191 protein-coding genes, 11 tRNA genes, 1 rRNA gene, 2 other RNA genes and 3 pseudogenes (1 of these 208 cut by a window edge) are annotated in these 230,686 nt (G+C 22.6%); 122 read left to right on the forward strand and 86 right to left on the reverse strand.

What is annotated here, in order from left to right; genetic code table 11:
• The 9 genes from mnmG to atpC all read left to right on the forward strand — a co-directional run bounded on the left by mnmG (position 1) and on the right by atpC (position 8,401).
• Positions 1–1,878: a tRNA uridine-5-carboxymethylaminomethyl(34) synthesis enzyme MnmG gene (gene mnmG, locus RJI84_RS00005; protein WP_343189089.1), complete on the forward strand. Its 1,878-nt coding sequence runs from the start codon at positions 1–3 to the stop codon at positions 1,876–1,878.
• A 112-nt stretch (positions 1,879–1,990) separates the two neighbouring features.
• Positions 1,991–2,806 (forward strand): F0F1 ATP synthase subunit A, encoded by an 816-nt coding sequence (gene atpB / locus RJI84_RS00010; RefSeq protein WP_343189090.1) that lies wholly within the window; start codon positions 1,991–1,993, stop codon positions 2,804–2,806.
• Between the two features lie 51 nt (positions 2,807–2,857).
• Positions 2,858–3,097 (forward strand): F0F1 ATP synthase subunit C, encoded by a 240-nt coding sequence (atpE, locus tag RJI84_RS00015; RefSeq protein ID WP_343189091.1) that lies wholly within the window; start codon positions 2,858–2,860, stop codon positions 3,095–3,097.
• Positions 3,098–3,166: 69 nt separating this feature from the next.
• Positions 3,167–3,637 (forward strand): F0F1 ATP synthase subunit B, encoded by a 471-nt coding sequence (atpF, locus tag RJI84_RS00020; protein WP_343189092.1) that lies wholly within the window; start codon positions 3,167–3,169, stop codon positions 3,635–3,637.
• Positions 3,638–3,664: 27 nt separating this feature from the next.
• A complete protein-coding gene (atpH, locus tag RJI84_RS00025) occupies positions 3,665–4,201 on the forward strand; it encodes an ATP synthase F1 subunit delta (protein ID WP_343189093.1) in 537 nt (178 codons plus the stop codon).
• A 13-nt stretch (positions 4,202–4,214) separates the two neighbouring features.
• Entirely contained in the window at positions 4,215–5,756 is a 1,542-nt protein-coding gene (gene atpA / locus RJI84_RS00030) for a F0F1 ATP synthase subunit alpha (protein ID WP_343189094.1), read from the forward strand.
• Between the two features lie 20 nt (positions 5,757–5,776).
• The gene (gene atpG / locus RJI84_RS00035; RefSeq protein ID WP_343189095.1) at positions 5,777–6,646 is read left to right on the forward strand and encodes an ATP synthase F1 subunit gamma; all 870 of its coding nucleotides are present in this window, start codon (positions 5,777–5,779) and stop codon (positions 6,644–6,646) included.
• A gap of 37 nt (positions 6,647–6,683) precedes the next feature.
• Complete coding sequence (gene atpD, locus RJI84_RS00040; protein WP_343189273.1) at positions 6,684–8,090, forward strand: F0F1 ATP synthase subunit beta; 1,407 nt, start codon at positions 6,684–6,686, stop codon at positions 8,088–8,090.
• A gap of 29 nt (positions 8,091–8,119) precedes the next feature.
• Entirely contained in the window at positions 8,120–8,401 is a 282-nt protein-coding gene (gene atpC, locus RJI84_RS00045; RefSeq protein WP_343189096.1) for an ATP synthase F1 subunit epsilon, read from the forward strand.
• A gap of 214 nt (positions 8,402–8,615) precedes the next feature.
• Here atpC and gyrB read toward each other — a convergent pair whose 3' ends face one another.
• The gene (gene gyrB, locus RJI84_RS00050; RefSeq protein WP_343189097.1) at positions 8,616–11,027 is read right to left on the reverse strand and encodes a DNA topoisomerase (ATP-hydrolyzing) subunit B; all 2,412 of its coding nucleotides are present in this window, start codon (positions 11,025–11,027) and stop codon (positions 8,616–8,618) included.
• An 81-nt stretch (positions 11,028–11,108) separates the two neighbouring features.
• Positions 11,109–12,215 (reverse strand): DNA polymerase III subunit beta, encoded by a 1,107-nt coding sequence (dnaN, locus tag RJI84_RS00055; protein ID WP_343189098.1) that lies wholly within the window; start codon positions 12,213–12,215, stop codon positions 11,109–11,111.
• A gap of 248 nt (positions 12,216–12,463) precedes the next feature.
• Here dnaN and rpmH point away from each other — a divergent pair, with 248 nt between their 5' ends.
• The 4 genes from rpmH to mnmE all read left to right on the forward strand — a co-directional run bounded on the left by rpmH (position 12,464) and on the right by mnmE (position 16,103).
• Positions 12,464–12,604 carry a 50S ribosomal protein L34 gene (gene rpmH / locus RJI84_RS00060; RefSeq protein WP_343189099.1) on the forward strand — a complete coding sequence of 47 codons (141 nt, stop codon included), beginning with the start codon at positions 12,464–12,466 and terminating at the stop codon, positions 12,602–12,604.
• Positions 12,604–12,969, forward strand: coding sequence for a ribonuclease P protein component (rnpA, locus tag RJI84_RS00065; protein WP_343189100.1), 366 nt, complete (start codon positions 12,604–12,606; stop codon positions 12,967–12,969). The genes rpmH and rnpA overlap by 1 nt, the downstream gene beginning before the upstream one ends.
• A gap of 144 nt (positions 12,970–13,113) precedes the next feature.
• Positions 13,114–14,697 (forward strand): membrane protein insertase YidC, encoded by a 1,584-nt coding sequence (yidC, locus tag RJI84_RS00070; RefSeq protein ID WP_343189101.1) that lies wholly within the window; start codon positions 13,114–13,116, stop codon positions 14,695–14,697.
• A 41-nt stretch (positions 14,698–14,738) separates the two neighbouring features.
• On the forward strand, positions 14,739–16,103 hold the full coding sequence (gene mnmE / locus RJI84_RS00075) for a tRNA uridine-5-carboxymethylaminomethyl(34) synthesis GTPase MnmE (protein ID WP_343189102.1): 1,365 nt from the start codon (positions 14,739–14,741) through the stop codon (positions 16,101–16,103).
• Positions 16,104–16,114: 11 nt separating this feature from the next.
• Here mnmE and RJI84_RS00080 read toward each other — a convergent pair.
• Positions 16,115–16,187, reverse strand: a tRNA-Phe gene (locus RJI84_RS00080).
• A 221-nt stretch (positions 16,188–16,408) separates the two neighbouring features.
• Here RJI84_RS00080 and RJI84_RS00085 point away from each other — a divergent pair.
• The 3 genes from RJI84_RS00085 (at position 16,409) to RJI84_RS00095 (ending at position 19,096) form a co-directional block, all read left to right on the forward strand.
• Positions 16,409–16,699 (forward strand): co-chaperone GroES, encoded by a 291-nt coding sequence (locus tag RJI84_RS00085; protein WP_343189103.1) that lies wholly within the window; start codon positions 16,409–16,411, stop codon positions 16,697–16,699.
• Positions 16,700–16,759: 60 nt separating this feature from the next.
• A complete protein-coding gene (gene groL, locus RJI84_RS00090; protein WP_343189104.1) occupies positions 16,760–18,406 on the forward strand; it encodes a chaperonin GroEL in 1,647 nt (548 codons plus the stop codon).
• A 129-nt stretch (positions 18,407–18,535) separates the two neighbouring features.
• Positions 18,536–19,096: an elongation factor P gene (locus RJI84_RS00095; protein WP_343189105.1), complete on the forward strand. Its 561-nt coding sequence runs from the start codon at positions 18,536–18,538 to the stop codon at positions 19,094–19,096.
• Positions 19,097–19,134: 38 nt separating this feature from the next.
• Here the strand turns inward: RJI84_RS00095 and dnaC are convergent, their stop codons facing one another.
• The 3 genes from dnaC to rsmD form a co-directional block, all read right to left on the reverse strand.
• Entirely contained in the window at positions 19,135–19,863 is a 729-nt protein-coding gene (gene dnaC / locus RJI84_RS00100) for a DNA replication protein DnaC (RefSeq protein ID WP_343189106.1), read from the reverse strand.
• Positions 19,863–20,402 (reverse strand): DnaT-like ssDNA-binding domain-containing protein, encoded by a 540-nt coding sequence (locus tag RJI84_RS00105; protein ID WP_343189107.1) that lies wholly within the window; start codon positions 20,400–20,402, stop codon positions 19,863–19,865. Before RJI84_RS00105 ends, dnaC begins: the two co-directional genes overlap by 1 nt.
• 65 nt (positions 20,403–20,467) lie before the next feature.
• Entirely contained in the window at positions 20,468–21,010 is a 543-nt protein-coding gene (gene rsmD / locus RJI84_RS00110; RefSeq protein WP_343189108.1) for a 16S rRNA (guanine(966)-N(2))-methyltransferase RsmD, read from the reverse strand.
• Between the two features lie 343 nt (positions 21,011–21,353).
• On the opposite strand from rsmD, the gene ftsY reads away from it, so the two are divergent.
• The 3 genes from ftsY to metE all read left to right on the forward strand — a co-directional run bounded on the left by ftsY (position 21,354) and on the right by metE (position 25,725).
• A complete protein-coding gene (ftsY, locus tag RJI84_RS00115) occupies positions 21,354–22,232 on the forward strand; it encodes a signal recognition particle-docking protein FtsY (RefSeq protein ID WP_343189109.1) in 879 nt (292 codons plus the stop codon).
• A gap of 151 nt (positions 22,233–22,383) precedes the next feature.
• The gene (gene rpoH / locus RJI84_RS00120; RefSeq protein WP_343189110.1) at positions 22,384–23,241 is read left to right on the forward strand and encodes an RNA polymerase sigma factor RpoH; all 858 of its coding nucleotides are present in this window, start codon (positions 22,384–22,386) and stop codon (positions 23,239–23,241) included.
• A gap of 225 nt (positions 23,242–23,466) precedes the next feature.
• The gene (metE, locus tag RJI84_RS00125; protein WP_343189111.1) at positions 23,467–25,725 is read left to right on the forward strand and encodes a 5-methyltetrahydropteroyltriglutamate--homocysteine S-methyltransferase; all 2,259 of its coding nucleotides are present in this window, start codon (positions 23,467–23,469) and stop codon (positions 25,723–25,725) included.
• A gap of 311 nt (positions 25,726–26,036) precedes the next feature.
• Here the strand turns inward: metE and RJI84_RS00130 are convergent, their stop codons facing one another.
• The 13 genes and pseudogenes from RJI84_RS00130 to RJI84_RS00190 form a co-directional block, all read right to left on the reverse strand.
• The gene (locus RJI84_RS00130; RefSeq protein ID WP_343189112.1) at positions 26,037–26,309 is read right to left on the reverse strand and encodes an HU family DNA-binding protein; all 273 of its coding nucleotides are present in this window, start codon (positions 26,307–26,309) and stop codon (positions 26,037–26,039) included.
• 294 nt (positions 26,310–26,603) lie between these two features.
• Positions 26,604–30,821: a DNA-directed RNA polymerase subunit beta' gene (rpoC, locus tag RJI84_RS00135; protein ID WP_343189113.1), complete on the reverse strand. Its 4,218-nt coding sequence runs from the start codon at positions 30,819–30,821 to the stop codon at positions 26,604–26,606.
• A gap of 62 nt (positions 30,822–30,883) precedes the next feature.
• Positions 30,884–34,921 carry a DNA-directed RNA polymerase subunit beta gene (gene rpoB / locus RJI84_RS00140; RefSeq protein WP_343189114.1) on the reverse strand — a complete coding sequence of 1,346 codons (4,038 nt, stop codon included), beginning with the start codon at positions 34,919–34,921 and terminating at the stop codon, positions 30,884–30,886.
• 94 nt (positions 34,922–35,015) lie between these two features.
• On the reverse strand, positions 35,016–35,384 hold the full coding sequence (rplL, locus tag RJI84_RS00145) for a 50S ribosomal protein L7/L12 (protein WP_343189115.1): 369 nt from the start codon (positions 35,382–35,384) through the stop codon (positions 35,016–35,018).
• Positions 35,385–35,400: 16 nt separating this feature from the next.
• The gene (gene rplJ, locus RJI84_RS00150) at positions 35,401–35,892 is read right to left on the reverse strand and encodes a 50S ribosomal protein L10 (RefSeq protein WP_343189116.1); all 492 of its coding nucleotides are present in this window, start codon (positions 35,890–35,892) and stop codon (positions 35,401–35,403) included.
• Positions 35,893–36,123: 231 nt separating this feature from the next.
• Complete coding sequence (rplA, locus tag RJI84_RS00155) at positions 36,124–36,816, reverse strand: 50S ribosomal protein L1 (RefSeq protein ID WP_343189117.1); 693 nt, start codon at positions 36,814–36,816, stop codon at positions 36,124–36,126.
• Between the two features lie 7 nt (positions 36,817–36,823).
• Positions 36,824–37,252 carry a 50S ribosomal protein L11 gene (gene rplK, locus RJI84_RS00160; RefSeq protein ID WP_343189118.1) on the reverse strand — a complete coding sequence of 143 codons (429 nt, stop codon included), beginning with the start codon at positions 37,250–37,252 and terminating at the stop codon, positions 36,824–36,826.
• A 22-nt stretch (positions 37,253–37,274) separates the two neighbouring features.
• A pseudogene (nusG, locus tag RJI84_RS00165) lies at positions 37,275–37,813 on the reverse strand (transcription termination/antitermination protein NusG).
• A 1-nt stretch (position 37,814) separates the two neighbouring features.
• Positions 37,815–38,177: a preprotein translocase subunit SecE gene (gene secE / locus RJI84_RS00170; protein WP_343189119.1), complete on the reverse strand. Its 363-nt coding sequence runs from the start codon at positions 38,175–38,177 to the stop codon at positions 37,815–37,817.
• A 132-nt stretch (positions 38,178–38,309) separates the two neighbouring features.
• Positions 38,310–38,381, reverse strand: a tRNA-Thr gene (locus RJI84_RS00175).
• A gap of 4 nt (positions 38,382–38,385) precedes the next feature.
• Positions 38,386–38,457, reverse strand: a tRNA-Gly gene (locus RJI84_RS00180).
• 29 nt (positions 38,458–38,486) lie between these two features.
• Positions 38,487–38,568 (reverse strand) — tRNA-Tyr (locus RJI84_RS00185).
• A gap of 38 nt (positions 38,569–38,606) precedes the next feature.
• A tRNA-Thr gene (locus tag RJI84_RS00190) sits at positions 38,607–38,679 on the reverse strand.
• A 258-nt stretch (positions 38,680–38,937) separates the two neighbouring features.
• On the opposite strand from RJI84_RS00190, the gene RJI84_RS00195 reads away from it, so the two are divergent.
• The 3 genes from RJI84_RS00195 to argH all read left to right on the forward strand — a co-directional run bounded on the left by RJI84_RS00195 (position 38,938) and on the right by argH (position 42,718).
• Entirely contained in the window at positions 38,938–39,843 is a 906-nt protein-coding gene (locus RJI84_RS00195; RefSeq protein ID WP_343189120.1) for a methylenetetrahydrofolate reductase, read from the forward strand.
• A 224-nt stretch (positions 39,844–40,067) separates the two neighbouring features.
• A complete protein-coding gene (locus RJI84_RS00200) occupies positions 40,068–41,285 on the forward strand; it encodes an argininosuccinate synthase (RefSeq protein WP_343189121.1) in 1,218 nt (405 codons plus the stop codon).
• Between the two features lie 62 nt (positions 41,286–41,347).
• On the forward strand, positions 41,348–42,718 hold the full coding sequence (gene argH, locus RJI84_RS00205; RefSeq protein WP_343189122.1) for an argininosuccinate lyase: 1,371 nt from the start codon (positions 41,348–41,350) through the stop codon (positions 42,716–42,718).
• 106 nt (positions 42,719–42,824) lie between these two features.
• On the opposite strand, the gene rpoD is transcribed toward argH, so the two are convergent.
• The 4 genes from rpoD to rpsU all read right to left on the reverse strand — a co-directional run bounded on the left by rpoD (position 42,825) and on the right by rpsU (position 46,755).
• The gene (gene rpoD / locus RJI84_RS00210; protein WP_343189123.1) at positions 42,825–44,627 is read right to left on the reverse strand and encodes an RNA polymerase sigma factor RpoD; all 1,803 of its coding nucleotides are present in this window, start codon (positions 44,625–44,627) and stop codon (positions 42,825–42,827) included.
• An 86-nt stretch (positions 44,628–44,713) separates the two neighbouring features.
• On the reverse strand, positions 44,714–45,118 hold the full coding sequence (locus RJI84_RS00215; RefSeq protein WP_343189124.1) for a hypothetical protein: 405 nt from the start codon (positions 45,116–45,118) through the stop codon (positions 44,714–44,716).
• Positions 45,119–45,135: 17 nt separating this feature from the next.
• Positions 45,136–46,470, reverse strand: a complete 1,335-nt coding sequence (gene dnaG, locus RJI84_RS00220) for a DNA primase (RefSeq protein WP_343189125.1) — start codon at positions 46,468–46,470, stop codon at positions 45,136–45,138.
• 69 nt (positions 46,471–46,539) lie between these two features.
• The gene (gene rpsU, locus RJI84_RS00225; protein WP_343189126.1) at positions 46,540–46,755 is read right to left on the reverse strand and encodes a 30S ribosomal protein S21; all 216 of its coding nucleotides are present in this window, start codon (positions 46,753–46,755) and stop codon (positions 46,540–46,542) included.
• A 171-nt stretch (positions 46,756–46,926) separates the two neighbouring features.
• On the opposite strand from rpsU, the gene tsaD reads away from it, so the two are divergent.
• Positions 46,927–47,964, forward strand: coding sequence for a tRNA (adenosine(37)-N6)-threonylcarbamoyltransferase complex transferase subunit TsaD (gene tsaD, locus RJI84_RS00230; protein WP_343189127.1), 1,038 nt, complete (start codon positions 46,927–46,929; stop codon positions 47,962–47,964).
• 254 nt (positions 47,965–48,218) lie between these two features.
• Entirely contained in the window at positions 48,219–49,481 is a 1,263-nt protein-coding gene (locus RJI84_RS00235) for a tRNA CCA-pyrophosphorylase (protein WP_343189128.1), read from the forward strand.
• A 143-nt stretch (positions 49,482–49,624) separates the two neighbouring features.
• Here the strand turns inward: RJI84_RS00235 and crr are convergent, their stop codons facing one another.
• From crr to RJI84_RS00250, 3 genes are all read right to left on the reverse strand, one after another.
• Positions 49,625–50,128, reverse strand: a complete 504-nt coding sequence (gene crr, locus RJI84_RS00240) for a PTS glucose transporter subunit IIA (protein WP_343189129.1) — start codon at positions 50,126–50,128, stop codon at positions 49,625–49,627.
• A gap of 77 nt (positions 50,129–50,205) precedes the next feature.
• Positions 50,206–51,843 carry a phosphoenolpyruvate--protein phosphotransferase gene (gene ptsP, locus RJI84_RS00245; RefSeq protein WP_343189130.1) on the reverse strand — a complete coding sequence of 546 codons (1,638 nt, stop codon included), beginning with the start codon at positions 51,841–51,843 and terminating at the stop codon, positions 50,206–50,208.
• Between the two features lie 70 nt (positions 51,844–51,913).
• Positions 51,914–52,171, reverse strand: a complete 258-nt coding sequence (locus RJI84_RS00250) for an HPr family phosphocarrier protein (RefSeq protein ID WP_343189131.1) — start codon at positions 52,169–52,171, stop codon at positions 51,914–51,916.
• 236 nt (positions 52,172–52,407) lie between these two features.
• On the opposite strand from RJI84_RS00250, the gene ligA reads away from it, so the two are divergent.
• Entirely contained in the window at positions 52,408–54,165 is a 1,758-nt protein-coding gene (gene ligA / locus RJI84_RS00255; protein WP_343189132.1) for an NAD-dependent DNA ligase LigA, read from the forward strand.
• A 10-nt stretch (positions 54,166–54,175) separates the two neighbouring features.
• Here ligA and RJI84_RS00260 read toward each other — a convergent pair.
• Positions 54,176–54,248, reverse strand: a tRNA-Lys gene (locus tag RJI84_RS00260).
• A 24-nt stretch (positions 54,249–54,272) separates the two neighbouring features.
• Positions 54,273–54,345 (reverse strand) — tRNA-Val (locus tag RJI84_RS00265).
• Between the two features lie 124 nt (positions 54,346–54,469).
• On the opposite strand from RJI84_RS00265, the gene gltX reads away from it, so the two are divergent.
• A complete protein-coding gene (gene gltX, locus RJI84_RS00270) occupies positions 54,470–55,882 on the forward strand; it encodes a glutamate--tRNA ligase (protein ID WP_343189133.1) in 1,413 nt (470 codons plus the stop codon).
• 82 nt (positions 55,883–55,964) lie between these two features.
• Here the strand turns inward: gltX and RJI84_RS00275 are convergent, their stop codons facing one another.
• Complete coding sequence (locus RJI84_RS00275; RefSeq protein ID WP_343189134.1) at positions 55,965–56,273, reverse strand: flagellar hook-basal body complex protein FliE; 309 nt, start codon at positions 56,271–56,273, stop codon at positions 55,965–55,967.
• A gap of 110 nt (positions 56,274–56,383) precedes the next feature.
• Between RJI84_RS00275 and fliF the strand changes: the two genes are divergently transcribed.
• The 9 genes from fliF (at position 56,384) to fliR (ending at position 64,959) form a co-directional block, all read left to right on the forward strand.
• Entirely contained in the window at positions 56,384–58,099 is a 1,716-nt protein-coding gene (gene fliF / locus RJI84_RS00280; protein ID WP_343189135.1) for a flagellar basal-body MS-ring/collar protein FliF, read from the forward strand.
• On the forward strand, positions 58,096–59,094 hold the full coding sequence (locus RJI84_RS00285; protein ID WP_343189136.1) for a FliG C-terminal domain-containing protein: 999 nt from the start codon (positions 58,096–58,098) through the stop codon (positions 59,092–59,094). Before fliF ends, RJI84_RS00285 begins: the two co-directional genes overlap by 4 nt.
• Entirely contained in the window at positions 59,087–59,737 is a 651-nt protein-coding gene (locus RJI84_RS00290) for a FliH/SctL family protein (RefSeq protein WP_343189137.1), read from the forward strand. Before RJI84_RS00285 ends, RJI84_RS00290 begins: the two co-directional genes overlap by 8 nt.
• Positions 59,734–61,095 carry a FliI/YscN family ATPase gene (locus RJI84_RS00295; RefSeq protein WP_343189138.1) on the forward strand — a complete coding sequence of 454 codons (1,362 nt, stop codon included), beginning with the start codon at positions 59,734–59,736 and terminating at the stop codon, positions 61,093–61,095. Before RJI84_RS00290 ends, RJI84_RS00295 begins: the two co-directional genes overlap by 4 nt.
• A 17-nt stretch (positions 61,096–61,112) precedes the next feature.
• On the forward strand, positions 61,113–61,577 hold the full coding sequence (locus RJI84_RS00300) for a hypothetical protein (protein ID WP_343189139.1): 465 nt from the start codon (positions 61,113–61,115) through the stop codon (positions 61,575–61,577).
• 46 nt (positions 61,578–61,623) lie between these two features.
• Entirely contained in the window at positions 61,624–62,994 is a 1,371-nt protein-coding gene (locus RJI84_RS00305; protein WP_343189140.1) for a FliM/FliN family flagellar motor switch protein, read from the forward strand.
• A gap of 131 nt (positions 62,995–63,125) precedes the next feature.
• Positions 63,126–63,866 carry a flagellar type III secretion system pore protein FliP gene (gene fliP / locus RJI84_RS00310; RefSeq protein ID WP_343189141.1) on the forward strand — a complete coding sequence of 247 codons (741 nt, stop codon included), beginning with the start codon at positions 63,126–63,128 and terminating at the stop codon, positions 63,864–63,866.
• 35 nt (positions 63,867–63,901) lie between these two features.
• Positions 63,902–64,174, forward strand: a complete 273-nt coding sequence (gene fliQ / locus RJI84_RS00315) for a flagellar biosynthesis protein FliQ (protein ID WP_343189142.1) — start codon at positions 63,902–63,904, stop codon at positions 64,172–64,174.
• On the forward strand, positions 64,171–64,959 hold the full coding sequence (gene fliR / locus RJI84_RS00320; RefSeq protein ID WP_343189143.1) for a flagellar biosynthetic protein FliR: 789 nt from the start codon (positions 64,171–64,173) through the stop codon (positions 64,957–64,959). Before fliQ ends, fliR begins: the two co-directional genes overlap by 4 nt.
• A 100-nt stretch (positions 64,960–65,059) precedes the next feature.
• On the opposite strand, the gene rpmG is transcribed toward fliR, so the two are convergent.
• From rpmG to ppa, 3 genes are read right to left on the reverse strand one after another with little or no spacing between them, the layout of a single operon-like run.
• Complete coding sequence (rpmG, locus tag RJI84_RS00325; protein ID WP_343189144.1) at positions 65,060–65,227, reverse strand: 50S ribosomal protein L33; 168 nt, start codon at positions 65,225–65,227, stop codon at positions 65,060–65,062.
• Positions 65,228–65,248: 21 nt separating this feature from the next.
• The gene (gene rpmB, locus RJI84_RS00330) at positions 65,249–65,467 is read right to left on the reverse strand and encodes a 50S ribosomal protein L28 (RefSeq protein WP_343189145.1); all 219 of its coding nucleotides are present in this window, start codon (positions 65,465–65,467) and stop codon (positions 65,249–65,251) included.
• Between the two features lie 42 nt (positions 65,468–65,509).
• Positions 65,510–66,040 (reverse strand): inorganic diphosphatase, encoded by a 531-nt coding sequence (gene ppa, locus RJI84_RS00335; RefSeq protein ID WP_343189146.1) that lies wholly within the window; start codon positions 66,038–66,040, stop codon positions 65,510–65,512.
• Between the two features lie 120 nt (positions 66,041–66,160).
• On the opposite strand from ppa, the gene RJI84_RS00340 reads away from it, so the two are divergent.
• Positions 66,161–67,501, forward strand: coding sequence for a metallopeptidase TldD-related protein (locus RJI84_RS00340; RefSeq protein ID WP_343189147.1), 1,341 nt, complete (start codon positions 66,161–66,163; stop codon positions 67,499–67,501).
• Positions 67,502–67,541: 40 nt separating this feature from the next.
• Here RJI84_RS00340 and rnpB read toward each other — a convergent pair.
• Positions 67,542–67,935: RNase P RNA component class A (gene rnpB / locus RJI84_RS00345), an RNA gene on the reverse strand.
• A 29-nt stretch (positions 67,936–67,964) separates the two neighbouring features.
• Positions 67,965–68,822, reverse strand: a complete 858-nt coding sequence (rsmI, locus tag RJI84_RS00350) for a 16S rRNA (cytidine(1402)-2'-O)-methyltransferase (RefSeq protein WP_343189148.1) — start codon at positions 68,820–68,822, stop codon at positions 67,965–67,967.
• Positions 68,823–68,972: 150 nt separating this feature from the next.
• On the opposite strand from rsmI, the gene RJI84_RS00355 reads away from it, so the two are divergent.
• From RJI84_RS00355 to dapE, 4 genes are all read left to right on the forward strand, one after another.
• Positions 68,973–70,178 carry a beta-ketoacyl synthase N-terminal-like domain-containing protein gene (locus RJI84_RS00355; protein ID WP_343189149.1) on the forward strand — a complete coding sequence of 402 codons (1,206 nt, stop codon included), beginning with the start codon at positions 68,973–68,975 and terminating at the stop codon, positions 70,176–70,178.
• A gap of 117 nt (positions 70,179–70,295) precedes the next feature.
• A complete protein-coding gene (gene tal / locus RJI84_RS00360) occupies positions 70,296–71,246 on the forward strand; it encodes a transaldolase (protein WP_343189150.1) in 951 nt (316 codons plus the stop codon).
• 36 nt (positions 71,247–71,282) lie between these two features.
• The gene (tkt, locus tag RJI84_RS00365) at positions 71,283–73,307 is read left to right on the forward strand and encodes a transketolase (RefSeq protein ID WP_428994303.1); all 2,025 of its coding nucleotides are present in this window, start codon (positions 71,283–71,285) and stop codon (positions 73,305–73,307) included.
• Between the two features lie 65 nt (positions 73,308–73,372).
• Positions 73,373–74,512 carry a succinyl-diaminopimelate desuccinylase gene (dapE, locus tag RJI84_RS00370; RefSeq protein ID WP_343189152.1) on the forward strand — a complete coding sequence of 380 codons (1,140 nt, stop codon included), beginning with the start codon at positions 73,373–73,375 and terminating at the stop codon, positions 74,510–74,512.
• A 167-nt stretch (positions 74,513–74,679) separates the two neighbouring features.
• Here the strand turns inward: dapE and dapA are convergent, their stop codons facing one another.
• Both dapA and aroC read right to left on the reverse strand, forming a co-directional pair.
• The gene (dapA, locus tag RJI84_RS00375; protein ID WP_343189153.1) at positions 74,680–75,579 is read right to left on the reverse strand and encodes a 4-hydroxy-tetrahydrodipicolinate synthase; all 900 of its coding nucleotides are present in this window, start codon (positions 75,577–75,579) and stop codon (positions 74,680–74,682) included.
• A 174-nt stretch (positions 75,580–75,753) separates the two neighbouring features.
• Complete coding sequence (gene aroC, locus RJI84_RS00380; RefSeq protein ID WP_343189154.1) at positions 75,754–76,815, reverse strand: chorismate synthase; 1,062 nt, start codon at positions 76,813–76,815, stop codon at positions 75,754–75,756.
• A 176-nt stretch (positions 76,816–76,991) separates the two neighbouring features.
• On the opposite strand from aroC, the gene smrB reads away from it, so the two are divergent.
• From smrB to metG, 11 genes are all read left to right on the forward strand, one after another.
• Entirely contained in the window at positions 76,992–77,516 is a 525-nt protein-coding gene (gene smrB, locus RJI84_RS00385; RefSeq protein WP_343189155.1) for an endonuclease SmrB, read from the forward strand.
• 218 nt (positions 77,517–77,734) lie between these two features.
• A complete protein-coding gene (hisG, locus tag RJI84_RS00390; RefSeq protein ID WP_343189156.1) occupies positions 77,735–78,631 on the forward strand; it encodes an ATP phosphoribosyltransferase in 897 nt (298 codons plus the stop codon).
• Positions 78,632–78,638: 7 nt separating this feature from the next.
• Positions 78,639–79,982 (forward strand): histidinol dehydrogenase, encoded by a 1,344-nt coding sequence (hisD, locus tag RJI84_RS00395; protein WP_343189157.1) that lies wholly within the window; start codon positions 78,639–78,641, stop codon positions 79,980–79,982.
• Positions 79,954–81,033: a histidinol-phosphate transaminase gene (gene hisC, locus RJI84_RS00400; protein ID WP_343189158.1), complete on the forward strand. Its 1,080-nt coding sequence runs from the start codon at positions 79,954–79,956 to the stop codon at positions 81,031–81,033. Before hisD ends, hisC begins: the two co-directional genes overlap by 29 nt.
• Positions 81,034–81,051: 18 nt before the next feature.
• A complete protein-coding gene (gene hisB, locus RJI84_RS00405) occupies positions 81,052–82,125 on the forward strand; it encodes a bifunctional histidinol-phosphatase/imidazoleglycerol-phosphate dehydratase HisB (RefSeq protein ID WP_343189159.1) in 1,074 nt (357 codons plus the stop codon).
• On the forward strand, positions 82,125–82,724 hold the full coding sequence (hisH, locus tag RJI84_RS00410; RefSeq protein ID WP_428994304.1) for an imidazole glycerol phosphate synthase subunit HisH: 600 nt from the start codon (positions 82,125–82,127) through the stop codon (positions 82,722–82,724). Before hisB ends, hisH begins: the two co-directional genes overlap by 1 nt.
• Before the next feature lie 5 nt (positions 82,725–82,729).
• Positions 82,730–83,464, forward strand: a complete 735-nt coding sequence (hisA, locus tag RJI84_RS00415) for a 1-(5-phosphoribosyl)-5-[(5-phosphoribosylamino)methylideneamino]imidazole-4-carboxamide isomerase (protein ID WP_343189161.1) — start codon at positions 82,730–82,732, stop codon at positions 83,462–83,464.
• Positions 83,446–84,222, forward strand: a complete 777-nt coding sequence (gene hisF / locus RJI84_RS00420; RefSeq protein WP_343189162.1) for an imidazole glycerol phosphate synthase subunit HisF — start codon at positions 83,446–83,448, stop codon at positions 84,220–84,222. The genes hisA and hisF overlap by 19 nt, the downstream gene beginning before the upstream one ends.
• Positions 84,219–84,833 (forward strand): bifunctional phosphoribosyl-AMP cyclohydrolase/phosphoribosyl-ATP diphosphatase HisIE, encoded by a 615-nt coding sequence (hisIE, locus tag RJI84_RS00425; RefSeq protein ID WP_343189163.1) that lies wholly within the window; start codon positions 84,219–84,221, stop codon positions 84,831–84,833. Before hisF ends, hisIE begins: the two co-directional genes overlap by 4 nt.
• A gap of 61 nt (positions 84,834–84,894) precedes the next feature.
• Positions 84,895–86,298, forward strand: a complete 1,404-nt coding sequence (gene gndA, locus RJI84_RS00430; RefSeq protein ID WP_343189164.1) for an NADP-dependent phosphogluconate dehydrogenase — start codon at positions 84,895–84,897, stop codon at positions 86,296–86,298.
• A gap of 137 nt (positions 86,299–86,435) precedes the next feature.
• Positions 86,436–88,052, forward strand: a complete 1,617-nt coding sequence (metG, locus tag RJI84_RS00435) for a methionine--tRNA ligase (RefSeq protein WP_343189165.1) — start codon at positions 86,436–86,438, stop codon at positions 88,050–88,052.
• 14 nt (positions 88,053–88,066) lie between these two features.
• Here the strand turns inward: metG and tilS are convergent, their stop codons facing one another.
• Both tilS and RJI84_RS00445 read right to left on the reverse strand, forming a co-directional pair.
• Positions 88,067–89,383 carry a tRNA lysidine(34) synthetase TilS gene (gene tilS / locus RJI84_RS00440; RefSeq protein ID WP_343189166.1) on the reverse strand — a complete coding sequence of 439 codons (1,317 nt, stop codon included), beginning with the start codon at positions 89,381–89,383 and terminating at the stop codon, positions 88,067–88,069.
• A 25-nt stretch (positions 89,384–89,408) separates the two neighbouring features.
• A tRNA-Ser gene (locus RJI84_RS00445) sits at positions 89,409–89,482 on the reverse strand.
• 153 nt (positions 89,483–89,635) lie between these two features.
• Between RJI84_RS00445 and RJI84_RS00450 the strand changes: the two genes are divergently transcribed.
• Both RJI84_RS00450 and tyrS read left to right on the forward strand, forming a co-directional pair.
• Positions 89,636–91,831: a hypothetical protein gene (locus RJI84_RS00450; protein WP_343189167.1), complete on the forward strand. Its 2,196-nt coding sequence runs from the start codon at positions 89,636–89,638 to the stop codon at positions 91,829–91,831.
• Between the two features lie 75 nt (positions 91,832–91,906).
• Positions 91,907–93,184, forward strand: coding sequence for a tyrosine--tRNA ligase (gene tyrS / locus RJI84_RS00455; RefSeq protein ID WP_343189168.1), 1,278 nt, complete (start codon positions 91,907–91,909; stop codon positions 93,182–93,184).
• A gap of 5 nt (positions 93,185–93,189) precedes the next feature.
• Here the strand turns inward: tyrS and RJI84_RS00460 are convergent, their stop codons facing one another.
• Positions 93,190–93,534: a HesB/IscA family protein gene (locus RJI84_RS00460; RefSeq protein ID WP_343189169.1), complete on the reverse strand. Its 345-nt coding sequence runs from the start codon at positions 93,532–93,534 to the stop codon at positions 93,190–93,192.
• Between the two features lie 282 nt (positions 93,535–93,816).
• Here RJI84_RS00460 and ydiK point away from each other — a divergent pair, with 282 nt between their 5' ends.
• The 8 genes from ydiK (at position 93,817) to pheT (ending at position 102,898) form a co-directional block, all read left to right on the forward strand.
• On the forward strand, positions 93,817–94,842 hold the full coding sequence (gene ydiK, locus RJI84_RS00465) for an AI-2E family transporter YdiK (RefSeq protein WP_343189259.1): 1,026 nt from the start codon (positions 93,817–93,819) through the stop codon (positions 94,840–94,842).
• A 269-nt stretch (positions 94,843–95,111) separates the two neighbouring features.
• Entirely contained in the window at positions 95,112–96,158 is a 1,047-nt protein-coding gene (locus tag RJI84_RS00470; protein WP_343189260.1) for a 3-deoxy-7-phosphoheptulonate synthase, read from the forward strand.
• A gap of 127 nt (positions 96,159–96,285) precedes the next feature.
• Positions 96,286–98,208 (forward strand): threonine--tRNA ligase, encoded by a 1,923-nt coding sequence (gene thrS / locus RJI84_RS00475; RefSeq protein WP_343189170.1) that lies wholly within the window; start codon positions 96,286–96,288, stop codon positions 98,206–98,208.
• Positions 98,209–98,224: 16 nt separating this feature from the next.
• Complete coding sequence (gene infC, locus RJI84_RS00480) at positions 98,225–98,764, forward strand: translation initiation factor IF-3 (protein WP_343189261.1); 540 nt, start codon at positions 98,225–98,227, stop codon at positions 98,762–98,764.
• A 42-nt stretch (positions 98,765–98,806) separates the two neighbouring features.
• The gene (gene rpmI / locus RJI84_RS00485) at positions 98,807–99,004 is read left to right on the forward strand and encodes a 50S ribosomal protein L35 (RefSeq protein WP_343189171.1); all 198 of its coding nucleotides are present in this window, start codon (positions 98,807–98,809) and stop codon (positions 99,002–99,004) included.
• Between the two features lie 36 nt (positions 99,005–99,040).
• Positions 99,041–99,394: a 50S ribosomal protein L20 gene (gene rplT, locus RJI84_RS00490; protein ID WP_343189172.1), complete on the forward strand. Its 354-nt coding sequence runs from the start codon at positions 99,041–99,043 to the stop codon at positions 99,392–99,394.
• A gap of 111 nt (positions 99,395–99,505) precedes the next feature.
• Complete coding sequence (gene pheS / locus RJI84_RS00495; RefSeq protein WP_343189173.1) at positions 99,506–100,495, forward strand: phenylalanine--tRNA ligase subunit alpha; 990 nt, start codon at positions 99,506–99,508, stop codon at positions 100,493–100,495.
• Positions 100,496–100,507: 12 nt separating this feature from the next.
• Positions 100,508–102,898 (forward strand): phenylalanine--tRNA ligase subunit beta, encoded by a 2,391-nt coding sequence (gene pheT, locus RJI84_RS00500; protein ID WP_343189174.1) that lies wholly within the window; start codon positions 100,508–100,510, stop codon positions 102,896–102,898.
• Between the two features lie 80 nt (positions 102,899–102,978).
• Here the strand turns inward: pheT and glyS are convergent, their stop codons facing one another.
• Together glyS and RJI84_RS00510 are read right to left on the reverse strand one after the other, a co-directional pair.
• Entirely contained in the window at positions 102,979–104,925 is a 1,947-nt protein-coding gene (gene glyS / locus RJI84_RS00505; RefSeq protein WP_343189175.1) for a glycine--tRNA ligase subunit beta, read from the reverse strand.
• Between the two features lie 14 nt (positions 104,926–104,939).
• A complete protein-coding gene (locus tag RJI84_RS00510; protein WP_343189176.1) occupies positions 104,940–105,827 on the reverse strand; it encodes a glycine--tRNA ligase subunit alpha in 888 nt (295 codons plus the stop codon).
• Between the two features lie 93 nt (positions 105,828–105,920).
• On the opposite strand from RJI84_RS00510, the gene nfo reads away from it, so the two are divergent.
• The 4 genes from nfo (at position 105,921) to RJI84_RS00530 (ending at position 109,260) form a co-directional block, all read left to right on the forward strand.
• Positions 105,921–106,763: a deoxyribonuclease IV gene (gene nfo, locus RJI84_RS00515; protein ID WP_343189177.1), complete on the forward strand. Its 843-nt coding sequence runs from the start codon at positions 105,921–105,923 to the stop codon at positions 106,761–106,763.
• 46 nt (positions 106,764–106,809) lie between these two features.
• Positions 106,810–107,106 carry a 50S ribosomal protein L25 gene (rplY, locus tag RJI84_RS00520; protein ID WP_343189178.1) on the forward strand — a complete coding sequence of 99 codons (297 nt, stop codon included), beginning with the start codon at positions 106,810–106,812 and terminating at the stop codon, positions 107,104–107,106.
• A 451-nt stretch (positions 107,107–107,557) separates the two neighbouring features.
• The gene (gene rsmA, locus RJI84_RS00525) at positions 107,558–108,382 is read left to right on the forward strand and encodes a 16S rRNA (adenine(1518)-N(6)/adenine(1519)-N(6))-dimethyltransferase RsmA (RefSeq protein ID WP_343189179.1); all 825 of its coding nucleotides are present in this window, start codon (positions 107,558–107,560) and stop codon (positions 108,380–108,382) included.
• A 50-nt stretch (positions 108,383–108,432) separates the two neighbouring features.
• Positions 108,433–109,260: a symmetrical bis(5'-nucleosyl)-tetraphosphatase gene (locus RJI84_RS00530; protein ID WP_343189180.1), complete on the forward strand. Its 828-nt coding sequence runs from the start codon at positions 108,433–108,435 to the stop codon at positions 109,258–109,260.
• A gap of 89 nt (positions 109,261–109,349) precedes the next feature.
• On the opposite strand, the gene carB is transcribed toward RJI84_RS00530, so the two are convergent.
• From carB to ileS, 4 genes are all read right to left on the reverse strand, one after another.
• Positions 109,350–112,574: a carbamoyl-phosphate synthase large subunit gene (carB, locus tag RJI84_RS00535; RefSeq protein WP_343189181.1), complete on the reverse strand. Its 3,225-nt coding sequence runs from the start codon at positions 112,572–112,574 to the stop codon at positions 109,350–109,352.
• The gene (gene carA, locus RJI84_RS00540) at positions 112,565–113,722 is read right to left on the reverse strand and encodes a glutamine-hydrolyzing carbamoyl-phosphate synthase small subunit (RefSeq protein ID WP_343189182.1); all 1,158 of its coding nucleotides are present in this window, start codon (positions 113,720–113,722) and stop codon (positions 112,565–112,567) included. Before carA ends, carB begins: the two co-directional genes overlap by 10 nt.
• Positions 113,716–114,510 (reverse strand): 4-hydroxy-tetrahydrodipicolinate reductase, encoded by a 795-nt coding sequence (dapB, locus tag RJI84_RS00545; RefSeq protein ID WP_343189183.1) that lies wholly within the window; start codon positions 114,508–114,510, stop codon positions 113,716–113,718. The genes carA and dapB overlap by 7 nt, the downstream gene beginning before the upstream one ends.
• A gap of 178 nt (positions 114,511–114,688) precedes the next feature.
• The gene (ileS, locus tag RJI84_RS00550) at positions 114,689–117,487 is read right to left on the reverse strand and encodes an isoleucine--tRNA ligase (protein ID WP_343189184.1); all 2,799 of its coding nucleotides are present in this window, start codon (positions 117,485–117,487) and stop codon (positions 114,689–114,691) included.
• A gap of 297 nt (positions 117,488–117,784) precedes the next feature.
• Here ileS and rpsT point away from each other — a divergent pair, with 297 nt between their 5' ends.
• Complete coding sequence (rpsT, locus tag RJI84_RS00555; RefSeq protein WP_343189185.1) at positions 117,785–118,057, forward strand: 30S ribosomal protein S20; 273 nt, start codon at positions 117,785–117,787, stop codon at positions 118,055–118,057.
• A 90-nt stretch (positions 118,058–118,147) separates the two neighbouring features.
• Here the strand turns inward: rpsT and dnaJ are convergent, their stop codons facing one another.
• The gene (dnaJ, locus tag RJI84_RS00560; RefSeq protein ID WP_343189186.1) at positions 118,148–119,293 is read right to left on the reverse strand and encodes a molecular chaperone DnaJ; all 1,146 of its coding nucleotides are present in this window, start codon (positions 119,291–119,293) and stop codon (positions 118,148–118,150) included.
• A gap of 105 nt (positions 119,294–119,398) precedes the next feature.
• A complete protein-coding gene (gene dnaK, locus RJI84_RS00565) occupies positions 119,399–121,306 on the reverse strand; it encodes a molecular chaperone DnaK (RefSeq protein ID WP_343189187.1) in 1,908 nt (635 codons plus the stop codon).
• A gap of 221 nt (positions 121,307–121,527) precedes the next feature.
• Between dnaK and ndhC the strand changes: the two genes are divergently transcribed.
• The 13 genes and pseudogenes from ndhC to RJI84_RS00630 all read left to right on the forward strand — a co-directional run bounded on the left by ndhC (position 121,528) and on the right by RJI84_RS00630 (position 136,294).
• Positions 121,528–121,887, forward strand: a complete 360-nt coding sequence (ndhC, locus tag RJI84_RS00570) for an NADH-quinone oxidoreductase subunit A (protein WP_343189188.1) — start codon at positions 121,528–121,530, stop codon at positions 121,885–121,887.
• Between the two features lie 21 nt (positions 121,888–121,908).
• A complete protein-coding gene (locus RJI84_RS00575; RefSeq protein WP_343189189.1) occupies positions 121,909–122,559 on the forward strand; it encodes an NADH-quinone oxidoreductase subunit B in 651 nt (216 codons plus the stop codon).
• A gap of 11 nt (positions 122,560–122,570) precedes the next feature.
• Positions 122,571–124,364, forward strand: a complete 1,794-nt coding sequence (nuoC, locus tag RJI84_RS00580; RefSeq protein ID WP_343189190.1) for an NADH-quinone oxidoreductase subunit C/D — start codon at positions 122,571–122,573, stop codon at positions 124,362–124,364.
• A 34-nt stretch (positions 124,365–124,398) separates the two neighbouring features.
• Positions 124,399–124,878, forward strand: coding sequence for an NADH-quinone oxidoreductase subunit NuoE (gene nuoE, locus RJI84_RS00585; protein WP_343189191.1), 480 nt, complete (start codon positions 124,399–124,401; stop codon positions 124,876–124,878).
• Positions 124,875–126,146: pseudogene (nuoF, locus tag RJI84_RS00590) on the forward strand (NADH-quinone oxidoreductase subunit NuoF); the annotation flags it as partial. The gene nuoE and the pseudogene nuoF, both read left to right, overlap by 4 nt.
• Positions 126,147–126,257: 111 nt before the next feature.
• Positions 126,258–128,972 (forward strand): NADH-quinone oxidoreductase subunit NuoG, encoded by a 2,715-nt coding sequence (gene nuoG / locus RJI84_RS00595; RefSeq protein WP_343189192.1) that lies wholly within the window; start codon positions 126,258–126,260, stop codon positions 128,970–128,972.
• Positions 128,973–128,999: 27 nt separating this feature from the next.
• Positions 129,000–129,950: an NADH-quinone oxidoreductase subunit NuoH gene (gene nuoH / locus RJI84_RS00600; RefSeq protein WP_343189193.1), complete on the forward strand. Its 951-nt coding sequence runs from the start codon at positions 129,000–129,002 to the stop codon at positions 129,948–129,950.
• Between the two features lie 18 nt (positions 129,951–129,968).
• A complete protein-coding gene (gene nuoI / locus RJI84_RS00605) occupies positions 129,969–130,511 on the forward strand; it encodes an NADH-quinone oxidoreductase subunit NuoI (protein WP_428994305.1) in 543 nt (180 codons plus the stop codon).
• 20 nt (positions 130,512–130,531) lie between these two features.
• A complete protein-coding gene (locus tag RJI84_RS00610) occupies positions 130,532–131,026 on the forward strand; it encodes an NADH-quinone oxidoreductase subunit J (protein WP_343189195.1) in 495 nt (164 codons plus the stop codon).
• A 27-nt stretch (positions 131,027–131,053) separates the two neighbouring features.
• Positions 131,054–131,356 carry an NADH-quinone oxidoreductase subunit NuoK gene (gene nuoK, locus RJI84_RS00615; RefSeq protein ID WP_343189196.1) on the forward strand — a complete coding sequence of 101 codons (303 nt, stop codon included), beginning with the start codon at positions 131,054–131,056 and terminating at the stop codon, positions 131,354–131,356.
• The gene (locus tag RJI84_RS00620) at positions 131,353–133,191 is read left to right on the forward strand and encodes an NADH-quinone oxidoreductase subunit L (RefSeq protein WP_343189197.1); all 1,839 of its coding nucleotides are present in this window, start codon (positions 131,353–131,355) and stop codon (positions 133,189–133,191) included. Before nuoK ends, RJI84_RS00620 begins: the two co-directional genes overlap by 4 nt.
• Positions 133,192–133,321: 130 nt before the next feature.
• Complete coding sequence (locus RJI84_RS00625) at positions 133,322–134,809, forward strand: complex I subunit 4 family protein (RefSeq protein ID WP_343189198.1); 1,488 nt, start codon at positions 133,322–133,324, stop codon at positions 134,807–134,809.
• Between the two features lie 39 nt (positions 134,810–134,848).
• Positions 134,849–136,294: an NADH-quinone oxidoreductase subunit N gene (locus tag RJI84_RS00630; RefSeq protein WP_343189199.1), complete on the forward strand. Its 1,446-nt coding sequence runs from the start codon at positions 134,849–134,851 to the stop codon at positions 136,292–136,294.
• A 215-nt stretch (positions 136,295–136,509) separates the two neighbouring features.
• Here the strand turns inward: RJI84_RS00630 and RJI84_RS00635 are convergent, their stop codons facing one another.
• Positions 136,510–137,448, reverse strand: coding sequence for a ribose-phosphate pyrophosphokinase (locus tag RJI84_RS00635; RefSeq protein ID WP_343189200.1), 939 nt, complete (start codon positions 137,446–137,448; stop codon positions 136,510–136,512).
• Between the two features lie 311 nt (positions 137,449–137,759).
• Here RJI84_RS00635 and prfA point away from each other — a divergent pair, with 311 nt between their 5' ends.
• From prfA to pta, 3 genes are all read left to right on the forward strand, one after another.
• On the forward strand, positions 137,760–138,845 hold the full coding sequence (prfA, locus tag RJI84_RS00640) for a peptide chain release factor 1 (RefSeq protein WP_343189201.1): 1,086 nt from the start codon (positions 137,760–137,762) through the stop codon (positions 138,843–138,845).
• A 134-nt stretch (positions 138,846–138,979) separates the two neighbouring features.
• Complete coding sequence (locus RJI84_RS00645; protein WP_343189202.1) at positions 138,980–140,179, forward strand: acetate/propionate family kinase; 1,200 nt, start codon at positions 138,980–138,982, stop codon at positions 140,177–140,179.
• Positions 140,180–140,237: 58 nt separating this feature from the next.
• A complete protein-coding gene (pta, locus tag RJI84_RS00650; RefSeq protein ID WP_343189203.1) occupies positions 140,238–142,358 on the forward strand; it encodes a phosphate acetyltransferase in 2,121 nt (706 codons plus the stop codon).
• 311 nt (positions 142,359–142,669) lie between these two features.
• Here pta and gyrA read toward each other — a convergent pair whose 3' ends face one another.
• A complete protein-coding gene (gene gyrA, locus RJI84_RS00655) occupies positions 142,670–145,216 on the reverse strand; it encodes a DNA topoisomerase (ATP-hydrolyzing) subunit A (RefSeq protein WP_343189204.1) in 2,547 nt (848 codons plus the stop codon).
• Positions 145,217–145,468: 252 nt separating this feature from the next.
• Between gyrA and RJI84_RS00660 the strand changes: the two genes are divergently transcribed.
• Complete coding sequence (locus tag RJI84_RS00660; RefSeq protein ID WP_343189205.1) at positions 145,469–146,191, forward strand: DUF2076 domain-containing protein; 723 nt, start codon at positions 145,469–145,471, stop codon at positions 146,189–146,191.
• A 72-nt stretch (positions 146,192–146,263) separates the two neighbouring features.
• Here the strand turns inward: RJI84_RS00660 and RJI84_RS00665 are convergent, their stop codons facing one another.
• Entirely contained in the window at positions 146,264–146,854 is a 591-nt protein-coding gene (locus RJI84_RS00665) for a peroxiredoxin (protein ID WP_343189206.1), read from the reverse strand.
• A gap of 94 nt (positions 146,855–146,948) precedes the next feature.
• Here RJI84_RS00665 and ung point away from each other — a divergent pair, with 94 nt between their 5' ends.
• Positions 146,949–147,611 carry a uracil-DNA glycosylase gene (ung, locus tag RJI84_RS00670; protein WP_343189207.1) on the forward strand — a complete coding sequence of 221 codons (663 nt, stop codon included), beginning with the start codon at positions 146,949–146,951 and terminating at the stop codon, positions 147,609–147,611.
• A gap of 16 nt (positions 147,612–147,627) precedes the next feature.
• Here the strand turns inward: ung and RJI84_RS00675 are convergent, their stop codons facing one another.
• Both RJI84_RS00675 and ssrA read right to left on the reverse strand, forming a co-directional pair.
• Complete coding sequence (locus tag RJI84_RS00675) at positions 147,628–148,023, reverse strand: nucleotide exchange factor GrpE (RefSeq protein WP_343189208.1); 396 nt, start codon at positions 148,021–148,023, stop codon at positions 147,628–147,630.
• 60 nt (positions 148,024–148,083) lie between these two features.
• Positions 148,084–148,450, reverse strand: a transfer-messenger RNA (tmRNA) gene (gene ssrA / locus RJI84_RS00680).
• Between the two features lie 144 nt (positions 148,451–148,594).
• On the opposite strand from ssrA, the gene grxD reads away from it, so the two are divergent.
• Positions 148,595–148,903 (forward strand): Grx4 family monothiol glutaredoxin, encoded by a 309-nt coding sequence (gene grxD, locus RJI84_RS00685; RefSeq protein WP_343189209.1) that lies wholly within the window; start codon positions 148,595–148,597, stop codon positions 148,901–148,903.
• An 80-nt stretch (positions 148,904–148,983) separates the two neighbouring features.
• On the opposite strand, the gene rnt is transcribed toward grxD, so the two are convergent.
• Positions 148,984–149,628 carry a ribonuclease T gene (rnt, locus tag RJI84_RS00690; protein ID WP_343189210.1) on the reverse strand — a complete coding sequence of 215 codons (645 nt, stop codon included), beginning with the start codon at positions 149,626–149,628 and terminating at the stop codon, positions 148,984–148,986.
• A 143-nt stretch (positions 149,629–149,771) separates the two neighbouring features.
• On the opposite strand from rnt, the gene RJI84_RS00695 reads away from it, so the two are divergent.
• The 3 genes from RJI84_RS00695 to ychF all read left to right on the forward strand — a co-directional run bounded on the left by RJI84_RS00695 (position 149,772) and on the right by ychF (position 152,203).
• Positions 149,772–150,404: a superoxide dismutase gene (locus RJI84_RS00695; RefSeq protein ID WP_343189211.1), complete on the forward strand. Its 633-nt coding sequence runs from the start codon at positions 149,772–149,774 to the stop codon at positions 150,402–150,404.
• A gap of 85 nt (positions 150,405–150,489) precedes the next feature.
• Entirely contained in the window at positions 150,490–151,026 is a 537-nt protein-coding gene (gene pth / locus RJI84_RS00700) for an aminoacyl-tRNA hydrolase (protein WP_343189212.1), read from the forward strand.
• A gap of 82 nt (positions 151,027–151,108) precedes the next feature.
• On the forward strand, positions 151,109–152,203 hold the full coding sequence (ychF, locus tag RJI84_RS00705; protein WP_343189213.1) for a redox-regulated ATPase YchF: 1,095 nt from the start codon (positions 151,109–151,111) through the stop codon (positions 152,201–152,203).
• Between the two features lie 80 nt (positions 152,204–152,283).
• Here ychF and thrC read toward each other — a convergent pair whose 3' ends face one another.
• From thrC to dksA, 4 genes are all read right to left on the reverse strand, one after another.
• Positions 152,284–153,579 carry a threonine synthase gene (gene thrC / locus RJI84_RS00710; RefSeq protein WP_343189214.1) on the reverse strand — a complete coding sequence of 432 codons (1,296 nt, stop codon included), beginning with the start codon at positions 153,577–153,579 and terminating at the stop codon, positions 152,284–152,286.
• A gap of 3 nt (positions 153,580–153,582) precedes the next feature.
• On the reverse strand, positions 153,583–154,512 hold the full coding sequence (gene thrB, locus RJI84_RS00715; RefSeq protein WP_343189215.1) for a homoserine kinase: 930 nt from the start codon (positions 154,510–154,512) through the stop codon (positions 153,583–153,585).
• A 17-nt stretch (positions 154,513–154,529) separates the two neighbouring features.
• Positions 154,530–156,983, reverse strand: coding sequence for a bifunctional aspartate kinase/homoserine dehydrogenase I (gene thrA / locus RJI84_RS00720; protein WP_343189216.1), 2,454 nt, complete (start codon positions 156,981–156,983; stop codon positions 154,530–154,532).
• A gap of 227 nt (positions 156,984–157,210) precedes the next feature.
• Positions 157,211–157,666, reverse strand: a complete 456-nt coding sequence (gene dksA, locus RJI84_RS00725) for an RNA polymerase-binding protein DksA (protein ID WP_343189217.1) — start codon at positions 157,664–157,666, stop codon at positions 157,211–157,213.
• A 182-nt stretch (positions 157,667–157,848) separates the two neighbouring features.
• Between dksA and truA the strand changes: the two genes are divergently transcribed.
• From truA to lpdA, 5 genes are all read left to right on the forward strand, one after another.
• Positions 157,849–158,646, forward strand: a complete 798-nt coding sequence (gene truA / locus RJI84_RS00730; RefSeq protein ID WP_343189218.1) for a tRNA pseudouridine(38-40) synthase TruA — start codon at positions 157,849–157,851, stop codon at positions 158,644–158,646.
• Between the two features lie 200 nt (positions 158,647–158,846).
• Positions 158,847–161,459 (forward strand): preprotein translocase subunit SecA, encoded by a 2,613-nt coding sequence (secA, locus tag RJI84_RS00735; RefSeq protein WP_343189219.1) that lies wholly within the window; start codon positions 158,847–158,849, stop codon positions 161,457–161,459.
• A gap of 434 nt (positions 161,460–161,893) precedes the next feature.
• Positions 161,894–164,557: a pyruvate dehydrogenase (acetyl-transferring), homodimeric type gene (gene aceE, locus RJI84_RS00740; protein ID WP_343189220.1), complete on the forward strand. Its 2,664-nt coding sequence runs from the start codon at positions 161,894–161,896 to the stop codon at positions 164,555–164,557.
• Between the two features lie 15 nt (positions 164,558–164,572).
• On the forward strand, positions 164,573–165,799 hold the full coding sequence (locus RJI84_RS00745) for a 2-oxo acid dehydrogenase subunit E2 (protein ID WP_343189221.1): 1,227 nt from the start codon (positions 164,573–164,575) through the stop codon (positions 165,797–165,799).
• A gap of 76 nt (positions 165,800–165,875) precedes the next feature.
• A complete protein-coding gene (lpdA, locus tag RJI84_RS00750) occupies positions 165,876–167,288 on the forward strand; it encodes a dihydrolipoyl dehydrogenase (RefSeq protein ID WP_343189262.1) in 1,413 nt (470 codons plus the stop codon).
• Positions 167,289–167,637: 349 nt separating this feature from the next.
• Here the strand turns inward: lpdA and erpA are convergent, their stop codons facing one another.
• From erpA to ilvB, 6 genes are all read right to left on the reverse strand, one after another.
• Positions 167,638–167,955, reverse strand: a complete 318-nt coding sequence (gene erpA, locus RJI84_RS00755; RefSeq protein ID WP_343189222.1) for an iron-sulfur cluster insertion protein ErpA — start codon at positions 167,953–167,955, stop codon at positions 167,638–167,640.
• Between the two features lie 166 nt (positions 167,956–168,121).
• Entirely contained in the window at positions 168,122–169,285 is a 1,164-nt protein-coding gene (ftsZ, locus tag RJI84_RS00760) for a cell division protein FtsZ (RefSeq protein ID WP_343189223.1), read from the reverse strand.
• Between the two features lie 18 nt (positions 169,286–169,303).
• A complete protein-coding gene (gene ftsA, locus RJI84_RS00765) occupies positions 169,304–170,539 on the reverse strand; it encodes a cell division protein FtsA (RefSeq protein ID WP_343189224.1) in 1,236 nt (411 codons plus the stop codon).
• Positions 170,540–170,800: 261 nt separating this feature from the next.
• Complete coding sequence (gene rsmH, locus RJI84_RS00770; protein WP_343189225.1) at positions 170,801–171,754, reverse strand: 16S rRNA (cytosine(1402)-N(4))-methyltransferase RsmH; 954 nt, start codon at positions 171,752–171,754, stop codon at positions 170,801–170,803.
• An 80-nt stretch (positions 171,755–171,834) separates the two neighbouring features.
• A complete protein-coding gene (gene ilvN, locus RJI84_RS00775; RefSeq protein WP_343189226.1) occupies positions 171,835–172,074 on the reverse strand; it encodes an acetolactate synthase small subunit in 240 nt (79 codons plus the stop codon).
• Positions 172,071–173,780, reverse strand: coding sequence for a biosynthetic-type acetolactate synthase large subunit (gene ilvB, locus RJI84_RS00780; RefSeq protein WP_343189227.1), 1,710 nt, complete (start codon positions 173,778–173,780; stop codon positions 172,071–172,073). The genes ilvN and ilvB overlap by 4 nt, the downstream gene beginning before the upstream one ends.
• A gap of 287 nt (positions 173,781–174,067) precedes the next feature.
• Between ilvB and RJI84_RS00785 the strand changes: the two genes are divergently transcribed.
• Positions 174,068–175,462, forward strand: coding sequence for a trypsin-like peptidase domain-containing protein (locus tag RJI84_RS00785; protein ID WP_343189228.1), 1,395 nt, complete (start codon positions 174,068–174,070; stop codon positions 175,460–175,462).
• Between the two features lie 74 nt (positions 175,463–175,536).
• On the opposite strand, the gene dapD is transcribed toward RJI84_RS00785, so the two are convergent.
• Both dapD and map read right to left on the reverse strand, forming a co-directional pair.
• Positions 175,537–176,358 carry a 2,3,4,5-tetrahydropyridine-2,6-dicarboxylate N-succinyltransferase gene (gene dapD, locus RJI84_RS00790; protein WP_343189229.1) on the reverse strand — a complete coding sequence of 274 codons (822 nt, stop codon included), beginning with the start codon at positions 176,356–176,358 and terminating at the stop codon, positions 175,537–175,539.
• A gap of 65 nt (positions 176,359–176,423) precedes the next feature.
• Positions 176,424–177,218, reverse strand: coding sequence for a type I methionyl aminopeptidase (gene map / locus RJI84_RS00795; RefSeq protein WP_343189230.1), 795 nt, complete (start codon positions 177,216–177,218; stop codon positions 176,424–176,426).
• A gap of 140 nt (positions 177,219–177,358) precedes the next feature.
• Here map and rpsB point away from each other — a divergent pair, with 140 nt between their 5' ends.
• The 5 genes from rpsB (at position 177,359) to dnaE (ending at position 183,680) form a co-directional block, all read left to right on the forward strand.
• Positions 177,359–178,057 (forward strand): 30S ribosomal protein S2, encoded by a 699-nt coding sequence (rpsB, locus tag RJI84_RS00800; protein WP_343189231.1) that lies wholly within the window; start codon positions 177,359–177,361, stop codon positions 178,055–178,057.
• A 64-nt stretch (positions 178,058–178,121) separates the two neighbouring features.
• Positions 178,122–178,940, forward strand: a complete 819-nt coding sequence (gene tsf, locus RJI84_RS00805; RefSeq protein ID WP_343189232.1) for a translation elongation factor Ts — start codon at positions 178,122–178,124, stop codon at positions 178,938–178,940.
• 172 nt (positions 178,941–179,112) lie between these two features.
• On the forward strand, positions 179,113–179,670 hold the full coding sequence (locus RJI84_RS00810) for a ribosome-recycling factor (RefSeq protein ID WP_343189233.1): 558 nt from the start codon (positions 179,113–179,115) through the stop codon (positions 179,668–179,670).
• 40 nt (positions 179,671–179,710) lie between these two features.
• A complete protein-coding gene (locus RJI84_RS00815) occupies positions 179,711–180,154 on the forward strand; it encodes a hypothetical protein (RefSeq protein WP_343189234.1) in 444 nt (147 codons plus the stop codon).
• A 43-nt stretch (positions 180,155–180,197) separates the two neighbouring features.
• Positions 180,198–183,680, forward strand: coding sequence for a DNA polymerase III subunit alpha (gene dnaE, locus RJI84_RS00820; protein WP_343189235.1), 3,483 nt, complete (start codon positions 180,198–180,200; stop codon positions 183,678–183,680).
• Positions 183,681–183,687: 7 nt separating this feature from the next.
• Here the strand turns inward: dnaE and proS are convergent, their stop codons facing one another.
• Positions 183,688–185,262 (reverse strand): proline--tRNA ligase, encoded by a 1,575-nt coding sequence (gene proS, locus RJI84_RS00825; protein WP_343189236.1) that lies wholly within the window; start codon positions 185,260–185,262, stop codon positions 183,688–183,690.
• A gap of 151 nt (positions 185,263–185,413) precedes the next feature.
• Between proS and RJI84_RS00830 the strand changes: the two genes are divergently transcribed.
• Positions 185,414–186,523, forward strand: coding sequence for an EscU/YscU/HrcU family type III secretion system export apparatus switch protein (locus RJI84_RS00830; RefSeq protein WP_343189237.1), 1,110 nt, complete (start codon positions 185,414–185,416; stop codon positions 186,521–186,523).
• 29 nt (positions 186,524–186,552) lie between these two features.
• Positions 186,553–188,640: a flagellar biosynthesis protein FlhA gene (locus RJI84_RS00835; RefSeq protein ID WP_343189263.1), complete on the forward strand. Its 2,088-nt coding sequence runs from the start codon at positions 186,553–186,555 to the stop codon at positions 188,638–188,640.
• Positions 188,641–188,679: 39 nt separating this feature from the next.
• Here RJI84_RS00835 and argS read toward each other — a convergent pair whose 3' ends face one another.
• Positions 188,680–190,410 carry an arginine--tRNA ligase gene (argS, locus tag RJI84_RS00840; protein WP_343189238.1) on the reverse strand — a complete coding sequence of 577 codons (1,731 nt, stop codon included), beginning with the start codon at positions 190,408–190,410 and terminating at the stop codon, positions 188,680–188,682.
• A 269-nt stretch (positions 190,411–190,679) separates the two neighbouring features.
• Here argS and RJI84_RS00845 point away from each other — a divergent pair.
• The 3 genes from RJI84_RS00845 to RJI84_RS00855 all read left to right on the forward strand — a co-directional run bounded on the left by RJI84_RS00845 (position 190,680) and on the right by RJI84_RS00855 (position 192,489).
• Positions 190,680–192,245, forward strand: a 16S ribosomal RNA gene (locus RJI84_RS00845).
• A gap of 77 nt (positions 192,246–192,322) precedes the next feature.
• Positions 192,323–192,400 (forward strand) — tRNA-Ile (locus RJI84_RS00850).
• Positions 192,401–192,416: 16 nt separating this feature from the next.
• A tRNA-Ala gene (locus tag RJI84_RS00855) sits at positions 192,417–192,489 on the forward strand.
• An 8-nt stretch (positions 192,490–192,497) separates the two neighbouring features.
• On the opposite strand, the gene rnhA is transcribed toward RJI84_RS00855, so the two are convergent.
• Complete coding sequence (gene rnhA, locus RJI84_RS00860; protein WP_343189239.1) at positions 192,498–192,962, reverse strand: ribonuclease HI; 465 nt, start codon at positions 192,960–192,962, stop codon at positions 192,498–192,500.
• Positions 192,963–193,002: 40 nt separating this feature from the next.
• On the opposite strand from rnhA, the gene dnaQ reads away from it, so the two are divergent.
• The 5 genes from dnaQ to tadA all read left to right on the forward strand — a co-directional run bounded on the left by dnaQ (position 193,003) and on the right by tadA (position 195,569).
• Positions 193,003–193,695 carry a DNA polymerase III subunit epsilon gene (dnaQ, locus tag RJI84_RS00865; protein WP_343189240.1) on the forward strand — a complete coding sequence of 231 codons (693 nt, stop codon included), beginning with the start codon at positions 193,003–193,005 and terminating at the stop codon, positions 193,693–193,695.
• Positions 193,696–193,762: 67 nt separating this feature from the next.
• Positions 193,763–193,836: transfer RNA gene (locus RJI84_RS00870), tRNA-Asp, on the forward strand.
• A gap of 201 nt (positions 193,837–194,037) precedes the next feature.
• Positions 194,038–194,583 carry a nucleotide exchange factor GrpE gene (locus RJI84_RS00875; RefSeq protein WP_343189241.1) on the forward strand — a complete coding sequence of 182 codons (546 nt, stop codon included), beginning with the start codon at positions 194,038–194,040 and terminating at the stop codon, positions 194,581–194,583.
• 125 nt (positions 194,584–194,708) lie between these two features.
• Complete coding sequence (gene smpB / locus RJI84_RS00880) at positions 194,709–195,179, forward strand: SsrA-binding protein SmpB (protein WP_343189242.1); 471 nt, start codon at positions 194,709–194,711, stop codon at positions 195,177–195,179.
• 60 nt (positions 195,180–195,239) lie between these two features.
• Positions 195,240–195,569, forward strand: coding sequence for a tRNA adenosine(34) deaminase TadA (tadA, locus tag RJI84_RS00885; RefSeq protein ID WP_343189243.1), 330 nt, complete (start codon positions 195,240–195,242; stop codon positions 195,567–195,569).
• A 131-nt stretch (positions 195,570–195,700) separates the two neighbouring features.
• Here tadA and acpS read toward each other — a convergent pair whose 3' ends face one another.
• From acpS to lepA, 5 genes are all read right to left on the reverse strand, one after another.
• Positions 195,701–196,075: a holo-ACP synthase gene (gene acpS, locus RJI84_RS00890; protein ID WP_343189244.1), complete on the reverse strand. Its 375-nt coding sequence runs from the start codon at positions 196,073–196,075 to the stop codon at positions 195,701–195,703.
• A 16-nt stretch (positions 196,076–196,091) separates the two neighbouring features.
• Positions 196,092–196,919 (reverse strand): GTPase Era, encoded by an 828-nt coding sequence (era, locus tag RJI84_RS00895; RefSeq protein ID WP_343189245.1) that lies wholly within the window; start codon positions 196,917–196,919, stop codon positions 196,092–196,094.
• Between the two features lie 15 nt (positions 196,920–196,934).
• The gene (gene rnc, locus RJI84_RS00900) at positions 196,935–197,615 is read right to left on the reverse strand and encodes a ribonuclease III (protein ID WP_343189246.1); all 681 of its coding nucleotides are present in this window, start codon (positions 197,613–197,615) and stop codon (positions 196,935–196,937) included.
• 84 nt (positions 197,616–197,699) lie between these two features.
• On the reverse strand, positions 197,700–198,503 hold the full coding sequence (lepB, locus tag RJI84_RS00905; RefSeq protein WP_343189247.1) for a signal peptidase I: 804 nt from the start codon (positions 198,501–198,503) through the stop codon (positions 197,700–197,702).
• 26 nt (positions 198,504–198,529) lie between these two features.
• Positions 198,530–200,317, reverse strand: coding sequence for a translation elongation factor 4 (gene lepA / locus RJI84_RS00910; protein WP_343189248.1), 1,788 nt, complete (start codon positions 200,315–200,317; stop codon positions 198,530–198,532).
• Positions 200,318–200,527: 210 nt separating this feature from the next.
• On the opposite strand from lepA, the gene mnmA reads away from it, so the two are divergent.
• The 5 genes from mnmA to lipA all read left to right on the forward strand — a co-directional run bounded on the left by mnmA (position 200,528) and on the right by lipA (position 205,321).
• The gene (mnmA, locus tag RJI84_RS00915; protein WP_343189249.1) at positions 200,528–201,673 is read left to right on the forward strand and encodes a tRNA 2-thiouridine(34) synthase MnmA; all 1,146 of its coding nucleotides are present in this window, start codon (positions 200,528–200,530) and stop codon (positions 201,671–201,673) included.
• 323 nt (positions 201,674–201,996) lie between these two features.
• A complete protein-coding gene (locus RJI84_RS00920; protein WP_343189250.1) occupies positions 201,997–202,773 on the forward strand; it encodes an enoyl-ACP reductase FabI in 777 nt (258 codons plus the stop codon).
• A 248-nt stretch (positions 202,774–203,021) separates the two neighbouring features.
• Positions 203,022–203,663 carry a YchE family NAAT transporter gene (locus RJI84_RS00925; RefSeq protein ID WP_343189251.1) on the forward strand — a complete coding sequence of 214 codons (642 nt, stop codon included), beginning with the start codon at positions 203,022–203,024 and terminating at the stop codon, positions 203,661–203,663.
• A gap of 53 nt (positions 203,664–203,716) precedes the next feature.
• A complete protein-coding gene (lipB, locus tag RJI84_RS00930; RefSeq protein WP_343189252.1) occupies positions 203,717–204,331 on the forward strand; it encodes a lipoyl(octanoyl) transferase LipB in 615 nt (204 codons plus the stop codon).
• A 60-nt stretch (positions 204,332–204,391) separates the two neighbouring features.
• Positions 204,392–205,321 (forward strand): lipoyl synthase, encoded by a 930-nt coding sequence (gene lipA / locus RJI84_RS00935; RefSeq protein ID WP_343189253.1) that lies wholly within the window; start codon positions 204,392–204,394, stop codon positions 205,319–205,321.
• A 188-nt stretch (positions 205,322–205,509) separates the two neighbouring features.
• Here the strand turns inward: lipA and yciA are convergent, their stop codons facing one another.
• The 7 genes from yciA to RJI84_RS00970 all read right to left on the reverse strand — a co-directional run bounded on the left by yciA (position 205,510) and on the right by RJI84_RS00970 (position 212,735).
• Positions 205,510–205,926, reverse strand: a complete 417-nt coding sequence (gene yciA, locus RJI84_RS00940; RefSeq protein ID WP_343189254.1) for an acyl-CoA thioester hydrolase YciA — start codon at positions 205,924–205,926, stop codon at positions 205,510–205,512.
• 353 nt (positions 205,927–206,279) lie between these two features.
• Entirely contained in the window at positions 206,280–207,032 is a 753-nt protein-coding gene (locus RJI84_RS00945) for a YciC family protein (RefSeq protein ID WP_343189255.1), read from the reverse strand.
• A 95-nt stretch (positions 207,033–207,127) separates the two neighbouring features.
• Positions 207,128–207,952: a tryptophan synthase subunit alpha gene (gene trpA, locus RJI84_RS00950; RefSeq protein WP_343189256.1), complete on the reverse strand. Its 825-nt coding sequence runs from the start codon at positions 207,950–207,952 to the stop codon at positions 207,128–207,130.
• A gap of 11 nt (positions 207,953–207,963) precedes the next feature.
• Positions 207,964–209,142, reverse strand: a complete 1,179-nt coding sequence (gene trpB, locus RJI84_RS00955; protein WP_343189257.1) for a tryptophan synthase subunit beta — start codon at positions 209,140–209,142, stop codon at positions 207,964–207,966.
• A 5-nt stretch (positions 209,143–209,147) separates the two neighbouring features.
• The gene (gene trpCF, locus RJI84_RS00960) at positions 209,148–210,527 is read right to left on the reverse strand and encodes a bifunctional indole-3-glycerol-phosphate synthase TrpC/phosphoribosylanthranilate isomerase TrpF (RefSeq protein WP_343189258.1); all 1,380 of its coding nucleotides are present in this window, start codon (positions 210,525–210,527) and stop codon (positions 209,148–209,150) included.
• Positions 210,527–211,513 carry an anthranilate phosphoribosyltransferase gene (gene trpD / locus RJI84_RS00965; RefSeq protein ID WP_343188902.1) on the reverse strand — a complete coding sequence of 329 codons (987 nt, stop codon included), beginning with the start codon at positions 211,511–211,513 and terminating at the stop codon, positions 210,527–210,529. The genes trpCF and trpD overlap by 1 nt, the downstream gene beginning before the upstream one ends.
• A gap of 442 nt (positions 211,514–211,955) precedes the next feature.
• Positions 211,956–212,735, reverse strand: coding sequence for an inositol monophosphatase family protein (locus tag RJI84_RS00970; RefSeq protein ID WP_343188903.1), 780 nt, complete (start codon positions 212,733–212,735; stop codon positions 211,956–211,958).
• Between the two features lie 323 nt (positions 212,736–213,058).
• On the opposite strand from RJI84_RS00970, the gene hisS reads away from it, so the two are divergent.
• Together hisS and glyA are read left to right on the forward strand one after the other, a co-directional pair.
• Positions 213,059–214,336: a histidine--tRNA ligase gene (gene hisS, locus RJI84_RS00975; protein ID WP_343188904.1), complete on the forward strand. Its 1,278-nt coding sequence runs from the start codon at positions 213,059–213,061 to the stop codon at positions 214,334–214,336.
• A gap of 66 nt (positions 214,337–214,402) precedes the next feature.
• On the forward strand, positions 214,403–215,656 hold the full coding sequence (gene glyA, locus RJI84_RS00980; RefSeq protein WP_343188905.1) for a serine hydroxymethyltransferase: 1,254 nt from the start codon (positions 214,403–214,405) through the stop codon (positions 215,654–215,656).
• Positions 215,657–215,776: 120 nt separating this feature from the next.
• Here glyA and RJI84_RS00985 read toward each other — a convergent pair whose 3' ends face one another.
• Positions 215,777–216,763, reverse strand: a complete 987-nt coding sequence (locus RJI84_RS00985) for a beta-propeller fold lactonase family protein (protein WP_343188906.1) — start codon at positions 216,761–216,763, stop codon at positions 215,777–215,779.
• Between the two features lie 521 nt (positions 216,764–217,284).
• Between RJI84_RS00985 and gap the strand changes: the two genes are divergently transcribed.
• On the forward strand, positions 217,285–218,289 hold the full coding sequence (gene gap, locus RJI84_RS00990) for a type I glyceraldehyde-3-phosphate dehydrogenase (RefSeq protein WP_343188907.1): 1,005 nt from the start codon (positions 217,285–217,287) through the stop codon (positions 218,287–218,289).
• Positions 218,290–218,409: 120 nt separating this feature from the next.
• Here the strand turns inward: gap and fldA are convergent, their stop codons facing one another.
• Positions 218,410–218,934 (reverse strand): flavodoxin FldA, encoded by a 525-nt coding sequence (gene fldA / locus RJI84_RS00995; protein ID WP_343188908.1) that lies wholly within the window; start codon positions 218,932–218,934, stop codon positions 218,410–218,412.
• A gap of 308 nt (positions 218,935–219,242) precedes the next feature.
• On the opposite strand from fldA, the gene RJI84_RS01000 reads away from it, so the two are divergent.
• The 5 genes from RJI84_RS01000 to pfkA all read left to right on the forward strand — a co-directional run bounded on the left by RJI84_RS01000 (position 219,243) and on the right by pfkA (position 225,790).
• The gene (locus tag RJI84_RS01000) at positions 219,243–219,986 is read left to right on the forward strand and encodes a Nif3-like dinuclear metal center hexameric protein (RefSeq protein ID WP_343189264.1); all 744 of its coding nucleotides are present in this window, start codon (positions 219,243–219,245) and stop codon (positions 219,984–219,986) included.
• A 33-nt stretch (positions 219,987–220,019) separates the two neighbouring features.
• The gene (locus RJI84_RS01005) at positions 220,020–222,713 is read left to right on the forward strand and encodes a 2-oxoglutarate dehydrogenase E1 component (protein ID WP_343188909.1); all 2,694 of its coding nucleotides are present in this window, start codon (positions 220,020–220,022) and stop codon (positions 222,711–222,713) included.
• A gap of 19 nt (positions 222,714–222,732) precedes the next feature.
• A complete protein-coding gene (locus RJI84_RS01010) occupies positions 222,733–223,899 on the forward strand; it encodes a 2-oxo acid dehydrogenase subunit E2 (RefSeq protein ID WP_343188910.1) in 1,167 nt (388 codons plus the stop codon).
• A gap of 190 nt (positions 223,900–224,089) precedes the next feature.
• Complete coding sequence (gene gpmA / locus RJI84_RS01015) at positions 224,090–224,782, forward strand: 2,3-diphosphoglycerate-dependent phosphoglycerate mutase (RefSeq protein WP_343188911.1); 693 nt, start codon at positions 224,090–224,092, stop codon at positions 224,780–224,782.
• Between the two features lie 45 nt (positions 224,783–224,827).
• Positions 224,828–225,790 (forward strand): 6-phosphofructokinase, encoded by a 963-nt coding sequence (gene pfkA / locus RJI84_RS01020; protein WP_343188912.1) that lies wholly within the window; start codon positions 224,828–224,830, stop codon positions 225,788–225,790.
• On the opposite strand, the gene tpiA is transcribed toward pfkA, so the two are convergent.
• From tpiA to serC, 4 genes and pseudogenes are all read right to left on the reverse strand, one after another.
• Positions 225,787–226,545 (reverse strand): triose-phosphate isomerase, encoded by a 759-nt coding sequence (tpiA, locus tag RJI84_RS01025; protein ID WP_343188913.1) that lies wholly within the window; start codon positions 226,543–226,545, stop codon positions 225,787–225,789. The two genes, pfkA and tpiA, sit on opposite strands and share 4 nt — an antisense overlap.
• A 222-nt stretch (positions 226,546–226,767) precedes the next feature.
• A pseudogene (gene rpsA, locus RJI84_RS01030) lies at positions 226,768–228,327 on the reverse strand (30S ribosomal protein S1); the annotation flags it as partial.
• A 386-nt stretch (positions 228,328–228,713) separates the two neighbouring features.
• The gene (gene aroA / locus RJI84_RS01035) at positions 228,714–230,000 is read right to left on the reverse strand and encodes a 3-phosphoshikimate 1-carboxyvinyltransferase (RefSeq protein WP_343188915.1); all 1,287 of its coding nucleotides are present in this window, start codon (positions 229,998–230,000) and stop codon (positions 228,714–228,716) included.
• A gap of 57 nt (positions 230,001–230,057) precedes the next feature.
• A protein-coding gene (serC, locus tag RJI84_RS01040) for a 3-phosphoserine/phosphohydroxythreonine transaminase (RefSeq protein WP_343188916.1) crosses the window boundary here: on the reverse strand, positions 230,058–230,686 show its 3' portion. The gene runs 460 nt beyond the window's last position; the window shows 629 of its 1,089 coding nt (coding positions 461–1,089); its start codon lies beyond the right edge, outside the window; its stop codon occupies positions 230,058–230,060.

Below are 230,686 nucleotides of genomic sequence, written 5' to 3' on the forward strand. Positions count from 1 at the left end.
ATGAAAAATTTTATTAATTTTGATGTCATAATAGTAGGAGGTGGTCATGCAGGTTCAGAAGCTGCTATGGTTTCTTCTAGAAAAAATAAAAAAACTTTATTACTAACTCAAAATATTAACACAATAGGAGAATTATCTTGTAATCCTTCTATAGGAGGGATTGGAAAAAGCCATTTAGTAAAAGAAATAGATGCATTGGGAGGTATTATGGCTAGAGCAGCAGACAGGTCATGTATTCAATTTAGATATCTAAATACTAATAAAGGTTTTGCTGTTAGATCTACTAGAATGCAAGTAGATAGAAATTTTTATAAAAAGAGTATTTATTATTTTTTATCTAGTGAAAAAAACTTATCTATAATCGAGTGTGAAGTAGAGGATTTAATATTAGAAAATAACCAAGTTATAGGAGTATGCACTAATTTATCAAGAAATTTTTATTCTAAATCTGTCGTTTTAACAACAGGTACTTTTCTAAATGGAAAAATGTATTTAGGGAAAAAGAGGTTTTCTGGAGGGAGAATAAATGATTTTTCTTCTAAAAAATTTTCTTCAAATTTAAAAAAGTTTCCTTTCAAATTTGGTAGGTTAAAAACGGGAACTCCTCCTAGAATTGATTCAAGGACTATAGACTTTAGTAAATTAGAATGTCAGAACAGTCATAAAATGCAATTTAGTTTTTCTTTTATTAAAGAGAAATATAAAATATTACCTAAAATACCATGTTATATTACACACACTAATGAAAAAACTTTTGATATAATTAAAAAAAATATAAATAAGAGTCCTATGTATTCTGGTATTATAAAAAGTATTGGTCCGAGATATTGTCCTTCGATTGAAGATAAAATTATTAGATTTCCAAATAGAAAAAGTCATCAGATATTTTTAGAGCCTGAAGGAATAGATAATTTTTCTATTTATCCTAATGGGATTTCTACAAGTTTTTCAGAAGATATTCAATTAAAAATTTTAACTTCTATTGTAGGGTTAGAGAATGTTAAAGTTTTAAATTTTGGTTATGCTGTAGAATATGATTTTTTTGATCCCAGAGATTTAAAAAAGACATTAGAAAGTGTACATATAAATGGTTTATTTTTTGCTGGCCAGATAAATGGCACTACCGGATATGAGGAAGCCGCTTCTCAGGGTTTATTAGCTGGTTTGAATGCTGCTTTACATAGTTCTCAAGAATCTATGTGGTATCCAGAAAGGAGTTTTTCTTATTTAGGTGTCTTAGTAGATGATTTGTGCATTAAAGGAACTAAGGAGCCATATAGAATGTTTACTTCAAGATCTGAAAATCGTCTTTTTTTGAGAGAAGACAATGCTGATATTAGATTAACTGAAGTGGGCAAAAAATTAGGAATTGTAGATTCTGTAAGATGGAAAAGATATTGTATAAAGAAACGAAATATTGAAAAAGAAATAATAAATTTAAAAAAATATAAATTATTAGTAAACTCTTTAGATAACGTTATTCTAAGAAAAAAATTTGGTGTTGTTTTTAAAAAAAATACTTCTTGCTATAAAATTTTAAAAAGACCTAATTTTGATATTATGAATTTAAATTTTTTAAAAAATTTTCATTTTAAATCCGATGATTTTGAAGCTATTAAACAAGTGGAAATAATTTCTAAGTATGAAGGATATATAAAGCGACAAAATGAAGATACTAAAAAGTTTATTTCTTATGAAAATGTTGCACTTCCTATTAAATTTGATTATTCTAAAATAAAAAGTTTGTCTACAGAGGTTAAAAGCATTTTAAATAAATTTCAACCTAGTTCAATAGGGCAAGCATCTAGAATACAAGGTATTACTCCTGTAGCCATTTCTATTTTATTAATTAATATCAAAAAAAAGTTTATTAAATAATAATTTTTATGATAGATTTTATAATATTTTAGTTTTATAAATATTAAAATTTTATACATAAATTTAATTATATAATTTAAAAACAGTTTTTTTAATAAAAGGTTTTTATTTAATGAATTTTACTTATATTTATAATATAAAAGATTATATTAATCATCATTTAATGCATCTTCAATTGGATTTAAAAGATTTTTCTATTATTAATCATGAAGATATAAAAAATGGTTTTTGGGTATTAAATATAGATTCAATTTTTTTTTCACATTTTTTATGTTTTATTTTTTTGGTAACATTTTTTATAGTTTCTAGAAAATTTAGATATAGAAAACCAGGTAAGTTTCAGTCTATGGTTGAGCTTGTAGTAATTTTTGTAAATGATAATGTAAAAAAAATATTTTGTAGAGATAGTATTTTTATTTCTTCTTTAGCATTGACAATATTTGTTTGGGTTTTTTTAATGAACTTTATGGGAATAATTCCAATAGATTTTGTTCCATATATTGCAAAAAAAATTTTTAATTTAGATGATGTAAAATGTGTTCCATCTTCAGATATTAATATTACTTTATCAATGGCTATAGATATATTTTTATTAATTATATTTTATAGTATAAAGTATAAAGGATTAAAAAAATTTTTTTCAGAATTTTTTTTGCATCCTTTTTCTAATCCAATTTTTTTTATTTTTAACTTTATTTTAGAAATTGTAGGTTTAATATCTAAAATAGTTTCTTTAGGGTTAAGATTATTTGGTAACATTTATTCAGGAGAAATTATATTTATATTAATATCATGTATTGTTCCTTGGTGGATACAATGGTGCTTTTATGTTCCATGGGCTATATTTCATATTTTAATAATGTTTTTACAATCTTTTCTTTTCATGACATTATCAATAGTATATTTATCTATGGCTTCTAAAAAATAAAATTGTTTTTAAATTAAAATTTGTTAAAAAAAAGAGAGGTAATAAAATTATATGTCTCATATTAATATAGAAATGCTTTATATAGCTTCTGCAATTATGTTGGGATTATCTGCCATAGGTGCAGCTATTGGAATAGGAATACTAGGAAGTAAGTTTTTAGAAGGAGCATTTAGACAACCAGACTTAATTCCTACTTTAAGAACTCAATTTTTTGTTATCATGGGGTTAGTAGATGCGATTCCAATGATAGTTGTAGGTATTAGTTTATATATTTTATTTGCTGTTATATAAAATTATATTTTTTATGGTTATAAAAGTTTCAATTATTGTTTAGTATAAAAATTTCTATGGAAAAAATAAATGAATATTAATGCAACTATTTTAGGGCAAACTATATCTTTTTTTTTATTTGTTTTTTTTTGTGCAAGATATATCTGGCCTAATATAATTAATTCTATAATAAAAAGACAGAAAGAAATATCTTCATCTTTTGAGTTGGCTGAAAACAGAAAAATTAAGTGTATAAATATGGAGAATAAAGCAAAAAAATATATATCTTTAGCTAAATTAGAAGCTAAAAATATTATACATAGAGCAAAATCTGATAGAAACTTAATATTAGAAGCAGCTATTCTTAATGCAGAACAAAAAAGAAAAGTAATAATATCAGATGGAACTAAAAAGTTAAATTTAAAAAAAAATTTAATATTGCAAGATATTAACAAAGAGGTTACTAATTTGTCTATTTTAATCTCAAAAAAAATTTTAGAAAAGTATATTAAAAAAAAAGATATAGACAAAATTTTTAATAAAATAAATTTTGATATTTAACTATATTGTATAGAGTACTGTAAATTTATGATTAATAAAACTTTATCTAGACCGTATGCATTAGCAGCATTTAATTTTTCTAAGAAAAATTTTGTAACTTTTAAATGGTATAATATGCTGAGATTTACTAGTAAACTATCTGTAGATAGTAGAATTAAAAACATTGTTAATTGTATTTTTGGTAGTAAATTTTCTTCAAATATTTTTATAAAAATATGTGCAAATAACATAGATTTAAATTTTTGTAATTTTATAAGGTTATTGTCTGAAGATAATAAATTGTTTTTATTGAAAGATATAAAATATATGTTTTATGAATATTGGAAGTCAGATAAAGATGTTGTTTCTGCTATAGTATATTCTTCAAAAATTTTGTCTATGAAATTTATGAAAAGTATACATAATTTTGTTAAAAACAATTTTTCTAAAAAGGTTTTTTTAAAGAATATACTTGATAAGTCTATAATTTATGGATTTGTAATAAAAGTTAATGATTTTATATTTAATAACAGTTTTAATTCTGATTTGAAAAAAATAAAAAAATATATGTTAGATGTATTATAGAGGTTTAATTAAGATGTATTTAAATTCTAAAGCTATTAGTAGTATTATAGAAGAAAGAATTTCTAAATTTAAAATTTCTAATAAAAGTTATAGTGAAGGAACAATTATTTCTGTAATAGACGGAATTATTAGAGTTACTGGTTTGTATAATGCTATGATAGGAGAAATGTTGTTAGTAGATAATAGAAAATATGCTATTGCATTAAATTTGGAAAGAGACTGTATTAGTGCTATTGTATTAGGTTCATTTTTGAGTTTGTGTGAAGGCATGACGGTAAAATGTACTAGAAAAGTTTTAGAAGTTCCTGTAGGAAATGGATTGCTAGGAAGAGTATTAAATAGTTTAGGGGAGCCTATAGACGGAAAAGGAAAATTAGATTTCATAAAATGTTCTGCAGTAGAAGAAGATGCTCCAGATGTAATGTCTAGACAGACAGTAAATGAACCTATACATACAGGTTGTAAAGCTATAGATGCTATGATACCAATTGGTAAAGGTCAAAGAGAACTCATTATAGGAGATAGACAAACTGGAAAGACTACAATTGCTATAGATATAATAATTAATCAAAAAAAAGCTGGTGTAAAATGTATATATGTTTCAATTGGTCAAAAAATTTCTTCTGTATTAAATATAGTAAAGATTTTGGAAGAAAAAGATGTATTAGATAATACAATAATAGTAGTTGCTTCTTCTTCTGACCCGGCTTCTCTTCAATATTTATCGCCATATTCTAGTTGTACTATGGGCGAATTTTTTAGAGATAATGGAGAAGATGCCGTAATAATATATGATGACTTAACTAAACATGCTATGGCGTATAGACAAATATCACTTTTATTGCGAAGACCTCCTGGTAGAGAAGCATTTCCTGGTGATATTTTTTATTTGCATTCTAGGCTTTTAGAAAGATCGTCTAGGGTTAACAGAGAATATATATTTAATAAAACTAAGGGGCTTATAAAAAATAAAACAGGATCTTTAACTGCTTTTCCTATTGTAGAGACGCAAGAAGGAGATATATCTGCTTTTATACCTACGAATATAATTTCTATTACTGATGGACAAATTTTTTTAGAATCTGATTTATTTAACTCTGGTATTATACCAGCTATTAATCCAGGTATTTCTGTTTCTAGAGTTGGAGGATCTGCTCAGACAAATATAATAAAAAAATTTGCTTTAAAAATTCGAGCTTCTCTTGCTCAATATAGAGAATTGTCTTCTTTTTCTCAATTTTCTTCAGATTTAGACAATGTTACTAAAAACAATTTGTTATATGGTCAGAAGTTAACTGAACTGTTTAAACAATCTAAAAATAGACCTATTAGCATTGCTGAGCAATCTTTGTTATTATTTATTGCAGAAAATGAATTTTTGAGAAAGGTTCCTGTAGAAAAGATTCATGTATATGAAAAGATGTTATTAACATATTTTAATAAAAATTTTTTTAGTTTAATAAAAGAAATTAATACATGTGGTTTATACAATAATGTTATAGAAAAACAATTTTTTAAAATCGCAGAAAAGTTTAATTCGAAAATTTTTTTTTAATATTGCCAGGGAAAATTGTTATGTTGTCCTCGAAAGAAATTAGAAATAATATTGAGAGTATAAAAAATACTAATAAAATAACTAAAACTATGGAAATGATATCTATATCTAAGATGCAAAAGATGAAACTTTTAATAAATTCTAGATCTGCATACTATTGCGCAATTAACAAGATTGTAACAAATATTATACAAGCAAAATTAGAATATTTTCATAGTTATATAAAAAATGAGTATAAAATAGATGCTGTATGTATAATAATTGTGTCTACTGAAAAAGGATTATGTGGAAGTTTAAACAATAACTTATTTAAAGAAGTACTAAAAATAATAAGACAATATTCTGAAGAAAATGTAAAACTAATAGTTTTAGGCAAAAAATCAAAATTTTTTTTTAAATTTTTTTCTAAAAACATAATTTTGTTTAAATCAAATTTTGGATATAGCTCTTTATATAAAAATGCAATAAAAATTTTAAATATTATAAAAAATTTATATAATGAAAAAAAAGTTAAAAAAATTTTTTTAGCAAGTAATAGATTTAAAAATTCTATGACATTTATTCCAAGAATGTTTCAATTGCTTCCAATATATAATGTTAATGTACATAAAAATATTTATAGAAAACATTCATGGGATTATATTTATGAGCCTGAAATTAAATGGTTGCTTGATATGTTATTTGATAGATATTTGGAATCTAAAATATATTACAGTATTTTAGAAAATCTATATTGTGAGCAATCTGCTAGAATCGTTTCTATGAAACAAGCTACTGATAATGGTAATAATATATTAAAAAAATTACAATTAACATATAACAAACATCGTCAATATAATGTTACAAAAGAACTTATAGAAATTGTATCTGGGTATTCTGCAATTTTATAAGTATTATATAAAAATGCTGAAAGGGTTTGAACAAAATATGAATGTTGGAAAGATTGTACAAATTATTGGAGATATAATAGATGTAGAGTTTTCTCAAAAAGAAGTTCCAAAAATTTTTAATCAGTTAAGAATAAAAAATGGTATTAAAATATTATTTTTAGAAGTTCAGCAACATATTGGGGGTGGTATAGTTCGTACTATTTCTATGGGGTGTTCTAGCGGATTAAAAAGAGGACTTAAAGTAGAAGATTTAGGTCATTGTATAAAAATACCTGTTGGAAAATCTATGTTAGGTAGGATAGTAAATGTTCTAGGAAATCCTATTGATAATAAAGGAAAAATAAAAAATATAGATAAAAAGAAAAAAATAGAATATAGGCAAATACATAGAGAACCTCCCAATTATTTGTCTAGAGTTATTGATAGTAAAGTTTTAGAAACAGGTATAAAAGTAATAGATTTAATATGTCCTTTTTTAAAAGGAGGTAAAGTAGGATTATTTGGTGGGGCTGGAGTAGGTAAAACAGTAAATATGATGGAACTAATTAGAAATATTTCTATAGAACATTTAGGATATTCTGTTTTTACAGGAGTAGGAGAAAGAGTAAGGGAAGGTAATGATTTTTATCATGAAATGAAAACTTCAAAAGTATTAGATAATGTAGTGTTAGTATATGGTCAAATGAATGAACCTCCAGGAAATAGATTAAGAGTGGCTTTTACTGGTCTTACTTTAGCAGAGAAGTTTAGAGATGATGGTAAAGATGTTTTGTTATTTATAGATAATATATATAGATATACGTTAGCTGGCACAGAAGTATCCTCTTTACTAGGCAGAATTCCATCTGCTGTAGGATATCAACCAACTTTATCAGAAGAAATGGGTAGATTACAAGAAAGAATTACTTCTACTGAAGATGGTTCTATAACTTCTATACAAGCTGTGTATGTTCCTGCAGATGATTTAACTGATCCTTCCCCATCTACCACTTTTTCTCATTTAGATTCTACAATAACATTAAGTAGAAATATAGCATCTTTAGGTATTTATCCAGCAGTTGATCCATTGATGTCCACTAGCCGTCAGTTAGATCCTGAAATTGTTGGAGAGGATCATTATAATACAGCTAGAGAAATACAAAAAGTGTTACAAAAATATAAAGAACTAAAGGATATAATTTCAATTTTAGGTATGGATGAATTATCTGAAGAGGATAAATTATTAGTTTTTAGAGCAAGAAAAATACAAAGATTTTTATCACAACCATTTTTTGTTGCTGAAACTTTTACTGGATTTCCTGGCAAATATGTTAATTTAAAAGATACAATAAATGGTTTTAAAAAAATTCTTTCTGGAGAATTGGACGAGTTTTCAGAGCAGTCTTTTTATATGATTGGTAAAATTGAAGAAGTTTTTGAAAAAAATAAAAATTTGAAATATTAATTTCAGAAAGTTATATATAAGGAATTTATATGAGTTTTTTTTTAGAAGCAGTTAGTAAAAAAAAACATATGTTTTCTGGAAATGTTATTAAAATTTACATTGAAGGTGTAGAAGGACAACTATGCATATATTCTAATCACATGCCATTATTTACTTGTATAAAACCTGGATTATTATATATATTAGATAATAAAAATAAAGAACATTCTTTTTATGTTTCTCACGGCATCTTAGAAATTCAACCAAGTTATGTAATAGTATTATCTGATACAATAACATCATATTTAAATCTTGATAAAAAATTTGTTTGAATTGATAAAAAATAGTTAGAAAGAATTATAAATTCTAATATCATATATAAAAATAAAAAAATGTTTAAATATTTTTTATGAAGAGATTGTGAAACTGAAAGTTGTAAAAAGTGAACAAAAAAAATTAAATTATAATTTTTTTGTTATATTTAGCGGCGGGATTATTCGTTTTCCTGCCGCAAAGTTTTTAGATTTTTATTATGTTAATTTTTTTTTAAAAGTCTATATTTTCTGCTTTTAAAGAATTTTTTTCTATGAATTTTTTCCTTGGTTTTACTGAATCACCCATTAAAGTTTTAAAAAGTTTATTAGCTTTTTTACTATCTTTTATAGAAACTTTTAACATTCTTCTAGTTTTTGGATTCATAGTAGTATTCCATAATTGATTGGGATTCATTTCTCCTAAACCTTTGTATCTTTGTATAAATATTTTTTTTTGTGAATCCTTTAGTAAACTATTTAACATATTTTTAAAGTTAGACATCTTATATGAAATATTATTTTTTGTTACAAAAGGTTTTCTTTTTATTATTTTATTAACTTTTTTGCTAAATTTTTTAATTATGTTATACTCTGTTGTTTTAAAAATTTTTTTTTCTATTTTTATAACATTTTCTCTTCCATATGTAGATTTTTTTATATTTATTACAAAATCATTATCTCTTTTATTTTTTATTAACTTATATGTATATTTTATATTATTATTTGATTTTTTTATTAAATTTTTTATTATTTTTTTAATCCATGTTATTGTTTTTTCTGTTTTTTTTAAAGAAAATAATACTGGATTTTTTATTAATTCATCTAATAGCCACATAAATATTTTATTTTGTTTTTTTGCTATTTGTTTTTTTAAATCCATATAATTAAAAATCAATTTATGTAATTTTTCTGTTTTAACTTTTTTTCTAGATGGATAAGTGTAATACATTTTACAATTTTCTAGAGAGTGTTTTATTTGAAATATGTTTAATGTTTTTTCATCTTTTATGAATATCTCTTTTTTCCGAGATTTTATTTTGTATAGAGGCGGTTGGGCTATAAAAACATGACCATTTTTTATTATTTCTGGCATTTGTCTATAAAAAAATGTTAACAACAAAGTTCTTATGTGTGATCCGTCTACATCAGCATCTGTCATTATTATTATGTTGTGATATCTTAATTTTTCTATTGAAAAAGAATTATCTACTATTCCGCATCCTAGAGCTGTGATTAAATTTGTTACTTCTTCTGAAGATAACATTTTTTCAAATTTAGATTTTTCTACATTTAATATTTTTCCTTTTAAAGGTAGTATTGCTTGATTTTTTCTGTTTCTACCTTGTTTTGCTGACCCCCCTGCTGAATCTCCTTCTACTAAATAAATTTCAGACAATTCTGGATTTTTTTCTTGACAGTCAGACAACTTCCCAGGTATAGAACATGCATCTAACGTATTTTTTTTTCTAGTTATTTCTCTAGCTTTTTTTGCTGCTTCTCTAGTTTTTATTGCATGTATAATTTTATTTATTATAATTTTAGCATCATTAGGATTTTCTAATAAATATTCACTAAAATATTCACTCACAGAAGATTCTACAAAAGATTTAACTTCCGATGACACCAGTTTGTCTTTTGTTTGTGAAGAAAATTTTGGATTTTGCATATATACTAAAACTATAGATGTTAATCCTTCTCTTGTATCGTTTCCTATAGCTGCTATTTTATTTTTTTTTATAATATATGATTTTTCTATATAGTTATTTATTGTTCTTGTTATAGAAGATTTAAGTCCTGCTAAATGTGTCCCTCCATCTTTTTGTTTTATGTTGTTTGTAAAACATAAAATTTTTTCTGAAAATTTGCAATTCCATTGCATGGATACTTCTACTTTTATGTTTTTTTTTCTTTTAGAAAAATAAAATATTTTATTATGTATTGGTTTTTTTTTTTTATTTAAAAATTTTATAAAATTTTTTATATTTCCATTATTATAAAACTTTTTTAAGATGTGCTTTTTTTTATATTCTAAAAATATTGATATACCTGGATTTAGAAAAGATAGTTCTTTAAACCTTTGTGACAATATGTCATAATTAAATTTTTTTATATTAGTAAATATTTTATTACTTGGTAAAAATTTTATTTTTGTTCCAGTTTTCTGGCTTTTTTTTACTGACTTTAATTTAGTAATTGGATTTCCGTTTTCATATTTTTGTATAAATTTTTTTCCATCTCTATATATTGTTAGATATAGCTTTTCTGATAATGCATTTACTACTGATACTCCAACACCGTGTAGTCCTCCAGAAATTTTATAGGAGTCAGAATCAAATTTACCACCAGCATGTAATATAGTCATTATTACTTCTGCTGCAGATTTTCCTTCTTCTTTATGTATATCTATCGGCATGCCTCTTCCATTATCTTCTACAGAAATAGAATTGTCTAAGTGCATTTTTATAAATATTTTGTTACAATATCCAGATATAGCTTCATCTATAGAATTGTCTACTACTTCAAATACCATATGATGTAACCCGCTTCCATCATCTGTATTTCCTATATACATGTTTGGTCTTTTTTGTACAGCTTCTAGACCTTTTAATATCTTTATATTTGATGAGTTATAAGAATTAGACATTACTTTTCTCTTTTAAATTTAAAATAGTGTTATAAAATTTGTTTTTTATTATTTTTTTAATTAATTTATATTTTCAATGTTTTAAAAAATCAATGGCATGATCATGTAAATGTTTTTAGAATTTGGTTTTTTTTGTATTTGTATTATTGACGCGTTTTTTTTTAATGATAAAAATATAGTTTTATTTTCAATGTTTTGTAATATGTTAAGAAAATATTTTATATTTAAATTAAATTCAATCGCATCACTGTAATTATTTACAATTGATATTTTTTCTTTAGCTGATTCATATTCTTCGTTTTCAGAAGTTATTTTCATAATATTATTTTTTATGTAAAATTTAGCACCATAAAAAGATGAATCCGATAGAATAGAAATTCTATTAAGAGTTTTTTTTAGTTTTTCTAATTTAATTATGATAGTTATATCTGGTTTTTTTATTACTAAATTTTTGTAGTTTGGAAAGTCTCCATCTATAAGTTTAGTAGTAATCATAATTTTTTTTGTAAGTATTCTTAAATTACAGTTGTTAGTTAATATGCTAATATTTTCATCGTCATATTTTAAAAGCTTTAATATTTCTAGTACTCCTGTTTTTGTTATAATTATTGAATTTTTTATATATTTTTTGTTTTTTATAAAAATAGTAGATATTGCCATTTTATATCCATCTGTTGATACCATTTGGATTGAATTTTCTTTTAATATAACAAATAAACCATTTAAATAATATCTAGCATCATTTTTAGCCATACAAAAATATGAATTTTTTATTATTTTTTTAAATTTTTTTTGAGCGATAATAAACTTACTATATTTTGTAAATGAATCAAATTTTGGATAGTCTGATGCTGGTAAAGTAGATAGTTTAAATACAATTTTTTTTATGTTTATAATCATAAAATTGTTTTTTATTGAAATTAATATATTAGTATTTTGTGAAAAACTTTTACATATATTTAATAATTTTTTCCCAGCAACTGTGATGTTACCTTTTGAAAATTCATGATCTACATATGTTGCTGTTACTAGTTCTGTTTCTGAATTGCTTGATGTCAGTGTTAACCTTTTTTTATCAAGAACCATTAAAACATTTTCTAAAATTGGATTAATAGTATTTTTAAATATTATTAAAGTTGTTTTTTTTAATATTTTTAATAGTTTTTTTTGTTTGATTATAAATTTCATAATAATTTTTATAGAGGTAAATTTAAAAATAGTTTAAATATAGTATTTAATTTATACGTTTTTTCAGTATATTATTATATTTATTTTGTATTAAAATTATTTTTTTATTTAAATTGTATAAAAGTATTAAATTTCGTTTTGATTAATTATGAATATTTTTAATTATATTTTTTTAATGAATTTTTTTTATATATAAAAATTAGGTTATAATATATTAAAAAATTTTAATTTATGGGTAATTTTATTTTATGAAAAGAACGTATCAACCTTCAATTTTAAAAAGAAACAGATCACATGGGTTTAGATGTAGAATGTCTACAAAAAATGGAAGACATGTTTTACGTAGAAGAAGATTTAAACATAGGTCTAGACTTACAGTATCTTCATAATGAATTTTATAATAATGTATAACAAATTTTTTTTTAAAAAAAAACATAGATTGTTTGAAGATAATCAATTTAGATTTGTTTTTAAAAAATCATATAAAGTTTTTAATAAACAATTTTTGATATTAAGCAGAGAAAATAATGTTACATATCCTAGACTAGGTATAAGAATATCTTCTAAGTTTATAAAACTATCTTATAAAAGAAATGTTATAAAAAGGTTAATAAGAGAAAGTTTCAGAATAAATATTAAAAAATTTTTTTGTATGGATTTTATAGTAATAGTTAAAAATAATATTTCTGAATTTAAAAATGTATTTTTACTAGAATCTTTAAAAAGTTTGTGGATTAGATACTTTTCAAATTGATGTTTTATTTTTGTCTATTGTAGACAGTGTATTATAAATTTATGTAATAAATATATTAAACTAATAAATATAAACTAAATATTTTATTTTATTAAAAAGATAATTTATATGTATATAAAAAAAAATTAAAAAAGAGAGAGAAAAATGTATTGGATCAAAAATACGTTTATATTAATTCTTTTATTCATTTTAGCATTTTTTGTCTATAAATTTAATAATAAAAATTTTTTTCATAGTTCTGTACATAGAAATCAAGTACATAATACAGTATATAAATATGAAAATGATATTGTACATACAAAAAATTTTATTTTTGTAAAAACTGATAATTTTAAAATTTTAATAGATAAATTAAATGGAAACATAATTTCTACACATTTATTAAAATATAAAGAAACTATAGGATCAAGTAATACATTACATTTATTAAAATCTAAAAAAGATTTTATATATGTAGCTAATAGTGGATTATTGGGGTTGGAAAAAAACAAATTTTATTATGATAATGAGTACAATAAAAAAAATTTTTTTAAATTACTTGATAATGAAGATAAATTATGTGTACCCATGAAATGGACTTCTAAAAATGGATTATCATATATAAAGACTTTTATTTTCCAAAGAGGAAAATATTTTTTTAAAGTTAAATACGATATATTTAATAATACTGGAAAAAAGATTAATGTTTCTATGTTTGGTAATTTAAAACAAAGCATCAAGAAAGAGAAAGATGTTAATTACAGTAATTTGGGAATGAGAACTTTTAGAGGTGTTGCGTATTCTAATGCTGAACATAAATATAAAAAAGTTAACTTTGATTCTATAGATCAAAAAAGATATATTTCTAATTTATCTGATAACAAATGGATTGCAATGGTTCAACCATATTTTGTTTCAGCCTGGATTCCAGATAGATCTATAAAAAGTAAACTTTTTTCGGATAAAGTCAGTTCTAGAGATATTTCTGTTGGATATGTTACTGAAAATTTGTCAATTAACAAAAATGAAAATAAAACTTTATGTTCAACATTATGGATAGGACCAAAAATAAAAAAGAAGATGTTAGAAATTTCAGACAGTTTATATTTTACAATAGATTATGGTTTTTTATGGTTTCTTTCTCAGCCACTGTTTGAGTTATTGAATTATTTAAACAAATTTTTTCAAAATTGGGGTATATCTATAATAGCTATAACTTGTATAATAAAATTAATAATGTATCCTATTTCTAAAATTCAATATGTTCAAATGGCTAAAGTTAAGAGTATTCAAAAAGAAATTAGTTTAATAAAAAGACAGTATAAAGATAATAAAAGCATGTTAAGTAATAAAATTGTAGACTTATATAAAAAAAATAATATTAATCCAATAGGAAGTTTTTTACCTATAATAGTACAAATGCCTATGTTTTTATCTTTATACTACGTAATTATAGAATCCGTTGAACTAAGGCATGCTCCGTTTATTTTATGGATACAGGATTTATCTGATAAAGACCCCTTTTTTATATTGCCAATATTGATGGGAATAACTACATTTTTATTACAAAATGATTCAGAAGATGATTATAACTTAGATAAAATACATAAAATAGTCATTCAAACTATGCCTGTTTTTTTTACTATATTTTTTTTATGGTTTCCATCTGGTTTAGTTTTATACTATATAATAAGTAATATATTAACGATAATACAACAAAAAATTATTTTTAATAAGTTTAATGTATAAAATTTTTTTTAATTACATTATTTTGGAAAATTTTAAATTATATGTATATTAAAGATACTATAGTTGCTTTAGCTACTCCTTATGGTATTTCTGGAGTATCTATATTAAGAGTTTCTGGCATTAAAGTTAAAGAAATATGTAACAGAATTTTGCATACTATTCCTAAAGTAAGATATGCTAATTACTTAAACTTTTTTAATGTATTTAATAACACTATAATAGATAAGGGAATAGTTATAAGATATGAAAAACCAAATTCTTTTACTGGAGAAGATATATTAGAGTTTCAATGTCATGGAAGTAGAATAGTAATAGATATTTTATTAAAAAATATTTTGTTTATAAAAGATGTTAGAATAGCTAATAATGGAGAATTCTCACGAAGAGCATTTTTTAACAATAAAATTGATTTGTTACAAGCAGAAGCTATAGATGATTTAATAAATTCAAACTCAGAAGTTATGTTAAAAGCTTCTATGAATGCTTTAAATGGAACATATTCTGTTCATATAAACAAATTATCTAAAAAAATCACACACATAATATCTGATATTGAAATAATTTTAAATATAGAAAATGAATATGATTCTTCTAATAATATTATATTATTAAATAAATTAGAAAAGTTAATATTTGAATTTAAGATCTTAAAGAAAAGATTAGATAGAAGTAGTATTTTAAGAGAAGGGTTAAGAATAGTTATAGCCGGGGTTCCTAATTCTGGTAAATCTAGCTTATTTAACTGCATTTTATCTAATGACAGATCAATAGTTACAGAATTTAGTGGAACTACTAGAGATGTATTAATAGATAGTTTTTCTTTTGAAGGATCTATTTTCAATATTTCTGATACGGCTGGTATAAATTTTACTAAGAATAAAATAGAGAAGATTGGTATACAGAAAGCTTGGAAAGAAATGAAGTATGCTAGTTGTGTTTTACTTGTTACAGATGATGATATTAGTAACTTTAGTAAAAATGCTGTTAATAAAAAAATTATAAAATATCTAAGACATAATAATATATTTTATGTAGTAATTTTAAACAAATGTGATATAAAAAATATAATTCCTAGAATTATAAAGTTAAAAGGGATTTTTTATATTAATTTATCAGCTAAAAAAAATCTTGGTATTAATATTTTATTAAAATTTTTAAAAAAAAAATTATTGTTAAAAAATTTTTCTGATAACATTCTTATTTCTAGAAGAAGACATTTACACTTGATTGAAAAATCATTATTCAATCTTATTGAATCTATAAAAACCTTTAAAAAATTATACAATTTAGAAATTTTATCTGAAAACTTATTTAAGACTAGAAAACTTTTAGATAGTATTGTTGGGAAATTTCATACTAATGATTTACTAGATTCTATATTTTCAAATTTTTGTTTTGGAAAATAACATTTATATATTGCCCGAAGGTGGAATTGAACCACCGACACGGGGATTTTCAGTCCACTGCTCTACCAACTGAGCTATCCGGGCAATAAAGTTTAATTATTTGCAATAATTGAATAAAAGTCAACTTATTTTTTTATATTTTTTATATACATTTTTATTTAAAAAATATACTAAGAAAATATAAAATTTTAACTTGAAAGTAAATGGTATAATACATATATATAGTTTCAAGAAACAAAAAAATATATATTAAGGTATTATAAAGATAATATGATATTTTATTAATAATAGAGGTATTTAGGTAAATGAAAATTCGCCCGTTACATGATCGTATTATAGTGGAAAGAAAAAAAAAAGAATCTAAGTCTGCAGGAGGAATAGTTTTAACTGGTTCTGCAGCAGGTAAATCCTCAAGAGGAATAGTAATTGCTATAGGAAAAGGTCGCATTTTAGAAAACGGAAAAATAAAGCCATTAGACGTGAAAGTAGGTGATATGGTAATTTTTAATGAAGGATATGGTGCTAAAACAGAAAAAATTGACAATAAAGAAGTATTAATTTTAACAGAAAATGATATTCTTGCAATAGTAGAATAAATAATTAAAGATTTAAAAAAAATTATATTTTTAATAAATTAATAAAAGGAAACTTTTTATATGGCAGCTAAAGATGTAAAGTTTGGTAATGAAGCTAGAATTAAGATGCTTAACGGTGTTAACATATTAGCTGATGCTGTTAAAGTAACTCTAGGTCCTAAAGGAAGAAATGTAGTTTTAGATAAATCTTTTGGAGCGCCTAGTATTACAAAAGATGGAGTATCTGTAGCAAGAGAGATAGAGTTGGAAGATAAGTTCGAAAATATGGGCGCCCAAATGGTGAAAGAAGTTGCTTCAAAAGCAAATGATGCTGCTGGTGATGGTACTACTACTGCTACTTTATTAGCTCAGGCTATAGTTAACGAGGGCTTAAAAGCAGTGGCTTCTGGAATGAATCCTATGGATTTAAAGAGAGGTATAGACAAAGCGGTAATAAATGCTGTTGATGAGTTGCGTAAATTGTCTGTTCCTTGTTCTGATGCTAAGGCTATTACTCAAGTAGGTACAATATCTGCAAATGCTGATGAAAAAGTTGGATCTTTAATTTCTGAAGCTATGGAAAAAGTAGGAAATGATGGTGTAATAACTGTAGAAGAGGGAACTGGATTACAAAATGAACTAGAAGTTGTAAAAGGAATGCAATTTGACAGAGGATATTTATCTCCATATTTTATTAATAAAACTGAATCAGGAATAGTAGAGTTAGAAAATCCATATATTCTAATGGTAGATAAAAAGATTTCAAATGTTAGAGAATTATTGACAATATTAGAATCTATTGCTAAATCTGGTAAACCATTGTTAATAATATCAGAAGATTTAGAGGGTGAAGCTTTAGCAACTTTAGTAGTTAACTCTATGAGAGGAATAGTAAAAATTGCAGCAGTGAAGGCTCCAGGATTTGGAGATAGAAGAAAATCAATGTTGCAAGATATTTCTATTTTGACAAATGGCTCAGTTGTTTCTGAAGAATTAGCTATGGATTTAGAAAAAACATCTATAGAAGATTTGGGTCAAGCAAAAAGAATAGTTATTACTAAAGATACTACTACTATAATTGGCGGACTTGGTAGAAAGAAAGATATAAAAAATAGAGTTAATCAAATCAGAAAGCAGATCAAAGATTCTACTTCTGACTATGATAAAGAGAAATTAAATGAAAGATTAGCTAAGCTTTCAGGTGGAGTTGCAGTTTTAAAGGTAGGAGCTGCCACTGAAGTAGAAATGAAAGAAAAAAAAGCTAGAGTAGAAGATGCTTTACATGCTACTAGAGCAGCCGTTGAAGAAGGAGTAGTACCAGGAGGCGGGGTTGCTTTAGTAAGAGTAGCTCAAAAAATTTCTAAAATGTTAAGTGATAATGCAGATCAAAATGTTGGAATACGTGTAGCAGTACGTGCTATGGAAGCTCCATTACGTCAAATAGTGTCTAATTCAGGAGAAGAACCTTCTGTAGTAACAAATAATGTAAAAGATGGAAGTGGAAATTATGGATATAATGCTGCTACTCATAAATATGGTAATATGATTAAATTTGGAATATTAGATCCTACTAAAGTAACTAGATCAGCATTACAATATGCCGCTTCAGTAGCTGGATTAATGATAACTACTGAATGTATGGTAACTGATTTACCTAAAGAAGAAAAATCTGAATTAGGGCATGCTCAGCCTGGCGCTGGTATGGGTGGAATGGGAGGAATGATGTAATTTTAGTATTTATACATTATATTTCACATTTTTAAAAGATATATTGTATTTTAATATTTTCTTATCCTTAGAAACAATTTTTCTAAGGATAAGTATTATTATTTCTTAACAGAGAAGAAGATTATACTTATGATATTTTGTAATAGTAATAATTTTAGAAATGGATTAAAAGTAATTTTTGATAGAAATCCATTCAACATTGAAAAAAGTGAGTTTGTAAAACCTGGTAAAGGTCAAACGTTTGTCAGAGTTAGAATGAAAAATTTGATTAATAACAAAACTATAGAAAAAACTTTTAGACCTAACGAAAGTTTAAAGGTTGCAGAAATAGAGAATATTACAGTTTCCTTCTTATATAGATCTGCAAAAATTTTTTATTTCATGGACTTAAAAAATTATAATGAAATTTCAATAGAAAAAAAACATTTGTTAAACGTTTTAAAACTAATTTATCCAGGTAAAAAATATTTTGGATTAACATGGAGAGAAAAATTGATTTCTATATCTCCTAAAAATTTTATGAAGTTTAGAGTAATAGGTTTTGAGCAGTTTACTAATACAAATATTAGTTTAAAAAACAAGATAGCAATATTTAAAACACAATTAAAAATTGTTGTACCTGCATTTATAAAAATTAATGATATAATTAAAATAGATACGAGATTTTGTAAATATGTTTCTAGAATATAGTAAATATAATATTTTATATATTTATTTTTTTTATATTTTTATATATGCTTTCTATAACTATTCCATTCAAAATTCAACCACAGACTATTTCCTAATCTCATTCTATCTATTACTCTTTCTCCTAATAAAATTTTCATTCCTTCATGATTTAGATTAGATAACATTCCAGTAGATCTTTTTGAAGATGACCTTCTATCTACTATTTGGTTTATAACAACTTTCTCATATCTAGATTCTGTTTGCATTCCTATTTCATCTATCATTAACAAGTCTACTGTGCTTAGTTCATTTAATAAGTTTTCTTCTGTGGTATGACTTGATCCATTAAATGTTCCTTTCATATTAGACATAAGATCTGCTACTGTTACTATAAGTACACTTTTTCCTTTTAATATCAAGTAGTTTCCTATCGCCGAAGCTAGGTGATTTTTTCCAGTTCCAGGTTTTCCAGAAAAAATAAAACTGGATACATTACTATTAAAATTTTTTGCATATTTTTTTGCGGCTTTTAAAACTCGTTCATGACCTTTATGTTCTATTTTATAATTTTTAAATGTGCATTTTATATATAATTCTTTTATACCAGATTTTTTAAAAGTTTTTTTTATTTTCATTATTTTATTTTTTTTTAAGATGTCTTTAGAAGAAATCAATCCTTGTTCTTGATTCCAAGACAGTAAATCTTTGTCTTTTTTGAATTTAGGTTTTATATGACTAGGAATTATTTTTTTAAGCCTTTTTAAAAAGTTAGTAGTCTTATTTTTCATTATTTGTCTCTAAAACCATCTGGTACAAAATTGTTTTTTTTATATATTTTGTTTGGTTCTTCTTGAAACATTTTGTGTTTTGATGATCTAGTTATTTTCAAACTATATGCTAATTTTTGTTGCCATTGTATGTGATATAGAAATCTTCTTTCAGCTTTCCAGTAGTCTATAAATGATTTCAGTTCGCTTTTAGATACATTATTTTTTATTTTAATTCCCCATATTGAAGCTTTTTGTATAAAATTTTTGTCAGGATGCCAGTTATCATGCATTGCAAATTTGTTTGTAGTATTATAATTGTTATTTAATTGTTCTGTTGAAATTATTTTTGAAAATTTATCATAACGTTTTTTTTTTTCATATTTTTTTAGTTTTTCAAAATTTTTTTTTATAAATTTAAAATTTGTTATACATGTTACTGGTATATCATTTTTTAAAATTAATATAATTTTTTTTTTAGATTGTTTTAAAAATTTAAATGGATTTTTTAAAAAGTTTTCTATAGTTATATTTAACGTATTCATATTTTTTATATTCATTAAAATAACCCCTATATTTATATAACATGTAAAAAAAATTGTTTTATGAAAAAATGTGTATATAATTATTTTTTTTTAACTAAATATAATACTCCAGAAGCTTCTCCTATATTTTTTTTTTTAAAAGTGAACCATTTTTTAGGAATTTTTATGTGTTTTTTTTTTTGTGTTTCTATGTATATTAACGTATTTTGTTTGGTCCAATTATTTTTTTCTAGTAAGTATATAACTCTTTCAATAATTTTATTATTAAACGGGGGATCTAAAAATATTATATCATATGGAGTTCCATTACTATTTAACCAATATAATATATTTGCATTAATTACATTAATATTTTTTATAGATAGTCTTTTTATGTTTTTTAATATATTATTATAAATATAAAAATTTTTTTCTATAGTAGTAACATAGTTTGCATATCTAGATACAGATTCAATACTTAATAAGGCACTTCCAGCAAAGCAATCTAAGCATTTAGCATTTGCAATATATTTAGAAAGCCATTCAAAAAGAATTTTTCTCATTAAATTTGTAGTAGGTCGTATTTTATACTTTTTTTTTATTGATATAATTCTAGATTTTAATTTACCTGATATAATTTTCATATTTTTATATAAGATTTTATTATTATTGTATTTAATAAATATTTTTTTTATAATAGTAAAAATATTATTAACATATATTTATTAATTATAACTTTATTAAATTGTTTAATATAATATTATAGAAATGAGAATAAAATATGTCAAAGAGTAAAAAAAATAGCATTTTTTCTTGGATATTTAATAGTTTTAAAAAAAAAAAAATAAACATATAAAAAAAAATAATATTAGAGAAATACTATCTTTACAAAAGAAAAAAAAAAAAAATGAAAATAAACATGATTTAGAAAATATCCATAAAACTACTGTACAAAAAAATAATATTTTTAATATATTTAAAGAAAAATTGTATAATACTAGAAAGAAAATAGGATCTCAAATACAAAAATTTTTTTTTAGAAAAAAAATAGACAAAAAAACGTTTAAAATATTAGAAGAAAGTTTATTGTTGTGTGATGTTGGTCTTAATACTGCAAGTAAGGTAATTTCTAATTTAAAAAAAAAGGTTATAAAGAAAAATATAATAGATAAAAGTATTGTTTTAAATATTTTACAAGATGAACTTTTATATATATTGAAAAAAAGTTATAAGCCGTTAATAATAAAAAATAAATATCCTTTTTTAATTTTAGTAGTTGGAGTAAATGGCGTAGGTAAAACTACAACTGTAGGAAAATTAGCTTGGAAGTATAAACAGCAAGGAAGATCTGTTATGATAGCTGCTGGTGACACTTTTAGAGCTGCAGCGATAGAGCAGTTAAATATTATTTCTAAAAAAATATTAGTTCCTGTAGTATCTCAACATTATAAAGCAGATTCTGCTGCTGTAATTTTTGATGCTATACAATCTGCAAAGAGAAAAAATGTAGAGATTTTGATAGCAGATACTTCAGGTAGATTACATAACAACAAAAATTTTATATCTGAACTACGTAAAATTATAAAGGTTACAAAAAAAATTGATGTTAGCTTTCCTGATGAAACAATACTTGTAATAGATTCTTCTAGCGGTCATAATATTATTAATCAAGTAAGAATTTTTAAAAATGAAACTAATGTTACAGGTATTATTGTTACTAAATTAGATGGTTCGGCTAAAGGAGGAATGATATTTAATATCTCGGATGAATTTAATATTCCAGTAAGATATATTTCTACTGGAGAGAATAAAGAAGATTTACACAAATTTGAATGTGAAAGTTTTGTAAAATCTATTTTTAAATAACAATTAATAGTTTTTTAATTATTAAATTTCTATATTTATTATTTAAAGGTAAAAATATATGCAAAAAATATTTGTATATTGTAAACATATAATCGATAATGTTGAAAATTTTTTTTAATTAATTTAATGTTGTGATAATTTAGGCAGCGACATGATAAAAACTATTGATACCATTTCTTTAGGCTCATTAGGAAATCTTAGTTCTTATATAAAGGTAGCTTTTTCTTTTCCCGTGCTTTCAAAAAAAAAAGAAAAATGTTTAGCTACTTTATTGTATTGTAATAGTGATTTAAATTCGGCTAAAACATTAATTTTATCTAACTTAAGATTTGTAATACATATTTCAAAAAATTATTTGGGATATGGTTTATTACAGTCTGATTTGATTCAAGAAGGCAATATAGGGCTTATGAAAGCAGTAAAAAAATTTAATCCTGATATAGGTGTCAGATTAATTTCTTTTGCTGTACATTGGATAAAATCTGAGATACATGAATACGTACTAAAAAATTGGAGAATAGTGAAAGTTGCTACTACTAAATCGCAAAGAAAGTTGTTTTTTAATTTGAGAAAAAATAAAAAGAGATTCGGGTGGTTTAATAAACTGGAAATAGATACTGTTGCTAAAGAACTAGGAGTAAAATCTAATGATGTAATAGAAATGGAAGCTAGAATGTCTGCTCAAGACTTAACATTTAGTTTTTCTACTTCAGAAGATAATATAGATAATAAGTCTAAATTTAAATCGTCTTATCTGAAAGATAATAATTCAAATTTTGCTAATACTTTAGAAAAAAATCAGTTATATGAGTATAATATTAACAAGTTGAAGAACGCTTTATTAAGTTTAGATACACGTAGTAGATATATAATTTCTTCTAGATGGCTATATGATGACAAAAAAAAGACGTTACAAAATTTAGCAGATTATTATGGTATTTCAGCTGAAAGAGTGAGACAAATAGAAAAAATTGCTATAAATAAGATCAGATTAAAAGTAAAAAATTAATGCTATTATATAGTTTTATATTTATTTTGTTTCTAATGAAAATTTTAATATTTTTGTAATATTTTTTTTTAAAAATATTAAAATATTTGGTGATTTTTAAATTTTTATGAAATTGTTTTCTTGCTATTTTATTTTATTGAACATTTTATAAAAGGTTTAATTTTGTAACAATAATGTTAAAATTTTCATAAAAATTTGTTTTATTTATATAAGAGAATTTATCTAATGAATATTTTTAGTCATATATTAGGTCTTCCAAGAATAGGATCTATGAGAGAGTTGAAAATTGCTCAAGAAAAGTATTGGAATGATGAAATAGATTTAAAAAGTTTATTTAATACAGGTAAAAATATTAGAAAGAGTAATCTTAAAATTCAAAAGGAAAAAGGTTTAGATTTTATTTCCGTTGGAGACTTTTCTTGGTATGATCATGTTTTGCATACTAGTATGATGCTTGGAAATGTTCCAAACAGATATAAAATGCTTGAAGATACATGTATTAATATAGACACTTTGTTTAGAGTTGCTAGAGGTTTTGTAACTTCGGAAAAAACTTTACATGCATCTGAAATGACTAAATGGTTTAATACTAATTATCATTATATAGTTCCGGAGTTTAGTAAAAATACTTATTTTAATTTTTCGTGGAAACAAATATTGGAAGAATTGGATGAAGCTATAAAATTAAAATTTCATAATATTAAACCTATTTTATTGGGTCCTATAAGTTATTTATGGCTTGGAAAGGTTGTAGATGGTAAAAAGTTTAGTAAATTAGAATTATTAGATAAAATTTTACCAATATATAGAAAAATTTTTTTAGAATTCAAGAATAGAAAAATAAAATGGGTTCAAATAGATGAACCAATATTAGCTTTGGATATTTCAAAAAGATGGCTAGAAGCTTTTATATATGTATATGACTATTTACATGATAAAGATTTAAAAGTTTTACTAACTACATATTTCGGTAGTATAGCACATAATATAAATACTATTAAAGATATTGCTGTTAGTGGTATTCATATAGATTGTGTTAGTGAAAATAGTGAATTAAATATAATAAAAAATAAAATTTCTAAAAGTTCTTATATATCTTTAGGAGTTATAAATGGCAGAAATATATGGAAGTCTAATTTAAAAAAAATATATGAAGAAATATATGATTTTGTAAGATATAGAAAAAAAATTTTTATAAGTACTTCTTGTTCTTTACTGCATGTTCCTGTAGATTTGCAATTAGAAAAAAATATGGATATTAATTTTAGACAAAATTTTTCTTTTGCAATTCAAAAGTGTGAAGAGGTTTGTCTTTTATCAAAAGCTTTGAAAGAAAATAAAAAAAGTGTTTTAAGTAAAAATGTATTAAAAAATTTTTATAAAGAATCTAATCTATATGGACTCTGTTCAAAAATACAAGAAAAACATCTCAGAAGAAATAATTCATATGATGTAAGATATACTATACAAAATAAAATTTTAAATATACCTACATTACCTACTACTACTATTGGATCTTTTCCTCAAACAAAAACGTTAAGAGAAGCTAGATTAAAATTTAAAGATAATAAAATAAGTTTAGAAAAATATCATAGTGAAATTAAAGAATATATTAAAAATGTTATTTCTGAACAAGAAAAATTAGGTTTAGATATTTTAGTACATGGTGAACCTGAAAGAAATGATATGGTGGAATATTTTAGTGAACATTTACAAGGTTTTTTATTTACACAATTTGGTTGGGTGCAAAGTTATGGATCTAGATATGTTAAACCTCCAATAATAGTGGGAGATGTATATAGAAAAAAACCTATCACTGTAAAATGGTCAAAGTACGCTCAGTCTAAAACTAATAAATTAGTTAAGGGGATGTTAACCGGGCCAATAACTATATTATTATGGTCATTTTGTAGAGAAGACATATCTAAATATATTATTTCTGAGCAAATAGCAATATCTTTAAGAGAAGAGGTAAAAGATTTAGAAAATGCTGGTATAAAAATAATTCAAATTGATGAACCTGCTTTTAGAGAGGGGCTCCCTTTGAGAAACAAATTTAAGGAAAAATATTTTAATTGGGCTGTTAATTCTTTTAAACTAAGTTCTTCTGTAGTTAGTGATCAAACTCAAATACATACTCATATGTGTTATTCAGATTTTAATGATATAGTAGAGGCTGTAATTAGATTAGATGCTGATGTAGTGACAATAGAATCTTCTAGATCAAATTTTAAGTTGTTAAAATGTTTTAAAAAAATTAAATATCCTAATAGTATAGGTCCAGGAATTTATGATATTCATACTACTAATATACCTAGTGTTAGTGATATGAAAAATGTAATTAAAAAATATATTAAAATATTTGACGTAAAAAAGATTTGGATAAATCCTGATTGTGGTTTGAAAACTAGAAATTGGAAAGAAGTAAGACAGTCTTTAAAAAATATGGTTATAGCAGCTAAAGATTTAAGAGATAAAATTTAAAAATTTTATTTTTTATATTATTTTTTTTTATATAATGTTACATACTATTAAAACTGAAATGTTTTATTAAAATTTTCAGTTTTAATAGTTTTATTAAAAATATATTTTATAAATATTAATTTATAATCTTTTTATATAATTTTAAAAAATATTATTTTTCTATATATGTTTTTTATAATATAGATTATTGTTTTATTTTAATAAAAAAAATTACATTTTTTCTATTTTATTGTATTTATATTTTATATCAAATATATTTTCATTTTTTTGTGAATACGTGAATTTATTAAATATATTTTTAAATACTAATTTTATCTAACAGCATTTTTTAATGCTTTTCCTGATACGAATGCTGGAACTTTAGTAGCAGCAATTTTTATTTCTTCTCCTGTTTGCGGATTTCTTCCTATTCTTTCTGATCTCTTATTAACTTTAAATGTTCCAAATCCAACTATTTGAACTGTTTTTCCATTTTTTAATGATTGTGTTATTATTTTTAAAGTTGTTTCTAATGTATTTTTTGTTTGAGATTTTGTTAAAGAAGTTTCTTCTGCAATAGCATTTATTAATTCAGCTTTGTTCATTAATTTTCCTTAATGATATATTTTTTATTTATGTTTTGTTTCGTATTAAAACATAACGATTTAAAAAAAAATATTGATTTAATTATTAATAGGTTTTTATATATTTTTTAAAGTTAACTTTTTTTATTAAAAAAATTTTGTATATTTTTATTTTAAATATTATTTTAAACTATTGTACATATAATACAATAATAAAAATAATCCTAATAATATATTGTAAATATGTAATTTTATAACTTTTTTATTAGTTTTTTTATAAATTTGTTTTATTTATGTGAACAACAAAATTAAATTTTATAAATTAGAATTTAACATTTCTGATAAGCTTGCTGAGGCTTCTTCTACTGTTGTAACATTTTTTTTAGACGTTTTTTTTTGTCTCTTTCTTTTTTCTATTATTTTTGATCTTTCTTTATGATAAGCATAACCAGTTCCTGCTGGTATTAATCTTCCAACTATAACATTTTCTTTTAATCCTCTTAATTCGTCTTTTTTACCTGATATGGATGATTCTGTTAAAACTCTTGTAGTTTCTTGAAATGATGCAGCTGAAATAAAAGATTCAGTTGCTAAAGATGCTTTAGTAATTCCTAACAAATTTCTGTTAAACGTAGCTGTTTTTTTATTTTTTTCTTTTAATATTTTATTTTCTGAGATTATTTTAGAATATTCTATTTGTTCTTCATGCAGAAATTTCGAATCTCCGGGATTTAAAATGGTGACTTTCCTTAACATTTGTCTTACAATAATTTCTATATGTTTGTCATTTATTTTTACACCTTGTAATTTATACACTTCTTGAACTTCATTTATTATATATTTAGTAACAGATATTACGCCTCTTAATCTTAATATATCATGTGGTGATTCAGCCCCATCTGAAATTATATCTCCCTTTTCTACTTTTTCTCCTTCGAATACATTTAATTGTCTCCATTTAGGAATCATTTCTTCATATATATTTTTTTTATCTATTGGTGTTATTATAAGTCTTCTTTTTCCTTTTGTTTCTTTACCAAAAGATATAACTCCACTTATTTCCGCTAGAATAGCTAGATCTTTTGATTTTCTAGCTTCAAATAAATCAGCTACTCTAGGTAAACCTCCTGTAATATCTTTAGTAACACTAGACTCTTGAGGAACTTTAGCTAAAATATCTCCAGAGGAGACTTTAGATTTATCTTCAAATTGTAATACAGATTTTCCAGGTAAAAAGTATTGAGCATTATTTTCTGTTTTAGACGTTATGACATTTTTTCCATGTTTGTCTACAATTTGTATAGATGGTCTTAAATCTTTTCCTGTACTTGTTCTTTCAGACGTTTCCAGTACAATTGTTGAAGATAGTCCAGTAAGGTCATCTATTTGTTTAACTACGCTTTTACCATCTATTATTTCTAAAAATTTTATATATCCGCTAACTTCGGAAATTATTGGTATGGAATGTGGGTCCCATTGTGCTACAATTTCCCCGGAATATGTTTTTTTATTGTTGCATTTTTTTAATATAGCTCCATATGGTACTTTATAGGCTTCTTTAACTCTTCCGTGTTGGTCTATTATACGAAGTTCTGCATTTCTAGAAACAACAACTGCTTTACCATTTTTCTTAGTTACTATTTTAGCATTATGTAGATGTATTATGCCTGAGTTTTTTACTTGTATATTAGATTCTGTTGCAGATTTAGATGCTGCCCCACCTATATGAAACGTTCTCATAGTTAATTGTGTCCCTGGCTCTCCTATAGATTGCGCAGCTATTACTCCTACTGCTTCTCCCTTATTTACTAATTTTCCTCTAGATAAATCTCTTCCATAACATTTAGCACATACGCCAAATTCAGTTTCACATTTTACTACAGTTCTTACTTTTATTTCATTTATAGAATGTTTTTCTAGCTTTTTACATAGTGATTCATTTAATAATGTATTTTTTTTTATTAATATTTTTTTAGTTTCTGGTATTATTATATGTTTTGATGTTACTCTACCTAATACTTTATCTCTTAAAGATTCTTTTATTTCTTCATTTTCTATGGTAATAAATATATACATACCTTTATTAGTTTTACAGTCATCCTCTGTAATTACTAGATCTTGCGCGACATCTACTAATCTTCTAGTTAAATATCCAGAGTTTGCTGTTTTTAGAGCTGTGTCAGCTAATCCTTTTCTTGCTCCATGGGTAGATATGAAATATTGTAATACATTTAAACCTTCTCTAAAATTTGCTATTATTGGAGTTTCTATTATAGAGCCATCTGGTTTAGCCATTAATCCTCTCATACCAGCTAATTGCCGTATTTGCGCTGTGGAACCTCTAGCTCCTGAATCTGCCATAATAAAAATACTGTTGAATGATGCTTGTTTTTCTATTTTTTTATTTTTATTTAATACATATTCTGTAGACAAATTTTTCATCATAGCAGTTGACACTTTTTCGTTGGCACTAGCCCATATATCTATTACTTTATTATATCTTTCTCCTACGGTTACTAATCCAGAACTAAATTGTGTTTGTACTTCTGATACTTCTGTTTCAGCATCTGATATTATTTCATATTTTTCTTTTGGTATTATCATGTCATCTATACTTACAGACGATCCTGATTTTGCTGCATAATAGAATCCTGTATACATTATTTTATCAGCAAATGTTACAGTTTTTTTTAAACCTAATATTCTATAACATGTATTCAACATTTCTGAAATAGATTTTTTTTCTAACACTTTATTTATTAAAGAATAAGGTAGCCCTTTTGGAACGATGTTCCATAAAATAGCTCGTCCTATTGTAGTGTTTATTATTTTAGTATTTTTTTTAGATGTTATATTATTTACATTTTTATATTCTGTGATTCTTACTTTAACCTTTGCATGTAATGATACTAATTTAGAGTAATACATTCTTTCAGCTTCATTAGAACCGGTTAATATGTTACCTTCACCTTTAGAGTTTACTTTTGATCTAGTCATGTAGTATAATCCTAATACTACATCTTGAGATGGCACTATTATTGGTTCTCCGTTAGCTGGAGACAAAACATTTTTTGTTGACATCATTAACGATGATGCTTCTTCTTGAGCTTGTATAGTTAAAGGGATGTGAACAGCCATTTGATCTCCATCAAAATCTGCATTATAAGCAGCACATACTAATGGATGCAGTTGTATTGCTTTTCCTTCTATTAATATTGGTTGAAAGGCTTGTATTCCTAGTCTATGCAATGTTGGCGCTCTATTTAATAAAATAGGATGTTTTTTTATTACTTGATCTAATATATCCCATACTGAAGCATCTTCTTTTTCTACCATTTTTTTAGCAGATTTTATAGTGTTAGCCAATCCTTGTGATTCTAGTTTTCCGTATATAAATGGCTTGAATAGTTCTAATGCCATTTTTTTTGGTAATCCACATTGATTTAATTTCAAGTATGGTCCTACAGTAATTACTGATCTTCCTGAATAATCTACTCTTTTACCAAGAAGGTTTTGTCTAAATCTACCTTGTTTTCCTTTTATCATATCTGCTAAAGATTTTAAAGGTCTTTTGTTTGATCCTATTATAGCTCTTCCTCTTCTCCCGTTGTCTAATAATGCATCTACAGCTTCTTGCAACATTCTTTTTTCATTTCTTACTATGATATCTGGAGCGGATAAATCTAATAATCTTTTTAACCTATTGTTTCTGTTTATCACTCTTCTATATAAATCGTTTAAATCTGAAGTAGCAAATCTTCCACCATCCAATGGAACTAAAGGTCTTAGGTCTGGTGGTAATACAGGTAATACATTAAATATCATCCACTCTGGTTTGTTTTTAGATTGTATAAATGAATCTATTAATTTTATTCTTTTTGAAATTTTTTTTCTTTTATTATCAGAATTAACTGTTTTAAATTTGTTTCTTAATTTAAGTGAAGTTTTTTTTAGATTAATATTTTTTAGCAATGTTTGTATTGCTTCTGCTCCCATATTAGCAATAAAAATTTCTCCAAATTCTTCTATTGATTTTATATACTGTTCTTCAGATAGCACTTGTTTTTTTTTTAAATTTGTATCTCCTGGCTTTATTACTATGTATGATTCGAAATATAATACTCTTTCTATATCTTTTAAGGGTAAGTTTAATAAAAGTCCTATTCTTGAAGGCAATGATTTTAAAAACCATATGTGTGCTATGGGTGATGCTAATTCTATATGTCCCATTCTATCTCTTCTTACTTTACTTTTTGTTACTTCAACCCCACATTTTTCGCATATTACTCCTCTATGTTTTAAACGTTTATATTTTCCACATAGACATTCATAATCTTTTACCGGGCCAAAAATTTTCGCACAAAACAATCCTTCTCTTTCTGGCTTAAAAGTTCTATAATTAATAGTTTCTGGTTTTTTTACTTCTCCAAAGGACCAAGAGCGTATTACATCAGGTGAAGATAATGAAATTTTTATAGAGTCAAACTCTACAGTTTTTGTTTTGCCTTTTAAAAATTTGAGTAAATTTTTCAAAATGTTTTCTCTATTTAATACTTTATATTAATTAATTATTTTTATAATTTTAGAAAAAAAACTTATGTATTGTATTTGCTTTCTAATTCAATATTTATTCCAAGTGATCTTATTTCTTTTAGTAGCACATTAAATGATTCAGGCATTCCTGGATTCATCTTATAATTTCCATCTACTATATTTTTATACATTCTTGTTCTCCCGCTTACATCATCTGATTTTACTGTTAACATTTCTTGTAATGTATGCGATGCACCATATGCTTCTAAAGCCCAGACTTCCATTTCTCCAAATCTTTGTCCGCCAAATTGAGCTTTTCCCCCTAATGGTTGCTGAGTTATAAGACTATATGAACCTGTGGATCTAGCATGCATTTTATCATCTACTAAATGATTTAATTTCAACATATACATATATCCTACAGTAACCGGTCTTTCAAATTTTTCTCCAGTTCTGCCATCAAATAATGTAATTTGTCCTGATGTAGGATAATTAGCTAGTTTTAACATTTTTTTAATTTCTTTTTCTGTTGCCCCGTCAAATACAGGAGTTGAAATTGGCATTCCTTTTATAAAATTGTTTGCTAGAATTAATAATTCTTTGTCTGAAAATTTTTTTAAATCTATTTTTTGTTTTATATCTTTTCCTAAATCAAACACTTTTTGTATATATTTTCTTATTTCAGTTACGTCTTTTTTTTCTGATATCATATTTTCAATTATTTCGCCTATTCCTTTAGAAGCCATACCCAAATGAGTTTCTAAAATTTGTCCTATATTCATTCTAGATGGAACGCCTAATGGATTTAATACTATATCTATAGGATGTCCAAATTTGTCATATGGCATATCTTCAACTGGATTTATTTTTGATATTACTCCTTTATTACCATGTCTACCAGCCATTTTATCTCCAACTTGTATTTGTCTTTTAACAGCTAAATATACTTTAACTATTTTTAAAATTCCAGGTGCTAAATCATCTCCTTTTAAGATTTTTTTTTTGGTTGTGTGTATGTCTTTTTTTAATTTTTTTTTTAGTTGTTTATATTTTTCTAATAGTAATTTTATTTTATTTTGTTCTTTGATATTAAAATTGTTTTTTAAATGTATGTTTTTTGCTATTTTTAAGATGTCTAATTCATTTATTTCTTTTATAGATGATATTTTACAAATTTTTTTTAATATATTTTTTTTTAGAATCATAAACTTTGTTAACAAATTTTTTTTTGCTTTATTAATATTCATTTCTTCAATTTCTAAAGTTCTTTTGTCTTTTTTTATGCCATCCCTAGTAAATACTTGTACATCTATTACAGTTCCTATAGTTCCATTTGGTACTCTTAAGGAAGAATCTTTTACATCTGAAGCTTTTTCTCCAAAAATTGCTCTTAATAGTTTTTCTTCAGGAGTTAATTGTGTTTCTCCTTTTGGAGTTACTTTCCCTATTAATATGTCATTTTCTTTTACTTCTGCACCTATATACACTATTCCTGATTCATCTAATTTTGATAAAGCACTTTCGCCAACATTAGGTATATCAGAAGTTATTTCTTCAGAACCTAGTTTTGTATCTCTGGATATGCAAGAGAGTTCTTGTATGTGTATTGTAGTAAATCTATCTTCTTTTACTACTTTTTCTGATATTAATATGGAGTCTTCAAAGTTGTATCCATTCCATGGCATAAAAGCTACTCTCAAGTTTTGTCCTAGAGCCAATTCTCCTAGATCTGTAGAAGTTCCATCAGCTATTACATCACCTTTAATTATGTTTTCATTTACTTGAACACAAGGAGTTTGATTGATACAAGTATTTTGATTTGATCTAGTGTATTTAGTTAAATTATAAATATCTATACCAAATGTACTGTCTTCTGTTGTTTGTTTTTCTGTTTCAACTACTATTTTTGTAGAATCTACATATTTTACTTTTCCACTTCTTTTTGATACTATTGTTACACCAGAATCTATTGCTACAGATCTTTCTATTCCAGTTCCTATTAAAGGTTTTTCTGGTTTTAATGTTGGGACTGCTTGTCTTTGCATGTTAGCTCCCATTAATGCTCTATTAGCATCATCATGCTCTAAAAAAGGTATTAAAGAAGATCCTACTGATACTATTTGTTGTGTAGATACATCCATATAATCTACTTGTTTAGACATAAATAATCCTGATTCTCCTTTATATCTACATGTAATAAATTCTTCTACAAATTTATTTTCTTTATTTATGTTAGCATTAGCTTGAGCTATTATGTACTGACATTCTTCTATAGCTGATAAATAACAAATGTTTTTAGTTACTAGACCTTTCACAACTTTTCTGTATGGAGTTTCTAAAAAACCATATTTATTAATTTTTGCGTATACAGATAAAGAGTTTATCAGTCCTATGTTTGGCCCTTCAGGGGTTTCTATAGGACAGACCCTTCCATAGTGTGTTGGGTGAACATCTCTAACTTCAAAACCAGCTCTTTCTCTAGTAAGCCCCCCTACACCAAGTGCTGATATTCTTCTTTTATGTGTAATTTCAGCTAGAGGATTGTTTTGATCCATGAACTGTGATAATTGACTGGATCCAAAGAATTCCTTTATAGATGCTGATATTGGTTTAGCATTTACTATGTCTTGAGGAGATAAGTTTTCTAAATCATTAAGCGATAGTCTTTCTTTTACAGCTCTTTCTACTCTTACAAGGCCTATTCTAAACTGATTTTCTACCATTTCTCCTACAGATCTTATTCTTCTATTTCCTAAATGGTCAATATCATCTACTTGTCCGTTACCATTTCGTATATCTATAAGTTTTTTTATTACATCTATTATATCTCGTTTTTCTAAAATTGTAGGTCCTTTTACTTCATTTCTAAATAATGCACTATTTAATTTCATTCTTCCTACTATAGATAGATCATATCTTTCTTCTGAGAAGAACAGATTATTAAACAAAGTAGTGGCGGCTTCTTTAGCTGGTGGTTCTCCAGGTCTCATCATTCTATATATTTCAATAAGAGATTGGTCTCTGTCTTGTGTTGGATCTATTTTTATAGTATTAGATATATATGCACCTTGGTCTAAATCATTTGTAAATATTGTTTCTATTTGTGGTATTCCAGAATTTATTATTTGACTAATAGTTTTTACGGAAAGTTCAGTGTTAGCAGTTATTATAGTTTTTCCATTATTTTTGTCAGAATAGTTGTTAGCAGATATTTTTCCGATTAAATATTCTATTGGTATTTTAATTTCTTTTATATTGTCTTGTTTTAACTTATTTATATGTCTTATAGTAATTTTTTTGCCATTTTTTACATATGTTTTATTTTTATATTTAATATCAAAAAATGTAGTTTCTCCTCTTAATCTTTCAGGATATAACTTCATATAGAATTTATTTTTTACTATTTTGAAAATGTCTTTTTTAAAAAAAATTTTTAACATTTTTTCTTTGTCATAATTCATAGCTTTTAAAAATATACTAATAGGAAGTTTTCTTCTTCTATCTATTCTAACAAACAAATTGTCTCTTTGATCAAATTCAAAATCTATCCATGACCCTCTGTAAGGAATTATTCTAGCATTGTATAGTATCTTTCCTGAAGAATGTGTTTTGCCTTTATCACTGTCGAAGAAAACCCCAGGGCTTCTGTGTAACTGTGATACTACTACTCTTTCAGTACCATTAATTATAAAAGTTCCATTTTCTGTCATTAATGGTATATCTCCCATGTATACTTCTTGTTCTTTTATTTTTATTATTTTTCTTTTTTCTGTTGAGTCTTTTGTATATATTGTAAGTTTTAGTTTAACTTTTAGTGGAGACGAATAGGTTAGTCCTCTAGTATGACATTCTTTCATATTAAAAGGGTTTTTCCCAAGTTTGTAACTAATGTATTGGAGTGTTGCAGTAGAGTTGTAGTTTTTTATTGGAAAGACTGATTTAAATGCAGCTTCTAGCCCATGCATATTTTTATTGTCTTGTTCTATAAATTTTTTAAAGGAGTTTATTTGAATAGATAAAAGATATGGTATATCTAATACTTTAGGTATTTTACTAAAATTTTTTCTAATTCTTTTTTTTTCAGTGTAAGAAAAATCCATGATTTCCTCTTAATTATAAAATAGTATTATGAATTTTATTTAATAACACTGGTGATTATAATAAAAAATCACCAGTTATAATTTTTATATAAAATTATTTTATTTCTATTATAGCTCCTGATTTTTCTAATGTGTCTTTTAATATTGTTAATTCTTTTTTATTAACGTTTTCTTTTATTATTACAGGAGCAGATTCTACTAAATCTTTGGATTCTTTTAATCCTAAATTAGTAATGCTTCTTATTGCCTTTATTACAGATATTTTATTTGGCCCAATAGATTTTAAAAAAATATTAAACTCCGTTTTTTCTTTTTCTGTTTTTTCGTTTTTTTTTGTTATGTTTCCTGATATATCTTTAGAAGATATATTAAATCTTTTTTCCATTATAGAAATTAGATCTAAAACGTTTTTTACTGACATGTTTTCTATTTCTTTTACTATTTCATTTTTACTTATTGACATATAAATTCCTGATTTTTTATTTTTTTATATTTTTTTTATTTTTTATTATATTAATAATTTTAATTAGTCTCATAATACATATTTCTCTAAAAAAATTTATTAGTTTAATTATAGACTCCTTATGTGTTAGCATAGTAGATAATTCTAATATTGAAATTATTTTTCCTGAAAATGATCCTATTTTTGGTTTAAAATTTGAGCATTTTTTTTTAAATTCTTTAAATAACCTTGCAGCACTACCGGGGTGTTTCATAGAGTATGCTATTAAAGTAGGGCCTTTAATTTCTTTTTTCAAACATTGTAAATTAGTGTTTTTTATAGATATTTTTAATAATGTATTTTTTATAATTTTTATAACAACATCCCTTTTTAGAGAAATTTTTCTTAAATAGTTTATTTCATTAGAAGTAATTTTAGAAAAATTTGCTATAATAGCTGATTTGGCGTATTTTGAAAATTTATATATATTTTTTATAATTTTCTTTTTTTTTTCTGTATTTAATATCATACTGATAATATTTCCTAAGTGTTTTATCAAATATATTTTTAATCTATTAATACTTTTTATATGTTCATCACTATTAACTTTATTTATATAAAATTATTTTTTCTGTTAGTCATAAAAAAAATATAATTTTTTATAGTATTCATTTTATTAAAATATTATATTTTTTATTGTTTTAAAGGATAACACTTGGATTTCAGATTTATTTTTTGGATAAATTTTTAAAAAATTATTTTATATGTTTAAATCAGAATGATTAATTTGTATAGACCCACCCATTGTAGTAGAGAAATAAATTTTTTTAAAAAATTCCCCTTTTATTTTGGTAGGTTTTGACTGTTTTAATGATTTCATAAATGCTAAAAAGTTTTCTTTTATTTGTTTTCTTGTAAAATTTACTTTCCCTATAGAAGCATGTATTATTCCGCTTTTATCACTTTTATATTTTATTTGTCCTTCTTTTATTTTTATAATTGCATTATATATGTTATTTGTTAGTGTTCCAAATTTTATATTTGGCATTAATCCTCTTGGTCCTAATATATGACCTAATTTTCCTACTATATTCATTGAGTCAGGAGATGCAATAACTATATTAAATTTTTTAATTTCTTTTTTAATATTTTTTGTTCCTTCTTGATATATGTAATCTGCTTTTGCTTTTTTTGCTAAGTCTATATTTTTTCCTTTTGTAAATACTAAGATTTTATTTTTTTTTTCTAATTTGTTAGGAAGTAATACTGTGTTTCTTATGTTTTGTTCGGATTTTTTTGTATTTATGTTTAAATTTATAGCAACATCTATACTTTCTGTAAATTTTAATACAGATAATTTTTTTAAAGTTGTTATACATTCTTCTATATTATATATTTTTTTTTTTTTTATTATATTTGTTATTTTTCTCATTCTTTTACTATTAATTTTCATTGTTTTTTTAATCTTCTATTGATAAACCTATAGATTTTGCTGTTCCTTCTATCGAAAGAGCTATTTTGTTTATATTTATGCTATTCATGTCTTTAATTTTTATATTAGATATTTCATATATTTGTTTTTTAGTTATTTTTCCCACTTTTTCTATTTTATTTTTTCCGGACCCTTTTTTTATATTTGCTAATTTTTTTAATAATACAGATGCAGGAGGAGTTTTGGTTATAAAACTAAATGTTTTATCAGTGAATATTGATATTATTACTGGTATTGGAATACCTTTTTCCATGTTTTTGGTTTTTTCATTAAAATTTTTGCAAAATTCCATTATATTTAAACCTTTTTGCCCTAGAGCTGGGCCAACTGGAGGGCTTGGATTAGCCATGCCTGACAATACTTGTAATTTTATATAATCTTGTATCTTTTTTGACATAAAAATTAACCTTGTTTTAATTTTAGATCTTTTCTATTTGAGAAAAGTTTAGTTCTACTGGTGTAGATCTTCCAAATATAGATACAGATACTGTTAATCTGTTTTTATCATAGTCTACATTTTCTACTATTCCATTAAAATCTGAAAAAGGACCATGTTTTATTCTAATTGTTTCACCAGGTTCAAATAGCGTTTTGGGTCTAGGTTTATTCTTTATTTTTTTTAATTTATTTATTATTTTTTCTACATCTTCATTTTTGATTGGTATTGGATTTTCTTGAGATCCTCCTATGAACCCTAATACTTTTGGAACATTTTTTATAATATGCCAGTTTTTTTCATTCATTATCATGTTTATAAGTATATACCCTGGAAAAAATTTATTTTCGCTTTTTTTTTTTTTCCACATTTTATTTCTATTACATCTTCTGTTGGTATCATTATGTCTCCAAACATATCTTGTACGTTATTTATTTTAATATGTTTTTTTATTAATTCAGCAGCTTTATTTTCTAGCCCCGAAAAAGATTGTATTACATACCATTCTTTTTTATTATTCATTTTATAACCTTATAGACATAATATTTGATATGATGTAAAATAATATACTATCTATTATCCATAAGATGATAGATATTATAGTAGTGACTAATATTATTGTAATAGATATGTTAAATATTTCAAATTTTTTAGGCCATTCTATTTCTTTGAGTAAAATTTTAGTTTCTTTAAAAAATTTCAACAATTTATAGTATTTTTTTGTAATTTTTACAAAGATTAATAATGTTAAAATAAAAATAGATGTAAATAAAATTTGATTTGTAAATTTATTGTTTATAAAAGAGTATAGTAAACATACTATTTCTAAAAACATAATTAATAATGTTAAAATAAGTTTAACAGTGTTATTATTTTTTTTTTTCATAATATTTTCTAATTTTATTAGAGTTATAAAATTTTTTACACAATGTATAATATAGAAAATAATAATGAATTTAAAATTTTATTCTCATAAATTAATAAAAAAAACATATATTCTTTATGTTTTAGTGTTTATTGCTGATACCCAGATTTGAACTGGGATCGCATTCTTACCAAGAATGTGCTCTTCCTACTAAGCTATATCAGCTTTTAGCAGGCAGCGGGAATCGAACCCGCATTATTAACTTGGAAGGCTAAAGTAATAACCATTATACTATGCCTGCTTATATTTTAATGTAAAAATAAACAAAATTGGTGGGAGAAGGATTCGAACCTTCGAAGTCTTCGACGGCAGATTTACAGTCTGCTCCCTTTAACCACTCGGGAATCCCACCTAATTATTTTATATTTGATAGAAAAGTTAGAAATTAACTGCCGGCTACCGGAATTGAACTGGTGACCTACTGATTACAAATCAGTTGCTCTACCTGCTGAGCTAAACCGGCTAATTATAGTATCTAAAAAAATTATTTTTATATACTTTATAATATTATATTTTTTTTTTTATTTTTTGTAAAGTAATAATTGTATTATTTATATTATTTTTATATAGAAAAATTTTTAATTGTGTTGATTTTATTTCGAAACTATACAATATATAAAATATATATTTTAATTGCGATTTTTCAATTTTAAAAATTATTTTTAGATAAATTATTTTATTTTTTTTAAACTTTTATAAAAACTATTTAGGAAATTTTAGTATGTTTAACATAAACAATAATATAAATAACATATATGAATCATACATAAATTTTAGAAATAAAATAAATATTTCTTTTGAAATGTTTCCTCCATCTACAGAATCTAATAAAGAGAATTTTAGTGAAACTTTTAAAAAACTTTCTAAAATTAATCCGAGTTTTTTTTCTATAACATGTAATCAAAATTTAGGTGGAAATAATAAAACTTTTTCTTTAATAGAAAGTATAAAAAGAAAAACTAAAATAGATATAGTACCACATGTTACATGTATAGGATGTTCTAAAAAAGAATTGTCAGATATTGTAACTAATTATTGGAATTCTGGTGTTAGAAAAATATTAGCATTAAGAGGAGATAATTTTTCTAGTAACTTAAATAGTGATTTTTGTTATGCATCTGATTTTGTATATGAATTAAAGAAAATAAAAAATTTTGAAATTTTAGTTGCTGCATATCCAGAAAAACATCCTGAATCTAAAAATAAAATAACAGATATATATAATTTAAAAAGAAAAATTGATAATGGTGCTAATAAAGCTATTACGCAATTTTTTTTCAAAATAGACAATTATTTAAAATTTAGAGACAAATGTTTTTCTATAGGTATTAAAAAAGAAATAGTTCCTGGAATATTGCCAATATATGATTTGCTGCAATTGAAAAGGTTTATAAAAATGACTAATGTATCAGTTCCTGATTGGATTTATAACGTTTTTCATAAAGTTAAAAATGATTCTAATTCTTACAAAATAATTAGTGGTATAATATTATTTAATATTGTGAATAAATTGTTTAAAGAAGGAGTAAGATCTTTTCATTTTTATACTTTAAATAGATCAGATATAATTTATTCAATTAGTCATTTGTTAAAAATTAACAAGATTAATATTAGTAATATTATATGAAAATTTTTAATGTAAAAATTTAATTATATATGTTTTACAATAAAGAATACTATTTTATAAAAATATTTTTAATAATATTGATAAAATTACATTTTAATAAATAATTTTTAGTTTTATTTTTAAAATACACGTTTGTTTTTTTGTAAAATAGTTGTATCAAAGTAAATATAGTTTTTTTTATAATTAATAATATTTCTCACTTTTACAGGTTTAATAATTTTTATATGAAAAATAGTAACATTAAAAAAGTTTTATTAGCATATTCAGGTGGTTTAGATACTTCAGTAATTATACCTTGGATTAAAGAAAATTATAAATCGGAAGTAGTAGCTTTCGTTGCAAATATAGGGCAGTCTGAAGACGAATTAAAAAATATAGAACAAAAAGCTATAATGTTAGGGGCCGATAAATGTTATGTAAAAGACTTAAGAAAAGAATTTATTAAATATTATATATATCCTTTATTACAATCTTGTGCTTTATATGAGAACAATTATTTTTTAGGCACGTCTATAGCTAGGCCAATTATAGCCAAAAAGCAAGTTGAGCTGGCAAATGAAATAAATGCTGATGCATTGTGTCATGGTGCTACAGGAAAGGGCAATGATCAAATTAGATTTGAAAGTGCATATATATCTTTAGCACAAGATTTAAAAATAATTTCTCCATGGAGAGAATGGAAATTTAAATCTAGACTAGATTTATTAAAATATTTAAAACAAAAAAATATAAAGTCTAATTATAATGAAAAAAAGATTTATAGTAGAGACGAAAATATATTTCATCTTTCGACTGAAGGAGGAGAATTAGAAAATTTGTGGAATTCTTCAGAAAAAGAACATTTGTGGTCTTTAACTATAGATCCTGTAGCAGCGAAATCTAAACCAGAATATATTAAAGTTAAGATGGTAAATGGATATATAAATAGTATAAATAATAAAAAATTTTCGTTATTAAACAGCTTACAGAAGTTAAATAAAATAGGTTCTTCGCATGGAATTGGAAGAATAGATTTTGTAGAAAATAGAACTGTGGGAATTAAATCTAGAGGATGTTATGAAACACCAGGAGGAACTATAATATCTAAAATAATACAGTCTTTAGATCAGTTAATATTAGATAGAGATTGTTTACGATGGAAAAATGTTATAGCTTCAGAATTCTCTTATTTAATATATGATGGAAAATGGTTTACTCCTTTTAGAAAAGTTTTACTAAAAAATATAAAGTTTTTTGCTAAATTTCTTACTGGAACTGTTATAGTTAGATTATATAAAGGTAATGTAACTGTATTGAAGAAAAAATCTCAAAATTCTTTGTATTCAAAAGAATTTTGTACTTTTAACGATGAGAATTTTACATATAAACATAGTGATGCAGATGGATTTATAAAACTATTAAATATGTCATCTTTGATAAGATCTATGAAGAAATTAAATTGAATTTAAACTTTTTAAATACTTTTTAATTTGTTTTCAATATAAAAAATTTTATAGGAATTTTTATGTTTTTATGGGGTGGAAGGTTCAAAAAAAAATCTAACAAGAGTTTTTTAAATTTTAATAAATCTTTAAGTTTTGACTATATTTTAGTAAAACAAGATATATTATCTTCTATTATTTGGTCTAAAACTTTATTAAAATGTAATTTAATAAACAATGCTGAGCAAAACATTATAGAAAATTGTTTAATTAAAATTAAAAAGAATGTAAAAAATGATTTAAGCATTATTTTAAATAGTGATTGTGAAGATATCCATACTTGGATTGAACAAGAAGTTATAAAACGTATAGGAAGTATAGGTAAGAAGCTTAGAACTGGAAGAAGTAGAAATGAACAGATCACTACAATATTAAAAATGTGGTGTATTTCTATTATAAAAAAAATAATAATTTCTTTAAAAAGTGTTCAGAAGAAAATATTACATTTATCAGAAAAATATATTGATATAGTTATGCCTGGATATACTCATTTACAGATTGCTCAGCCAATATTTTTTTCACATTGGTGTTTATCATATTTTGAAATGATAGATAGAGATAAAAATAGGTTAATCGATATTTTAAAAAGGATAGATTACTGTCCTTTAGGATCTGGAGCTATCTCAGGAATTTCTTATAATATAGATAGATATAAGTTAGCGGAAGATTTAAATTTTACAGATATTACAAAAAATAGTATAGATAGTGTTTCAGATAGAGATTATGTAGTAGAAATTTTATCATGTTCTTCTATAGGAATGATGCATTTATCCAGATTGTCTGAAGACTTAATATTTTTTAATACTTCAGAAGCAAATTTTATAGAATTATCTGATAAAATCACTTCTGGTTCTTCTTTAATGCCTCAGAAAAAAAATCCTGATATACTAGAATTAATACGAGGAAAATGTGGAAGGGTATATGGGTCTTTAATAAGTATATTAGTAGTTTTAAAAGGAATACCCATGGCATATAATAAGGACATGCAGGAAGATAAAGAGTGTTTGTTTGATTCTGTAAAAACTTGGTATGATTGTATTTGTATGGTAAGTTTAGTTTTTGAAAATATTTCTTTAAACAAAAAAAGTTGTTTGAAATCTGTAAAAAATAGTTTTGCAAATGCTACTGATTTAGTCGACTATTTGGTTGCAAAAGGTATGACTTTTAAAGAAGCACATATACTGGTTGGAAAAATTGTATTATATTCTATTAGTAAAAACAAACATTTAAATGAGATTAAACTTTATATTTTAAAAACTTATAGCATTCTTTTTGAAGAAGATGTTTACGAATATATATCTATAGAAAAAGTTTTAGAAAGAAAAAATTCTATTGGAGGAACTTCTAAAAAGCAAATTCTAAATAGTATTGAATTAGCTAGAAAAAGAGTATAAAATAATTTTTTTATATTTACTAAAAAATTTTTAAACAAAGCTTCCTGTTACGTATTCTTTAACTAGGAAGCTTTATTAACAAAAAAATAGTATAGGAGAGTATTTTTTAGTTGTCTAAAAAACTTTTTAATATCTCTGATCTGCTTGGGTGTCTCAATTTTCTTAGTGCTTTAGCTTCTATTTGTCTAATTCTTTCTCTAGTTACGTCAAATTGCTTTCCTACTTCTTCTAAAGTATGATCTGTATTCATATCAATTCCAAATCTCATTCTTAACACTTTTGCTTCTCTAGACGTGAGACCAGATAATACTAAATTAGTAGCATTTTTTAAGCTTTCTGAAGTAGCTGATTCTAAAGGTAATTCCAAATTGGTATCTTCTATAAAATCTCCTAAGTGAGACTCGTCATCATCACCTATAGGTGTTTCCATAGATATAGGTTCTTTTGCAATTTTTAATACTTTTCTTATTTTATATTCCGGAATTAACATTTTTTCTGAAAGTTCTTCAGGTGTAGGTTCTCTGCCTATTTCTTGTAGTATTTGTCTAGAAATTCTATTTAGCTTGTTTATTGTTTCTATCATGTGTACTGGTATTCTAATTGTTCTTGCTTGATCTGCAATAGATCTTGTAATAGCTTGTCTGATCCACCATGTTGCATATGTAGAAAATTTATATCCTCTTCTATATTCAAATTTATCTACAGCTTTCATTAACCCTATATTTCCTTCTTGTATTAAATCTAAAAATTGTAATCCTCGATTGGTATATTTTTTGGCAATTGATATTACTAATCTTAAATTTGCTTCTACCATTTCTTGTTTCGCTTTTTTTGCTTGCTGTTCTCCTAAAAATATTCTTTTTTGAATTTTTTTTACTTGTCTAATAGATAATCCTGTCTCTTTTTCTACTTTTGTTAACTTGTTCACAATTGTATATATTTTTTTTTCGAACTTTTTTAATTTTTTATAAAACTTTTTATTTTTTTTTATAAATGTTTTTATATTTTTGTAATCTATTTTTGTATTTTTTAATAATTTTATAATTTGTTTTTTAGGGATATTACATTTTTTTATACATATGTGTTTTATAACTTGTTGATGTATAAGAATTCTTTTTATAATATTCTTTATATTGCTAACTAATTTTTTAAACTGTTTTGGAGTGAGTTTAAACTGGTTAAATATTTTTGATAACTTATCGATAGCTTTAATGTATTTTTTATCTTTTTTATTTGAATATTTTTTTATTTCTACTATTTTTTTGTATTGCTTTTTTAATTGTTTAAATTTTTTCTTTGCCACATCTGAGTCAACAATGTTTTCTACATATTCATCTGATGAATTTTTTATTTGTTCATTAGAATTATTTTTTATAAGTTCTAATTCTGTAATGTGCATTTGTTTATGTGTAGGTTTATTATTTTTTACATTGTCTTTTTCTATAAAACCAGTTATTATTTCTGATAGTTTTATTTTTTTATTTTTTACTTTTTTATATTGACTTAAAAATTTTTTAATTGATTTTATATGTTCAACTATAGTTGATTGTATTTTATTTATTCCATTTTCTATTTTTTTTGCTATTTTTATTTCTCCATGTCTGTTTAATAGGTCTATCGTTCCCATTTCTCTCATATACATTCTCACTGGATCTGTTGTTTTTCCTAGATCAGAGTCTGAGTTTGAAATTTCTGAAGAAGTTTCTTCTATTATTTGCTCAGATGTGTTTATATCTTTGTATACAATTTTTATTCCTATTTCATTAATAATTTTTATTATATTATATATTTTATTTGGATTAGTAAGATGAGGTTGTAAATATTTACTTATTTCTTCGTAAGTTAAATATCCTCGTTCTTTTCCATGAGCAATAAGAAGTTTTAATTTATATTTTTTATTTTTCTTCATAGTATAATTTCCAAAATTGTAAAAACAATAATTAATTTTATGTAGAAAAACTTATTCTATTTTTAAGATTTTTTTTATTACAATTTTCATATAGTTTTATATTTTTTAAATATTTTTTTGTTGATTTCCCATAGCTCTACTTTTTCTTTTTTTTTTAATCCTTGTAATTTTTCTTTACATATTAAAAAATGTTGTCTATACTCTAAATATTTTTTTGTAACATTTTTTGCATAATCATAAAAAACATTTTTTATTTTTTTTTTTGGTATCATATGTTCCCAGTTAGACATTTTTTTTATTATATAATATTTTTTAGAGTTACGGTAAAATTCTAAAATTTGTTCTGTTTTAATTTTTTTTTTGGTTTCACATATTTTTTTAATTTCTAAAAATAGTTTTAGTCCTTTCATTTTAAAATTATATAAATTTTCTATTTTTTTTGGAATAATTTTATATAAATAAGGATTTTGTATCAAAAGTGCTATTAACATTTTAATAATATGATTTTTTATTTTTTTTTTTTTTTATATATATATTTTTTAGGTATAAGTAAACAACGTTGATCATGTTTTGTTATACCTAACTTTTTTATAAGTTTTTTTCTTAAAAAAAATTTAATTATTTTTCCAGGAATTTTTTGTATCATATTTATAGCTAATCTACTAAATGTTGTTTTTTTTTCTGGGCTAGACAAATCATTTTTTTTTAATAATTTTTTAAACAAAAATTCAGACATAGGTGTTGCGTTTTTTATTCTAATTTTAAAATTTTTATATCCCTCTTTTCTAATAATACTGTCAGGATCTTCTCCTTTAGGTAAGAATATAAATTTTAATATTTTGTTGTCTTCTATATATGGAAGTGAAATTTCTAATGTTTTCCATGAAGCATTTTTTCCAGCCTTATCGCCATCGTAACAATATATTATTGTGTTAGAAATTTTAAACAATTTTTTGATAATATTTATGTTTATTGATGTGCCAAGTATAGATACAGCATATTTTATTTTATTTTGAAATAGTGTTATTACATCAAAATACCCTTCTACTATTAACAATTTTTTTATTAATTTGTTATATTTATAAACCTCGTTAATTCCATACAAATTTTCTTTTTTTTTAAAAATTTTTGTTTCTGGAGAATTTAAATATTTAGGAAAGCTTTTTGTGAGTATTCTTGCGCCAAAACCATTTATTTCTCCTTTAGAATTTTTTATAGGAAACATTATTCTGTTAACGAATCTGTTATATATTGTATTATTTTTATTAAGGTATAAAATACCTGCTTTTATTAAAAGATTTACTAAAGTTTTGTTTTGTTTTGCATATTTATCTGTAATAATTTTTATATTATTAGAATATCCTATAGAAAATTTTTCTATAATATCTTTCCTTACGCCTCTCTTTTCTAAATATTTTCTCACTTGTACATTTTTTTTTTCATATATGTTGTTTATATATTTTTTAGAAAGTTTATAAAGTATATTATGTAGTTTTTTTTTTTCATAATATATTTTTTCACATTGTTTTTTGTATTTAATATTTTTAGTTGGAATTTTCATTCCATTTAACATTGAAAGTTCTTTTATACTTTCTAAAAAACTCATTTTTTCATAATTCATTAAAAAATCTATTACATTACCATGAACGTTACATCCAAAACAATAGTAGAACTGTTTTTCCAAACTTATAGAGAATGATGGAGTTTTTTCATTGTGGAAAGGACATATTGCATAAAAATTTTTTCCTCTTTTTATTATTTGTATTTTAGAACTTACTATGTCTACTATATTAGTTTTTAATACTAATTCATCAATAAAACTTTTTGGAATTTTTTCTAACATTTTTTTATAATAATTTTTATTATTAGCCGATCTTTTTAAAGAGCGGCTGTAGTTTTTTATTTTGTCTTTTTAATACATTCTTATTCTTTTAGAATTTTCTCTATTTATTTTTTTTTTTAGTCTTTTAATTGCTGAAGCTTTTGCTCTTTTTTTTATTGTTGTAGGTTTTTCATAAAATTCTCTACGTCTCATTTCAGATAATATTCCAGCCTTTTCACAAGCTCTTTTAAATCTTCTTAATGCTATGTCAAATGGTTCATTTTCTCTAATTTTAATAATAGGCATAAATTTTATTTTTTATATTATTTATTCTTTAAATACAAAGAATTTAAAAATTATTTGTAAATTTATATTATCAAGTATATATTATAAAATATATATTTTATATTTTTTAAATAAAATATTTTTATATTTAAAAATTTTTATTTAATATTATAGTTGTAAATTACGTGACACATGCAAATATTAGGAATAGAAACTTCTTGTGACGATACAAGTGTTGCTATATATGATGATCATACTGGACTAGTATGCTGTTTGACTAAAAGTCAGTCTAAGATACATTCTCAATATGGAGGTGTAGTTCCTGAAATTGCTGCTAGATTACATTTAAAAAACATTTTTTTTTTGTTAAAAAGTTTATTTAAAAATAGCAATGTTTATAAAAAAGATATTTGCGCTGTTGCATATACTGTCGGACCAGGATTGTCTGGCTCTCTTTTAGTAGGAGCATCTGTAGCAAATTCTTTGGCATATTTATGGAAAATACCTGTTGTATTTGTTAATCATATGGAGGCTCACTTATTTTCATACATGTTAAATAAAAAATGTTTTGATAAACCAAAGTTCCCATTATTATCTTTATTAGTTTCTGGTGGTCACACTCAAATTGTTGTTTCTAAATCTTTAGGCAAATATCATGTATTAGGAAATTGTCTTGATGATTCAGCGGGTGAAGTTATAGATAAAGTTGCTAACATGTTAGGATTACAATATCCAGGAGGTGCTAAACTATCTAAACTAGCAAGTTTAGGTAAATTGGGAGCTTTTAAATTTCCGAGACCTATGATTAATAGTAATGACTTTAACTTTAGCTTTTCTGGATTAAAAACTCATGTCAGTAGAATAATATTAAAAAATAATATTAACAGTTTGGAAACAAGAGCTAATGTAGCTAGAGAATTAGAAAATTCTATAGTAAGTGTTCTTGTTGATAAATGTTTTAAAGCTATGAAATTTACAAAATTAAGTAATTTAGTAATTTCTGGAGGAGTTAGTGCTAATCATTTGTTAAGAAAAACGTTTAGAAACATGTCTAAAAATATTGTAAACTGTAAAATTTTTTTTACTAATAGAACATTTTGTACAGATAATGCAGCTATGATAGCATATTTAGGTATGTTATATTTTAAAAATGGTTTTTTTTCCTCTTCTAAAATTTTTTTTTCTTCTAAATTGTCTATTTCTAACAATATTTATTTAAATAATTTTTGAAAAAACAGAGATTTCGTTTTAATTAAAAAATTTATTCGTATGCTTTAGTATAAATATTTTTTTTAAAAAAAAATTAATTTAATATACTTTTGTATGGTTTATAAAAGTTTTGTAAAGTAACAATATTATTGTTCTATGTATATTTTTTACATAATTTTTATATTTTTTAAAAAAATAATATTTTTTGTATAATTATATATTTTATATTAGTTGTATATAAAAGTGTTTACTATAAAATTTTTATGAGATCGTTGATGAGAAAATATCTAGTTGGAGGGGCTGTAAGAAATAAGATTTTAGGGTTGCCCGTAAAAGATAAAGATTGGGTAGTTGTAGGTTCTACTCCTGACTTTTTTATAAAAAATAAATATAAACAGGTAGGTAAGAAATTTCCAGTGTTTTTACATCCTATTACTAATGAAGAATATGCTTTAGCTAGGACTGAAAAAAAATGTGGGGTTGGATATAAGGGTTTTGAAGTGAATTATTCTCCTTATATAAAATTGAAGGAGGATTTGATAAGAAGAGATATAACTATTAATGCTATAGCACAAGACAAATTTGGTAAGTATTTTGATCCTTGTAATGGTTTATTGGATATAAAAAAACGTTTGCTAAGACACATTTCTCCATCTTTTTCTGATGATCCTTTAAGAGTATTTCGAGTAGCGAGATTTGCGGCATTACTGTTTCACTTAGGGTTTAAGATTTGTAGTAATACTTTATCTTTGATGTCTAGTAAGTTTTTAAAAAATGAAATAAAGCATTTAGAAATAGAAAGAATATGGCAAGAAACAGAAAAGGCGTTTAGAACGAAAAATCCTAACATATATTTGCAAGTTTTATTTGATTGTAATTTAATAAGTACTATTTTTCCAGAGATATATTATTTATTTGGTCTTAATAATAAATTTAATTATTTTAATAAAAAAAAATTTTATAAACAAAATATTTTTCAAGGTTTGTCATATATTTCGAAGTATACTAATAGAGTAGATATAAAATTTTCGTTTTTTTTACAATTATTTAACATTAATTTAATATGTTGTGTAACCAACAAAAGAAAAAACTATTTTTTTAAGCATTTTTTAAAATATATATATAATTTTTTAAATAGAATTAAAGCACCTAAAAAAGTTAAAAATTTGTCTTTAGTTTTTATTAAAAATATAAATTTATTAATTAATATATCTAATATATCTTCTACTGAAATAGTTATTTTATTAAAAAAAATGAATGCATGGAGAAACCCTAAAATTATAAAAAAAATATCTTTATTAATGAATTGCTATATAAATTTTTTAAATATTTTTTCTAAAAAAAATAAGCATAAAGGTATTTTTTATAGTCAATATTTAAAAAATGTTTTTAAAGTTGCAAGTACTGTGTCTTTTAGTTCTATTTCTGTAGAAATAAAAAATGGTATGTATATACAAAAAGAGCTTGATAGATTGAAGAAGCTTGCTATAGATCGATGGAAAACATTCAATACAGTAAACTGTTTCAAAAATTGTTAATATTATATTTTTTCAAATATGTTTTAAATTACTTGTTAATATTTTAATACATTTTATATTGAAAAAAATGTTATTTTTTTTAATAATTTTTTTACTTGATACTATAAAAATTTTATATCAAACGGCACTTAAGTGCCGTTTTTTCAATTTTCTACAATCATAATAACAGTTTTTCCTGAAGTAATTTTTCCGGACATCTTTTTTATATTTTTTATTTTTTCCATATTAGATATGACTACTGGTGTAATTACAGACTTTGCGCTTTTTTTTAATAGAGTAAGATCAAAATTAATAATTAGGTCTCCTACTTTTACATTTTGATTTTCGTTTGCAAATTTTTCAAATCCTTTTCCTTTTAATTTTATAGTATCTATACCAAAGTGTACGAATAATTCTATTCCGTCTTCAGATTTTATTGAAAAAGCATGTAAAGTATTAAATATTTTTTTTATTTTCCCATTTACAGGAGAAACAATACTATTTCCAGTAGGTTGTATAGCTATTCCGTCTCCTACTATTTTGTCTGAAAATACTATATCTGGCACTTTTTCAATTTTAATAATTTCGCCTGATAGTGGTGCAAAAATTTCTATTTTTTTGTTTACACAATTGTTTTTGCTTCCAAAGATATTAGAAAATATACTCATTAGTTTCTCCTAAATATTTATTTTAACAATATATTTTAACATTTTTTTATTTTTATAAAAATTTTAAATATATTTTTTTATTCTTTTCTTTGGAAGTAGCTATTTCTAATTATTTTTTTTATATTAGGTATGTCTGGAGAATTTACACTTAATTCATCTATTCCAATTTTTAATAAAAACTTTATTGCATTAGGATTGCTAGCTAACTCTCCGCATATTCCAGTCCATTTTCCATGACTATGAGAAGCTTTAACTACCATTTTAATCAATTTTATTACTGCAGGATGCATAGGATCATATAAATCTGATACCAGTTGATTTCCTCTGTCTACAGCTAATGTATATTGAGTAAGATCATTACTACCAATGCTGAAAAAATCTACTTCTTTAGCTAAATCGTTTGATATTAACGCTGCGGCTGGAGTTTCTATCATAATTCCTATTTTTATATTTTTATTAAATTGAATTTTTTCCTTTTTTAGTTCTTTTTTTGCATTATTTAATTCTTTTTTTAAAAAGTGTATTTCTTTTAAAGATATTATCATAGGAAACATAATTTTAAGCTTACCGTATTTAGAAGCTCTTAATATTGCTCTCAATTGTGTGTTAAAAATGGTTTTTTTTTCCATATAAATTCTTATAGCTCTATATCCTAAAAATGGATTGTCTTCTTTAGGTAAATTTAAATATTTACAATTTTTGTCTCCTCCTATATCTAAAGTTCTTATTATTACTTCCTTATTTTTCATTTCTTTTGCCATAGATTTATAAGTTAAAAATTGCTCTTCTTCTGTAGGAAGTGTATTTTTGTCTATATATAAAAATTCTGTTCTATACAATCCAATAGATTGAGCTCCATTTTTTTTAGCTATGTTTATATCACTTATCTGATTGATATTAGCTCCTATTTTTATAATTTTTCCGTCTAGAGTAATTGCTTTTAGTTTTTTGAACATTTTTAAATTTTTTATTTCTTTAAGGAATTTTTCTTTTATTTTTTTTTTGGATGTAATAATATTTTTTTTAGGGTTTATATGTATTTCATTATTTATACTATCTATTATAATATAATCTTCATTATTTACTTTTTTTGTAATATTTTTTACTCCTACTATAGCTGGTATTCCAATAGATTTTGCTATTATAGAAGTATGTGATGTTTTTCCTCCCAGTTCTGTGGCAAAGCCTAACACATTACTAACATCTATTTGGGAGGTTTCTGATGGAGTAAAATCTTTAGATATCAAGATAACTTTTTTATTTATTTTTTTTAAGTTTTTTATATTTACTTTTAATATGTTGCTTATAAGTCTTTTTCCTATGTCTTTAATATCTGCTATTCTGCTTCTCAAATATAAACTTTTTATATTTTTCATTTCATTGATTTGTTTTTCAATTATTTTTTTCACAGCAGTTTCTGCAGTATACTTATCATTTATTAAGTCTATAATATCTTTAGAAAATTCTTCATCTTCTAAAATCATGATATGTCCCTCAAATATGTTTGATTTTTCTTCTCCTAGATTTTTTTTTGCATGTTTTTTAATGCTTTTTGTTTGTTTTATTGTGTAGTTAATAGATTTTTTAAATTTTTCTATTTCTAAATGTATTTCTTCTTTTAATATTTTCTTTCTCTTTATCATTATATCTTTTTGTTTTATTAATAATACTTTTCCAAAAGCTATCCCTTCTGAAACAGGAATTCCTGAAATCATAATTTTCTCTTTAAAGTTGAAAGTATATTATATATTTTTTAGATTACATATAATTTACGTTTAATATTTTTTATTTAAGGTTTAATATAAATTTTTTTAAATGCAATACTGCTTTTTGCTCGTCTTCACCATCAGCCGAAATATCAATTGTTTTTCCATATTCCAGGTTTAAAGTTTGCAGTTTAAATAAACTTTTTGCGTTAACTGTTTTTTTATCTAATGTGATAGTAACCTTAGAAATAAATTTTTTAGCTTCTTTTACAAACAATGAAGCCGGTCTTATATGAAGTCCATTTTTTAATTTTATTTTAGCTGTTTTTGTGAACATGTTTGTTCTCTTTTTTGTATATAATTTAAATATATTTAATATATAGCTTTTTAAAGTCTATATTTAATTTTAAAATAACATGATTTTATATAAAAATATAAATCTTTAAAAATTTATATATTTTTTTAATTAAAAAAATTATACTTTTATAGAATATTTTTTAATTTTAAAATTTTACTTTATTTAGTGAAATATGTAAAAATTGATATTTAATCATTATATAGTAATATAAATTTATGAATTGTATTAAAGATATAATTAAAAGTCTTAGAAATAAAATAGAGTTATATGAATATTTTTATAATGTATTAAATATTTCAATAATATCAGATCAAGAATATGATAAATTAATTGAAGAATTAACTATATTGGAAAAAAAATATTATAAACATGATTCTAGTAATTCTCCAACTAAAAAAATAGGAAAAAACTTTTCTAATGAACTTAAGATACGAAATCATATTTTTCCTATGTTATCTTTAGAAAGTGTGTATAATATAAACAATTTTTATAATTTTTACAGTTTTGTTAAGAAAAATAACAGTGAAAATAATTTAAAATTGTGTTGTGAACTTAAAATTGATGGTGTTGCATTAAGTATATTGTATAAATATGGCAAACTTGTTCATGCTTTAACTAGAGGTGATGGATATTCTGGAGAAGATGTTACTCATAATTTAAACATTATAAAAAATGTGCCTAACATATTATTAGGAGAAAATGTTCCAGAAGTATTAGAAGTCAGAGGAGAAGTTTTCATGTTGAAATCTGATTTTAACAGCTTAAACAATAGTTTAAAAAGAAAAACAAAAAAAATTTTTTCTAACATAAGAAACATTGTTTCTGGAACCTTAAGAAGGACAAATATTTGTAAAACTTCTAAATTTGTTAGAAGATTATTTTTTTGTGTGTATGGATATGGTTTTGCAATTCCTAATAACTGTTTTGTAAGTCATTATAAAATGTTACAAAAGATGAAGTCTTTTGGATTTTCTATAAATAAATATAATGTTTTGCATAAAAATAAGAAAAAGATTTTAAATTTTTTTAAAAAAAGTTTTTTAATGAAAAATAAAATAAATTTTGAAACAGATGGAATAGTTATAAAGACAGATTCTATAAATCTTCAAAAACAACTTGGTTATAACAATAAATTTCCAAAATGGGCAATAGCTATTAAATTTGATACAGAAAATTTAATTACAAAAGTTTTGAAAATAACATTTGAAATAGGTAGAACAGGTATATTAACACCTGTAGCATCTTTAAACCCAATTAATTTTTCTGGTGTAGTAGTAAAAAATGTTTCTTTATATAATATTAATCAAATGAAAAGACTAGGCATAAAAATAGGTTCTCATGTACTTGTTAAAAGATCCGGAAATGTAATACCTAAAATTGTTAGAGTTATTAATTCAACTAAAACGTATTTTAAAAAAAATATATTATTACCGGTGAATTGTCCTAGTTGTAAATCAAAATTATTTTTAAACAATTGTAATAAATTATACAGATGCTTGAATAGAGTATTTTGCGCCCCGCAAAAAGAAAAACTAATATTACATTTTTTCTCTAAAAATGCATTAAATATTAGAGGAATTGGACCTAAAATTATAAAAAAACTTGTTTTTAAAGGAATTGTAAATAGTCCGTTAGATATTTTTAGTTTAAATAAAAAAACATTGTGTCAAATAGAAAATATTAATGAAAAATCTGCTAATAATATAATCAATAGATTAAATAACTCTAAAAAAGTATATTTTGCAAACTTTATATACGCTTTAGGAATTCCAGAAATTGGTTTATTATTATCAAAAAATATCTCTAAACATTTTAGTTCTATTGAAGAGTTAATACATTCTGATTATGTTGATTTTTTAAAAATAAAAAAAATAGGTAAAAAAAATGCTAATAATTTAATGTTTTTTTTTAAATCAAAAAACAATATTAAATATATAAAAAAATTGTCTAAGATATTAAAAATTATTTTTTAATACATTTTTTTGGGCTGTGCAGGATTTGAACCTGCGACCAATTGATTAAAAGTCAACTGCTCTACCAACTGAGCTAACAACCCATAAAATATTATAAAATAAAATTTTAGGTGATGCCGGATTCGAACCGACGACTTCCTCCGTGTAAAGGAGGCACTCTACCAACTGAGCTAATCACCTATAAAAATTTACTACTAATTTTATTAGTATAATATTTAATATTAACTAGTCAATATTTTTGTTGATATTTTTACATATATTTTTTTAACTTATTTACATCTAATATATATTTAAGAAGTGGTTTATGAAAATTAAAACTAGATTTGCGCCTAGCCCTACAGGAAATTTACATTTTGGTAACATAAGAACTGCATTATTTTCTTGGTTGTTTGCTAATAAATATAAAGGAAGTTTTATTTTAAGAATTGAAGATACAGACGTATGTAGGAATATCACTGGTTCAGTAGACAATATTATTAAAGTTATGAAATGGCTGAAATTACATTGGAATGAGAAAGTGTATTTTCAAAGTAAGAGACTTAACTTTTATAATAGTATAATAGATATGATGTTACAGTCTGGAACAGCATATAAATGTTACTGTTCAGAAGATACTTTAAAAAATAAAAAGAATATACAAATATTACATAGTAAAAATACTAGATATAATAGAAAATGTAGAAATTTGGAAAATAACATTTATACTACTAAGAAATCTTTTGTGGTTAGATTTAAAAATCCTCTTAATGGATATGTAAAATTTTATGATGAAATAAGGGGTATAATAAAATTCAAAAATAGTGAAATAGATGATTTTATAATTAGAAGAAGAAATGGAATACCAACTTACAATTTTTGTGTAGTAGTAGATGATTTAGATATGAAAATAACACATGTAATACGCGGAGAAGATCATATAAGTAATACACCTAAGCAGATAAATATATTTTCTGCTTTAAACGTCCCCCACCCAAAATATGCTCATTTGCCTATTTTATTAGACATAGATTATAAAAAAATTTCTAAAAAAAATAGTAATTTTAATGTTATTGAATATTTTAAAGAAGGATTTTTACCAGAGGCCATATTAAACTATTTAGTCAGATTAGGATGGTCTCATGGAGATCAAGAAATATTTAGTTTAGAACAAATGAAAAATTTATTTTCTTTTAAAAATGTTAGTAAATCTTCTAGTATTTTTGATAAAAAAAAATTATTATGGTTAAATAAATATTATATAAATAATTTACCTACAAAAAATTTAATATCCTTGTTTAAATATTATATCAGTAAAGAAAACATAGATATTAAAAACGGGCCTAGAATTGAAGAAGTTTTTCAAATTTTTAAAGATAGATGTAATTCTTTAAGAAATATGGCTATTTCTTGTCGTTATTTGTATGACAATAATTTAAATTTTAAGAAGATTTTTATAAAAAAATTTTTTTCTAAATTTTATTTAGTAACTTTAAACATTATATATTTGCATTTTAAAAAAATAGATTCTTGGAAATCTTCACATATTTGGAATTCTATATTATTAATGTCAAAATTAAACAAATTATCTTTAAAGAATATAATTGAACCATTAAGAATAATTTTTACAGGTGATATAGTTTCTCCTAGTATTAGTAAAATAATTTATTTATTTGGTAAACATAAAACTCTTTTTAACATTAAAATGTATATTTTATATTTAAAAAAACAATTTATATAGTTTTTTTTATTTTTTTAATATTACATGAAAAAATATTTTATTTTTCATGTAATATTAGTTTTGTGAAGTGAAATACAAATTTTTATATTTGCATGTTCATAATTTCTTGATATGCAGATATTATTTTATTTTTTATTTTTACAGCTATTTCTAAAGACAATGTTGATTTTTCTGCATCTAACATTAAATCACTTACTGATTTTCTATTCATCATTTTACTATCTATAAAGTTTTCTTTTTTATATTTTGCAAGTTCTTTAAATTGTCCAATTTCTTTTTTGGAACAGTTAAACAATTTATAAAAGTTATTTTTTGGAACATATTTTTTAATATTTATTTTATTACTTAATTCATTAAATTTTGTTATAATCTTAGATTCATTTATTAACATATTTTTGTAAGAGTATTAAATAAATTAAATTTAATTTTTATTATATCATATTTTATTTTAAAATATTTTAATAAATATATTTTATTTTTTTATAACATGAGAACAGTTTTATGAATAGAAAATTGTCATTTGAAAAAAATGTAAATGAAAACAAGATTTTCAATAATATTTTTAATATTGTTAAAAAAAATATTATTTTATGTTTAATACTGTTATCAGCGTCTATAACATTAATTTTTTCTATTCTTTTTTTGTATAAATCAACAAATTATTGTACTTTATATAATAATTTATCTAATGAAGATAAAAGTTTAGTTATTTTTGAGTTGTCTAGTATGAACATTCCTTATAAAATAAATGATTCAAAAAATAAAATTAAAATACCTAAAAAATTAGTTTATCAAGTTAGAATGCATTTGTCAGAGAAAGGAATTCCAAAAGATAATATAGATGGATTTGAAATTTTAGATAAAGAAAAATTTGGTGAAAGCCAGTTTCGTGAAAAGATAAATTATCAACGGGCTTTAGAGGGTGAATTATCGAAAACAATTATGAAAATAGATTCTATAAAGAATGCTACAGTACATTTAGTCATGCATTCTAAATCTGTTTTTTTTAACGATGATATAGAGTCTACTGCATCTGTTTTATTAACATTGAAATTTGGAAAAAAATTAGATATAAATAAAATAAATGCTATTTTAAATTTAGTGTCTAAAAGTGTTTCTGGATTAAAATATAATAATATAACTATCGTAGATCAGTATGGAAATTTTTTGAATCAGTCTATGGATATGGATACATACAATGATAGTAAACTCGTTTATATAAATAATATAGAAAAGAAATATAAAAGAAAAATTGAAGAGATTTTAGTTCCTCTATTTGGAATAGATAATGTATATGCACAAGTTACAGCACAAATAGATTTTGACAAAAAAGAAAAAGTAGAAGAAAAATATAAACCTAATTCTAATAAATTGGACCAAGCTATTAGATCTAAACAGAGTTCTTACAGTAAAGATTTAAATAATTCTAATGATAACTATGTACATAATAAAAATAGTATAAAAGAAGATGTTAATATACAAGATGGTGTAAAAAATTTATCAAAAAATGATAAGAAACAACATAACATATTTAATAATAATAAATCTATTATAGATCCTAGCAATACAAATAGTATTAATACACATAATTATAACCCTAATATTATAGGTAATAAAAGTTATAATTTTGACAATACGACTAATTATGAAGTAGATCATGACGTTATAAACACAAAAGTTAATATAGGAAATTTAAAAAAAATTTCTGCAGGTATAGTAATAAATTATGTAAAAGATTCTAAAGGAAATTTTGTTCCATTGAGCAGTGCAAATATAGAAAAAATAAAAGATTTAATAAAAAATTCAATTGGATTTTCTGAAAATAGAGGAGATACAGTTAATTTAGTTAATTCTATGTTTTATAGATCCCCGGAAATAAAGAAACATAACGTAATTTTAACAGATACAGATAGAAATTTAGTTTTTCAAAAAAGATATTATTTAATTCCAATTATAGTAGTTATGTTCATAATTTTATATGAACTTTTGTTTAAAAAAATATTTTTTTTTATATTTTTTAAAAATAAAGTAATAAATAAAAATGATAAAATATATATTAGAAAAAATAAGTTAAAAGTAAAAAAAGACGAGAAGAAAGTAAAAAAAGAGTCTAGTTTATTGCCTATTATAAAGCCAAAAAAAACACATAAAAATATTTTTGAAAAAAAATCTTCATTTATAGCAAAAATTATTCGAAATTGGATAAATAAAAAATGAATAATAGTATTAATGGTTATACAAAAAGTGCATGTTTGTTATTTTATTTAGGTATTAAAAAGAGTATTAAAATATTAAAATTTTTAACTAAAACAGAGAAAAATAAAATAATATGTAAATTGTCTGATCCTTCAATTTTATCTAAAGAAAATATAGATTCAGCAATAGAAAGTTACAAAAAGTGTTATAAGAACGAAATTTTGAGAAAGAAAGATAGTTTTAAAAATTATTTTAATATTATTCTTTCTAAATTTTTTAATAAAAAAGAAAGATATTACTTTATTAATGAGATTAATACTAAGAAAGTTTTTTTAAAAAATGTAAAAAGAGTAAATTTAAATAGTTCTAAAAATTGTTATATAGTTTTGAGAGGAGAACATCCGCAGATAATAGCTGCGTTTTTAAAATATGTAGATCATAGAAAGTCTATGAAAATTTTATCTTTTTTTAACAAAAAAGATAGAAATGAAATTCTAAGAAGAATGTTTGAAATACAAAGTATGAATCAATTTTCTAAAAACGAATTTTTTAAGATAATAAACGATGTTTTTAAAAAAGAAAAATCACATAAATTAAATACTTTTGATAAAGCAATTAACGTGTTTAAACTGTTTACTAAAAAAGATAAAGTTTATATTTTAAAAAACTTTTTTAAAAATAATTCTAATATAAAAAAAGAAATTATATGTTTAATGTTTTCTTTTGAAGACATATTTTTTTTAAAAAATTGTAGTATATCTATTTTATTAAAATATGTTGATAAAAAGGTTTTATATATTTCTATGTTAGATTTGTCAGAAAAGTTTAAAAAAATTTTTTTAATGAACATGTCTAAAAAACAATTAAATTATTTTTTTCATATGTTTCAAAAAGAGAATTTTTCATCTTCTCCGATTAGTATAAAATGTAGTAAAGATAAGATTTTGAAAACATTACAACTATTGTTAAAAAAAGATGTATTAATTTTAAAAGACTTGGAAAAAATTTATGTATAAATTACTTAATTCTAAACAGTGGAAAAAATGGAATGCTGATTCTATTAACACAGAAAAAAATAATACAATAGTTAAAAAAAAAAATGTTACAGACTTGTCTAGAAATTCATATTTAGAAAGTGAAAGATTAATAATAGAAAAAATTAGTTATGATAAAGGTTTTAAAAGTGGAAAAAAAGTTGGGTATGATTTAGGATATAAACAATTCAATTTATTTAAAAAAGAAATAAACGATAGTAAAAAAAAGATAGAAAAAATTTTTTTGAATCTCAGTAAATCTATTGAATCTATAGATTCGTATGTTTCTATTAAAATAGTAAAAGTGTTATTTAGTGTTCTAAAAAGAAATAACAAATTTTTTAGTAATAATACTAATAGATTAATACAGATTGTGAAAAAAAGTTTACGTAAAGAGTTATTTTTTTTAAAAAATTTAAACTTTTTAGTAAATCCTACAGATTTTAGTATTATTAAAAAAAGTTTTAGAAATTGTTTCAAATTTAACAATTGGACTCTTATTTCAGATAATAAGATTGCTTCTGGAGAATGTAAAATATTTTCTTCAGAAATGAATATAGATTTCACTAATTCAGACACTTGGGATAATTTATATAGAATATTTTTGTTTGAGAAAAATATATGACTACAAATTTAAAAAATTGGTTAAAAAATATAAATTTTTTAGATAAAAAAATATGTAGTTTTTCTGGTGTAGTAAATTATGGGCGTTTAGTTAGTTTTGTTGGTCTCCTTTTAGAAGTTTCAGGTTTAATATTATCTATTGGAGATATTTGTATAATAGAGGTTATTTATAATAATACAATGTTGTTAGTGGAAGCAGAAGTTGTAGGATTTAAAAATAAAAATGTGTTTATAATGTTGTTTGAAGAATGTAGAGGAATTTCTCCTGGGTTAAGAGTGTTTCCAAAAGTTGACAAATTCGGAAAACGTAAAAGAAAAACTCTTCCTATAGGAAATAATTTATTAGGGAGAGTAGTTGATAGTTATGGAAGCCCTTTAGACGGATTAGGAAAAGTAAAATGTAATCAGTTTACTTCTACATATTGCAGCAAAATAAATCCTTTAAAAAAAGTGCCAGTTACTAAAATATTAGATACAGGAATAAGAGCTATTAATGCTGCTTTAACTATAGGTATGGGGCAAAGAATAGGGTTGTTTGCTAGCTCCGGGGTAGGTAAAAGTGTATTATTAAGTATGATGGCTAAAAATTCAAATTCGGACATTTTTGTTATAGGATTAATTGGGGAAAGAAGCAGAGAAATTTCAGAATTTGTAGAAAACATAAAAATTGCACATAATTTTAATAAATCTATAGTAGTAGTATCGCCTGCAAATAACTCTCCTTTATTAAAGGTTCAAGGCGCTCTTTATTCTATCAGTATAGCAGAATATTTTAGAAAAAAAGGTCGTAATGTTTTATTTATTTTAGATTCATTAACTAGATATGCTATGGCTGAAAGAGAAATATCTATTTCTATGGGCGAAATGCCTGTTATAAGAGGATATCCTACTTCTATATTTTCAAAACTTCCATTTTTTATAGAAAGATCGGGTAATAATGAAAAAAAAAATTGCTCTATAACTGGTTTTTATACTGTTTTAATAGAAAGTAATGAAAATTTAGATCCAATTTCTGATTTAGCGAAATCTGTATTAGATGGTCATATTATGTTGTCTAAAAGTTATGCTGATTCTGGGCATTATCCTGCAATTGATATGGAAACTTCTATAAGTAGAATAATGTATAATTTAGTTAGTAAAGAACATTACAAAAAAGTAATTTATTTAAAACAGCTAATATCTACATATAAAAATAATAAAGATTTAATAAGTTTAGGAGCATATGTAAAAGGAAATGACAAAATTTTAGACAATGCTGTAAATTTATGGCCTAAAATAGAAAAATTTTTGCAGCAGGATATAGATGTGTCTCACAACTTTGAAAGTTCTTATTTAGAATTAAACAATTTAATAAAATAGATAGGTTAATAATAACTATGAAAAAAAAGATAAAGTTAGTAAATTTGTTAATACTTTTAAAAAAAATTAAAATGAATATTTTTTATAAAAAATTTTTAAATACACTTAGTTTAAAAAAACGTAATAAACTAGATTTAAATATATTGAGCAAATATAAAAATGTTTATTTTAGGAAATATGATAAACAAGTTGCATATGGCATGAGTGTGTTAGAAACAAAAATTTTTAATAATTTTTTGTGTTTTTTAAAACATGGTTTTTTACAAAAGAAAATGGAGCTTGATAAAATCAACAAAAAATATAACAACATATTTAAAAAGTTTGTAGATAAAGAAAAAAATGTTAATATTCTAAAATTTTTTAAATCATATTTATTAAATAAAGTATATAATAAAACTATGAATATAATTGAGTTTAATAATGAAGAATCAATTCAGGCGTTTTTTTTAAATAAAAAAAATTGTATTTATACTATTGTATAAATCTGTTTTTAGAATTATAGAATTTTATGTTTTTAAGGAAACTGTTATGGATAAATATTACAACAATTTTATACATGTTAACAAAATTTTGAAAAAAATTCGTGATATTACCTGCAGAAAAAATTTTAATATAGATAAAAATTTTATTAGTAATGAGATTGATTTTTCTAACATTTTATATGCAGATTTAAATAATATATATTTTAAAGAAAAGTTTTTGTTAGAAAAATCATTTAATGACTTTTCGAATTCTTTAAGTATAAAGTTGTCTAATTTGCTAAATTATAAAATACAAATAGATGTTAAAAGTATTAAAATAGAAACGTATAAAAAATGTTTTAAAAATATTGGTTCTTTAATAAGTTTTAATTGCTTTAAAATTTCTTCTATAAAAAGTTTTGGTAGCATTATTTACTCTCACGATTTTGTACTTAATATGTTAGAATTTTTTTTTGGTGGAAAAAATAATTTTTTAAATTATAAAGATTTTAAAAATATTTCTTATAGTCAAAATTTTATTAATTATAAAATAACAAAAATATTTACTAAAAATTTGTCACATAATTTAGAAAAAAATTTTAATTTAAAAATATTTTCATATAATTCTAAGAAATTTTTTGAAAAATCTTATAAAAATTTTTTTTATTCAAACAATTTTATTGTTAGAGTATGTTTTAACTGTATTACTGGAAAATATAGTAATTTATTTAATATATTTTTTCCATGGAGTTTTATAAAATATGTAAATAACATAGTTGTACAAAATCACAATAAAATAAGCGAAAAAAGTTATTCCAAAAAGAACTTTTATATTATTAAAAGTATAAATTTTGTGATGTCTGCCTTTTTGCAATTTTTTTTTATTAATTTATATAGTTTATATAATTTAAATATTAATGATGTAATAAAAATATATAATCCGGTAGATGTTTACATATTTATAGATGATAAATTATTTTTTTTAGGTAAAAATACTGTTTTAAAAAATAGAATATCTGTTTTAGTGAAAAGATCTGTATACTTAAAACATTTAACTTGTGGTGATAAGATGAATAATCAATTAGAAAAATTTAAAAAGTATGTTTCAGAAAACGATAGTATATTAAAAAAAGATGAAAAAAAACAAACTGTTTTTTTAGATAACACAGTAGAAGAAGATGACTTGGACAATAGAATAAATTATGTTGGTGATATAAAAATAAAAATGTCTGTTAGACTAGGTAGAATAAAGATGAAAGCTAAAAAGTTGTTATCAATAAAGTGTGGATCAATTTTACAATTAGATCAATTAGCAGGTGAGCCGTTGGACATTCTGGCTAATGGGTGTTTAATTGCTAAAGGCGAAATAGTTGTTATTAAAAATAATTATGGAATCAGAATTGTAAATATATTAAACAACGTAAATAAATTAAAATAAATATTTTGATATATGTTTTATTTTTATTTTTTATAATTTTTCTTTAAAAACATTTTTATTTTTTGATTATATATTATAAAGTGACGTTGTTTACTAAGATTTTATAACATTTTAATATTGTGGTAACTATAATGAAATATAGTAAAATTTTATTATTTTTTTTTCCATTGCTTTCTACTTCTGCATATGCTTTAAATTTAGATTCTATTAACAATTTGTTTTCTAATAAAAGTAATGATATTTCTATGCCTTTAGATATTTTGATTATAATGAGTTCTATGAGTTTTTTGCCTGCTATTGTTTTGTTAATGACTAGTTTTACTAGAATTATAATTGTATTGAGTTTGTTAAGAAATGCTTTAGGAATGACATATTCTCCTCCAAATCAAATATTAATTGGATTAAGTTTGTTTATAACTTTTTTTATTATGTCTCCAATTTTTAATAAAGTATATAAAGATTCTTATTTACCATTTGTGAGTAAAAAGGTAAATGCAGAAACTGCTATTAACAATGCTATTTTTCCTTTCAAGAAGTTTATGCTACATCAAGTTAAGAAAACAGATTTGTTATTTTTTCTCAAATTGTCAAAAAAACAAGATATTAAATTTAAAAATAAATATGATATACCTATGTATGTATTAGTGCCAGCATTTATAACTAATGAACTTAAAGTGGCGTTTCAAATAGGTTTTATGATATTTATTCCCTTTATAGTTATAGATCTTATAATATCTAGTATATTGATGGCTTTAGGTATGATGATGGTGCCTCCATCTAGTATATCTCTTCCATTCAAATTAATTCTTTTTGTATTGTCTGACGGTTGGAAGTTGTTAGTTAGCTCTCTTGTTAATAGTTTTTATACATAATCGTGTATTTAGAAAAATATATTAGGAAAAAAAATATGACTTTAGAAGCTGTTGATAGTTTACTTGGTGAAGCTATAAAAATGATTTTAATATTATCTATGCCGCTATTAATAATAGTATTGTTTATAGGATTGGTAATTAGTATGCTGCAATCAGTTACACAAATTAACGAACAAACTTTATCATTTGTTCCAAAAATATTTTCTATCTTAAGTATTCTAATATTGCTTGGACCTTGGATGCTTAGTACCATAGTAAGTTACATTAAAAATTTATTTAAAATTTTACCCCTTGTTATAAACACATGATATACTTAAACTTATATAAACTTTTTGAAATATTTCGCGAAATAATTTTTCCACTAGCTAGGATATTACCTATAATAAGCCTTACGCCAATTTTTGGTGAAAATTTTGTAAATAAAAGAGTTAAAATATTAATTTCTGTGCTTTTAAGTATTTTTTATATTAATGTTAGCGCCACAAACTTTTATATAAATTTATTTTCTAATGAAGGTTTTTTGATTTTATTTCAACAAATTTTTATAGGGCTTTTTTTAGGATTTGTAATATATATGGTATTTTCAATTCCTGTAATAGTAGGAGAAATAATTAGTTTACAAATTGGTTTATCATTTTCTACAATTTTTGACGTTTCACAAAAATGGAACTCTTCTGTATTTTCTTATTTCATAAAAATTTTTTTTTTAATGGTATTTTTGTCTCTAAATGGACATTATTGGATAATTTATACTATATTTAATAGTTTTTCATTAATTCCAATAGAAAATTTACATTTTTCTAAAAATGCATTTTTCTTAATTTTATATTTTTTTTCTAAAGTGTTTTTAAGAGGGGTCATTATAGTTTTTCCAATAATGATACCTGTTTTAGCATTAAACATTATGATGGCTATATTAAATAGAACTATTCCTCAATTTTCAGTTTTTTCTATTTTTTTACCTATGTTATTATTAATAAGTTTATTCATTTTTTATTTCTGCGTGCCAATTAACATAAACAATTTTAACTTATTTCTAAAAAATATGTTTGAAAAAATTAATAATTTTAATAAAAATACAATTTTTTATTAAAATTTTTACGTTATATATTTTTTTATGTTAGTTATTAAACGAATTGACTACTTTGATTAAATATTGAATGTTTCAATTCGTTTAATGTTTTTTAAATATACTATTTTATTTTGTGTTCTTTATACCAAACATGTTTTCTTTTTATAGGGTCATATTTTTTTAGTTGTAATTTTTCTGGTTTATTAACTTTATTTTTCGTTGTTGTATAAAAGTGACCATTGTTAGAGGTAGACAATAATTTTATTTTTTTTCTTAATTTTTTTGCCATTTGTGTTTTTCTCTGTTTTTTTTAAAAATAGTTTTTGAATACTTTATCTATACCTTTTTTGTTTATTTCTCTAATTCCTTTTGTACTGATCTTAATGCTTACAAATCTTTTAATAATTGGAACCCATAACTTATATTTTTGGATGTTAGGTTTAAATTTTCGTCTTCTTGCATTCATAGCGTGTGATCTTTTGTTTCCAAAAATTGTTTTTTTTTTAGTAATTTTGCATATTCTAGACATGTATTATGTTCACTTTTTTATATTTTTTTTATTTTATATGGATTATTTTTTTTGATATGCTTTTATAGATTTTAGTATTTCTTCTTCTGCTTCTTTTTTGTTTCCCCATCCAATAATTTTAATCCATTTATTTTTTTCTAATTTTTTATAATTAAAAAAGAAATTTTCAATTTTTTCTGTAACATGTTTTTCTAAATTTTTTATATCTAAAATTCTATTATATTCTTTTGTAATTTTTTTATGAGGAACACTTATAATTTTATTATCTTGACCTGATTCATCTAACATCTTTAAAATTCCTATAGGTGTACATCTAATTATAGATTTAGTGATTAAAGGATAAGGAGTTATTACTAAAGAATCTAAACAATCTCCATCTTTTGATAAGGTATTATTTATATATCCATAATTATATGGATAAAACATAGCAACAGGAATAAATCTATCTACAAATATATTTCCACAATTTTTATTTATTTCATATTTTATGGGTTTTGAATGTGATGGTATTTCTATTATCACAAAAATATCATATGGTGGTTTTTTTCCTGTGGATATCTTATTTATATTCATATTAATAACAATTTTTCCAATAAATATTTTAGAATATTAATCAACATTTTATTTATATAGTATACTATATATTAATTTTATTATAATTATAAATAATTAAATAAAAAGGTTATTATTACTATGATTTATAATATTTTTTTTGAAAAATCTGAATTGAAAAACTTTATCTTAAAAATTTTAAACATTTATAAAAAAAGAGTAGATTACTTGAAGATATATATTATACAAGATAATTCTAGAAATGTATTAATTAGAAATTCTAATTTAGAACTTTCTGAAACTAAACAAAATATTAAAATACATGTTGATGTTATAAAAAACAATAAATTTGTAAGAACATCTTTTAATAGCTTAAATATTAGTATGGTAAAAAAAATTATAGATAAAGCAATATATGCTACCAGACATGTTGCTTCAGATTTTTGTAATAATGTTTATGCAGACATGATATTTCAAAACAATATTAAAATGAATTTGTGTAACATCAATATTATTAGTCTGAAAGATATAATTAACACAACTATTTCTATAGAAAATATTGCATTTAAATTTGATAATAGAATTTATAATAGTGATGGTATTAATTTTTATGAAAATTTTTCAAATATAATTTTTGGTAATAGTAATTTTGATATATCTTCATATTCTACTAGTTATTATTTTATAATGTCTAGTGTTATAGCACAATATAAAAAAAAAATGTATAACGGGTCTTATTATAGTGTTTCTACTAAATTTAGTAAATTAGATAATATAAAAAAAATTGGAGAAATGTCTGCTAAAAATGCTATATACAAAATATCTCCTAAAAAGATATATACTAGTATGTCTTCTGTCATTTTTTCTAATGAAATAAGTTATATTTTATTTGAATATTTATCTGAAGCTATTTCTGGAAAAAATGTGTATGAAAGATCTACATTTTTAAAAAATAGTTTAGGAAAAAGAATTTTTCCAAAATGGTTAAATATATTAGAAGATCCGCATTTAAAATATGGGCTATGTTCTCATATATTTGATTCTGATGGATTTAGTACATTTTCTAAAAATATCGTGAAAAACGGAATTTTAAAAACTTGGATTTTAAATAATTATTATGCTAATAAATTGGGATTAAAATCTACAGGAAATTCTTTGGGGTCGTATAATTGGATAATTTATTCAAGTCTATCAAAACTTTTTAGTTTAAAACACTTATTGTTAAATATGTATAATGGAATTTTAGTCAATGAATTATATGGAGATGGTTTTAATGTAGTAAATGGTGATTATTCTATAGGAGTGTCTGGTTTTTTAATACGAAGAGGTGAGATATTGCATCCAATAGATGAAATTACTATATCTGGTAATTTAAAAGATATATTTTATAAAATTGTAAATATGTCTAATGATTTTAATAGAATTAATAAAATAAAATGTGGATCTATTCTTTTATCTGAAGTAAATATTTCTGGCAAATAGTTTTTATATCTGTTTTTACATATAAAAAAAATAAAAACTTTGTTGAAGTTAGTCTATAAGCCGGATTCTGTATTAAACAGTCATTCATCTAGATTAATAATTTCTTATTAATTCATGCAACCTACCCAGACTATTAACATATACGGGTTTTTAGTCTTGTTTGGTCTTGCTCTAAGTGGAGTTTACATTGACCATAATTTGTTACCAATTTATGCGGTGTGCTTTTACCACGCCTTTTCACCCTTTCCGAAAATTTTGTATTTTTTTAGGAGGTTTGTTTTCTGTTGCACTGTTCGTGGGTTTACACCCCCCAGGAGTTACCTGGCACTTTACCCGTGTAGAGTCCGGACTTTCCTCTTTTATAAAGATGTTTAATAAAAATATTATAAATATATAAACATATTTTATTTAAAAGCGACTGTATGTCTAACTTCAACAATATAAATGTATTATATATATATTTTTATGTCATCTTATTTTTTAAGATATATTTGTACAATAAGTTTTTATTTATATTATGTATTTTAGATGTAGCTATTATGGCGCTACTATTCATTAAAAATTTTTTTAATATTTTATGTGTTTCAAGAATATTATATGTAATAACTTTTTGATGTAAATTTGTATTTCCTTCTATTATTAATAAAATTTCTCCTTTATATCTTTTTTTGTCTAATTTTATCCATTTTATTAATTTATTTATTCTTGTTTTTTTTATAGTTTCCCAGAATTTAGTTACTTCTTTAATAAAAGTTATTTTTCTATTTTTTCCAAAAATTTTCATTATTATATTTAAAGATTTAAGTATTCTTTTAGACGTTTCTAATAGAATAATGGTTCTTTTTTCTAAATATAAATTATAAAACATATTTTCTATTTTTTTTTCTTTTCTAGGTATAAATCCTTCGTAACAAAATTTTTTTGTACTTATTCCAGAACTACTAATAGCAGCTATTGCTGAGCAAGCACCTGGTATAGGTACAACTTTTATTTTATTTTTATGACACATTTTTACTATTAGTTCTCCTGGATCGTTTATTAATGGAGTTCCAGAATTAGAAACTATAGCAATATTTTCATTTATAATTAATTTTTTTAATATTATATAACTTTTTGCCTTTTCATTTTCTTTATTAAAAGATGTAATTTTAGTTTTTATTTTATAAAAATTTAACAATTTTTTAGTATGATTTATACTCTCAGCAGCTATTATATTTACTGTTTTTAATATTTCTATAGCTCTGTATGTAATGTCTTTTAAATTACCTATTGGCGTAGATACTATATATAAAATGCCTAAACTTTTAGTTTTTTTTTTCATAATGTGTGTGATTTATAGTTTTTATATTAAATATTTTTTTTCAAAATTTTTTTATATAATTTTCAAAAGAATAACGTTATTATATTTAAGTGATATTTAGTATATTTTTATATAATATTTATATTATAATTATTTTGTTTAGAGTTTATCATGAAAAGAGTAGTAATAACTGGTGTTGGAATTATTTCTAGTATAGGAAATAGTATAAAAGAAGTGTTAAGTTCGTTGAAACTAGGAAAGTCTGGAATATCTTTCTCTAAAGAGATGCTTAGTTTGGGTATGTCTAGTCATGTTGTAGGAAGAATAAACATTAGCAATTTAGGTAAGGTTAATAAAAAAATTTTTAAATTCATGAGTACGCCTGCTATATATGCTTATTTTTCTTTTTTAGAAGCAGTTAATGATGCTAAGTTAAAAAAAACTGTATATCAAAAAAACTATAGAGTTGGATTAATATCTGGATCTGGTAATTCTTATTATGCTCCGTTTATATTATCTGATATAAAAATAACTAATAAAATAGGGCCATATTTTTTAATAAAAACATTACCATCAAATATTACTGCTTGTTTATCTACATATTTTAAAATATATGGTACGACTTATTCTATAAGTTCAGCATGTACAACTTCTTCTCATTGTATATGTAATGCTTTTGACCTTATAAAATATGGTAAACAAGATATAGTTTTTGCTGGAGGTTCAGAAGAAATAAATTTTAATTTAGCTTGTGGATTTGACGTTATGAGAGTTCTTTCAAAAAATAAAAATAATTGTCCAAAAGAATCTTCTAGAGCATTTGATTCAGACAGAGATGGTTTTGTAATTTCTGGAGGTGCTGGTTTTGTAGTATTAGAAGAACTTAATTTTGCTATTTCTAGAAACGCTAAGATATATGCAGAAATTTTTAATTATGCTGCTTTTTCTAATGGTAAGAATATGGTTTTGCCTTCTGTAAATAGATCTGCTACATGTATGAAACTAGCTTTACATGGAATAAAAAAAATAGATTATATAAATGCACACGCTACATCTACAAAAGTAGGAGATAGAGATGAATATAGTTCAATTGTACAAGTTTTTGGTAAAAAAAATTTACCATATATTTCCTCCACAAAGTCTATGACAGGACATTCTCTAGGAGCTTCAGGCATACATGAAATTATTTATACTATTTTAATGATAGATAATAAATTTATTGCGCCATCTATAAACATAACAAATTTAGATAAAGATTTTTCATCAAATAAAATTGTTTTAAAAAGAATTGAAAAACAGATATTTGTTGCTATGTCTAACAATTTCGGATTTGGTGGCACTAATGTAAGTATAGTTATTAAAAAATTTATATTATAAACTAATATAAGATTTAAAATATTATTATATTTTTTTTATATTTCTTTGTGTAATATAATTAAAATAAATTTTTTTATTTTATAATAATAATAAAATAGAATTTTGGAGATAAAAGTTGTGAATCAATTAGAACAATTGAAGAAGTATAGCATTGTTGTTGCAGATACTGGAAATGTAGGTTTAATAAAAGATTTTCTTCCACAGGATGCTACTACTAATCCTACATTAATATTAAATTCAATAAAACTTCCATTTTATAAAAATTTAATACATAAATCTATAAAATATTCTAAAAAATTCTGTAAAACTTTTGAAGAAATAGTTTCTTTAGCTAGTAATAAAATATCTGTAGATATAGGAACAAACATTTTAAAAATTATCCCAGGTAGAGTTTCTACAGAAATAGATGCAAGAGTTTCTTTTAACAAAGATTTATGTATTTCTCATGCTAAAAGTATTATAAATATGTATAAAGAAAATGGAGTTAGAAAAAATAGAATATTAATAAAATTAGCATCTACTTGGGAAGCAATACAAGCAGCAAAAGAGTTAGAAAAAGAAAAAATCAATTGTAATTTAACACTTTTATTTTCTTTTTCTCAAGCTAAAGCTTGTGCTGAAGCTGGAGTATATTTAATATCACCTTTTGTAGGAAGAATATATGATTGGTATAAAAATAAAAATCTTATTAATAACACAGATATAAGTCAAGATCCTGGTGTAGTTTCTGTAAAAAAAATATTTAATTTTTATAAAAAATATTCTTATAAAACTATCGTTATGGCTGCAAGTTTTAGAAATACTTCACAAATATTAGAATTGTCTGGATGTGATTATCTAACAATATCACCAGTTTTGTTAAACAAATTGAAATCAAGTTCAGTAAAAGTAGAAAGAAAGTTATTCTTATCTGAGAAAACTATGTTTCGTAAGAGTAGTATGTCAGAATCAAAATTTAGATTTCAACATAATGAAGATGCGATGGCATCAGAAAAATTGTCTGAAGGAATAAGACAGTTTGGAATAGATCAGAAAAAGATAGAAAATATTATTATTAAAAATATTTGATTGTGTTATGGAATTTTATAAAAATATATATTTTAAATGTCAAAATATTTAGGAAATTTTATGAAAACTAGATTATTATCTAATGCAATTAGAGCATTAAGTATAGATGCTATACAAAAAGCAAATTCAGGACATCCTGGAATGCCATTAGGTATGGCTGATATTGCTGAAGTATTATGGAGAAAGTTTCTTAAACATAGTCCTACTAATCCTAATTGGAATAATAGAGATAGGTTTGTTTTGTCTAATGGTCATGGATCGATGTTATTATATAGTTTATTGCATTTGAGTGGTTATGATTTATCTATAGAAGATATAAAAATGTTTAGACAAATGGGATCTAAAACTCCTGGGCATCCAGAAAAACATATAACACCTGGAGTGGAGGTTACCACGGGTCCTTTAGGTCAAGGGTTGGCTAACGCAGTAGGTATGGCTATATCAGAAAGTATTTTAAGTAATACTTTTAATAGAAAAAATTTTAAAATAATAGATCATTATACTTGGGTTTTTGTTGGTGATGGATGTCTTATGGAGGGAGTTTCTCATGAGTCTTGTTCCTTAGCGGGTCATCTTAAGTTAAATAAGCTAATAGTTTTTTATGATAAGAATAATATTTCTATAGATGGTAACGTAAAAGGATGGTTTACTGAAGACATAAAAAAAAGATTTGAGTCATATAATTGGAGAGTTATAGAAAATATAGATGGTCATAATAGAAATGATATAATTGCGTCTATAAAAGAGGCTAAAATTAACAAAGAGAAACCTGTGTTAATAATATGTAACACTAAAATAGGTTTTGGATCTCCGAATAAAGAGAATTCTAGTGCATCTCATGGTTGCCCTTTAGGAATAGAAGAAGTTCGTTTAACTAAAAAAAATTTAAATTGGAAATATGATAATTTTATTATACCAAATAAAATATATAGTAAATGGAATTTTTCAAAAAAAGGTAAATTACTTGAAAACGATTGGAACAATATTGTTTCTAAGTATAAAATAGAATATCCTAGTTTATACAATGAATACATAAGAAGAATTAATAAACATCTTCCTAAAAATTTTTCTAAACTTATTTCTAATCATTTTTTTAATGTTTCTAAAAATATTTCTAACATTTCTACTAGACAAGCTTCTAAAAATACTCTTGAAGTTTTAGGGAAAGAAATACCAGAATTATTAGGGGGATCAGCAGATTTATCAGAGAGTAATTTAACTAAATGGTCAGGATCTCGACCAGTTACTGATTATAAGAATGGAAACTATATAGATTATGGAGTACGTGAGTTTGGAATGACTGCTATTGCAAATGGAATTTTCCATCATGGAGGATTTATACCTTATACTTCTACTTTTTTAATATTTATGGAATATGCTAGAAATGCAGTTAGAATGTCATCTTTAATGAATACACAACAAATTTTTGTTTATACACATGATTCAGTATGGTTAGGAGAAGATGGGCCGACTCATCAACCAATAGAGCAGTTATCTAGCTTGAGAATAATTCCTGGATTTAATGTATGGAGACCATGTGATGAACTAGAAACTATTTCTGCATGGAAACATGCGATAGAAAGAACAAAAGGTCCATCAGCATTAATTTTATCTAGACAAAATTTGTGTTATGTAAAATCTAAAAACAAAAATGTACTTAGCAATATATTAAAAGGGGGATATATTATTAAAGATTTTTCTAATAACCCAAATTTTATTATAATTTCTTGTGGTTCTGAGTTAAATCTTGCATACAAAGTGTGTAAAATTTTGAATGATAATAAAAAATATAGAATTAGATTAGTATCTATGCCATCCACAAATGTATTTGATTCTCAAGATATAAAATATAGAAACAAAATATTGCCTGCATATATAAAAAACAGAGTCTCTATAGAGGCTGGAATATCTGATTTTTGGTATAAATATATAGGATATGAAAATTTATCAATTGGAATAAACGAATTTGCATATTCTGCTCCTGAAAGTTCTTTGTCACAAAGGTTAGGTTTTAAAGAAAAAAAAATAGTTAGTAAAATAAAAAAATTTTTTAGAAAATAATATTATTATTATTTATATTTTTTTTAATTGTTTTATAATAGTAAACTTTATTATTAGGAATACTAATGTCTTTTTTTATTTTAAAACTTTTGAAAAAGTTAGTTTATGCTCCATCTATTAGTCCTGATGATATGGGGTGTCAAAAAATTATATCTAATGAATTATGTAAAATAGGATTTTCTATAGTTAATTTTGATATACAAGATACCAAAAATATGTGGGCTGAAATAGGTAATAGACAAGGAAAAACTATTAATTTTTTAGGTCATACAGATGTAGTTCCTCCTGGAGATTTGTCTAAATGGAAGTTTAATCCATTTGTCCCTACTATTTATAAAAACAACATTTTTGGTAGAGGAGTTGTAGATATGAAAGGAGCTATATCTGCGTTCATAGCATCTGTAAAAGAGTTTTTATATGAATACAGAAATAGTATGAATGGAAGAATTACTATTCTGTTAACTTCTGATGAAGAAGGAAGCGCAAAAAATGGAATTAAAAAAGTTGTGAACAAATTGATTAAAAAAAAAGAAAAAATAGACTACTGTATAGTAGGAGAGCCTACTAGTATAGATGTATTGGGAGATACAATAAAAAATGGTAGACGAGGATCTTTGCATGTATACATATATTTTATAGGTACAATAAGACACATTGCATATACTAAATTTTCTGAAAATTTAATACATAAAGCTTGTTTATTTATTAATGATTTAACTAAATTTAATTGGAATGAGAACATAAAAAATGCTGATGAAAGAACTGTTGTTCAAGTTTATAAAATATTTTCAGATCCAGTAGTAGAAAATGTTATCTCAGATAGCTTATTTACAAAAATAAATTTCAGATTTAGTTATAAGACTAGTATAGAATTTATAAAATCTAGCGTCATAATGTTATTAAAATTACACGATATAAAATATTCTATAAATTGGAAGTTATCTGGAAATTCTTTTATTACAAAAGATGGTAATCTTTTACAAGCTGTTAAAGATACTATAAAATTTTTTAATAGAAAAGAGCCAAAAGTGTGTACTTCAGGGGGAACTTCAGATGGAAGATTTATTCATAAAATGAATTCTGAAATTATAGAATTAGGGCTTATAAACAAGACTATACATAAGACTAATGAATTTTCAAAAATATCTGATTTAAAAAAGTTGAGTATAATTTATAAAGAAACGATTAAAAAACTATTAACATAACTTTTATATAAAAATAGAAAATATTTATGTTTATTTTTTGTATTTTATCTTTTATAAACTTTTTAATATGATTATTTTCTAATACACAGAGTATTAATTTGATACTCTGTGTATTTTTTTTAAGAAAATATTTTTACTTTAAAAATCATATTTTAAAAAAAATATTTTTAAAAGATATCATATTGTTTACAATTTTTATATTTATTTTCTAACAAGATATTAAAAAGGTTTATGTTTTTTTTAGATAATTTTGTTAAAGGTAATCTTATCTTATTGCAATTAATTAATCCAATTTTTTTAGCTAACCATTTTATTGGTATTGGGTTAGTTTCTATAAATAACATTTTATTTAATGCGCTCAACTTATGATGTATTTTTCTAGCTTTTTTAAAATTATTATTTATTGCATATTTACACATTTTAGACATTTGGTAAGGATTTATATTAGCTGTTACTGATATTACAGCTTTTCCTCCTAATTTAATAAAATCTAATGCTGTAATGTCATCTCCGCTAATTAATAAAAAATTTTTATTCACAAATGATTTTATACTATTTACTCTGGATAAGTCTCCACTTGCTTCTTTTATTCCTATTATATTTTCTATTTTAGAAAGCTTTATAACAGTTTCAGACAATAAATCTGATCCAGTTCGTTGCGGTATGTTATATAGTATTTGTGGAATATTAGTATTCTCTGAAATTTTTTTAAAATGCTTAAACATTCCTTCTTGTGTTGGTTTATTATAGTATGGAACTACACTTAAGCATGCAGATATTCCAGAATTCTCTAATTTTTTTGTTAATTCTATTGATTCACTTGTAGAATTCGATCCTGTTCCAGCTATTATAGGTATTTTTTTTTTTGCGTACTTTACTGTTTTTATAATTACATTATAGTGTTCATCTTGAGTAAGAGTTGCAGATTCACCAGTAGTACCAACAGATACTATAGCTTTAGTATTGTTTTTAATATGGTAATTTACTAGTTTTTTTAGGTCTTTATAGCAAATATCTCCATTAATTTTCATAGGAGTTATTAAGGCAACAATGCTTCCATTAAACATATAAATTCTCTCTTTCAGCAGAACATATTTTTATGAAAAAAATGTAGTTTTAAATATATTTAAGATGTTTTAAATAGCGATTTATACTATTTTGTATAAGTTTAATACAATTTTTGGATATTAATATAATAAAATACGTACATTATTTAAAAATATTATGAAAATATGTTCTTTTTATTTACTACATTGTGCTGTATTTCTTAATACGTGATCCATTATAACAATTGCTATCATAGCTTCTGCTATTGGAACAGCTCTAATTCCTACACATGGATCGTGTCTTCCTTTAACTATTATATTAGTATTTTGATTATGTTTGTTTATAGTTTTACCACTTATTTTAATACTAGATGTTGGTTTTAATGATATTGTTGTTATGATATTTTCTCCATTGCTAATTCCCCCTAAAATTCCTCCTGCATGATTAGATTTAAATCCATTTTTGCACATTTCGTCTCTATTATATGAGCCTTTTTGAAATGATACTTTAGAACCATCTCCTATTTCTACTGATTTAACAGCATTTATACCCATTAAAGCATGTGATAAGTCTGCATCTAATTTGTCAAATACTGGCTGACCTAACCCAGCTGGAACGTTTTCGGAGATTATTGTTATTTTGGCTCCAATAGAATTTCCTTCTTTTTTTATATTTTTTATAATAGTTTTAATTTTATCAATTTTATTTGGATCTCCACAAAAAAATGGGTTTTTTTCAACAGTTTTCCAATCTTTAATATTGCAGGACAATTCTCCTATTTGTTTTAAATATCCTCTTATTTTAATGTTATGTTTTATAGATAGATATTTTTTTGCAAACGCTCCAGCTGCAACTCTCATACACGTTTCTCTAGCAGAAGATCTCCCTCCTCCTCTATAATCTCTAATTCCATATTTTTTTTGATATGTATAATCTGCATGTCCTGGTCTATATATATTTTTTATTGAATCATAATCTTTTTCTCTTTGATCTTTGTTATATATAATTAGACCTATGCTAGTACCTGTAGTTTTACCATTCAGCATTCCTGAAAGTATTTTAATTTTATCTTTTTCTTGTCTTTGAGTAGTATATCTTGAACTACCTGGTCTCCTTCTATTTAATTCAGATTGTATATATTTTTCTGAAATTTTTATTCTTGGAGGCATTCCATCTATTATGCATCCTAAAGAATGACCATGGGATTCTCCATATGTTGTAACGCAAAATATTTTTCCTATTGTATTTCCAGACATTATCACTCTCATTAAATATGTTTAACATAAATTTATTTAGATATTATATACATAATTTGTTAGTTTAAGTAATTTTTTTATTTTATAAAAAATATATATTTTTTATGTAAAATACTTTTATAATTGTAATATTATATAATTAACCAATTATTTTTTATTATATCTTTAAGAAATCTATGAGTTCAAAAAAGTTTATTTCTTCAAATGATTTATGTCTTTTTAGAAAATCGTTTGTAAACATTAAAAAAGTAGTTCAAGATAATATTTTTTATCATAAAAAAATGGTTTTTCATAAAAAAAAAATTGATAAGAAAAAATGTTTTGAAAAAGATTTTCATAAACATTTCTTCTCTGATGGGAAGTTGAATGTAAATCTATCATACAAACCAATTAGATATGTGAGGTCAAATCGTTTTATAAAAAAATTAAAAGAGCTTAAAATAGGAAATTTTTTTCCCGAAATTATTTTAGACGTTCATGGTATGAATATATTAGAAACTAAGATGGAATTAGCTAATTTATTTACTATTTGTTATAAAAAAAAAATTTCTTACATAAGTATAATTCATGGTCATGGGAAAGAAATCCTAAAAGACAAGATACCTTTGTGGCTTTCTAACCATCCAGATATTGTTGCTTTTCATGAATCTCCAAGATTTTTTGGCAAAAGTGCATCTATTTTTGTAATAATAGAAATTTAGTATAATAATGTAATAAAGTTATTACAATTGTTTTTATTTAAATTTTTATAAATATATCTTTATTATGTTATAACTATTTTTAAAAAAAATATTGTGAAACTGTTTATATATTGTCTTATAAAAAATTATAGTATATTTAAGAACATTATGAATACTTAGAAAGATTTTAAACTTTTATAAATATTTAAATTTTTTAATTTTAAAATGAGGATTTTCAAATGTATGATAAAAAGTTAAAGATAGCTATACAAAAATCTGGAAGATTGAGTAAAGATTCCAGAAAATTGTTACACAATTGTGATATAAAAGTTAATTTTCAAAAGAATAAATTAATATCTTTTTCGGAAAACATGCCAATTGATGTTATGTGTGTTCGTGATGATGATATACCAGGTTTAGTGATAGATGGAATAGTAGATTTGGGTATTGTTGGAAGAAATGTTTTGGAAGAAGAGGTGTTAAAGAGAACATTCAAACTTGAAAAAATTTCTTTTAAAATATTGAAACATTTAGATTTTGGTGTTTGTAGATTATCTATAGGTATACCTACAGAAAAGAAATATAGTGGTATATCATGTTTAAATAAATTGAGAATAGCTACTTCTTATCCTTATATATTAAAAAAATATTTTGATAAGAAAAATATATCTTTTAAACTATGCAAGTTAAATGGATCTGTAGAAGTAGCTATTCGAGCTGGGTTAGCTGATGCTATTTTTGATTTAGTATCTACAGGTGAAGCTTTAGTTTCTAATGGATTAAAAGAGGTTAAAGTAATACATAATTCGAGCGCTTGTATTATATCAAATGGTTATAATACAAGTGTATTTAAAAGAGATATAGTCAATACATTTATATCTAGGATAAATGGTGTTGTAAAAGCTAGAGAATCTAAATATATTATGTTAAGAATATCTGCGTCTAAAATTAATGATGTAGTTAGACTATTTCCCTTTTCTTCTAAACCTACTATATATCAGTTATCTGGAAAAAATAGTATAGTTGCTATTCATATTGTAAGTAGAGAGTCAATATTTTGGAAAACTATGGAAAAATTAAAAAATCTTGGAGCTAAATCTATATTAGTGCTTCCTATTGAAAAAATGCTGGAGTAATTTATTAATGAATATTGATATAAATATATACTATTGGGATAAGATGAGTGATTTAGAAAAAAAAAATGTTTTAGTTAGGCCTTCTTTTTCATATTCTAAAAAGGTTAAAAGAGATGTTAAAAAAATTTTAAATAATGTAAAAAAATCTGGAGATTTAGCAGTACATAAATACAACTTTTTATTAGATAAAATTAAATTGACTGAAATAAAGATAAATTGTGATAAAATTAAAGAAGAAGATATTTTAGTAAGCAAAATGTTTAAAAAATCTATTTTACATGCTAAAAAAAATATAGAAAAATTTCATAATTTACAAAAAAGGTATAAAAAAACATCTATTTTAATAGAACATGGAATTAATTGTAGATATATAGAAAAGCCAATATCTAATGTTGGAATTTATATACCAAAGGGAGTTAGATCAAATCTGTTTTCTACAATGTTAATGCTGTGTATACCAGCTAAAATTGCAGGATGTAAAAACATAGTTGTTTGTTCACCTCCTAGTATTAGTAACGAGTTATTATATACTGCTAAAATTTGTAATATTAAAAATGTATTTCAAGTTGGAGGTGCACAAGCAATTGCAGCTATGGCTTTTGGAACTAATTCTATCGCAAAAGTAGATAAAATTTTTGGTCCTGGCAATTTTTATGTTACAGAAGCTAAAAATCAAGTTAGTAAAATGAATTTAGGAGTAAGTATTGATATGTTAGCAGGTCCGTCTGAACTAGTTATAATTGCAGATAAGTATTCTAATGCAGGATTTATAGCTTCTGATCTAATAGCACAATTAGAACATGGAAAAGATTCTCATACTATTCTTTTATCAAATAGTATTAGTCTTATTAAAAAAGTTTATAAAGAAATTAATTTACAAATATTGGATTTACCAAGGAAGGCTATTGTCAAAGCATCTTTATTAAATAGTAAGTTTATTTTTTCAAAAGATTTGCTGAAATGTATACATATTTCTAATATTTATGCTCCTGAGCATTTATCTATATATTCTGAAAATTATAATGTTTTATTAAAGTATGTAGAAAATGCTGGTTCTATATTTTTAGGGTCTTGGTCGGCTGTAGCTATTGGAGATTATTGTTCTGGCACAAATCATGTTTTACCTACATATGGATACGCTTCTTCTGTTTCTGGGATTGGATTGAAAGATTTTATAAAAAATATTACAATTCAAGAATTAACATGTAAAGGATTTTTAAAAGTTTCTAATACTGTAGAAATTTTGTCTAATTCAGAAGGTCTAGATGGTCATGAAAGGTCTATTAAAATTCGAAATAAATATTTAAAGGAAACCAAAAATTTTGAACTTCAAAAAACTAGTAAAATTTGATTTTGATAAATTTGTTCCATATAAATCTGCAAGGAATATGTGTGTAAAAGGAGACATTTGGCTTAATGCAAATGAATCACCTTTTAGAAAACAGTTTATTACTATTAGCAAAAATTTGAATAGATATCCAGATCCACAACCTAAAAATATAATTTTTAAATATGCTAAATATGCAGGTATAAAAGTAGATAATATTTTAATAAGTAGAGGAATAGACGAATCTATTGAACTAATTACAAAAATTTTTTGTAAGCCATTTTTAGATAAAATAATGTATTTTCCACCTACTTATGATATGTATAGAATATCTTCAGAAATTTTTAATGTACAATCTATTAAAGTGTTTATAAAAGATTATAATGATTTTGATTATAATATTATTAAAAAAAATTTAAAATTTTTAAAGTTAATATATATATGTAGACCAAATAATCCTACTGGAGATATTATGCCTGAAGAAGTTTTAATAAATATATTAAATATTTCTTGTAACAACTCTTTAGTAATAGTAGATGAGGCATATATAGAATTTTGTTTATATAAAAGCGTGATTAACTTAATAGAAAAGTATCCTAATTTAATAGTTCTTAGAACTATGTCTAAAGCATTTGGATTAGCTGGGGCTAGATGTGGGTTTTCTATAGCAAATAGTAAAATTATAAAAATTTTAAAAACATTTATAGCGCCTTATCCAATTCCTTCTCCTGTTTGTAATATAGTAGAGAAATCACTTAGATCTAGTTATATAGAGTTTATTAAAAAAGCGGTGTTAGAAATAAATAATAATAAGAATTGGTTATTTAAGAAATTGAAACGCATAAAATGTATAAAAAAGGTCTTTAAAACTTATGCTAATTACATTTTAATAAAATGTTTTCATTCAAAACACGTTTTAAAAAAAACAAATTGCAGTGGAATTATTTTGAGAGACCAAAGTGAAAAATTAAATTTAGAAAATTGTATCAGAATTTCTGTAGGAACAAAACTAGAATGTAAAAAATTAATTTGTCAGTTAAAAAAAATTTCTTGCAAAACTAGTAGTATAATTTAATTGAGAGTATGTTACTTTATGAAAAATAAATTTTTATTTATAGATAGAGATGGAACTATAATTGATGAGCCTGCTGTAGATTTTAAGGTAGATTCATTTAATAAGCTAAAGTTTAAAAAAAATGTATTTTCGTCTCTATTAAATTTAAAAAATCATAATTATAAATTTGTTATGATTACAAATCAAGATGGGTTAGGAACAAAAGAGTTTCCTAATAGTAAATTTTATTTAATACAAAATTTTATTATAGATGTTTTTCTTTCTCAAGAAATAAAATTTTGCGAAATTTTAATTTGTCCTCATTACATTTCTGACAATTGTAAATGTAGAAAGCCTAAAACTGAAATGTTAATTCCAATTTTCAAAAAATATAATGTAGACATGGAGAATAGTTTTGTTATAGGAGATAGAGAAACGGACATAAAATTAGCAGAAAATATTGGTATTCAAGGAATATTGTATGGTAAAAAACATTATGATTGGAATAAAATAGAAAAAAAAATAATAAATAATAATAATTTTATAATTATAAGAAGAAAAACCAAAGAAACTAAAGTAAAAGTAACACTTAATTTAGAAAAATATATTGACAGTAATATAAACACTGGAATAAAATTTTTTGATCATATGCTATGTCAGTTTGCTTTTCATTCTAGAATTTTTTTGAAAATAAAATCTGTAGGAGATATATGTGTAGATGATCATCATACCGTTGAAGATGTAGCAATAACTCTAGGGCAAGCTCTTTTCAAAACTATACAGAAAAGAGTTGGAATTAATAGATTTGGTTTTGGTATAGTTCCTATGGATGAAAGCATTTCTAGATGTGTGTTAGACATTTCAGGAAGACCATATATACATTTTATATCTAATTTAAACAATGTATTTTTAGGAAATTTTAATCTTAATATGGTAAAACATTTTTTTTCTTCTTTGAGTTATTCTATGAGGAGTACTATACATATAAAATCTAATGGAGAAAATGATCATCATATATGTGAAAGTATTTTTAAGTCTTTTGGGGTTGCTTTTCGTAATGCAATATTTATAACTTCTAATATCGTGCAAAGTTCTAAAGGGGTATTACTGTGATTAGAGACATAGTGATAGTAAATACAGGATCTTCTAACATATCCTCCTTAAAACTTGCTATTAACAGATTAGGATATAATGTTTTAGTTTCAGATAATTTAAAAAAAATTAGAAATTCTAAAAAATTATTTTTGCCTGGTATTGGTAACGCTCACCGTGTAATGAATTTTATAAAAAAAAAAAAACTTGAAAAGACAATTGTAAATTATAAGAATCCTGTACTAGGAATTTGTTTAGGAATGCAGTTATTTGGAAAATATAGTGAAGAAGGAAAGGGTGGTTCTGTTACAAGTACTTTAAATATTATGAATAGCTCGTCTATGTTTATAAAATCTTATGGTTTACCAGTCCCGCATATAGGGTGGAATAGTATAGTTCATAATAATAATGTTTTGTTTAGAAATGTTCCACAAGGAGAAAGATTTTATTTTGTACATAGTTATGTAATACCTATAAATAAAAGTACTATTTCTAAAACTTTTTATGGGCAGTTTTTTAGTTCTGCAATTAAAGTACAAAATTTTTTTGGAGTGCAATTTCATCCAGAAAAATCAGGATTTTATGGATCAATTTTATTAAAAAACTTTTTACTGGTGTAAAAAATATGATAATTCCATCATTAGATATTTTAGATAATAATATAGTAAGATTATATAAAGGAAACTATAAACAAGTTAAATTTTATGATTATGATTTATTTAATTTAGCTGAAAAATATAAGTTAGGTGGCGCTAAAATACTTCATATAGTAGATTTGTCTGGTAGTAGAAATCCTAAAAATAGACAAATAAAATTAGTAGAAAAGATCATAAAAAAAATTGATTTACCAATACAAATAGGGGGTGGTATTAGAAGTATAAAAGAAATAGAAGATTTATTAGCATTAGGAGTTAGTAGAATAGTTATAGGTTCTTCAGCTGTCACTAATATTTATGAAACTAAAAAATGGTTCACAAAATATAGTAATAATTTAGTTCTTGCGGTAGATGTTGTTTATAGACAAAATACTTTTAGTGAAATAAAAATAAATGGGTGGGTTAAGAGCACTGGAAAAGATATGATTAAGTTAATATATGAGTATAAAAAAATAGGGTTAAAACATTTGTTGTGTACGGATATTAACAAAGATGGCACATTAGATGGACCAAATTTTAATTTATATAAAAATATTACTAGAAAATTCTATGATTTAAGAATACAAGCTTCCGGAGGTATAAGTTCAATAAAAGATATAGAGAATATTAAGTGTACTAATGTATCTTCTGTAATAGTGGGAAGAGCTTTATTAGAAAAAAGGTTTAATATTTCAGAGGCTATTGCATGTTGGCAAAAAGAATAATTCCTTGTTTAGACATAAAAAATGGTAATGTTGTTAAAGGTATAAAGTTCAGAAACCATAAAATAATTTGTGAAGATATATTTACTTTAGTAAAAAGATATATGAGCGAAAATGCTGATGAACTAGTTTTTTATGATATCACTGCATATACAGAAAATAAGGTTGCAAGTAAAAATTTAATATATAAAATTGCAGAAATTTTAAATTTACCATTTTGTGTAGCAGGTGGCATTAAGAGTGTTACTGATGCAAATATAATTCTTTCTAATGGAGCAGATAAAATTTCTATAAATTCTCCAGCTATAGATGATCCATGCTTGATAAGCAGACTGGCTGACAAATTTGGAAGTCAATGTGTGGTTGTTGGTATTGATTCTATTTTTGATGCTAAAAAAAAAAAATATTTTGTATTTAAGTATACTGGTGATTCTAAAAAAATTGTTAATACTAATTTATATACATTAGATTGGGTAAAAAAAGTACAAAAACTAGGTGCTGGAGAAATAGTTTTAAATGTAATCAATTTTGATGGGTTAAATCAAGGATATGATATAAAGCAATTGAACAAAATTAGAAAAATTTGTAAAATTCCTTTGATTGCTTCTAGTGGTGCAGGAACTTACAAACATTTTTATGACGTTTTTAATGAATCTAATGTAGATGGAGCTTTGGCTGCATCAGTTTTCCATAATAAAAAAATACATATTAACAAATTAAAAAAATTTTTGTTTAAAAAAGGTATAGAAGTTAGATTATGATTAGAAAAAGAGTTGTGTCATCTATTGATTGGAATAAAGTACATGGTATGATCCCCGTGGTAGTGCAAAATAATTTTTCTGGAAAAGTTTTAATGCTAGGATATATGAATCGTGAAGCTTTAAATATGACAATTAAAAAAAAAGTTATAACATTTTACTCTAGAGTAAAAAATAGATTGTGGACTAAAGGAGAAAAATCAGGAAATTATTTAAAAGTTTTAGACATTATTTTAGATTGTGACTTAGACAGTATATTAATTTTGTCAGATCCTATAGGAAAAACTTGTCATTTAAATAAAATTAGTTGTTTTGATTATAAACGTACTTGTTTTGACTTTTTATATAAACTTGAAGATATAATAGAAAAAAGAAAAAACTTTTTTAAAAATTCTTATACTCATAAATTATATAATAGTGGTATAGAAAGAATAGCGCAAAAAGTAGGAGAAGAAGCTATAGAAACTGTGTTATCTTCTTTAGGCAAAAATAATATTAGATTTATTGATGAAGTATCTGATCTTATATATCATTTATTAGTATTGATACATTATAAAGATTTAAATATGAAAAAAGTTATAAATAATTTGCTGAATAGGAATAAAGTTGATTAAAAAAAATATATTTCTTAATAAATTTGTTTTTGTTAACATTTTTTTACATAGGAAAATTTATATGCAAAAAAAAGATTTAGGTATTATAGGTATGTCAGTTATGGGTAAAAATTTATGTTTAAATTTAGAAAGAAATGGATATTTTGTATCTATATTTAATAGATCTTTTGAAAAATCTAAAAAAATTGTTATAGAAAATCCTAAAAAGAATATTTTTTGCTTTGATAATTTAAAAGAGTTTATTTTTTCTATAGAAAAACCTAGAAAAATTTTTTTAATGATAAAATCTGGCATAGCTACAGATCAAATAATTAATAATATTGTATCATATTTAGAAAAAGATGACATAATAATAGATTTAGGAAACTCGTTTTATAAAGATACTATAAGAAGAGAAAAACATTTAGAAACTTTAAATATAAAGTTTATAGGTGCTGGAATTTCTGGTGGAGAAATGGGGGCTTTATTAGGTCCATCAATAATGCCCGGCTGTAAAAAACATGTATATAATTTAGTTAAATCTATTTTTTTAAATATATCGGCAAAATATAGAGGATCTCCTTGCGTAGATTATATAGGACCTAATGGATCTGGGCACTATTTAAAAATGGTTCATAATGGTATAGAATATGGAGATATGCAAATTATATCTGAAGCTTATTTTATATTAAAAAATTTATTGAAAATTGATAACAAAAAAATTTCAGACATATTTGATAAATGGAACAAAGGAGAATTAAATAGTTATTTGATAGAAATTACGAAAAAAATTCTTTTAAAAAGAGATAAAAATGGAATGTATTTATTAGATTTAATTTCAGATGTTGCTAGAAATAAAGGCACTGGAAAATGGGTATGTCAGAATGCTTTAGACCTTGAAGCTCCTTTATCTTTAATAACAGAATCTGTATTATATAGATATATATCTTCTTTACAGGATGAAAGAAATAAAGCTTCTAAAATTTTATATGGTCCTAAAGGGTTACATATAATAAATAATAAAACAAATTTTATAGAAGATTTACGAAGATCTTTATATTTTAGTAAAATAATTTCTTATGCACAAGGTTTTTCTCAATTATATTTGATTTCTATAAAAAATAAATGGAATTTAAATTATGAAAATATTGCTAAAATATTTCGATCTGGATGTATTATTAGAGCAAAATTTTTAAATAATATTGTAAATGCGTATAAAAAAAATAAAGATTTAAAAAATTTATTATTAGATGAGTATTTTTCAGAAGTGCTGTGTAAGTATCAAAATTCTTTAAGAAATATTATATCTATATCAGTAAATAGCGGTCTGTCTATTCCTGCATTTTGTTCTGCAATTTCTTATTATGATAGTTATAGATCAAAAAAATTATCTTCTAACCTTATACAAGCACAAAGAGATTTTTTTGGATCTCATGGATATGAAAGAATAGATTCTTTAGGGACTTTTCATACTATTTGGATCTAATTTTTTTTACAAAATAATTTTTAAACATTTTAAAAATATTTTTTAGCTGTAAAAATATGAATAAAATTGTAGCTATAAAAATTATTTTATTTGTTTAAAAATTATGTTTATTATAATTATTATGTGAATATTACAATATGAAAAAAAAAATTTTGGTAACTTGCGCCTTACCTTATGCAAATGGTCCTATACATATAGGTCATTTATTAGAACACATTCAAGCTGATATTTTTGTAAGATATCAAAAAATGAAAAAAAATGATGTGTGGTTTATATGTGCAGATGATGCCCATGGTACTGCTATAATGTTAAAAGCACAAGAAAAAAATATTTCCGAGGAATTTTTAATAAAAACTGTTTTGGAAGATCATAAAAAAGATTTTTACAATTTTGATATATCACATGACATATATCATTCTACACATTCTAAAGAAAATTTAAGATTTGTTTTAAAAGTTTTTGATATATTGAAGACAAAAAAAATGATTTCAGAAAAATTTGTTAATCAATTTTTTGATGAAAGCAGTAAAATGTTTTTACCTGACAGGTATATAAATGGCACATGTCCTGTTTGTAATAGTAGTAGTGAATTTGGTGATAGTTGCACATCATGTGGATCGTTTTATTCAGTTTTAGAATTAATAAATCCTATTTCTGTTGTTTCTGGTAATGTTCCGATTCTAAAAAGAACTTTACAAGTGTTTTTTAATATTTCTCTTTTTGAAAATAAAATAAAAAAAATGCTACTTTCTAATGTCTTAGAAAAAGATGTTTCTAAAAAAGTTGTAGAATGGTTTGAAATAGGTTTAAGGGATTGGAATATATCTAGAGATTATCCATATTTCGGTTTTAAAATACCAGGATATAAAAAAAAATATTTTTATGTATGGTTAGATGCTCCAATAGGATATATTAGTACATTTAAAAAGTTGTGTTCAGAAAGAAATATAAATTTTAATGAATTTTGGGATGAAAATAGTAATACTAAACTGTATCATTTTATAGGTAAGGATATAATTTATTTTCATAGCATATTTTGGCCTGCTATATTAAATGCGATATCTTTTAGAAAACCTACTAAAATATATGTACATGGTTATGTTAAGATTAACGATAGAAAAATGTCTAAATCTACAAAACATTTAATAACTGCTAAAAATTGGTATAAAAATTTTGATTCTGATAGTTTAAGATATTATTATGCATCTAAAATTTCTAATAATATAGAAGACATTAACATTAATGCAAAAGATTTTGTGAATAGTATTAATTCAGGATTAGTAAATAAAATAATAAATTTAGCTACTCGTAATGCTAGTTTTATAAACAAATATTTTCATGGTATGTTATATAAAAAAGCTTCTAACATATTAGAGTATAGAAATTTTTTAAATAAATTTAATAAAATTAATTTATTTTTTAAAAATATGAAATATAGAGATGTAATTTCTGAAATTTTAAAAATTTCTAATTTTGCAAATTCTTATATTAATGATAAAGCTCCTTGGCGTTTTATACAATATAAAAATATGAACTATGTACAAGATGTTTGTTCTACTGGAATAAATTTTTTTAGAATAATAATGACATATATGAAACCTATATTACCAAAATTGTCAAATAGAGTAGAATATTTTCTAAATTCGAAATTAGATTTTAAAAATCTAGCACAACCATTGTTTGATCATAAAATTAATAATGTAAAATTTTTATATAAAAGAGTAAAAATTAAAGATTTTTATAAACTTATTTAAATATAGTATTTTTTTTATATATTATTTTTCCATGATAATTTCCAACATTTCTTTTTAATAGTTTTTTTGTTAACTACTATGAAAAGACCTATAGCAGATATAAATGTTGTATTGTAAAATAGCAATGGGATTTTATTTTTATATAAACTTGATATCTTTAGTTCCTTCCATATTTTTTTTATTTTACAGGATTTGTTTCTTTGGTCAATTTTTATAATACCTTGAAATTGAAATCTTATATTTATTAAATCAGTTTTTTTAGGATGTGGTATTTTCATACCATGTTTATTTATTTCTAATTTGCCTAGATTATTAGGAAGAGTTATTTTTTTGAAAGGATAATGACAAAAAATTATAGTGTTTTTTAGTTCCGGTGCAATTTTTGTGTAAATTATAATATTTTTATATTTTTGTATTTTATGTTTTTTAAAATTTATTTTAGAAGATTTATGTTCTTTACACAAAATAAAATCTTTATATATCTGATATACTTTTTTGTATGATATAAATTTTTTTATTAGAGTATATATCCATTTTCTAATTATTAGTATTCCTACTTCTATAGGATACATTTTTATTTTATCTATTTGTATCTTGGTATTATCTATTTTGCACATTTTTAATATTGGTTTTATAAAAAAATGTATTACTTTTTCATTTTTTTGACATATTAGTGATGTTCTATAAAAATTTTTTGAAAAATTAGGCCATTTTTTTTCTATTATAGGTATTATTTTGAGTCTAATAAAATTTCTTTCAAATTTTATATTTGAGTTACTAGTATCACTTATCCATTTAAGTTTTTTTTCTACAGCCCATTTTTTAATTTTTTTTTTCTGTATTGATATTAATGGTCGTATTAATAGTTGTTTGTTATGTCCAAATTTTATAGCTTCTTTAATGCTAGATAATCCGTTAGGTCCGCTTCCTCTTTTGAGTGCTAATAGTAAAGTTTCGCATTGATCATTTAAATGATGTCCTGTAACAGCAATTTCGTTATCTAATAAATTGTTTTTAATAATTTTATATCTTTCTTCTCTTAATGAATGTTCTATATTTTTTTTATATATAGTTTTTATTTTTTGTGTAATAAACCCGATTTTATTTTTTTTACATTCTTTATAACAATGATTTTTCCAATTGTTTGCATTTTTGTTCATATTATGATTTATATGTATTGCTCTAATTTTTATTAATTTTATTTTTTTTTTTAATTCTATTAATTGATATAATAGAACAGTAGAATCTAAACCACCACTGTATGCAACTAATATTTTTTGTTTTTTATGAATATATTTCAAAATATTATGTATTAATAATTTTTTTTGCATTATATATTTTTATTTTTAAAAAAATTACGTCCGAGTGGATTCGAACCACTGACATCCATCATGTCATAATGGCACTCTAACCTACTGAGTTACGGACGTAAAATATTATCTATATAGATAATAATGTATAAATAATATTTTTTCAATATTGTATAATATTTTTTTTTAAAATATAAATTTACTATTTTTTTTATTAAAAATGTTTAATATAGATATTATTTATATATTATTATTTTTTTTTAAAATAAGATAATGAATCTTACATTTATAGTGGAAGTTGCATTACATATACCAATAAGTAAGACTTTTTTATATTTTTATAATACGGAAAACTATCCTTTAATAGGTTCTAGAGTTTTAGTAAACTTTAATAATAATAATATTATAGGAATAGTTTTATCTTATAAATTATATAGAAATAAAAAGTTAGATTTAAAATTAAAGTATGTTTCTTATGCAATAGACAACAAATCTATTTTTAGTAAACCTATATGGAATACAATGTTAAAATGTTCTAAATATTATTCATGCTCTATGAATTTTATTATTTTTTTTGGCATGCCTAATTTTTTAAAAAGTATAAGTGTGTTAAAATTTAAACAAAAATATGTTTGGTCAATAACTACATATGGTAAAAATATAGATATTAAGTTGCTTAAAAAATGTAAAAAACAAATTTCTGCTTTGCATTTGTTAAAAAGAAAAGACTTGTTTAAAACTGAATATAAAAAATATAATTTGTCTGACTATGTTTTCTGTGAGCTGTTAAAAAAAAAAATATGTAAAAAAAAGTATATTTTTTATAAATATAGTTATACAAATTATTTTGCAAAAAATTTTGTAATTCATATAAAAAATAAAAACTCTTATATGAAAAAAATTATGTATATAATTAAAAGTTTAAAAAAGTTTAATGTATTTTTGATAACTAATATGCTTTTTTATCAAAAAATGAAATATTATGCTATTTTATTTTCAAAAATTTTAAATAGTGGTTTAAAGGTTTTATTAATGGTCTCTAATGTTTTTATACTAAACAAGATAAAACAAGAAATTAGAGGGCAAATTATGTTTCCTATATTTTCTTATCATTCTAAATTGCCTGAAAGTCACAAATTTTTTTGTTGGAAAATATTTAGTAAAAATGATGCAATTTTAATAATTTCTACAAAAATAGGTATATTTGTGCCAATTTCAAATTTAGGTATTATTATATTAGATGAAGAAAATAGTACGTATTATAAAGTTTTAGGAAGATGGATGTTTAATGTTAGAAGTGTTGCTATATTGAGAGCATACTATGAAAAAATCCCAATAATATTAGAATCTTCTGAGCCAGATTTAAATACATTATATAATGTATACAAAAATAAAATTAGAAGTATAGTATTATCTAATAAAATATCGGATTGTTATAAAAATTTGAAAAAGGTTTTGATAAATATAAATTATGAGAGATTTAGAGGTGTTTTTTCTATGTCTTTAATAAATATAATTCATACATTATTAAATAAAAATAAAAATGTATGTTTTATAACAGATAAAATGTCTTATATGTTTTTTTTTATAAAATGTATAAATTGTAATAATATATTAAAATGTAAGATTTGTAATCAGTTTTGTGAATATAAAATTTATGAAAATATAATTTTTTGTAGATTTTGTTTTTTTAGATACAACAATTTTTTTAGATGTATACAATGCGGCAGAAACAAATTTTGTTATAGTAAATGTAATACTTATTTTCTAACAAAAAATTTGAAATGTGTTTTTCCTAACATTCCTGTAATATTTTTGGAAGATAAAAATATTAAAGATGTTACAAAGTTTACTTCAAAATGTATTTTTATAGTGACGCAAAATTGTTTATATAAATATGAGCTAAAAAATATAAAAGTTTTAGTATTTCTTTATATAGATTATTATTTTTATTTTCCATATTTTAGGTCTATAGAAATTTTGTCTCAAATGTATTATAGTATAATAAGATTGTTTTTAAATTTTTCTAATAAACCTTTTACTATAATAATACAAACTAAGTTATGTGACAAATATTTATTTAAAAAATTTTTTTATTCTGGATATTCATCTTTTTCTAAACATTTGTTAAATAATAGAAAAGATTGCCAACTACCTCCTTTTAATTCTCATGCAATTATACGACTAGAAGGAAATAGTAAAACTGATATTTCAATATTATTAAATTATATTATAATTTTTTTAAAAACTTCGTCTTTTAGTAGTGTAAAAAATTTTTTTTTTATTAATTCTAATTATATATATTTAGAAAAATATAAAAAAAAATTTTACTCGAACATATTAATATCTCATTTAAATAAATATTTTTTAAGAAAAATTTTTAGAAAAACTTTTTGCAAATTTAAAAAATTTTTGTATTTAAAAAAAATTAGTTTAATATTTGATATAGATCAAATACAAATAATGTAATTTTTTTTATATTTTAACATTTTTTTTTAATAATATATTTTTTATATTTCAAAAAAAACATATAGGTATAATTTTATGATAAATATAGAAATAATAAATAAATTTAAAAAATCTGGATTAATATTTGAAATTACTAATGAATCTAGTTTAATAGAAGAGTTTAAAAAACATAATTCTATTACTTTATATTGTGGTTTTGATCCTACATCTGACAGTTTGCATTTAGGTCATATTTTGCCTATACTTTTTTTAAAAAAAATGTATGACTATGATAACAATATAATAATTTTAATAGGAGGAGCAACAAGTTTAATAGGAGATCCAAGTTTTAAAGATAAAGAGAGAGAGTTATATTCTCATGATATTATGCGTAATAATCAAAAAAAGTTAAAAAAACAAATATTGTTAATATTAAAAAAAAATTTTTCTAAAAAAGATGTTATTGTATTAAACAATTATGTGTGGTTTTCTAATATTAATATTATTAATTTTCTTAGAGATGTTGGAAAACATTTTTCTATTAATCAAATGATAAATAGATCTTCTGTAATTGATAGAATAAATAGATCAGATTTAGGAATGTCTTTTACAGAATTTTCTTATAGTCTTTTACAAGCATATGATTTTTCTTATTTGTATAAAAATTATAATACTATTTTACAAATAGGAGGATCAGATCAATGGGGAAATATTGTCTCAGGTATTACTTTAACAAAAAAATTGTATAACAAGAAAGTGTTTGGAATAACAATACCGTTATTAATAAATAAAAATGGGAAAAAATTTGGAAAAAGTGAAAAAGGTACTATATGGTTAGATAATAAAAAAACGTCCGTATATGATTTCTATCAATTTTGGTTGAATATTACAGATGTTGAATTAAAATATTTTATAAAAATTTTTTCTTTTTTAGGTATTATAGAAAAAAAGTTATATAAAGAGAATGTAGTTGTTGACATTATTAAAAACAAACAAATTGTAGCAGATTCTGTAACTAAATTTGTACATGGAAAAAAATTTTTATATATTGTTAAGAAAATTTGTAATATATTATTTAATAATGATTTTTCTGATATACAAAAAAGTGATTTTAATTTTTTAACTAAAAAATATGTAGGGTTACCTGTAATTTTAGTTAAAAAACATGAAAAATTAATAAAAATATTATTAAAAGCATCTTTTTCTAAATCGTTAGGTAATTCTAAAAAAATGATTTTATCTGGAGCTATTAAAATAAATAATTTTGTTAAAAAAGATTGTGATTATATATTTAACGAATCAGATAAATTTTTTTCTAAATATTCTTTTTTATGTAAAGGTAAAAAAAATTTTTGTATATTGTATTGGGGATAATAATATTAATTTATATTAAAACTTTTACCACATCCACAAAAATTTTTAATTTTTTTGTTAACAAATTTAAATTTTTTATTAATTCCTTCTTTTACAAAATCTATTTTTGTATTTTCTAATATTTTTAAATGTGTTTTATGTATTAGTATAGTTATACCATGTTTTTCTAAAAAAAAACTTTTTTTATGTTCGTTATGTTTTTTCGATATTTCTACAAATTTCATTTTATATTCTAAACCAGCACATCCAGTTTTTTTTATATAAATTTCTAATATTTTATTTTTGAATTTGTTTTTTATTAAAAATTTTATTTGTTTTTCAGCTTTTTTTGTAAAATAAATTATTTGCATATTGTATTTTTTTAACTGTTTTAAAATTATAATTTCTATATATTATATAGTCTATTTGTTTAAATATTTTTTTAATTTATAATAATATTATATAGATTATGTAAATATTTGAAAGTTTTTTATAATGTTTTTTAAAATGTTACCAAATTTTATGAAAAAACCTGATTATATATTTTATATAAAATTTAAAAATAATTTATTTTATTAGTAAAAGTTAGTTAAGTAGTTTTTTAGGAGAAAGTTATGAAAAATTCAAAATTATTTATGTATTCTAAGAAAGAAATGTTTTCTTTACTATTTGTAGTTTTATTGTCTTTTTTAAGTTTTTTAATTCTAAAGCCATTTGTGTTTAGTTTTATTTGGTCATGCATGATAGTTATTTCTACTTGGCCTATTATGATTAAGTTACAAAAATTTTTTTTTAACAAACGATATTTTGCCATTATTGTGATGACTTTTCTTGTTTTTTTACTTATGTTAATGCCAATATTATTTTTTTTTAATGTTATCATATATAATTCTAAATCTTTTATTATGTCTTTGTTTTCTGAAGATTTCAAATTACCTCAGTTATTGTGTTTAAAAAACATACCTTTTATAGGTAAAAGAATATTTTTTAGTTATCAAAAGCTAAGCTTACATAATAGTACTAATTTTATAAAGTATCTTCAGCCATATATAGTAAAATTATCAGAACTTTTTTTAAGAAAAATTAGCTATTTTAGTTATTTAGTAGCACAGTTAAATTTTGTTTTAATTTTTAATATATTGTTATATTCAAATGGTGAAAAATTTGTAAATTTAGTAAAAAATATATCTTTACGTGTTTCTTCAAAATATGGTTATTCAATAGTATATCTTGTGGTAAGATCCATTAGAACAATATCTTTAGTAGTTCTAGTTACTACTTTCGTGCAGTCTTTATTTGGTTGGGTTGGTGTATTAATATCTAGAGTTCCATATTGTTCATTTTTTTTGTTTCTCATATTTTTATTTTGTTTTTTGCAACTAGGACCACTTCCAGTATTAATACCTCTTTCAATATGGTTGTTTATAAATAATAACTTTTTATTTGGAATTATTTTAGTATTTTGGAGTATTTTAATATGCATTTTAGACAATACTCTTAAACCAGCTTTGATACAGTTAGGAATGCGTCTTCCATTTTTTGTAATACTATTTGGAGTTATAGGTGGACTGTTAGCATTTGGAATTATAGGAGTTTTTATAGGTCCAATAATTTTGCTAATAATGTATAGATTAATATTACTATGGTTATATAACAGATCTACATATAATATTTTTTAAAATTAGTTTTTATAATTAATTAAAATTATATTTTTTATTTTTTATTGGTAGAAAGTAAATATTATAATTTTTATAAGTGGTATACGTTTTGCAATAATTAAAAGAAGCATTTTATAAAAATTATGCAGTATGTAGCGCATAAATTAAAATTGATAATTTATTGCTATTGTTTTATGTTTTTATAAATGTCTGTTAAATTTAATTTAAATAAAATGTTCAAAATAGTTTTTTTTATTTAAATTTTTTATAAAATTGTTATAGAGAGTAAAATTAAAAAGATGAAAGAACTAAGAATAAGTAAAATTGAAAAGTTAGTAACTCCTATAAAAGTTTATAATAGTTATAAACCAAGTAAAGATATTATAGAAAATATTCAAATTACTAGACATAATATTTCTAAAATAATAAATGGACAGGATAAAAGATTATTAGTAGTAATTGGACCATGTTCTATACACGATCATGATTCTGCCATTGAATATGCAAATAAGTTATTAGAAAAGAGAATAGAATATAAATCTAGATTAGAAATTGTCATGAGAACTTATTTTGAAAAGCCCAGAACAGTTGTTGGATGGAAAGGTTTAATTGTAGATCCATTTTTAGATGGTAGTTTAAAAATAAATGATGGATTAAAAATAGCAAGAAAGTTATTAGTAGAAATCAATGAAATCGGACTTCCTTCTGCTACAGAATTTTTAGACATGTCTATAGGTCAGTTTATATATGACTTAATAAGTTGGGGAGCTATAGGAGCGAGAACCACTGAAAGTCAAATACATAGAGAAATGGCTTCATGTTTGCCTTGTCCTATAGGTTTTAAAAACGGTACTGATGGTAATATCAAGATTGCTATAGATGCTATTAAGTCAGCTAAATCTAAACATTTGTTTTTAACTTCAGATAAATATGGAAAAAATTCAGTATATTATACTTTAGGTAATAATAATTTACATATAATTATGCGAGGAGGAATTAAACCTAACTATTACAAATTAGATATAGAAAAAGCTGTTTGCTTGTTAGAAAAGAATGATTTGCCTAAATATTTGATGGTAGATTTTAGTCATGCTAATTGTTTTAAAAATCATATTTTACAATTGAAAGTTGCTAAATCTATATGTAAACAAATTAAAAGAGGAAACGATTTTATTTTAGGTGTTATGATAGAAAGTTTTTTAAAAGAAGGATCTCAAAATGTTATAAATGATAGAGGCTTAACATATGGTCAATCTATTACTGATCCTTGTCTAAGTTGGAAAGATAGTGAAAAAATACTGGATATGCTTGCAAATTCTATAGAACATCGTTTTTGATAATAAGTACCAGTCTGGTTTACGGGGCTGGTACGAAAAATAATTTATAATGTTTTTTAATTCAAAACTAAATGAATGTTTTTTTATTATATTATAATAGTCAAATTAATTGTAATAGGTCATTTATATGTCATCAGTTATATTCAAAGGTTCAAAAAATAATAAAATAAAAAAAAATATTTTTGTAAAAGATATTTTGAAAGAAATAAATTTAGAAAAAAACGAATTTTGTATAGCTTATAGAATAAAAAATAAATTGTTTGACTTTCATGATACATTTAGAAACGGTACAAAGATTTTTATAATTACAAATAAAAATTACAAAGATTTTTTCAAAATTATACAAGTTTCGTGTATGCAGTTATTACATTATGCAGTTAAAACATTATGGCCTAATTCTAAATCTGCAAATTCAGTTTTATTAAAGGAAGGGTTTTATTGTGATTTTGAAATGGAAAAAAGTTTAAACAAAAATCGTTTAAGTTTAGTTTTTAATAAAATGAAAGAATTATGTAATAGAAAATACATTATAATAAAAAAAAAATTTACTGTAAATAGATTAATAAAAATTTTATATTCTTATAATGAATATTATCAAATAAAAATATTACATAATAGTTTTTTAAAAAAAAATGCATTAGTGAATGTTTACTTTCATAATAATTATTTTGTTTTTATACCTGGAATACAGGTTTATAATATTAAGTTTTACAAAAATTTTTTATTAACTAAATTTTCTGGTGTTTACTGGGACAAAAAAAACAATAATAAAATTTTACAAAGAATATATGGAGTTGCTTTTTCTACAAAAAAAGAGTTAGAAGATTATGTTGATAAAAATATTTATTTGTCCAAAATTGATCATAGAAAATTAGGAGCTACATTAGATTTATATCATATTGATGAACAGTCACCAGGTATGATATTTTGGCATAATAATGGTTTTACAATATTTGAGTTATTAAAAAATTTTCTTAGAAAAACTTTAGAAAATCATAATTATAAAGAAGTAATAACTCCAATAATAATGAATAAATCTGTATGGAAAAATAGTGGTCATTTTAAAAGTTATAAAAAACATATTTTTAATACTTTTTCTGAAAATAAAAATTATTGTATTAAACCAATGAATTGCCCGGGGCATATTAAAATATTTAATGAAAATATTAGATCTTATAAAGATTTACCATTTAAATTATCTGAGTTCGGAATATGTCATAGAAATGAATATTCAGGATCTTTACATGGATTAATGCGAGCAAGATCTTTTACTCAAGATGATGCTCATATTTTCTGTAGTAAAAAGCAAATAGAATTAGAGATTAGTAATTGCATTGATGTCACTTTTAGTATATATCGTATATTTAATTTTAAAATTATTAAAATATATTTTTCTACTAGACCAGAAAATAGTATTGGAGATGATAATACTTGGGACTTTGCGGAAAAAATATTAAAAAAAATTTTAAAGAATAAAAATATTGCTTTTTCTTTCAAGCATGGCAGTGGGGCTTTTTACGGACCAAAAATAGAATTTGTTCTGCAAGATCGTTTAGGAAGAAATTGGCAATGTGGTACTATTCAGTTAGATTTTTATATTGCTAAACGTTTAAAAGTTTTTTATATTAACAAAAGTAATATAAAAAGAAATCCTATTATAATACACAGAGCAATTTTAGGTTCACTTGAGAGGTTTATAGGTATATTATTAGAAGAATATAATGGTAATTTTCCATTATGGCTAACTCCAGTACAAATAGTAATCATGAGTATTTCTAACAAGAATAAAAATTATGTATTAAATATTTTTAATATGTTAAAAAAATATAATTTTAGAGTAATTTATGATATTAATAATATTACTATAAATGCTAAGATAAGAAAATATTCATCTATTAAAATTCCATATTTTTTAATATGTGGTGATAAAGAAGAAAAAAAAATGGATTTAACAGTTAGGAATATTAAAGGTAATGTTACAAAAAACGTTTTTTTAAAAGATTTTATAAAAATGATGTTAAAAAAAATACATTCTTATAGTTTTTGTTAAATACGAGGAAAATAGTATTAAATTTAAAAAAAAAAATAAATTTGCTTTGTCTAATAAAGTTAATAATGAAATAAGAGCAAATAAAGTTCGTTTGATAGGAGTTAAAGGAAATTTTATAGGGATAGTTAGTTTAGAAAGTGCTTTAATAGAAGCGAAAAATTGTAATTCTGATTTAGTTGAAATAAATCCTCATTCATCTCCACCTGTGTGCAGGATTATGAATTATGGTAAATTTTTATATGAAAAGAGTAAAAATTCAAAGTTGCAAAATAAAAATAAAAAAAAAATTCAAATAAAAGAAATAAAATTTAGACCAGTGACTTGCAAAGGAGATTATCAAGTTAAGTTAAAAAAAATAACAAAATTTTTATTATTAGGAAATAAAGTTAAAATTACTGTTAGATTTAGAGGTAGAGAAATGGCTCACAAAGAAATTGGTACTAATATGTTACTTAGAGTTAAAAAAGATTTATGTAACATTTCTACAGTAGATTTTTTTCCTAATAAAATTGAAGGAAGACAAATGATTATGTTATTGTCGCATAAAAAGAAGTAGATGTTTTTATTATAGTTTAAATGTTTTAGGAAAAAATTTATAATGCCAAAAATAAAAACTTTGAAAAGTGCATATAAAAGGTTTAAAAAAACTTCTTCTGGATTGTTTAAAAGAAAACAAAATAATTTACGGCATTTACTTACTAAAAAGGACAGTAGTTATAAACGAAATTTAGGGAAAAAAGTTATTGTGTCAAAACACGATAATAAGAGAATTAAATTGTTAGTACCATATATGTAATTTTTTTATCTTAATGTTTTATAAAATGGAGATTTCATGACTAGAATAAAACGTGGAGTTACTGCACGTGCTCGTCATAAAAAAATTTTAAAAAAAGCTAAGGGATATTATGGAGCAAGATCTAGAGTATATAGAGTTGCTAATCAAGCTGTTATTAAAGCATCTCAATATGCATACAGAGATAGACGGCAAAAAAAACGTCAATTTAGAAAATTATGGATATCTAGAATAAATGCAGAAAGTAGAATTTACAATGTCTCATATAGTAATTTTCTTTATGGATTAAAACTTTCTAATATTATAATAAATAGGAAAATTTTAGCAGAGCTAGCTGTTTCAGATAAAATTTTGTTTAAGACTTTAGTTAAAAAAGTAAAAAAAGTTTTATAGTTTTTTGTGTTTTTTTGTTTATTAGTTTTTTTTAATTAATATTAAAAAAGCTTCCTTATATTGGAAGCTTTTTTAATATTAATAATTTAATTTTTTTATATAAAAAATGGTATGAATAAAAAAAAAATATTTAAATTTTATAAAGTAGTTTTAAAAATTGTTGAAGATACAAAAGATTTGTATAATCTAAACAAATTAAAAAAGAAAATTTTAGGAAAAAAAGGTTATTTATCTTTTATGTTATCAAAATTAAAATTTTTACACAGTTTAAAAAAAAAAACTTTTGGAAAAGAATTGTATACTGCTTTTAATAGAATAAAAATGTGTATTAATTTAAAAGAGAAATACATTAGAAAAAAAAATTGTGAACAGGAGAATAATATAAAGTTTTTTGATATTTCTCTTCCAGGAAGAAAAATTCGTAAAGGTGCTATTCATCCTATTACTAATACTATACATGAAATAGAAAATTTTTTTTATAACATTGGATTTAAAATAGTAAGTGGGAATGAAATTGAAGATGAGTATTATAATTTTACAGCTTTAAATATACCTAAGACTCATCCTTCTAGAAATATACAAGATACATTTTGGATAGATAAAAAAACTTTGTTAAGAACCCAGACTTCAAATATACAAATACATGTAATGAAAAAGAGAAAATTACCTATTAAAATTATTTCTTTGGGAAAAGTTTACAGAAATGATAATGACATTAAACATACACCAATGTTTCATCAAATAGAAGGATTAATAGTTAATAAGAGTGTAAATTTTTCTAATCTAAAGTGGATAATACACAATTTTTTAAAAAATTTTTTTAATCATAATATATCAATAAGATTTCGCAGTTCATACTTTCCATTTACATCTCCTTCTGCTGAAGTAGATATTAAAGAAAAAAATGGAGACTGGTTAGAAATATTAGGATGCGGCATGGTTCATCCAAATGTTTTAAAGAATATGAAAATTAATTATAATGAGTACATTGGTTGTGCTTTTGGTATAGGTATTGAAAGGATAACAATGTTACGTTATGGAATATTAGATGTACGAAATTTTTTTGAAAATAATTTAAGTTTTTTAAATCAATTTAAATAATTAGGTATTGATATGAAGATTAGTACCAGATGGATTGCAGAATGGTCAGATTTTAAATTAGATGTTAATAGTACATGTAAAAGTTTGACTGATTTAGGTATTGAAGTAGAAAATTGTAGTAAAGTTAGTGTAAATATTAGTGATTTTTTTATTGGACAAATATTTTCTAAAGAAACTATTTTTATAAGAGGTAAAAAATTTTTTTTATATTATGTTCTTATAAAAAATAATGAAAAACTTAAAATTTATTCAACATATAAATGTTTGTTAGGCCAAAAATTTATTGTATCTAGATCTAAAATTTTTTTTTCTGAAAATGTTTATAAATATTTAAAAAAATATCACAGTTCTATTTCAGAAATTTTTTTTTGTTCGCCTTTTTCCTTAGGTATTTCGAATGTAAAAAATATTCCTATAAAATTAGATAGCTCTTTTGATTTTAATATGAATTTGTGCAAAAAATTTGTAGTATATGATAGCATAATTAAGTTAAATATTCCTTATAATAGAATAGAAGAGTTGAATGTTACTGGAATTTTAAGAGAAATATATGTTTATAAAAATATAAAATTCTCAAAGTTTAAAAAGAAATTTATAAAAAGCAGTAAAAATAAAAAACATACTAAAATATTTTTAGAAAAATCTATAAAAAACTATTGCTATTTAGGAAGAAAATTTACTGGTTTAGATATTAGCATTAAAACCCCATCATGGATTTGTGAAAGATTAAAAATTTTTAATATAAATAGTAATAACATATTATTTGATATTATTAACTATGTTTATTTAGAATTAGGAGAATCATTTCATGTTTTAGACTCAAATTGTATAAATAAAAAAATTTTTATCAAGGTATCGAAAAATTCTAAAATTTCAGATTCTTCTAATAATTATTTTTTTTTAAAAAAAAATAATATTATAATATGCAATAAAAAAGAGATATTAGTTTTTGGAAATAATTTTAATAGTAAATATTCTAATGTTAATGTAAAGACTAAAAATATATTTTTAGGTTCTTTATTTTTAGAAAACAATGTTTTTAATAATTATACAAAAAACAGTGTTTGTAGTAGAGAAATAAACTATTTTCATTATAGTAGTAACTATGATATGCAATTTTTTGCATTAAAATATATTACAAAAATAATTTTAAGAATTTGTGGAGGAACAGCGCATAGCATAATAAACATAGAGAATTTTGAAAAGCATAATAAAAATATAATTTTTTTAAAAAAAAAAAATATTAAAAGGATTATGGGATTAAGTTTTGTAGATAACAATGTTGAACAAATATTACATGTGCTAGGTTATAAATTTTTTAAACAAAAAATAGGTTGGAAAGTATTAGTTCCTGTATGGAAAAAAAACATTATAATAGAAGAAGATATTATTTCTGATATAGTTAGAGTATATGGGTTAGACAAAATCCCCGCTACCGCTCCATACGAAAAATGTAATATTACTTACAAAAATTTTCATAATAATAATTTCATAAAGGACATAAAAAATTTATTAGTTAGTATTGGATATTACGAAGTATTAAATTATAGTTTTATAGATAATACTTTTGATAAAATGTTTACAAAAAATATTAATAACATAAAAATACTAAATCCAATTTCTAAAAATATGTCTACAATGCGCTCTTCTTTACTCCCTGGATTATTAAAAAACTTTATTTTTAATAATAATAGACAACATGATAATATCAAAATTTTTGAATTAGGATTGTGTTATTTTAAAAATTTTAAATCATATTTAGGAATTTCTGAAAAAATGTTTTTATCTTGTTTACTTGTTGGAAATACAAATTTCAATTGGGATGAAAAAACAAGAAAAGTAGATTTTTATGACATTAAAGGAGACTTAGAATATATAACAGAAAATTTAAGATTACATAATAATATTAGATTTGTGAATAAAAAAATTATGGGACTTGAAAAAAATGTTAGTGCATACATATTTTTAGAAAAAAAACTTATTGGAAAAATAGGAAAATTAGATTTACAAATTTTAAAAAAAAATAATTTTAATAGAAACGTTGATATTTTTTTGTTTGAAATATGTTTAGAAGATTTTTGTAAATTAGATATATATAATATCAAAAAAATTTCAGGATATCCTAGTATTGTTAGAGATGTTTCTATTATAGTTAATAATTTTATTAAATATGATGATTTATTAAAATTTTGTAAACAGATATTTTTTAAATATTTAGTAGATATATATATTTTCGATTTTTATAATGGTCCTAATTTATCTTATGGAAAAAAAAGTATATCTATAAGATTAACTTTTCAAAGTATTAATAAAACTTTAAAAGAAAATTATATAGATAAAATTTTTGTTAATAACATTAAATTATTAAAGAAGAAATTTGGTGCCATTGTAAAAAACAGATAATTTACTTTATTTTTTTTATATATTAAAAATGTTGTTAATTAAATTAACAACATGTTTTTTAAATTGTTATTTCTTAATATTTATACTATATTTTTCAATATAATAATTTTGTTAAATTGATAATTCGTTTTTTTTAAAAGTAATATTCTATTATTTTTAATATTTTTATTTTTGTCATTTATAAAAATTTTTTTAAATAAAATATTTATTACTTTACATATTATATTTATATGTTCAAATATATTTTTATATTCACCATTTTCCAACATATTTTTTACATTTTTTCTAAATATAATTAGTAAATTATATAATTTGTTTTCTATTTGGTTATTTATAAATTTTTTAAATATTTTTTTTAACTTAATTTGTTTATTTTTTTTTAGTATGTTTTTTATTCTTTTACAAGTATTTTTAAAAATTTTAATATTTTTATAATTTGTAATTTCTAATGAATGTAAATATATTTTTATAGGAATTATCTTAAATATTTTTATAGAAGATGAAAGAATATAATTTTCAAAATTGTATTTTTTAAAAAATGCTATTATTCTTTTATAAAAATATAAGACTATTCTAGTTTCTATTGTTTTTGAGATATCTTTTTTTTTATACGTAAAAATAGAAATTTTTATTAATTCTAATATATTTATTTGAAATTTATTTTCTAACAAAATACGTATTATTCCTATTGCATTCTTTCTTATGTAAAATGGGTCATTTTTACCAAAAGGTTGTTCGCCCGATATAAATAGACCTACTATAGTATCTATTCTATCTGATATAGATATAGCAGATGATAGATTATTTTTAGATATTTTAGAATTATAATTTAATGGATAGTATTGTTCTTTAATAGAGTTAGCTATTTCTATAGTTTTGCCTTCTGCTAATGCATATTTCATTCCTATATATCCTTGCATGCTAGGAAATTCAAAAACTATGTTTGTCAAAAGATCACATTTAGAAAGTAAAGATGCTTGTATAATGTCTTTTTCATTTATTTTAATTGTTTTTCCAATCCAACATGCAACTTTTTTTATTCTAATAGTTTTTTCAAAAAATGTGCCAAGTTTATAATGAAAAATATGTTTTTTTAACTTTTTTAAATTATTTATCAATTCATTTTTTCGATCTAGTTTTAAAAAAAATTTTATATCAGTTAATTTTTCATTAATTATTCTTTCATTATCTGATATTATTCTTTTTGGATTTATAGATTTTATGTTTGATATTATTACAAAATTTCTTGTAATTTCTTTTGTTTTTGAATATATTGAAAAACATTTTTGTATATTCTCTATTACATATTTTATTAATTTACTTGGTATTTTTAAAAATTTTTTTTTAAATCTACCTATATATATTTGTGGCCATTCTGTCATAAAATTTATTTCTTCTATTAAACTTTCATTTTTTTTTATTATTCCTTTTATTTTTTTTATTTTATTTTTTATACTTTCTAATATTTTATTCTTTCTTTCATTAAAACTTATTATTACTTTACCAACTTTTTTGATTTTTTTTTTATATTCAGATGCATTTTTTATGTGTATTTTTTTATTATTTGTCATAAAAAAGTGGCCAAAAGTATAATTTTTTGAATGAATTTTTAAAACTTCTATATTCATATTTTCATATTCTAGCATACACAGTATGTTTCTAATTGGTCGTATGAATTTTATTTGCATTTTGTTCCAATGCATAGGCTTTTTAATATACATATTTTTTATTGATACTAAAATTGCAAATTTTAAATCATTATGTAGATTTTTAGAAAAATTTAATATTTTTTTTTTTTTTGTGTTATTTTTTTTAATAAAATTTTTAATATATTTATTATTGTAAAATATATTTTTTATTTCTATAATTAATCTTCTAGATGTTGCATGCCAATTAATTTTTTCGTATTTTATAGATTTTTTTTGTATCTGAGTTTTTATATTTTTGTATAGAGATTTTATAGTTTGCATCAAACTTTTAGGAGGCATTTCTTCTGTAATTATCTCTAGTACTAGTTTTTTTTTCAAATTTAATTTTTCCTTTAATTATGTTTTTCATTTAACATTTTGTTAATGTATGTTTTTGCTATAAGTTTAGACAATTTTCTAAATCTTCTTATATAGTTATGTCTTTCTATTATAGATAAACATTTTTTAGTGTCTAAGAGATTAAATTGATGTATGGATGTTAACATATGTTCGTAAGAAGGATAGATCAGTGGCATATTTAAGCAAATTAACCTTTTTGATTCTTTCATATTTTTTTTGAAAAAATAAAATATTTCCTTGACATTGATTTCTTTTAGATTATAATAACTTTGCTCAATTTCATTTTGTAAAAATAAATTTTTATATTTGACTTTTTTAAAATTTTCCTTACTCCATATTAATTCATATATATTTTTTTGATTTTGAATATGCATAGCAATTCTTTCTAAACCATAAGTTATTTCTACTGTAGAGGGGTTACAATCTAAACTGGCTACTTTTTGAAAATATGTAAATTGAGTCACTTCCATTCCATTTATTCTAACTTCCCACCCTATTCCTGATGCTCCTATAGTTTTATTTTCCCAATTATCTTCTACAAATTTTATATCTTCTTTTTTTATGTCTACTTTTAATTTTTTTAAAGAATTTATGTATGTACTTTGTATATTTATAGGAGGGGGACTTATTACAACTTGTAATTGATAATAATGCTGTAATCTGTTTTTACTTGTTGCATGTCTACTATCTGATGGTCTTCTACATGCTTGAAGATATATTCTAGCAAATTTTTTTGGTAAAATAGCATTAAAAAAGGTTTCTCTATGAAATGTTCCGGCTCCAATTTGCATATCCAATGATGGAATTATAGTACATCCATTTTTTTCCCAGAATTTTTCTAAAATTTTTATTATATTTTGCAAGTAAGTTTTATTATTCATATTTTCAATTTTTTTTTAAATGTAGTTTATATGTTAATATATAAATATTTTTTAATAAATATTTTATTTAATATTTTTTTTAAAAATATTTTTATGACTAAATATATAGGATCACATTTTACTGCTTTGCATGGATTAGATAAAGTTTTTTCCGAAGCAAAAAAAATTGGTGCTAATTCAATATCTTTTTTTTTGAAAAATCCAAGAAAATGGTTTTCTAAATCGTTGGATAACAATATTATCCAAAATTTTAAAAAAAATATGAAAAAATATAGTTTTACTAATAATCAAATATTACCTCATGCTAGTTATTTAATAAATTTATGTAATCCTGATATAACTAAAAGAACTTTGTCTAAAAAATCCTTTTTAGAAGAAGTCATTATGTGTGAAAAATTAGGAATAAAATATATAAATGTACATCCTGGCAACTATTTAGTAAAAGATAATGTTAAGTTATGTTTTAAGTTAGCATCTAGTGTAATAAATGAAATATTATATGAAACTGAAAATGTATGTATAGTATTAGAAAATACTTCAGGAAACGGTACTAGTATAGGATGCAGTTTTGAAGATTTATATGAAATAATAAATTGTATTAAACAATCTTCTAGAATAGGTATTTGTATAGATACATGTCATTTATTTTCTTATGGTTATAACATTAGTAATTTAGAAAATGTAAAAAATATTTTTTTTAAGTTTAATAAAATTATTGGATTTAATTATTTAAAAGGAATGCATATAAATGATTCTATTGGTGATTTAGGTAGTAAAGTGGATAGACATGCAAATTTAGGATTTGGTAAAATAGGAACAGATATTTTTTCTTTTATAATTAAAAATAAGATATTTGATAATATTCCTTTAATACTAGAAACTAAAATACAAAGTCTAAGAAAAGATGAAATTATTTGGCTAAAATCTTTTATTTAGTTTCTTAAACAATATTTTTTTGTTATATTTTTATTTAGGAAAAATTATGAATATAGTTTTTATAGCACATTTTAGAAACAAGTATGGCACTAGGAGTAGTAAAGTATTGAGAAATAAAAAACAGTACCCATGTATTTTATATCCTGTTAATGGAATGTCGGTACCGATCTATTTAAAAGAAAATGAAATATTTAAACTAAAAGATATAAAGAATATTTATAGTGAACACATTACTATTATTTTAAATACAAACAAATATTTGTCGCAAATTAAAGAAGTACAAAGACATGCTTTTAAAAGTAACATTTTACATATAGATTTTTTTATTAAAAAACAATTATAGTATTTAAAATTGAGTTTTATCTTCATATATTTTTATACAAAAATTCGGCACGTATTATTAAATTTTTATGTATTATTACATTTACGTGTCGATATAGAAATATTCTTTTATCATAAAAAATGTAAAAAAAAAAAATTATATAAATTAAATTACTTTAATTCTAAATATAATATTTTTATTTATGTTACATAATATTATAAATAAGTATAGTATTAAATTTTTTTTAAAAAATGTTTAAAAAAAATTAAAACAAATTTGTTTAAAACATTTTTTTTATTATCGTAAATAAATAAATATATTAATTTATATAGTTATATTTTTTTTAAAAAATATTACTATTATACATACAATATTTTACTTTTTATAAATATAGAAACATTATTTTAATAATATCATGATTTTTTTTTGTATATTTAATTCTTTTATATGTTTTTTTTTATTAGGATCTATAATGAATAATTATTTATATAAATATTTTAAATTTAAAAAAAGATTTGGACAAAATTTCTTAATGGATAATAAAGTAATAAATAAAATTATTAATTTTATAAATCCTAAATTTGATGATAATATTTTTGAAATAGGTGCTGGATCTGGGTGTTTAACTAGAGCTTTATATAATTGTGTAGATAAGTTATCAGTTATAGAGATAGATAATGTTTTGTATAACTTTTTAAAAAAAATGTTTCTAAAAAAAAATGTTAATATTTTTAATGAAAATATATTAAAATTTGATTTTAAAAATTTTTTAAAGTATAATTATCCTATTAGAATTGTTGGTAATATACCATACAATATTTCTATACATATAATATTCTATTGTTTTAATTTTTTGCATAAAATACAAGATATGTATTTTATGGTACAGTATGATGTTGCAAAAAAAATGTCAGCGTTAGTAGGAACTAAATCATATGGTAAATTAAGTATATTTTTACAATACTATTGTAGTATAAAAATACTTTTTGATGTAGAAGCAAAATCATTTTTTCCCTCACCTAATGTTAATTCTTGTTTCATAAAATTATCTCCATTAAAAAGATCATTTAATAAATATTTGAATATAACGCATTTTAAATACATAGTTTCTAAAGCATTTTCTCAAAGAAGAAAAACTTTAAAGAACAGTTTGTCTAAAATATTTGATAAAAATGATTTTATAAAATTAAACATTGACTATTCGTTACGTGCACAAAATTTAAATATTATAGAATACTGTAAGTTGTCAAAATATTTTTCTAAAAATGCTTTTAATAAAAATTTATATATTAATTAAGTGTTTACTGATACAATAATAATTATATTTTTTTATTTTTTTAAATATACATGAGTATTTATTTTATTGGTGATATACATGGTTGTTTTAAACAATTAACAAATTTATTAAAAAAAGTTTCTTTTAACTATAATACAGACAAATTATGGGTTACAGGAGATTTAGTATCTAAAGGACCTGATTCAATAAAAGTTTTAAAATTTTTATATAATCATAAAAATTCTATAAAAATAGTATTAGGTAATCATGATTTAAACCTAATAAGGTCATTTTTTGAAATGATATTATATCCAAACAAGCTAAATGTTTTTAAAAAGTCTTACTATCATACTAAAGATTTTAAAGATATAATAGAATGGCTTAGAAAACAGCCTTTAGTAAGAGTTAGTTTAGAAAAAAAGTTCATCATTTCTCATGCTGGGATACCACCACATTGGGATATTAATTTATCTCAATTTTATTCTAAAAGTATAGAAAAAATATTGAGTTGTAATAATTATGAAAGAATTTTTAAAATACTTAATCTATCTAACGAAAATCAATGTAATTGGAATAAAAATTTAGAATATTATGATAAAATAAAATTTGCTATAAATAGTTTTACTAGAATGAGATATGTTATTAAAGATACTAATAATTTAGATTTAGAATATAAGAATTATCCTGCAGAAAAATATAAAAATAATTTAGTTCCATGGTTTTCAATCAAAAACAAACTTCCAGATAATTTTAATATAATTTTTGGTCATTGGTCTAATTTAAATGGTAAAGGAACGCCAAAAAATTTTTATGCGATGGATACTGGTTGTTGTTGGGGTAACAAGTTAACTTTATTAAGATGGAAAGATAAGAAAAAATTTTATGAGTATTTTAATTAATCATATGTCTTTTAACAGATTTCATATTGTAACTACACGAAAATTTTTTGTTAAAATATTATTATAACAAAAAATTTTCGGGATATTTATTATATTTTATATTTTATTTTTTTATGTAATTTTTGTAAAGAATTTATATGGTTAATAGGATTTTTATTTAATGCGTAAACTGTAGCATTAGATAATCTAATTGTAGTATCAAAATAAATATTATGTTTAATTGCAATTTTTATTATTTTTAAAAAAAAATCTTTATTATTTTTTTTATTATTAAGAGTATTTATTATATATCCAAATTTTTTTTCTGCAACATCGTGTAAAATGTTATGTTCATTTTTTTCTATTTTTAATATTAATGTTCTTATTTTATGTTTTTTTAAAAAATTATATATATTTTTTGTGGTATATATTGTATATCCTAATTTTTTTAATTTTTTAGATATGTTTATTATTTTTTTTTGTTCTGATTTTTTTATTAAAATACAAACTTTTTTTGTTCTATTTATGTTTGTATTATGTGATAGTATTATTTTAGAAAAAGCTTCTGAAAAATTGCGTCCTATCCCCATAATTTCTCCAGTAGATTTCATCTCAGGTCCAAGTATATAATCAGAGTCATAAAATTTATTAAATGGAAATATTGATTCTTTAATAGAGTAATATGGTGTTATTACTTCTTGTGTTATGTTTTGTTCTTTTAACGTAATACCGCACATAACTTTAGATGCAATTTTTGCTAATGGAATTCCTATAGACTTTGATATAAAAGGTATAGTTCTAGAAGCTCTAGGGTTAACTTCTAATATATATATTTTGTCATTTTTTATTGCAAATTGTATATTTATCATACCTTTAATTTTTAAATATATTGATAATTTTTTTGATTGTTTTACAAGTTTATTTTTTATATTTTTACTTATGGTATAAGTAGGAATTGTACAAGCAGAATCTCCTGAGTGAATACCTGCTTTTTCTATATGTTCTAAAATTCCGGCTATAAAAACAGTTTGTTTATCACATATTGCATCTACATCTATTTCTATAGCATTTTCTAAATAATGATCTAACAAAATTGGTTTTTTGTTATTTTTATTATAAATCTTTTTAAAATGATTTTTTAATTCTTTATCACTGTATACAATTTCCATATTTTTACCTCCTAAAACATAGGATGGTCTTATTATTATTGGATATCCAATTTTTTTAGATTTTAACAATGCTTGTTCTAAATTTGTTACTGTAGAATTTTTTGGTTGTTTTAAATTTAAGTGTTTTATTACTTTTTTAAATTCTTCTCTATTTTCTGTTTTATGAATACTTTGTATACTAGTACCTAAAATTTTTATTTTTTCTTGACTTAATTTTTTTGATAATTTTAATGGGGTTTGTCCTCCATATTGTATTAAAATTTTTATAGGTTTCTCGATGTTTATTATGTTTAATACATGTTCTATAGTGATGGGTTCAAAATATAATCTGTCAGATATATTGTAATCTGTAGATACAGTTTCTGGATTACAATTTATCATGATTGTTTCAAAGTTCATTTTTTTTAATTCTATAGCAGCATGTACACAGCAATAATCGAATTCTATTCCTTGACCTATTCTATTTGGACCGCTTCCTATTATTAAAACCTTATTTTTATTTTTAGTAGGATTCGATTCACATTCATCTTCCCATGTAGAATACATATATGAAGTTTTAGATGGAAATTCAGCCGAGCACATATCTATTCTTTTGTATACTGGATATAGTTTATTTTCATATCTAATTCTTCTTATTTCATCTTCTGTGGTTTTCATTAAATAAGCTATTCTAGAATCCGAAAAACCACTTTTTTTAATTAGTTTTAAAAATTTAATACTTATATTATCTTTATTTTTTTTAGATATTTTTTTTTCTAATTTAATTATTTCAAAAAATTGGTTTAAAAACCATTTGTCAATTTTAGTTAAATTAAATATTTTATTTAAATTATATCCTATTCGAATAGCGTCAGCTATATACAAAATTCTGTTTGGTCCAGCTGACCGTAATTCATATTCTATTTTTTTTTTATTTTTTATTTTGTTTATATTTGTAGAAAAACCATTTATTCCGCTTTCTAAACTACATAGACCTTTTTGTAAAGATTCTTTGAATGTTCTTCCTATCGACATAATTTCACCTACAGATTTCATCTGTGTAGTCAGCCTATCGTTACAATTTTGAAATTTTTCAAAGTTAAATTTAGGCATTTTTGTTACTATATAGTCTATTGAAGGTTCAAAAGATGCTGTTATATTATTTTTAGTAATATTATTTTCTAATTCATCTAAAGTATAACCAACTGATAATTTCGTAACTATTCTTGCTATTGGATAACCAGTAGCTTTTGATGCTAGAGCAGAAGATCTAGATACTCTAGGATTTACTTCGATTACTATTATTTTTCCATTTTCTGGATTTAGTGCAAATTGTACATTAGATCCTCCTGTTTTTATTCCTATTTTTTTTAATATAGAAATGGAGGAGTTTCTCATATATTGATATTCTTTGTCTGTTAATGTCTGAGCTGGAGCAATTGTTATAGAATCTCCAGTGTGTATTCCCATAGGGTCAATGTTTTCTATAGAGCATACTACTATACTATTATTATTTGAATCTTTTATAATTTCTATTTCAAACTCTTTCCATCCTATCAGAGATTCATCTATCTGTACTTGTGAAATCGGAGAGGATTCTAATGCTGACTTACATATTTTTTTGAATTCTTTAAAATTAGTTGCTATTCCACTTCCACTTCCTCCCATAGTAAATGATGATCTTACTATACATGGTAATCCTACTTCATTTAAAATTTTTTCAGCTGAATTTATACTATTTGCAATTTTAGATTTTGCTGTAGTTAAGTGTATTTCTTTCATAGCTTTTTTAAATAATTTTCTATTTTCAGATTTTTTTATTGCATCTATTGTAACTCCTATAATTTCCACTTTATATTTATATAATATTTTTTTTTCATATAGCTGCATTACGCAATTTAGAGCTGTTTGCCCCCCCATAGTAGGAAGTATAGCTTCTGGTTTTTCTCGTTTTATTATTTTTTCTATTATTTTCCAGTGTATTGGTTCTATATACGTTTCGTCTGCTATGTCCGGGTCTGTCATTATTGTTGCAGGATTAGAATTTATTAAAATTACTCTAAAACCTTCTTCTTTAAGTGCTTTACAGGATTGAGTACCTGAATAATCAAATTCACAAGCTTGGCCTATAACAATAGGGCCTGATCCTATTACTAAAATAGTTTTTATATCTTTTCTTATAGGCATTTTCGGTTTCTCTGCTTTTTATATTTTTCCATATTTTTTATGAAATATATTAATATTTTTTTTGAATCATGAGGGCCAGGACTGGCTTCTGGATGACCTTGAAAACCAAAAGCATTTCTTTTTTTTATTGATATTCCTTGGATAGTATTGTCTAATAAAGAAATGTGTGTAATTTTTATATTTTTTATTTTCTTTGTGTATAATACAGAAAAATTATGATTTTGTGACGTAATCATAATTTTGTTACTTGAAAATTCTTTAATAGGATGGTTTACTCCATGATGCCCAAATTTCATTTTTTTTATTTTCATCCCACTGGATAAAGCTAATAACTGATGTCCTAAACAAATTCCTAAAATTGGTATTTTTGTTTTTGATAAAATTGTACTTATTATTTTTACTTCTACAGAATATTTGTTAGGGTCGCCTGGACCGTTAGATAATAATATTCCATGAGGTTTATATTTTAAGATTTCTTGTAGTGTAGTACTGGGTGGAACAATTGTAATTTTACAATTATAATTTAATAATATATTTACTATGTTAAGTTTTATTCCATAATCATATACTATTAAATTTAACATATCATTTGTTTCTTTTTTTTTTATACTTTTTTTATTAGTATTATCCCAATCATGTATACTTTTATATTTTTTTTTTTTATTTTTTTTTGTCTTATAGTTTTGTTTAAAAATTGTTATTTTTTTTTCAGCTATTTTATAATTTTCTTTTTTATCTAAAAATATACATCCTATTTGTATCCCTATATTTCTTAATATTCTAGTTATTTTTCTAGTATCTATGTCAGATATAGCAATTATTCCTTTTTCTTCAATAAACTCTGTTAATTTTTTTTGGTGTTTGTAATGATTTGGAAAATTACAAATTTCTTTTAATATTAATCCGCTTAAGTGCACAGTATTAGATTCATTGTCTTCATAATTTATTCCTGTATTTCCTATATGTGGTGAAGTTAGTAATACTATTTGATTCAGATATGATGGATCTGTCATAATTTCTTGATATCCAGTCATTGCAGTATTGAATACTATTTCGCCTACACAAAAATTTCTTACACCAGATAATTTTCCTTTAAACATTTTTCCATTTTCTAACATTAAAACTGCTTTTTTACATGTTTTTACCATAATATATCTTCATTTTTGTTAACTACATTTTTCATACTAAACAATCCTTTTATTTTCTTAAAAGACCATATTGCAGATTGTATAGCTCCTTTCGCAAAAATAGATCTGTTTTTTGCTTTATGTGTAATTTTTAAAATTTCGTTTTTATTTGAAAACAATATTGTATGATTACCAATAACTTCTCCTTTTCTTTTTGATATAAAATTAATATTTTTATTATTTAAAACTTCTCTTTTTGTATTATATTTTCCAAATTTTTTGTTTATAATTCTTCCAATTTCAATAGCAGTTCCTGAAGGAGAATCTTGTTTATGTTTGTGATGTTTGTCTATTATTTTAATTTTTTTAAGTTTTATCTTATTTATTATATTTTCTAGTATTAAATATATTATATTAATTCCATGACTAAAATTTGCTGATTTTACTATACAAATTTTTTTAGCAGATTTTTTTATAAAACTTTCTTCAGAATCACTAAATCCTGTAGTTCCAATTATTATATTTTTTTTATGCTTTACACAATATTTCACATTTTTTATTGTATTTTTTGCTTCAGAAAAATCTATCATAATATCAAAATTTTTATAAGTATTTTTTAAAGATGTACATGTTAATATTGATTTATTTTTAGTTTCATTATTAGAAACATTTTTTTCTTTGTTGTTTTTTTTTCTAACTAATAATATTGATAGTTCTACATTATATATTTGTTTAATTTCTTTTAATATTACATGGCCCATTTTTCCTGTAGAACCAGACAATGCAATTTTTATTTTTTTATTTTTCATATTTTCTAAATATTTTAAATATTTTATATATTATTACATTTTTTTTATAAAATGTAGCATAATATAAATATTATTTTTATAAATTGTTTTAATCAATTTTTATTGATTTTTTTATTGATATAAAATTATATTTATTTGTTAAATTTTTTTATTAAATTTGTGTTTTTTAAGGAAAATATTATACAAAATTTCTTGTTTCTCCATATTTTGTCATATTTTTTATACATCTGTTACATATATTACTTTTTTTAACATTTTGTGTTTCTTTTATTTCAAATACATTCCAACATCTATTACACTTGTTTCCTAATGCTTTTGTAACTTTTATTTTTAGTTTTGTTTTTGTATTTTTATTACTTTTTTTTATTTCTACTTTCGAAACTATGAATATAAATTTTATTTCTTTTTTTAGTGTTCTAATTTCTTTTTCTATTTCGTCACTTACATATATTTTTAAGTTGCATTCTAAGGAACTTTTTACAATTTTTTTTTTAATAGATCTTTCTATTTCTCGATTTACTTGATTTTTTATGCATATTAACTTATCCCAATCTAATAAATTTAAATCTTTATTATATTCTGAAAAATTTTTTATGTACTCATGCCATGTTTGTGTAAATATATAGCTATCAGGTTTATTTTCAACAAAACTCCATACTTCGTGTGAAGTAAAAGGTAAAATAGGAGAGATCCATATTACTAATGATTTTAAAACATTAAACAATGCTGTTTGACAGCTTTTTCTTTCTAAACTACTTTTAGGAAGTGTATATAATCTATCCTTTACTATATCTAAATAAAAAGATCCTAATTCTATAATGCAAAATTTTGAAATAATATTAGTAACTTTATGAAATTTGTAATTTTTATAAAATTTTATTATTTTTTGCTGAATTGCATGTGTTTTTAATATAATCCATTTATCTATTAATATTAATTTCTTATAACTTATTGTTTCTTCTAATGGATTAAAATCATATAAATTAGACAATATGAATCTAATTGTATTTCTTATTTTTCTATATATATCTACTATATTTTTAACAACATCTTCTGACATGACTATCTCTTTAGAATAATCAGTAGAAGAAACCCATAATCGTAAAATGTCAGCTCCAAACTTTTTTATTATTTTGTCAGGTGATATAACGTTTCCTTTTGATTTAGACATTTTTTTACCGTGTTTATCTACTACAAATCCATGTGCTATTATATGTTTACACGGTGAAATATTTTGTGTAGCTACAAAAATTATCATAGAAGACATAAACCAACCTCTATATTGATCTGATCCTTCTATATACAAATCTGATTGTGAGTTAGATTTTAAATTATTATATATAGATTTTACATTTATAGATCCAGAATCAAACCATACATCTAATACATCTGTACTTTTAAAAAAGTTTTTGTTATCATCTTTTAAAAATTTTTTTTGGTTTATTTTACTCCAATATCCATAATCTAAGTTATATATTTTTTCTTGAATTTTTTTAATAAAATTTTTAGTATTAGTATGCATTTTATTAGTTTTTTTTTCTATAAAAATTGTTATAGGTACACCCCAATATCTTTGTCTAGAAATACACCAGTCTGGTCTTTCTGATAACATTTTGATCATTTTATTCCTTCCCCACGATGGACTCCATTTTACTTTTTTTATTTCCTTAATAATTTTTTTTCTTAATCCATGTTTATCTAATTTTATAAACCATTGAGGTCGTGAAATAAATATTATTGGATAGTTGTGTCTCCAACAAAATGGATATTTATGTATAATATTTTTTTTATATATTATCTTACTTTTTTCTTCTAGTATTTTTATAATAATTTTGTCAGAACAAAATATAGAAATATTATCTAATAATTTATGAATACCTTTTATATAACAACCATCTTTTTTAATGAAATTTAATGGCTTTATATTATATTTTTTGCTAGCTTCAAAATCTTCTAGTCCATGGTCTGGTGCTATGTGCACTATACCTGTCCCAACTTTTAAATTCACATGATTAGATAAAATAATAGGAACTTTTTTTTTAAAAAATGGATGACTACAATTTGTTAGTTCTAGCTTTTTTCCAATTACATTATTTATTATTTTATATTTTAATATTTTAAACTCTTCTAAAACATTTTTAGTTATTTTTTTTGCAATAATTAAATTGTTTTTTTTTGTTTCTATGAGATTATATTCTATATTTGGGTTTAAAGATATAGCTTGATTTGACGGTAAACTCCAAGGAGTTGTAGTCCAAATAGGAGCATAAATATTTTTTTTATTTTTTTGTTTAATTTTGAATAGTTGTTTAACTTTTTCTGTTTCTAGTATTTTAAACAATACAAAAATTGTATTACATCTTTTTTTTTTATAATTTAATTCAGCTTCAGCTAAAGAAGATTTACATTTTATACACCAATGTATAGGTTTGTATGCAGAATATATATATTTTTTTTCAATTATTTTTTTTAATTGGTTTATGACATTTCCTTGATTTTTTATATCCATAGTAAGATATGGATCGTTCCATTTCGTAAATATGCCTAATCTTATAAATTCTTTTTTTTGTTTTTTTATTTGTTTCAATACATATTTTTTACATTCATTTGTAAACTCTTTTCTTGATATTTTTTTTGATTGTTTTTTAAACTTTTCTTCAACTTTATGTTCAATTGGAAGACCATGACAATCCCATGCTGGCGTGTATAATGTATTAAAACCAGATAAATTTTTAGATTTTATTACAATATCCTTTAACACTTTGTTTAGTGCGTGTCCTATATGTATATTACCATTAGCATAAGGGGGTCCATCTTGTAATATAAATTTTTTTTTATTTATATTTTTTTTTTCTATTATTTTATATATATCAATATTTTCCCATTTTTTTAATATTTTAGGCTCATTTTGTGTTAAATTTGCTCTCATAGAAAATTTAGTTTTAGGTAAATTTAATGTTTTTTTATAATTTTTCATATTTTTTTATTTTATTTTATTTTGTTTGTTTGTAAAATTTTAATAATATTATTTTAAAATGTTTTTTGGTATATATTTATATATTGTATTTTACTATAAAATGTTACTATTTTTTTTAAATTTTTATATAAAATTAATTCTTTTATGTTATTATTTATTTGTATATAAAAATATTTTAATTTATATAAAGTAGTATTTGTATTAAAGTTTAAAACTATTTTAATAGTATAATTTAAAATATTAACTGAACTTTTATATTTACAATTGGTTTTATAAATTATATTTAATAAAAAAACTATGGCAAACATAAATTCTTCTAAAAAAGATAAAATAAAATCTATTTACCGTAGATTAAATAATGTAAGCAACAAATCTAAAATAAAAACCTTTTTTAAAAAAGTAAAATTTAGTTTAGAAAAAAAAGATTTAAACAATTGTTTAACTCATTTTAAAAGTTTTCAATCTATTGTAGATAGATGTGCTAACAAAGGAATTATACATAAAAATAGAGCTAAGAAGTATAAAAGTAATTTGGTAAAGTATATTAAAAATATACAATTGAAAAATTAAATAATTATAGAAAAGTTATAACATTAGAAACTATTATTTGAAGGTATTCGATAAATTGCCTCCTTATTTAAAAGTTAAGGAAGCAATATTTTATATTTTATATCTTCTTAAATTTTCAAAAAATTTTTTAACCTTATAAAAAAATCTCGCATATTTAGGGCTATTTTTATTTCCATTAGATTTATTTAAACTTTTTCCAAGCTCAAAGATTATTTTTTTTTGGTTATCGTTTAAGTTAACTGGTGTTTCAACTATTATTTTACATATTAAATCACCCAAACAATTATTGTTTATAGAAGTTACACCTTTTTCTCTTATTCTAAACAATTTTCCATATTGTGTTTCTTTAGGAATTTTTAACTTGATTTTTCCATTTAAAGTTGGAACTTCTATAGTTCCTCCTAAAGCTGCTGTAGAAAAATTTATCGGTATATTACAATATAAATTTGTTTTTTTTCTTTTAAAAATTTGATGTTTTTTTACTTTCACTATTACATATAAGTCTCCATTAGGAGAATTGTTTTTTCCTGCTTCTCCTTCAGAACTTAGTCTAATTTTATCTCCAGTGTTTATTCCAGGTGGTATTTTTACTAGAAGTTTTCTTATCGTGCTTATTCTTCCTTCTCCGTTACATTTGTAGCAAGGATCTTTTATATATTTTCCTTTTCCGTGGCACGTATAACAAGTTTGTTGTACAGTGAAAAATCCTTTTCTTACGTGTATTTGACCATTACCTTGACATGTATAACACTTATTATTGTCTAATATTTTTCTATTTCCAGTTCCTTTACAAAAGTTACATTTTTTTAATGTAGGAATTTTTATTTCTTTTTCTACTCCGTTAACTACATCTTCTAAATTTATTTCTAATTCATATTGTAAATCTGAACCTCTTTCTTCTCTATTGCCACCCCCATCTCCAAAAATGTCTCCAAAAACTTCTCCAAAAATATCTCCGAAATCATTTGTGTTTGAATAACTTCCATGAAAATTATTGTTTGAACTTGTTTGATCAAAAGCTTGATGTCCATATTTATCATATGCAGATCTCTTTTCTGAATTTGATAATATTTCATAGGCTTCTTTTACTTCTTTGAACTTTTCTTCATAACTTTTATTTCCCTGATTTCTATCAGGATGATATTTTATTGCTAATCTCTTGTAAGCTTTTTTTATTTCTATATCTGTTGCTGATTGAGAGATTCCTAAAATTTTATAGTAATCTTTTTTAGACACGCTTTAGCTTCCTAAATTTTAATATATAAAAATCACGGGTTCAGAAAAATCTGTCCCGTGTGAATTTTTATTGATTTTAAAAAACATTTTTATTAAATAAGTTTTTTATTTTTTAGAATTTTTTACTTCTTCAAACTCAGCATCTACTACATCATTTTCTTTTTTTTCTTTCTGTTTTTTCTTTGTGTTGCTAAAATTTGTATTATTATTAAATTTAATAATTTTAGAAGATATTTTTAGTACTAATTGTATATTTTCTTCTATCTCTTTTTTATTTTCTCCTTTTAATGATAAATCTAATGCTTGCAAAGATTTTTCTATTTTTTCTTTATTTTCTTTACTAATATTTTTTGAATGTTCTGCAAGTTGTTTTTTAGTACTGTGCGAAATTTGATCTCCATGGTTTCTTACTGCCATCAAATCTTCAAATTTTTTGTCATTTTCAGCATTTTTTTCAGCATCATGTATCATATCTTGTATTTCTGATTTACTTAGCCCTGATGATGCTTTAATAGTTATTTTTTGTTCTTTATTAGTATTTTTATCTTTTGCAGAAACATGTAAGATGCCATCTGCATCTATATCAAATGTGACTTCTATTTGAGGCATACCTCTTGGTGCAGGTTGTATTCCATCTAAATTAAATTGACCTAACGATTTATTGTTTATAGCTCTTTTTCTTTCTCCTTGTAACACATGTATAGTTACTGCTGATTGATTATCTTCAGCTGTAGAAAAAATTTGACTATGTTTAGTAGGAACAGTAGTATTTTTGTTTATAAGAGAAGTCATGACTCCCCCCATAGTTTCTATACCTAATGACAATGGTGTTACATCAAGCAATAAAACATCTTTTACTGCACCAGATAATACTCCTCCTTGCACAGCAGCTCCTACTGCCACAGCTTCGTCAGGATTTACATCTTTTCTAGGCTTTTTCCCAAAAAATTTTTCAACTTCTTTTTGTACCATTGGCATTCTGGTTTGTCCGCCAACTAAAATTATGTCGTGTATATCTTTTTTTGATAATTTTGCGTCTTTCAGTGCAATTTCTAAAGGTTTTATGGATCTTTTTATTAAGTCTTCTACTAATGATTCTAATTTGGTTCTAGTTAACTTTATGTTAAAATGTTTTGGACCATTAGAATCAGCAGTTATATAAGGTAAGTTTATATCAGTTTGTGTTAACGTGGACAATTCTATTTTCGATTTTTCAGAAGATTCTTTCAATCTTTGCATAGCTAATGGGTCTTGTCTAAGATCTATGCCTTGTTCTTTTTTAAACTCTTCTACTAAGTAATTTATTATTCTACTGTCAAAATCTTCTCCTCCTAAATGCGTGTCACCATTTGTAGATAATACTTCAAAAGTTTTTTCTTTGTCTACTTCATCTATTTCGATAATAGAAATATCAAAAGTTCCGCCTCCCAAATCATATACGGCTATAGTTCTATTTCCCTTATTTTTATCTAGCCCATAAGCTAAAGCTGCCGCAGTAGGTTCGTTTATTATTCTTTTCACTTCTAGTCCAGCAATTTTCCCTGCATCTTTTGTAGCTTGTCTTTGTGCATCATTAAAATACGCTGGAACAGTTATTACTGCTTGTTGTACTTTTTCTCCAATATATTCTTCAGCTGTTTTTTTCATTTTTTTAAGTATTTCAGCTGAAATTTGAGGAGGAGCTATTTTTTTATTTTTTACTTTTATCCAAGCGTCTCCATTTTTAGAGTTTATTATTTCATAAGGCATTATTTTTATATCTTTTTGTACTTCTTTATCTGTAAATTTTCTTCCTATTAGTCGTTTTATTGCAAATAATGTATTTTTAGGATTAGTTATTGCTTGTCTTTTAGCTGGTTGTCCTACTAATACTTCTCCTTCTTGTGTATACGCTATTATTGATGGTGTAGTTCTATCTCCTTCTGAATTTTCTAATACTTTGTTATTATTTCCATCTATTATAGCTACACAGGAATTTGTAGTTCCTAAATCTATACCTATTATTTTACTCATATTTTTCCTTTTTTATTTTGTTACTATAATAATATTAATACAGTTAAAATTTTTCTTATAATAATTATCATGGGGTCGTTTATTATATCAATCAAGTGCAAATATGTTAAAAAAATTGATTTTTCTAAGTATTTGTATCAATATAAAAAATAATTATTATATAATGATATTATTATTTTATTTTTTTATATATAAAATATTATTTTTTGTGTTAAGAAAATATGAAAATTTATTCTATTTTAGTTTGTTTTATATCTTCAGTAGTATTTTGTTTGTTAATATTGTTAATTAGTAATTTTTTAGGTAATAGAATTGCATCTAAAAATAAAAATTTGCCATTTGAGTCAGGAATATACTCTTATGAAAATTCTAGTTTAAAATCTTTTGTACAGTTTTATTTAATAGTGATCTTTTTTGTAGTTTTTGATGTAGAATCTTTATATTTATATACTTGGTCTATTAGTGTAAGACACACATTGTGGCCTGGTTTTTTTGAAGCTTTATGTTTTGTGTTCACTATGTTTCTAAGTTTATTTTATATAATTAGACTAAATATTTTTAATTTTAATAAAAGATATTAAAACTTTTTATAAGGATTTCATATGAAATATACTGTTACTAGAATAAATAATAGTGTGTCAAAAAAATATAGTAATTCTGATGTAAAAAATAGAGGTATAAAAAATATATTTTTTGGAAACTTAAAAAAAGTTTTAAACAAAATAGTGAATTGGGGAAGAAAAAATTCTATATGGCCTTATAATTTTGGTTTGTCTTGTTGCTATGTAGAGATGGCTACAAGTTTTACTTCTTTTCATGATGTTTCTAGATTTGGATCTGAAGTTATTAGAACTTCTCCTAGACAATCAGATTTAATGGTTATATCAGGAACTCCATTTATAAAAATGGCGCCAGTAATAAAATTGCTATATGATCAAATGTTAGAACCTAAATGGGTGATTTCTATGGGTGCATGCGCAAACTCGGGTGGTATGTATGATATATATTCGGTTGTACAAGGAGTAGACAAGATTATTCCAGTTGATGTTTATGTACCAGGTTGTCCGCCTAGACCTGAAGCATATATACATGCATTAAATTTATTACAAAAGTCTATATCAGCAGAAAAAAGACCATTATCATGGATTATGGATGAAAAAAAATATTATAAATTTGAAAGAAAGTCAGAGAAAATATTAAAAAGACATTCTAGAAACATAATTAAAAAATATAATAGTCCAGACACAATTTGACAATTAAAAAAATGAAAAAAAAAACAATATATCTTGAAAAACAGATAGGAATACATAACCTTAATGATGTTAATACTATTAAAAAAATTATTAAAATTTTTAATAATAAAATATTACATATACAAGACACGAAAATTGGATGTGATGTATTATGGATAAAAAAGAGTATTTTAAAGAATGTGTTATGGTTTTTAAAAAGTATTAAAAAACCATATATTTTTTTGTATGATCTACATGGTGTTGATGAGAGGGCCAGGATGTGCAAGGATGAATTGCCTAAGTCAGATTTTTCTGTTTTTTATCATTTGATTTCTATAGAAAGAAATAAGGATATATTAATAAAAGTTCCTCTTAAAAGTAATAATTTAAATATAAATAGTATTACTACAATTTTTAAAAATGCTAATTGGTATGAATGTGAAACATGGGAAATGTTCGGAATAAAATTTATTGGACATCCATTTTTGAGAAGAATAATTATGCCAAAAAATTGGGATGGATACCCTCTTAGAAAGGACTATTTAGCTAGAGCTACAGAAAGAGAAGAGTATAATTTAACAGATGATTTAGAAAATTTAGAAATGGAATCTTTAAAATTTAATCCTAAAGATTGGGGCATGAAAGATAACAAAAAAAATTGCAATTTTATGTTTTTGAATTTAGGTCCTAATCATCCTTCAGTACATGGTGTATTTAGAATAATATTAAAATTATATGGAGAACTAATCGTAGATTGCATTCCAGACATAGGATTTCACCATCGAGGTGCTGAAAAAATGTCTGAGCGTCAAACATGGCACAGTTATATACCTTACACTGATAGAGTAGAATATTTAGGAGGGTGTATAAATGAAATGCCTTATGTATTATCTGTAGAAAAACTTGCAAATATTGTTGTTTCTGAAAGAGTAAAAGTTATAAGAGTGATGTTATCAGAACTTTTTAGAATAAACAGTCATTTACTGTATATAGCTACTTTTATTCAAGATATTGGCGCAATGACTCCTATATTTTTGATATTTACAGATCGCCAGAAAATTTATAATGTTATAGAAGCTATTACTGGCTTAAGAATGCATCCTGCTTGGTTTAGAATAGGAGGATTGGCTAACGATTTGCCAAAAGGGTGGCATACACTTTTAAAGGAGTGTTTAGACTGGATTCCAAAAAGGTTAAATAAATATTACAAAATTGCCTTAAAAAACAGTATACTAATAAACAGATCTAGAAACATTGCTGTGTATAATAAAGATTCTGCATTAGAATGGGGTGTTACTGGTTCTGGATTGAGAGCTGCAGGTGTAAATTTTGATATAAGAAAGTCTAGACCATATTCTGGATATGAAAATTTTGATTTTAAAATACCTTTAGGGGAAGACAATAGCGATTGTTATACCAGGGTTATATTAAAATTTGAAGAAATTTTTCAAAGTTTGTCTATTTTAAACCAGTGTATGCATTATATGCCGGAAGGTCCTTTTAAATCAGATCATCCTTTAGCTACACCCCCAGCGAAGAATTTGGTTTTTTATAACATTGAAAATATGATATCACATTTTTTACAAGTTTCATGGGGTCCAATAATGCCTTGTAATGAATCGTTTCAAATGGTTGAAGGAACTAAAGGTGTAAATAGTTATTATATAATAAGTGATGGTAACAATATGAGCTACAGAACTAGAATAAGGACACCTAGTTTTGCTCATTTGCAACAAATACCTGAAGTTATAAAAGGGTATAGTATTCCAGACTTAATAGCATATTTAGGAAGTATAGATTTTGTAATGTCAGATGTAGATAGATAAAAACTTTTAAACTTTAATTAAATATTAATATTATATGAAAGAAAAAAATATTTTAAATAATAAAGAACAAAAATTTATTTTAACAGAGTTAAAAAAATATGAAGATCCAAATGCTGCTGTAGTAGAATGTTTAAAATATGTACAACAAAGATTAAAATGGATATCTTTAGATGTTATAAAAGAGGTTTCACAAATTGTTTCAGTTCCAGTTTCTAAAATAGAAAGCATTGCTACATTTTATAGTCAGATATTTAGACAGCCAGTTGGTAAAAATATTATAAAATATTGTGATGGAGTTGTATGTTATATAAATGGATATAAAAAAATAGAAAAAACTATGTCAAATTATTTAAAAATTACCCCAGGAAATACTACTAAAGATAAAAAGTTTACTTTAATACCTATATGTTGTTTAGGTAATTGTGATAATAGTCCAACTATTATGATTAATGAAAATTTATTTTCTAACGTAACAAACAGAAAAATTATTAATATATTAGAGAATTTGAGATGAAAAATTTTTTTTTTAAAACAGAGGAGACGCATCCTTTAACATGGAGAATAGTAGATTATAACAAGTCAATTTTTATTGAAGAATATGAAAGCAAAAGGGGGTATAGTGCTTTAAAATTTGCTTTAAAAAATCTTTCTCCTAATCAAGTGATTAATATAATAAAAGACTCTAAATTAAGAGGTAGAGGAGGGGCTGGATTTTTAACTGGTGATAAATGGAGTTTTATTTCCAAAAAAAATTTTTTAGAAAATAGATATTTATTGTGTAATGCTGATGAAATGGAACCTGGTACATATAAAGATAGGTTTCTCATGGAAAGATTGCCACATCTCTTACTAGAAGGGATTATATTGAGTGCATATGCTATACAAGCTTCTTGTAGCTATATATTTTTAAGGGAAGAATACACTCTGCCAAAAGAAGTTTTAGAAAAAGCTATATTGGAAGCTGAAAACAAAAATTATATAGGAAAAAATATATTGCATAGTGGATTTGATTTAAAAATTTTTATACATTCAGGAGCTGGTAGATACATTTGTGGAGAAGAAACAGCATTAATAAACTCTTTAGAAGGGAAAAGGCCTATTCCTAGAAATAAACCTCCATTTCCGTCTCAAAGCGGTTTATGGGAAAAACCAACTTGTGTCAATAATGTAGAAACTTTATCTAATATACCTTCTATAATAATAAATGGGTCCGGTTGGTATAAGAATATTTCCAACAATATTGATACAGGAACTAAATTAATGGGTTTTTCAGGCAAAGTTAAAAATCCAGGATTATGGGAGATGCCTTTTGGAATTACAGCTAGAGAAATATTAGAAGACTATGCTGGAGGTATGCAGGATGGATACCAGTTGAAGGCTTGGCTTCCAGGGGGAGCAGGTACTGGAATATTAACTAATACTCATATAGACATTTCTATGGATTTCAATAGTATAAGCTCTGTAGGAAGCAGATTAGGCACTGCAATTTCTATTGCTATAGATAATAAAATTAATATTGTATCACTATTATTAAATATAGAAACTTTTTTTTCTAGAGAATCTTGTGGATGGTGTACTCCTTGTAGGGAAGGTCTGCCTTGGTCTATAAAAATATTACGAGATTTAAAAAATAAAAATGGTAGACTAGGCGATATTGAAATATTAGAAGAAATATGTGAAAATTTAAGTCTAGGAAAAACGTTTTGTGCTTTTGCACCAGGTGCAATTAGTCCATTATATAATGCTATAAAATATTTTAGAGAAGAATTTGATTTAGGAATAAATTTATCTTTGCCTTCTCTTAATAAAAAATAATTTATATTAAATATAAAAATTTTAAAATTTATGAACGCAATTGTTTTTAGCTAACTTATTATTTTCGGAAATTAAATTATGGCTACAATGTTAATAGATAAAAAACGATATGAAGTAGATTTGTCTAAAAATGTATTACAGAATTGTCTTTTACATAATATAAACATTCCATATTTTTGTTGGCATCCCACTTTAGGTAGTGTTGGATCGTGTAGACAATGTGCTGTAAAATATAGTTTTGTAGATAATAGTGGTGTGTTACAAAACAAAATAGTTATGTCTTGTATGCTTCAAACAATAGATAATATGGAAATTAATGTTAATGATATAGAAGCATATAAATTTAGAAAAAATATTATAGAATTGTTAATGTTGCATCATCCTCATGATTGCCCAATATGTCCAGAAGGAGGAAGTTGTCATTTACAGGATATGACTATGATATCAGGTCATAACAAAAGGCGTTATAGATATAATAAGAGAGTATATAAAAATCAGTATTTAGGAAAGTTTATATCGCATGAAATGAATAGGTGTATTTCTTGTTATAGATGTGTTAGATTCTATAAAGATTATGCTGGTGGAAAAGATTTTGATGTATATGGCTCATCTAATAACTTATACTTTGGAAGAGTAGAAGATGGTAGTTTAGAAAATGAACATTCTGGGAATTTGATAGAAATTTGTCCTACTGGAGTTTTTACTGATAAATTACATAATACAGATTATGTTAGAAAATGGGACATGCAACATTCTCCTAGTATATGTAACTTTTGTAGTGTTGGATGTAATATAATTGCCTGCGAAAGATTAGGGAAACTTAGAAAAGTAGAAAATAGATATAACGGTGATATCAATCAACATTTTATATGTGATTTAGGAAGATTTGGACATAATTTTGTAAATGAAAAAAATTTACCATCATATCCTATTTTGAATAATGGTAATAAATTTATAAAACTAGATAGAAAAATGGCTATTAAAGAAGCATCAAGAATATTGTCACGAGCAAAAAGGATATTAGGTATAGGTTCTTCTAGATCTAGTATAGAAAATAATTTTGCTTTATTGAATTTTGTAGGGCAAAAAAAATTTTCTAACGGAATGTTAGATAAAGAAAGTAAATGTTTAAATTTAATTATAAAGTTTTTAAAAAAAAATTGCATAAAAACTCCTACATTAAAAGAAATTGAAAGTTATGATGCTGCTATAGTAATAGGTCAAGACATTACTATCACAGCTCCTAGAATGTCTTTGTCAATAAGACAGTTAGTAAAAAAAACACTTAATCTTAATGCTATTAATTTCAAAAAAATATGCAATATTTTAAAAATTTCAACAATAGACAAAATTTTTGAAAAAAATCATAGCTCTTTGTTTACATTAAGTAATGATGTTACTAGTTTAAGGGATATCTCTAAAATAAATTTTTATGGGGATTATCAAGATCAATCTAGATTTTTATTTTTTTTAGAAAAAGTAATATGTAAAAACAAATTTGAAGAATGCAATTTTTTTAAATTAATAAAATCACAAGTTTTATATATTGCAAGTACATTTTTACAATGTAAAAAACCTCTAATAATATTAAGTTTAAATGATAATGATGTATTTTTAACAAAAGCATGTATTAATTTAATTAGTTCCATTTCTAAAATTAATAAAAATACTGGTAGTGTATTTATAACACAGAATTCTAATAGTATAGGTGTTTCTATAATGAGCAAAATTTCTTTAGAAAAAATATTGAATATAGCATGTACGAAAAGAAATGTTGCTATAATACTTATGGAAACAGATTTATATAGATTAGTTCCAAAAAAAATTATAAAAAAAATTGTATCGTTAAAAAACAAGATAATAGTTTTAGATCATTTAAACACTTGTAGTATTAAAAAGTTTAATTTGTCTCTTCCTTCTAACAGTTTTTTTGAAAGTACAGGAACTGTAATAAACTATGAAGTCAGAGCACAAAAATATTTTAAAGTTTTAGATAAAAAGATTTATAAAAAATCTTATATTAAACTTGATAGCTGGAAATGGTTAAGTGAAATATATTATAAAATCAATGGCATTAAGTCGGAGTGTTATAGTTTAGAAAGTATTATAAACTTAATTGTAATAAAAATTCCAGATTTAGAAGCAGTTAAAAGCTGTGCTCAAAGTTACAATTTTAGAATATTTGGGCAAAAGATACCAAGATATCCTAATAGAGCCAGCGGAAGAACTATTTTACGAAAAAATAAAGAAGATTTTAATAAAAATTTTATTAATGATTCTAGTACTATGTTTTCTTGTTCTATGGAAGGGGCAAATAATTTTAATAACAAAATCAGTCATATACCGTTTGTTTGGAATCCTGGAATAAATTCTTCGCATGCATGGAATAATATTGATGAAAAAAAATATTCTACTGGAAAAAAATTGTTTAATAAAGTAAAAAAGAATGTACACTCTCCATACGACATATTTTTTAAAAAAAACATTAACATGGAACATCTTGTTGTTACTAGATACAATTCTTTGTTTTCTATAGAAGAAATGACTCAATTTTCTAATTTTATATCTATAGATAGTGATTTTGTACAAGGTATTATTAATTATAATCATGCAAAATTTTTAAAACTAAAAAAAGGGCATATATTATTGTTTAGATTTAATTCTAAAACTTTTAAAGTGCAAATACATTTTTCAAAATTTTTAAAATCTGGTTATATATCTCTACCTATTGGTTCACGTGGAGTTCCATTGTTTTTAAATAGTTTTGTAATCAAAAAATTTAAAATAATATAAATTTATTAATTAAAAAGCAAAAATATCATGAATACTTTGTCGGATTTTATTGTAATTTTTTTACTTATATTTTTTATAACTCTAGTTGGAGCTTGTATTAGCATGTTTGAAAGAAGAATGTTAGCATTATTACAAAATAGATGCGGGCCAAATAGGGTAGGATGGTTTGGATGCTTACAAGTATTTTCAGATATGATAAAAATATTTTTTAAAGAAGATTGGATTCCTCCATTTAGTAAGAAGTTTATATTTTTTATATCTCCTATTATTTCATTTTGTATATCTCTATTTATGTTCTTTATTATTCCTTTTTCTAGTAGATATACTATATTACATTTAGATACAGGGATATTATTTTTTTTTATGTTATCTAGTTTAACTGTATATTCAATTATATTATCTGGGATATCTAGTAATAATAAATATTCTTTGTTAGGTGTAATTAGATCGATAGCACAAACTATTAGTTACGAAATTTTTTTAGGAATTTCATTAATGTCTATAGTTATTCAATCTGATTCATGTAATATTAATGATATTATACTTAGTCAAAAACACATTTGGAATATTGTTCCGCAATTTTTAAATTTTTTTGTGTTTTTTATAGCAAGTTTAGCTATTTGTCATAGACATCCTTTTGATCAGCCAGAATCTGAACAAGATATAGCTGGTGGATATCATATAGAATATTCTGGCATGAAGTTTGGTATGTTTTTTATTGCAGAATATATATCCATATTTTCTATTTCGGCTTTTATGTCTTGTATTTTTTTTGGAGGATATTTAGGTATTAGTTCTTTTCCTATGTTATGTTTACTTATAAAAACTTTTTTTTTAACTGTTTTGTTCATTTTAATAAGAGCATCAATACCTAGACCACGTTATGATCAAATAATTTCTTTTGGTTGGAAATTTTGTTTACCTGTGTCATTGTTAAATTTGTTTGGTACATCATTTTTTGTTCTAATGTATAATTAAAAGGAAAAAAAGTATATGTTGTTTTTAAAAAATTTTTTTTGTAATTTTTTTTCTCAAATAAGAAGTATGTTTTTAATAGCAAAGAACATTTTTAGCATTAGAGAAACTATTATGTATCCTGAAGAAAAAGTTAGATTGTCTCCAAGATATAAAGGTAGAATAATTTTAACTAAGGATAAAAATGGAAATGAAAGATGTGTAGCATGTAATTTATGTGCTTCTGTATGTCCTTCTAGTTGTATAGTATTGCAACAGTCTGTCAATAAAAATGGTAGACATTTTCCAAAATTTTTTAAGATAGATTTTTCTAGATGTATTTTTTGTGGTTTGTGCGAAGAGGCTTGTCCTACTTCTGCTATACAGTTAATACCTGATTTTGAACTTGCTGATTATAAAAAAGAAGATTTAATATATGAAAAAGAAGATTTAATAATAGAAGGAGAAGGAAAACATTCAGACTATGATTTTTATTCTGTTTCAGGGGTAATACCATTAGAAAAAAATGGCTCCAGAAAACGTAATATTAACGATCATGTAAATGTAAAAAAAATATTACCTTAATTATAATTAGGAAAGTTTATATGAAATTTATGTTTTTTATATCTAGTTTTATATTATTAGCTTCCATATTTTTCATAATTTTTGGAAGTAATTTACTGTATTCAACATTATTATTAATAGTTTCATTTTTATCTACTTCTATTATATTCTTTTTGTTAGGATCATATTTAGCTGGGTTTCTTCATGTCATTATTTACTCTGGAGCAATTTTGCTATTATTTGTATTTGTTATTATGATAATTAATAGTAGTAGTAGATTTATTTCAACTATTGATGTAAAAAATGTTGTTAAAATATGTATATATTTTTTTATTTGTATTGTATTTTTCTTAGACATTACATATCCTATGTACAAATGTTTTAATGGTACTAAATTTTTCCAGTTAGTCAGCCCTGATAGAGTGGGAATTGTCTTATTTTCAGATTATTTTTTTGTGATAGAATTGTCTGCTGTGTTACTACTTGAAGCTTTAATAATAACATTCTATTTTAATAAAGATTATAAAGATTTTTAAACATATTTTTAATATCAAGGATCTTTTATGATATCTGCATTTTATTGTTTTATATTGTCTGCTGCTATGTTTTCATTAGGAATTTTAGTGTTTGTTATAAAAAAAAACTTTTTTTTAATGTTAATAGGTTTAGAAATTATGATAAATTCTTGTTTACTGCTTTTTATATCTTCAGGAAACTATTGGAATGATGCTTTAGGTCAAATAATTTATATATTTATAATTACCATATCTGCAGTAGAAGTATGTATAAATTTATCATTATTGTTCAAATTTTATAAGATTAATAATACGTTAAATGTAAATTCATTGAGTGAGTTAAAAAAATGAGTATTATTCTTGGCACTTTTTTGTTTCCTATATTAGGTTTTTTTTTATCAATTTTTTTAAAGAAAATTTTTAATAAAAAAATTTTATTTTTTATAGGGTTTTTTTCGTTGTTAGCATCATTTTTATCTAGTTTATTTAGTTTATATTTTTTTTATAAGTTAAAAAAACATTTTTTTTTATTTAATTTATGGAATTTAATGTCTGTAGATAAGTTTAAATTTAATATTAGTTTTTTGTTGGATGAGTTATCTTTATACATGTTAATAATGATAACAGGAATAGGAATTATAATATATTCTTTTTCTTATTGGTATATGTATTTGGAGGAGGAAGTTACAAAATTTTTTTCTTATATAAACTTGTTTATATCAAGTATGTCTATTTTAGTTTTGTCAGATAATTTTCTATTACTATATTTTGGCTGGGAAAGTGTAGGAATTTGTTCCTATCTTTTAGTAAGTTTTTACAATAAAAATTGTAAAAACGTTTTTTATTCAATAAAATCTTTTTTAATTTCTAAGATAAGTGATATATTTTTTTTAATATCTATATTGTTGATATATTATTGTTTTAAAACTTTTAATATAATAGAAATATCAAAAATTTTAAATTTAAATAATGGCTATCAAAATTTGTTTTTTATTAAATTAGTATGCATATTTTTATTATTATCTGCTATATCAAAGTCAGCACAATTTCCTTTTCATACTTGGTTACCATATGCTATGGTTGGTCCTACTACTGCATCTGCATTGATACATTCTGCTACTATGGTTACTTCAGGTGTATATTTAATATCTAGAGCGAGAGATATTTTTATATTTGACAACGAATTTTTTTTTATAATAAGTCTAGTTGGATCGGCTTCTATTGTTTTAGGGAGTATTCTAGCTATTTTTAATAAGGATATTAAAAAAATTTTAGCATATTCTACAATAAGTCAAATAGGATATATGTTTTTATCTATAGGAGCGAAAGCATGGAATGAAGCAATTTTATATTTAATTAGTCATGCAATTTTTAAATCTTTAATATTTATATCCACATGTTGTATAATTGCAAACAATAAAAATAATCAGAATATATTTAAGATAAGTATGTCTAAAGAAGATAATATTTTAGCCTACTTCTCTTTTTTAATAGGATCATTATCTTTAATGTCATTTCCTGTAATAACACTTGGTTTTTATAGTAAAGGGGAAATTTTATTTAAGATATTTGAATCAAAAAATTATTTATTTTTATATATAGCGATAATTGGATCAATATTTACTACTATATATACGTTAAGATTATTTTTGAATGTTTTAAGTTTAAACAAAGGTTCTATTTCAAAAAATTTACATGAAAATTTTTTTCATGATATACCTTTATTAGTATTAATGTTTTTTTCTACTTTTTTAGGTTTTTTTGCAATACCAAATTTATCTCACTTTTTTTGTCAGATTAACAAAAAAAATAATTTTTACAACTATTTAGAAGTTTTATCTAGTATAGTTACTATTGTTACATTTATTTTTTATTTTTTATCAAAAAAAAATAAACTTTTTACAAAAAAAAATTTTATATTAGAAAAAATATATACTTTTATAATTCCAATGTTCAAAAAAGATTTTTATATTAATAGTTTTTATACTTTTTTAGAGTATTTATACGTTTTTTTATCAAAAATTTTATATAAAGATATTTCTAAAAAATTTATATCTATAAGTATATTTTTTATAAAATTTTTTAATAAATTATTTTTAGAATTTCATTGTGGTAGTTTAAAAAGATATATAATAATTTTTTTTGTAGTATTAGTTTTTACTACTACATTAATAATGTTTATATAGTTTTATGTAATGTTTTTTTATATAAAAAAAAAAAAAAGAGTGGTTGTACTCTTTTAACATTGTGTTCTATTTATTAATAATTTAAAATTTTTAAAAGGGTTATTATTAATTTTTTTTAAAGGGTAAAAAAATGATACTTCCTTTTCTTATTTTTGTTCCTTTAGTCGGTGGAATATTTTCTTGGTTATTTCAATATTATAATAATAAATTACCTAAATTTATTACTATTTTTTATATGATATTAATGTTTTTTATAAATATAATTTTATTTATAAACGATGTATTACCCAAATTAAATGTGTTTAGTACATATGTATTTTCTAACAAGTTTTGTGCATCCTGGATATCTAGTTTTGGAATTAATTTTAGTCTTTATGCAGATAGATTTACGATATATATGATTTTTTTAGTAATTTTATTATCGTTTATTGCGTTATTTTTTTCTTATCAAGAAGATTATAAAAAATCTGGATCTTTTTATTTAAATATATCTATTTTAGTTTCTAGTATAATAGGAGCATTTTTGTCTACAGATTTATTTTTTTTCTTTTGCTTCTGTGAAATAATGATTTTTCCTATTTGTTTTTTAAATATTTTTTGGGGATTAAAAAAAATAGATTATGATAATAAAATAAAATCTATAAAGAGCTTTTTTATACATAGCCAAATTTCTTCTATTATTATGTTTGTTTCTATACTACTTTTAGTAAATTATTATCATCAAATTAGTGGAATATGGACTTTTAATTTTAATGTTTTAAAAAAATCTTTTATAAATAAAAGTTTTGTAGAAAATATAATTTTATGTGGTTTTTTATTGTCTTTTATAATAAAAATTCCTTCTATTCCGTTTCATACTTGGATGCCAAATATGTTTCTTTACTCTCCTAAAGGAAACATTGTCGATTTAGTAGGATTTTTATCAAAATTAGGAATATATGGATTATTAAGATTTTTTATTCCTATTTCTGGAAATATTTTACATAAAATTCAATTTTTTATGATTTTTTTAGGAATAGTAAATATTTTTTATGGTACATTTATGGCTAGCGTTAAAAATAATTTAAAGCATATTTTAGCTTATATAAATATTTCACATACAGGAATTATGTTGTTGTCAATATTTAATTTTAATAATTTGTCTTATGAAGGTTTATTATTATATATAATTTCTAGTACTATTTCTTCGTCTTCGTTGTTAGTTTTGTCTGGGAGACTATATAAAAAAACAAATACTTATAATTTAAAAAAGTTTAGTGGATTATGGAATTCTATAAGTTTGATTCCTAGTTTTTTTTTATTTTTTTCTCTGTCTAATTTTGGATTGCCTGGGACAGGAAACTTTATAAGTGAAATATTAATTTTTGTAGGTTTGTTTTTATCATTTCCAAAAATTTCAATACTTTTGACAATTAGTCTAATATTTTTTGCTTTTTGTTCTCTAAAGATGTTTCATAGAATTTTTTATGGAGATTTAAAAAAAGATTTTAAAACATGTGATTTAAGTTTTTTAGAATTGTTTTTAATTTTATTTTTAACTTTGTTACTGATTTTAATAGGACTATTTCCAAATTTTATATTTTATAATTTTAATTTTTTAAATATTTTTTTTAATTAATATGTTAGTTAATTTATTAGATATGAGGAATTTTTTAATATGTTATCTATAATTTTTAAATATATAGAATTTTGTCCATTTATAATTATGATGTTAAGTATTTCTTTTGGAATATTTTTTATAATATGTAAAAGAAATAGCTTAATAATGTTTTTAAATACTTTTTTTGGTATATTACTTACAAGTTACTATATATTATTTTTTAGAGTCAAGTTAGTTTCTGTTACAAATTTTTTTTATCATTTTGATAAATTTTCTATTTTTTTTAGTTTATTAATTTTATTCGTAGGCTTGATTACTTCTATTTTCGCATATTTTTATTTAAACAAAAACAAACCATATGTAGAAGAATATTATATATTATTGTTATTACTAGTTTTAGGAAGTGTTTCTTTAAATTTTGCTAAGCACATGTTAATTTTTTTTGTTAGCATGGAAATGATAACTTTATCTACAGTTGGATTAATTTATTTTTTTAAAGATTGTAAAAAATCTATAGAAGCTTCTTTAAAATATATGATATTTTCTAACTTTAGTTCAATATTTATATTATTTGGTTTTGGTATAATATATTTTTTTAACGGAAGTGTAGAATATTCAAATTTATTTTTGTTATTAGGAAAATATAATATTTATGAACAGGCGGTTGTATTTGTAGGAATACTTATGGTACTATTTGGAATTTTTTTTAAAATGTCGTTGTTTCCATTTCATTTTATTTTTCCTGACATATATCAAGTTTCCAATCCTTTAGTGTTAATATCTTTTTCCACTATAAACAAACTATCTTTTTTTAGTTTTTTATTATATTTTATTTCTACTACAATGATATTAAAATTTAGTTTTTTTTATAATCTTATACAAATCTTCGCTTTTTTATCTATTTTTTTTGGAAATTTTTTAGCTATATTTCAAAAAGATATTAAAAGATTGTTAGGATACGCTTCAATTAGTCAAGTAGGATATTTAATGATAGTTTTATTAAATATAAATTATTTTCCATTTTCTTCAGAAAATATGGTTCTATATTTTTTAAATTATGTATTATGTAATGTTTGTATTTTTGGATCTATGACAATAATTAATAAAAATTATTCTGGAAATAATACAAATAATGTTTTTTACAACATTTTTTATAAACATTCTTTGCTATTTAAATCTTTATATTTATCTTTTTTGTCTCTCTCCGGAATTCCCCTTACTATTGGATTTTTAAATAAATTGTACATGTTTTCTTCAGCAATATATAGTAAACTTTGGTATTTATTAGCTGTCACTACGTTTAGCAGCATTCTAGGGATGTATGTATATTTTAAGATATTAATGAGTCTATATAACTATAAAAAACATGAAAGTGATATTGATGTAGAAAATTTTTCATATACACAAAAAATTTTAGAGGTTATTATTTTTACTATTTCTATAACTTTAGTATTATTTAACTTTTTTCCGTGTAACGTATTTATTTTAAAAAATTTTTTTTAATATAATATATATATTGCTATAATTTTTATGAAGTATATAAATTTTAATATGTATTATATAATTTTATTATATTCAATAAATTTATTATTATAATTTTTCTATTATATAATTTTAAAAAGACAAAGATAAAATATACTTTGTCTTTATTATTTAAAATTAAGTTTTATTTTTTATTTTTTGCTTTTTTATAAAAGATTTAGTTATTTCAAGAAATTTTATGTTAGAAACATTTCAGAAATGGATTTTTCTTTGTTAATTCTTCTAATAGCTTCGGATAACATATTAGATAATTTAATTATTCTAACTTTTTGTATTTGTTTCATTTTTTTTTGTAAAGGTATTGTATCACATACTATTATCTGATCAATGCAAGAACTTTTCACGTTTTCTATTGCTTTTCCAGAAAAAACTGGATGAGTAGAATATGAAAAAACTTTTTTTGCTCCTTTTTCTTTTAACATAATTGCTGCATTACATAGTGTACCAGCAGTGTCTATAATATCATCTATTAAAATACAATTTCTATTTTTTATTTTTCCTATGATATTCATGACTTGTGATTCATTTTTTTTAGATCGTCTTTTATCTATTATAGCAATATCTTTATAATTTAACAGTTCCGCCACAGATCTTGTTCTTACCACTCCTCCTATGTCTGGAGATACTAATACTGGATTATTCAAGTTTATTTTTAATATATCTTTTGCTATAACTGGACTTGTAAACATATTATCTATAGGTATGTCAAAAAAACCTTGTATTTGCTCAGAATGTAAATCTACTGTTAAGACTCTATTCACTCCTACATTAGATAAAAAATTTGCAATAACTTTAGCTGTTATAGGTACTCTATATGATTTTACTCTTCTATCTTGTCTAGCATATCCAAAATACGGAATTACTGCAGTTATTCTTCTAGCAGATGCTCTTTTTAATGCGTCTATTATTATTACTAACTCCATTAAATTTTCATTGGCTGGATAACAAGTAGATTGTATTATAAAGACATCATGACCTCGTACATTTTCTTGTATATTAACGCTAATTTCTCCATCACTAAATTTAGTTACTTCAGCAATTCCTAACTTCATGTTTAAGGATTTTGCAATATCTTTAGACAAATTTTTTGTAGCATTGCCAGAAAAGATTTTCATATTTTTTAAAATTTTCCTTCTATAGAATTTACTATTTAATATTTTATTACAATATAAAATTTATTATTTAAAAAATTTATTTTTTTATTAAAATATTATTTTTATAACACAAAATTTTTAGTACAATTAAAATTATATTACTAAAATTTTTTATAATATTTTAGTATAATATAATATATTATATCAGTAATTTTATTAAAATTTTTATTAATATACATTTTTTTAATATAAATTTATGATTATATTTTTTTTGTAAACACTAAAAGTTTTGTACTTTTTTTTTAATAGTTTTATTATTACGAGTGAAATATATGGAAAAATTTATTGGAGCAAAATTATGTTTGTTTAATAAAAGGATTAAAGAAATAGAAAAAATATTTTGTAGTATAAGTTATAAAAATGACATTAAAAAATTTAATACTTTATCCAAAGAGTATCGTAAGTTAAAAAATATAACAAATTTGTTTAACATCTGGATTGTTAACAAAAAAGATATGCATCAGTACGCAGAACTTATGAAAGATTGCGATTTGTATGAATTAGCTAAAATAGAATATAATATTTTTAAGAAAAAAAAACATGAACTAGAAAAAAAAATATATAAACTTTTTTCGTATAAAAATGATAATAATAAAACTGGTTGTTTTATAGAGATTAGGTCTGCATCCGGAGGTGATGAAGCATCTATATTTGCTGGAGATTTATTTAGAATGTATACTAAATATTCTGAAATAAAAAGATGGAAAATTAAAATTGTGAGTCTTACTCATAGCGACAGAGGAGGTTTTAAAGAAGTTATTATGAAAATAAATGGTAAAAATGTTTTAAATAAATTAAGGTTTGAATCTGGTGGGCATCGAGTGCAAAGAATACCTAAAACTGAAAGTCAAGGAAGAACTCATACTTCCACTTGTACTATAGCAGTGATCCCAGAAGTTAAACATTCTAAGAAAATTTTAATAAAAAGTTCTGATCTTAAAATAGACACATTTAAATCTTCTGGTGCTGGAGGTCAGCATGTAAATACTACAGATTCTGCAATTCGTATAACACATATACCTACTGGAAACGTTGTGGAATGTCAGAATGAAAGGTCTCAGCACAAAAATAGGTCTAGAGCTATGGAAGTTTTGTATGCTAGAATAAAAAATCAAGAAGAAAAAAAAGTTAGAGAAAAAAATTCTAACATAAGAAAAAATTTGTTGGGAAGTGGAGATAGGTCTGATCGGAATAGAACATATAATTTTGCACAAAATAGAATCACCGATCATAGAATAAACTTGAGTTTGTATTGTTTAGATAAAGTATTAAATGGTGCATTAGATTTAATAATAGATCCTATTATTAGAAAATATGAAGTAGAAAACTTTTTTGCATTTGATAAGAACATATACTAATATATTTAAATATCATTTTTTTATAATATTTTATATAATTTTTTTAGTAAAAGTTTAAGAAATTATTATATTGTAAAAAATAGTTTTAAAATTTTTTCAAAATCAAAACTATTAGAATAATAGGATTTTATATTATGAAAAACTTAGTATTAGTTTTGAATTGCGGCAGTTCTTCAATAAAATTTTCTGTTTTAGATCCGAATAATGAAGTTGTATATTTAAATGGAGAAGCCAGTGCGCTAAATTTAGATTCTTCTTCAATAATATGGAATACAAAAAATAACAAAAAAATTTCAGTTTGTAAAAAGTTTATGTCTCATAATTATGCTATTGAATATTTATGTAAAGAAATATTGTTAGAGAAAAATAGTTTGTTGTTTTCTAAAATTATTGGTTTTGGTCATAGAGTAGTTAACGGGGGAATAAATTTTAAAAAATCTGTTTTAATTGATAATTTAGTAATTAAAAAATTAGAAAAATGTATTTTTTTAGCTCCTATTCACAATCCATTAAATTTAATGGGAATAAAAAAGTTTATTAAACTTTTTCCAAAATTACATAACAAAAATGTTGCAGTATTTGACACTAGTTTCCATTATAAAATTCCAAAAATGTCTTATTTATATGCAATACCAAAAGAATTTTATTATAAATATTCTATAAGAAAGTATGGCGCTCATGGAATTAGTTGTAACTACATATTACAAAAATCCTCTAAAATATTTAAAAAAAATATAAAATGTTTAAATGTAATAATTTGTCATCTTGGAAACGGTTCTTCTGTATCCGTAGTAAAAAATGGTGTATGTATAGATACTTCTATGGGGTTTACTCCGACAGATGGTTTAATCATGGGTACCAGGTCTGGAGATATAGATCCTTCTATAATATTTTATATGAATGAAAACTTGGGAATTAGTATAAAAGATATAAAAAATATTTTGAACAATAAGTCAGGAATATTAGCGCTGAATGGTAAAAGCAGTGATTTTAGACATTCTGAAAATAAATATTATTCATCTGAAATAGATAAGTTAACTATAACAATGTTTTGCTATAGATTAGCAAAATATATAAGTTCATATTTTTTTTTAATAAAAAATAAAATTGATGCTATAATATTTACTGGAGGAATAGGAACTAATTCAAGTTTAGCAAGAAAAATTACTATACATTATTTAAATTCTTTAAATTTTTATATAGATAATAAAAAGAATCAAAAGAAATGTCTAGATTTTAACTTTATTAATAAAAATGATACAATTCCTATATTAGTAATTTCTACTAATGAAGAAATAGTGATAGCTAAAGATACTTTTAATTTAGTAAGTTAAAAGTTATAATATTTTTATTTAGCATATATTAAACAATAAAACAATTATAGGTGCTATTTTGTTAAGTTCAATAATTTTAATTCCAATTGGCAGAAAAGTAGATCTCACTTCAATATCTTTAAACTTAATATATTTAATGCAAAAAAAAAAAATTAAAACAACTTTTTTTAAAATAATTTATGAAAAATGTGCAAAATCTAGTTTAGATCATACTACTAGAATTATTAATAAAAACAAACTTTCCAATTTTATAGTGCCTATTATAGTAAAAGACATTTTAGTTTTATCAGATAAAAAAAAATATAATTTTTTTTTAGAAAAATGTATAGAAAAATATTATTCACTAGATAACACAAATAAAATTATGTTATTAGAAGGAATTAGTACAAAATATAATAGTTATATAGAAAGAAAATTTAATATAGATTTTGCTAGAAGCATAAATTCAAAAGTTATATTTGTTTGTAATCATGACACATTTTTTTATGATTATAATTTTAAGATCATAAAACATTTTTTTTTAAAATATTTTCGTATGAATAATAGTTGTATATTAGGTACTATTGTACACAAATATGAAAAAAAATATATAAAAAATTGCTTTAAAGTAAAGCCTTACATAGATAATAAAAATATACAAAATAAAATTTTTTATAAAAAATTGCTAAAGTTACACCATTTTAAAAAATCTTTAAATCTATTAACTACAGTTTTTTGGACTATAAGAGAATATAAAATTTGTACATCTATGTTATTTAACATAATTTCAATAAAATATTTATATGATAAGAAAACTTTTTTAAAAAAAATAAAATTTTTTATTTTTGAAAATTTTAGTATTAATTGTAATAAACATTTTTATAAATACTGCATATTAATTGTAGATACTAATAATAGTATGATTTTTAATAACTTTTTGTCAGTTTTATATAAAAATTTTTATATAGGTGCTATTTTATTAGTAGGTAACAAAAACAATGTTAGACGTTTTACTAAATTATTTTTTTATGCTTATAGAAAAAATATCCCTGTATTTTTTTCTAATAATAGTATATTTAAAATTTTTGATTCTTTAAAAACTTTTTCTAAATATAATTTAGATATTTATTATAATATGAATAAATCAATTATAAAAAATAATTTTTTATTTAAAATAGATGAATTGTTTAAAAATATTTTTTCTAGAAGTGAAAATTTTTTTTTAACTCCTTACTATTTTAAATATTATTTAAAAAAGAGAGCCAAATTTTTTTATAATAGTATTATATTTCCAGAAGGATACGAAATAAGAATTCTGAAAGCAGTTTCTATATGCGCTAAAGAAAAAATAGCTAGATGTGTGTTGTTAGGTAATAAAAAAAAGATACAAAAGTTGTTAATAGATAACAATATATATTTAGATAATAATATAAGTATTATAAATCCTAAAAGTATTAGAAATAAATATATAAATTTATTTATAAAAAGTAGATTGCCTAAGATTTTAAGTGAGTCTGATGCTAAAAAATTGTTACAAGATAATTGCGTATTAGCAACTTTGATGTTAAAAAATAATGAATTTGATTGTTTAGTTTCCGGATCCGCTAACACCACGGCTAATACTATTAGACCAGCTTTACAAATTATTAAAACTAAGCCTTCGTCTTCTTTAGTATCTTCTTTCTTTTTTATGCTGCTAGAAGAAAAAGTTGTAATATATGCAGATTGTGCTATTAACATAAATCCTGACTCATATCAATTAGCTGAAATTGCTATTGAGACAGCCAATTCTGCTCGTAAGTTTGGAATATTTCCTAAAATAGCTATGATTTCATATTCTACTGAAAGTTCCGGAAGTGGTTCTTCAGTCGATAAAGTAAGACAGGCTACTGCTATTATAAAAAGAAAAAAACCTAATTTGTTAGTAGATGGTCCAGTACAATATGATGTTGCAATTAGTAGTAAAATATCTAAATTAAAAAATTATAATTCTAATATTTCTGGTATAGCTAATATATTTATTTTTCCAGATTTAAATACTGGAAACACTGTTTATAAAGCGGTACAAAATTCTACTAATGCGATTGCCATAGGGCCTATTCTTCAAGGAATAAATAAACCTGTTAACGATTTGTCTAGAGGTGCTACAATTGAAGATATAATTTATACTTCGGCAGTAACTTCTATACAACTTGAGTAATTTAATATTGTAGAAATTTTATAGAAATAAGAACATAAATAAAAAATCTTATTTCTATAAAAATATTTTATATAAAAAATATTTTTTTTAATTTATAAAATTGTATAAAAATATCGTGGTTTTTATTATTTTTAAACAATATTAAAAATGTAATGTTTTCACATTCTTTTTACTTTATTTTTTTTACAGTATGTTACAAACTTGTTAAAAAAAAATTTTATCATAATTTTATAAAAAAATATTTTACTTAATATTTTTTTATAAATTTTTTAAATTTTTGTTAAAGAATGTTTATATTAAAATTAAAAAAGTTATAGTTTTTTATTTAATTTAGGAATAGTGACTTTTTGTAATGCTACTACCTTTTCTTGTTTTTTTGTTCTTATTAAAATAACTCCTTGAGTATTTCTACTCAATACTCCTATTTCAGATACTCTAGTTCTTACTAAAATTCCTGAGTTTGTAATCATTATTATTTCATTATTTTTTGTTACTTGTATTGAAGCTATTACTACACCATTTTTTTTTGTTATTTTTATAGAAATTATTCCTCTAGTAGCTCTAGATTTTATTGGAAATTCTGAAACTTTTGTTCTCTTTCCATATCCATTTTGTGTAACTGTTAAAATTTCTCCATGCTTTTTAGGTATTATTAGAGAAACTACTTTATCCTTTTTATTTATTTTTATTCCTCTTACACCGGCTGCATTTCTACCCATTTTCCTAACATAGTTTTCTGAAAAATGTACTACTTTACCTTGTGAAGTAAATAACATTACAGTATCTGATCCATTAGTTAAAGATACTCCTATTAATTCATCTCCTTTGTTTAAATTAATTGCTATGATACCTGAATTTCTTTGTTTTTGAAACTTTGTTAATGAGGTTTTTTTTACTATTCCATTTAGAGTTGCCATAAAAATATTTGTGTTTTGACTATATTTGCATACTGGTAAAATTGCTGTGATTCTTTCATTAAATTTTAAAGGTAATAAATTTACTATTGGCTTTCCTCTGGTGTTTCTATGTGATATAGGAAGTTGATATACTTTCATCCAATATATTATACCTCGACTAGAAAAGCATAGTATAGTATCATGAGTATTAGTTACTAATAAGCATTCTATAAAATCTTTTTCTTTAATTTTTGCCGCTAATTTACCTCTGCCTCCTCTTCTTTGAGCATTGTAATCTGATAAAGGTTGGTATTTTACATATCCTGAATGTGATAAGGTTACTACTACATCTTTTTTAGTTATTACATCTTCTATATTAATTTTAGAAATTTCATGTTTTATTTTAGTTCTTCTTTTGTCACCAAACTGTTTTTTTATATGTTCTAATTCCTTTTTTATTACATGTGTTAATTTATTTTTATAATTTATTATATTAGTTAATTTTTTTATTTTATTTAATATTTCTTTATATTCTGTATGAATTTTTTTACTTTCTAAATTAGTTATGTTTTGTAATTTTAGGTCTAAAATTGCTATAGATTGTTTTTTTGTCAAAAAATATTTTTCATTTGTTATATTTTTTTTATGCTCTTGATAATCTTCTAATATTATATTTTTTTCCAAAAGCATTTTATAAAAGTTGTTCTTTTTAATTTTCCATGTTTTTTTCAATAAAATATTCTTTGCATATGACATATTTGGAGATTTTTTTATTATTTTTATTATTATATCTATATTATTTATTGCTACTTCAAATCCTTCTAATAAATTAGATCTTTCATAGTTTTTTTTTAATTCAAAAATGCTTCTCCTAATTACTATTTCTTTTCTGTGATATAAAAAAGCATTTAAAATTTCTTTTAAAGACATAATTTTAGGTTTTCCGTTATATAATGCAACCATATTAATTCCAAAAGAAATTTGTAAATTACTTAATAAATACAGTTTGTTTAAAATTACTTCTGCAATAGCGTCTTTTTTTATTTCTATTACTATTCTTAGTCCTTCTTTGTCTGATTCATCCCTTAAAGTACTAATACCTTTTATTTTTTTTTCTTTTATAAGATTAGAAATTTTTTCTATTAATTTAGACTTATTTACTTGATATGGTATTTCTTGCACTATTATGCTTTCTTTTTTAGTTTTTTTATTTTTTTTTATAAAACTTTTTGCTCTAATATATATTTTGCCTTTTCCTGTTTCATATGCTTTCTTAATACCTTCATGTCCATGTATTATTCCTCTTGTTGGAAAATCTGGTCCTGGTATTTCTTTCATTAAGTCTTCTAAAGAAATTTTCTTATTTTCTAGATATTTCATACATCCATTGATTACTTCTTTAATATTATGAGGAGGTATGTTGGTAGCCATACCTACTGCGATTCCAGAAGATCCATTTATTAGTATGTTGGGTATTTTTGTAGGTAAAATTTCTGGTATTTTTTCTGTATCATCATAGTTAGATACAAATTTAACAGTATTTTTATTTAAATCATTAATGAATTCATGAGAAATTTTTGACATTTTTATTTCAGTATATCGCATGGCAGCAGCAGAATCTCCGTCTATAGATCCAAAATTTCCTTGCCCTTTTATTAGCATGTATCTTAAAGAAAATGGTTGTGCCATTCTTACTATTGCTTCATATACAGCAGAATCTCCATGAGGATGATATTTACCAATTACATCACCTACTATACGTGCGGATTTTTTATATGGTTTATTATAATAGTTTTTTAATACATTCATTGCAAACAATATTCTTCTATGAACTGGTTTTAATCCATCTCTAACGTCTGGTAAAGCTCTACCTATTATTACTGACATAGCATAGTCTAAATATGAATTTTTTAATTCTTTTTCTATATAGACGTTTTCTATATCTTTATAATCTGTCTGCATTTTTTTTCATTTCCTAATATTTTTTGTATATAATATTAATATAATATTATTAATTTTATTAAATTAAATGTTAATATAACTATTTATTATATGTATATTTTTGTATATTAATATTTAATTAATATAATTGTATCTTTTTAAATATTTTTATCAACTAAAGTTGATTATAATTTTTTTTAATATTTTTATTTTTATTTTATATTTAAATTTCAATTTTTTTTAACAATTTTTTAAAAAACGTTGGTAAACATTATGAATTCTGAAGAAAAAATACTTATAAAAAATTTATTTAAAAAAATAAATAGTATAGAAAAAAAGTTTTCTAAAAAGGACAGTGAAGCAAATAATTTAATTTTAGATCTTTTGAAGAAAAATCCGAACTCTTATTATTATATAGTACAATCTTTATTGGTTCAGGATGAAGTGATATTAAGGTTAAATAACAACATTAATAAATTAAAAATAAAAATAGATGAATTAAAAAAATTTAAGAAGAATACTAAAAAAAGTTTTTTATCTAACTTTTTTAATTCAGATAAAAATGATTCTGAAAATAGTAATATTAGAAATAATACAGACATAAAAAAAAACTATGTAATTAACAATGAAAACAAAGATAATGAAAAACGTAGTTGTTTTTCTCAGAATAATAATGGTAGCTTTTTAGGTAATGCTTTGCAAACAGCAGCTGGTGTAGCAGGTGGTATAGCTTTTGGAAACTTATTAACTAGTTTATTTCATTCTAATAGATATGATCAACCTGTAATAAATGATATACATAATACGAATTTTTTTAATGTAGAAGAAAATTCTAAAAATAATTTAGAAAACTATGATATTAATAAAAAAGATGTCCTTAAAGAAGAAGTAGATAATACTGAACATCATGATTTAGAAAAAAGCAGTTTCGATGTTATAAATAATGATTCTATAGATGAGTCAGAAGAAAATTTTATAGAAAATGATTTTATATAATATAAAATTTATATTTTTTACATATAATACTAAACCAGCAAAAATATGCATGCTGGTTTTATTTAAATATTTTTATTTATTATTTAAATATTTCTTTAATCCCTCTATATTAGGTTGTATTCCAATTTTTTTATTATTCCAATCTGATGGACATACTTCTCCTTTTTTTTTGTGAAAATTTATTGCATCTATCATTCTTATAGTTTCTTCAATATTTCTTCCATATGGAAGATCGTTTATTGTTTCATGTTTTACAACACCATCAGAATCTATTAAAAATGTGGCTCTTAAAGCTACACTCATTTCAGGATGTTCAATTCCATATAGTTTTTGTATTTCTTTTTTTATATCAGATATTATTATATATTTTAAATTTCCTATACCTCCATTTTTTATAGAAATATTTTTCCAAGTATAATGTGAATAAATTGAGTCACAGGATACTCCTATTACTCTAACATTTCGTTTTATAAATCTATTATACATATTGTTAAACTTTGAGATTTCTGTAGGGCACACAAACGTAAAATCCATAGGCCAAAAAAATAGTACAGAAATTCTGTTTTTTATATATTTTTTAAAATCAAAATTTTTTACTATATCGTTATTTTCTAATATTGCTGGAGCAAAGAATGTAGGAGCTTTTTTTGTTACTAAAGTCATATTTTACCTATATTTTTTATGTTGCTTAATTTTTATAAAAATATTATTTTATTAGTTAAAATCAATATTATTTTGTAATAAGTATATGTTGTATATGAATAAAATTATAACATGGAAAAATATATTGGATATTGAAAATAAAAAATATTTATCTAAAATATTAAATTTTATAAACATGGAGAGATTGAAAAAAAAAATATATCCTCCAAAAAATTTTGTGTTTTCAGCATTTAGATATACTAGTTTTAATAATATTAAAATAGTTATATTAGGACAAGATCCTTATCATAAATGTGGTCAAGCTAATGGATTATCTTTTTCAGTAAATAATGGTGTAAAAATACCTCCTTCATTAAAAAATATATTTAAAGAATTAAAAAATAATATACCAAGTTTCAGAATTCCTAGTCATGGATTTCTATTAAAATGGGCTTTACAAGGGGTTTTTTTATTAAACACTGTTCTCACAGTAGAAGAAGGAAGACCTAACTCCCATAAAAAAGTTGGGTGGGAGAATTTTACTGATGTAATAATAAAAAAAATTAGTAAAAATAAGAAAAATATAATTTTTTTACTATGGGGTAAAATAGCACAAAGGAAAATTAATTTAATTAATTTAAAAAAACATATTATATTATTAGCATCACATCCATCACCTTACTCTGCAAGAAATGGTTTTTTTGGTTGTAATCACTTTGTAAAAGTGAATAATATTTTATCTTCTTTAAATAAAAAAACAATAGATTGGAATATATAGAAATATATAATTTTATTTATTTATAAAATTTGTTTTTTATTTTTGATAAAGCTTTTAATATTAATGGTATCCCTTCAAGTATAGGGTTATTCATAATTTTTTTTTCTTTTATTTTTTTATTTATTTTTTTTATTTTTTTTATTATTTTTGTTATGTTTTTAATAAATAAATTAACATTTTTTTGTTTTATTTCTTTTTTTCTCTTATTTACTTCTTTTTTCATATTTTCTATATTTGCTTTTTCCCTTAAACTAATTTCTTTGTCTATTTTCTCAAGTTTTTTAAATTTTTCTAAGTATTTTTTAATTTTTAATTTAATATTTTTGTTTTTTTCTATGTACGTCTTAATAGTTTTTTTTTGTTTTTTTTCGTCATGTTTAATATTGTCATGTATAATATTTTTTTTTTTCATAGTTTTATTATCTATTACATATTATTAAAAAGTTATTTTTTATTGTTATTATTTTTATGTTTTTGGAGCTGGCGGGATTCGAACCCGCGTCCAAATAACATTTAATAAAATAGGTATTACATGCTTATTCTATTTTTTATTAGTTTAAATTTTTTTAATATATAGAAATATTACAAAAATCATAATACATATTTAATTTCTTTTTATAAAAACATGTATATTTTTTACAAAAATATCTCTTTTTTTATATGACCTTTATATCTAATATTAAAGAGAATGATTAGAAAAAGGGCTTTTTCTGTTTTTTAAGCAGCTAAAGCGTATTGTGTTCTTTTTGCAAATATTTTTTTCGGTTTTTTACGAGGCCACCGACCCTCGACATGAACCTAAAATTTTAAAATTATTTGTCAAATCCTAAAACAGCCCCTATTAAAAAAAATATTATTTTATTATCTCAAAAAAAAATGTGTATGTCTATATCTTATTTTATATTTTTATTTTATAATAAAATTAAAATAATATTTTTTAAAATATTTTAAAAATTTTGTAATTTAATTATAAACTTATAAAAATGAATGTTATAGAAAAAATTAAAAATCAAATAAAAAATAATTCAATATTATTATATATGAAAGGCAGTATACATTATCCTAGTTGTGGTTTTTCTTCTCAGGCTTCTAAAATAATTTTGGCGCACACTAAAAAATGTAAATATGTAGATGTTATAAAATACCCCGAAATAAGACGAGAATTACCTAAATTTGCTAATTGGCCTACTTTTCCGCAATTATGGGTTTCAGGAAAATTAGTTGGTGGTTGTAGTATTATAATAAATATGTCAAAAACAGGTGAACTAAAACAAATTTTAAAAAACATATAATTTTTTATTTTTTAACAATTTTTTTTGATAAAGATATAACATTAAATTTTAAATTTAAAATTTATTGTTATATCTATTTTTTACATTTTTTTAATTGGCCACCCACCTAGTTTTTTCCATTTATTTACTATTTTGCAAAACAAGTTAGCGGTTTGCGTAGCGTCATATATTGCAGAATGTGCTTGTTTATTATCAAAATATATTCCTATGTTTTTACATGCTTTTGCAAGAACTGTTTGTCCTAATGCTAAACCACTTAATGTGGCTGTATCAAAAGTTACAAATGTGTGGAATGGATTTTTTTTTATTTTATTTCTTTTTATAGCAGACATAAAAAAATTTAAGTCAAATATAGAATTATGAGCTACTATTATTCCTTTTTTACATTTTTCTAATTTTATTCCTTCTTGAACTTTTTTTATAATTTTATTTATAGCTACTTTTTCGCTTACAGCACCTCGTAGAGGACTGAATGGATCTATTTTATTAAATTTTATAGACATTTCATTTACTATAGATCCTATAAATGGTTTTATATGATAATGTAAAATTTTTTTTTTTTTCAACCATCCTAACTTATCCATTTTTAATGTAATTGCTGCTATTTCTAGTAGAGCATCTGTTTCATAGTTAAATCCAGCTGTTTCTATATCTATTACTACAGGATAAAAGTTTCTAAATCTTTTTTTTAAAAAATAATTTATTTTATTGTTTTTGTGTTCCATATCAGTTCCAAGAATTTTGTTTTCTATATATCATGTAAAAAAAATATTTATAAAAAAAATTGTGTATATTTTATCATTTTTATTTATAATAAAATTAATATTAATTTTATTATATAAATATTTTATTTTAGGAGTTTACATACATGTTTCAATTACCTAGTTTAAGTTATTCATATACATCTCTTGAACCATATATAGACGAAGAAACTATGTTTATACATTATAATAAACATCATAAGAATTATTTAGAAAATTTAAATAATATTCTTATTAAGAATAATATTTCTTATTCATCTTTAGAATCTTTAATAAAATCTATTAATAAAATAGATATTAAAGATATACAACAACTTAAAAATCATGCTGGAGGTCATTATAATCATTCATTGTTTTGGAAGAATATTAAGTTAAATACTAATATAAATAATAATTTTAAAAAGGTTATAGAAAAGAATTTTGTCAATATAAAAAATTTTAAGAACAAGTTTGAGAAAATTGCATCTATGCATTTTGGTTCAGGATGGATATGGTTAGTTATTAGAAATGATAAAAAGTTAGAAATTGTTTCTACAAAAAATCAAGATAATACACTTATGTATAGTAACTCACAAGACTCTATTAAATATCCAATTTTTGGATTAGATCTTTGGGAGCATGCTTATTACTTGAAGTATAAAAATAATAGAATAGCATATATAAAAAATTTTTGGAAAATTTTAAATTGGGATTTTGTTTCTAAAAGATATAACAATTTTGTAGAAAAAAAATTATTTTAAATGTTTATTAATTAAAATATGTTAGTAATAAAAAATTTTTTGTGTTTTTTAATTTTTTTTAGTGTTTTAATAAGGAATTCTATCTTTGAAAAATATTAAATTAATAGTTGGGTTATCTAATCCTTATAAAGAATATAAAAAAACTAGACATAATGTTGGCTCATGGTTTATAAGAATTTTATCTAGAAAAGTATCAGTAGATTTAAAAATCAAAAACAAATTTTTTGGGTATATAGGATTATGGAAAAAATGTAAAAATGATATTTATTTGTTAATTCCTAATTTATATATGAATTTAAATGGAATTTCTATAAGTATAGTGTCATCGTTTTATAAGATAAAAAGTGATGACATTTTAATAATTCAAGATGATTTAAACACTGATATAGGAAAATATAATTTTATTAATTCTCACAATAGTTATGGGCATAATGGTATTAAAAATGTAAAAAGCAAATTTGAAAAAAATACTTTATTTAAAAGAATTTGTATTGGTATTGGTAAGCCTGATAAAAATGTGAATTTATCATCTTATGTATTATCTATTCCTACAGAAACAGATAAAAATTTAATTATACAATCTATAGAAAAATCTATGCATATAATAGAGAAATTTTTGTAATATAAGTTATTTTTTTTCAAAATTAATATTTTATGGATTTTATAACATCACTTTATAACAATTTCTTAGAGTAATTTTAATTATGTCTTTAACATGTGGTATAGTAGGTTTGCCTAATGTTGGTAAATCAATGTTATTTAATATATTGACTAAGTCAAATGTACCTTCTAAAAATTTTCCATTTTGTACTATACAGCCTAATATAGGAATTTCTTTAATAGAGGATAAAAGGATTGATAACATTTTTAAAATTATAAAGTCTAAAAATGTTGTGAAATCATATATAAAATTTGTAGATATAGCTGGTTTAATAAAAAATTCACATTTAGGATATGGTTTAGGAAATAAATTTTTAGAAAACATAAAAAAGGTTGATGCAATATTGCATGTAGTAAGATTCTTTAAAACATGTGATGTTATTCATGTTAATAACAAAATAAATCCTAAATATGATGTAGATTTAGTAAATGTAGAACTTATGTTGTCTGATTATCAAGACTGTAAAAGGTATATTAAATATTATGAAAAACAAATTTATAAAGAAAGTTTTAAGCTCAAAGCATATAATTTAGAAATTTTATCAGTATTAAAAAAATGTGTAAGTAAATTAAAAAAAAATATAATGATTTCTAATATTTGTTTTGTAAAAAGTGAAAGGAAAATTTTAAATTCATTTAACTTTATAACTAACAAGCCTTTTATATATATTGCTAATATAGATTTAGAAGATTTTTTTTTATTGAAAATTCAAAAAAAAATACCTATTATGTTAAAATCTTTTCCTTACAAAATTTTTCCAGTTTGTATAAATTTTAATAAAAAGTATATTTATAATAAAAGTTCAAATAATGATATGTTATTAAATTTTTTTTTGGAAGATATAAAAAAAATTGTGTATGTAACATTTAATTTATTAAAATTACAAACTTTTTTTACTATAGGAAAAAAAGAAACAAAATCATGGATTATAAAAAAAGGCACTAAAGCTATTGATGCTGCTAATATTATACACACTGATTTTAAAAAAGGATTTATAAGAGCTAAAATAGTTTCTTATAAAGATTTTATGTTTTATAAAAGTATTAATTTATTAAAAAAATATGGAAAGTATAGATTAGAAGGAAAAGACTATATATTATCTGATGGAGATATTGTTAATTTTTTATTTAATATTTAGTATTAAATATATAAAATTTTTTATTACTTTAATAAGTTTCCTATCAAGTCTATAAGTATTACTTGTTAGGAAACTAAAGTTTATAACAGAAATTTTTTCAGTGAAGAAAATTTAGGATCTATAGAAAATGATATAGATTTTATGTTATTTTGGTCTATTATTTTTTTTGGTAATTTTATCTTTATAGGAATAATTTTTTCAACTGTGTTTTTAAATTTTAATGGATGAGCTGTACCTAAAAATAGTCCGTGATCTTCTTTTTTCATATTTTTTTTTAGTACTGTGTATGCTACTGCAGCATGAGGTTCTGATATATATTTTAAATTATATAGTTCTTGTATACTTTTTTTAGTTTGTTCTTCCGACACGCTTCCAAATTTTAAGTTTTTAGAATTTTTTATATCCCATTTGTTTTGTTTAAACAATTCTAATACTCTGTCCCAATTATTTGGTATGCTTATGTCCATAGCGTTAGATATTGTTGAAATTGTTTTTTTAGGGTTCCAATGTCCGCTTTTTAAAAATCTTGGAACAGTATCATTAGAATTAGTAGAAGCTATAAAATTCTTTATTGGCAGTCCTATTGATTTTGCAATTAGCCCCGCTGTAATATTTCCGAAATTTCCACAAGGTACTGATATGATTAAATTTTTTCTATTTTCTGTTTTTATTAAAGAAAATGCTTCAAAGTAGTAACATACTTGTGCTAACAGTCTACTTATATTTATAGAATTTCCAGAGTTTAAACCGATTTTTTTTTTTAATTCAGAATCATTGAAAGCAGTTTTTACGAGATTTTGGCACTCGTCAAAACTTCCATTTACAGATATTGTTTTTATATTTTTTCCAAGAGTACAGAACATTTTTTCTTGTATTTTACTTATTTTTCCCTTTGGATATAGTATTACTACATTTACATTTTTCATATTATAAAATGCATTTGCTACAGCAGCTCCTGTATCTCCTGATGTGGCTGTGAGTATTGTAACTTTTTTTTTATTTACTTTGTTTAAGAAATGTATAATTTGAGACATAAACCTAGCACCAAAATCTTTGAATGCCAATGTAGGACCATGAAATAACTCTAAACATGAAACGTTTTTATTTATTGATTGAATTTTTGGATGTATAGAATAAAATGATTTTTTAACTATTTTCTGCAAATTTTTTTTAGATATTTCTGATCCTATAAAAGAATTTAATATTCTGCAACTTTTTTCATGAAAGTTCATGTCTAACATTTTATTTATTTCTTTTTCTTTGAAATATGGCATTTTTTTGGGGAAAAATAGTCCTTGTCTGTCGCACAATCCAAGTTCTACTGCTTCTAAAAATGTTACTTCTTTTTTATTATTTTTCATACTATATAATTTCATATTTTACCTTTTTATTACAGTCCCTTTATTGTTTACTTTACATATTTTTACAAATCCTTGGTTGTTTATTAAATAGTTTTTTTCTAACCATTTAGAGATGCTATTCGCTGATTCTGTATTATTACATATAGAAAATATTGTTGGTCCTGACCCTGATATTCCAAAACCTATTGATCCTTCTTTTTTTAAATTTTTTCTCATTTTAAGAAATCCAGGAATATATTTCATTCTATATGGTTCAGCTATTATATCTTTTATAAAGCTTATAGCTAGTTTTTGTTGTGCAGAATATGATGAATGAATAAATCCTGCTAAATTTCTGCTATGTTCTATACAAGTATGTAACTTATATCTTTTTGGTAATATTTTTCTAGCTTTTGATGTAGATACATTTGTGCCCGGCCATGCAACAACCCATTTCCAGTTTTTAAAATATGGAATGGATTGACTAATGTATTTTTTGCTTTGTAGTATAATTTGTAATCCACCTAAAAAACATGGTGCTACATTATCATAATGTATATTTCCTGATATTTCTCCTTCTAATCTCCCCATAATATTTAATAATTCTTTTTTAGATAGAGGTTTTTTACAAAATTCGTTCATAGCTACTAGACTTGCTGAAATAGAACATGCACTAGAACCCAAACCTGATCCAATAGGCATATTTTTTTCTAAAGTAATTAGCACAGATATTTTTTTGTTTATTTTTTTGCAAAAATATTTCCAGCATTTCCATATAATATTTTCAGTAAATACTACAGGTAATTGTTCAGAAAATTTTCCTATATTTTTTATCTCAAACTTTTTATGTTCTTTTATTTCTACAATGTCCCCAAAATTAGAATTATCTATAGGAGATATCGCTATTCCTAATGTATCAAATCCAACACTAATATTTCCTATAGTAGCTGGTGAATAAACTCTGATCATAATTATTTTCCACGTTATTATGATATTATACGTAATAAATCTGAAAATACTCCAGCGGAGGTTACTGTATTTCCCGCTCCATATCCTCTTAATATTAATGGTGTGGGATTGTAATATTTACTATAAAATATAAAAGCATTTTCTCCATTTTTTATGTTATACAAAGGATCATTTTTACTGATTTTTTCTATTTTTACTTGACATTTTTTGTTTTCTGTTATGGAACCTACTAATCTTAAAACTTTTTTTTGTTTTTTTGCTGTTCTTATTTTATCAGAATAAAAGTTTTGTATATTATTTAAGTTTTTAAACAAATCTTTTTTGTTTATATTTTTTGTTACAATGTTTTTTGGTAAGATTTTCGATATATTAATATTTTTTAGTTCTAAATTTATTCCTATTTCTCTAGCTATTATTAATATTTTTCTTGCAACATCTATGCCTGATAAGTCATCTATTGGATTAGGTTCAGTAAAACCTAATTTTTGAGCTTGTTTTACGGCTTCTACGATAGAATAATTTTCTTCTAATTTACCAAATATATATGATAATGAACCTGATAGTATTCCTCTAAATTTTATTATTTGATCTCCTGAAATTATTAAATTTTTTAGATTTTCTATTATTGGTAATCCAGCACCTACATTAGTTTCATATAAAAATTTTTTTTTATATCTTATTAAATAATTTCTAATTTTTTTATAGTATTTCATACTACTAGTATTAGCTTTTTTGTTAGATGCTATTATATTAAATCCCTTTTTTATAAAATAATCATAATTTTCAGAAATTTCTTTACTAGACGTACAGTCTACTATTATGGGATTATTGAGTTTTTTCTTTGTTATTTTTTTTATATACTCTTTTATATTTATTTTTTTATCTTTTTTTTGTATTAAATTTTGGTATTGCTCTGTGTTTATGTTGTTTGTTTTTATAATATAATTTTTTGAATTTGATATTCCTAATATTTTTATATCTATTTTGTTTTTTTTTAGTTTATCTTTTTGTAAATTTATCTGTTTAAGAAGTTTATATCCCACACCTCCCACACCTATTAAAAACACTTCTGATGTTTTGTTTACATTTATGTTAAAAAATTTATTATGTATAGAGTTTATAATTTTTTTTGTATATTTTTTTTTTATTATTATGGATATTGAGTTTTTAGAATCATTTAAAAGTACTGAAATTATTTTTATGTCTATTTCTTTTATAGCAGAAATTATTTTATATAGAATTTTTATTTTAAAAACTATATTTTTTCCAATAATAGATACTATAGATAATTTTTTTTTTATTTTTATTTTGTATTTCTCTTTTTTTGCTAAATGTTTTTTTAATATATTATTTATAAGATGAAAGGGGTTTTTATCTTCTTTTATTGATGTTAAAATTGTAATTTTTTTTTCGCTAATTTTTTTATAATCAAAAATTTTATATTGATTATTTGATGTTACTAATTTTAATATTTTTTTTAAAACTATTCTATTTATTTCTTTTTTAAATAATATTTTTATTATTATAAAGTCTTTTAAATAAGTAATGCTTTTTACTATTTGTTTAAACACATTTTTACTTTTATTGCTAATTATAGTTCCTTTAGTTTCTGGACAATAAAAATTTTTTATTATACATGGTATATTCTTTTTATACAAAGGATAAATTGTTTGAGGATGTATTATCTCTGAACCACATTTTGATAATTCTAAAGCTTCTTCATAAGAAATTCTTTCTACAAGTTTAGCTTTACTAATGTTTTTAGGATTTGCTGTACAAATTCCCTTAACATCTTTCCATATTTCACAAGAAGTTGCATCTATGCAATTTGATAATATAGCTGCAGAATAATCAGACCCATTTCTTCCTAGTATGGTTACTTCATTTTTTAAGTTTCCTGAAATAAATCCTGGAATTAAAATTATTTTATTATTGTATTGTTTTATTTTTTTAAGTTTTTTAGTAGATTCTTTTATATTGACTTTAGCATTTAGATAATTTTCGTCTGATAAAGTATTTTTTATTGGATCTAATATTGTAGAATTCACATTTTTACTTTTTAAAATACTGTTCATTATTTCTGTAGATATAATTTCTCCTTTGCTCATTATAATAGCTTGTTTTTTTTTGTTTATTTTATTAGAATTATTATTTTTACTAAAGATTTTTTCTATTATGTTTATTTGAAATTCTATTTCATTTTTTGTTTTTTTAATTTCAAATTTTTTATTTGTTTCATAAATAGTTTTTAAGATTTTATTAACTTTGCTTTTAACTTTTTTTAAACTTTTATTTTTTTTATTTTTAACATTATTTTTAATAGAAAGAATTAAATAATCTGTAATTTTGTATGGCGCTGACAATACAACTAAAATTTGTTCAGTTTTGCTTTTTTTTTTAAGTATTTCAGAGATTAGTATAAACTTTTTTGCATCTGACAAAATAGAACCACCAAATTTTAATACTTTCACAATTTTATTTTTCCTGTATATATAGATATTATACTTTTTTTAATGTTTTTACTGATAAACAATTCTATTATAAATTTATAATTATAATATATAAAGCGTTGAATAATACTTTTTTTAACGACTTTTTTGTTTATTATTTATTTTTTGTTTTTTTACAATATTTATTTTATAAAATTTTATATTAATTTTTATATTAACAATTTTAGTTGTAGACCTTATGCTTCCTTTTATTTAACTATTTGTTTATCTCTAATTTCTGATACTGTTTTGCAATCTATGCACAAAGTAGCAGTTGGTCTTGCTTCTAGTCTTTTTATTCCTATTTTTACATCGCAAGATTCGCAATATCCAAAATTATTTAGTTCAATTTTTTTTAATGTATTTTTTATCTTTTTTATAATTTGTATATCTCTAGCATTATTTTGTAGTTTTAAACTAAATTCTTCTTCTTGTACTGCTCTATCTATTGGATCTGGAAAATTAATTTGTTCTTGTGATATATTATTATCTGTGTATTTCATTTTATTTTCTGTTTGATTTTTCCAAGCCTCTAAAATTTTTTTAAAATGTTCTATCTGTTTTTTACTCATATATTTTTCATTTTTTTTTTTTTTGTATGGTTTAACTCCGGCTATTGATAATATGCTTAAAGAAGAAATTTTTTTATTTTTTTTTGTTTTCATATATTTATCCATATAAATTTTTTTAATTTTTATAACAATATTGTAATATATAAATTAAATTTTTTTATAAAATATAATAATTATATTTATTTTTTTATAAACTTTTATAAAAATTTATTAATAAAAATATAATACTTATATATTAATATTTTTCAACTTTTATTTTTTGGTAATTTATTGTTATGAGAATCGCATTGGGTATAGAATATAATGGTGTTAAATATCATGGGTGGCAAAGTCAAAAAAATGTAATAACTGTTCAAGGAGTATTAGAAAAATGTTTATCTATAATAGCTAATGAGAATATAATAGTATATTGTGCAGGAAGAACAGATGCAAAAGTACATAGTATAGGACAAGTGATTCATTTCGATACTAGCTCTGTTAGAAAAGAAAAATCTTGGATACTAGGGACTAATTTTTATTTACCTAAAGATATATCTGTAAAATGGGCGAAAATAGTGTCATATAAATTTCATGCTAGATATAGCGCTATATATAGACATTATAGATATATAATAAATAATAGTGATTATAAGTCTGTTTTTTTTACAGATAATTTTTATAACTTTAATAAAAAGTTTTTGAATGTAAAAAAAATGAATTTATCAATTCAGTGTTTAATTGGAGAACATAACTTTTCTTCGTTTAGATCTAAAAGTTGTCAGTCTAAGATTTCATATAGGTATGTGTTTAGTGCCAAAGTATATAGAATCAATTCTTTTGTAATATTCGATATAGTCGCAAATTCATTTTTGCATAATATGGTTAGAAATATAGTAACTTCTTTAATACAGATTGGATCTGATGAAAAAAAAGTATTTTGGATAGAAGAATTATTGCTAATGCAGAACAATAATTTTACATATAGTACATCTAATCCTATAGGTTTATATTTAATTTATGTAAAATATCCACGATTTTTAAATTTTCCTAAATTTTTATATGGTAATAGTATAAAAATTTTTTCGAATTATTGAATAGAATTTGTTTTAAATTTTTTTAAAATTTTACATTTTTTTTTAAAAAAAGGTTTGTTATGTAAGCTAATATAAATATTAATTATTTTATTTTAAAATATATAATATACAATTATTATGAATTATTTTACATAAATTAAGTTTAAAACTATTTTTATATATTTAATTTATACGTAACAATTATTGATGTGAGAGTTTTTATGTTAATAAATTTTCTTAAAAACTTTTTTAAAAGTAAAAATCAGAAAACTTTAGAAAAGATTAATATTACATTAAATATAATAAATGATATGGCAGTTAAATTTTCTAAGTTTAGTGATAAAAAATTAAAAGAATATACTTTTAAATATCGAAATGAAGTTTTTAATGGAGTATCTTTAGATATGATTCTTCCTAAAGCATATTCTCTAGTTATAGAAGCTAGTAAGAGAATTTTAGGAATAAAACATTTTAATGTTCAAATAATAGGAGGAATAGTTTTACATAATAGCTGCATAGCTGAAATGAAAACAGGAGAAGGTAAAACATTGACATCTACTTTACCAATATATTTAAATGCTTTGTCATGTAGAGGTGTTCATGTTGTTACTATGAATGATTATCTTGCTAAAAGAGATTATAATCAAAATAAAAAACTGTTTAATTTTTTAGGAGTTAGTGTTGGTTTAAATTTACCCGAAATGGATTTAAATAAAAAAAAAAAATCTTATCTAGAAGATATTACATATGGTACTAATAATGAATTCTGTTTTGACTATTTAAGAGATAACATGATATTTTGTATGGATCAAAAAGTACAACGAAATTTAAATTATGCTATTATAGATGAAGTAGATTCTATATTAATTGATGAAGCTAGAACACCATTAGTAATGTCTGGATCTTTGAGTGCTGATAAAAAGTTGTATAATCAAATTAATAATTTAGTTTCTAATTTTATTTTAGAAGAAAATTCATTTTTACAAAATTGCGATTCAGAAAAAACTTTCTGTATAGATGAAAAAAGAAAACAAGCATATTTTACTGAAGTAGGATTTATAAAGTTAGAAAAAATTTTTGTTGAAAGAAATTTTTTTAAGAAAAACTATTCTTTATATTCTTCTAAAAATATTATTTTTTTTCAATATGCAACAAACGCTTTAAAAGCACATACTCTATTTTTTAAGAATAAAGATTATATTGTAAAAAATAAAAAGATTTTAATAGTAGACGAGCATACAGGAAGAGTATCTAAAGGACGAAGATGGTCTGATGGATTACATCAAGCAATAGAGGCTAAAGAAAATATAGAAATTAACAATGAAAATTATACTTTAGCATCTATAACATTTCAAAACTATTTTAGATTGTACAAAAAAATTTCTGGTATGACTGGTACAGCCGCTACAGAATCAGAAGAATTTAAATCAATATATAATTTAGATACAGTGTCTATCCCAACAAATAAATCTATTGTTAGAAAAGATTTACCAGATTTAATATATATGACAGAAAAAGAAAAAATTAAAGCAATTATAGAAGACATTAAATCTTGTGTAAAAAGAAAGCAGCCTGTTTTAGTAGGTACAATATCTATAGAAAAGTCAGAGTTTATATCAAAAAAATTACAACAATTAAATATTAAACATAAAGTTTTAAATGCAAAATTCCATGACAAAGAAGCGGAAATAGTTAAAATGGCTGGCGCATTAGGATCAGTTACTATAGCCACTAATATGGCTGGGAGAGGAACAGATATAATGCTAGGTGGAGATTTTAACAGTTTGCTGAAATATTATAAAAGTAGTAAACTTAAATTTAATTATAAAAAAATTTTTAATCTTTGGGAAAAAAATAGAAAATTTGTATTGAATTCTGGAGGATTGCACATAATAGGAACAGAAAGACACGAATCTAGAAGAATAGATAATCAGCTTAAGGGACGAGCCGGCAGACAAGGAGATGTAGGTTCTTCGAGATTCTATATATCTATGGAGGATTATTTATTAAGAATATTTTTACCTGACAATATGATAAACATAATAAAAAGTTTAGGATTAAAAAAAAATAAATCTATAAATAATATTTTTGTTTCTAATGCTATACAAAATTCACAAAAAAAATTAGAAAATTATAATTATGAAATTAGAGCTAGATTATTGGAATATGACGACATAATAAATGAGCAAAGAACAATATTTTATGAAAAACGTAATAAAATACTTAGAGATAATAAAGTTGATAAAATAATTTTTGAAATTTCGAAAGAGATTTTTAAATCTATTGTAAATATGTATTTTGTTGACTCAAGACAATATAATAAAAAAAATATTAAAATGTTAAAAAAATATGTAGAAAAATTTTTTAAAATAAAATTTTCTAGAAATTTTTTTTGTTTTAAAAAAAAAACTTTTCATAATAAAAGAGTTATAAGTTTTATTGTAAAAGTTTTAGAAAATAGATATAAGAGAAAGAAATATTATTTAAAAAAAAATAATTTTAATAAGTTTGAAAAAATTTTAGTATTAAAAATTTTAGACTTATTTTGGAGAGAGCATTTATATGATTTAGAACATTTAAAAAACAGTATTTTTTTACGAGGATATGCTGAAAAAGATCCAAAACAGGAGTATAAGAAGGAATCTTTCTTGATGTTTATGAAAATGATATGGTCAATAAAACATGAGATAGTTTCATTAATAAGTCTATTTTCTTATGAAAAATGTTCTTTTGAATATTTTATATATACATTAGATGAATTTTATAATAATAAGTTTTTTTTAAAAACTTCATTTTTTGAATTTATTAAATATAAAAAAAGCAAAAAATTTTAGTAATATTTTACTTTGTTTATATAAAAAAATATTTTTTATAATTTTTTATATGGTTTAGTGACTTTTAAGAATTTTATAAATTATATAAAATTAAAATTTTTATAAAATAAGTCATAATATTTTTAAAGTTATAATAACTAATTATATATAACAAAAAATTTGTAATGTATTGAAATTTTAAGTTAATATCTATGTATATTTATTAGTATTATAAAAATTTAATATTATATTGTATATATAAAATTAAACAAATATTATTTAATATATTTTTTAAAATATTTACATTTTTATAAAAAAAATTGTTTATAAAACACTGGATTTTTTTTTAAAATACGTGATGACATAAACGTTTTTTTTAAAAAATTTTTATTTAATATGTTTTATAAACATTTTTAACTTTTTTTTGAAATACATTAATATAAAATAGGATTTTTATGTATAATAATTTTAATAAAAATATAGATAAATTAGAATTGCATGAATGGTTTTTGTCTATAAAGTCTTTTATTAACAAGGAAGGAATTGCAAATTCAAAAATTTTGTTAAAGGAAATAAATAAAATTTTTCATAAATTTGGGATAGTAATTGATACTACAACAAATTTATCTACGGACTATTTAAATTCTATAGACAAAGATTCAGAAGAAAAATATCCTGGTGATTTAGTTATTGAGAAGAAAATAAGATCTGCAATGCGATGGAATGCAATTGTTATGGTTTTGAAATCATATAATAAAAAGTTAGATTTAGGGGGGCATATTTCTTCTTTTCAATCATCAGCTAATATATATGATGTTTGTTTCAACCATTTTTTTAAAGCTAGTAATAAAGATAATTTAGGAGATTTAATATATTTTCAGGGGCATATTTCTCCAGGAATATATGCTAGAGCATATTTAGAAGGCAGAATTACAGAGCATCAAATGGATAATTTTAGACAAGAAATAAATGGAACTGGATTGCCTTCTTATCCTCATCCTAAGTTGATGCCTGAATTCTGGCAGTTTCCTACTGTTTCTATGGGATTGACTTCTTCTTTTGCTATATATCAAGCTAAATTTTTGAAATATCTTCAGGATAGAGGGTTAAAAGATACTTCTACACAAAAAGTATATGCTTTTTTAGGAGATGGAGAAATGGATGAGCCTGAATCTAAAGGTTTAATTAATATAGCATCAAGAGAAAATTTAAATAATTTAATTTTTATAATAAACTGTAATCTTCAAAGATTAGATGGTCCTGTATATGGTAATGGTAAAATAATAAATGAACTAGAATCTTTTTTTTTAGGAGCAGGATGGAAAGTTATAAAAGTTATATGGGGAAGCGGATGGGATAATATATTACAAAAAGATAGATCAAAAAGATTAGTAAATTTGATGAATGAAACTTTAGATGGGGACTATCAAAATTTTAAATCTAAAAATGGGGCATTTATTAGAAAATTTTTTTTTGGGAAATATAAAGAAACTAAAAAATTAGTATACAGCATGACAGATGATGAAATATTTAGTTTAAAGAGAGGGGGTCACGATTCTCAAAAAATTTTTAATGCTATTAGACAGGCTAATTTAACTAGAAAAAAACCAGTAGTAATACTATTTCACACAGTGAAAGGATACGGTCTAGGAAAAATAGGAGAAAGTAAAAATGTAGCTCATCAACTAAAAAATATTGATATGAACACAATTTTAAAAATAAAAGAAAATCTTTCACTACCTATAGATAAAAAAAAAATTAAGAACTTATCATATATAAAATTTCAAAAAAATACGGAAGAATATAATTATATACATATGCATAGAAAAAGATTAGGAGGATATGTACCATTTCGATTACAAAAGTTTACTAAACATTTTACTTTACCTAAATTTAAAGAATTTTCCTCTATTTTAGTTGAACAGAAAAAAAAACTTTCTACAACTATATCGTTTATTAAAATTTTAAATATTCTATTAAAAAATAAATTTATTAATGAAAGAATTGTTCCTATAGTTGCAGACGAAGCTAGAACTTTTGGTATGGAAGTTTTTTTTAGAAAGATAGGAATATACAATTCTTTAGGGCAAAAATATAATTGCCAAGATAAAAATAATTTTTTATATTATAAAGAAGATAAAAAAGGTCAAATTTTGCAAGAAGGTATCAACGAATTAGGTGCTGCATCTTCATGGTTAGCTGCTGCTACATCATATAGTAATAATAATTTTCCAGTAATTCCATTTTATATATATTATTCTATATTTGGATTTCAACGTGTAGGAGATTTGTTTTGGGCTGCTGGTGATCAACAAGCAAGAGGATTTTTAATAGGTGCTGTGTCAGGAAGAACTACATTAAATGGAGAAGGACTTCAACATGGAGATGGTCATAGTCATATTCAATCTTTAACAATACCAAATTGTATATCTTTTGATCCTGCATATTCTTATGAATTAGCTGTAATTATTCATAATGGTATAGAAAGAATGTATGGAAAATCACAAGAAAATATATATTATTATATAACTGTTACAAATGAAAATTATAATATGCCAAGCATGCCTAAAGACTCTGAATATGGGATATGTAAAGGAATATATAAATTAAAAAAATATAAAGGTAAAGTAGGGAATGTGCAGCTTTTAGGGTCTGGATCAATATTAAATAAGGTGTGCGTTGCTGGGGATATTTTATCAAAAGAATATAATATATCTTCAGATGTTTATAGTGTTACTTCTTTTACAGAGATTGCTAGAGATGGACAAGATTGCGATAGATGGAATATGATGCATCCTAATCGTACAGAAAAAAAACCATATGTTTTTAATGTTATGAATAACAGCCCAGCAATAGCAGCAACTGATTATATGAAATTGTTTGCTGAACAAATAAGAAAATATGTTCCAGCAATTAAATATAGTGTTTTAGGAACTGATGGATTTGGAAGATCTGATAGTAGGAATAAGTTGAGAGAATATTTTGAAATTAATGAATTTTATATAGTTATATCTGCTTTAAGAGAGTTATGCAATCAAAAAGTAATAAAAAAAAATATTTTGTTAGAAGCTATAGAAAAATTTAAGATTGATGTGAACAAAGCAAATCCACGTTTGTAATAAGAGGTTGATATTGTGTATAAAATAGTTAAAATACCCGATGTCGGAAAAGAAGAGTTAGAAATAATAGATATATTAGTTAAAGTTGGTGATGTTGTTAAAAAAAAACAAGAAATAATTGTAATAGAAGGAGATAAAACTTCTATTGAAGTACCTTCCCACAAAGATGGTATTGTAAAAGAAATATTTGTTAGTGTAGGAGATAAAGTAAAATCTAATAACAAAATACTTTTATTAAAAACTAAATTTTTTAAGAAATCTAAAATACCTGGTAAAAATAATAATATATTAGTAAAAAATAAAAAAACATTAGAAATAGACAATCTGAAAAATAATGAAATTTATGCTACTCCAATTGTAAGAAAGTTAGCTAGAGAAAATAATGTAAATTTAGAAGAAATAAAGGGTACTGGAATTAAGGGGAGAATATCTAAAGAGGATTTTGAAAATTTTTTAGAAAAAAAAAGTGTATCTCACATAAAACATGAAAAAAGTGAAGTTTTAGATGAGAAATTTAATTTTAAAAGTTTTGGACCAGTGGACATAATTAAGTTAAGTAAAATACAAAATATTGTGTCTAAAAATTTATGCAGAAGTTGGTCTATTATACCTCATGTTACTCAATTTGATGAAATTGATATTACAGATATAGAAAAATTTAGAAAAAATGTAAATTTGGAAATTTCATCTGAAGAAAATAAATCTAATTATAAAATAACTCTTTTACCTTTCATTGTAAAAGTAATAGGGCTAGCTTTAAAGAAATTTCCTAATTTTAATAGTTCATATTACAGTAAAACTAATACTTTATTTTTGAAAAAATATATTAATGTAGGAGTAGTAATAAATTCTAATAGAGGTATATTCATTCCTGTAATAAAGGACATATTGCAAAAAAGTATATTTAAAATTTCTAAAAATATAAGTTGTTTTTCACAAAAGGTTAGAGATGACTCTTTAAATATAAAAGATATAATTGGCGGAAATTTCACAATATCAAATTTAGGAGGATATGGCAGTCATTATTTTACTCCTATAATTAACCATCCTGAAGTCGCTATTTTAGGAATTTCCAAATATATAAATAAAATAGTTCTATTTAATAAAAAAGTTACATCAAGAACTATGCTTCCTATATCTTTAAGTTATGATCACAGAGTGATAAATGGAGTAGAATCTACAAATTTTATAAATTTTATAAAAAACAAATTAGAAAAATTTTATTATTTTTTAATAAAATAGTTTATGTCTAGTTTTAGTGTTAAGAAATGTTTAGTAAAAAAGATTTTATAATATATAAAATAAGAGAATACTAAAAATTATGAAAGAATTACATACAAATACTGTTGTGATAGGCGGGGGTCCGGCTGGATATTCTGCTGCTTTTAGATTATCAGATTTAGGAATAGATACTGTTTTAATTGAAAAAAATAATGTATTAGGAGGAGTTTGTTTACATAATGGATGTATTCCGTCAAAATATTTATTACATATTGCAAATGTAATAGAAGAAGCAAAAAGGTTGAAAGAGTTTGGAATTAAAATAGATATTAAAAAAATTAATTTTTTTAAGATGATGTTAGAAAAAAATAAAATAATAAATAAATTAAATAATGGACTTGAACATTCTTCTAAACATAAAAAAGTTTCTATATTATATGGCTCTGCTAGTTTTGAAAGTGATAATAGTATTATTATAGACAATTGTAAAAATGATAATAGTATTTACACTAGGGTATTTTTTAAACATGCAGTTATATCTTCTGGTTCTTCCCCTATTTTGATTCCTAATATTCCATATACAAATCCAAGAGTTTGGGATTCTACTGATGCATTAAATTTTTTAAATCTACCTAAAAAAATGTTAATAATTGGATCTGGTGTTATAGGTATGGAAATAGCTTCCATTTATAGTTCTTTTGGATCAGAAATAGATGTTGTCGAAAGATCTAAAGTTTTTTTTTCTACTCTAGATAATGATATTTCTAATATTTTTAAAAATTCTTTTAGTAGTAGATTCAGATTACTTTTAGGTACTACTATTACCAAAATTTCTGAGACAAACGATGGATTGTTAGTAAGTTTAACAGGATTAAAAAATTTTAATAGAAAAATTTTGTATGATGTGGTATTGGTTGCAGCTGGAAGAAAAGCTAACATTGAAAGTTTGAAATTAGAAAATGTTTCTATAGATGTTGATACATTTGGTCATATTAAAGTTGATGATAAGCTATGTACTAATATAAAAAATATTTATGCTATAGGAGATGTAGTAGGCAATCCTATGTTAGCACATAAAGGATCTTATCAAGGTAAATTGGTTGCAGAAATAATATTCGGTAAAAATGTTTTTTATGATCCTAAAGTAATACCTTATATTATATATTCTATCCCGGAAGTAGCTTGGGTAGGAACTTTAGAAATGGATGCAATTAAGAACGATATAGATTATAAAGTTTCTAAATTTCCATGGTCTTTTTCTGGAAGATCCTGTGCATCTAGAAATAAATTGGGGCTAACAAAATTAATATTTGATAAAAGCTCCAATAGAATTATAGGGGGGGCAGTAATAGGAGTGGGAGCTAGTGAAATTCTAGGAGAGATTAGTTTAGCTATAGAAATGTGTTGTGACGCTGAAGATATTTCTTTAACTATGCATGCACATCCAACTTTATATGAGACTATATCTATTACTTCAGAAATTTTTCAAGATAAATGTATAGATATATAGTTTTTAATATATTATTATATAAAAATTTATTATATAAATATTCTAATAAAAATTTTTTTTTATTAATTAATAATTTAACATATTTTAATAATAAATATTATTATATTTTATTGTTTTGTTCAAATGTTACATGCATATTATTTTATTAAAATTTTATATTTTATTAGAAATATATTTTAATTTTTTATTACAGTTAATATGCATGTACTGTTTATTAAATAGTTTTATGTACTTATTTATAATATTTTCTTTATTTTATTTTTTTATAGTTAAAATATGTTTGTATTAATGTGTTACATAATCTTATGAAAATTTGTTTTTTCTAAAATTTTATATTTTTGAAAATACTTTATATACTAAATGAAATTCCACAACTGCATGTAGTTTTAGCATTAGGATTCTTTACTATGAATTTTGATCCATCTAAGTTTTCTAAATAATCTATCTTTCCATTTTGTAGATACTGTATACTAATACAGTCTATTATTATATTTATATTATGCTTTGCTATAACTATATCATCGTTTTTTTTTTTTTTTTCTATTTTAAACTCATACTTAAATCCATTGCATCCACCTCCTATTATATATATTCTAAAATATAATTTTTTATTAGTAATTTGTGAAATTTTTTTTATAGATTTTTTTGTAAATTTAATGTTTTTCATTTTGTGTATTTTTTAAAAAAATATATATATAATATATTTATTTATAAAAGTTAAAAAAAATTTATTATACTTATATAATAAAAAGTATTAGTAAATATATTTGTTAAAGCGTCGCTATAGTTAGTTATATATTCTATTTTGTTAAATATCATAAGTTACCTATTTTTTATATTTTGTTTTTATTATGATTTCTTAAAAATGTTGGTATGTCTAAATAATCCATTTTTTTATTTTTTTTTATATAATCTTCATTTCTTGAATTAATTTCTGTTATTACTTTATTACTTTCTTTCTTTTTTTGCAAATATTGTTTTTGATATTTTAATTGATTTTTTTCAAAAGTTTTTTTTTTAGTGTTATTTATATTATAAATTTTTTCTGGAGATATTCCTGTAGCAACTATTGTCACTCTTAGCTCTTCTTGCATATCATCATCTAATGATGTTCCTATTACTACAGTTGCGTTTTCTGAAGAAAAATTTCTAATTGTATTACCTACTATTTCAAATTCTTCTAATTTTAAATCTAATCCAGCTGTTATGTTTACTAGAACTCCTCTTGCTCCAGATAAATCTATATCTTCTAATAAAGGACTAGAAACTGCCATTTCAGCCGCCTCTTCAGCTCTATTATCACCGGAAGATACTCCAGTCCCCATAATAGCATATCCCATTTCTGACATAACTGTTCTAACATCTGCAAAATCTACATTCATAAGCCCTGGTTTAGTTATAAGTTCAGCTATTCCTTGTACAGCCCCATTTAGAACATTATTTGCTGCTCTAAATGCATCTAATAGTGAAATTCCTCTTGTTAATACTTTAAGCAATTTGTCATTAGGTATTGTTATCAGTGAATCTACATTTTTAGACAGCTCCATGATTCCCTGCTCTGCATATAACATTTTTTTTTTACCTTCAAAACTGAATGGTTTGGTTACCACTGCTACAGTCAATATACCCATATTTTTTGAGATTTCAGCTATTATAGGAGCCGCTCCAGTCCCGGTCCCTCCTCCCATGCCGGCAGCTATAAAAATCATATCAGCTCCTTCTATAGCTGTTTTTAAAGATTCTTTATCCTCTTTTGCTGAACTTTTACCAATTTCTGGATTAGATCCAGCTCCTAAACCTCTAGTTATGTTTTTTCCTATTTGTATTGTTTGTTCAACCTCTATTTTTTTTAGTGCTTGTGAATCAGTATTAACAGCAAAAAATTCTACTCCTGCAATTTTTTCCTTAATCATATGTTCTATAGCATTTCCACCTCCCCCGCCTACTCCCATAACTTTTATGACAGCTTCTTTAATAGAATCTAAATTTTCGAACATTTTTTTACCTTATATTTTTTATTTTATTATCCAGCTATTTATTTTGTTTATAATTTTTTTTATAAAATTTATATTTTTCGAGTTTTTAATAAATAAACTATTTTTTTTTACATATTTTAGAACACCTATAGATGTTGAATAAATGGGATCATATATGTTTTTATATTTGTCTATAACATTTTTAGGTTTTGCTATTCTTACTGTTGTAAAAAAAATTTTTTGTGCACAATGTTTTAAAAATTTTATTTTTGATCCACCTCCTGTAATAACTATCCCTTTTTTTAGTTCAACTTCTTTTCCAGTGTTTTTATATATTTTTTTTTGTATTTTAATAATTTTTGATTTTACTATATTTAACAATTCTATATATCTTGGTTCTATAACATCTATTAAACTTTGTATAGTAATATTTTTTATTACATTACCTTTTTTATCTAAGACGTTGTTATTATTTATTTTTTCTAATATTGGTATGGTAGTGCAACCATAATTTATTTTTATTTTCTCTGCTTGTTTGTAAGATATAGAAAATGCATATGCTATGTCATTTGTAACAAGTGAGCTTGCATAAGGTATAACATGATTATATATTGTATATCCATTATAATATACACTAAGGTCTATTGAATGACTTCCTATGTCTATCATGCATACTCCAAGTTTTTTTTCTTCATGTGTTAAAACAGCTTCACTAGAAGCTATACCAGAAAATATTAGTTCTTTTACTTTTATTTTACATTTTTCTATAGATTTTTTTATATTATTGTATATTTCTTTATGACATGTTATCAAATGAACTCGACCTTTCATCCTCATTCCAGATAGACCTATTGGATTTTTTATTCCTGTTCTTTTATCTATAGAATATTCTTGTGGTATTACATGTAATATTACATGTTCATTATTTATTTTTATAGATTTTGCTGAATATATAACATTGTCTATATCTTTTTTTTTTACTTCTTTCCCAGATATTGGTATAATTCCAATTTCATTGTGACATTTTATTTTTTTATGCGATATAGATAGATATGCTGACTGTATTTTATATTGTGCCATTTTTTCTGCTTTATTTATAGACTTTTTTATACATCTATTTATAGACTCTAAATCATATATGCCTTTTTTATTTATTCCTTTAGATTTTATTTTTCCTACTCCTACTATTTTTATATTATTATTATAAATTTTTCCTATTAATGTAACTATTTTATTATGGCCTATTTCTATACTTGAAACTAATGTTTTTTCCATATTTTGTGTCACTTTTATACTGTGTTTACAATTTTTTTTATGTTTTTATTTATTGTATATAATTTTTTCTATTTATATTTATTTTTTAAAAATTGTTTTTTCTATGTAAATATAATATGTTCTTTAAAAGAAATGTTGCTTATTATATTACTTTATAATTTTATTATGAATAGTTTTTATATTATCTATATATTTTTATATAATTTGTTTTTTTAATATTTTACTTATATGTTTTTTTTTTTGATTTTTTTTATATTTTTTTTAACAGTTTATTAATTCTGCAATTCTAAGTATTGCACTTCTAGATTTTACATTTTTATTTATTTCAATATTACTAGGTTTTATTTTTTTAAATATTTTTAATCTTCTTCCTTTATTTAAAATATTTATTTCTGTATTTGTTATAGGTAGTTTGCTTGGTATAAACATTTTTGTACTATTTATTTTCATAAATTTTTTTACAATTTTGTCTTCTAAAGAGTTGAAACTAATTACTAAAAGTCTTCCAGTAACAGATAATATTTTTAATGAATCTTCTAATATTTTTTTTATATTTTTTAATTCTTTGTTTATATGTATTCTTATAGCTTGAAAAGTTTTAGTAGATGGATTTCTCTTTCTATTTTTTTTATATATACTTTTGTTAATTATATTAGATAATTCTAAAGTACTTTTTATTTTTTTTTTTTTTCTATATTTAACTATATTTTTAGATATTTGTTTAGAAAATTTTTCTTGTCCAAATTTTTTTATTACATTTTGAATTTCATTAGCATTACTGCTGTTAATCCAAGTTTGTGCTGTTATACCTCTTTTTTGGTTAAATCTCATATCTAAAGGACCATCTAACATAAAAGAAAATCCTCTATTTGGATTTTTTATTTGATTATTAGAAAATCCTAAGTCTAATAAAATTCCGTCTACTTTTTTATTAATTTTAAATTTTTTCGTATATTTAAACAAATTTTTGAAGGAGTCATTTATAAACTTAAAATTTTTGCTTATTATTTTTTTAGAATATTTTATAGTTGATGGATCTTTATCTAAGGAATATAAAAAGCCATTTTTTCCTATTCTTTTTAAAATTTGTTTCGAGTGTCCTCCCGTACCAAATGTACAATCTATATATATTCCATTTTTTTTAATTTTTAAAAATTTTATTACTTCTTTTAAAAGTACTGGAATATGATTGTTTTCTTTTACATAATTTTTCATAGTTTTATTATTTATAATTTTTTAGTTTTTAAAAATGTGTATTTTTAGTATATTTATATTTCCAAATTTTTTTTATAAAATTATGTAGATATTATTTTTACATTTAGTACGTTTATTAATTTGTATAGTTGTTTTTTAATTTGTTCATTTAAATTAATATTTTCAGACAACTCTATTAAAACTGTTGAGAGTTTATTATTTTTTTTTAAGGGCTTAGCGATAAGTCTTTCTATGTTATATCCTCTTTGCGAAAATAATCCTATTACTCTTGATAATACTCCTGGTTGATTTTCTAATAATATATATAATATTTTTTTCATAATTTTTCCGTTTTTTTTTCCAAAATCATCTTATTCATTCCCTGCCCTTTAATTTGCATAGGATATACATGTTCAGAAGAATCTATTTTTATGTCTAAAAATACTAATTTTTTTAGTTTTGTTTTTTCTAAAGCATATTTTATTGTTTTATATAATTCTTTTTTTTTAAATATTTCTATTCCTATATGACCATATGATTTTGCTAATTTTGAAAAGTTTGGTAATGACTTCATATATGATTGAGAATATCTACTAGAATAGTTTATATCTTGCCATTGTTTTACCATGCCCAATACACTATTATTTAAACTTATTATTAAAATAGGTATATTATATTGTTTTGCAGTAGAAAGTTCTTGTATATTCATTTGAATACTTCCATCTCCTGTAATACATATTACATTCCTTTCAGGGAAAGCTAATTTTACCCCTAATGCTGCAGGAAAACCAAAACCCATTGTTCCTAAACCCCCAGAATTTATCCAATCTCTAGGATGTTCAAAAGAATAATGTAAAGCGGTGAACATTTGATGTTGCCCTACATCAGATGTTATATATGCATTTCCTCTAGTAACCTTCCATAATGTTTCTATTACATATTGTGGTTTAATTTTTGTAGAAACATTTTCATATTTTAAACTATTTATTTTCCGCCATGATTGTATTTTTTGCCACCATTTTTTTATATTGTTTTTATATCTTTTTTTTTGTAAAATTTTTATAATTTTTTTTATTATTTTCTTAGCATCTCCAATAACAGATATATTAGATCGTACAGTCTTGGATATTGAAGTTGGATCTATATCTATATGAATAATTTTTGAATAAGGGCAATATTTATTAATATTATTAGTAGTTCTATCATCAAATCTTACTCCTATAGCTAATATTATATCAGAATTGTGCATTGCCATATTTGCTTCGTAAGTTCCATGCATACCAAGCATTCCGAGGCATTGTACATGCCTTCCTGATATTAATCCTAGCCCCATAAGAGATGTAGTTACAGGAAAATTAAATTTTTCTAACAATATTAATAAGTGTTTACTACATCCAGAAGAAACAGCGCCTCCTCCTACAAACACCATAGGTCTTTTAGAATGCATTATTTCTTTTGAGATTTTTTTTATTTTTTCTATATCTATATTTTTAGGTTTTTTTTCTGTTATATTATTTTTTTTGTATATATTAATTGTTTTTCTTTTTATATTATTAGACAATATGTTTTTTGGAATATCTATTACTACAGGACCTTTTCTTCCATTAGATGATATATAAAAAGATTTTTTAAATATTTCCGGAATTTCTATAGTATTTTTTATTAAAAAACTATGCTTAACTATTGGTCTAGATATTCCGATCATGTCGCATTCTTGAAAAGCATCATACCCTATTAGTGAAGAATCTACCTGACCTGATATTATTATCATTGGTATAGAATCCATATATGCAGTAGCTATTCCGGTAATAGCATTTGTAGCTCCCGGCCCTGATGTTACTAAAACTACACCTATTTTTCCAGTGGCTCTAGCATATCCGTCAGCCATATGTGTTGCTGCTTGTTCATGTCTCACTAATATATGTTTTATTTTTCCAATTCTTTTAATGGAATCATATATATCAAGAACTGCTCCTCCTGGATATCCAAATATATATTCAGTTTTTTGTTCAATTAAAGCATTTACTACTATATCAGCTCCTAACATTTTTTTTCCTTTAATAATTATATATTATTAAAATTTAAATATACACATTCTATATTTTATTTATTTTGTATACTTTTATATTATACATTTTGTATATAATTTTTATTATAATAATTTTCTTTTGCGTTATTATATTTTTAATTTGTTTTGTGTTATATAATTAACTTAATATTTTTTAAAAACTTATTTATATTTGTTCAAAAAGTTTTTGAATAATATTTATTACTAAATATTATCATATAATCTTATAAAATGTTTTTTAAAATATCTTCAAATGAGAGATAATTATGTTTAGTTTGGTTAATATAAAAAAATTTTTTATATATTTTTTATTTTTTAGTGTTTCTACTTTTTTTTTAAAGCCAGTAAGTTGTTGTGAATCACATAGTTATAACATTTATCATGTATCTTATCCTAGTTTATCTAACATTATTGAAAAAGCAATGCCGTCTATAGTTAGTATAGATGCAGAAGGAACTAAACTTTTTCACAAAAAAAAACATGAAAAGACATATTACAAAAATTTCAAAAGAAGTCATAAATATAAAGTTAACGATGACTTAGAAAAAAGATATTTTAATTCTTTAGGATCTGGAGTAATAATAGATTCTAAAAATGGTTATGTTGTTACAAATAGTCATGTAATTAATGATTCGTATGACATACAAGTAAAATTAAATGATGGAAGGATTTTTCAATCAGAAGTCGTGGGTATGGATAATAATTCTGATATTGCTGTAATAAAATTGAAGGACGCAAAAGATTTAATCTCTATGAAGTTTTCTGATTCTGATTATGTAAATGTTGGAGATTATGTTATAGCTTTGGGAAATCCATATGGGTTAGGTAATACAGCTACTTATGGTATTGTATCTGCGATAGGGCGAAGTGGATTGAACATTGAAAATTATGAAAATTTTATTCAGACTGACGCTGCTATTAATAAAGGAAGTTCTGGTGGAGCTTTAATAAATTTACAGGGTAATCTTGTTGGTTTAAACACTGCTATATTATCTCCTAAAGGAGGTAACATAGGTATAGGTTTTTCTATACCTTCTAACATGGTAAAAAATTTAATAAATCAAATAATAAAATATGGAAAAGTGCAAAAAAAAGAATTAGGAATAATAGGTGTGGAACTAAACGAAGAGATATCTAATTTAATAAATTTAAAAATTACAAAAGGTATATTTGTCAGTGAAGTGGTTCATAACTCTTTAGCAGAAAAGTTTGGAATTAAATCTAAAGATATAATTATTTCTATGAATGATAAGTTAATAAACAATTTTTTGTCTTTCAAGGCGGAAATTTATTCTATGCCTTTGGATAAAGAAGTGAAATTAAAAATAATTAGAAGTGGAGAAATTAAGTATTTTTTTATTAAAATGTATGATGTTGATTCTTGTGACTCATATAATCTTGGTTTATATAATAAAATACCTGGATTGCTAATATCTGTTAGTAAAAAAGATAGTAATAATGTTCTTAGAATAGAGCATGTTAAAATAAATAGTTACGCTTATAAAGTTGGATTTAGAAAAAATGATATAATAGTAAATATTAATAATAATATAATATATGATTTAACTAAATTAGACTATATAGTTTCTAAAAAGAATTCTTTGTCAATATTTTGCATAAAAAGAGATAATAATGATATATATATATTTATAAGATTTTAAAAAAAAATATAATTTTGTTCTTCCGATAAATTATTTGTCAGAAGAACAAAAACTTTTTTGTAAAATTTTTACTATTATAAATTTCTTAATATTTTATTAATTTTAGTTTTTTTTAATGTGTTTTTATCTACATTTTTTACAATAACAGCACAATATAAATTATGTTTTTTGTCTTTTGAAGGTATAGATCCCGGTACTACAACAGATCCTTTAGGAATTTTTCCATATGTTATTTCTCCAGTATTTCTATTATATATTTTAGTACTTTGCCCGATATATACACCCATAGAAATTACTGATCCTTCTTCTATAATTACTCCTTCAACAATTTCTGATCGTGCTCCTATAAAACAATTATCTTCTATAATAGTAGGTTTTGATTGTATAGGCTCTAAAACTCCTCCTATTCCTACTCCTCCAGATATATGTACATTGTTTCCTATTTGCGCACATGATCCAATTGTAGCCCATGTGTCTATCATTGTGTTTTTTCCTATATACGCTCCTATGTTTATATAACAAGGCATTAAAACACTATTTTTATTTATATAAGCACCATATCTTACAGTAGCTTGTGGAACTACTCGGACTTTTTCTTTTTCAAATTGTTCATCGTGATAATCTGTATATTTTAATTTTATTTTGTCATAATATGTAGTTTCTAAACTATGTATAATTTTATTTTTAGATAATATAAACTTTAATAATATTGCTTTTTTTATCCATTCATTATTTTTCCATGATGTATTTTTTTTTTCAGCAACTCTAATTTCTCCATTATCTAACATTTTTATTATTTTGTTTATGGAATTTATTAGTTCTTTATTTTTTTCTTTTAAATTTATATCTTTCTTTTTACTAAATGCATTTTCTATAATTTCTTTTATTTTTTGCATGTTTTTCTCAATTAAAATTTAATAGTTTTAAAAAATTAATTTATTCTTAATATATTATAACATTTTTATTTATTATTTATTAATATTTTGTTTATATTTTCTTCTTTTTGTATTGTTAAAATATTGCATCCATTATTTGTAACTAATACAGTGTGCTCATATTGAGCTGAGTAACTTTGGTCTTTTGTTTTAATTGTCCATCCATCTGAACAACAATATACTTCTTTTTTTCCTAAATTTATCATAGGCTCTATAGTAAATGTCATACCTGGTTTTAAAATAGTTTTTTGATGTTCATTTTTGTAATGTAATATTTGTGGTTCTTCATGAAATTTCCTACCTATACCATGCCCACAATATTCTTCTACTATAGAAAGTTTTTTTTTAAATATATAATTTTGTATACTAGAGCCTAAAATTGAAATTTTTATTCCTGGCTTTATTAATTTTAGAGCTATATATAAACTATTTTTAGTAGCTTCACATAGTTTTTTGTTTCTTTCGTTTACAGATCCTACCATAAACATTTTCGACGCATCCCCATGATATCCATTTTTTATAACGGATACGTCGACGTTTACTATATCTCCGTCTTGCAGTTTAGTGCTGTTTGGTATTCCATGACATACTGTGTTATTTATGGAGATACAGGTAGATTTAGGGAAACCTTTATATCCAAGACAAGCTGGTATTGCTTTTTGCTCATATATTATATAATCATGGCATATTTTATCTATTTTTTCAGTTGTTATTCCAGGAAATATGTAAAGTTCTATCATTTCTAATACTTCTGAAGTTAATTTCCCAGCAGCTTCCATTTTTTCTATTGCTTCTTTATCTTTTATTTGTATTTTTTCCATATCTTTTTGTGATTATTTTTATTTTATTTAAACTTTTATTTTAGTTTATAATATAATATAAAATAATTTTGTAAAAATATGTTTTTTTAATTAAAATTACATTTTTTGCATATAATTAAACTATTAGGAAATTACATTATATGAAAACTGTTTCTATGAAAGATATGTTAAACGCTGGAGTACATTTTGGGCATCAAACTAGATATTGGAATCCTAAGATGAAGCCGTTCATTTTTGGGTCTCAAAATAAGGTGCATATTATAAATTTAGAAAGAACTATTCCTTTGCTTAATATTGCAATTGTTGCATTAAAAAAAATGTGTAATAAAGGAAGCCGAATTTTATTTGTGGGGACAAAAAAGGTTGCATCACAAATAATTAAAGAAGTAGCTGTTTCTTGTAAGCAATTCTATGTAAATAATAGATGGCTAGGGGGTATGTTAACAAATTGGAAAACAGTTAGGCAATCTATAAAAAAGTTAAAAGATTTAGAGGCAGAGTCTTTAGATGGTACTTTTGAAAAACTTACAAAGAAAGAAGTTTTATTAAGAGTGCGAAAACTTAATAAGTTAGAAAGTAGTTTAGGTGGCATTAAAAATATGGGCGGAATACCAGATGCATTGTTTGTAATAGATGCAAATTATGAAAAAATAGCTATTGCTGAAGCTAATAATCTAGGAATTACGGTTTTTTCAATAGTAGATACTAATTCTAATCCTGATGGAATAGATTTTATAATCCCTGGAAATGATGATTCAATAAGATCAATTAAATTATATTTATACATGATAAAAAATGCAATATATATTAAAAATAATAAGATTATAAAAAAAGTATAAATATTTTAGTAATAAAAAATTTTATATAAAAGTACTCTTTTAATGTATTTCAGGGAAACATTTTATGAAAAATATTTCTTACAATTTAGTAAAAAAATTAAGAGAAATTACAGGAATAGGAATTTTAGACTGCAAAAAAGAAATAATTATTACAAATGGAGATATAAAGAAAGCAATTTTAAATTTGAGAAAACGAGGTGCTATAAAAGCGGAAATAAAAAATATAAAAAAAACTAATAGTGGTATTATATTAGTTAGTAGAAAAAAAGATTTTTGTGCCATTTTAGAAATAAATTGTGAAACAGATTTTGTTGCTAATAGTAAGAATTTTTATCAGTTTGGAAGTAAAATAATAGAATATGCTATACAAAATTCTTGTAAAAGTTTAGAACAATTAACAACAAAGTTTGAAAGTTTGAGAATAGATCTCTTAAATAGAGTTAATGAAAATATTAAAATTAGTAGATATAATTTTATTGAAGATGATATTTTATATAGTTATATTTATCGCAATAAAATAGGAGTGTTACTTTCTGTAGAAATAAAAAAATATAATAAACATGATAAGTATGATAATAATATTTTAAAACAAATTTCTATGCATATAGTAGCTAAAAATCCAAAATATTTAAATTTTCAAGATATTCCTAAAAATATTATTAATAAGGAAAAGTCTATTCAATTAGAACTTACGAAAAAATTGAAAAAACCACAAAAGTTTTTTCAAAAAATTGTAAGAGGAAAGGTTAGAAAATTTTTTTCTCAGATAATTTTAATGGAGCAAAATTTTGTAATGAAAGAAAATATTACTATAAATCAATTAGCTTTAAAAAATAATATTATTATAAAAAAATTTGTGAGATTAGAAGTTGGAGAAATTTAAACATACTTTGTTTTATTTTTCTGAGAAGCTGTATTATACAGCTTCTATATATAAAATTTTTTTTTATTTTCTATTTTATTTACTACTTTGCAGATGTATAATATAAATATTAATAATATAAAATTAATTTTTATTTTTATTTTTTTTTTAAAAAATTTTGCGGGGTTACATTTTGATAGACAATATAAAAAATATTACTATAAGAAATATGAATAGTTGTATTAATTTATTTCAAAAAAGTATAGATTCTATAAGAGTAGGAGCTGCTAACTCTTCATTAATAGAAAATATTTTAGTAGAATATTATGGTAAAAAATTTTTTTTAAACAAAATTTCAAGAATAATAGTATATAACACAAACACTCTTAAAATAAATGCATTTGATAAAACCATTAATAATGCAATAGTAAAATCTATTTTAAAAGCCAATATAGGTTTAAATCCCTACATAAAAGATAATGACATTTTTATATCTTTGCCTCCTGTTACTAATGAGAAAAGAAAACAGTTAATTAAACTAATATACTCAGAGGGTGAAAAGACAAAAATTAATATTAGATTAGTAAGAAGAGATGCAAACATAAAATTTAACAATATGTATTTAGATAAGATAATTGATAAAGACAGTAAATATAGAATAGAAAAAGAGATACAAATTATTACTAACGATTTTATAAACAAAGTTGACAAAATTATTTCTTTAAAAGAATCTATTTTAAAAAAACAATAATATTACTTAAATTTTTACATAAGATTTTTATTATTATAATATGAAAAAAAAATTTTTACTAAATTATAAAGATTTATTAAGTTTTATGCCTTATAAATATCCTCTACTATTAGTAGATAAAATAATTAGTATAAAAAAAAACATTTTTATAAAGTCTTTTAAAATTGTAAAAAAGGACGATTTCTTTTTAAGTAAACATTTTTTTTTAAATTCTGTATATCCTGGAGTTTTAATTTTAGAATTTTTACATCAAACATCTTTTGTTCTGTTATATAAGAACAAGATACTGAAAAATAAAAATAAAAATTTTTATTTAGCTAAAATAATTTATGCTAAATTTTTTTATGTTATAAAAAGTGATGATGTTATGATAGGAAATGTTAGTATTATTAAAAAATCTTTAAATACATATGTTTTTTATGGAAAAGTGCTAGTAAATGGCAGAATAATATGTTCTGCTAGTTTTATATGTGCAATAAAATAATTTTATTTTTTTTTATAATAATAATATATTATTAGAGATTTTTATGAAAAATTTTAAGTTTGTGCACTTGAATTTATGTTCAGACTATTCAATATTAGAAGGTTTAAATAATCCTAAAGATTTAATAAAAAAAGCATTTGAATATAATATGACTTCTTTAGGTCTTTCTGATATAGGTAATATGTTCGGAATATTAAAATTTTATAACTACGCGCACGATTATGGTGTGAAGCCAATCTTAGGAATAACAATAAAAATAAATTTCTTTAAAAAACATATTAAAGTTATTCTGTTTGCTAAAAATATTGTAGGTTATAACAATTTAGTAATTATATCTTCTGAACTACAAAAAAACAACTTATACAAAAAAAATGATGCAAATTGCATAGATTCAAGTTTTTTAGAAAATCATAAAGAAGGATTATTACTAATAATTACATATGATTTTTTTTATAAATTTTATAACTTTTTATTAAAAAAAAACTTTTATATTTTAGAAAAATATTTAAAATTTTGTAAAAAAAATTTTAATAATTCATTTTATTTAGAAATAGTTAGAAGAAAAATAGTGCAGGAAGAATTTTTTATAAATAAAATACTACAAATTTCTTATAATTATAACATACCTGTAGTAGCTACTAATAAAGTTAGATTTATTAACAAAAAAGATTTTTACATACATAAAATTAGAATATGTATTAGCAAAAATATTTCTATATCGAAAATAAAAAATGATTATAATTGCACGATACATCAGTTTTTTAAATCTGAAAATGAAATGTTAAATACATTCTTAGACATACCTAATGCTGTAAAAAATAGTGTAGAAATAGCTAAGAGATGTAATGTAATTTTTTCCTCAAAAAAATATTTTCTACCAAATTTTCTTAATATTAATACTTCTGCAAAAAAATTTTTAGTAAAAAAAGCATATATTGGAATGAAATCTAGATTGCGTTCAATGAATTTTGATGAACATGATAAAAATAAAATTTACAAAAAATATTATGACAGATTATCATATGAATTAAAAATAATAAATAGAATGGGATTCCCTGGATATTTTTTAATAGTTATGGAGTTTATACTGTGGGCAAAAAAAAATAATATACCAGTAGGTCCAGGTCGAGGTTCAGGAGCTGGCTCTTTAGTTGCTTATGCGTTGTGTATCACAGAAATTAATCCAATAAATTTTGATCTATTGTTTGAAAGATTTTTAAACCCAGAGAGACTATCTATGCCGGATTTTGATATAGATTTTTGTATGGATAGAAGAGATGAAGTAATCTCTCATGTTTCTAAAGTATATGGTAAAGCACATGTTTCACAAATAATTACTTTTGGTACTATGTCGGCAAAGTCAGTAATTAGAGATGTTGGAAGAGTATTAGGATATCCATATGGATTTATAAATTATATTTCAAAACTAGTGCCTATGAATTTTGGTATGACTATTACTAAGGCATTTAATCAACAAAAAGATTTAAAAAAGTTGTATAAACATGATAAAGACGTTAAATTATTAGTAAATATATCTAAGAAATTAGAAGGAGTAGTAAAAAATATTGGGAAACATTCTGGTGGCATTATAATATCACCAGATAAAATTATTAATCATGTTCCTTTATATTTTGATAAAGATTGTTTTAATTCTATAACTCAATTTGATAAGAATGATTTGGAAAAAATAGGATTAATAAAATTTGATTTACTTGGTTTAAGAACTTTAACAATTATACAAAATACTTTGTTAGCAATAAAAAAAAATGATAAAAATACTTTTAAAGAAATTGACATAAATAAAATAGATTTAAATGATAAAGAAGTATTTAATTTGTTAAAGAAATCTGATACTATTGCTATTTTTCAATTAGAATCTAAAGGAATGAGAGATTTAATAAGAAAATTATCTCCTGATTCTTTTGAGGATATAATTGCTTTAGTAGCTTTATTTAGACCCGGTCCATTACAATCAGGAATGGTTAAGAATTTTATTGATAGAAAAAAAGGTATAGAAAAAATATATTATCCAGACAAATATTGGCAAGATTTATCATTAAAACCTATTTTAAAATCTACATATGGTATAATTCTTTATCAAGAACAAGTTATGCAAATTTCACAAAAATTAGCTGGATATACTTTAGGTAATGCAGACATTTTAAGAAGAGCTATGTCTAAAAAAAATCCTAAAGAAATGAAAAAACAAAGAGATATTTTTAAAAAAGGAGCAAAAAAAAAATTAGTTAATGAAAATTTTGCTTTAAAGATTTTTAGTTTATTGGAAAAGTTTGCTGGATATGGATTTAATAAATCTCATTCAACTGCATATGCCATGATAACATATCAAACTATGTGGTTAAAAATATATTATCCATCTGAATTCATGTCTTCAGTACTAAATGCCGAAATGGATAAAATAAATAGATTAACAATTTTAATAGATGAATGTAAAAGGATGCAGATAAAAATTATTCCTCCTAATATAAATTGTAGTTTGTATAAATTTTATGTAAAAAATAATAATATAGTTTATGCATTAGGTGCAATTAAGGGTATAGGAATTGCATCTATTGAAATTATTGTAAGTGAAAGAATAAAAAATGGTCTTTTTTCTAATATATTAGATTTATGCATAAGAACATCTTGTAAAAAGATTACTTTTAGCATTTTAGAAAAATTAGTTTTTTCTGGGTGTTTTGATTGTTTCGAATCAGATAGGTCTATATTAATAGATTCTTTAAAAAGTATTATAAAGCTTTCAATACAATATTTTAAAAATAAAAATTTTGTTTATAATAATTTATTTACTAATATACATGAAGATTATAAAAATATAATAAAGTTTAAAAAAAAAGAAAATATACCTTGGACAATTGTAAAAAAAATGAAGAATGAATATTCTTCTTTAGGATTGTATTTAAATTTTCATCCTTATTTATATTTTATACAAGAAGTTTCAAATTATAAGAAAACGATTGAAATTAAAAATAATATAAGTAATAAGTTATTAAACAAAATAGTTCATGTTTTAGGTGTAGTAATATCAGTAAGAAAAAATTTTTCTAAAAACAATAACGAAATAATTACTATAGTACTTGACAATTATTTTAACAAAATAGAAGTAGTAATTTTCAATAGTTCAAGAAATAGATATATTTCTTTAGTAAAAAAACGCAAAGTTATTTTAGTAAAAGGAAAAATAGTTTTTGACAATTTTTTAAATAATATTAGATTGATTTCTAATGATATATATGACATGGAACTTTTAAGAAAAAAATATTTAAAGAAAATTATAATATTTATAGATATATCAGTTATAAATAAAACTATTGAAAAAAATATTTTTTCTTTAATAGAAAAATATAATTTTGGAGTCTTACAATTAGACTTATATAAAAATAGTTTACAAAACAAAAAATCATACTCTTTAATACAGAAATTTTTTGTTTTTCCTAAAAATGAACTTTTTGAGAAATTAGAACTATTTTTAGGAAAAAATTTTTTTAAATTGTTAAAAAAATAAATTTGTATTATTTGTTAAATATTTTGTTTATTTTGTCTATAGAAACTAATATTGTTTTGTTTGATTTTCTATTTCTATACTCTACAATTTTGTTTTTAACATTTTTCATACTTACAATTACTATATGTGTTATTCCAATCAAATCTGCTTCAAAAAACATTTTTCCAGGAGAAATTTCTCTGTCATCTATTAGAACTTCTATTTTTTTATTTTTCATATATTTATAAAGTGTTTTAGAAAAATTTTCTACTTCTGGATATTTTTTTTTATTTATTGGTAATATAATTATTTCAAACGGAGATATTATTTTTGGCCATATTATACCATTTTTATCATAGTTTTGTTCTATTATAGATGGTATTAATCTTGTTATACCTATTCCATAACATCCCATATTTATAAATTTTTTATTTTTTTTTTGATCTATTATGAAGAAATTATTTTTCTTAGAATATTTTTTTCCTATTTTAAATATGTGTGCTATTTCTATACTTTTTTTAATGTTATATGCATAGTTAAATAATAAGTTTTCTTTATAATGTGAATGTTTTATATTTTCTATTTTATTAATTTCTTTACGAATATAAAAATTTTTATTTAATAACACATATTTATCTATTATAATTTTATTTCTTATTTTCAAAATTTTTTTTGGGTCTGATATTTTTTTATAAAATTTTTCTATTTTATTTTTTTTTTCAAACTTTATTAAATTGTTATTAAAATATTTTTTTATTTTTTTAATATCTATATTAGAATTTTCATGTATTATTATAATAATATTATTTTTATATTTATCAATTTTTATTAAAAATATTTTTGTATAATATGTTTCATATTTCAAATTATGTTTTTTATGTTCTTTTTTAACAATGGATGTTATAGAAATTTTTTTAGCAATATTATAGTTTTTTGTTGTTAAAATATAATTTTCACCATTTTTAGATACAGAATGAAATTCATGTGAAATTTTTCCTCCCATTTTTTTTGATTCTGTTTTTATTGTATAAAATTTTATTTTTAAGGAACTAAAAATTTTAGTATATGAATTATACATATCTAAATATGTTTTTTGTAATGATTTCTCTTCTTTATGAAAAGAGTAAGCATCCTTCATAATAAATTCTTTACATCTTATTATTCCAGCTCTTGGTCTTATTTCATCTCTATATTTATTTTGTATTTGATAAAAAATAATAGGTAAATTTTTATATGATTTTATTTCTTTTGACAAAATGTATGTAATTATTTCTTCATTAGTTGGAGATAATATAAATTTTTTTTTCTTTCTATCTAATAATTTAAATAGTTCTTTGCCAAAAATTTTTTCTCTATTACTATTTTTCCAAAGTGATATTGGTTGTAATACTGGCATCAGTATCTCTATTGAATTATTTTTCTCCATTTCTACTTTTATTATTTTTGTAATTTTATTTATTATTCTTACACCAAGTGGTAAAAAAGAATATATACCTGACGATATTTTTCTTATTAGACCTGATCTTAACATTAGCTCATTACTAATTATTTTATTTTTATAATGTTTTTTATTAACAAAAAAGGGATATTTACTAGTTCTCATGTTTTTTCTTAATTTTGAATATAAAATTTAAGTAGTTTTTGTTATATTGAAATAAAAATTTTATATATGTTTTAAAATATTTTAATTATATAATATTTTTATTTAGTATATATGTTTTATTTTTTTTAAAAATATTTTTGTTGAGAATATTATGTCTGAAAACAATGTTGATGAAGACAAAACTGAAGATCCATCAGAGCACAAGATAAAGAAGTCTCTTAAAGATGGGAAGAGAATCGATGTAAAAGAATTTAACTTTTTGTTATTTTTATGTGTCAATTTTATTTTTATGTATATATTTAGATATAGTATTTATTCAAATTCTATACTATTTTTTACAAATAGTTTTAAATTTGATTCTGATTCGTTAAATAAAAACGCTTTTTTAAATTTAAAAAGTTTAATAGAAGATAAGATTTTTTGTTTTTTATATTATTTATTTTTACCTTTTTTGGCTAACTTATTAATACCATTATTCTTAGGAAGCATTAAATTTAATATTAATAATATAAGTTTAAATTTTAATCGATTAAACATATTTAGTGGTTTTCAAAGATTATTATCGTATAACATTTTAGTAGATTTTATAAAAATATTAATGAAATTTTTTTTTATATCATTTACTTTTGTATTTTTTTTGCATAAAAAAATTTTTCAAATATTACATATTTTTTTCATTGATATTAATGTAAACATACTTTATTTTTTTAAGGTATTAATGTTTTTTTGTTTAATAGGCATTATTTCTTTTATTCCAATATCTATAATAGATTTTGTATTAGAATATAATCGTTATTATAAGAGCTTGAGAATGTCTAAATATGAAGTTTTAGAAGAATTTAAAGAAATAGAAGGAAATCCTAATATTAAAAGTATTATAAGAAGGAAAAGAAAAGAACAAGAAAATGCTTTTAAAAGCTCCAACATTTCTGAAGCAGATGTAATTTTGATAGATTTGTCAAATAATTTTTGTGTAGCTATAAAATATGATAGTGCAACTATGCATGCTCCTAAAATACTACGTAAAAATACTAAAGAAGAAATAGATAATATAAAAAAAATAGCGATTTCTAAAAATATACCAGTGCTAAAGGATTCATATTTAACTACAAATTTGTATACATATGGTAAATCTGGTGGGTATATTCCTGAAATGTTATATTTATCTATTTCTGAAGTTATCGCTTGGTCTGATAATATGAAAAGATGGATGAAAATCGGTGGTGTAAAACCTATTTTTAAAAAAAAATTTAATAAATAAATTTTAAAAATTTAGAGACTATAAACATGATATTAGATTTCACAGTGTTAAAAAAAATATTTGAGGATATAAAAACGGTTAGATGGAACTTATTTTATGCGCCAATAGTACTTTTAATATTACTTTCTATGATGGTCTTACCGTTACCTCCAGTTCTTTTAGACATATTTTTTACATTTAATATAGTTCTTTCTGTAATGATTCTACTTTCGTCTATGTTTACTAAAAATACTATGGAGTTTATTTCTTTTCCAACAATATTATTATTTTCCACTTTATTAAGACTGTCTCTAAATATTGCGTCTACTAGAATAATATTAATGAACGGTCATATTGGGGGAGCATCCGCTGGTAATGTAATAGAGTCTTTTGGTCATTTTTTAGTAGGAAACAATTTTTATACTGGTATAGTTATATTCATAATATTAATAATAATAAATTTTATAGTTATAACCAAAGGTTCCGGCAGAATAGCTGAAGTAGGAGCTAGATTCGCGTTAGATGGTATGCCGGGAAAACAGATGGCAATAGACGCAGATCTTAGTTCAGGTATTATAGGAGAGAAAGAAGCTATAAAAAGGAGAATTGAAGTTTCTCAAGAAGCAGATTTTTATGGATCTATGGATGGAGCAAGTAAATTTGTGAGAGGAGATGCTATAGCAGGTATATTAATTATGTTTATAAATATAATAGGAGGAATATTAGTTGGCACCATACAACATAATATGAGCTTTTATGAAGCAATTAAAACTTATTCGCTTTTAACTATAGGGGATGGGTTAGTAGCGCAAATTCCATCTTTATTAATATCAACTTCTGCTGGTGTTATGGTAACTAGAATAAGTACAAATAAGAACATTAGTGAGCAAATTGTTGGGCAACTGTTTAATAATTTTAAAATATTCTTTTTTAGTAGTATTGTATTTTTTATATTTGGAATAACACCGGGTATGCCACACACAATTTTTTTATTTGCTTCTTTTTCTTTATTTTTTTTTGGAAGTATTTTATATTTTAAAAATTATAGAGATAATAAATTAAATATAAAAACTAAAAATATATTAAAAGAGAAAATAAAAGAAGCTTCTTGGAAAGACGTCATATTAGAAGATACTATAAAAGTAGAATTAGGGTCGGAATTATATAATTCATTTTATAAATTGCAAAAGAAAAATTTTGTTTATAAAATTCAGTCTGTTAGAAAAGTTTTTGCAAATGAAATTGGTTTTCTGCCATCAAAAGTAAATATAATAAATAATTATTTGTTGAATTCAGAAGACTATAGAATTCTTGTTAAGGGTATTGAATTTTATAAAGGAAAATTGTTTACAAACTTTTTTATGGCAGTTAATCATGATCAAGACGTACAAGTGTCATTTAAATATATTGAACAGTGTGTAGAACCTATTTATGGGATGGTTGGATTTTGGGTAGACCGTAAATATATTTCTGATGCAGAAAGTTTAGGTTTTACTGTAGTGGATTCTATGTCTATATTAGTAGCAAATTTAAATAATATTTTAAAAAATAATTTAGATGAGTTGTTAGGTTATTATGAAACACAAAAGTTATTAGAACATGTTAATACTAATATGCCTAAATTGGTAGATGAATTTATTCCTAATGTAATTAGTTTATCTACCTTTAATCAGATATTAAAAAATTTGTTACATGAAAATGTGTATATTAGAGACATTAGAACTATTTTAGAAACTTTAATACATAACGCACATATTACAAAAAGTCCTGATGAATTAACCAGTATAGTTAGAATTGCATTAGGTAAATTTATTTCACAACAAATTTTTCATAATGAAACTAAAGTAAGAATAATTATATTAGACTCAAAGTTAGAAAATGTATTAGAACAGTCTTGTATAAGTAATAGAGAAATTTTTGAACCGGAATTGTCTAATAAAATTTTATTACAGACGAAATTAGCAATAGAACATCAAAAAGAAGTTAATGGGTTTTTTGTTGTTGTAGTAAATCATTCTTTAAGATTTTTTTTGTCTAAATTTTTGAGGCAAAGATTTGCTATCTTGCATGTTTTATCTTTTTTAGAAATACCTAACAACATAATTGTAAAACCCACTAGCATAATAGGAAAAATGTAATATTTTGTTTAATATAATTTTATAATTTTTTTTATATATTTATATATTTTTAACTGTCTTTATACCTAGTAGACTTAAACCTAATTTTATTGTTTTAGCAACTATGAATATTAGTTTTATTCTACTATTTTTTATTTTTTTGTTTTGTTCGGACATAATATAGTATTTTTCATAAAATTTTGAAAAATTCAAAGATAGCTTGTACAAATAATTACATAATATGTTAGGATAACTTTTTTTTAATGCTTCATTTATTACATCTTCAAATTGTAATATTTTTAAAGCTACCTTTTTTTCAATATCGTTTGTTATAATAATTCTATTTTTTACTTCATTTATTTTTATATTAACCCTTTTTATAATAGACATTATTCTTACGTATGCATACTGTATGTATATTGCTGTATTACTATCTAACTTAAGAATTTTTTTCCACTCAAAAACATAATTTTTTTTTCTATTTTTTGATAGTTCAAAATATTTTATTGCTCCTATTCCAATAATTTTAGATATTTTTTCTAATCTTTTACTATCTATATTTACATTTTTTTTTAAAATAATGCTTTTTGACTTTCTTATTGACTTGTTTATTATATCACTTAATTTTATCAATTTTCCATTTCTAGTCATAAATGGTTTATTATCTTTTCTTAAAATAGTTCCAAATTCATAGTGTTTTACAGATAAATTTTTGTGTATGTATTTAGCTTTTTTAGATATTTCGAAAATTTGCTTTAAATATCTTTTTTGTCTATAATCAACATAGTATATTATTTTGTCAGCTTTTAGTATTTTTGATCTATATTTTATACATGCAATATCTATTGTAGAGTATAAAAAAGTTTTATCTGAATTTTGTATAACCACACCCATATTATTTCCTAGTTTGTTTTTAAAATTTTTTAAGTAAACTATTGTTTTTCCATTTTTAAAATTCGATATTTTTTTTTTTTTTAAGTCTAATATTATATTTTTTAACATATCTTTATAAAAGCTTTCTCCTTTTATATGGATAGGCTTTAATGTAATGTTTAAACTTTTATAAATTTTTTCATTTTCTAACAATGTAATGTTTACTATTTTTTTCCAAATAGATAAACATTTTTTGTCATTTTTATACATCTTTATCAAAATTTCTTTAGATTGCTTTTTAAATTTGTTGTTTGTATCAAATTTTTTCTTAGATTTTTGATAATACCTTTCTAGCTTTTCTAAATTTATATTTTTTATATTTTTTATTTTTTTTTTATTGATATATGCTATTAACATTCCATATTGGTGCCCCCAGTCTCCTATATGATTTTCTCTAATTACATCATGTCCTAAAAATTCCATTATTCTTACTATGGAATCACCTATAACAGTAGATCTTAAATGTCCTACATGCATATGTTTTGCTATGTTAGGAGAAGAATAATCAACAACTATTCTTTTTTTTATTTGTTTTTGTATTCCTAATCTTTTGCATAAAAATATTTTTTCTAATTCTTTTTCTAAAAATTTTAAATTTATAAAGAAGTTCACAAAACATGGATTAGAAATTGTAATTTTAGATATTAATCTTATTTTTTGCATGTTTTTTATTACAGATTCCGCAAATTCTTTTGGTTTTTTTTTTAATTTTATAGATATTCCAATTATCCCATTTGCTTGGTAGTCTGAAGTTTGTTTATCGGAAGAAGTTGTTATTATTGGATCGCAATTTTTGTCAGCGCCATGTAAAATTAATGATTTTATAATTTCTTTTTTTATAATATTTTTTATTTGCATGTTCTATTTCACAATCTAATTATATTTTTTTTTAATTTATAGTATAATGTTTTGTATTGTATCAAATATTTTGTTTTTTTATAAAAAAAATATTTAAATTGTGATTTTCATTTAATCTATAAAAATAGTTGACAATAGTTAAAAAAGAATATAATCTTATTTAAGTAAATTAATAAATGCTCTTTAAAAAAATATTAGAAAATTTGTGTGGGTACTTCTTTAGTTAAGAAAATATATTTATATTTTTTTATTTAAAAAGTAAGTTTTTACAATTTAAGAGTTTGATCATGGCTCAGATTGAACGCTGGCGGCAAGCCTAACACATGCAAGTCGTGCGGCATCGAGAAAAGTTTTTATAATTTTCGTCGGCGAGCGGCAAACGGGTGAGTAATATCTGGGTATCTACTTAAAAGAGGGGGATAACTACTGGAAACGGTAGCTAATACCGCATAATGTTTTAGAACTAAAGTAGGGGATCTTTTTTTAAAAGACCTTGCGCTTTTAAATGAGCCCAGACGAGATTAGCTTGATGGTGTGGTAAAGGCATACCATGGCTATGATCTCTAGCTGGTCTGAGAGGACAAACAGCCACACTGGAACTGAGACACGGTCCAGACTCCTACGGGAGGCAGCAGTGGGGAATATTGCACAATGGGCGCAAGCCTGATGCAGCTATGCCGCGTGTATGAAGAAGGCCTTTGGGTTGTAAAGTACTTTCGTTAGGGAAGAAAAGTAAAAAATTAATAATTTTTTACCTTGACGTTACTTAAAGAAGAAGCACCGGCTAACTCCGTGCCAGCAGCCGCGGTAATACGGAGGGTGCTAGCGTTAATCAGAATTACTGGGCGTAAAGAGCACGTAGGTTGTTTATTAAGTCAGATGTGAAATACCTAAGCTTAACTTAGGAACTGCATTTGAAACTATTAAACTTTCGAGTATCGTAGAGGGAGGTAGAATTCTAGGTGTAGCGGTGAAATGCGTAGATATCTAGAGGAATACCAGTGGCGAAAGCGACCTCCTGGACGAATACTGACGCTGAGGTGCGAAAGCGTGGGGAGCAAACAGGATTAGATACCCTGGTAGTCCACGCTGTAAACGATGTCGACTTGGAGGTTGTATTCTTAGAGATGTGACTTCCGAAGCTAACGCGATAAGTCGACCGCCTGGGGAGTACGGTCGCAAGGCTAAAACTCAAATGAATTGACGGGGGCCCGCACAAGCGGTGGAGCATGTGGTTTAATTCGATGCAACGCGAAAAACCTTACCTGGTCTTGACATCCATAGAATTTTTTAGAGATAAAGAAGTGCCTTTTTTAGGAACTATGAGACAGGTGCTGCATGGCTGTCGTCAGCTCGTGTTGTGAAATGTTGGGTTAAGTCCCGCAACGAGCGCAACCCCTATCTTCTGTTACCATCGGGTAAAGCTGGGGACTCAGGAGAGACTGCCGGTTATAAACCGGAGGAAGGCGGGGATGACGTCAAGTCATCATGGCCCTTACGACCAGGGCTACACACGTGCTACAATGGTATATACAAAGAGATGCAAATTTGCGAAAATAAGCTAACCTCATAAAATATATCGTAGTCCGGACTGGAGTCTGCAACTCGACTCCACGAAGTCGGAATCGCTAGTAATCGTGAATCAGAATGTCACGGTGAATACGTTCCCGGGCCTTGTACACACCGCCCGTCACACCATGGGAGTGGATTGCAAAAGAAGTAGGTAGCTTAACCTTTTTATATTAAGGAGAGCGCTTACCACTTTGTGGTTCATAACTGGGGTGAAGTCGTAACAAGGTAACCGTAGGGGAACCTGCGGTTGGATCACCTCCTTATAATAATATTCTTAATTATAAGAATGTACCCACACAAATTTTCTAATAAGCATTTTTTAGATGTTGTATCTTAAAACAGGCTTGTAGCTCAGCTCGGTTAGAGCACACCCCTGATAAGGGTGAGGTCGGTGGTTCAAATCCACTCAGGCCTACCATTATATATTTTTTATAGGGGCTATAGCTCAGCTGGGAGAGCACCTGCTTTGCACGCAGGGGGTCAGCGGTTCGATCCCGCTTAGCTCCATATGTTTTTTATTTTTTTTGAGAGTATTTTTTGTCTTTATTAGTAGGATTTTTTGCAGCTTCTTTAGCTAACTTATCACAAATTTCATTACCATAATTTCCATTATGTCCTTTAACCCAGATCCATGTTATTTTATGCGCATTATTTAAAATGTTTAGTCTTTTCCATAAGTCTAAATTTTTTATTTTTTTTTTTCTTACAGTATTCCATTTTTTTTTCTTCCATGTTTTTATCCAAATAGATATACCTAACTTTAAATATTTGCTATCTGTTATAATTTTCACTGTACATGTTTTTTTTAAAGATTTTAGTCCTTCTATCGCTGCAGTTAGCTCCATTCTGTTGTTTGTAGTAAAATAAAATCCTTTGCTTATAGTTTTTTTATATTGTTTGTATTTTAGTAATACTCCATATCCTCCAGGACCTGGATTTTTTATACACGAACCATCTATATACATTTTTACCAATTTCATAAAGTATATTCCTTATTTAAAATTTTTACATGGGGTTTTTATGGAAAAATTTAAAAGACAAGTTGCCTTAGATACAGAAACTACTGGTATAGATTCTATTTTTAGGAAAAACAAAAGTAAACATAAAATAATTGAAATAGGAGCTGTAGAAATAATAAATAGAAAATTAACTGGAAACAAGTTTCATTGCTATTTAAATCCAAATAGAAAAATAGAAAAAAAAGCTTTTGAAATACATGGAATTTCTGACGAATTTTTATTAGATAAACCTACTTTTTCTAGTATAGTAAACAATTTAATAAATTTTATAAAAAATTCTGATTTAATAATACATAATGCATCTTTTGATATAAAATTTTTAGAATATGAACTATCCATTATTGATTACAAAATTAATAAAATAAATAATATATGTAATATAATTGATACATTAATTTTAGCTAGAAGTATATATCCTGGAAGAAAAAATACTCTGGATATATTATGTAACAGATATAAAATAAAAAATTTTAACAGAAAGTTTCATAGTGCTATATTAGATGCAAAAATATTATCTGAATTATATATTAGAATGACTAGAAAGCAAAATAAAATTATTTTTTTTGATGAAAATAACAATAAAAAAATGTATAAAAAAAATAATAACAAATTTTTAAAAAATGTATTAAAATTAGCTAATTCTGAAGAAATTTGTATGCATAAGAAGTATTTAAAGATGCTTGATAAAAAATAATTTTTTATAACATAATGTTAATAAGTTGACTTAAAGATTTTTAAAAAGTATAATAAAAAATATAATTGGTGCGATAGTTCAGTTGGTTAGAATATCGGCTTGTCACGCCGGGGGTCACGGGTTCAAATCCCGTTCGCACCGAAAATTTGTAATATTGTTCATTTTAATTTATATAAAAAAAATTATAGTTTTACTAAACAAGTTTTAAATATAAAAGATTTTATTTATTTTTTAATGTATCTATTATTATTTTTTAATTTTATTTGTAAATAAAATTTTATATATTTTATAATTAGAATTTTTAAATTGGTATTAATATTTATAAAATTTTTAGGTATTTAAATGAAAAAAAAATTAAAATCTTCTTTGATACATGAACTTGAAATTTTAGAGTTAGAGCAAAAAAAAATATTATTAAAATATAATAAAATTTTGAAAAAAGTAGGTAAATTAAATAAAAACATATTGGTAAAAAAAAAAATTGTTAAAAATAATTTAGTTAAAGAATCAAAAAGACTTAATAAAGTAATAGAAAATAGTTATAAATATTCTTTAGAAAATGTTATTAAAGAAACTTTACCAGTAATAGATAGTTTAAATAAAGCTATAGAATTAAAAAATAGTGTTAGTAATGTTTATATAAACAATTTTTTATATTCACTAGAAAGTGTATTAAAAAATTTTATGAAATCATTATCAAAGTTTAAAATATGTGAAATAAAACAAGTTAATGTAAAATTTGATCCTAATATTCATCAGGCTATATCAGTTATTTATTCTAAAAAATTTAAAGATAATTTTGTAGCTAATATAATTCAGAAAGGTTATTTATTACATAATCGCTTATTAAGGCCAGCAATGGTAATAGTAAATAAAAAATATAAATAAAATTAATTTAGTAATTTTTGTTATGTTAATAAATTATGTAGTTAGTATGGTATATTTAATTATAAATCAACAGTATTAATAATTTTAATTAGTTCAAATTTTTTATTTTTAAATTTTAAAATAACATGTATAAAAAAAAATTCTTACTTAATAAAAAAGTATTTCATAATTTTTATATTATTAAAACTTTTAATGCAGGGATGTCTTTAAAAGGATGGGAAATTAAATCTATACGTAGTAAAAATATTAATATATCTAATAGTTATATTTCTATTATTAAAAAAAACATATATTTAACAAATTATAATATTAATTTGTTAAACAACAATTTAAACATTAAAAATGTAGAAAAAAATAGAAATATTCAACTTTTATTAAAAAAAAAAGAAATTATATATCTGTCAAACGAAATTTTTGCAAAAAATATTACTATTGTTCCGATATGTTTATTCTGGAAAAATTTTTTATGCAAAATAAAGATAGGTTTGGCTAAAGGAATTAAAAAGTATGACAAAAGGAATATAAAAAAAGCGCAAGAATGGAAAGTTGAAAAATTAAGACTAATTAAAAAATCTAAAAGAGATATTATTTTTTAACAAAGAGTTTATTTACATAAAATTTTGGCAAAATAATTGAAAAATATTGATAAATATTGGATGAAAAAGGCATTAATTTTAGCTAAAAAAGCTAAAAATATTAATGAAGTTCCAATAGGAGCTATTTTAGTTTTAAATAATAAAATTGTTGCTACGGGTTATAATAAATCTATAAAAAACAATGATCCTACAGCTCATGCAGAAGTAATTGCCTTGAGAAAAGGAGGTCAACTTTTAAAAAATTATAGACTATTAAACACTACTTTATATGTAACCATGCAGCCGTGTTTAATGTGTGCTGGAGCAATAATAAATAGTAGAATTTATAAATTAGTATATGGTACAAGTTCTCATGATTATAAAAAAAATGTATTAGATTTTTTTTTTTAGAAAATAATATTAAAATAAAAAATAATATTTTTAGAAGTAAATGTAAAAATATAGTTAAACAGTTTTTTATAAATAAAAGAAAATAATACTTATAAAAATTATAGAAGTATCATTTTCTTTTTTATTTTAATTTAATTTTCTAATATTACAATTGAACAAAAATATTTTTTTTCATGACTTATACTTACATGTTTTTTTTTAATTTTATGAAAATAAGAAAATGTGTTTTTTAAAAATTTTATTTTTGGTTTTCCTAATCTATTGTTATATATTTCAAAATGTTTAAACGATATTTTATTGCGTATACCAGTTCCTAAAGCTTTTGCAAGTGCTTCTTTAACACAAAATCTTTTTATTAGAAATTGTATTTTGTTACAGGATACTAAATATTTACTTAACTCTTTTTTAGATAGAATCCTTTTTGCAAGTTTGTTTCTAAAAAAAATGTCAATTTTTTTTATTCTATTTATTTCTACTATATCAATTCCTATTCCTAATATACTCATAACAAATTTTTTATTTTTATATGGTTTGTACTGTAAAATATAAATGCACTTTTTTTTTAAAAAACATTTCTATTTTTTTTCTAGATGTTATATTACACTTTTTTATCATATTTCCTTTATTTCCGATAACTATTTTTTTATGTCTATTATTTTTAGTTTTTATAATAGCTTTTATAAATAAAATTTTAGCTTTTAATTCTTTTATAGATTCTATTTCTATTTTTAATTTGTATGGTATTTCCTGTGAAAAATAGTGTAAAAATCTCTCTCTTACAATTTCAGATACTATAAATTGTTTAGTGTTGTAGGTAACAAAATTTTTTTTAAAAATATGTTTTCTATGTGGTAATTTTTTTTCTACAATTGCACGTATTTTTTTAATATTATTTTTCTTATTTGAGGATGATGGAATTAATTTAAAAAATTTATATTTTTTGTGTATATACTTTAAAAATGGTAACAGTACACTTTTATCCTTTATTTTATCAATTTTGTTTATTAACAATATTATTGGTACTTTAGTATTATTTAATGATATTAAAATGTTTTCATCTTCTTGTTTCCATATGTTTCTATCTATAACTAATATTATTAAATCTACATAAAATTTTTTTTTACATACATGAAATTTTTTATTAAGTTTAAATTTAAAAATACCGGGTGTATCAATAAATATTGATTGTTTATTAAAGTTATTTCTAACTCCTACAATATATTTTTCTGTAGTATTTTTTCTATTAGAAACTATAGATATTCTTTTTTTAATAAGTTTATTAAATAAAGTTGATTTTCCTACATTAGTTTTACCTACAATTAATATTGTTCCACAAAACATGTTTTTCATAAGTATTTTATTCTTTTATTCTATACCTAATTTTAACAAAGCTCTTTTAGCGGCATCTTGCTCAGCCTTTCTTCTACTTGCACCTATACCTACTATATGATTTTTTACACCAAAAATCTTACATCTAATTGTAAATAGTTGACTATGTGCTTCACCATATACTTGTATAATAAAATATATAGGCAATGGTAAATGTTTAGATTGAAGAAATTCTTGGAGTCTGGTCTTAGGATCTTTTTTAGTATCTTCAGGATTTATATATTTTAATCTATTATGATACCATTTTAATATTAGTTTTTCTGTCACATAAATATCACTGTCTAAAAATATACTTCCTATTAGTGCTTCTACAGTGTTTGCTAATATAGATTCTCTTCTAAAACCCCCGCTTTTTAACTCTCCTTGCCCTAACTTGAGATATTCTCCTAATTCAAATTCATTAGCTATTTTGGTTAAAGTATTTCCTCTAACTAAAGTCGCTCTCATTCTGCTCATATCACCTTCATTCACTAGTGGAAAACATTTATATAAAGCATTTGCTATTATAAAACTTAAAATAGAATCTCCTAAAAATTCTAATCTTTCATTATGTTTATTACTTGAACTTCTGTGTGTAAGAGCTTGTTTTAACAATTCTATTTTATTAAATACATAACCTAGTGTTTTTTGTATTTTTTTTATTTCTATAAAATTCATATTTTACCAATTTAAATATTAATTACAAATTTATTTTTTTTTACTAATACATTTTTATTAATAAATTTATTATCAAATTATTTATTAAAAAATCCTAATTCTTTTTAAAGAAATATTTAAAAAATATATATTATAATTATGTCCTATACTCATCCATATAGTGACTACTTTACCTATTAAATTCTCTTTAGGTAAAAAACCCCAAAATCTACTATCTAAACTATTGTCAAAGTTATCACCTAATACAAAATAATTATTTTTTGGTACAATATATATATAAACATTTTTTTCATTTCTGAAAGTATTTTTTTTTAAAAATCGGTTTTCTTTTTTTGTAAAAACTTTATATATCACATTTTTTTTATCTTCTAAGTCATCTACTTTATCATGTTTAGAAAATTCTGCTTTTTGTATATAAAATTCTTTGTTATATATTTCATATATTGATATTTTTTTTCTATAATAATCATATTTTATAATATCTCCAGGTGTAGCAGCTATTCTTTTTACAAAACAGATATTTTTATTTTTTGGATATTTAAATGTAACTATATCCCCAATCATAGGCTTTTTAAAATTTATTATAACTTTATGAAAAATAGGATCTTTAATTCCATATGAAAATTTTTCTACTATAATAAAATCTCCTTCTATTAATGTTGGAAACATAGAATTAGATTTCACTATATATGATTCAAAAATAAATGATTTTATTATAAATATAACAAAAAATGTATAAAAAAATGTACTAAAAATTTTTTTTATATCATATGTATTATTTTTGTTAACTTTATTTCTAAAAAAATATAATTCAAACTTATCATATATCCAAAATATAAAAGTAATACATGTAAAAAATACAATTATGTTTTCAATTAAATTAGACATTAATTATACTCTTAATATTTTTTTTATTAACTTTTTTTTAAAATATGGAAAAAAGTTTCTTGTGGTATATTAATTTTTCCTATTCTTTTTAATTTTTTTTTACCTTTTTTTTGTTTTTGCAACAATTTTTTTTTTCTAGTTATATCTCCACCATAACATTTTGAAATTACATTTTTTCTTAACTGCTTTATATTATCTTTAGATATTATTTTGTTTCCTATAGCTGCTTGTATAGTAATTTCAAATTGATGTCTAGAAATTGTATTTTTAATTTTTTTTAATATTTTTTTAGCAAAATTATATATATTATTATTATAAATAATATATGATAAAGCATCAATTTTTTTAGAGTTTATTAATATATCTAATTTTATTACATCTGTTTTTTTATATTTTAAAAAATTATATTCTAAAGATGCGTATCCTTTTGATAAAGACTTAATTTTATCAAAAAAATCAATAATTATTTCAGATGTTGGTATTTCATATACAATACATACTTGATTATGGTAGTATTTTATTTTTTTTTGTATCCCTCTCTTATTTACACATAATTGTATAATTCTACCAAAAAAAATTATTGGAGACAAAATTGTACACTTAGAAATAGGTTCTTCTATATGTTTTATATATTTCTTATCAGGAAATTTCGCAGGATTATCTACATGTATAATTTTATTTTTTTTAGTATATATTTTATATATTACATTAGGATATGTTGATATTATTTCTACATAGTATTCCCTTTCTAATCTTTCTTTTACAATCTCCATATGTAGTAATCCAACAAAACCACATCTGAATCCAAAACCTAAAGATTTTGAATGTTCTTTTTCATAATATAGAGCATTATCATTTAAGCTTAGTTTTCTTATTCCATCTTTTAAATTTTTATACTTTTCTGATTTTATTGGAAATAGACTAATATATATTTGCGGTTTAGTTTTACTAAAATTTGTTATGCAAAATTTTGCAGGATTTTCAAAATTAGTAATAGTATGTCCTACTAAAATGTTTGAAACTTTCTTAGTTCCACAAATAACCCAGCCTATCTCTCCAGCGATTAATTTATTTTTATAAACTTTTTTAGGAGTAAATATACCAATTTTTTCTATTTTACATGTATATCCAGTATTAATTATTTTTATTTTAGAATTCGGTAATAATATTCCGTTTTTTATTCTTACTAAAATTATTACTCCTAAGTAATTGTCAAACCATGAATCTATAATTAGCGCTTGTAATTTAAATATTTTTTTTCCACTAGGACATGGTATGCAAGAAACGATTTTTTCCAATAAATCTATTATTCCATATCCTGTTTTTGCTGAACATTTTACATAATCTTTAGTGTCTATTCCTATAATTTCTTCTATTTCCATAATAGATTTGTCTACATTTGAAGTAGGAAGATCTATTTTATTTATTACAGGAATAATTTTTAGGTTTCTTTTCATTGCAAAAATGCAATTAGCTAATGTTTGAGCTTCCACTCCTTGTGTAGAGTCTATTACTAACAACACTCCTTCACACGCATGTAATGATCTAGAAACTTCATAAGAAAAGTTTACATGTCCTGGAGTGTCTATAAAATTTAAAAAAAAATTTTTTCCACATAAAGACTTATATGCTAATGAAACACTTTGTGCTTTTATAGTTATTCCTCTTTCTTTTTCTAAATCCATAGAATCTAATACTCTATTTTTCATTTCTCTTTCTGGTAAACCTTTACATATTTGAATAAATCTATCTGCTAAAGTAGATTTTCCATGATCTATATGAGCTATTATAGAAAAATTTCTTATATTTTTCATTTTTTAGATAGTTCTTTGTATCATATATATTCAATTATAAATATTTTTAAAAACAACCAATTAACTTAAATTTTACAAAATTTTAATATTATTTTTTATAAATTTATAATAAAATATTTAAATTTACTAATTAACTTTAATATATATTTATTTAAGTTATAAAAACACAATTTTTTTTTAAATATATATAAATATATTTACATTTATAAAATGTTATATAAAAAAATAATAGAACAATATATGAAAAAAAAAAAAAGACAAAAAGTTATTGTAGCAATGTCAGGGGGAGTTGATTCATCTGTTTCTGCATGGATATTAAAAAAAAAATATAATGTAGAAGGGCTATTTATGAAAAATTGGGAAGAAGATGATAAAAAAAATTTTTGTGCATCAGAAAGAGATCTACAAGACGCAGAAAATGTATGTAAAATTATTAAAATACCATTTCATAAAATAAACTTTTCTATAGAATATTGGGATAAAGTTTTTTTAAAATTTTTACATGGTTTAAAAACAGGAATTACTCCTAATCCAGATATTTTATGTAACAAAGAAATAAAATTTAAAACATTTCTAAATTTTTCTATTCAACATTTAAAAGCAGATTTTATTGCTACCGGTCATTATGCAATGATAAAGTCTATAGATAATGTAAATTTTTTATTTAAAGGATTGGATAAAAAAAAAGATCAAAGTTATTTTTTATATAATTTACAACAGAAACATCTAAATAAAATTTTATTTCCTCTAGGTAACATACATAAAAAGAAAGTCAGATTAATTGCAAAAAGATTAGAAATTTCTGTAGCTAACAAAAAAAGCTCTACTGGAATATGTTTTATTGGTCCTAAAAAGTTACAAAATTTTTTAAAGAAATATATAAAAAATAAACGAGGTAAAATATTTACTATTTCAGGAATTCTTATAGGAAGACATAATGGAATACATAATTATACTTTAGGACAAAGAAAGAATATAGGAAATATAAAGTTTAAAAATTATTTATATAGTTCACCTTTTTATATAATTGAAAAAAACATAAAAAAAAATTATTTAACTGTTTCTAGAGGATTTAATAATCCTCATTTAATGTCTATAGGCATGTTAATAAATAATATTAACTTTTTAATAAATGTTAATACTAATCAATATTTCTTTTGTACACTTAAAGTTAGACATCAAGAAAAACATTTTGATTGTTTAATTAAGTTGAACGATAAAAATAATGCAAAAGTAATTTTTAAGAATCCAATTTCTTCTATTACTCCAGGGCAATCTGCTGTTTTTTATATTTTTAGAATATGTTTAGGCGGGGGAATAGTTTCACAAAATATTCCATTAATAAAATTAATTTAAAAAAAAATACTTTATAAAAATATTATATTAGTTTACAAAGATGCACTTAAATATTTTTATATAAAAAATGTAAGTGTTTGTATATATGAATATTATTTTTTATACATTAATATATATTATTAATTCATACTAAAAAGATTTATGTAAAATATTAAAATTTATAAAAAAAGTTTAACTAACATTGGAGTATTGTATATTAGTGTAATATATAAACACATTTTTTATTGTTGTAAAAATGTTATATAAAAAATTTATTAACTTTATTCTTCTAAAATGTTAGTCTTAATTTTATTTATATTTTTATTCATATATTTTATAAAAAAATGAAATACACTAATTTGCTGTTTAGAAAAAAGATTTTGATAATGGGAATTAGAAACAAATTCTCTATAGCGTATGGTATTGCTAAATCTATGATAAGTCATAGAGCAAAAGTTGCTTTAACTTATTTTGATTATAAAGACAAAAAATTTATAAAAAATTTTGCAGAAAAAAATAACTGTCAACCAGTATTACAATGTAATGTTGCTAGCGATAGTAGTATAAGGAAACTGTTTTATAAATTGTCAAAAAAATGGAAATATTTAGATGGGTTAGTTCATTCTATTGCTTTTGCTCCTTTAGATCAGTTTTCTAAAAATTATTTAGACATAGTAAATAGAAAAAGTTTTAATATCGCTCATGAAATTAGTTCTTATAGTTTTGTAGCTTTGTGTAAGGAATCTAAAAAAATGCTTAATAAAAATGCTTCTTTATTAACTGTTTCTTATTTAGGATCTGGTTTAGTAGTTCCTAATTATAATGTGATGGGCCCAGCTAAGGCGTCTTTAGAAGCGAATGTAAAATATATAGATTACTATTTTAAAAAAAAATATGTAAGAGCTAATGCACTTTCAATAAGTCCAGTAAAAACTACATCTTCATATGTGATAAAAAATTTTTATAAAATTTATAAAAATTCTAAAAAAAAAATATTTAATAAAAAAAGTGTAAATATTTTTCAAATAGGAAATGTAGCTTCTTTTTTATGCTCTGATCTTTCTATTGGAATATCAGGACAAATTATTCATGTAAGTAATGGCTTGAATAATATATTTTAAAATTTAAATTATATTTTTTATAAAATTTTTACATTTTAAATAGTATTAGTTATACAAATTTACAAAACTAAAATAATAATTTTTTTATAATTTTTAATAAACTATTATTAATTATGTACATAATATATCATGTTATGTAAAATATTTATGTTAAGAATATATTTTTAAAAACTTATTACAAACTTTATTCTATAATATATAAAATATTTTGTGCGAATAAGAAATTTGATAATCTTTTAGGAGAAATCATGCATTTAAAATCATTGAATATTTTTTTATACATAAGTTTTTTTTTTAACTTATTTGTTTTAATAAATCCTATAGGAATGATTCCGGTATTTATAAGTATGACAAATTGTCAAAATTCTGTAGAAAGAAAACAGACTAACTTTAAAGTTAATTTAACAGTGTTTTTTATACTATTATCTTCGTTATTGTTCGGATCAAAAATTTTAAATACATTTGGCATTTCAATACATTCATTTAAAATAGCAGGAGGAATATTAATTACAAGTACTGCTATATCTATGATAACTGGAAAACTATATAAAAAAAATAAAAAGTTTGGAAGAAACAAAAAAAGTAAAATAGTTTCTCGAGAAATTGGCGTAGTGCCATTAGCTACCCCATTAATAGCTGGACCTGGAGTAATTAGTTCTATTATTATATGGAGTACTCAACACAATAACATTTTTAGCATAATAATATGCTCATTTGTAATTGTAATTTTTTCATATATGTGCTGGATACTATTTAACTTATCTAATTTTTTTATAAAAATATTAGGTGAAGATGGAGTGAATATTACAACAAAAATTATGGGTTTATTATTAATGTCTATAGGAATAGAATTTTTAATTAACGAAATAAAATTTTTTATGTTAAAATGATAATTTAGGAAATATTTTAAAATTTATTTAATTATGAAAATAAAAAAAAAATTTTGTTTAAAGATTTAGGTATAAAAGATTGGAAGTATACATATACACTTATGAAAAATTTTGTACAGAAAAAACGTTTTCAAAACGAAATTTGGTTTACAGAACATTTACCAGTATTTATTTTAGGGAAAAAAAACAATAACAAAAAAATATATTATATTACTCAAAAAATTAATATATATAACTCTAATAGAGGTGGAGGAATAACATATCATGGACCAGGACAACAATTAGTGTATTTTTTAATTTATTTAAAAAAAATTAAAAAAATGTTTTATTTAATAAAATTAATAAAAAGATCTGTAATTTCAACTTTAAATTATTTTAATATAACTAGCTACTACATTCCACATAGACCAGGAATATATGTAAATAAAAAAAAAATTTGTTCAATAGGATTGTGTTTCAAAAATGGATATTCTATGCATGGGCTGTCTTTAAACGTAGATATGGATTTATTTCCCTTCAATTTAATTGTCCCATGTGAAAATTATGGCGTTAAAATGACAAACATAAAATTGTTTAACAAATTTATATTAATAGAAGATGTAAAAAAAATATTAAAAAAAAAAATCAACTTTTTTTATAATAAATTTTTTATTAATAATAATAGTTAAGTTATATAATTGTCTTATCTTTAATATTTTTAATTATTATATAGGTAAATTATATTTTATATGAAAAATGTATATTATAAAAATACAGCTATATTTTCTAAAGTATATAAAAATGTTTTAAAAAAACCAAACTGGATAATTACAAAGTTTCCTATAAATAATGTTGAAATAAAAAACATTAAACATGTATTAAAAAAAAATAATTTATATTCTGTATGCGAAGAAGCTTTATGTCCAAATATATATGAATGTTTTAATAACAAAACTGTAACTTTTATGATATTAGGTAATATCTGTACAAGAAAGTGTACTTTTTGTGCAGTATCAAAAGGAAGACCTAACAAAATTGATAAAAATGAACCTAGAAAAATAGCAAAAGTAGTAAAAGAAATAAGTTTAAAACATGTTGTTATAACTTCAGTAAATAGAGACGATTTAAAAGATGGCGGGGCTAAACATTTTTATGAATGTATTAAAGAAATTAAAAAAAATAATGTAAGAACTACTGTAGAAACTTTAGTTCCTGACTTTAAAAATTGTGTCGATAATGCTATAGATATAATCTCTATGTCACCTCCTAACATATTTAATCATAATATAGAAAGTGTGCCAAGACTATATAAATATGTTAGAAAAGGTGCTAATTATAAAAATTCATTAAATCTATTAAAAAAATTTAAGAAAAGAAACAAAAATGTATTAACAAAATCTGGACTAATGGTAGGTTTAGGAGAAAATTACAATGAGATAATAAATGTAATGCAAGATTTAAAAAAGCATAATGTAGATATGTTAACTATTGGACAATATTTACAGCCTAGTCAATATCATTTTCCTGTAAAAAAGTATATTACTATAAAAGAGTTTAAACATTTGAAGAAAATAGCCACTAAAATAGGATTTAAAAATGTATTTTGTGGCCCATTAGTTAGATCATCTTATCATTCAGATAAACAAATAAATGAAGTCAATATTAATACTACTAAGTAGAAACCATAAAAAAATAATTTTGAATAATTAAAAATAATACTAAATTATTTTAATTATTCAAAAATTTATTAGTAATATTTACAACATTTTTTTGTTTTTATTATGTAAACTAACAAAAGATTTTAATAAATTACATACCATATTATGTACTAAATATTTTTTGTAAAATTTTAAAAATATTTTAGTATTTATTTTTTTTTTATAAAATAATTTTGAAATGCTAACCTTTTTTTTTTATTCCTATCTATAGCAACGTATATTAAGTTAGCTTTAGATGCATATGTAATTAAACCTATAGGTTTAGTACTAACTTTTTTAGTCCATACTTGAATTTTTATATGCATAGAACTTACACCTATTTTATATAATTTTGCATATAAGCTTACAATTTCTCCTACAAAAATAGGTTGTAGAAATGTTATATGTTTTACTCTAACAGTCATAACATTACCCTTAGATATTTCTTTGGCTAATATTGCACCTCCCAAATCTATTTGTGACATAATCCACCCGCCAAAAATACTTCCATTAGCATTTATATTTTTTGGCATAGCTAAAGTTCTTATAACTAATTTTCCTTTAGATAATTTTTTATTAACACACATAATAATATTTACTCAAAGAAATAATTTTTTATAAAAGTATTAAAAAAACACAAAACACGAATAATATATAAATACTTTAATTTAAACTAATTTTAAAATCTTTTTTTTATAAATTATTATTTAAAACCTTTTATATTAAAAGCGTTATTTTTATAGTAATTTTATTAAAAAAATATTACTAAAATAGTGTTAATATAATTAATAAATTAAAATTTAAATTTTTAACAAAAACTTTATAAAATAATTTTATGAAATTCTATAGTTCATACTAAATTTATTTTTTTTTTAAAAATAATAATACTATTTAAATAAACATTAAATATAAAGAATTTTAATATTTTTTTTAAAAATTATTAAAACTTTTTAATAGCATTAAACAAAGAATAAAATTTGAATAAGTAAACTATTAACATACACAAAAAAAAATTAGAAATAATATAGTATAAAAATAAAAAAAAATTTTCTGATCTAATACTGAATATATAACCAATCATTAATAATACAAATTTAGAACATAACCACATTATTATCGGAAAAGACAATTCTTTATATTTTGACAAACAAATTAAAAAACTTTTTTTTAGAGAAAACAATATTCCTTTCCTTTCTATAATTAAGATTATAGGAGATATAGAAAAAAAAATAGAAAAAATTATTGCTGGAAATATTAACAATACTAAACCTGCCTGAATAATTAAGTTTATAAAAAAAATTAATAAAAATAAATTAGGAAATATAGAAAAAAACATTTTATAAATTTTATATAAACTTTCTTTTTTTTCACACACTTTAAAATATATTATCATCATTATACTTTCTATAATAAAAGTTAAATTAATTATAAAAAATATGTTTCTTAAAAAAGAAAATTGTAGAATTGTTTTTTGCTGTGAGAAAGTCATTAAATCAAATATATTTACTAAAGAATACATATTTCTGTCTTGTCTTAAAATTGTAAAATAAATTTTTTGTATTGTAGGAATAATATAATAATCAGATACAATTATTGTAAAAGAAAAAAAAATTGATACTAAACACAGTTTTATCCAATTTTTTTTTACAAAGTTTAATGTCTCTATAAACAAATCAGTTTCTTTTATAAACATTATTTTATCACCATAAAAATTTTTTATAAAATATAATTTATAAATAAAAATATATACTAACAAAAAAGTTTTTTAGAATTTTAAACACTATATTTTTATAATATTTTATAATTCTTTCTAGTAGAATTTTTGAATTTTACTATCAAATTATTAATTTTTTTAATTATTTTGTTTTCATTGTTTAAATATTTTTCTATTTGTTTAACTATAATAGAACCGCATACTATACCATCTATTTTTAGTTTTAATATTTTTTTTATTTGTTTAGAAGAATGTATACCAAAACCTTGCACTAAAGGTATTGAAGAAAATTTTTTTATTTTATTACATATCCCTTTTATATTAAAACTATTATTATTATCTATACCAGTAACTCCTGGTCTAGAAAGTAAGTATATATAACTTTTAGAAATTTCAACTATTTTTTTTAAGAATTTATCGTTTATGTCTGGAGGACAAATAAATATTTGTGAAACATCGTTTTTTTTCGAGCTTTTGTAAAAAGGTGTACATTCTTCTATAGGTAAATCAACTATTAATATCGAATCTAATCCACACAAATAACATTTTTTATAAAAATTATTAATTCCATTAGCAAACACTAAATTTGAATATGTTAATAATCCAATAGGAATATTTGGATATTTTTTTCTTATATATTTTATCATATTAAAACACTTTAAAACTGTAACTTTCGAACTAATTGCTCTTAAATTTGCATTTTGTATAATAGGACCATCAGCTAAAGGATCAGAAAAAGGTATACCTACTTCAATAGCGTCTGCACCGTTTTCAATTATATTACATATAATGTTTAATGAAATATCAAAATTTGGATCACCTAATACTACAAATGGTATTAGACATCCTTCACTGTGCATTTTTAATTTTCTAAAAATTTTTAAATATCTATCTTTCATAAAGTTTCCGTTTAACTTTTTATAAAATTTTTCACAGACAAAACATCCTTATCTCCTCTTCCAGATAAGTTTACTATGATAGTCTGTTTTATTGTTGGGTCTTTTTTTATTATTTTTATAGCATATGCAAGCGCGTGAGAAGACTCTAAGGCTGGTATTATACCCTCTTTTTTACAAATTATTTTAAATGCACTTATAGCTTCATGATCTTGTATAGTTACGTATTTTACTCTTTTTATATAATTTAACCAAGTATGTTCAGGACCAACTGAAGGAAAATCTAGTCCAGCAGATATAGAATGCGATTCTTTAATTTGGCCTTCATAATTTTGAAGAATTTTTGATTTCATTCCAAAATATATTCCTAATTTTCCATATTTTAACGATGCACTATTATGATCTTTAATATTTTTATTTCCTCCAGCTTCTACACCTATTAATTTTATATTGTTTTTACTTAAAAATTTTGAAAATATTCCTATTGCGTTAGATCCACCTCCTACACATGCTATTATTATTTCTGGATATTTGTCTTCTAATTTCAAAATTTGCTTTTCTGCTTCTAAACTTATAATACTTTGAAATCTATGCACTATACTAGGATATGGATGAGGTCCAGCTGAAGTACCTACCATATAATGAGTATCATGATAACTATGTGACCAAGCCCGAATGGCTTCATTACAAGCACTTTTTAAAGTTTTCGATCCAGAAACTACAGGTATAATCTTCGCACCTAATAATTTCATTTTCAATACATTAGTATATTGTCTTTCTATATCTTTAGAACCCATGTATATACTGCATTTTAAATTAAATAATGCAGATATCATCGCTGTAGATACTCCATGTTGCCCAGCTCCAGTTTCTGCTATTATCTTTTTCTTTTTCATTTTTTTTGCTAATAAAGCTTGTCCAATTACTTGATTAATTTTGTGAGCTCCACTATGCAATAAATCTTCTCTTTTTAAATATAATTTCGTGTTTGTACCTTTTGTAAGATTATTACATAAAGTTAATGGGGTAGGTCTACCTGCATAATTATTTAACAAATAATTCATATCTTTTTTAAAGGTTTTATTATCATGATATTTTACAAAATATTTTTCTAACTGTAACAAAGCTGGAACTAATATTTGAGGAACATACATTCCACCAAATTTTCCAAAGTATGAATTTAATATAGTCATTTTATTTATAAACTTTTTTTAATTGTATAATTTTTTATTTTTGAGAAAAAATATTTTATCTTTTTTTTATCTTTTATTCTTATTTTTTTTTCTAACCCTGATCCTATGTCTAAACCATAGCAATTCATATCCAATGCACTTGTACAATTTTTTATATTAATACCTCCAGATAAAAATATTTTCTTTAAATTTAAATGTTTTAACATAGACCAATTAAAAGATTTTCCACTTCCTGGAACAATATTATCTAATAAAACATGATCTACATTTTTAAAATAAATATTATTAATTTTTGACTTTACTCCTATAGCCTTCCATATGCTAATGTTTTTAGGTAAGCTTTTTCTTAATTTGTATATATATTTTTCATTTTCATTTCCATGTAGTTGTATAGCATTTAAATTTAATTTTTCAGATATATATTTTATTTTATTAATACTCTCGTCTTGAAAAACACCTACATATTTTAATGAACTCAAACACATAATTTTTTCTGCTTCTTCTAATTTTACTACTCTTAAAGAAGAATTAGAAAAAATAATACCACAATACGTTGCCCCATAATTTGAAATATTTATTATATCTTCTTTTCTGGTTATGCCACATATTTTGTTATTTCCAAAAATTATTTTTTTTACATTTATATTAATGTTTTTGCTAGACATTATTGCAGATCCTATTAAAAAACCATGTACATATTTTTTTAAATTATTAACAGTGTTGTTATTTAATATTCCAGATTCACTAATTATAATTTTATTTTTAGGAATTAATGTAGACAATTTTTTAGTTATATTAATGTCTATTGACATATTTTGTAAATTTCTATTATTTATACCAAATATTTCAGCGCCTAAATATTTAGCTCTGTTTAACTCATATTCATTACTAACTTCAGTTAATATTTCTAATTTTAAAAGTTTGGCTATTTTTGAAAATCTTATATATTCAGAATCTTTTAGAATAGATAAAATTAATAAAATTGCATCTGCTCCTAAAAATCTAGACAAATATATTTGATATTCGTCTATAAAAAAATCTTTGCATAATATTGGTAATTTTGTATGTTCTCTAACATATTTTAAATATTTAACATTTCCTTTAAAATATTTGTCTTCTGTAATAACTGATATTGCAGTAGCATATTTATTGTAACATTTTACTATTTCTAAAATATTAAAACACTTTCTAAATGTACCAAAAGTTGGTGAAGCTTTTTTAATTTCTAATATGAAAGATTTGCTTTTTGTGTTTATAGATTTTTTTAAACTAAGTTTAGTCTCTTTAATTAAATTCTTAAACTTTTCTAATGGTCGATCTGTTTTATTTCTTTCTATCCAAGATTTTTTATAATATAAAATTCTTTCTAAAATCGATTTATTCATTAGCATTTCCTAGTAGACATTTTTTTTATAAATTTGAAAATTTCACCTTTTTTTATAATGTCTAATGCATAATAAGCATTATCTTTTATATTTTCTAAACCGAAAGTTTTTAAAAGAATAGCTACATTTGCTGATATAGTTTCTTCATAAACTTTTTCTCCATGTCCTTGCATAAGTTTTTTTACAAAATTGTTATCTTTTAAGAAAAGTTTTTTATAATAAGTTTTAAAACCAAAATCCTCAGGAAATAATTGATATTTAACTATCTTATTATTATTTAATTCATTTACATAAGTCGGCCCGTATAAAGTTACCTCATCAAAATTTTGACTATGTATTACAAATACTCTTTTATATTTTAAAATTTTACAAACTTTAGCTATAATTGGCACTAAATGCAAACTATATACTCCTATAACAGATAATTTAGGTCTAGCAGGATTTAACAAAGGTCCTATTAAATTAAAAATCGTTCTTATTCTCAATTTTTTACGTATGTCTTGTATATGAGCAAAACTTTTATAATATAAAGGAGCGAGTAAAAAACATATATTAAAATTATCTAAATTGTTTATAGACTTTTTATGAGATATATTTACATTAATTTTATTATTTTTTAAAAAATTAGCAGATCCTGATTTTCCAGTAACGTTATAATTACAATGCTTAACAACTTTAAAACCAGCAATAGCTGCTACTATTGCGCTTATTGTAGAAACATTAATATCATTTTGATAATCTCCTCCTGTTCCAGTAATATCTGAAAATAAACATTCTGGTTGTTCAAATTTTTTTTTTATTTTTAAAAAACTTTTTACAGCTCCTAATATTTCATATAACGTTTCTTTTTTTAAATTCATTAAAACTATGGCTGCAACAATTTCTACATAATTTATATTTTTATTACATATTTTATCAAACAATTTACAACTTTCTGTAAGATTTAAATTTCGTAATTTGTATAATTTTTTAAATATCTTTTTCATATAATGATTACTTAGTAAAATATTTTTATTTTATTTTAAAATATTCACAAACTCTGTATATATATTAACAAAATTTATACATATAACTTTAAAAAAAAAGTTATACAAACATTTTTTTTAGTAAAATAATATTACATATTAAAAATTATATAAACTTTATTTTATGTTTATAAATGTTATAAAAAAAATAAAATTTTAACATAATATATATTACTATAAAATATATCAATATATACCTTAATAAAAATACAGTAAAATTTATTATATAATATATGGTATTAAGTTATCTTAACATTGTTAATATTATTTTTTTAATATATCTTGTATATATATTTGAAATAAACGTTAAAATGTATATATTAAAAATTAGAATCACTAATTTAATATTATAAGGTAAATTATCTTTTTTCTTTGAAAAATATTTTTATTAAATATTACAATATTAACTGTTTATTAAAGAAACAATTTTTTTTATAAATATATTATTTCCTATTATTGAAATATTGAACTTTTCAAAATTATTTCTTTTGCTAAATATTACATCTGTTAATCCTCCTGATTCTTTTACATGTAATTCCCCTGAAAGAAAGTTTAATACATTTTCTTTTTCTATTATTAAACAATCTAATCTTCCGGATGCTACATACACAAAATCTAGAACACTAGATCCTGTTATTCTGATATTAATATTTTTATTAAACAGTTTCTTAATAATTTTTATATATTTTTGTTTTGCACTTTCATTTTTAGTAGGAACATTTATTGCTATAGTAATACCATTATCTGTTAAATTATTATTACACCTCATTCTATATCCATTTAACTTAGCTCCTTCACCTTTTACAGCAGTAAATAGTTCATTTCTTAATGGGTCATATATTACAGACATAAATATATTTTTTTTTATAAAATATGATATCAAAATGCAAAAATGTGGAAATTTACTACTAAAATTTTTATATCCATTTAAAGAATTTATGAACCAAAACATTTTTTCTTTACTAAAATTATGGTCATTATTTTTGTTAGTAAAATAAATATGATTTGGATAATATTTAAATATTTCTTTAATTATTATACTTTCTGTTTTTTTTATAACTTCTTCAAAAAATAAAAAATTTTTAATATTTTTTTCTAAAAAAAAATAAGAATCATAATATTTTATAACAAAATTACCTGCTTTTCTAACTGCTGAAATAGCAATATTTACTATGGGATTCATAACTATTATTACCAATATAGTATAAATGTTTAAAAATTATTTTAATAAAAATTAAAATTTTATTTTTTAATAAAAATAAAAATTTATACATTGAAATAAAATATTGAAAAAAACTAATTTTCTAAATATTTTGTTTACTGTTAAATTTTTATAAAAATTTATATATTTTTATTAAATATACAATTTATATATAAAAATTATATTTGGAAACATATATAATATTTTACATAAACTAAAATAATAACATGAATAAATTTTATTATTTTTTTTAAAACATTTATAACAGAATAAAATTTTAATTATTAGTATAACTATAAAAAGCCATGAAAAAAAATATAAAATCCATTAAAGGAATGAATGACTATATAGATAAAAAATTACACTTATATAACTACGTAATAGAAATATGTAAAAATATATTAAATAAATATTGTTATAAAGAAATTAAGACTCCAATAATAGAACAAACCGATTTGTTTAAGATTTCTATAGGAAACAATACAGATATCATAGATCAAGAAATGTATTCATTTTATGATAAAGGAGGAAAACATCTTACATTGAGGCCAGAAGGTACTTCAGGATGTATAAGATCTGTGATAGAACATAATTTATTATATAAAGATAAAATACAAAAATTATGGTATTTTGGTCCTATGTATAGGCACGAAAATACACAAAAAGGAAGATATAGAGAGTTTCACCAGTTTGGTGTTGAATCAATAGGTACAAATAGTATATATATAGAATTAGAAATAATTTTAATAACAATTAAAATATGGAATGTTTTAGGAGTATCAAGACATTTAAAACTAGAAATTAATTCTATAGGATCAATAAAAGAAAGAGAAATTTATAAAAATAAATTAAATACTTTTTTAGACAGTAAACACAACTATATAAAAAAATATTATAAAAAAAACTATAAAAAAAATCCATTAAGATTATTTGAAAGCAAAAATAGTAATATAAAAAAAGTTCTTAAATTAGCACCATTATTACATAAAAATTTAAGTAAAAAAACATTATTAAGATTTAAACATTTATGTAATGTTTTAAAAAAGTTTAAAATAAAATATTATATAAACAAAAATTTGGTACGAGGTCTAAGTTATTATAACGACACAGTTTTTGAGTGGAAAAATTTAAGCTTAAATAAAAAAAATACAGTTTGTGCAGGAGGTAGATATGATAAATTAGCATATATATTAAATGGAAAAAAAATACCTTCATTTGGTTTTGCTATAGGTATAGAAAGATTAATAATATTAATAAATAACTTAAAAAAGAATAAAACAAAAAAAACGACTATAGACATAGAAATAATATTTTTAGATAATGAAACTATTTTGGAATCAATTAGCATTTCTGAAAAAATTAGAAAAAAATTTCCTACTTTAAAAATTTTTATAAATTTTTCTAATGAAAGAACCAAGAAAAAGTTAAAGAAATCTTATGAAAATAAAGTTAAAATGGTTTTGTTTATAGGAAAACAAGAAATAGAATATAAATGTTATTCTATAAAAAATTTAAAAAACAAAGAACAAAAACAATGTACTTATAAAGAACTAATAAAAGAAATTTCAAAATTGTTTTTCTAACATTGCATATTTTGCATTAACACAGTTATTTTATTAATTTATTTTTAAAATGTGATGAGATAAAAAATGTTTACAATAAATAACAAAATAGAAAGTGATAAAGAAATATTTAGTTTATTAGAAAAAGAAAGAAAAAGACAAGAAAATCAAATTACTCTAATAGCTTCAGAAAACTATGTAAGTAATGCTGTACTATCTGCACAAGGATCTATTTTAACAAATAAATATGCAGAAGGAATTGTAAAAAATAGATATTATGCAGGGTGCAAATATATAGATAAAATTGAACAAATTGCAATCAATAGAGCAAAAAAATTATTTAATGTAAATTATGTAAATGTACAACCACATTCAGGATCTCAAGCTAATTTCGCTGCATATTCATCAATTTTAAAATATGGTGATACGGTGCTAGGAATGAAGCTATCACATGGAGGGCATTTAACACATGGCTCTAAGGTAAACTTTTCTGGTAAATTATATAATTTTATACCATATGAAACAAATGATATAGGAAAAATAGATTATATAGAAATAGAAAAGATTGCTAAAAAATATAATCCTAAAATGATAGTAGGAGGATTTTCTTCTTTTTCAGGAACCTGCAATTGGAAAAAAATGCGAGAAATATCTGATGCAGTGGGAGCATATCTTTTAGTAGATATTTCTCATATTGCCGGATTAATAATAGCTGGTTTGTACAATAATCCTATACCATATGCACATATAATAACCAGTACAACACATAAAACATTAGCTGGGCCAAGAGGCGGGATAATAATGTCTAACTTAAAAAATAAAAGAATATTAAAAAAAATAGATTCTTCTGTATTTCCTGGATGCCAAGGAGGCCCTTTAATGCATGTAATTTTGGCCAAAGCAATAGCTTTTAAAGAGGCTTTAACTAGCAGATTTAAAAACTACCAAAAACAAATTATAAATAATATTAATGCTATGATAAAAGTTTTTAAAAAAAAGAATATGAAAATAGTCTTTAAAAAGACTTATAATCATTTGCTTTTATTAGATCTAAGACAAGAAAATTCTACTGGTTCAGAAATTGAAAATTATTTATCAAAAGTAAATATAATTGTAAATAAAAATAGTATACCTGGAGAAAAGACAAAACATAATATTACATCAGGTATAAGAATAGGAACTCCAGCTATCACTAGAAGAGGATGTAAAGAAAAAGAATCAATAAAAATATCTAATTGGATTATAAAAATAATTAAAAATAAAAAAAATAAAGAAATAAGAAATTATGTGAAATATAAAATAAAAAATTTATGTGCTAAATATCCTATATATAAAAATTAATAATATATAAAGATTGTGTTGTCTTTATTATTTGCGATAACACAATCTATTTTTTAAATAATTTTATATAAAATTTTTTACATAATATTATTATGTCTTATTATTTAATAAATATTAAATTTATATATCATAAAAATTTACCCAAATAGGATTTTTACCTATAAAAAAATTTTTTATCAAATGAATTAATTGACCATTATTAATATTTATTTTATAAAGTGACATACTGTTAGATTTTTCTCCTGTTGAAACTAAATAGTTTCCAGAAGAGTCTATTCTAAAAGATCTTGGCTGAATATCAGTTTTATAAAATTTTAATAACTTTAATTGGTCGCCACTATTTGATATCTTAAAAGATGTAATAACATTTTTTTTTCTATCTGAAGCATACAAATATTTATTACATGGAGTAATTTCTATTTCAGATGCCCAAAATTTTTTTTCTGTATTAGGTATTAGTTTTATTTTTTGTAATATTTTCATTTTTTCATCTATTTTTATTACATTTATAGTACTATTTAGTTCATTTATAACATACATGTTTTTTTTATTTTTATGTAACACAAAATGTCTAGGACCTGAATTTTTATCAAACGTTATATGTGAACATAAAGATTTATCTATTTTGTTTAAATTTCTTGTGTTAGAATAATATATTCTATCTTCCTTTATAGCAGAAAATATTAAAAGTTTATTATTTTTAGTGACTGATGAAAAATGACATCCTTTTATGTTAAACAATATATTGTATTTTTTATAAGGAATACAATTTTCATCAATTTTATACATTTCTAAGCAATTTCCATGAAAAGAACTACTAAATAATATTTTTTTTTTAAAGTTTATATTTATATGATTAGAAGGATATTTAATATCTATTTTATTAAAAAATTTTAACATTCCATTTTCTAATATTTTTAGTACTAATATCTTGTTATTAGGTCTGATTCCTAAATATAATAATTTTTTTTTTGGATATATATATATTGGTTGAGGAATACCATTAGTTTTAAATTTTTGTATGACTATAAATTCCATCTTTTTAGAAATCTGTAATACTTTTATAACATTTTCTCCAGATAACGACACATAAATAATTTTTTTCATTTTTTTATATATAATAATATTTTATTTTATAAAAAAGTTTTAACATAAATTTACGTATAAAAACATATAAAATTTTAATAATTTGCTTTTTGTTAATATTTTAAAAAAAATTTTGTAAAATAATTGTTATAAATATAATATGTTAATATTATTTTTTAATATTTTTTGTTAAACATATATAATAAAATTATTGTTAATTATATTTTAGACAATATATTTATAAAAAAATTTCTTTTATTTAAACATAACTATAATATTATAGAATTACTTTTTTTTTAAAAAAAGTTTGCTAACAGAACATTTTTAAGACATATAAAAAAAGATTAAATGTAAAACATATATTTGTTACTTTTATAAAATTAATATACAATAATTTTAATAGATTTTTAATCTCTGTAAAATTTAAACTATTTAGTTTATAAATAAAATTAAAATACATAATATTATTTTTTAAATTTTAAAAATATCTCAAAAAAAAAGTTATATATTATGTAATACTTTTTTTTATAATGGTAAAATATATGAAAATAAGAGTTGGAATAAATGGTTTTGGCAGAATAGGAAGATTAGTTTTTAGACTGTCACAGTCTAGACCTGATATAGAAGTAGTAGCAATAAATGATTTGTTAGATACAAAATATATAAAATATTTATTAAAATATGATTCTACACATGGGAAATTTAACAAAAATATACAAACAACAAAAAATCTACTTGTGATAGATGGAAAAAAAATACATATATCTTCAGAAAAAAACCCAGAAAACTTATCATGGGGTAAACTTCTTATAGATGTAGTTGTAGAGTCTACTGGAATTTTTTCTGATAGAGAAAGTGCGAATAAGCATATACTATCTGGAGCTAAAAAAGTAGTAATAACGGCACCCACTAAAGATGATATACCTATGTTTGTTAGAGGTGTTAATTTTGACAAATATACAGGTGAAGATATAGTATCTAATGCTTCATGTACTACAAATTGTTTAGCTCCTCTAGCAAAAATTATTAATGATGAATTAGGAATAATAGAAGGTCTAATGACTACAATACATGCTACAACTGCTACACAAAAAACTGTTGATGGTGTATCTAAAAAAGATTGGCGTGGTGGAAGAGGAGTAATGCAAAATATAATACCTTCTTCTACAGGAGCAGCGTTAGCTGTAGGTAAAGTTATACCTGAACTCTACGGAAAATTGACCGGAATCGCTTTTAGAGTACCAACTTCTAATGTATCTGTAGTAGATCTTACAGTAAGATTAAAAAAAATGTCAACATATAAAAATATATGTAATATAATTAAAGAATATTCTATAAATAAGATGAAAGACATAATATATTATGTAAATGATGAATTGGTTTCATCAGATTTTAATGGTAGTACTTTTACTTCTATATTTGATGAAAAGGCAGGGTTATCATTAAATAATAATTTTGTTAAATTAGTCGCCTGGTATGATAATGAGTTAGGATATTCTAGTAAAGTATTGGATTTAGTAAATATGGTGCATAATAAAACAAACTAATAATTTAATATAAAATTTATATAATAAATTTTAAAGATACAATTAAGTAGTATTATTCCTAATTTCTAGAAATAATACTACAACATTGAAAAATTGATATATATTTTATTTGTATTAAATTTATTTTTTTATGTTTTCTATCTCTAATAAAACATTTTTAGTCCAAGTTTTTATTCTAGTATCACTATACTCTGGCTGTCTGTCTTCATCTATAATTAATCCTACGAAATTTTTTGTATCGTACAATGCTTTGGAAGAATTAAAAAAATAATTTTTTATTGGCCATTTTCCAACTAAAATAGCACCATTATTTTGCACAATTTTATATATTTTTTTCATTGCATCGCAAAAATATTCTGAGTAATCTTCTTGATCGCCACATCCAAATAATGCAACTACTTTTTTTTTGAAATTAATAGTTTTTAAAATGGGAATAAAGTCATCCCAGTCAGCTTGTAAGTCTCCATAATACCAAGTAGGAATTCCTAAAAATAATATTTTATATTTTTCTATAATTTCTTTACTAGTATCAGATATGTCATATAAAAAAACTTTTTTGCTATTAATATTTTTTAAAATTTTTTTTGCTACAATTTCTGTATTTCCTGTATCACTTCCAAAAAATATTCCAATTTCTCTGTTCATTAAAATCCTTAAAAATTTCTTCATAAAATAAATTAATTTTATAATTTATAAATAAAATGCTTATATATTTTTTTTTAATAAAAAATTATTAATAAGATTGTATTATAATATGGAACTTGTAAAAAATATGTTATGCAAATATATTAAAAATAAAATCTTAAATAGTTTTTATATATATTTAACACATGTCATACAAAATATTATTTGTATAAAACAATATAATTAATTTTATATATTTTAATTTAACTGTAAAATATATAATGTATTAAATATTATTATAAAACTTTTATAAATATATTATGTATATAATAACAAATACAGAATTAGAAAATATTATAAATAAAAAGTTGCATGCAAAAAGATTTAAAGATCACATATATAATGGACTACAAGTAGAAGGTACTAAAAAAATACATAAAATAATAACAGGGGTTAGTATATGTAAAAAATTAATAAATATAGCAATTTTAAAACATGCAGACGCTATAATAGTACATCATGGAATGTTTTGGAATGATGAAAATCGAGTTGTGAACAAAATAAATAGATTTAGGTTAAAATTAATTTTAGAAAATAATATAAATTTATATTGTTGGCATTTACCGTTAGATTATGATGAAAATATAGGAAATAATGTCCAAATCGCAAAAAAATTAAAGATACACATAAAAGGAAAAATAAATAAACTTTTATATTGGGGCGAATTTGAAAAGAAAATTAAATTTATTAAATTAAAAAATCTTATAAAAAAAAAATATTTTAGAAATCCATTTTGTTATAATGAAAACTTAAAACATGATATTAAAAGTATAGCATGGTGTAGTGGTAAGTCTCAAAAACTTATTGTAGAAGCTGCTAATTTTGGAGTAGATGCTTTTTTAACAGGGGAAGTATCAGAAGATACTATGCACTATTCAAATGAATATAAAATATACTTTTTTTCTGCAGGGCATCACGCTACAGAAATAGATGGAATAAAAAAATTAGGTGAATGGATACAAAAAAAATATAAAATAGAAACTAATTTTATAAATATTAAAAATCCAATTTAATTATTTAAAAATAATATAATTTTTATAAAAAAAATGAAAAATGACAACTCTAAAATAGAAAAAAATAATGTTTTAAATATATATAATCAAAATTATATAGAAAACATTTTTTTGAAATTTTTAAAAAACAAATTATCAGTAAAAAAAGAATGGCGAGCACTTTTTAAGAATATAGAAACAAAAATATATAATAAAAAAAATGACAAAAGTATAATAAAAAAACATGATATAATAAAATTAATATTTACTTTTAGATCATATGGACATTTTATAGCTAAAACTAATCCTATAAAACAAGGAACTGAAAAAAAAAAAATTTTTACATATTTTAAAAAAAAATATAAAGTTTTAAAAAAACAAGTATTTAATAATATAAAAATAAAAAAAATTGAATCAGATTATATATATATATATGAAAAAATGCAAAATATATATGCTAATTCTATCGGAATAGAATATATGCATATAGATTCAAAAAAAGAAAAAATATGGTTAAAAAATTTTTTAGAAAAAAATATTAAAAAAAAATTGTCACAATCAAAAAAAAAAAATTTATTAAAAAATTTAATTGTAACTAACTATTTCGAAAAATTTTTAAATTCAAAGTTTCCAGGATCTAAAAGATTCTCTATAGAAGGATCTGAGATTATTATACCTATAATACATGAAATAGTAGAATATTCTAAAAAAAATAGTATAAATAGAGTAATTTTAGGAATGTCTCATAGAGGACGTATAAATGTTTTAAGAAACATATTTAACAAATCTTTAAAAAAAATATTTAGTGAATTTGATGACAAATCTGTAGAAATTGAAAAATATGATGATGTAAAATATCATTTGGGATATAAAAAAACTATTTTAAAATATCCTAAAAAAATTATATTAGAAATAAAAAACAACCCTTCTCATCTTGAATCAATTTATCCTATAGTCCTAGGATCTGCAAGATTTTATTTAGATCATAATTTAAAAAAAACAAAAAATATAATAACAATCTTAATACATGGAGACATGTCTATTAGCGGGCAAGGTATTGTACAAGAAACGTTAAACATGTCACAAACTAAAGGATTTAAAGTCGGTGGAACTATTCATCTTGTTATTAATAATCAAATAGGATTTACTACTTCTCATGTTTCAGAAATTAGGTCAAGTAAATATTGTACAGACATCTCAAAAATAATTTCATGTCCAATTTTTCACGTAAATGCAGACATTCCAGAACAAGCAATTTTTGTAATAAATTTAGCTATAAATTTTATGCAAAAATTTAATAAAGATGTTTTTATAGATGTTATATCTTATCGAAGAAATGGGCATCATGAGTCTGATGATCCTAATGTAACACAACCTCATATGTATAAAATAATAAAAAAACATATGCCTGTATATAAAATATATGAATTAGAATTAGTTAAAGAAAAAAATATTACACAAATAGAAATTAAAAAAATAAAAAAAAAGTATAATTATTTTTTAGATACACAATATACAAAATATAAAAATACATTGTTAAAAAAAATTACAAATATAAATAACACTTTAAAACAGACAGATAATGTAAACAAAAAATCAAAAATTTCATTCAAAGATTTTAAAGATCTGTCTATAAAAATAAATACCATATCAAAAAAAATTCATTTACATAAAATTGTAAAAAAAATATATAATAACAGAATATTAATGTCAAAAGAAAAGACTAACTTTGACTGGGGAGCAGCTGAAGCTTTAGCAATAGCTACTTTATTAAAAGAAGGAATAACATGTAGAATTTCTGGAGAAGATGTATCTAGAGGAACATTTTTTCAAAGACATGCTATTATACACGATCAAAAAACAAAATCTTATTATATACCTCTTTGTAATATAAATACTAGTGCAAACTTTTATATATGGAATTCTACATTATCAGAAGAATCTGTGCTAGCATTTGAATATGGATATTCTATATCTTCACGAAATGCTATTAATATATGGGAAGCGCAATTCGGAGATTTTGCTAATTCAGCTCAAGTAATAATAGATCAATTTATAGTTTCAGGAAAAAAAAAATGGGGAGAAACATCTAGTCTAATAATGTTATTACCTCATGGATATGAAGGACAAGGACCAGAGCATTCTTCATCTAGACTAGAAAGATTTTTGCAGTTATCTGCTGAAAAAAACATTCAAATAGTATTACCTACTAACACTAGTCAGTTATATCACATTATACGAAATCAAATATATCAAAAAACAGTTGTTCCCTTAATAATAATGTCTCCTAAATCTATGTTAAGAAACAAAAAGTCTTTTAAATCGTTACACAGCATATATTTTAGTAATTTTAAAAACATAATATATAAAAAACAGCATTGCTATAATAATATATATAAAATAATTTTTTGTTCTGGAAAAGTTTATTATGATATTCAAGAGAAAATAATAAAAAAAAATATTAAAAACATATTAATAATAAGAATAGAAAGATTATATCCATTCCCTAAAAATGATATTTTAAAAATATTATGTTTATGTAAAAATGCTGTAAAATTTATTTGGTTACAAGAAGAACCAAAAAATCAAGGAGCTTGGTTTTTTGTAAAAAATTGTATAGAAAATATTATACCACATAGTTTTAAAATAAAATGTATTAGTAGAAATTCTTCAGCCTCTGTATCTACAGGATATATTAGAATACATAAAGAAGAGCAAGAAAAAATCATAAGAAAAACTATATCATAAAAAAGGAAAACTTTTTCAAATGAATCAAAATATAACAGAAATAAGAGCTCCTGAACTTCCTGAATCAGTTACAAATGCAACTATAATAAAGTGGAAAAAAAATATAGGCGACATAATAAAAAAAAATGAAAACATATTAGAAATAGAAACAGACAAAATATTGATGTCCATAGAATCTCCTTCATCAGGTATATTAAAAAAAATTTATAAAAAAAAAGGAGAAAAAATATATTCAAAGGAAGTACTTGGTAAAATTAATAAAGAAGTAGAAGAATTAAATGTTTTTATAAAAAAAAAAACATCTCCAACTGTTAGAAGATTACTTAGATCGAAACATATAAATAATATAAAAATATTTAATAGAATAAAAAAAAATAGAATTACAAAAAAAGACATAATAAACAATATAGATAAAAATCCAAAAAATAAAAACAACTTTGTTAAAACAAGTAAAACACATAACTGTAAAAAAGAAAATAAAGAAAAAAAACACAGTTATACTGTAATTATGAGCAATTTAAGAAAAAAAATATCTGAAAGATTGTTAGAAACAAAAAATAATGCAATAATGTTAACAACTTTTAATGAAGTAAATATGAAACAAATAATAGAATTGAGAGAAAAATATAAAAAAAATTTCAAAAAAAAATATAATATAAACTTAGGATTTATGTCTTTTTTTATAAAGGCAGCTGTAGAATCTTTGAAAGAATTTCCTGAAGTAAATACTACTACAAACGGAGAAACAATTACATATTATAACAATTATAATATTAATATAGCAATATCTACTAACAAAGGTTTAGTTGCTCCATTGATAAAAAACACAGATCTACTCAGTATGCAAGAAATAGAAAAAAAAATCTTAGATTTAAAAATAAAATCAGAAAATGAAAATTTAAAAATTTCAGAAATGTCTTCAGGAAGTTTTACAATATCTAATGGAGGTGTTTTTGGATCATTATTCTCCACTCCTATAATAAATCCTCCACAAACTGCTATATTAGGGATAAATACTATTCAAGAAAGACCAATAGCAATTAAAAAAAAAATAAAAATAATGCCTATGATATATTTATCATTATCTTATGACCATAGAATAATAGATGGAAAAAGCTCAATAAATTTTTTAAAACACATAAAAAATGTTTTAGAAGATTTTTCTAGAGTTATAATACAAATTTAAAAAATATAAAACTATAGATGTTTTAAAAAAATATATCTATAGTTTTATAATTGTAGAAAAAAAATTTAATATAAAAAATAATGTAACATTTCTTAATATTGTTTTTTAAAAAAAATAGTAGTATTATTAGAAAATAACAAAATTTTATTTAAAATGTATATAAATTTTTATTTTAAAAAGATAAAATAATATGAAAAATGTAGAATTAGTATTAATCAGACATGGTGAAAGCGTTTGGAACAAGCTTAATAAATTTACAGGATGGATAGATGTAAAGCTGTCTGAAAAAGGAAAAAAAGAAGCTAAAAATGCAGCTAAACTATTGTTAAAAAAAAAATTTGTTTTTGATATAGCTTTTACTTCTTTATTACAAAGAGCAATACGAACTACTTGGATAATACTGAAAAAAACAAAAAGACTCTGGATTCCAGTATACAAATCTTGGAGATTAAATGAAAGACATTATGGATCTTTACAAGGATTAAATAAAGAAGACGTTGCACTAAAATATGGAAAAGAAAAAGTACAAGAATGGAGACGAGGTTATAATACTGCTCCACCCAAAATGAGTTTAGAAGATGAAAATTTTCCAGGTAAAGATCCTAAATATTCACATTTAGAACATAATATAATACCTAGATCTGAAAGTTTAAAATGTACAGTAAATAGAGTGCTACCATATTGGAACAAATTTATTTTACCGGAGTTAAAAAAAAAAAAAAAAATTGTTATAATTGCGCATGGAAATTCTCTTCGTGCATTAATAAAATATTTGCATCATATAGATGGAAAAGATATTTTAAAACTAGATATACCTACAGGAAGACCTATTATATATGAATTTAACAATGATATACAGCCAATGAATTTTTTTTACCTTTGAATAATATTATGAGAAATATAAATTTTAAAATGGAAACCATAAAATATGATAAAAAAGATTGGAGTACTAACTAGCGGGGGTGATGCGCCTGGAATGAATGCTGCAATAAGAGGGGTAGTTATTACAGGTATAAAATTAGGAATAGAAATGTTTGGAATAAAAAATGGATTTTTAGGTTTATATGAAAATAGAATACAAAAGCTAAATGTTTTGAACGTATCTAATATAATTAACAAAGGTGGTACATTTTTAGGGACATCTAGATTTCCTAAATTTAAAAAAAAAGTTAATAGAATTATTGCTATAAAAAATTTACAAAAAAAAAATATAGATGCATTGGTTGTAATAGGAGGAGATGGATCATATGTGGGAGCACAAAAACTAAGTAGTATGGGGCTTTCTTGCGTTAGTATTCCGAGCACTATTGATAACGATATAGTAGGTACAGATTATACTATAGGATATTACACTGCATTAGAAACAATAGTGAAATCTATAGACAAAATAAGGGATACGTCATATTCTCATAATAGAATTGCCATAGTAGAAATTATGGGAAGAAAATGTGGGCACCTTACTCTATTATCATCTATAGCTGCAGGTTGTGAATTTTTAATAATTCCTGAAACAAAAATAGAAAAAGAAAAGATTGTAATAAATATAATGAAAAAACTAAATAAAAATAAAAAGAGTTTCATAATAGTCATTACAGAAAATTTATATAATGTAAAAAATTTAGCAAAATACATTGAAAAAAAAACTAAAAAAGAAACTAGAGCAACAATTTTAGGACATGTGCAAAGAGGAGGATCACCAGTTGTTTATGATAGAGTTTTAGCAACAAGAATGAGTTCTTATGCAGTCAAAATATTAATACATGGATGGTCTGGAAGATGCATAGGTATACGAAATGAAAAAATTGTACATAGTGATATAGAAAAATCTTTGAATAAAAGAAAGAAAAATTCAACACAATATTGGTTGAATTTATCTAAAAAATTATGTTAAAAAGTTTCTAAAATTTTTATTATAGGGAAAAAGGTTTTTATACTTAGAGATGCTCCTCCTATTAGAAATCCATCTATATATTTTTTATTAATGAAATTATTTATGTTTTGTTCTGAAACAGATCCTCCATATTGCACTAAAATTCTATTTTTTTTAAAAAAAATATCTTTATCGCTAATATATTCTTTTATGAAAAAATGAATTTCATTTACATAATTAGGATCAGCTGTAGTATTAGATCCTATAGCCCATATTGGCTCATAAGCAATTATAGATTTTCTAAAAGATTCAACTCCTAAATTGTTTAAAATAGTATCAATTTGACTTTTAATAAACATTTTAGATTTATTAACATTATCTTTTATTACTTCACCTACACATAATACAGGTGTTAAATTATGTTCTTTAACAATGTGAAACTTAGACGATATAATTTTATTGTCTTCTTTATGATATACTCTCCTTTCAGAATGACCAACTATAACATATTTAACATTTAAATCCTTCAACATATTAATAGAAGTTTCACCTGTAAAAGATCCTTTGATATGAATATCAACATTCTGTGATGTTAGAGTAACTTTTATTTTATTCTCTTTTAAAATTCTATATGCTTGGCTCAAGTATATTATAGGAGGAGATATAGAAATATCATTTTTTATTTGAAATTTTTTGCATAAAAAATCTAACTCTAAAAAAAAATCATTCAATATATTCTTATTTCCATTTAATTTCCAATTTCCCAATATTAACATATAGTTTCCTCATTTTTTATCTGAACTAAGTTACTGTTCTATGTCAGTAACTTAGAGAAGATTTTTATATAAACACAAAACATATTTTAAAAAAGAAGTAATTTCTAGTTCTAAGATTTCCAATAAACAATTAAAAATTTTAAAAAGATTTAAAAAATATTGTTTGTAATATTCAAATTATTATTTTAAATCCATAGTTTTAATTTTTTTTACATATTTTTTTGGAAATACTACATTTACCATTCTATTCTTTTTATCAAAACTATTTATTTCAACTTCAATTACATCTCCAATATCGTGTTTTAGAAGTATTTTGTTTATAATAAAATTATCTAATTTATTTAATTCTAATATAGAATTAATTTCTTTATCAAGTTTTATATATATTTTTTTTTTTTTAATCTTAGAAATTTTACCATTTACTAAAGAGTGTTTTTTGTGTTTTTTAACATATTTTTTAAACGGATCTTCTTCTAGTTGCTTAATTCCTAAAGAAATTCTTTCTTTATCTACATCCACTAATAAAACCGCGGCGGTGATATTTTCATTTTTTTTATACTTTTTAACAGATTTTTCACCTGAATGAGACCAAGAAATATCAGATAGATGAATTAATCCATCTACTCCTCCATCTAAACCAACAAAAATTCCAAAATCAGTGATAGACTTTATCTTACCATCTACAAAATCTCCTTTTTTATATTTTTTAGAAAAATTTTTCCAAGGATTTTCTGTACATTGTTTTAGTCCTAAAGATATTCTTCTTCTGTCTTCATCTATATCCAATATCATAACTTCAATATTATTATTTAAACTAGTGATTTTAGTAGGATGTATATTTTTATTATTCCAATCCATTTCAGAAATATGAACTAATCCTTCTACACCTTCTTTTATCTCTACAAAACAACCATAATCAGTTAAATTAGTAACTTTTCCTGATATTTTGGTTCCTATAGGATATTTTTTAGAAATATTTGTCCAAGGGTCTTTACTAAGTTGTTTCAATCCTAAAGATACTCTAACATTGTCTTTATCAAATTTTAATACTCTTATTTTAATTTTTTCTCCTAATTTAACTATTTCATTCGGATGTTTTACTCTTTTCCATGCCATATCTGTAATATGCAGTAAACCATCTATCCCACCTAAATCTATAAATGCTCCATAATCTGTTAAATTTTTTACTACACCTAAAATATTTATTCCTTCTTTTAAACTTTCTAATAACTTGTTTCTTTCTTCAGAATTTTCAAATTCTATAACAGCTTTTCTAGACACTACAACATTATTTCTTTTTTTATCTAATTTTATTACTTTAAAGTCTAAAACTTTACCTTCTATGTTAGAGGTTTCTTTTACTGGTCTAATATCTACTAGAGACCCAGGTAAAAATGCTCTTATTTCTTTTATTTCTACTGTAAACCCTCCTTTTACTTTACCATTTATTGTCCCTTTAACAGTGGATACATTTTTGTAAGCATCTTCTAATTTTTTCCAAGACTCTTTTCTTTTAGCCTTTTCTCTAGACAATACTGTTTCTCCAAAACCATCTTCAACAGTATCTAGTACTACTTCTATAGAATCACCAATCTTTATGTCTAATACTCCATTCTTATTTTTAAATTGCTCTATAGATATTTTAGATTCTGACTTTAATCCTGCATCTAATGTTACTAAATCTTTTTCTATATTTACAATAGTCGCTTGAATAACGGAACCTGGTTTGGTTTGAACCTGTTTTAAAGAATTTGTAAACAATTCTATAAATGACTCATTCATATTTTATAAATTTTAAAATTATTTAACGTAAATTTTGTATCCTACAAAATATAGTTATATTTTTTTTACTAATTATTTTCCTTATATATTAGACTTTTTTACACACAATTCATAAAATTATTATAATAACTAAATTATAATTAAAACATTTTTTCTTAATTTAGTTTCTTTTTAAAACTATATAATTTTTTTAATAAATTAATATTTAAAAAAAAATTAAATAATATTAAAATTAACACTAAAATAATAGTCTTGCAACACACAAAATTGGCATATTAGTTAATAATTTTTTTATTAATTAGTAAAAAATCATAAAAAAAATATTAAAAAAATTCTTAATTAATAATTTTTATAAAACTTAAAATGTTTTTTGTTAAAAAAAAATATTATTCAAATTTACTAATTGAAAAGAAAATTTTAAAATATTCTGGAAAAGTTTTATTAACACATTTTGGATTTAAAATAGTTACTTTTTTCCCAGATAATGCTATTAGAGAAAAACACATAGCTATTCTATGGTCATCATAAGTACTTATTTCAGCAGATATAAACTGTTTAGGAGGGGATATTTTTATAAAATCTTTTCCTTCTGTGACAATAGATCCTATTTTTTTTAATTCTTTTGACATTGCGCTAATTCTATCAGTTTCTTTTACTCGCCAATTATAAATATTTGTAATCAAAGTTTCTCCAGAAGAAAATAATGCTAACATAGCTGTTGTCATTGCTACATCTGGCATATCATTCATATCTAATGTTACAGATTTTAAATTTCCCTTTTTTACAGTAATATAATTATTTTTTATTTTTATTTCTGATCCCATCTTCTTAAGTACTTCAACGAATTTTATGTCTCCTTGTATACTATTTTTACCTATTCCATTAACCCTAACTTTTCCTCCTTTTATAGACCCTGCAGCTAAAAAATAAGATGCAGAAGAAGCATCTCCTTCTATTAAAAAAGCCCCTGGTGAAATATAATTTTGATTACTACAAATTTTAAAATGTGTATAATTCTTGTTAAATACTTTTATTCCAAAAACTTGCATTAATTTTATAGTAATGTCTATATATGGCTTTGATACTAATCCATTTTTTATAAATATTTCTGTATCATTTAATGCTAAAGGAGCAGTCATTAATAAAGAAGTTAGAAATTGACTAGAAATAGTACAATTCAAATGTATTTTACCTCCTGAGAAACCTCCTTTTATAATTACTGGAGGGTATCCATTAATATCTTTATAATCTATAATAGCACCAGACTGTTTTAAAGCATCTACTAAATGCTTTATTGGTCTTAAATTCATTCTTTTATTTCCATATAATTGTATATGATTTTTATATAAAGAAAAAATTGCCACTAAAGGTCTCATCGCAGTGCCAGCATTTCCTAAAAAAATAGAAAGTTTTTTTTTAACTTTAAAAGATTCTTTAGATCCAAACACTTTTAACTGTTTTTTTTTCAAATTACAATCAAACAAAATACCAATTTTTTTTAATGCATCAAGCATATATTTAGTATCTTCACTAAATAAAAAATTTTTTAAAATAGTTTTGCTATCTGATAAAGCTGACATTAACAAAACTCTGTTAGAAATACTTTTTGATCCCGGCAAATCTATAACTCCATTTACTTTTAATATTGGATGTATAATAATTTTTTTTTTCATAAATTCCCTATAAAAAGTGTTTATTTATATAAAAAAAGTTTTATTAAATTAAAATTATTAACTAAACCTTTTTTCGAATTTTATCATAAACTTTGCTAATTTTTTAACTCCATCTATAGGCATTGCATTATAAATTGAAGCTCTCATTCCTCCATATATACTATGTCCTTTTAAATATAATAATCCATTTTTTTTAGATTCTTCTAAAAATTTTTTATTCAAACTTTTTTGTGTTAGTAAAAATGTTATATTTGTATTAGATCTATTGTTTGTATGTATATTATTTATATATAAATTAGAATTATCTATGACATTATATAGTAATTTAGATTTTATAAAATTATTTTTTTCCATTTGCTTTATACCACCATTTTTAATTATCCAATCAAAAACTAATCCTGACATGTACCATGAAAATGTAGAAGGAGTATTAAACATAGACTTATTCTTATAATTTATAGAATAGTCTAAAATAGAAGGTGTATGTTTATTACTTTTACATAACAATTCTTTTTTTATTATTAATATTGTAATTCCAGAAGGTCCTATATTTTTTTGTGAGCTAGCATAAATTATACTATAGTTATTTATTTTTATTCTTCTAGATAATATTGTAGAAGAAAAGTCTCCCACTATTGTTCTTCCATAAAATTTAGGCTCTTCATATATAGAAATTCCTTCTATAG

The organism is Buchnera aphidicola (Chaitoregma tattakana), assembly GCF_039370165.1.
Lineage (GTDB): Bacteria > Pseudomonadota > Gammaproteobacteria > Enterobacterales > Enterobacteriaceae > Buchnera_G > Buchnera_G aphidicola_F.

What these genes read in the sequence shown, in the direction of transcription:
- mnmG (WP_343189089.1), top strand. Translation starts at nt 1, where the DNA reads ATGAAAAATTTTATTAATTTTGATGTCATAATAGTAGGAGGTGGTCAT.
- atpB (WP_343189090.1), top strand. Translation starts at nt 1,991, where the DNA reads ATGAATTTTACTTATATTTATAATATAAAAGATTATATTAATCATCAT.
- atpE (WP_343189091.1), top strand. Translation starts at nt 2,858, where the DNA reads ATGTCTCATATTAATATAGAAATGCTTTATATAGCTTCTGCAATTATG.
- atpF (WP_343189092.1), top strand. Translation starts at nt 3,167, where the DNA reads ATGAATATTAATGCAACTATTTTAGGGCAAACTATATCTTTTTTTTTA.
- atpH (WP_343189093.1), top strand. Translation starts at nt 3,665, where the DNA reads ATGATTAATAAAACTTTATCTAGACCGTATGCATTAGCAGCATTTAAT.
- atpA (WP_343189094.1), top strand. Translation starts at nt 4,215, where the DNA reads ATGTATTTAAATTCTAAAGCTATTAGTAGTATTATAGAAGAAAGAATT.
- atpG (WP_343189095.1), top strand. Translation starts at nt 5,777, where the DNA reads ATGTTGTCCTCGAAAGAAATTAGAAATAATATTGAGAGTATAAAAAAT.
- atpD (WP_343189273.1), top strand. Translation starts at nt 6,684, where the DNA reads ATGAATGTTGGAAAGATTGTACAAATTATTGGAGATATAATAGATGTA.
- atpC (WP_343189096.1), top strand. Translation starts at nt 8,120, where the DNA reads ATGAGTTTTTTTTTAGAAGCAGTTAGTAAAAAAAAACATATGTTTTCT.
- gyrB (WP_343189097.1), bottom strand. Translation starts at nt 11,027, where the DNA reads ATGTCTAATTCTTATAACTCATCAAATATAAAGATATTAAAAGGTCTA.
- dnaN (WP_343189098.1), bottom strand. Translation starts at nt 12,215, where the DNA reads ATGAAATTTATAATCAAACAAAAAAAACTATTAAAAATATTAAAAAAA.
- rpmH (WP_343189099.1), top strand. Translation starts at nt 12,464, where the DNA reads ATGAAAAGAACGTATCAACCTTCAATTTTAAAAAGAAACAGATCACAT.
- rnpA (WP_343189100.1), top strand. Translation starts at nt 12,604, where the DNA reads ATGAATTTTATAATAATGTATAACAAATTTTTTTTTAAAAAAAAACAT.
- yidC (WP_343189101.1), top strand. Translation starts at nt 13,114, where the DNA reads ATGTATTGGATCAAAAATACGTTTATATTAATTCTTTTATTCATTTTA.
- mnmE (WP_343189102.1), top strand. Translation starts at nt 14,739, where the DNA reads ATGTATATTAAAGATACTATAGTTGCTTTAGCTACTCCTTATGGTATT.
- RJI84_RS00085 (WP_343189103.1), top strand. Translation starts at nt 16,409, where the DNA reads ATGAAAATTCGCCCGTTACATGATCGTATTATAGTGGAAAGAAAAAAA.
- groL (WP_343189104.1), top strand. Translation starts at nt 16,760, where the DNA reads ATGGCAGCTAAAGATGTAAAGTTTGGTAATGAAGCTAGAATTAAGATG.
- RJI84_RS00095 (WP_343189105.1), top strand. Translation starts at nt 18,536, where the DNA reads ATGATATTTTGTAATAGTAATAATTTTAGAAATGGATTAAAAGTAATT.
- dnaC (WP_343189106.1), bottom strand. Translation starts at nt 19,863, where the DNA reads ATGAAAAATAAGACTACTAACTTTTTAAAAAGGCTTAAAAAAATAATT.
- RJI84_RS00105 (WP_343189107.1), bottom strand. Translation starts at nt 20,402, where the DNA reads ATGAATATAAAAAATATGAATACGTTAAATATAACTATAGAAAACTTT.
- rsmD (WP_343189108.1), bottom strand. Translation starts at nt 21,010, where the DNA reads ATGAAAATTATATCAGGTAAATTAAAATCTAGAATTATATCAATAAAA.
- rpoH (WP_343189110.1), top strand. Translation starts at nt 22,384, where the DNA reads ATGATAAAAACTATTGATACCATTTCTTTAGGCTCATTAGGAAATCTT.
- metE (WP_343189111.1), top strand. Translation starts at nt 23,467, where the DNA reads ATGAATATTTTTAGTCATATATTAGGTCTTCCAAGAATAGGATCTATG.
- RJI84_RS00130 (WP_343189112.1), bottom strand. Translation starts at nt 26,309, where the DNA reads ATGAACAAAGCTGAATTAATAAATGCTATTGCAGAAGAAACTTCTTTA.
- rpoB (WP_343189114.1), bottom strand. Translation starts at nt 34,921, where the DNA reads ATGGATTTTTCTTACACTGAAAAAAAAAGAATTAGAAAAAATTTTAGT.
- rplL (WP_343189115.1), bottom strand. Translation starts at nt 35,384, where the DNA reads ATGTCAATAAGTAAAAATGAAATAGTAAAAGAAATAGAAAACATGTCA.
- rplJ (WP_343189116.1), bottom strand. Translation starts at nt 35,892, where the DNA reads ATGATATTAAATACAGAAAAAAAAAAGAAAATTATAAAAAATATATAT.
- rplA (WP_343189117.1), bottom strand. Translation starts at nt 36,816, where the DNA reads ATGAAAATTAATAGTAAAAGAATGAGAAAAATAACAAATATAATAAAA.
- rplK (WP_343189118.1), bottom strand. Translation starts at nt 37,252, where the DNA reads ATGTCAAAAAAGATACAAGATTATATAAAATTACAAGTATTGTCAGGC.
- secE (WP_343189119.1), bottom strand. Translation starts at nt 38,177, where the DNA reads ATGAAAAAAAAAAATAATAACACTGTTAAACTTATTTTAACATTATTA.
- RJI84_RS00195 (WP_343189120.1), top strand. Translation starts at nt 38,938, where the DNA reads ATGTTTAACATAAACAATAATATAAATAACATATATGAATCATACATA.
- RJI84_RS00200 (WP_343189121.1), top strand. Translation starts at nt 40,068, where the DNA reads ATGAAAAATAGTAACATTAAAAAAGTTTTATTAGCATATTCAGGTGGT.
- argH (WP_343189122.1), top strand. Translation starts at nt 41,348, where the DNA reads ATGTTTTTATGGGGTGGAAGGTTCAAAAAAAAATCTAACAAGAGTTTT.
- rpoD (WP_343189123.1), bottom strand. Translation starts at nt 44,627, where the DNA reads ATGAAGAAAAATAAAAAATATAAATTAAAACTTCTTATTGCTCATGGA.
- RJI84_RS00215 (WP_343189124.1), bottom strand. Translation starts at nt 45,118, where the DNA reads ATGTTAATAGCACTTTTGATACAAAATCCTTATTTATATAAAATTATT.
- dnaG (WP_343189125.1), bottom strand. Translation starts at nt 46,470, where the DNA reads ATGTTAGAAAAAATTCCAAAAAGTTTTATTGATGAATTAGTATTAAAA.
- rpsU (WP_343189126.1), bottom strand. Translation starts at nt 46,755, where the DNA reads ATGCCTATTATTAAAATTAGAGAAAATGAACCATTTGACATAGCATTA.
- tsaD (WP_343189127.1), top strand. Translation starts at nt 46,927, where the DNA reads ATGCAAATATTAGGAATAGAAACTTCTTGTGACGATACAAGTGTTGCT.
- RJI84_RS00235 (WP_343189128.1), top strand. Translation starts at nt 48,219, where the DNA reads ATGAGAAAATATCTAGTTGGAGGGGCTGTAAGAAATAAGATTTTAGGG.
- crr (WP_343189129.1), bottom strand. Translation starts at nt 50,128, where the DNA reads ATGAGTATATTTTCTAATATCTTTGGAAGCAAAAACAATTGTGTAAAC.
- ptsP (WP_343189130.1), bottom strand. Translation starts at nt 51,843, where the DNA reads ATGATTTCAGGAATTCCTGTTTCAGAAGGGATAGCTTTTGGAAAAGTA.
- RJI84_RS00250 (WP_343189131.1), bottom strand. Translation starts at nt 52,171, where the DNA reads ATGTTCACAAAAACAGCTAAAATAAAATTAAAAAATGGACTTCATATA.
- ligA (WP_343189132.1), top strand. Translation starts at nt 52,408, where the DNA reads ATGAATTGTATTAAAGATATAATTAAAAGTCTTAGAAATAAAATAGAG.
- gltX (WP_343189133.1), top strand. Translation starts at nt 54,470, where the DNA reads ATGAAAATTAAAACTAGATTTGCGCCTAGCCCTACAGGAAATTTACAT.
- RJI84_RS00275 (WP_343189134.1), bottom strand. Translation starts at nt 56,273, where the DNA reads ATGTTAATAAATGAATCTAAGATTATAACAAAATTTAATGAATTAAGT.
- fliF (WP_343189135.1), top strand. Translation starts at nt 56,384, where the DNA reads ATGAATAGAAAATTGTCATTTGAAAAAAATGTAAATGAAAACAAGATT.
- RJI84_RS00285 (WP_343189136.1), top strand. Translation starts at nt 58,096, where the DNA reads ATGAATAATAGTATTAATGGTTATACAAAAAGTGCATGTTTGTTATTT.
- RJI84_RS00290 (WP_343189137.1), top strand. Translation starts at nt 59,087, where the DNA reads ATGTATAAATTACTTAATTCTAAACAGTGGAAAAAATGGAATGCTGAT.
- RJI84_RS00295 (WP_343189138.1), top strand. Translation starts at nt 59,734, where the DNA reads ATGACTACAAATTTAAAAAATTGGTTAAAAAATATAAATTTTTTAGAT.
- RJI84_RS00300 (WP_343189139.1), top strand. Translation starts at nt 61,113, where the DNA reads ATGAAAAAAAAGATAAAGTTAGTAAATTTGTTAATACTTTTAAAAAAA.
- RJI84_RS00305 (WP_343189140.1), top strand. Translation starts at nt 61,624, where the DNA reads ATGGATAAATATTACAACAATTTTATACATGTTAACAAAATTTTGAAA.
- fliP (WP_343189141.1), top strand. Translation starts at nt 63,126, where the DNA reads ATGAAATATAGTAAAATTTTATTATTTTTTTTTCCATTGCTTTCTACT.
- fliQ (WP_343189142.1), top strand. Translation starts at nt 63,902, where the DNA reads ATGACTTTAGAAGCTGTTGATAGTTTACTTGGTGAAGCTATAAAAATG.
- fliR (WP_343189143.1), top strand. Translation starts at nt 64,171, where the DNA reads ATGATATACTTAAACTTATATAAACTTTTTGAAATATTTCGCGAAATA.
- rpmG (WP_343189144.1), bottom strand. Translation starts at nt 65,227, where the DNA reads ATGGCAAAAAAATTAAGAAAAAAAATAAAATTATTGTCTACCTCTAAC.
- rpmB (WP_343189145.1), bottom strand. Translation starts at nt 65,467, where the DNA reads ATGTCTAGAATATGCAAAATTACTAAAAAAAAAACAATTTTTGGAAAC.
- ppa (WP_343189146.1), bottom strand. Translation starts at nt 66,040, where the DNA reads ATGAATATAAATAAGATATCCACAGGAAAAAAACCACCATATGATATT.
- RJI84_RS00340 (WP_343189147.1), top strand. Translation starts at nt 66,161, where the DNA reads ATGATTTATAATATTTTTTTTGAAAAATCTGAATTGAAAAACTTTATC.
- rsmI (WP_343189148.1), bottom strand. Translation starts at nt 68,822, where the DNA reads ATGAAAAAAAAAACTAAAAGTTTAGGCATTTTATATATAGTATCTACG.
- RJI84_RS00355 (WP_343189149.1), top strand. Translation starts at nt 68,973, where the DNA reads ATGAAAAGAGTAGTAATAACTGGTGTTGGAATTATTTCTAGTATAGGA.
- tkt (WP_428994303.1), top strand. Translation starts at nt 71,283, where the DNA reads ATGTCAAAATATTTAGGAAATTTTATGAAAACTAGATTATTATCTAAT.
- dapE (WP_343189152.1), top strand. Translation starts at nt 73,373, where the DNA reads ATGTCTTTTTTTATTTTAAAACTTTTGAAAAAGTTAGTTTATGCTCCA.
- dapA (WP_343189153.1), bottom strand. Translation starts at nt 75,579, where the DNA reads ATGTTTAATGGAAGCATTGTTGCCTTAATAACTCCTATGAAAATTAAT.
- aroC (WP_343189154.1), bottom strand. Translation starts at nt 76,815, where the DNA reads ATGTCTGGAAATACAATAGGAAAAATATTTTGCGTTACAACATATGGA.
- smrB (WP_343189155.1), top strand. Translation starts at nt 76,992, where the DNA reads ATGAGTTCAAAAAAGTTTATTTCTTCAAATGATTTATGTCTTTTTAGA.
- hisG (WP_343189156.1), top strand. Translation starts at nt 77,735, where the DNA reads ATGTATGATAAAAAGTTAAAGATAGCTATACAAAAATCTGGAAGATTG.
- hisD (WP_343189157.1), top strand. Translation starts at nt 78,639, where the DNA reads ATGAATATTGATATAAATATATACTATTGGGATAAGATGAGTGATTTA.
- hisB (WP_343189159.1), top strand. Translation starts at nt 81,052, where the DNA reads ATGAAAAATAAATTTTTATTTATAGATAGAGATGGAACTATAATTGAT.
- hisA (WP_343189161.1), top strand. Translation starts at nt 82,730, where the DNA reads ATGATAATTCCATCATTAGATATTTTAGATAATAATATAGTAAGATTA.
- hisF (WP_343189162.1), top strand. Translation starts at nt 83,446, where the DNA reads ATGTTGGCAAAAAGAATAATTCCTTGTTTAGACATAAAAAATGGTAAT.
- hisIE (WP_343189163.1), top strand. Translation starts at nt 84,219, where the DNA reads ATGATTAGAAAAAGAGTTGTGTCATCTATTGATTGGAATAAAGTACAT.
- gndA (WP_343189164.1), top strand. Translation starts at nt 84,895, where the DNA reads ATGCAAAAAAAAGATTTAGGTATTATAGGTATGTCAGTTATGGGTAAA.
- metG (WP_343189165.1), top strand. Translation starts at nt 86,436, where the DNA reads ATGAAAAAAAAAATTTTGGTAACTTGCGCCTTACCTTATGCAAATGGT.
- tilS (WP_343189166.1), bottom strand. Translation starts at nt 89,383, where the DNA reads ATGCAAAAAAAATTATTAATACATAATATTTTGAAATATATTCATAAA.
- RJI84_RS00450 (WP_343189167.1), top strand. Translation starts at nt 89,636, where the DNA reads ATGAATCTTACATTTATAGTGGAAGTTGCATTACATATACCAATAAGT.
- tyrS (WP_343189168.1), top strand. Translation starts at nt 91,907, where the DNA reads ATGATAAATATAGAAATAATAAATAAATTTAAAAAATCTGGATTAATA.
- RJI84_RS00460 (WP_343189169.1), bottom strand. Translation starts at nt 93,534, where the DNA reads ATGCAAATAATTTATTTTACAAAAAAAGCTGAAAAACAAATAAAATTT.
- ydiK (WP_343189259.1), top strand. Translation starts at nt 93,817, where the DNA reads ATGTTTTCTTTACTATTTGTAGTTTTATTGTCTTTTTTAAGTTTTTTA.
- thrS (WP_343189170.1), top strand. Translation starts at nt 96,286, where the DNA reads ATGTCATCAGTTATATTCAAAGGTTCAAAAAATAATAAAATAAAAAAA.
- rpmI (WP_343189171.1), top strand. Translation starts at nt 98,807, where the DNA reads ATGCCAAAAATAAAAACTTTGAAAAGTGCATATAAAAGGTTTAAAAAA.
- rplT (WP_343189172.1), top strand. Translation starts at nt 99,041, where the DNA reads ATGACTAGAATAAAACGTGGAGTTACTGCACGTGCTCGTCATAAAAAA.
- pheS (WP_343189173.1), top strand. Translation starts at nt 99,506, where the DNA reads ATGAATAAAAAAAAAATATTTAAATTTTATAAAGTAGTTTTAAAAATT.
- pheT (WP_343189174.1), top strand. Translation starts at nt 100,508, where the DNA reads ATGAAGATTAGTACCAGATGGATTGCAGAATGGTCAGATTTTAAATTA.
- RJI84_RS00510 (WP_343189176.1), bottom strand. Translation starts at nt 105,827, where the DNA reads ATGAATAATAAAACTTACTTGCAAAATATAATAAAAATTTTAGAAAAA.
- nfo (WP_343189177.1), top strand. Translation starts at nt 105,921, where the DNA reads ATGACTAAATATATAGGATCACATTTTACTGCTTTGCATGGATTAGAT.
- rplY (WP_343189178.1), top strand. Translation starts at nt 106,810, where the DNA reads ATGAATATAGTTTTTATAGCACATTTTAGAAACAAGTATGGCACTAGG.
- rsmA (WP_343189179.1), top strand. Translation starts at nt 107,558, where the DNA reads ATGAATAATTATTTATATAAATATTTTAAATTTAAAAAAAGATTTGGA.
- RJI84_RS00530 (WP_343189180.1), top strand. Translation starts at nt 108,433, where the DNA reads ATGAGTATTTATTTTATTGGTGATATACATGGTTGTTTTAAACAATTA.
- carB (WP_343189181.1), bottom strand. Translation starts at nt 112,574, where the DNA reads ATGCCTATAAGAAAAGATATAAAAACTATTTTAGTAATAGGATCAGGC.
- carA (WP_343189182.1), bottom strand. Translation starts at nt 113,722, where the DNA reads ATGGTAAAAACATGTAAAAAAGCAGTTTTAATGTTAGAAAATGGAAAA.
- dapB (WP_343189183.1), bottom strand. Translation starts at nt 114,510, where the DNA reads ATGAAAAATAAAAAAATAAAAATTGCATTGTCTGGTTCTACAGGAAAA.
- ileS (WP_343189184.1), bottom strand. Translation starts at nt 117,487, where the DNA reads ATGAAAAATTATAAAAAAACATTAAATTTACCTAAAACTAAATTTTCT.
- rpsT (WP_343189185.1), top strand. Translation starts at nt 117,785, where the DNA reads ATGGCAAACATAAATTCTTCTAAAAAAGATAAAATAAAATCTATTTAC.
- dnaK (WP_343189187.1), bottom strand. Translation starts at nt 121,306, where the DNA reads ATGAGTAAAATAATAGGTATAGATTTAGGAACTACAAATTCCTGTGTA.
- ndhC (WP_343189188.1), top strand. Translation starts at nt 121,528, where the DNA reads ATGAAAATTTATTCTATTTTAGTTTGTTTTATATCTTCAGTAGTATTT.
- RJI84_RS00575 (WP_343189189.1), top strand. Translation starts at nt 121,909, where the DNA reads ATGAAATATACTGTTACTAGAATAAATAATAGTGTGTCAAAAAAATAT.
- nuoC (WP_343189190.1), top strand. Translation starts at nt 122,571, where the DNA reads ATGAAAAAAAAAACAATATATCTTGAAAAACAGATAGGAATACATAAC.
- nuoE (WP_343189191.1), top strand. Translation starts at nt 124,399, where the DNA reads ATGAAAGAAAAAAATATTTTAAATAATAAAGAACAAAAATTTATTTTA.
- nuoG (WP_343189192.1), top strand. Translation starts at nt 126,258, where the DNA reads ATGGCTACAATGTTAATAGATAAAAAACGATATGAAGTAGATTTGTCT.
- nuoH (WP_343189193.1), top strand. Translation starts at nt 129,000, where the DNA reads ATGAATACTTTGTCGGATTTTATTGTAATTTTTTTACTTATATTTTTT.
- RJI84_RS00610 (WP_343189195.1), top strand. Translation starts at nt 130,532, where the DNA reads ATGAAATTTATGTTTTTTATATCTAGTTTTATATTATTAGCTTCCATA.
- nuoK (WP_343189196.1), top strand. Translation starts at nt 131,054, where the DNA reads ATGATATCTGCATTTTATTGTTTTATATTGTCTGCTGCTATGTTTTCA.
- RJI84_RS00620 (WP_343189197.1), top strand. Translation starts at nt 131,353, where the DNA reads ATGAGTATTATTCTTGGCACTTTTTTGTTTCCTATATTAGGTTTTTTT.
- RJI84_RS00625 (WP_343189198.1), top strand. Translation starts at nt 133,322, where the DNA reads ATGATACTTCCTTTTCTTATTTTTGTTCCTTTAGTCGGTGGAATATTT.
- RJI84_RS00630 (WP_343189199.1), top strand. Translation starts at nt 134,849, where the DNA reads ATGTTATCTATAATTTTTAAATATATAGAATTTTGTCCATTTATAATT.
- RJI84_RS00635 (WP_343189200.1), bottom strand. Translation starts at nt 137,448, where the DNA reads ATGAAAATCTTTTCTGGCAATGCTACAAAAAATTTGTCTAAAGATATT.
- prfA (WP_343189201.1), top strand. Translation starts at nt 137,760, where the DNA reads ATGGAAAAATTTATTGGAGCAAAATTATGTTTGTTTAATAAAAGGATT.
- RJI84_RS00645 (WP_343189202.1), top strand. Translation starts at nt 138,980, where the DNA reads ATGAAAAACTTAGTATTAGTTTTGAATTGCGGCAGTTCTTCAATAAAA.
- gyrA (WP_343189204.1), bottom strand. Translation starts at nt 145,216, where the DNA reads ATGCAGACAGATTATAAAGATATAGAAAACGTCTATATAGAAAAAGAA.
- RJI84_RS00660 (WP_343189205.1), top strand. Translation starts at nt 145,469, where the DNA reads ATGAATTCTGAAGAAAAAATACTTATAAAAAATTTATTTAAAAAAATA.
- RJI84_RS00665 (WP_343189206.1), bottom strand. Translation starts at nt 146,854, where the DNA reads ATGACTTTAGTAACAAAAAAAGCTCCTACATTCTTTGCTCCAGCAATA.
- ung (WP_343189207.1), top strand. Translation starts at nt 146,949, where the DNA reads ATGAATAAAATTATAACATGGAAAAATATATTGGATATTGAAAATAAA.
- RJI84_RS00675 (WP_343189208.1), bottom strand. Translation starts at nt 148,023, where the DNA reads ATGAAAAAAAAAAATATTATACATGACAATATTAAACATGACGAAAAA.
- grxD (WP_343189209.1), top strand. Translation starts at nt 148,595, where the DNA reads ATGAATGTTATAGAAAAAATTAAAAATCAAATAAAAAATAATTCAATA.
- rnt (WP_343189210.1), bottom strand. Translation starts at nt 149,628, where the DNA reads ATGGAACACAAAAACAATAAAATAAATTATTTTTTAAAAAAAAGATTT.
- RJI84_RS00695 (WP_343189211.1), top strand. Translation starts at nt 149,772, where the DNA reads ATGTTTCAATTACCTAGTTTAAGTTATTCATATACATCTCTTGAACCA.
- ychF (WP_343189213.1), top strand. Translation starts at nt 151,109, where the DNA reads ATGTCTTTAACATGTGGTATAGTAGGTTTGCCTAATGTTGGTAAATCA.
- thrC (WP_343189214.1), bottom strand. Translation starts at nt 153,579, where the DNA reads ATGAAATTATATAGTATGAAAAATAATAAAAAAGAAGTAACATTTTTA.
- thrB (WP_343189215.1), bottom strand. Translation starts at nt 154,512, where the DNA reads ATGATCAGAGTTTATTCACCAGCTACTATAGGAAATATTAGTGTTGGA.
- dksA (WP_343189217.1), bottom strand. Translation starts at nt 157,666, where the DNA reads ATGAAAACAAAAAAAAATAAAAAAATTTCTTCTTTAAGCATATTATCA.
- truA (WP_343189218.1), top strand. Translation starts at nt 157,849, where the DNA reads ATGAGAATCGCATTGGGTATAGAATATAATGGTGTTAAATATCATGGG.
- secA (WP_343189219.1), top strand. Translation starts at nt 158,847, where the DNA reads ATGTTAATAAATTTTCTTAAAAACTTTTTTAAAAGTAAAAATCAGAAA.
- aceE (WP_343189220.1), top strand. Translation starts at nt 161,894, where the DNA reads ATGTATAATAATTTTAATAAAAATATAGATAAATTAGAATTGCATGAA.
- erpA (WP_343189222.1), bottom strand. Translation starts at nt 167,955, where the DNA reads ATGAAAAACATTAAATTTACAAAAAAATCTATAAAAAAAATTTCACAA.
- ftsZ (WP_343189223.1), bottom strand. Translation starts at nt 169,285, where the DNA reads ATGTTCGAAAATTTAGATTCTATTAAAGAAGCTGTCATAAAAGTTATG.
- ftsA (WP_343189224.1), bottom strand. Translation starts at nt 170,539, where the DNA reads ATGGAAAAAACATTAGTTTCAAGTATAGAAATAGGCCATAATAAAATA.
- rsmH (WP_343189225.1), bottom strand. Translation starts at nt 171,754, where the DNA reads ATGAAAAATTATGTAAAAGAAAACAATCATATTCCAGTACTTTTAAAA.
- ilvN (WP_343189226.1), bottom strand. Translation starts at nt 172,074, where the DNA reads ATGAAAAAAATATTATATATATTATTAGAAAATCAACCAGGAGTATTA.
- ilvB (WP_343189227.1), bottom strand. Translation starts at nt 173,780, where the DNA reads ATGTTAGGAGCTGATATAGTAGTAAATGCTTTAATTGAACAAAAAACT.
- RJI84_RS00785 (WP_343189228.1), top strand. Translation starts at nt 174,068, where the DNA reads ATGTTTAGTTTGGTTAATATAAAAAAATTTTTTATATATTTTTTATTT.
- dapD (WP_343189229.1), bottom strand. Translation starts at nt 176,358, where the DNA reads ATGCAAAAAATAAAAGAAATTATAGAAAATGCATTTAGTAAAAAGAAA.
- map (WP_343189230.1), bottom strand. Translation starts at nt 177,218, where the DNA reads ATGGAAAAAATACAAATAAAAGATAAAGAAGCAATAGAAAAAATGGAA.
- rpsB (WP_343189231.1), top strand. Translation starts at nt 177,359, where the DNA reads ATGAAAACTGTTTCTATGAAAGATATGTTAAACGCTGGAGTACATTTT.
- tsf (WP_343189232.1), top strand. Translation starts at nt 178,122, where the DNA reads ATGAAAAATATTTCTTACAATTTAGTAAAAAAATTAAGAGAAATTACA.
- RJI84_RS00815 (WP_343189234.1), top strand. Translation starts at nt 179,711, where the DNA reads ATGAAAAAAAAATTTTTACTAAATTATAAAGATTTATTAAGTTTTATG.
- dnaE (WP_343189235.1), top strand. Translation starts at nt 180,198, where the DNA reads ATGAAAAATTTTAAGTTTGTGCACTTGAATTTATGTTCAGACTATTCA.
- proS (WP_343189236.1), bottom strand. Translation starts at nt 185,262, where the DNA reads ATGAGAACTAGTAAATATCCCTTTTTTGTTAATAAAAAACATTATAAA.
- RJI84_RS00830 (WP_343189237.1), top strand. Translation starts at nt 185,414, where the DNA reads ATGTCTGAAAACAATGTTGATGAAGACAAAACTGAAGATCCATCAGAG.
- argS (WP_343189238.1), bottom strand. Translation starts at nt 190,410, where the DNA reads ATGCAAATAAAAAATATTATAAAAAAAGAAATTATAAAATCATTAATT.
- rnhA (WP_343189239.1), bottom strand. Translation starts at nt 192,962, where the DNA reads ATGAAATTGGTAAAAATGTATATAGATGGTTCGTGTATAAAAAATCCA.
- dnaQ (WP_343189240.1), top strand. Translation starts at nt 193,003, where the DNA reads ATGGAAAAATTTAAAAGACAAGTTGCCTTAGATACAGAAACTACTGGT.
- RJI84_RS00875 (WP_343189241.1), top strand. Translation starts at nt 194,038, where the DNA reads ATGAAAAAAAAATTAAAATCTTCTTTGATACATGAACTTGAAATTTTA.
- smpB (WP_343189242.1), top strand. Translation starts at nt 194,709, where the DNA reads ATGTATAAAAAAAAATTCTTACTTAATAAAAAAGTATTTCATAATTTT.
- tadA (WP_343189243.1), top strand. Translation starts at nt 195,240, where the DNA reads ATGAAAAAGGCATTAATTTTAGCTAAAAAAGCTAAAAATATTAATGAA.
- acpS (WP_343189244.1), bottom strand. Translation starts at nt 196,075, where the DNA reads ATGAGTATATTAGGAATAGGAATTGATATAGTAGAAATAAATAGAATA.
- era (WP_343189245.1), bottom strand. Translation starts at nt 196,919, where the DNA reads ATGAAAAACATGTTTTGTGGAACAATATTAATTGTAGGTAAAACTAAT.
- rnc (WP_343189246.1), bottom strand. Translation starts at nt 197,615, where the DNA reads ATGAATTTTATAGAAATAAAAAAAATACAAAAAACACTAGGTTATGTA.
- lepB (WP_343189247.1), bottom strand. Translation starts at nt 198,503, where the DNA reads ATGTCTAATTTAATTGAAAACATAATTGTATTTTTTACATGTATTACT.
- lepA (WP_343189248.1), bottom strand. Translation starts at nt 200,317, where the DNA reads ATGAAAAATATAAGAAATTTTTCTATAATAGCTCATATAGATCATGGA.
- mnmA (WP_343189249.1), top strand. Translation starts at nt 200,528, where the DNA reads ATGTTATATAAAAAAATAATAGAACAATATATGAAAAAAAAAAAAAGA.
- RJI84_RS00920 (WP_343189250.1), top strand. Translation starts at nt 201,997, where the DNA reads ATGAAATACACTAATTTGCTGTTTAGAAAAAAGATTTTGATAATGGGA.
- RJI84_RS00925 (WP_343189251.1), top strand. Translation starts at nt 203,022, where the DNA reads ATGCATTTAAAATCATTGAATATTTTTTTATACATAAGTTTTTTTTTT.
- lipA (WP_343189253.1), top strand. Translation starts at nt 204,392, where the DNA reads ATGAAAAATGTATATTATAAAAATACAGCTATATTTTCTAAAGTATAT.
- yciA (WP_343189254.1), bottom strand. Translation starts at nt 205,926, where the DNA reads ATGTGTGTTAATAAAAAATTATCTAAAGGAAAATTAGTTATAAGAACT.
- RJI84_RS00945 (WP_343189255.1), bottom strand. Translation starts at nt 207,032, where the DNA reads ATGTTTATAAAAGAAACTGATTTGTTTATAGAGACATTAAACTTTGTA.
- trpA (WP_343189256.1), bottom strand. Translation starts at nt 207,952, where the DNA reads ATGAAAGATAGATATTTAAAAATTTTTAGAAAATTAAAAATGCACAGT.
- trpB (WP_343189257.1), bottom strand. Translation starts at nt 209,142, where the DNA reads ATGACTATATTAAATTCATACTTTGGAAAATTTGGTGGAATGTATGTT.
- trpCF (WP_343189258.1), bottom strand. Translation starts at nt 210,527, where the DNA reads ATGAATAAATCGATTTTAGAAAGAATTTTATATTATAAAAAATCTTGG.
- trpD (WP_343188902.1), bottom strand. Translation starts at nt 211,513, where the DNA reads ATGAAAAAGATATTTAAAAAATTATACAAATTACGAAATTTAAATCTT.
- RJI84_RS00970 (WP_343188903.1), bottom strand. Translation starts at nt 212,735, where the DNA reads ATGAATCCCATAGTAAATATTGCTATTTCAGCAGTTAGAAAAGCAGGT.
- hisS (WP_343188904.1), top strand. Translation starts at nt 213,059, where the DNA reads ATGAAAAAAAATATAAAATCCATTAAAGGAATGAATGACTATATAGAT.
- glyA (WP_343188905.1), top strand. Translation starts at nt 214,403, where the DNA reads ATGTTTACAATAAATAACAAAATAGAAAGTGATAAAGAAATATTTAGT.
- RJI84_RS00985 (WP_343188906.1), bottom strand. Translation starts at nt 216,763, where the DNA reads ATGAAAAAAATTATTTATGTGTCGTTATCTGGAGAAAATGTTATAAAA.
- gap (WP_343188907.1), top strand. Translation starts at nt 217,285, where the DNA reads ATGAAAATAAGAGTTGGAATAAATGGTTTTGGCAGAATAGGAAGATTA.
- fldA (WP_343188908.1), bottom strand. Translation starts at nt 218,934, where the DNA reads ATGAACAGAGAAATTGGAATATTTTTTGGAAGTGATACAGGAAATACA.
- RJI84_RS01005 (WP_343188909.1), top strand. Translation starts at nt 220,020, where the DNA reads ATGAAAAATGACAACTCTAAAATAGAAAAAAATAATGTTTTAAATATA.
- RJI84_RS01010 (WP_343188910.1), top strand. Translation starts at nt 222,733, where the DNA reads ATGAATCAAAATATAACAGAAATAAGAGCTCCTGAACTTCCTGAATCA.
- gpmA (WP_343188911.1), top strand. Translation starts at nt 224,090, where the DNA reads ATGAAAAATGTAGAATTAGTATTAATCAGACATGGTGAAAGCGTTTGG.
- pfkA (WP_343188912.1), top strand. Translation starts at nt 224,828, where the DNA reads ATGATAAAAAAGATTGGAGTACTAACTAGCGGGGGTGATGCGCCTGGA.
- tpiA (WP_343188913.1), bottom strand. Translation starts at nt 226,545, where the DNA reads ATGTTAATATTGGGAAATTGGAAATTAAATGGAAATAAGAATATATTG.
- aroA (WP_343188915.1), bottom strand. Translation starts at nt 230,000, where the DNA reads ATGAAAAAAAAAATTATTATACATCCAATATTAAAAGTAAATGGAGTT.